Source organism: Rhizobium rhizoryzae (assembly GCF_011046895.1).
Lineage (GTDB): Bacteria > Pseudomonadota > Alphaproteobacteria > Rhizobiales > Rhizobiaceae > Neorhizobium > Neorhizobium rhizoryzae.
In genome coordinates this window covers 1,097,501-1,324,652 of record NZ_CP049250.1, presented here as the reverse complement: position 1 = coordinate 1,324,652, position 227,152 = coordinate 1,097,501, and the positions used below count along the sequence as shown (strand labels likewise).

The window sequence follows — 227,152 nt, the reverse complement described above, 5'->3', positions numbered from 1 at the left end:
TTCTCGACGAAGGCCTTGTAAAGCGCCGGGAAAAGCGACTTCGCATCTTCAGCAGCAGCGCCGTCGAGCGCGAGAGCGGCGGAAATCTTCGCCACATCGTCAGCCGTTACACCCGTTTCCGGGTCAATGGCGATTGTGTGGATCTTCTCGGGCGTATCATGCGCAACCGCTTCGATATCCATGCCGCCTTCCGTCGAAACGACGAAGGCAACGCGGCCAACCGAACGGTCGACCAGCAGCGAGCAGTAAAGTTCGCGAGCAATGTCGGCACCGTCTTCGATGTAGAGACGGTTGACCTGCTTGCCGGCTTCGCCCGTCTGCGCCGTCACCAGCGTGTTGCCGAGCATGTCCTTGGCGTGGGCGACGACTTCGTCGATCGACTTTGCAAGACGAACACCACCCTTGGCGTCAGGGCCGAGTTCCTTGAACTTGCCCTTGCCGCGGCCGCCAGCATGGATCTGGCTCTTCACGACATAAAGCGGGCCCGGAAGCTGCTTTGCAGCTGCTGCGGCTTCGTCTGCGGAGTGAATCGCCACACCCTGGGCGACCGGCGCACCAAAGCCCTTCAGGAGAGCCTTGGCCTGATATTCATGAATATTCATCGTCTGGTCCTTAAATCCTGGTCCGCGAACGGATTACTTCAGAGAAGGAGCGATGTTGGTGCAGGCTTCGCAGAGACCGGCGACAGCACCGACGGACTTTTCGAAGGCTTCCTTCTCGTCCTTGTTCAGGTCGATTTCGATGATGCGCTCAACACCGCCAGCGCCAATGATTGTGGGTACGCCGACATACATGTCGTTGACGCCGTACTGGCCGGAAAGATGTGCGGCGCATGGCAGAACACGCTTCTTGTCCTTGAGGAAGGACTCAGCCATTTCGATGGCCGATGCAGCAGGTGCGTAATAGGCAGAGCCGGTCTTCAGCAGGCCGACGATTTCTGCACCGCCGTCACGCGTACGCTGAATGATCTGCTCCAGACGCTCAGCCGTAACCCAGCCCATCTTGACGAGGTCGGTCAGCGGGATGCCGGCGATCGTGGAGTAGCGAGCGAGCGGCACCATGGTGTCGCCGTGACCACCCAGAACGAAGGCCGTCACGTCTTCAACGGAAACGTTGAATTCTTCAGAGAGGAACAGGCGGAAACGAGCGGAGTCGAGAACGCCAGCCATGCCGACGACCATGTTCTTCGGAAGACCGGAGAACTTCTGCAGAGCCCAGACCATTGCGTCGAGCGGGTTGGTGATGCAGATGACGAAGGCGTTCGGTGCGTACTTCTTGATGCCGGCGCCGACCTGTTCCATGACCTTCAGGTTGATGCCGAGCAGGTCATCGCGGCTCATGCCGGGCTTGCGGGCGACACCAGCGGTCACGATGCAGACGTCTGCGCCTTCGATGGCCGCATAATCGCTGGCGCCGGAAAGCTTGGCATTGAAGCCTTCAACCGGACCGGACTGGGCGATATCGAGACCCTTGCCCTGCGGAACGCCGTCGGCGATGTCGAACAGGACGATGTCGCCCAATTCCTTCAGGCTGGCCAAATGCGCCAGCGTGCCACCGATCATGCCGGAACCAATAAGTGCAATCTTCTTGCGAGCCATTGAGATGCTTCCTCTCTATTCGAAGGCACGGCCGGCATGAGACCTGTCGACCGATCTGGGCATCCGCATAGCTCTAATACTTGAAATTGGCAAACGATTATTTTGGAGCCAGTATTTTCAATCGGTTAAAGCATTAAATTCTTACGTAAACGTAAGATATTTCGTCATGATTCCGTCAGATTTGTTTATGCTTTTCCTGATGAAGTACCAGATAATCAGGGCTACGCATTTCGAAGAGACGAGAAACCGTGCGGTCGAACTCGAAGCCTTCGGTGCCATGACGTTCCAAGAGCAGGGATTCCGCAGGTGCTTCCGCTGTGATGAACACCCGGACCGTCCGATCGTAGAATGTATCGATGAGATTTATGAAGCGCTTGGTTTCGTTGCGCTTGTTGAGACCGAGCCGCGGCACGCGCTCGATGAAGACGATATCGAAGCGCTTCGCAATCTCCAGGTAATCGGCAGCACCAAGAGGCTTTTCGCAAAGATCTGCAAAACTGAAACGGGCAACGCGCCCGACAGCACAGGGAACGGGGATCACCCGCCCCTTGCGCGGAATTTCCGTCGCTTCGATCTTCCTGCCATCGGTGATCTGATGCCAGGCGGATTCCATCGCTGCTTCCGAGCGTCCATCAAGCGGTGAAAGATAGACCGGCAGGCTCGCTGTTTTCTCCATCCGGTAATCGGTCGGTGAATCCAGCGTCACCACATCGACATACTGCTTCAAGAGCTCGACGGAGGGCAAAAACAGCGAACGATTCAGGCCGTCCTTGTAGAGATTATCCGGCGCGACGTTGGACGTTGTCACGAGAATGCAGCCAAGCCGGAACAGTTCGGTAAAGAGGCGCCCGAGGATCATTGCATCGGCAATATCCGTGACGGAGAATTCATCGAAGCAGAGCAGTTCCGCCTCGGCAAAGATGCTGGCGGCAACCGGCGGAACCGGATCCGTTTCCTTCGTTTCCCCATTCTTCAGCTTCTGCCGGTGGGCATGGATCCGTCCATGCACATCCGCCATAAATTCATGAAAGTGGCAGCGTCGCTTGGCGGCAACCGGAGCCTTGGCAAAGAACATGTCCATCAGCATGGTCTTGCCCCGACCCACCGAGCCGTGAACATAAAGACCGCGTATGGCCTGATCCGAGCGCTTGCTCTTCTTGGCGAACAGCCAGCCAAGCGCGCTCGTCTTTTTCGCCGGGACGCGACTGCGCAACTGCGAAAGTACCCGGTCTAGATGACCGGCAACAGACAACTGCGCCCTGTCAAGTTGCAGCGAACCGGCAGCCGTAAGGCTTGCCAGTTCATCAGTCACGCTGTTGTTGTAATCAGGCAGTTTGGCCATGCATGTTGCTCATTGCGCCAACCAAACCAGCAATCTCAAACGTCATCGGACAAACACGGCCAGAGCAGGTCCAGCAAAAGTGCGTCAGCGGTTTTGCGTCCGGACTGCGTAAAGCAGAAGTAGAGAGCATTTCAGGCGATCCCGTTTTACCGAAATGCTCTAGTCGGATGCCCAATGAGACAGCAAGCGGTGGCGTTTGTCCGATCTGATCAGATTTGCTTATCGGCTCAGGCTGATCGCCTGGCCGGAATTCGTTGTGCCGTCAAAACGTGTATCGGCGCTTTTGTAGACGCGGCCGATGACATCACCATTGCGGTTCTTGAACAGCACGTTCTTGCCGGAGACTTCCCATGAGCCCATGGTGGTGAGTTCGCCCGCACAGCCACGCGTGCCGCCGCGCGAACCACTGCCGAGGTTGGTGAGCGTGAGGAACATGTCGCAGCTCGTTCCGCCGCTATTGACACGCCAATTGCCGACCATCGACTCCTTGGTCACGTCAAGCGCAGTAGCAGGTGCCTGCCCACCGCCTGGCGGCAAGGAAGCAACGGCTGTGCCTGCTGCGCCATTGTTGGGGGCTGCCGGAAACTGCGACGGATCCGAAGCACCCGGAGGAGGCAACTGGTTGGCCTGTACCGATGGAACCGGCTGCGCCTGCAGGGGAGCGGGGCCAGGCAGATTGCTGTAGGGGCTTGAAGAGGTTCTCTGGCAGCCGGCCAAGGACACTGCGACCAAAACGCCGGTCACCACATATCTGAACTGCATCATTAAGCTCCCAAATCTCCGCTTCGCTCAACCGACACCTGTGCGGCGCACAAGGATTATCGCTGATGATTGTCTCAAATCAAGTCATTGCGCATGAATGAACCATGCATTCACGCGGTTACCTCGCCCAAATGGTACATTTGAGGGCGAGGTCAACCATGAAGACAGGACTAGATGCGGCGCTCGACCATCATCTTCTTGATCTCGGCAATTGCCTTGGCGGGGTTTAGACCCTTCGGACAGGTCTGCGCACAGTTCATGATGGTGTGGCAACGGTAGAGGCGGAAGGGATCCTCGAGATTGTCGAGACGCTCGCCCTTGGCTTCGTCGCGGCTGTCGATCAGCCAGCGGTAAGCCTGCAGAAGAACAGCCGGACCGAGGTAACGGTCGCCGTTCCACCAGTAGGACGGACAGGAGGTCGAGCAGCAGGCGCAGAGAATGCACTCATAGAGACCGTCGAGCTTCTGGCGGTCTTCATGGCTCTGCTTCCACTCCTTGGCAGGAGTCGGGGATACCGTCTTCAGCCAAGGCTCGATCGAGCGATGCTGCGCATAGAAATTCGTCAGATCCGGAACCAGATCCTTCACGACCGGCATATGCGGCAGCGGGTAGATCTTGACCGTCCCGTTGATGTCGTCCATGCCCTTGGTGCAGGCCAGCGTGTTGGAGCCATCAATGTTCATGGCGCAGGAACCGCAAATGCCTTCACGGCACGAACGGCGCAGCGTCAGCGTCGGATCGACCTTGTTCTTGATGTAGAGCAGCGCATCCAGAACCATCGGGCCGCAATCGTCGATATCGACGAAATAGGTATCGATCCGCGGATTCTGGCCATCATCCGGATTCCAGCGATAAATGCGGAATTCGCGAACATTGGTAGCACCGGTCGGCTTGGGCCAGACCTTGCCTTCGGTCATCTGGGAGTTCTTTGGAAGAGCGAGTTCAACCATTTTTGGACCTTCGATCCTCGGCGGTAACCGCCTGACTGTTCATCTTGATATAATCATTCGGCGCCCATTGCGCCAATGCTGCATTTGCCATCTTCCAGGGCTTGCCATCGGTGGCAGACCACAGAAGCAGAAGTCTTTCTAGGCCACGGCGCACTGCCATCCAGACATTGCGTCCTGGCGGAGGCACCCGATCCGCCTTTTTGGCAGCGCGATCGGTCGCAATGACGCTCGCCGCACCGGATTGCATCACGACCCACGGCGACAGATCAGCGATCTTCAATCCGTGCCAGGACGGCGCCCAGAGGAAGTCATCCGCCGGCATAAGCACATCACCGATACGATCCAGCAACCGCTGCGCTGCCTTGCGCGTCAGCATGTAAGCGGCTGCCCCCGAACACGGACGCAGAGAACGCACAAACGCCCGATCTCCGGCATTGCCGAGTCTCAGCGCTTTTCGCGCACCTGGCCGATAGATGCCCTCAAGCTTGACGATGTCCGCATCGAACCCCTGCCGGAGCAGAGCCTCGATAGCGGCCTCGAACCCTTGCTGCGGCACGGCATCGTCTTCGAGGATGATGCCGTGGTCGAATTCGGATTCCAGAAACGTTCGCCATGCCAGAATGTGACCGGCCAGGCAGGCCTCCTCCGTCAGCATGAACAAGCGGTTGCGATGCGCGTTCCATCCCAGAGCATTGGGCGGAACCCGCAACGGCAAACGTCTGACCGCCAGAACCGCTGCCGGGTCAAGCCGGGCGTCGATCCCCGCAATCCTCTGCAAGGGCCATGGCAGGCTGCCGAACCCTGCCTCGATCTGCCGCCATCGATCCGGCGACCGATCGAGATTGATTGCGAACAGGCCGAGTGGCCTCCCACCAGAAGCGCTATTCACTGTTCCGGGAAAGGAGACCACCATGCTCATCGATCAGTACACACGCGCCTTTGGCGCGATCTTCGCATCATCGATGCCGTCGGCAATCAGGTCTGTGTGGACCGGACGATAGTCCAGCTTCACGTCACCGTTGTCGGCAACCCAGGCCAGCGTATGCTTGCGCCAGTTTTCGTCATCGCGACCGCCCATCGGACCATCCTTGTAGTCCTCACGGGCATGCGCGCCGCGGCTTTCCTTACGGGCTTCCGCGCCATAGACCGTTGTGATGGCATTGGCCATCAGGTTCTGCAGTTCCAGCGTTTCCACCAGATCCGAGTTCCAGATCATCGAACGGTCGGTGACCTTCAGATCCTTCATTTCGGTCCAGATTGACGAGAGACGCTGGCAACCGCTTTCGAGCGATTCCTGCGTCCGGAACACGGCTGCGTCTTCCTGCATGGCGCGCTGCATCTTGTCGCGAAGCACCGCCGTCGGCGTGGCACCGGAGGCATGACGCAGACCGTCGAAGCGATCCATGATCTTGTCGCAGGCAGCAACATTCAGAGCCGGGATCGGCTCATCGCGATTAACGACCTGCGCTGCACGGATGGCAGCGGCGCGACCAAAGACCACGAGGTCGATCAGCGAGTTGGAGCCGAGGCGGTTTGCACCGTGAACCGATGCGCAGCCGGCTTCGCCAACGGCCATCAGACCGGGCAGAATACGATCCGGATTATTGGAGTCGGCGTTCAGCACTTCGCCCCAATAGTTCGTCGGAATGCCACCCATGTTGTAGTGGACCGTCGGCAGAACCGGGATCGGCTCACGCGTCACGTCAACACCTGCAAAGATCTTCGCGCTCTCGGAAATGCCCGGCAGACGCTCGTGCAGTACAGCCGGATCGAGGTGGTCCAGATGCAGGAAGATGTGGTCCTTGTTCTTGCCAACGCCACGGCCTTCGCGAATTTCCATCGTCATGCAGCGAGACACGACGTCGCGTGATGCCAGATCCTTGGCGGATGGGGCATAGCGCTCCATGAAGCGCTCGCCTTCGGAGTTGACGAGGTAACCGCCTTCGCCGCGTGCACCTTCGGTGATCAGGCAGCCTGAACCGTAGATGCCGGTCGGGTGGAACTGAACGAATTCCATGTCCTGAAGCGGGAAGCCGGCGCGGGCCACCATGCCGCCGCCATCGCCCGTGCAGGTATGGGCAGAGGTCGCCGAGAAGTAGGCACGGCCATAACCGCCGGTTGCCAGCACGACCATCTTGGCCGCAAAACGGTGGATCGTGCCGTCATCGAGGTTCCAGGCCACGACGCCGGTGCAGCGACCGTCATCGGACATGATCAGATCAAGCGCGAAATATTCGATGAAGAATTCCGCATTGTTTTTCAGCGACTGGCCATAGAGCGTGTGCAGGATGGCGTGGCCCGTACGGTCAGCGGCCGCGCAGGTGCGCTGCACCGGCGGACCGGCGCCGAAGTTCTGCATGTGGCCGCCGAACGGACGCTGGTAGATCTTGCCTTCCTCGTTACGCGAGAACGGCACGCCATAGTGCTCAAGTTCATAGACCGCCTTCGGCGCTTCCATGACCATGTACTGCATGGCATCCACGTCGCCCAGCCAGTCGGAACCCTTCACGGTGTCGTAAAGGTGCCACTGCCAGCTGTCCGGCGTCATGTTCTGCAGCGAGGCCGCAATACCGCCCTGCGCCGCAACGGTGTGGCTGCGGGTCGGGAAAACCTTGGTGATGCAGGCCGTCTTGAAGCCCTGCTCGGCCATGCCAAGTGTGGCGCGAAGACCGGCGCCGCCGGCTCCCACGACAATCACGTCATAGGAGTGATCGACGTAGGTATAGGCCTTGCCGTTCTGCGCAATAGGTGTGATCGAAGCCATTGGATGTTATCCTGCGAATGCGATCTTCAGGGCGGCGAAAAGACAGAGTCCACCGGCCAGAAGCGAAAAGAAGGAATTGAGGATCAGAAGCGCAAACTTCGTCCCTTCGGTGTGGATGTAATCCTGAATGATTTCTTCCATGCCGAGCTTCATGTGGACGATCGAGGCAATGATCGTCAGCGCATTGATCGTCGCGATGAACGGGTTGGACAGGGCTGAAACAACCTCTGCGTAGGGCTTGCCCGCATACATGATCAGGAAGCCGACATAAAACAGCAGAAGCGGAACCAGCGCGATCGACGTTGTCCGCACTTTCCAGAAGTGCTCCGTGCCGCTCTTGGCGGAGCCAAGCCCGCGAACCTTGCCGAGTGGAGTACGCATATCCATAAGGTGTTTCCTTACCGTACGATCAGAACCACGATCCACACGAGAACCGTGAGCGCGATCGAAGCAACCAGATTGGCCTTGGCGAGCTTTGTCGAGAATTCCTTCTCGAAACCATAGCCCAGATCCCACATGATGTGGCGAAGGCCACCCAGAAGATGATGCAGCATGGCCCAGGTGTAACCGAACAGGATAAGCTGTCCTACGATGGAACCGAAGAACCAGTTCACCTGATTGAAGGCGTGCTCGCCGGAGGCGGCGGCAACGAGCCAGGCGGCCACCAGAACCGTGCCGAAATACAAGGCGCCACCGGTAATGCGGTGGACGATCGACATGGCCATGGTAGGAATAAAACGATAGACCTGAAGGTGCGGCGACAGTGGCCGCTTGTTTGTTACATTCGCCATCATAATCCTCGCGGCGTTCGTGCGTGATTGAAACGGGCACGGTCCCGGCGCAGCATGCTCACCATAGAGTATGTGCATCGCATCATCGGCTGATTTACCCATCGATTTGGCATATCACAAGCCGGATTCAGAAGGTTTTTAAATTTAATCGATTGTGGAGACAGCGCATTCTGTCGCAAGCATCATGCTTCCCATCGCCTCTTTATACGATCGAGCGAGATGACGGGTTGATCAATGCAACTTTCTGCCAATACTATGGTTAACTTACTCTTAATTTCGAGAGGAAAAGCCATGATGGCCGGACTGATAAAGCATGCGCTTATTGTCGCAATCTGCCTGACAGCGCCGCTGGCAGGTGCGCGGGCAGATATGGTCTGGGGATCTTCACCCAATTCCCTCGCAAAACAGTCTGGTCCGTCGGATCGTCACGGAAGCTGGACGAACCACCGTTCACCGCGAAACGAATATCGCTTCAGCGCTCAGAATACCTATCATTATCAATCCGGCCATCAGCGGCGTGACGTCGTGGGCGGCAACGGTCTGCCTTCTTACGTCCGCGGCCTCGGCACCTTCGCAGGCGGGCTGAGCGCCGTTCGCTTCCGCGGAAACGGCATCTACTTCTTTGCAGATGGCATCGGGAATGGGAGCGCATCCGATGTTGGTCCCGGCGCCAAGATCATCACTGTGTCCCCGACGGGCAAGACAAACGGGAAATCGGCCTGCGCCATGGAACATGGTGTCTGCGTGGTGCGCGGCTCGCCGTAATCATTCGGAAGGCAGAAATCGCCAGACCGTCGTGCGCTTGATCTCGCTGTCTTCCAGCGCCCGCGTAACCGGCACCTCATAGGTGCCGAGCGCTTCCAGCCGCCGCTTGGGGAGGTAGTAGCGACCGGGATCACCGACGATGATATCCTTTCCCTGCGCCAGAAGCTCATCGAACCAGACGGTTATGCGTGCCGCAAATTCGCGATCATAGAAAACGTCTCCCGCAAGCACGACATCCTGATCGATTGAGTGCCCCACCAGATCTTCAGCGGAGAAATCAAGCTCGACGCCATTGACCTCAGCGTTCAGCGCGATCGCGCTTTTCGCCCAGGGGTCGATATCGACAGCCAGTACGGAGCTCGCTCCCGCCATGGCCGCCGCTATTCCCACCAGCCCCGAACCCGATGCAAAATCGAGAACAGACTTGCCCGACACACAGTCCGGATGATTGAGCACATGCCGCGCAAGCCCCTGCCCTCCGGCCCAGGCAAAGGCCCAGAACGGCGGCTGCAGACCTATCTGCTGCAGCTCATCCTCTGTTTTCAGCCATAGATCATGCGCTTCATCGGCAAGATGCAGTTGTATCTCCGGCACATGCGGCGGCGCCGTCAGGCTTGTATTGGCAAGGATGAACTCAACCGGGTCGGTTTTCAGGCGTCACCTATTCAGAAGGAGAAAGCGGCGGATTATCGAGCCCGCCCATCCGGCAAACCTCAAACCACTCCTCTTCCGTCACGGGCTGCACGGAGAGCCGCATGGAGGTGACGAGAGACATCTTGGCGAGCTTCGGGTTCGCCTTGATATCCTTGAGCGAGACGGGCTTCGGCATATCGCAGACGGCGCGTATATCCACGCAATCCCAGCGCAGATCCCCCTCTGCCGTGGAATCCGGATGAGAAAGCGTGCAGACCTCGGTTATGCCGACGACCTCCAGCCCCTCGTTGGAGTGATAGAAGAAGCCTTTGTCACCAATCTTCATGGCCCGCATATTGTTGCGCGCCAGATAGTTGCGAACGCCGGTCCATTCTTCGCCTTCTGCGCCCTTGGCCTTCTGCATCTCCCAGGACCACTTGAAGGGTTCGGACTTGTACAGCCAGTAAGCCATGCCGCTTACGCTCCCGGCTTGTTGAAGACCCAGTTATAGGGCTTCACCTCGACAGAGGAAAACAACCCAGCCTTGGCATAAGGATCGGCATCGGCAAGCGCCTGCGCCTCCTCAAGCGTCTCCGTTTCGACAATGATCAGGCTGCCATTCGGCTTGCCTTCAGCATCCAGAAACGGACCGGCGATCTTCAGGATACCCTTGTCATTCAGCGCGTTGAGGTGATCTAGATGCGCCGGACGCGTCTCCATGCGCACATTCAGGTGGCCGGGTTTATCGGTGCAGAGAAAGGCGAAAAGCGCCATGGTTCATGCTCTCCTGTCGAAAAATCATTCGGTTGTAATGGGGCGGCTCATCAGCCGCTCCAGCGCAGTGGTGACATCCAGCCTGCCCTCGATGATGGCGGCAACTGCATCGGTGATTGGAAGCTCGACGTGATGGCGCGAGGCAAGATCCGAGGCAATCGCGGCGGTGAACGCACCTTCCACCAGCGCACCACCAGCCATATCCGCCGGATGCCCCTGCCCCAGCGAAATGCCGAAGCGCAGGTTGCGCGATTGGTGGCTGGTGCCGGTCAGCACCAGATCGCCCAGACCGGAAAGGCCGCGGATCGTCTCTCCCCGACCGCCAAGCGCTTCCGCAAGGCGGGACATTTCCGCAAGCCCTCGCGAGATGAGCGCGGCTCTCGCCGATTCACCCAGGCCCGCTCCCTCTGCAATGCCGCAGGCAATCGCCAGCACGTTCTTGAGCGCCCCACCCAATTGAACGCCAATCGGATCGGCAGAGGCATAGAGCCGGAAGGTGCGACCGGAGATAACCCGCGCCAATCGCTCCGCGATCGAAAGATCGGCGGCAGCGACGGCCATTGCAGTCGGCAGACCGCGGGCAATATCCGCCGCAAAGCCTGGACCGGAGAGAACGGCAGCCGAGTGATGCGGCAATTCATGGCCCAGCACCTCTGTCAGCAAACGCCCCGAAGAACGCTCGATCCCTTTAGCACAGGACACGATGATGGTCTCGGACCGGATGTAGGGCCCATAGTGGCGTGCCGCATCCGCATGCGCCTGGGAGGGCATTGCAAACAGCACGATGCTTGCCTCTTCCAGCGCATCGGGCTCAGCGGAAAAGACAAGATTATCTGGCAGCGGCACGCCGGGAAGCGCTGCATTGTGGACTCGATCATTGCGCAGATCCGCCATCAGGGATGGATCCCGCCCGATCAGCGTCACCGGCACGCGGCCTTCCAGCGCCACAACCGTTGCCAGCGCCGTCCCGAAGCTTCCTGCCCCGACGACGACGATGTTTTCCCGTTCGCTCATGCCTTTGCTCCCCGCTTGCCGGACCCGATGAGGGCGGCCGCTTCATTGTCGAGTGGCCAGCGAGAGCGCGGAGCAACAGAAATCGGATCGGCGGGAAGACCCGCTGCCATACGTTCCAACCCGGCCCAGGCAATCATGGCGGCATTATCGGTACACAGGTTCAATGGCGGCGCGATGAAGGCAAAGCGATGCTCGTTGCACAGATCCTGCAGCGTGGATCGGATAACCTGATTGGCCGCCACGCCGCCCGCCACCACAAGCGAAGGCTCGGAAAGCGCGGGAGAACGCTCGCGAAAGCGCGCAAGCCCACGTCCGATCCGGTCCTTCAAGGTTCGTGAGATGGCGCGTTGGAAGGAGGCGCAGATATCGGCGATATCCTGCTCAGTCAGTGGCTGGATGGCGGTTGCCGCCTGCCGCACCGCCGTCTTCAGACCCGAAAACGAAAAATCGAGCCGCGCTTCCCCGACCAGAGGACGCGGAAAATCGAATCGCGTGGCATCGCCGGTGCGTGCTGCTTTCTCCACCGCTGGACCGCCGGGATAGGGAAGACCAAGAAGCTTGGCCGTCTTGTCGAAGGCTTCGCCCAAGGCATCATCAATCGTCGTGCCCCAGCGCTCGTAATCGCCAACGCCCTTCACCAGCACGAGTTGGGTGTGACCGCCGGAGACGAGCAGCATCAGATAGGGAAAACCGAGACCATCCGTCAGACGTGCCGTCAACGCGTGGCCTTCCAGATGGTTGACCGCATAGAGTGGCTTGTTGGCTGACATGGCAATCGCTTTGCCGGTCATCAGCCCCACCAGAAGTCCGCCGATAAGGCCCGGACCGGCCGTCGCTGCAACCGCATCCACATCTGACAGTTTGATACCTGCGCGGGAGAGAGCTTCCTCGATCAGGCCATCAAGAGCCTCGACATGAGCACGCGCCGCGATTTCAGGCACCACGCCTCCGAAAGCGCTGTGCTCTTCCAGCTGCGACAAAACGACATCGGAGATAATCTCGCCGCGCCCGTCCTCATGGCGCACCACAATGGAAGCAGCTGTCTCATCGCAGCTTGTTTCGATGCCGAGAATGCGAAGAGGGCGTGTCATAAAGGCCAGACGTCTTTGGATGAATTGCGATGCGGGCGAAACCCGTTTACGAAGCTATCGCGTAACAATGGATGACGACAGATGCAAACAAAACCTTTCCGCATTGGCACCCGCGGCAGCCCGCTGGCACTTGCACAGGCTTCCGAAACGCGCGCCCGCCTGATGGCTGCGCACAACCTGCCGGAAGAGATGTTTGAGATCGTCGTTCTCTCCACCAAGGGTGACCGCATCACCGACCGGTCGCTGGCGGAAGTCGGCGGCAAAGGTCTGTTCACCGAGGAACTGGAGGCACAACTCCTGACCGGGGAGCTGGATTTTGCCGTGCACTCCTCCAAGGACATGCCGACGCTTCTGCCTCCCGGGCTTGAGATCTCGGCCTATCTGCCGCGCGAGGATTTTCGCGATGCCTTCATCGGTCGCACGGCACCGACGCTGATGGAACTGCCAGAAGGTGCAACCATCGGCTCATCGTCGCTGCGCCGCCAGGCCCTCATTCGCCGCCGCCGTCCGGATATCTCGGTCATCATCTTCCGCGGCCTGGTGGAAACGCGCCTGCGCAAGCTGGAGGAAGGTCAGGTGGATGCCACGCTTCTGGCACTCGCCGGATTGAATCGTCTGTCCATGCCGGATGTTGCCACCGAATTGATGGACCCGGCCGAATTTCCGCCAGCACCGGCGCAAGGCGCGATCTGCATCGAAAGCCGCATCGGCGACCGGCGTGTGCTGGAACTGCTCGACGCGATCAATCATCGCCCCACCTGGGATGCCGTTTCCTGCGAACGCGCCTTTCTCGCCGCACTGGATGGCTCCTGCCGCACACCCATCGCCGGCTATGCGGTTTGCGATGGCGATAACCTGAAGTTCTCCGGCCTGATCCTGACACCGGATGGCACGAAAGAGCACGCTGTTCAGATGGAAGGTCCGCGCATCGATGCGGGCACCATCGGCGTGAAGGCCGGAACGACGGTGCGGGAAGCGGCTGGCACAGGTTTCTTCGAAGGCTGGGTGTAGTCCGATATGCGGGTATTGGTGACCCGACCACGGCAGAGTGCTGAACGCACGGCAGAAAGACTGCACAAGCTTGGTCATCAACCTCTCATCCTGCCGCTCACACGCCCGCGTCATCTGCCTGAAGACGCAGAAAAAGCGCTTGGCCGCCCCCATTCTGCACTGGTCGTCACCAGCGCTGAAGCGGTGCGGGCGATTTCCAAACTCGACCTTTCTGCATATCTCGATGTTCCGGTGTTTGCGGTTGGCTCTGCAACGGCAGACGAGGTGCGTCACGCCGGATTTTGCACCGTCCGGGTGGCAGATGGCACCGGCGAAGGGCTTGCCCGTCTGCTGATTGACCTCGACCGTCAGGATCTTCTCTATCTGGCAGGGCATCCGCGTTCACCGGATCTTGAACGGGGCCTCACCGCTGCGGGCATCCGCTTCTCCACCACCGTCTGTTATGAGATGCTACCGCTTGTCTGGATACGTTCTGAGGTGCAAGTGCTGGAAACAGCTCCCGATGCGGTGCTTCTGTATTCCGGCGAAGCAGCGCGGCTGTTCATGGAGCAACCATTGGTTAGGGATAATCCTGACTTCTGGCAAAACTGCCGCGCCCTATGCCTCAGCGGTAAAGTTGCCCGCAGCCTTGGCGAAGCGACGAAAATGAAGGTTTCGGTTGCCAGCCAGCCAACGGAAGAGGCGCTGTTCGCTCTCCTTTCTTGAACAACCGGAACCAAAATCCCTCGAGCCCCTTTCCATCATCCATCCGGCTGACTAGTTTTGAGCTGGAACAGTTCTAGAAGAGGTTGCCATGGTTTCGGATAAGCCGCCCCGCCGCTCCCGTTCGGGAAAGACCCCAGTCACACTTGATCTGGCGGCCGAGGACAAGGGCATCATCGCCGAACCCGTGCGCGCCAATGACACGGACGAGCCGACTGCGAGCACACCGGTCGACCCCGTGGCCGACCATGCGACCGCCGACGCCATCACGCAAACCACGTCGGCAGCAGACGATGCGCCCGCACAAAGCGCTCCGGCATCAGGCGAAGCAACCGCTCCCGACGCACCACCGGCCAAACTCGGGTCAGAAGCCGATCCGGCCTCTTCCGCCGGCGCGCCAGCGACATTGAATGACACGCTGAAGCCTGCGGACATCGCCTCCTCCGAGCAAAATCCGTCGCCCTTCAGTCAGGCAGCGGAAACACAGCCTGAGGCTCCTGTGTCGCCAGCATCGTCGACGACTGCGCCTCTGGCTTCCAATCACGCAGGCGAGACCTCGAAAAAATCACCCTCCACATCTGCCATGATCGCCGCTGGCATTGCAGGCGGTCTTGTTGCGCTTCTGCTTGCCGGAAGCATGCAGTATGCGGGCATTATTCCCGGTCTCGGCCCGCAAGGGCGTGGCGATGCAGCGGCTATCGACCAATTGCGTCAACAGGTCGCCGCTCTCCAGACCGCCAAGCCTCCGGCAGATCTGACCGCGCGCATTGCGGCACTTGAAAAGAACGGTGGCGGAAATGCTGAGCTTGCCCAACAGGTGGAAAGCCTGCAGCGAGATCTGGCCGCGGCAAAATCCGCCAGTGCCGCCATGGGCGATAACAGCGCCAAGCTTGGCCAGCGCATGCAGGCGCTTGAACAGCGGATCACCCAGCCGGGCCGGGAGCAGGCCATTGCCCGCGCACTGGCTGCGGCAGGGCTGAAGGCCGCAACGGACAGAGGCGGCTCGTTCAAGGCTGAACTCGATACCTTTGCGAGCGTGGCAACCGACGATCCGGCAGCCTCGAAACTGCAAGCCTACGCGGACAAGGGTGTACCGACTCGCGCCGATCTGGTCCGCCGCTTTCCTGCCGCTGCAAATGCCATGATCGATGCCATTCACCAGCCCGCCGCTGAGGAAGGCATAGCAGCGCGCCTGATGTCGAGCGCCATGCGCGTAGTGAAGGTTCGTCCGGTTGGAGATGTCGACGGCGATACGCCGGAAGCGCGCGTGGCCCGCATGGAAGAGCGCATCAAGAATGGCGACCTGAAGGCTGCAGCAGCGGAGTTCAACGGCCTGCCGGATGCAGCAAAGCAGGCAGCCTCAGCCTACAAACAGGCACTCGATGCGCGCATAGACGTGGATGAACTCGCTGCCGGGACGCTGACGCGTGCCATGGCTGCCAGTGGTTCGAACGGTTGAGGAGCATCTGAATGATCCGTCTGTTTATCTTCGCGATCGTTACTCTTGCCCTCGGTTGGGGCTTTTCCTGGCTGGCAGATCGCCCCGGCCTGATTGCCATCACCTGGCAGGACCAGTTGATCGAGACCAGCATCATGGTTGCCGCCACGGCGCTAGTTGCACTCATCGGCGCGGTCATGTTCGTCTGGTGGCTGATCCAGACAATCTGGACCTCTCCGCATTCGGTGCGCCGCTTCTTCCGTGCGCGCAAGCGGGATCGCGGCTATCAGGCGCTCTCGACCGGCCTTATTGCCGCCGGTGCTGGCAACGCGCTTCTGGCGCGCAAGATGACCGCTCGCGCCCGTGGCCTGTTGCGGGCGGATCAGGAGCCGCTCATTCACCTGCTGGAAGCGCAGACGGCGCTCATCGAGGGTCGTCACGAGGAAGCCCGCGAAAAGTTCGAGCGAATGGCCGATGATCCCGAAACGCGGGAACTGGGTCTGCGCGGCCTTTACATGGAAGCGCGTCGGCTGGGCGCCAACGAAGCAGCACGGCAATACGCGGAAGCAGCCGTCGAGAATGCCCCCTATCTGCCCTGGGCCGCTGAGGCGACCCTCGAATACCGCTCGCAGTCTGCGCGATGGGAAGAGGCCATTCGCCTGCTCGACCAGCAGAAGGTGGCCAATGTCATCGAGCGGAAGCGGGCAGACCGTCTGAAGGCCGTGCTTCTCACCGCCCGCGCCACGGAACGGCTCGAAGGTGACCCAAAGGGGGCAAAAGACGATGCAAATGCCGCTTTGAAGCTCGCGAAGGATCTTGTTCCGGCGGGCATTATCGCCGCCAAGGCTTATCTTCGGGAAGACAATCTGCGCAAGGCTGCAAATGTCCTTGAGGGTCTGTGGAAACACCAACCCCACCCGGATGTGGGCATGCTCTATCTCCGCGCCCGTCCCGGCGACAGTGCGGCGGATCGCATGTTGCGCGCCGAACGGCTGGAAAAGCTCAAACCCAACAACCCGGAATCGCTTCTGATCATGGCGCAAGCCGCGCTGGACAAACAGGATTTCAAACTTGCGCGTGAGAAGGCGCAAGCAGCACTTCGCATGGATCCGAGAGAAGGCATCTATCTGCTTCTGGCCGATATCGAAGATGCAGAAACCGGTGATCAGGGCCGCATTCGCCACTGGATGGCGCAGGCGGTTCGCGCCCCGCGCGACCAGGCCTGGGTGGCAGATGGTTTTGTATCGGACCATTGGCTGCCGGTCTCGCCCGTGACAGGAAGGCTTGATGCGTTCGAATGGAAGCGGCCCTTCGGACAGCTCGAAGGTCCGGTCGAGGAAGGCACGGTTGCTGCCGAAACGGCCATCGCAAATCTTCCGCCGGTCATCGCTCAATCGAGCACAGGGGAGCAGGCACCTGAACCCGAACCGTCGACGGTATCTTCAGCCATCAAGCCGGCACCACAAAAGCCGGTCAAACTGGAGGTCATCCAGCCTTCCGCCGCAAGTCCCGCCCATTCAAAGCCCTCGACCCCACCCGTGGAAGAGATAAAGGCGCCGGATCCGTTCAACGGTCGTCCGCCAGATGATCCAGGCGTCAAGGATGAGACGGCTTCCACTTCAAGCGCAACCAGACTGCGGCTGTTTTGACCATGCTGATGTTCGAGCGAATTCAGGAATTTTTTCAGGAACTCGGCGTTGGGCGTCCGGATGATGCCTACTCTCCGGACGATCCGCGCGTGGCCTTCGCAGCCCTCTGCTTTCAGGTGATGGAGGCCGATGGCTCCATTTCAGACAAGGAGAAGCTGCGCCTGGAAGATATGCTGCGCGAACGCTACCAGCTGGACAAGTCGCATCTCGATAGCCTGATGGAAGCAGGGCGCTCCGCAGGGTCGGAAGCGGTTGACTATTATCGTTTTACCTCCGATCTTAAGCGACATCTAAATCCCGACGAATGCGTCGCACTGATCGGAGCCCTCTGGGATCTGGTCTATGCCGATGGCGAGCGCAGCGAGATGGAGGACCATGTGATCTGGCGTATTGCCGATCTTCTGGGGGTTTCGGCGCGGGATAGAGTAACGGAGCGGCAGAAAGTGGCGGCTCGGACGGTAGGAAAGGATGCGGGAGGAGATTAAGGATTGGTCGTCGATGCTGATGGTGCCTAACCGTCGAACTGAAAAGCAACCCATTCTCGTCGTTCTGCATCAGGAACGCTCTTCTCCCGGTCGCGTCGGCCAGATGCTGACGGAAAAGGGCTACCCGCTTGACATTCGCCGACCAGTCCTCGGTGATCCGCTACCCGATACCCTAGCAGGTCACGCAGGCGCGGTCATCTTCGGCGGCCCGATGAGCGCCAACGATCCGGAACCTTTTGTGAAGACAGAGATCGACTGGATCTCGGTTCCCCTGAAAGAAAACAAGCCCTATCTCGGAATCTGTCTCGGCGCACAGATGATGGTGAAAAACCTGGGCGGAAATGTTGGTCCGGACCGGGAAGGCATGACCGAGATCGGCTGGTATCCCATCCGCCCCACGGCGCATGGCCGCCTGCTGATGGACTGGCCATCCATGGTATACCATTTCCATCGAGAAGGTTTCGATGTCCCACGCGGGGTCAAGCTTCTGGCAGAGGGCGATGCTTATCCGCATCAGGCCATCCGCTATGGCGAAAATGCCTGGGGCGTCCAGTTCCACGCAGAACTGACACGGGCCATGATGCACAGCTGGGTGGTGCGCGGCGCATCGCGCTTCACCATGCCCAATGCGCAACAAGGCCGGGAGCATCTGGAAGGCCGGATGATCTTCGATGCACCGTTACGCGCATGGCTTTGGAATTTTCTCGATCTCGTCTTCGACAAGCCAGCTTTTGAGACGGCGCAGCCCGTCAAACCGAACCTGGAAAGCGTATAGGCGCTATCGATCGCTCGGCGCATCGAGATTATCGATCCGACGCAGTTTCGGGAAGCCGATCGCCCAGATAATGGCAACCGCCAGAGTTCCGAAACCGCCGACCACGACCGCCGGGACAGCGCCGATCAAATGCGCCATTGTGCCCGCACGGAATTCGCCAAGCTCGTTCGACGCACCGACAAAGACCATGTTCACGGCGTTCACCCGGCCGCGCACCTCATCCGGCGTCCACAGCATGATGAGGCTCTCACGCACATAGACTGAGATCATGTCCGACGCACCCATCAGCATCAGCGCGGCGATCGAGAGCCAGGCGACTTGCGACAAACCGAATACAATGGTCCCTGCCCCGAACAGTCCGACGCCGACAAACATCAGCAGGCCCGCATGGTGACGGATCGGATAGGCAGCCAGAAGCACGGCGACAACAAGCGCCCCGATGCCGGGAGCTGCGCGCAGCAAGCCTAGACCCCATGGTCCGAGCGCCAGAATATCCCGGGCGAACACTGGCATGAGAGCAACAGCACCGCCCAGCAGAACCGCAAACAGATCGAGCGATATCGCCCCCAGCACCACCTTTTCGCTGAAGATGAAGCGGAAACCTGCAAGGATCGTGTTCCAGCTGACCGCCTTCGACGCCGTGCGCTGGTTCGGCTTCGGGATGCTGATGATCAGCACCATTCCTGCCGCCATGAAGAAGAGAGCGACGCTGTAAGCGGCAACCGGGCTGACACCGTAAAGCAAACCTCCAGCGACAGGCCCAAGGATCGAGGCCGTCTGCCAGGAGGAAGAGTTCCAGGCAATCGCGTTGGGCAGGTCCGCCTCCGGCACAAGGTTCGGCGCGAGCGACTGTACGGCGGGCCCCATGAAGGCGCGCTCTATGCCGAAAACCACCAGGATCCCGAAAACAGGCCAGGGCGAGAAACTATGCGTCAGGGTCAAGCCCAGCAAGGCCGCCGTGCATAAACCACCAATCCCGAGGCAGATCGCGACGATGGCGCGTCTGTTGTAGCGATCGGCCACGGAGCCCGTCACGAGGATCAGCAAAAGCGACGGCAAGAACTGAAAAAGGCCGATGAGCCCGAGATAGAGAGCATTGCCGGTCACATCATACATCTGCCAGCCGACGGATACGCTGACGATCTGGATCGCAAAGGCTGCCAAAAAACGCGAGAAGAAGAAGCGCGCATAGGCGGAATGCCGGAATGCGGCAAAGCGATCAGCTGAGGCGGTAATGGACATGGATGCTTGGCTTTCGCAACGCTCCCGACAGAAACGGAACGCCGTTCACTATGATTCGCAATGGGCCGAGGGTCAGCCCTTGTGGCTTAAGTCGTCAATAGCTAAATGTCTGTCAACCGAGAAATGGAGATATGAATGCTCGCGCTGTTTCAGACCATCGATCTGGCTTTGAACCTTTATACCTGGGTCCTGATCCTCAGTGCCATCTTCTCGTGGCTGTTTGCGTTCAACGTCATCAATTCGAGCAACCAGGTCGTCAATACCATCGGAACGATGCTGTATAACCTGACCGAACCGGCTTTGCGCCCCATTCGTCGCTTCATGCCGAACCTCGGCGGTATCGATATCTCGCCGGTGATCCTGCTGCTCATCATCTTCTTCCTCCGCTCGCTGCTCTGGACATCCATCGCTCCGATGTTCATTCGGTGAGCGACGCAGGCCATCCGGTCAGTGCCTATGCTGACCACATTCGGCTGAGTGTGAGGCTGACGCCCAATGCCTCGCGCGATGCCGTCGAGGGGCGAGAGACCGGCGATGATGGCGAATGCTGGCTGCGCGCCCGCGTGACTTCGGTCCCGGAAGATGGCAAGGCCAACAAGGCGCTGGTCCAGCTGCTTGCCAAATGGCTTCGTGTTCCGAAATCCTCGATCTCATTCATTTCCGGCGAAACATCGCGCAAAAAAATCCTCCGGATCGAAGGCGACCCGGAGGATTTGCAAAGCAAGATCAAGAGCCGTCTGGCTGACTGATCACTTCTGTACGTTGTAACGCTCGATCGCTTCGACGATCAGCCGCTTGGCAACCGTCACATCCTGCCAGCCACCGATCTTCACCCACTTGCCGGGCTCCAGATCCTTGTAGTGCTCGAAGAAGTGTTCGATCTGCTTCAGCGTGATTTCCGGCAGATCGGTGTAGTTTTCGATCTTGTCATAACGGCGGGTCAGCTTCGGCACCGGCACGGCAATGATCTTCTCATCCTTGCCGCCATCGTCTTCCATGATCATGACGCCGATCGGGCGAACATTGATCACGCAGCCCGGGATCAGCGGACGTGTGTTGCAGATGAGAACGTCCACCGGATCGCCATCTTCAGACAGCGTATGCGGCACGAAGCCGTAGTTCCCCGGATAGGTCATCGGGGTGTAAAGGAAGCGGTCAACGATCAAAGCGCCTGCATCCTTGTCCATCTCATACTTGATGGGATGGCCGCCGACTGGCACTTCTACGATGACATTCACGTCGTCCGGCGGGTTCTTGCCGATCTTGATCGCATCGATACGCATGGTTCTCCCCGAGTGCGTTGAATAGTGACGCCTCGATACTGGGAAAACCGCCGCATTGCAACACGACCATGTGCGAAGAAGCGGCTTTGAACCGCTGCAGTGTCAGGACCAGACGAAGCCCAGCTTTCGCAGGTTCACCTCGCCAAAACCTTCCATGCCTTCGACCATATCCTGGCCTCCGTGCCGACGGAAGAAACGCACGGCGTGCTCGCTGTCTTCAAGGCACCAGACCACGAGACCCTTGCAGCCCAGCGAGCGCAGAAGACGGCAGGACTCGCCGAACAGCTTGCGGCCCATGCCGATACCCTGAAACTCAGGACGCAGATAGATTTCGTAGATTTCCCCGTCCTGCGGCAGCGCCCGTGCGCGATTGAGACCAACCGTTGCATAGCCTGCAATCGTACCGGCAACGTCCAGCACCAGCAGCGTTGCCGGTCCCCGTGTCGCCCGACGCCACCAGGCTTCACCTCGACGCTCCAGCATCTCCGTCAACTGTCTGTGCGGAATGAGGCCTGCATAGGCTTGAGACCACGCTTCCCGGTGAACCTCGGAAACCGCTGTCGCATCGTTGGGTTCTGCGCGTCGGACGTCGATGGTTAGTGTCTTCATGACCGTGCTCACTCATGTCTGACGCAATCCAGGTGCGCCGCACGCCTCATCCGTGCCTCATGAAGTTAACGCATTCTTAACCTTCCCCACAAGACGGGAGCGACCACTGCCCACGAAAAAGGGCCCCGGTTGATACCGAAGCCCTTCCACAATTCAAACCTGTCGAAATCGATCAGGCGATCTTCTGCTTCTCGAAACGCTTGCGATCATTCGGATCGAGATACATCTTGCGCAGACGGATCGACTTTGGCGTCACTTCCATCAACTCGTCGTCCTGGATCCAGGACAGCGCGCGGTCCAGCGTCATGCGGATCGGCGGCGTGAGCTTGACGGCTTCGTCCTTGCCGGCAGCGCGGATGTTGGTCAGCTGCTTGCCCTTCAGTACGTTCACTTCCAGATCGTTGTCGCGGGAGTGAATGCCGATGATCATGCCCTGATACACCTTTTCACCCGGCTCGATGATCATCGGGCCGCGATCTTCCAGGTTGAACATGGCGTAGGCAACCGCTTCACCGGAACCGTTCGACAGAAGAACACCGTTGTTGCGGCCAGCAATGGCACCCTTGAACGGCTGGTAGCTGTGGAACAGGCGGTTCATGATCGCGGTACCACGCGTATCCGTCAGCAGTTCCGACTGGTAGCCGATAAGACCACGGGTCGGTGCCAGGAATTTCAGGCGGATGCGGTTGCCACCGGAGGGGCGCAGTTCTGTCATTTCGGCCTTGCGCTCGGACATCTTCTGCACAACCACGCCGGAATGCTCTTCGTCGACGTCGATAACGACTTCTTCGATCGGCTCCATCGTTTCACCGGTTGTTTCGTCCTTGTGCATGACGACGCGCGGACGCGACACGGCCAGTTCGAAGCCTTCACGACGCATGGTTTCGATGAGAACCGCGAGCTGCAATTCGCCGCGGCCGGACACGAAGAAGGAATCCTTGCCTTCGGCTTCTTCGATCTTCAGGGCGACGTTGCCTTCGGCTTCCTTCAACAGACGGTCGCGGATGACGCGGCTCGTCACCTTGTCGCCTTCCGTGCCAGCCAGTGGGCTGTCATTGACGATGAAGGACATGGTGACGGTAGGCGGATCGATTGGCTGGGCCGTCATGGCTTCCGTCACGGACGGATCGCAGAACGTGTCGGCAACAGTTCCCTTGGAAAGACCGGCGATGGCCACGATATCGCCCGCATGGGCTTCGTCGATTGCCGTGCGCTCGATACCACGGAAGGCGAGGATCTTAGAAATACGACCGGTTTCGATCGTCTTGCCGTCCTGACCCAGAACCTTCACAGCCTGGTTCGGCTTGATGGAACCCGACGCGATACGGCCGGTGATGATACGGCCGAGGAAGTTGTTGGCTTCCAGGATCGTGCCGATCATGCGGAACGGGCCTTCTTCGACGGTCGGCTCCGGCACGTGCTTCAGCACGAGATCGAGAAGCGGTGCGAGACCCTCATCCTTCGGGCCTTCCGGATTGAAGTTCATCCAGCCATCGCGGCCCGAACCGTAGAGAATCGGGAAGTCGAGCTGCTCGTCCGTTGCGTCCAGGTTGGCGAACAGGTCGAACACTTCGTTGATGACTTCTTCATGGCGGCCGTCCGGACGGTCGATCTTGTTGATCGCCACGATCGGGCGAAGACCAACCTTCAGAGCCTTGGAGACAACGAACTTCGTCTGCGGCATCGGGCCTTCGGAGCTGTCGACCAGCACGATTGCGCCGTCCACCATCGAGAGAATACGCTCGACTTCACCGCCAAAGTCGGCGTGGCCGGGGGTGTCGACGATGTTGATGCGAACACCCTTCCACTCGACAGAGGTCGCCTTGGCAAGAATCGTGATGCCGCGCTCTTTTTCCAGGTCGTTGCTGTCCATCACGCGTTCTGCAACGCGCTGGTTTTCACGGAAGGAGCCCGACTGTTTCAGGAGTTCGTCGACGAGGGTCGTTTTCCCATGGTCAACGTGCGCGATGATCGCGATGTTGCGTAGTGCCATATCAAAAATCTCTGAAGCTGCGGCGCTTGAACCATCAATAATGAGAACGCGCCAATTTTCGTTGGCGCGCTCATAGCCTGTTTTTCGCAAACGCGAAAGGGGGCGGGACCGGAACAGTTAATTCCAGCCCGTCAACCCGCTTAAATCATGCCCTGCGAACCGGATCGAGCGTCACCTTGTAGAGTTCCACGTCGTCACGGTCCATCAGCCGCACGGTCAATTGCTCGGTCTGGCCGTCCACGTCCACAAGGCCAAAGAACTGCAGACCGGCGGATGGCGGCAGGTTCTGTCCCTGTTCGGCGGTCGGTGCCTTGATGAACTTCAGCTCAGGACCAAACGTCATGTCGAGGTCGTTCGGGCCGAATGTTCCCGCATGCAACGGACCGGAAATGAATTCCCAGAAGGGTTCGAAGTCCTGGAACTTGGCCTTGTCGGGATTGTAATAGTGGGCTGCGGTGTAGTGCACATCCGCCGTCAGCCACACGGTGTTGTAAATCCCCGCCGTCTTGATGAAGCGGAGCAGATCGGCGATCTCCAGTTCGCGGCCCTTCGGCGCGCCATTGTCGCCCTGGGCAACCGCTTCCGTACCCTTGCGATTGGCAAAATCGTCCCAGACGATGACACCGAGCGGCATGTCAGCCGCTATGATCTTCCACGTGGCCTTGGAGGCGGAAAGCTCCTGCTTCAGCCAGGCCACCTGCTGCTCGCCCAGAATGCGCGATTCCGGCGTCTGCTCCGTCTCCATGCCGTCATGGTTCGAACCGCGATAGCTGCGCATATCAAGGAAAAAGACATCGACCAGCGGCCCATAGGCGATCTTGCGATAGACCCGGCCCGGTTCGGCGGGCGTATAGCGGATGGGCGACATTTCGTGGAAAGCACGGGCGGCGCGCGCCGTCAGCAGGGAAACGGATTTTTCCTTGTAGCGGTCATCCGCCATCAGGTTCTTGCTGGATGACCAGTTGTTGACGACTTCATGATCGTCCCACTGGTAGAAGGTCGGACAGACGGCGGAAAGCTCCCGCACATGCCGGTCCATCATGTTGTATTTCCACTGGGCGCGGTATTCGTCCAGCGTCTCTGCCACCTTGCGCTTTTCGTCGATCAGCACCGTGTTTTTCCATGTGGTCCCGTCCTTGAAGGCGACCTCATCCTTCATCGGGCCATCGGCATAGATCGTATCGCCCGAATGGATGAAGAAATCCGGCTGATGCCGCGCCATCGTCGCATAGGTCTTCATGCCCGTCTCGTCGATACCCCAGCCCTGACCGGCCGTATCGCCCGACCAGACGAAGCGCACGGAACGGCGCGAAGCCGGCGCCGTGCGGAAACGTCCAGTGATCGGCTCGGAGACGCTGTTTATGTGAGCAAGGTCGGCTGCAACGAAACGATAGAAAATGTCCTGATCGGACGGCAGGTCGGCCAGCAGGCGCTTCACGGCAAAATCCGTCTCGGCCAGCGCATCCATCGGCGCAAGTCGCACCGGGTTCTTGAAGCTCTCGGTGGTCGAATATTCCATCATGATGCGCGACGGACGATCGACACGGGTCCAGATCATGCCGGATGACATATCGACATCGCCCGACTGAACGCCATGGGTAAAGGTTGGGCGGTCGGCGCTACGGGCGTAGAACGGAACAGCAAGACCGGAACCCGCGACAAGGCCGGTTGCAGCTGTGGAAACGAGGAAGGAACGGCGTGACACCTGTCCGAGTGTGTTGCGCATGAAACTCTCCTGGAGCTCGATGGATGGAAGCGGTCGGTACGAAAACTCGCTGACCGGAACCCACCATGCGCACGTGTCAGATTCATCATGCCTAAATGAAGGTTTGTTGATGTTTCCGTGACGGAGATCGAACTCCGCCCCGGAAACGCTATTACGATGCCTCAGGCGTCGCTGCCAGAAAGTTCTCCCACCATGGCAAGGCCCTTCTTCTTCAGCATGGCCTCGGGATCCGGAAGCTTGCCGCGGAATGCCTTGTAAGCCTCTTCCGGATCGATGGAGCCACCAACGGAATAGATGTTGTTCTTCAGCTTGCGCGCCATGACGGGATCAAACGCATTGCCTGTCTCCTCGAAGGCCGCAAAGGCATCCGCATCCAGCACTTCCGACCACATGTAGGAATAATAGCCAGCCGAATAGCCGTCGCCAGAAAAGACATGCTGGAAGTGCGGCGTCGCATGGCGCATGACGATCGAGGACGGCATGCCGATTTCCGAAAGAATCTGAGCCTGCACCTTCATCGGATCGTCTACCGCTCCACGCGTATGGAAGGCCATGTCCACCAGGGCCGACGAGGTGAATTCGACCGTATTGAACCCGGCATTGAAGGTGCGAGCCGCCAGCACCTTGTCCAGCAGCGCCTTTGGCATGGGTTCACCGGTCTCGTAATGAACGGCATAGCGGGTGAGAATCTCCGGCACCGTCAGCCAGTGTTCGTAGAGCTGCGATGGAAGCTCGACGAAGTCGCGCGAGACACCCGTGCCCGAAACGGAAGGATAGGTCACGTCCGACAGCATGCCATGCAGACCATGGCCGAATTCGTGGAACAATGTGCGTGCATCATCCAGCGAAAGCAGCGCGGGCTTGCCGGGCGCGGGTTTTGCGAAGTTGCAGACATTATAGATGATCGGCAGTTCGCCCTCGGCACCATTCTTCAGAGGCAGCTTGTGCTGGCTCTGGAACGAACTCATCCACGCACCCGAGCGCTTCGAGGAGCGAGCGAAGTAATCGCCAAGGAACATCGCCTTCAATGTTCCCTCCGCATCGCGAACCTCGAAGACACGCACGTCTGGATGATAGGCGGCGATGCCCTTCGTTTCGGTGATGGTGATGCCGAACAGGCGATGCGCAACGTCAAAGCAGGCTTCGATGATCTTTTCGAGCTGCAGATAGGGCTTCAGTTCCGATTCGGAAAAATCGAACATCCGCTCGCGCAGCTTCTCCGCATAATAGCGCCAGTCCCAGGGCTGAACCTTCCCGTTGATGCCATCTTCCGCCATAAGCCCTTGCAGCGACGCCTCTTCTTCTGAAGCCTTGGAACGCGCTTTGGCCCACACCTTCATGAGCAGATTGTTCACATTGGCGGGCGTCTTCGCCATCGTATCATCCAGCTTGTAGGCGGCGAAATTCTCGTAACCCAGCAGCTTGGCCTTTTCGAGCCGAAGCGCCAGCACCTGCCGGACGATAGCGACATTATCCCGCTCGCCACCATTCTCGCCACGCTTCACCCAGGCATGAAACGCCTTCTCGCGAAGGTCGCGGCGGCTGGAAAACGTCAGGAATGGCTCGATGATCGAACGCGACAGCGTCACCGCATAGGCACCTTCAGGCGCGCTCCGCTCGCGGGCGGCAGCCGACATCGCATCTTTCAGGAAACCCGGAAGACCGGCCAGATCCTGCTCATCGGTCAGAACCAGCGACCAATCCTTCTCGTCGCCCAGAACATTCTGGCCGAACTGCGCGCCAAGGCCCGCCAACGTCTCATTGATGGAAGCCAGACGCTCCTGCTGTTCGCGCGAAAGCTTGGCACCGGCGCGCACGAAACCTTTCCAGTGGCGTTCCAGGACGCGCATTTCCTCGACGGTCAGGCCAAGCTCCTGGCGCTTTTCCCAAAGGCTGTCGACGCGGCGAAACAGGCCCTCGTTCATGGCGATGCGCGAATAGTGCCGGGACATCTTCGGCGCGATCTCCCGCTCCAGGGCCTGGATCGCATCATTGGTATGAGCGCCGGCGCGGTTCCAGAACAGCGCCGATACGCGCGACAGCTCGTCGCCCGCAATCTCAAGCGCCTTGATCGTATTCGAGAAACTTGCCGCCTCTGTATTGTTTGCGATCGAATCGATTTCAGCATCATGCAGTTTCAACGCAGCATCGAAGGCCTGTCCGAAGTCTTCGTCCCGTACACTCTCGAAGCGTGGCAGACCGTTCGGACCGCTCCATTCGACAAGAGCCGGGTTGATTTGCGAAGCCATAGTCATCGATCGATTTCCTTCTTGTGGAGCATGCCATCATCCTCGCCAAAATGGCGATTCTGGGAAGCGAAACAACAAGGAATAGAAGAAATATTAACTAATTATTGACAGTTGACCGATTCGTAACTGGCGCTAGTGTGCGGCATGCTATCCAAATGATGATGGATATGGCCGACGTGGAAATCACTTCCCTTCACTGGTCGAGCGGTTTGTTTCATCGCGATCAAACCCGTGACGCCAGGGCAGAAAAACCGCAGTTCTCCGTACCCTCGGAAGCAACACCTGCTTTCGAGGTGCCTGCCGTTGACGAGAAGGCACTGGATTATTCCGCCATAGCACCGCGCCTGCTTCGGGAAGTCGCCCTTCAGCGATACGTATCGGGCGATATAGACCAGGATACCTACATCGCGCTGGCGCAAGAACTGCCAATGCAGATTTCCGATACTGCTGGAAACGTTCTCGACCTCTCGTCTGTGACCGATGACACGGAGTTCGACTTCGCGGCCTATTACACGGATCAACGCGAACTGGCCATTTCGCTGGGCGATGATGAAAAGGCGGCAACGCTGACCTCCGTCCTTAAATTTCTGAATTCCTGAACTTCTTTCGGCCAGCGGCTGTCATATAATCCCTATTGGTGATATTAAGTCATGCTTATTATCGCGGGTCAGGGCATGACAGACAGTATCGGCATTCACGGTTTGGGCTTCCTGTTGATCGACAGTGCACGCTGGTTGAGGCTCGCGTTCGAACGCCGTATCGCAGAAGCGGGCTTGGGCATTACGGCTGGCGAAGCAAGGACGATCCTCAACCTGCATGCCATGCAGGCCTGTCGCCAGATGGATCTGGCACAGCGCATGGGCGTAGAACCCATGACCGTCTGCTCGTTTCTTGATCGTTTGCAGAACCTCGGCTTCATCGAACGGCAGACAGACCCGACCGATCGGCGCGCCAAGCGCGTCACGCTGACCGAGCGCTCGCAGCCCTTGATCGCAGCGTTGGAAGAAGAGCTCGATCATCTGCTGACCCAGGCAACACAGGGATTGGATGCTCAGGAAACATCGGCCCTGAAGCGCGCGCTTCAAATGGTGATCACCAATTTGCAGGGCGAACTTGCCAATTCGGTGGAAGAGGCGAAATCAGCCTGACATGCAGGATATCACAAGGCCCACTGCCGTGATGAGCGAACGGCGCGTGACATTCGTCGGCGCGCTTCTGACCACGCTCGGGCCGATTTCCATGGCCATCTATACGCCCGCCATGCCGCAACTCGTGCAGGCTTTCGGCACGACGGAAGCCGCGATCAAACTCAGCCTGTCGCTCTTCTTTGGCGGCTTTGCCGTCGCACAACTCGTGGCAGGCCCGCTGTCGGATGCGCTTGGCCGTCGAACGGCAACGCTGATCTTTCTGGCGATCTATCTGATCGGCTCTGCGCTCGCCTTCGTCGCGCCAACGGTGGAGGCGATCCTCGTTGCACGCCTCGTGCAAGGAATTGGCGCCTCGGTAGGCGTCGTGATTGGTCGGGCAATTGTTCGCGATCTCTATACGGGCGCCAATGCGGCACGTATTCTCAACATGATCGGCATCTTCCTGGCCATAGGTCCGGCCCTTGGCCCGACACTCGGAGGCCTTGCGCTCGCCGCCTTCGATTGGCATGCCGTTTTCGTCCTGATGATCGCCTTCGGCGTGGTAGCGACAGCCTGTACCTTTTTCCTGCTGAAGGAAACGGTCGTCCCGGACCCCTCACGGCTGGAACCGAAACAGTTGATCGTGAACTATGCGGAAGTGGCTCGAAAGCCGATCTTCCTTGCAACCTCTCTCGTTCTCAGCGGCACCATCGGCGCGCTTTACGCACAAGCGACCATGCTGGCCTTCATCCTGATCAACCGCGTAGGGCTGACACCGACCCAGTTTGGGATAGGCATGCTCATGCAGTCCGGCTTCTTCCTGCTTGGCTCGATCACGCTGAAGATGCTGTCTGCCAGACTGGGCAATCTTGTCTGTGCGAGAGTGGGGATTACGCTTTGCGGCATCGGCGCAATTGTCATGGCGCTTTCGGTCGCGTGGCTTGAGCCGTTTTTCCTGTCGATCATGGGGCCGGTCGCGATCTGCGCCTTCGGGCTGGCGCTCGTATCGCCCTATGTCGTGACAGTCGGAATGGCGCCCTTCCCTCATATTGCCGGGTCCGCCTCCGCCCTGACTGGCTTTCTGCAGATGGCGGGCGGCTTCGTGGGCGGTTTTCTCGCCGCATCCTTGGGCGATCCTCTGACGGCGTTTGGGATCATTATCCCTGCCATGGAAATCATGGCCTGCGCCGCATTCCTCTGGCTGACCTATCTTCTGAAGCACCAGAAGGCATAGAAAAACCCGCCTCCAACACTGAAGGCGGGTTAAAGATTCTCGCGAGATGCAGGCGTTACTTGCCGAGATTGCGCTTGGCCAGCGTGCGAAGACGCAGAGCATTGAGCTTGATGAAGCCCGCCGCATCCTTCTGGTCATAAGCGCCCTGATCGTCTTCGAAGGTCACGAGCTTGTCGGAATAAAGCGACTTGGCCGACTCGCGACCGATAACCATGACATTGCCCTTGTAGAGCTTCAGCGTCACTTCGCCTTCCACATGCTCCTGGCTCTTGTCGATCAGAGCCTGCAGCATTTCGCGCTCCGGCGAGAACCAGAAGCCGTAATAGATCAGCTCCGCGTAACGCGGCATGATCTCATCCTTCAGGTGCGCTGCACCCCGGTCGAGCGTGATCGATTCGATCGCACGATGGGCCGACAGCAGGATCGTGCCGCCGGGGGTCTCGTAAACGCCACGGCTCTTCATGCCGACGAAGCGGTTTTCGACCAGATCGAGACGGCCGATGCCGTTGTCGCGGCCGTAATCGTTCAACGTCTTCAGAAGCGTTGCCGGACTCATCTCCACACCGTTGATCGAGCAGGCATCACCCTTGCGGAAGCCGATCTTGATGGTGGTTGCCTGATCGGGCGCCGCTTCCGGCGAAATCGTGCGCATATGCACGTATTCCGGCGCTTCCTGTGCCGGGTCTTCCAGAACCTTGCCTTCGGAGGACGAGTGCAGGAGGTTGGCGTCGACAGAAAACGGTGCCTCACCCTTCTTGTCCTTGGCAACCGGGATCTGGTGCTGTTCAGCGAAGTTCAAGAGATCTGTACGGCTCTTGAAGGTCCAGTCGCGCCATGGCGCGATGATCTTGATATCCGGGTTCAGCGCGTAGGCCGAAAGCTCGAAACGGACCTGGTCATTGCCCTTGCCGGTCGCGCCATGCGCGATTGCATCGGCGCCAGTCTTCTTGGCAATATCGATCAGGTGCTTCGAGATCAGCGGGCGGGCGATAGACGTGCCGAGCAGATAAACGCCTTCATAAACGGCATTGGCGCGGAACATTGGGAAGACGAAGTCACGGACGAATTCTTCGCGCACATCCTCGATGAAGATTTCCTTGATGCCCAGCATCTCAGCCTTCTTGCGCGCAGGCTCAAGCTCTTCGCCCTGACCGAGATCGGCCGTAAAGGTCACGACTTCAGCGCCAAGCTCCGTCTGGAGCCATTTCAGGATGATCGAGGTGTCGAGACCGCCGGAATAGGCAAGGACGACTTTCTTCACGTCTTTCGGGAGTGCCATATCGAAAACTTCCGTCTGGAGGGGGCGGTTTGACCGGCAAATCCGCCTTCAGGTTTTGAATGGCGGCACTTTTAGCGAGTTTACGGCGCGGTTCAAGTGCAGGCAGCCAGATGGCCGGAACTTCGCTCGTTCCGTTGAAACGACACGTAAAGGCCCCATATGCCTTTGCCGACCCTATCGTTCGAAGAGGATCACCATGAGCATTCAACATCCTGCATTTGCGAAGGGCCATGTGGCCGTCATCACCGGTGCCGCCTCCGGCATCGGCCTTGCTGCGGCCAAGGAGTTTGCACGAAACGGTTTGTGTGTCGTGCTGGCAGATCTGGAGGGCGACAAACTCGATGAAGCCTGCCGAGATGTGCAGGCTCTGGCCGAAGGCGGCGAGGCCGATGTCGTGGCAATCGCGACCGACGTGTCGAAGCCGGAACAGCTCGAATCCCTGGAACGGGCTGTCATCCAGCGGTTCGGACGCGTCCATGTCCTCATGAACAATGCAGGCATTCAGCCGGGCAGCAGCCTGTTCGGGCCACAGGCCAATTGGGATAGCGTTTTTGCCGTCAACCTGATGGGCGTCATTCATGGAACCCGGATTTTCGCCAACGACATGATGGCGCATAACGACCCGGCGGTGATCATCAACACCGGCTCGAAACAGGGCATCACCACGCCACCCGGCGACCCGGCCTATAACGTGGCAAAGGCAGGCGTGAAGGCGTTTACCGAGGCGCTTCAGCATGAGCTGCGCAACACCGAAGGCTGCCATGTCGAGGCGCACCTACTCATTCCGGGCTTTGTCTACACCGGCCTGACAGCAAACGGCCGCACGGAGAAACCCTCAGGTGCATGGACGCCGGAACAGACCGTCGACTTCATGCTGAGAAGCATAGAACGCGGCGACTTCTACATTCTCTGCCCGGATAACGACGTGGACCGTCCGACAGACGAGCGCCGGATTGCCTGGGCCGCAGGCGATATCATCGAAAACCGCCCGCCCTTGTCGCGCTGGCACAAGGACCACGCTGAAGCGGCAAGCGCCTTCATCGCCAAGCGCTGATTGGCAAATTAGGCAAGGCAGGATAAAGCTTCGGAACAATCACTGTTCCGAGGCCCACCCCCATGGATTTTCTGCCCAGCGCCGCCACCCTGATCACATTTACCGGAATGTGCCTGCTGCTGGCCATCACGCCCGGTCCGGACATGACACTGTCCATCAGTCGCGCGCTTTCCCAAGGCAGCAAGCGCGCACTTTATGTGGTGCTTGGAACGACCATCGGCATCATGATCCATACGCTGCTGGTCGCCTTCGGCGTTTCGGCGCTCATCACCGCTTCGCCAACAGCCTTCTTTCTGCTCAAGACAGGCGGCGCAGCCTATCTGCTGTGGCTCGCCATACAGGCCGTTCGCTATGGCTCGAACCTGAAGGTGGAGGCCGTCGAAGGCGAAAAGACATCCGTCTGGAGCAATATCTCGACAGGTCTCTGGGTCAATCTGCTGAACCCGAAGGTCATCATCTTCTTCATGACCTTCCTTCCGCAATTCGTGACGGCAGGGGATCCGGCGGTAACGCAGAAGCTGATTTTCCTCGGCTTCTTCTTCATCTTCGTGGGTAGCCCCATCAACGTTCTGGTGATTTTTGCCGCCGACCGTCTGGCAAAATGGCTGCAGGCCAATCCGAAGATCCTGCGCGGCATAGATTACACCTTTGCCGGTGTATTTTCGGTCTTTGCTCTCAAGATCTTCATGACACAGGCAAAGTGAGGATAAGGGCTAAGTGACGAGAAAGGGATAGGAAGGCGGAAGACCCGCCTCGCCGCCTTATCCAATCAGCAGTTCGTCGTCGTCCAGCTTCTGGCCACGGATCTTGCGGAACATCTCGATCAGATCTTCCACCTGAAGATCCTTGCGACTGTCTCCAGACACATCGAGAACAATTTCGCCGCCATGCAGCATTACAGTGCGGTCACCGTAATCCAGCGCCTGACGCATGGAATGCGTCACCATCAGCGTCGTCAGTTTGCGTTCTGTGACCACCTGATCCGTCAACTGCATGACGAATTCCGCCATTCCGGGATCGAGCGCCGCCGTGTGCTCATCTAGCAGCAGCACGTCTGACCCGGCAAGCGTCGCCATGACGAGCGATACCGCCTGACGCTGCCCGCCGGACAGAAGATCCATGCGGTCCTTCAGCCGATTTTCGAGCCCCAGATTGAGCGAAGCAATGCGCTCCTTGAAGAATTCCCGCCGCTTCGAGCCGAGCGCAGGCATCAGGCCTCGCACCTTGCCACGCGCCGCCGCCAGCGCCAGATTTTCCTCGATGGTCAACGCGCCGCAGCTGCCGGCCAAGGGATCCTGAAACACGCGCGCCACCTGTCCGGCACGCGCTGCCGTCGGCTTGCGGCTCACATCCACATTGCCGATCGTCACCCGGCCTGCCGTTGGCAGAACATCGCCCGCCAGCACGCCCAGCAGCGTCGATTTGCCGGCACCATTCGATCCGATCACGGTCACGAAGGAACCGGTTTCGATCGTCAGATCGATCTTCTTCAACGCCTGCTTTTGCAGTGGCGTGCCGCGACCGAACACCACCTGGATATCACTGAGCGAAATCATGCGGCACCTCCCGAGCGACGCAGGCGCGGCAGAATGAGGGCGATGGCAACCAGCACGGCCGTGACAAAATTGAGATCGGAGGCTTTCAGACCCAGCGCATCGCTGGACAGCGCAAGCTGTATGGCCAGACGATAGGCGATGGAGCCAAAGACACAGCCAATCAGCGCCAGAAGAATGCCACGGGCACCGAGCAGCGTCTCACCGATGATGACGGCAGCGAGACCGACGACGATCGTTCCGACACCCGAAGTTACATCGGCAAAGCCATTGGTCTGCGCAAACAGCGCGCCGCCGAGAGCGACGAGCGCATTGGAGAGCGCCATGCCGAGATAGATCTGGCCGCCGGTGTTTACACCCTGCGCCCGCGCCATCCGGGAATTGGCCCCTGTCGCCCGCATGGCAAGGCCAGCATCGCTTTCCAGAAACCGCCAAACGAGGACCACCGCCACGATAACCAGCAGCCCGACAAAGATGGGACGCACGAGATATTCCGGCACGCCCTGCCCGAAAAAGGGCGAGAGCATCGTATCCTGGTTCAGCAGCGCGACATTCGGTTTGCCCATCACACGCAAATTCACGGAAAACAGCGCAATCATCGTCAGGATCGAGGCGAGCAGGTTCAGGATCTTGAAGCGCACATTCAATGTGGCCGTCACCAGACCGGCAGCCGCACCGGCCACCATGGCAACCGCAGTCGAAAGCCACGGGTCGAGACCGCTGATGATCAGCACCGCAGCAACAGCGGCACCGAGCGGAAAGGATCCGTCCACGGTGAGGTCCGGAAAATCGAGAATGCGGAAGGCGAGATAAACCCCGATCGCAACGAAGGCGAAGACGAGGCCCAGTTCGACAGCGCCCCAGAATGCAATTTGGCTCACAGTCAAGTCCTTGATGGGCAGGAGGAGGAGGCCTCGGGTAATGACCCAAAGCCTCCTCTGAGGTCAATTATTCGATGATCTTGGTCGCGCGCTTGGTGGCACTTTCCGGGAAGGTGACCCCGATTGCACTGGCAGCCTTCTTGTTGAGAACGAGATCGGTACCAACAGCAACCTTGGCCGGAATGTTACCCGGCTTTTCGCCCTTCAGAACCTTCACGACGATGGCGCCCGTCTGCTTGCCGACATCGAAGTAATTGAAGCCGAGAGCAGCAATGGCGCCACGGGCCACGGAATCCGTATCGGCGGCATAGAGCGGAAGCTTCGCTTCTGCGGCAACGCCGGCGGCCGCTTCGAACGCGGAGACTATGGTGTTATCGGTCGGCACGTAGATCACATCCGCCTTGCCAACCAGCGCACGCGTTGCGCCCTGCACTTCGGCAGATTTGGTCGCAACCGATTCCACAACCTTCAGGCCGGACTTTTCAGCAGCAGCCTTCAACGCAGCAAGTGTCGAAACGGAGTTGGCTTCGGCGGAATTGTAGATATAGCCAATCGTCTTCGCGTTTGGCGTAATTTCCTTGATCAGCGCCAGATGATCGGCAACCGGCAGCATGTCGGAAAGACCTGTCACGTTACGACCCGGCTTTTCCATGTCCTTGACCAGCTGAGCACCAACCGGATCCGAAACGGCTGTAAAGACGATCGGAATATCACGCGTTGCCCCGACGACCGCCTGCGCGGACGGTGTGGAAATCGGCACGATGACATTGGGAGCATCGCCCACGAACTGGCGTGCGATCTGCGCAGCCGTTCCAGGATTGCCCTGTGCCGACTGATAGACGAACTTGAGGTTCTCGCCTTCCTTGTAACCCGCTTCCGCAAGAGCCTGCTTCACGCCATCACGAGCGGCATCAAGCGCCGGATGCTCGACGATGGCAGTCACGGCAACGGTCACATTTTCCGCATGGGCGGGAAGGATAAAAGCAGTTGCGGCTGCAAGAGCCAGGATCAGGCGGCGCATGGTTGTCCTCCGGTTGTTGTCATTGCGGCTGTCTTTTAGGCCGCAAGACAACCGGAGGAAAGCGGTTTCACCTCACCTTTGCGCGATATCTGCACAAATTTGCCGCAGTACGCCTCAAGAAGGAGCACATTAGAAATAGCTACAGCAATTTCCTACAATCAATCGTCGTCTTCGCCATGACCGGCAATCATCATGGCCTCGAAGGCAAGCCGCTCCGTCTTGCGCATGCGTTCCGATTCGGACTTCAGCTGTCCGCAGGCCGCAAGGATATCGCGACCACGCGGCGTACGGATCGGTGAAGCATAACCGGCCTGATTGATGAAATCGGCGAACTTCTCGATCGTCGCCCAGTCGGAGCACTGGTAATTGGTGCCCGGCCAGGGGTTGAAGGGAATGAGGTTGATCTTTGCCGGAACACCCTTCAGCAGCTTGATCAGTTCCTTGGCATCTTCGAGACTGTCGTTGACGTCCTTCAGCATCACATATTCGAACGTGATACGGCGCGCATTGGAAAGGCCGGGATAGTTGCGGCAGGCTTCGATCAACTCCTTCAGCGGATACTTCTTGTTGATCGGCACCAGCATGTCGCGCAACTCGTCGCGCACGGCATGAAGAGAGATGGCGAGCATCACGCCGATCTCATCACCGGTGCGATAGATTTCCGGAACGACGCCCGAGGTCGAAAGCGTAATGCGGCGCTTGGAGAGCGAGAGGCCGTCTCCATCGGATGCGATCAGCAGCGCGTTTTTCACATGCTCGAAATTGTAGAGCGGCTCGCCCATGCCCATCATGACGATGTTGGTGACCTTACGATCCCCCGTTGGTACGAAGGCGCCCGGTGGCGTATCAGCGCCCGGAAAATCGCCCAGACGATCTCGCGCCAGCAATAGCTGGGAAAGAATTTCTTCCGATGTCAGGTTGCGAACCAGCCGCTGAGTCCCCGTGTGACAGAAGGAACAGGTCAGCGAACAACCAACCTGGCTGGAAATGCACAGCGTGCCGCGACCTTCTTCAGGGATATAGACGGTCTCGACTTCGACCGGACGGCCAGCGCCGCGCGGCGGAAAACGCAGCAGCCACTTGCGCGTGCCATCATTGGAAACCTGCTCTTCGACCACTTCGGGACGCGCAATGGTGAAATGCTGCTTCAGCATCTCGCGCATGTCCTTGGCGACATTGGTCATTGCATCGAAATCGGAAACGCCGCGAATGTAAAGCCAGTGCCAGAGCTGGCTCACACGCATGCGCACCTGCTTGTCCGGCACACCCTTTTCCCGCAAGGCGTCTGCAAGCTGATCACGCGTGAGGCCGACCAGAGAGGGTTTGCCGGAGAGAAGATCCGGGTTCGCCACCAGCGGTGCCTTCACGAGATCCGCAACTGCCATCACGTTGGAAACAGTCATTCCAAAAATCCTATTCGAGCGGGCCAAATCATAACCCGGTTGCGGCCAGCCTGCCAGATGCGCAGCCAGACGCATTGCGTGACCCGATGTCGTGTGTGAAATGCGAACGAGTTCCGCTCCGCGCAATGGGAATTCACAAGAACCCCCGCAGATTGGCTCGCAGGGCCGCGCTTTAGCACTGTTTTGACCATTCGTCACCCCCAACGCAAAAAGGCCGGAACAACCGGCCTTAAAGCAAAAAACAGGAATAGAGGCTTACTTGCAGGTTTCGATCTGCTTGAGCGCCTGGGAAAGGCCTGCCAGCGAATAGGAATAGCTGGTGCCTGTTCCACGCAGCGAGGTCGCCTTGACGGTCATGTTGGAGCCGGTCTTCATGGCAGCCACGAGGGCGGGCTCTTCGGCAGCATTCTCCACCCAGGCAGCCTTGTCCTTCACGAACATCACGAAGTTCTTCTTGTCGATCGTGACATTCACCTTGGAGTCCGCCTTGAGGGGATAGCCCATCATGGCCTGCGGCTCGTAGGAAATGTTCTGACCCGGACGCTGGGAGATGATGAAGAAGATATCGCCATGATCAACACTTGCCGGCTCCTTCGATGTCGGAACGGACAAGACATAGCAGACGGTGGAATTGCCGGACTTGTAGGAATAGGCGCCCCAGGCCTTGAATTGCTGGATACGCGTCGGAGACGGTGCCTGCGCTGCAGCGACACTTGCGCCAGCGAGCAAGAGAGTCGACGCGATGGCGATCTTCTTAAGAAACATGTTGTCCTGCCAGTGTTCTGATGAAAGGCCGACCGCACGACATGGCCGGGCCTCAGGGGTCGCGATCAGTTAGACTTTGACTTAATTCTGGTTACCAAACCGTCAACGCCGCCTTCAATAAAAACAGCTATCCCGGCTCGAAAGGCTGATCACGAACCAAACCGAGGCATTTGCCTCCATTATGTCCCGTAATCTCTCCCGCTTACGAAAGATGCGATGATTAGGGCAGGAATTTGACATCATGAACCGGCAGCACGAACGACGCCGAAAATGGAACCTTCGTCAGGGTCTGGAGCCGTCTGATGTCGTCGCCTCAGCCATGGCGGGATCGGCGGCGAGAGCCTCATCGGCGGCCTCATAATGACGATCCTTGATGTGCGTCTGTATCATCCGGAAAGCGGCCGCCAGAACAGCCACATCGTCCGTAAAGCCGACCACCGCCAGGAAATCCGGCACGACATCGATGGGGAGGACGAAGTAGCCGAGGGCTGCAAGCAAGACACCACGAACACGCGTGGGCGTTGCCGGATCCGTTGCACAATAATAGGCAGCAACCATATCACGGCTAAACGGAACATAGCGGGCGGCACGCTTCATTGTTGGCCAGAACTTCGAGCGGACGGACTTTTCCCGTTTGGTTTGTGTCGCTTCGTCACCGGGAAGCAGAATCTCGCCAATCTTGACATCGTCCATCGTGATCTCCGCTGAAGCCTTGCAAGTGCCTCCTATATGGGTTCGCCCATCCCGGCATTCAAATCCGGTGCATGCCGGCCTGCTCCATGGCCTGAGCCAATTTCACGTCCAGCTCCGTCACGCCCTGGGCATCATGGGTGGTGAGCGTCACATCCACACGCGAGTAGACGTTGAACCATTCAGGATGATGATCGAGCTTTTCGGCAACCAGCGCGCTTTGGGCCATGAAGCCGAAAGCTTCCACGAAATTGCGAAATTTGAAGGTCTTGGAGATAGCGAGCCCGTCCTCCCGCAGCTTCCAGCCAGACAGGGAGGCAAGTGCCGTTTCGATAGCTTCCGGTGTCAGCCGCGATCTGGCCATCGATCAGTACACGCTGCTTTCGCTGGCCAGTTCACCAGCCGCGTAGGATGCCAGACTTTCCTGAAGCGGAAAAACCTCTTCCGTCAGATAAGGCCCGCCGCCAACCGATTCCTTGGACGACATCAGCACGAAACGCGGAACGGTGAATGACATTGTATGAAAGTTTCCGCGCCCTGACAGGTACTGGACTACATCGTCCAGCCGGGAGTTTTTCAGGCGTGCCAGCGTCACATGCGGCGTAAACTTGCGCGGATCCGGCGCAAGCCCCACGCGCATGCAGATGCGGTCGATCTCGCCTTGCAAGGCCTGAAGTTCCGGAGATGGAGAGACGCCAGCCCAGATCGAATGCGGCTTCTTCGATCCGAACGCACCAATTCCCGTCAACGTCAGCTGGAATTCCTCGCGATCTATACGATCCAGACGATCGACGATCTCATCGGCAGTCCGTCCGTCGACGTCGCCGATGAAGCGCAAGGTGATGTGGTAGTTATCGACATCGATCCAGCGCGCTCCGGGCAATCCGCCCCTCAGCAGGGAGAGGCTGAGGGCAATATGGCGCGGGATTTCGAGGGCGGTGAAAAGTCTCGGCATACGCGAACCTCCTCGAATCTAATGCAGTATCAACAGCGGAACACGCAATTGCGTTCCGTGCAAGCCGCTTTTTTTGCCCTGCAAAAATCACCTGTGGGCGGGAAGCGATTTTATAAAACTTTCAATGGTAGGAAGACTGCGCTCGACCATGACAGCAATCCCTTTTGCATTGGGATGCATGCCATCCTCCAGCTGAAGATTTGCCTGCGTCACGACTCCATCCAGGAAGAAAGGATAAAGCGGCACGCCATATTTCTGTGACAGCCGCGGATAGATGCTGTTGAAGCGATCCTGATAGTCCTTGCCAAGGTTTGGCGGCGCCAGCATGCCGGCCAGAACCACCGGAATATTGCGCTCCTTCAGCCGCGCAAGCATGGCATCGAGATTCTTCTCGGTCTGGTCCGGCGAGATACCGCGCAGGGCATCATTGGCACCCAGCTCGAGGATCACACCCTGTGTGCCGTCCGGGATAGACCAGTCGAGCCGCGCAAGACCTGCCGATGTGGTGTCGCCGGACACACCGGCATTGGTTATTGTGACGTCGATCCCCTTTGCCTTCAATGCCGCCTCAAGCTGTGCGGTGTAGGACTCAGTCTGGGGCAGTTGATAACCGGCCATCAGGCTATCGCCGAAACCCACGATCTGCAGGCTTTCTGCCCGCGCAGAGCCGAGCCCGCCGAGAACGGTCGAGACGATGACAATCACGTGAAGCAAAGCCGCTTTGAATTTCATGAACCCACTTCCTAGATTGGTCAGGTTGCCGCGAGGCGACAAATCCTGCTGAATAAGATTTTTCCGCCTCGATATAGGACCGATTTTCGTGAGCAACACCATCATCGAATTGAAGAAGGCCGATTTGACCCTGGGCAGTGCTGCCGCCTCGGTCCACGTTCTGAAAGGGATCGACCTCAAGATTGATGAGGGTGAAGCCGTTGGTATCGTTGGCCCTTCTGGATCGGGAAAATCGACGCTTCTGATGGTCCTTGCGGGTCTTGAGCGGCTTGATTCCGGCGAGATTCACATTCGCAACACGCCGCTTCACAATCTCGGAGAGGATGCGCTGGCGGATTTCCGAGGCCGCAACATCGGTATCGTCTTCCAGTCGTTCCATCTCATTGCCAATATGACGGCGCTTGAAAACGTCGCCGTGCCGCTGGAACTGGCCAATGTTTCCAATCCCTTCGATATTGCCAGGCGAGAGTTGACGGCCGTCGGTCTCGGTGAGCGGCTGAACCATTATCCAGGGCAGCTTTCCGGTGGTGAACAGCAGCGTGTGGCGATCGCCCGTGCCTTGGCGCCCTCACCGGCCGTTCTCATCGCCGATGAGCCGACAGGCAACCTGGATACGGAAACCGGCAAGCAGATTGCGGACCTTCTTTTCTCCAAGCAGACGGAACGCAAGATGACGCTGCTGCTGGTGACCCATGACAATGCGCTCGCCGCCCGTTGCTCTCGTCAGATCCGCGTCCGCTCGGGCGAGATTGCAGGCGACAGCCGGGAACCCTCCAAGCCTGTGGCGGCATTTGCATGACTGCGGCAAAACTCCCTCGCTTTTCCATTGCGTTGAAACTCGCCTTGCGCGAATTGCGCGGCGGCCTGTCGGGCTTCTACATTTTTCTCGCCTGCATTGCTCTCGGCACAGGCGCGATTGCTGCGGTGAATTCGGTATCCCGTGGCATTACCGATGCCATTGCCAGTCAGGGCCAAACCTTGCTGGCAGGCGATATCCGGTTTGAGCTCAACAATCGTCTCGCCAATGATCAGGAGCGCGCCTTCCTCGAAAGCCTCGGACAGGTTGCTCTCTCCACTGGCCTTCGATCCATGGCTCGGATGCCGGACGGTTCTCAGCAGGCTCTTGTCGAGGCAAAGGCCGTCGATGGCGCCTATCCGCTCTACGGCACCGTTGAAACCGAACCGAAGGCCCCGCTGAAAGACCTCCTCGCCAGCGCTAATGGAAGCTTCGGGGCCTTGGCTGCGCCGCTTCTGCTGGAGCGGCTGAACGTGAAAGTGGGCGACGAACTACTGCTCGGCAGTGTTCGACTGCGCATTTCAGGCATTCTGGTCACCGAGCCGGATGCCCTGTCTGAAGGTTTCGGCTTCGCGCCGCGCCTTCTTCTGTCGCAGGAAGCGCTGCAGGCATCGGGCCTTATCCAGACCGGGAGCCTGGTCGAGCACGCCTACAAGATCAAGCTGAATGATCCGTCGATCCGCAACACGCTGGGGGCGCGTGCCAACCGCGAGTTCCCGGCAGCGGGCTGGTCCATCCGCACCGCCGATCGCGCCGCACCGTCACTGACGGAGAATGTCGACCGGTTCTCGCAGTTCCTGACATTGGTGGGCCTGACAGCGCTCATCGTTGGCGGTGTGGGCGTTGCCAATGCCGTGCGCGCATTTCTGGATTCAAAGCGGACCAGCATCGCCACCTTCAAGTGCCTTGGCGCCCCTGCTTTTGTCGTAACCCTCATCTACCTGTTCCAGATCATGCTGATTGGCTCGCTGGGCGTGATCATCGGTCTGGCGCTTGGTGCGGTCGCTCCCTTTGCGGCTTTCGGCTTCCTTCGCGAATTTCTGCCGATTTCCGCCGACGCCACCCTCTATCCCGGAGCGCTCGCGCTGGCCGCCGCCTTCGGCCTGCTGACGACCTTTGCCTTTGCGGTCCTGCCGCTTGGCCATGCCCGTGAAGTGCCTGCCACTGCACTTTTCCGCGAACAGAGCTTCGACCAGACCAGATTGCCGTCCTGGCCCTATCTTCTGGCAGCAGCCGTCGCGCTCGGCGGTCTTGCGGCCCTGGCGATTTTTGCCGCAGACGACCGCCGCATTGCCGTGATCTTTCTTGCCGCTGTTGCCGGTGCCTTCGTCCTGTTGCGACTTGTTGCAGCAGCCATCTCCGCACTTGCCCGCCGCAGCCCTCGTGTCAACTCACCTGCCCTGCGACTTGCCATCGGCAATATTCATCGCCCCGGCGCTCTCACGCCGTCCGTGGTGCTGTCGCTTGGTCTCGGTCTGGCGCTCCTCGTGACGCTGGCTCTGATCGACGGCAATCTGCGCCGCCAGCTGACCGGTGCGATGACCCAGAATGCGCCGAACTTCTTCTTCGTCGACATCCAGAGCAATGAGAAGGAGGGCGTGGTCGAAACCGTCAAGCGATTGGCGCCGGACGGAAAGATCGTTCAGGTTCCCATGTTGCGCGGGCGGATTCTCGCCTTCAACGGCCAGGATGTTGCCCGGATGAATGTGCCGCCTGCCGGTCGATGGGTGCTGCGCGGCGATCGCGGATTGACCTATACCCAGAACCTGCCAGAAGGCTCCAGCCTTGTCGAGGGAACCTGGTGGGACAAGGACTATAGCGGCGAACCGCTCGTCTCCTTCTCGGAAGAGGAAGGCAGGGAGCTTGGCCTGAAACTGGGCGATACGGTCACCGTCAATGTTCTGGGCCGCAACATAACCGCCAAGATTGCCAATTTCCGCAAGGTCGAATGGCGCTCGCTGTCCATCAACTTCGTGATGGTCTTCTCGCCGAACACCTTCAAGGGTGCACCTCATGCCTGGCTGGCGACCCTGATGGACAGTACCGCCACACCGGCCAAGGAAGGCGAAATCCTGCGCGCCGTGACCACTGCCTATCCAACTGTCACCACTGTCCGCGTGAAGGACGCGCTTGATATTGCAAGCCAGTTGCTCGGTCAGCTGGCCACCGCCATTCGCGCGGCTGCCGCCGTCGCACTGGTCGCCTCCGTCCTCGTTCTGGCGGGCGCGCTCGCCTCGGGTAACAGGGCCAGAACCCATGATGCGGTCATCCTCAAGACACTGGGTGGCACCCGCTCCATGCTGATGCGTGCTTTCAGTTACGAATACATGATCCTTGGCTTCGCAACCGCGGTCTTTGCGCTGGTGGCGGGCGGAATTTCCGCCTGGTTCGTCGTCAGCCGCATCATGAAGATGCCAGCAACTTTCCTGCCGGATGTGGCAATCATGACGGTGATCGGTGCACTCGTCCTCACGGTCGGCATCGGACTCGCTGGCACCTGGCGCATCCTCGGACAGAAGGCGGCACCGGTTCTGAGAGAGCTTTGACGGACAAGATCGGCGGATTAAATTTTTGTCACCTCGCGGAATGGGGCGCAAAGGGCTTGAACCATTCCGGCTAAGCTCGCATATTTGGATCATGCTTGCTGAGCTCCGCAGCGGCGACCGGGATGTTCCCGACACCGTAGCAACACCGGAGCTTGAGAGGACAAACTGATGTCTGACCGTTTCAACTACGACAACCGAGCAGTACGCGGCGGCGTGCAGTCCGGCGCGATGATTGATGAAGGCCTTCGCTCCTACATGCTGAAGGTCTACAATCTCATGGCCTTGGGCTTGGCGATCACCGGTATAGCGGCTTATGCCACCTTCGCGCTTGCCACCACCAGCCCCGCCTTCGCAACGGCAATCTACGGCTCGCCGCTTCGCTGGGTCGTGATGCTGGCACCGCTCGCCCTCGTCTTTTTCCTGAGCTTCCGCATCGATAAGATGAGCGTTGGCGCGGCACAGACGACATTCTGGATCTACGCTGCGTTGATGGGTCTTTCCCTGTCGTCGATCTTCCTGGTCTACACAGGCCAGTCGATCGTGCAGACCTTCTTCATCACGGCAGCTTCCTTTGGTGCCCTGTCCCTCTTCGGCTACACGACGAAGCGTGACCTGTCGGCCATGGGCTCGTTCCTGATGATGGGTCTGTTCGGCCTGATCATCGCCTCTGTCGTCAACATCTTCCTTGCCTCTTCGGCCCTGGGCTTCGCCGTGTCCGTCATTGGCGTACTGATCTTCGCCGGTCTGACGGCCTATGACACGCAGAAGATCAAGGAAATGTACTATGTCGGTGATGATGCTTCCGTGGCTGGCCGCAAGGCAATCATGGGCGCCCTCACCCTCTACCTCGACTTCATCAACCTCTTCATGTTCCTGATGCAGTTCCTCGGCAACCGTAACAACTGATCAGTCGGCATTCTGTGCGAAAGGCGGTCTTCGGGCCGCCTTTTTTATTGCCCGCGGTCCGGACGACATGCCGCCAGGAGACCATTGTCGCGAGGCAGCGCTTCGAATTCCGGGCAAAAAAAAGGGCCAGCGGAAAGCCGCGGCCCATAAAGTTGTGAAGGTTAAAACCTCCAGAGGGGAACAGCTGCTGCGGCGGAACTGGGAGGAAGACCGCCATGTGCATCAGCTGTGGGCGTTATGCTGAATTTTTGATCGTTTGGAAAACATTTATTGTGCAATGCAGCTATGCAAAATCATTCAGTTTTGCAACGCAGCAAAATTCTCCTGGATTGGCGTGCGCATGTTTGCCGTCTCGTCCTGCAGCCATTGGATGAAGGCGCTATTCTTTCTGTGGTTCGGTCGTTCCGATCGAACGGCATAGCTGTAACCGCTTTCTACAAATCCCCACGGAGCGATGAGTTTCCCGGATCGAACCTCTTCTCCGATCAGATGAAGCGGCGCGATCATTGATCCGAGGCCATTGAGGCATGCCTCGATCGTCAGATGATAGTGATCGAACATTCGGCTTGTCGTCCTTGTCGGACCCAAGTCCCTGCCCGTCAGCCGCCCCCATTCCGTCCATGCGTGAGGACGTGTCTGTGTTCCAAGGCGCGGGAGCGAGAGCGCCTTTTGCTCGTTTGAGATATTCCGCTCCTGAAGGTTTGACGCAAAGACCAATCCCACCAACTCGTTGAACAGGGGAAGACATTCTGATCCCATGGCCTCGTCGGGAGGGAGGATCAGGATCTCGACATCAACGCTGCGGTTGATCCGTTGGCCGTCCGTCGAGAGGCAGACATCATAGTTTGGATAGAGCTGTGAAAAATTGGAGAGCCGCGGGATCAGCCATCGCATGGCCAGTGTCCCGATGCAGGCAACATCCAGAACACCCGTGTCCCTGCGCGAAATGGCCGCCACGGCGGCGTCGATTTGCTCGAAGGCGTCGGACAGCGAGGTAGCAAACGCCTGCCCTTCCGCCGTCAGCCTGGGGCGGTTTCGGTTTCCCTCGAATAGCCGGATACCGAGGAAGGTCTCCAATTGCGCGATGTGCTTGCTGATCGCTCCGCTGGTTACGGACAGTTCTTCGGCCGCGTCGCCATGCCTGCCGCACCTGGCTGCAGATTCGAAGGCCCGAAGGGCAACGAGAGGAAGCTTTCGATTTATGGCCACGAATAAAACTCACAATATGAAGAAATTTAGTCAGTATACGACGGTTACAAATTGTGGGAATAGGCCGCCTGTGTCGTGGGGACGGCATTCAATACTTTTATCGATAAGTTTCGATCAGTATTTTACGGAATGATTGTAAAGAAAAGTCGAATAGCTTGGGGGAGCTATGCCATTCTATTTTGCCTATGGCTCCAATATGGATGTCGAACGTCTCGAAACTGCCCGTCTCAATCCTGAGGGCGTTCGGTCGACCCGTCGAATGGCAGGGCGCCTGACGGGATACCGGCTCACCTTCAACAAGCCGTCCGCCTATTTCATCGGGGCGGGGGCCGCAAATCTCGAAGCCAGTGCGGACGCACATGTCTACGGCACGCTCAACGAGATGCCGGAGGCCGGACTTGAGATCCTTGATCGCTATGAGAATGTGGCACTCGGTCAGTACGAGCGTGTTTCCGTTCAGGTCGAAGAACTCGTTTCAGGTCAGTTGGTCGATGCGGTGGCCTACATCGCCTTCAACAATATCGACGACACCATGAAGCCGCGCCGTGGCTATATGAACCATCTTCTTGCCGGTCGAGACGTTCTCCCGGCGGACTGGATCGCCTACCTGAATTCCATCCCGCTCATTGCCGAATAGTCCCGTTTCTTCTTGTCTACTTGAATTGGATATTGACATGACAATCGTTGCCCGGTCGCTTGCTGCGATCAAGCCATCCGCGACAATTGCCATCACCCAGATGGCGCGCGTTCTGAAATCCAGCGGCGTCGATGTCATCTCGATGTCGACCGGAGAGCCGGATTTCGACACGCCGGACCACATCAAGGATGCGGCTCATGACGCGATCCGGCGTGGGGAAACCAAGTATACGCCGGTCGCCGGCATTCCGGAGCTGCGTCAGGCGATCGTGGCGAAGTTCCAACGTGAAAACGGCCTGAGTTACCGCGTTGACCAGACCATCGTTGGAACGGGTGCCAAGCACATCATCTACAATGCGCTGAGAGCCAGCCTGAATCCGGGCGATGAAGTCATCATTCCAGCGCCGTACTGGGTGTCCTATCCCGAAATGGTGGCAATTTGCGGAGGCGTGCCGGTGACTGTACCGACGCGCATGGAATACAATTTCAAGCTCCAGCCGGATGATCTGCGGCAGGCCATTACGCCCCGCACGAAATGGGTGTTTCTGAACTCACCATCCAATCCCTCGGGAGCCGCCTATACCCATGACGAGCTGAAACTCATCACCGATGTCCTGAAGGAGTTTCCGCATGTCTGGCTCCTGACGGACGACATGTACGAACATCTGGTCTATGGCGACTTCCAGTATGTCACGGCGGCACAGATCGAGCCGTCCTTGCTGGACCGTACGCTGACGGTCAACGGCGTTTCGAAAGCCTATGCCATGACCGGCTGGCGTATCGGTTATGCGGCTGGCCCGAAAGAGTTGATCGACGCCATGATCCTGCTCCAGGGACAGCAGACATCCGGCACGAGCTCCATTGCGCAATGGGCCTCCGTCGCTGCACTCAATGGTCCGCAGGACCATCTCGATGTGTTTCGAGAAGCCTTTGACGAGCGACGCCAACTGATTACGTCCATGCTCAACCAGGCCAATCTGTTGAGCTGCCTGAAGCCGGAAGGCGCCTTCTACGTCTTCCCTTCCTGCGAGCGCACCTACGGAAAGACGACTGCCGGTGGGCGTCTGATCCAGAATGACGAGGATTTCGTCAGCGCACTTCTGGAGGAAAAAGCCGTGGCAACCGTTCATGGCAGTGCCTTCGGTCAGCCCGGCAATTTTAGGCTTTCTTATGCGACTTCGCTGGAAGAGGTCAGGCGCGCCTGTATCCGGATCCAGGAATTTTGTGGCGACCTCCGTTAAGAGATTATTTTGATGACAATTCTGGGAATTTCCTATCTGGCCCTTGGCCTCTACTACTGGACCATGTCGGTCACGCCGGGGCCAAACAATGTGATGCTCACTCTTTCGGGCGTCAACTTCGGCTTCAACCGAACCTTGCCTCATATCCTAGGCATCGCTTCGGGTTGCGCAGTCCAGACCTTTCTGTTGTGCCTTGGACTCGGCTTCATCTTTCATGAGTTTCCGGTCATTCAGCAGGTTCTGAAGTGGGCAGGTGCCGCCTATCTGATCTATCTGGCACTCAAGCTGGTCGGCGCCAAGGTCGCAAGCGGCGTTCAGGCGCCGCCCCGGCCCTTGAGCCTGTTCGATGCGGCTTCTTTCCAGTTCATCAATCCCAAGGCTTGGGTGAAAGCAACGACGACAGCCACCATCTTCATGCCGGAAGGTACTCCCATTCTGGCGTCCGGACTTGCAATCTTTTCACTTTGTACATTGGTCAATATTGCGTCCTCTTCCCTTTGGGCCGGTTTCGGCGTCGGAATCCGCAAGCTTCTGTCCAATCCGAAAATGCTGCGTGCATTCAATCTGTCGATGGCCGCCCTGTTGATCGGCACAGCTGTCTACGTCGTTCTTTCCTGATTTTTTTAGCGTCTCCGTGACTATTTTGATGATTATCAGATCGGAGACGCATTCTTCTTTTTCATATTATTCATTTTTAGAGAATCCCCATGAAGATCGCGATTTTAAGCCATGTCGATCCTGGCTTTCTGGATGAAATATTATCGGACAATATTCTGTACAGGCCAGACGTTTTAAAAAAGGGGAAACGTTGCTTTCAACGTTTTCTAAAGGAAAACGATGTTTGCGCCCTCGTGATATCGGGCTTTCTCCCGGTCGATTTTCTTTCCGAGTGGCGCTCCAGGGACAAGCCGCGCGGGTTGGTGGTGTTCGTTGGCACGGGCGGCTTCGAAACAAATATGCAGCCCGTCGCGGAAGAGAATGCGCCTTTGCCGGTCACGCCGGATAGGGATCAGCCCGCTCCTGTGCCGAGGCGAAAACAGTGCATCGCTTCCAGCCTGAACATTCAGGTACGTCAGGCCGAAGGTATCATGTCAGCTCTGACCTGTATCGAGAAGCAGTGGATCGACCAGAGACCAGTGAATGCCATCGTGCCGATGGGCAGAAAATCCAATCGTGAGCACGTCACCTTCGTTGGGGCGGGGCTCGTCAACCTGATCAGTGCGCATTTCGCCGTCCGTGTCGGCATGTCCGTGCGCATCGTCGAAGCGGCGCCGGATCCTCGACATGGCGAAGACTGGACCCGCTATGGATGCAGTTCGGGCGGTGCGAATGCCCGTATGTTCACGCTGTCGGAAATGGATAATTACAATTGCCGCCATGCCCATCAGGATATGAACTGGCAATTCTCTCGAAGCGTTGCCCAGAATGGCTGGAATGTCTGTGACGCTGCGCGCCTGTCCGGCGAGGAGAAGACCTGGATCGACGATTTCGAGCGAATCCCGAGTTGGTTGGCTGAGTCCTATAATCAGGACATCTTCAAGTTCAGCCGTGAAAGCAAATCTCTTTGGGAACAATGGATGGAGGAAGATCCGGAGCTGTTTTCGGACAGCGTGACGACGCGCGATATTCTGCGAATTTATTCCGACGCCGATCACCTCCAGGCGTCGCTCGCACGGCAGGACAGGATCGGCGCGACCATTCGGACGGTTTCCGTCAGCGACATTTCTGAAGAGCAGCCTATCCTCAAGACGGCCGTCGACGGGGGACTTATCGCAGGCGGGGTCTATGTTCATGGATTTACAGTGAACGTCCATCGGTTCATTGCGGCGCTGATTGAACGGCTTGAGACAGGGGGCGTTGCCTTCGACTGGCAGACGCGAATGGTGTCCATCGGGCAAGGAACAGGCGGAACTGTCGAAGGTATCAGTCTCGAGAGCGGCGAAGTGGTCCGGGGAAACATTGTCATTTCGCCGGGCGCCTACGGCAACGGCGTTTTGCATGGAACCTCGGCGCATCGCCAGATTGCTGGCGTTCTGGGTGCCTGGCTCACCGTGCCCGACCGGGAGGGCGGCCTCAGGAATTCGCTGAAGCTTGCACGGAAAGGCCATATCGTGGAAGACGCGAATGTGACGGTGGCACTGGACGAAAACGGGGAACGCGTCGCGATCATCGGTTCCGGCTACGGTTTCACCGGCTTTGACCCCTACAACATCGACCAGGACCTTCTCGGCCGCATCTATTCCGGCATTCGGGATACTGCCCGTCATTATTTTCCGGAAAGCTACGCGCAGAGCGTGGCGGAAGGGTCACTTGATCGCAGTCTGAAATACTGCGTTCGACCCTGGACGCCCACGGGTCTCGGCGTGTTCGAGGCCCTGCGAGCGGCAAATGATGACAAGCTGATCGTCGTTGGCGGGCACAATACAGGCGGCTTTGCCCAGGCTCCAGCGACCGGCATGGCGGTCATTGCCTCCATTCGCGGGCGTCAGCATGACATGCATCGCGATTACAGGCCCAACCGCTTCCGTTCCTTTCTCAGCGCATGAGACGGCTGGAAACGGCTGACGGCACTTTCGGACTCATGCAGCTGGAGGGTAGCCGGGATGGGCCACATCTCTATCCACTGTTTCACGCAGACGGCGGGCAAGAGGTCTGGACCTATCTCCGCGACGGCCCGTTTCGAACGATGGACGAATACGTTCGGCATCTCGATGGCTTCGCCGGGCGTCATGGTCTTCTGGCGTTCGTTGTCCGGGAAGCCGCATCCGCGAGGCCGGTCGGCATGTCTCTCATCATCCACATCAGCGACAGGACAGAGAGTGTCGAGATAGCCTATGTCCTCTTTGCTCCAGACGTTCACGGCAAGGGCGTTGCCTTCGCCGCGGTGCAGGCCTTGCTGGAATACATTTTTCAGGATCTCGGCAAGATGCTCTGCATCTGGAAATGCGACAGCCTGAACGCGAAATCTGCAGGTTTGGCGCGCAAGCTGGGATTTCGACAGACGGAAGAGATCAAGGGCGATTTCGTCGTGAAAGGCCGTCTGCGCGACAGTCTCGTGTTCCAGATGCAGGCGCAAGACTGGCAGGCGCAGGATCGGTCCTTAAGAGGCTCAGGCATGCGGTGATGCCGGAGCCATGGGTCGCAAGTGCCATTATCCGGCTTTTCGCTCGGAGAGCATACGCCCGACGATGATGACCAGAACGCCTGCCAGTGCCAGGCAAACGGAGAGGAAGAACATCGGCGCGATGGTGCTTCCCGTCGAATCCTTGATCCAGGGTACGACGTTCTGGGCAATGAAGCCGCCGAGGTTACCGACCGAATTGATGGCGGCGATCCCGGCTGCGGCTCCGGCCCCTTTCAGGAAACGCCCCGGCAGGCTCCAGAAGACCGGTTGTCCGGCAAAGATACCGGCCGCGGCGATGCACAGAAGCGCAAACTGCAGGATCGGGGCTGAAATGACTGCCGAGAGGGCGAGGCAGATCGCGCCGATGAAGGCTGGACCGACGATGTAGGGCGTCTTGTTCTCCGTCTTGTCCGCCGCGGAAGGAATGATCCAGAGCGCCAATGCCACGATCAGCCAGGGGATGATGTTGATGACGCCGTTCATGGTGTTGGAGACGCCGAAGCCCTGCACGATGGTGGGCAGCCAGTAGCTGAGCCCGTAAGCAGCCAGCGGAAAGCCGATATAGCAGAGCGACATCAGAAGAACGCGCGGATTGATCAGCGCCTTGAAGCCATTGTCGGCATGTTCGTCCATGCCTGCATTTTCCTGTGCCAGACGGTCAGCCAGCCATTGCTTTTCAGCATCGTTCAGAAATTTCGCGCTCTGCGGCGTATCGTCCAGATAGAGGAACGTCGCGATGCCGGCGATGACCGCAGGAATACCGGTTGCAAGGAACACCCATTCCCATCCGGCCAGCCCCAGCACACCATCCAGATCCAGCAGCATTCCGCCCAGCGGTGCGCCAAGTGCGTTGGCAAAGGCGCTGAAGATCATGAACAGGCCAACCATGCGGCCGCGATAGTCCTTCGGGAACCAGAGCGTCAGCAGATAGAGCACGCCGGGGAAAAAGCCGGCTTCCGCAACACCCAGCAGAAAGCGCAGGATGTAGAACATCGTCGGGCTCTGGGTGAAGGCGAGCGCAATGGTGATGAGACCCCAGGTCACCATGATGCGGGTGAACCAGACACGCGCGCCGAAGCGGTTCAGGAACAGATTGCTCGGCACCTCGAACAGGAAATAGCCCACGAAGAACAGCGAGGCACCCAAACCATAGGCATATTCGCTGAGACCCAGCGCATCCACCATCTGCAGTTTTGCATATGACACGTTCTGCCGGTCGATATAGGCGATGAGATACAGAAGACCGAGAAAGGGCATAAGCCGCCAGGTGATCTTCGCGATCAGCGATTTTTCAGAAACCACGGGGTTCCTCCAGAAAATGCGAAACAGGGAAAGAGGCTCCCAAGCCTTCCGGTTGCACATAGAGGATAGCCCTCGCGAAACAAGATTGTTTATCAGTTTCGCCAGGAAGAAGGAGCACACGGCATCCGCTGTCGCTCGTGCTTCATGTTGCCCGCGGCTTCGAAAACTGCTAGATAACCGGTCATGGGATCGAAATTCGGATGTCTCGCGAACCAGTTTATCGTGCTGCAGGACCACAAGCGTCTGCCGGCACGTTTCTTCGCGCGCATTTCCGGTGCTCTGAACAGCCGACTTCGTAGCGTCTGACACTTCGTCGTCGGTGGCCGATGCTGCCGAATTCATATCCCCTCATTTCCAAAATCAAATGGATGGCAGCCATGAGCGCACCTCGTACTCTCTATGACAAGATCTGGGATGATCACGTCGTTTCGACCGATGAAACCGGCACCTGTCTTCTCTACATCGACCGTCACCTCGTGCATGAAGTGACGAGCCCGCAGGCATTCGAAGGTCTGCGCATGGCGGGCCGCAAGGTGCGCGCGCCGGAGAAGACGCTGGCCGTGGTAGACCACAACGTTCCCACGACCATGGATCGCTACACCGGCATCCAGAACGAGGAAAGCCGCATCCAGGTGGAAGCGCTGGCCCAGAACGCCCATGATTTCGGCGTCGAATATTACTCGGAAAAGGACAAGCGTCAGGGCATCGTCCACATCGTAGGGCCGGAACAGGGCTTTACTCTTCCGGGCATGACCATCGTTTGCGGCGATAGCCACACCTCCACGCATGGTGCCTTCGGCGCCTTGGCGCACGGCATCGGCACGTCGGAAGTCGAGCATGTTCTCGCCACACAGACGCTGGTGCAGAAGAAAGCCAAGAACATGCTGGTGCGTGTGGATGGCAAGCTGCCGGCTGGTGTTACCGCCAAGGATATCATTCTCGCCATCATTGGCGAAATCGGCACGGCAGGCGGCACCGGCCACGTTATCGAATTCGCAGGCGAAGCCATCCGTTCGCTCTCGATGGAAGGCCGCATGACGGTCTGCAACATGACGATTGAAGGCGGTGCCCGCGCCGGTCTCATCGCGCCGGACGAAACCACGTTCGAATACATCAAGGACAAGCCGCGCGCGCCGAAGGGCAAGGCCTGGGACATGGCGCTCGACTACTGGAAGACGCTGCATTCCGACGAAGGCGCGCATTACGATCGCGTCGTCGCTCTCGATGCCGCCAACCTGCCGCCGATCGTGTCCTGGGGCTCGTCGCCGGAAGACGTTATTTCCGTTCAGGGCGTCGTGCCGAACCCGGATGATATCGCCGATGAAACCAAGCGCACGTCCAAGTGGCGCGCACTTGACTACATGGGCCTGAAGCCGGGCACCAAGATCACCGATATCGCGGTCGATCGCGTCTTCATCGGTTCCTGCACCAATGGCCGTATCGAAGATCTGCGCGCTGCTGCAAAGGTTGTCGAAGGTCACAAGGTGGCGTCCACCGTATCCGCCATGATTGTTCCGGGTTCCGGCATCGTGAAGGAACAGGCGGAAGCCGAAGGTCTGGACAAGATCTTCAAGGAAGCCGGTTTCGAATGGCGCGAGCCGGGTTGCTCCATGTGCCTGGCCATGAACGACGACCGCCTGAAGCCGGGTGAGCGTTGCGCCTCCACCTCGAACCGCAACTTCGAAGGCCGTCAGGGCTACAAGGGCCGCACGCACCTCGTTTCGCCTGCCATGGCCGCCGCTGCAGCCATCAAGGGCCACTTCGTCGATATCCGCGAGTGGAAGTAAGCGTCTAACTCTTCAGTCTGATGGATCAAATGCCGGGTTCGGAAGAGCCCGGCATTTTTGTGTGTCGGCAAAACAGCACATGATGAAGCTAAAAAGATCCCCTCCCCAGCCCTCCCCACAAGAGGGAGGGAGCAGGTTGAGTACGCCGCAGTCATGGTAATTTATGAAAATAAAACAGAGGCTTGCCAAGGATGCAAGTGGACTCCCTCCCCCTTGTGGGGAGGGTTGGGGAGGGGATCTTCATCGCCCATCGACATGCCTTGATCCGATCCGACCCACCGACGTTCAAAAAAATCGTCGCCTTCTCCAATATTTTTTCGCCGCTCACTCCGCCACCCCCTCGCACTCATGTTTCAATTCCCTCGTTCCGCAACGGTTACACCAGCAGGCGTGCTGGCGATGCGGAGCCGGCGCGGGTGTGAAGGGCAAGACGCAAAACCTTCACCTCCGGGTTCGCGGAAAATGGTCTCCCTCTGGCGACACGGGGGAAATGGAAGGGCGTCGGATCTAACCCTCCATTTCATCTCCGAACTGGCGCGTCAGGCGTGCCTGTGTGGCACACATGGGGAATGGTGTCGGGAAGGTCTGTCGGGTCAAGTCCGCCGGATCACCGGGAGCCGATGGGGTATCAAACCCTTTCCGGCAGCCATTTCAGGCAGAGAGACCGAAGTCGCGGGCATAAACCGCTGAACGGGGCGCTGAGAGGTGTCACCTTCTACTACCATATCGAGGCAGCTTTCAGCGCCCCGACCGCATACCCCGTATCCCGACACGATACGGCCCGAACTGACCCTCACACCACGGGCACTCTGTGCCGCGTGGGCGCGAAGCCGTGTCCGCGTTCTGACGGCGCTGTTCTGGTGCCGATTTCCGGGGTGGACTGGAAATAAATGTCAATTTCCGCCATATAGGCGTCAATATGCAGGAAAGCCCGCAAGACCAAGGTGGCGTCGATGGCTGATACGGTAGAATTCGCGAAGATGAACGGGCTTGGCAACAAGATCCTGGTCGTCGATATGCGTGGCCGCAAAGATCGCGTTACCCCGGAAGCGGCCATTGCGCTGGCTGCCGATCAGGCCACGAACTTCGATCAGATCATGGCGATCCACGATCCGAAGCTTTCCGGAACGGATGCCTATATCGACATCGTCAATTGCGATGGCACGCGGGCGCAGGCCTGCGGCAATGGCACCCGTTGCGTGGTGCAGGCGCTTTCCGCTGAAACGGGTCGCAAGGCCTTCACCTTCCAGACGCTGGCGGGAATTCTGAATGCGCAGGAGCATCAGGACGGCACCATTTCCGTTGATATGGGCAAGCCGGTGTTCCAGTGGGACAAGATCCCCCTGTCGGAAGAATTCCACGATACCAGCCGAATTGAACTGCAGATCGGACCGATCGATAATCCCGTGCTGCATTCGCCTGCCGTCATGTCCATGGGCAATCCGCATGCCATCTTCTGGGTGGATCGCGACCCGATGACATTCGAACTGGAGCGTTTCGGTCCTCTGCTCGAGAATCATCCCATGTTCCCGGAAAAGGCCAATATCACGCTGGCACAGGTCATCTCGCCAACGGAAATGGTAACCCGCACTTGGGAGCGTGGCGCGGGCCTCACGCTTGCCTGCGGCTCCGCTGCCTGTTCCGCAGGTGTTTCCGGTGCGCGCACAGGCCGAACTGAACGCAAGGTGGATATCATTGTTGCCTCCAGCCCAAATCGCGGCAAACTTTCCATTGAGTGGCGGGCCGACGATCACGTCATCATGACGGGACCGGCCGAGTGGGAATGGTCGGGCAATCTCGATCCGGTTTCTGGCAGTTTCACACGGGATCCAGAGCCTGAGGTGCAGGCGCAGTGAGCGGTGTCGAAGTCATCACCTTCGGCTGCCGTCTGAACACTTACGAATCCGAGGTCATGCGGGCAGAGGCGGAGAAGGCGGGGCTGAACAATGCCGTGCTCGTCAACACCTGCGCTGTCACCGGGGAGGCCGTGCGTCAGGCGCGCCAAGCCATTCGTCGTGCCCGGCGGGAAAACCCGCATGCCCGCATCATCGTCACCGGTTGCGCGGCGCAAACGGAAGCCGCCACCTTCGGCGAAATGCCGGAAGTGGATGCCGTTCTCGGCAATGAGGAAAAGCTGAAAAGCGCCTCCTACCGCGCCTTGCCGGATTTCGGCGTGTCAGCCGAAGAGAAGCTGCGCGTCAACGATATCATGAGCGTGAAGGCCACCGCCCCGCAGATGGTGAAGCACATAGACGGGCATGTGCGCGCCTTCATTCAGGTGCAGAACGGCTGCGATCATCGCTGCACCTTCTGCATCATTCCTTATGGCCGCGGCAATTCCCGCTCAGTGCCCATGGGGGCCGTCGTCGATCAGGCGCGCAAACTGGTGGCGGAAGGCTATCAGGAAGTGGTGCTGACCGGCGTGGATGCCACCAGTTACGGTGCCGATCTGCCGGGAACCCCGACGCTTGGGCTTTTGGCGAAGACGTTGTTGAAGCAGGTGCCGGAGATCTTGCGGCTGCGGCTTTCATCCATCGATAGCATCGAGGCAGACAGCCATCTGTTTGACCTTCTGGCCGATGAGCCGCGCTTCATGCCGCATCTGCACCTCTCGCTCCAGCATGGCGATGACATGATCCTGAAGCGGATGAAGCGGCGGCATTCCAGCGCCGATGCATTGGCTTTCATCAATCAGGTGCGCAGCCTTCGCCCGGATGTAAGTTTCGGTGCCGATATGATTGCGGGCTTCCCGACCGAGACGGACGAGATGTTCGAGAATGCGGTTCGTCATGCGCAAGACTGTGGGCTTTCCTTCCTGCATGTCTTCCCCTACAGCCCGCGACCCGGCACACCGGCGGCGCGCATGCCGCAACTGGATCGGGCGCTGGTGAAAGAACGCGCGGCACGAATGCGGGCCGTTGGCGATAAGCTTCTCCTCTCCCATCTCGACAAGATGGTCGGGACGCGCCACATGATCCTTGTGGAGCAGAGCGGATTTGCCCATACGGAAAACTTCTCACTGGTTGCAGCTCCCGGTTTGAAGCCGCGCGATATGGTGCCGGTGATGATGACCGGTCATAACGGCAAACATCTGACAATGCAGGTCGACGCTGCCGCTGCGGCGTGACGGAACGGAACATTTTATGGCGCTGGGGTTCATCAAGAAGGTCTTCTCGTTCGGCAAGGACAAGCCTGCGGAGGAGAGCAAGGCATCGGAAGCTCTGACGGCTGACGATAAGGCGTCCATAGAGGCGGAGCTTGAGCCGCATTCGCGCGAAGAGGACCTCCCGGTTTCGCCGGTCGATCCTGTCGCAACGATCGAGATGGAAACCGCAGGCGGCCCCGCTGATGACGCGGCAGAGGTTGATGAGCCGGTGTTGCTGGCCCCTGCCGAACTTCCGGGTGAACTGGGCCTTGTCCCGCTTTCGCTGCTAGAGGCTGAGGCTGAAAGCTCTGATGGCGATCAAAGCCCACTCCCCTCTGTCCTGCCGGACATCTCCCCCTCAAGGGGGGAGATCGACTCGCCGCGAAATGACCATCCTCTCGTTGATGTTGCGGATGCTGAACCGCGCTTACAAGTAGGTGGTTCTTCCCCTAAGCAGGATGTAGGACAATACAGAAGCCCGGAATCGATCTCCCCCCTTGAGGGGGAGATGTCCGGCAGGACAGAGGGGCGTAACGACACGGTTACCCCAACGCTGTCCGAACCCGTCCTTCCCAAAGGCTTCGCCACTCGCAAGGAAGCCGCCCCGGTCGAAGCTGCGCCAGAGGTCAAACTCTCCTGGTTCCAACGGTTGCGCGAGGGGCTTTCGCGCACATCCGCGCAACTGACCGGCCAGATCGCGGCTCTCTTCACCAAGCGCAAGCTGGACGAGGCGACGCTGGAGGAGCTGGAAGACCTGCTCATTCAGGCGGATCTTGGCGTGGAAACGGCGATGCGCATCACCGATACGCTGTCGTCCGAACGCTATGGCAAGGATGTGACGGGTGACGACGTGTCGCGCATCATGGCGAGCGAAATCACCAAGGTTCTGAAGCCGGTGGCCAAGCCGCTGGAGCTGGATCTTTCCCACAAGCCGCATGTCATCCTCGTCGTCGGCGTCAATGGCACCGGCAAGACCACCACCATTGGCAAGCTGGCGGCCAAGTTGTCCGGCTCGGGCCTCAAGGTTATGCTGGCGGCGGGCGATACCTTCCGTGCCGCTGCCATCGAGCAGTTGAAGATCTGGGCGGATCGTACGGGCTCGGAATTCATCGGCACCAAGCTTGGCGCGGATGCGGCCGGCCTTGCCTATGATGCCTTCGAACAGGCCAAGGCGAAGAAGTGCGACGTTCTGATTATCGATACCGCCGGCCGTCTGCAGAACAAGGCGGAGTTGATGGCTGAGCTGGAAAAGATCGTCCGCGTTCTGAGCAAGCTGGACCCGGATGCGCCGCATACCGTCCTCCAGACCCTTGACGCAACGACCGGCCAGAACGCAATGAACCAGGTGGAAATTTTCCGCAACGTGGCTGGCGTCAGCGGTCTCATCATGACCAAGCTGGACGGAACCGCACGCGGCGGCATTCTGGTGGCCATTGCCGCCAAGCACAAGCTTCCGGTCTATTTCATCGGTGTTGGCGAGGGGATCGACGATCTTGAACCCTTCGAGGCGGAAGATTTTGCGCAGGCAATTGCGGGTGTGTCGCATTGATGCCACAGAAAACCGCTTTGCACCTATTCTTTCAACACCTTCATAAAGACGCGCCCAATGCCAAGCCTTGAAAGCGATACGACGCCGACGCGTCAGGAAAAGGAAAATCCGGGCCTGAAAATGGCGCTGGAACTCGGGCCTTTGCTTGTGTTCTTTTTTGCCAACTTGCGGGGCGAATGGCTGGTCTCCAAGTTTCCAGCGCTCTCAGCGCTAGGCGGACCGCTGCTGGTGGCGACGGGCCTTTTCATGGCGGCAACGGTTATTTCGCTGATCGTCTCCAAGATCGTTTTCAAGCATTTGCCGGTCATGCCCTTCGTCTCCGGTATCGTGGTCATGATCTTTGGCGGCCTCTCCATCTGGTTGCAGGACGAGACCTTCATCAAGATGAAGCCGACCATCGTCAACACGCTGTTCGGCGTTACGCTGCTGATTGGCCTGTTGTTCGGCAAATCGCTGCTGGGCTATGTCTTCAACGCAGCCTTTCAGCTGACGGATGAAGGATGGCGCAAGCTGACTCTCCGTTGGGGCATTTTCTTCCTGTTTCTTGCCGTGCTGAACGAAGTGGTCTGGCGCAATTTTTCCGACGCCGTCTGGGTCAACTTCAAGGTTTGGGGCACGATGCCGATCACCATTGCCTTCACGCTGGCGCAGATGCCGCTCATCATGAAACATTCGCTTGAGCCGAAGTCCGAGGATGGAAAGTGAGCACGGCGGACGCCTATCCCGCCCGCAACGGCAGCAGCGGCCATTACTGGTTTGCGGTCGCGCTCATCATTCTGCTGGCACAGATCATCGCCGAGCATTTCATGGGGCGGGTGTGGATCTGCACCTGCGGCACTGTGAAGTTGTTTGAGCCGGGCGTGAACACGCCGGGCAATTCCCAGCATCTGGCGGATTGGTACACGCCGTCGCACATCATCCATGGCTTCCTGTTTTATGGCCTCGGCTGGCTGGTGCTGCGCAAGGCTTCGTTTGCCAAGCGTCTTACGCTTGCCACCTTCATCGAAGCGGCATGGGAGCTTCTGGAAAACTCCCCCATCATCATTGACCGCTATCGATCCGCAACCATGGCCATCGGCTATGAAGGCGATAGCATCCTGAATTCGGCCATGGATACCATCTTCATGGCGCTTGGCTTTCTGTTTGCCGCGCGGGTGCCGGTCTGGGTCACTCTTGTTGTCGCTATTATTTTCGAGATCTTTACCGGCTGGCTGATCCGCGACAACCTGACCCTCAACGTGCTGATGCTCGTTTATCCGCTCGATGCGGTCCGGGCCTGGCAGGGGGCGCTGTAAAGCATTTCCAGCAAAAGTGTGCAGCGGTTTTGCGTCCGGAAATGCGTCATAACAAGGAGTTGGATCAGACTTGCGGCGTCAGGGCCTTCTCGATGGCGGGCAGCAGATCCTGGCTGACGCTGCGCTCATCGAAAGGCCCGACGCGCTTGTAGAGGATCGTGCCATCCGGAGCGACGAGATAGCTTTCCGGAATGCCATAGACGCCCCAGTCGATCGCGGCCTTGCCGTTCGGATCAACGCCGATGGCCTTGTAGGGATTGCCGAGTTCGCCCAGGAAACGCAGCGCGTTGTCGTTGCGATCCTTGTAATTGATGCCGACGATAGTGATCCGGCTATCCTTCGCGAGCTCCTTCAGGAGCGGATGCTCCTGACGGCAGGGTACGCACCAGGACGCAAACACATTCACCAGGGTCAGCCTGCCCTTGATCGCGGCATCGGTAAGCGCAGGCGTTTGCGACCCTTCCAGCGGTGGCAAGGCAAGTGAAGGCGCGTGTTTGCCGATCAGAGCCGAAGGAATGGCAGACACATCGCGTCCATTCACATCCTGATCATACAACATTTTTCCCGCCACTGCGGCAAAGCCTGCGAAGATCACCAGCGGGATCAAGGCAAAGCCATAACGTCCGAGGCCACGCTTTTCGGGCGTTTCCTCCGTTTGAAGGGGAGCCGTCATGCCTGTTTGCCCTCAGTCACGGGAGGAGAGGACCGGCGACGGATACCGGCGGCCTCCAGTTCAGCCATTTCGTTCCGGCGGGCGCGACCATCCAGAAGGGTCCAAGCTATAACGGCAAGTGTAATCAGCGCCGTCACACCGTAGGAGGTAAAGATATAGAAAGCGTGGCTCATCTCTCATACCTCCCGGCTTGCGTTACGGGCTGCCAGACGCCGCTGGGTCGCAATGCGACGACGCCATATCTCATTGCGCATGGCCGTGATATGCAATGTGAAAAACAGCAGCGTGTAAGCAATGGCCATGACCAGCAGCGGACGCAAAAACTCTCCGTCGATGGTCGGTCCATCCATGCGGATGACACTGGCTGGCTGATGCAGCGTGTTCCACCAGTCCACCGAGAACTTGATGATTGGGATGTTCACAAATCCCACGAGGATCAGCACCGAAGAAACCCGCGCAGCCCTGGACGGATCGTCCATGGCACGGTTCAGCGCGATGATGCCGAGATACATCAGGAACAGGATGAAGACGGATGTGAGCCGCGCATCCCACACCCACCACGTGCCCCACATGGGTTTCCCCCACAGCGAACCTGTGATCAGCGCGATCAGCGTAAAAGCGGCACCAAGCGGAGCTGCGGCCTTATGGGAAACATCGGCCAGCGGATGACGCCAGACCAGCGTGCCAATGGCCGACAGCGCCATGACGGAATAACACATCATCGAAAGCCAGGCCGCAGGCACATGGATGTACATGATCCGCACCGTATCGCCTTGCTGGTAATCCCCCTCAGTCGTGAAGGCGAGGTACAGCCCGGCTGCGAAGAGCAGGCAACAGAGGCCCGCCATCCACGGCAAAAGGCGTTCCGCAAGCGCGAGGAACCGCGTCGGGTTGGCAAGGTCGCTGAATTTGCGGATGGCGAGGCTTTCGGTCATGTAATCCTTTTAGGGGTGGCTCCCCGTCTTTCCTTGATTCTAGTCAATCCCCGGCATTGCGCAACGCCAGCGCAGCACCGAGCGGGCCAATGACGGCAAAAAACATCGTGATGGCAACAAGAATCAGAAAGGGCGGCAGGAAGGGTGCCGGATCTTCCACCGCTGCATAGGATGCGCTGACGCCAAAAATCAGCACGGGAATCGTCAATGGCAGAACGAGGATGGAAACCAGAAGCCCCCCTCTCGGGAGTGTGACTGCCACTGCCGCCCCGACAGCGCCGATGAAGGCCAGCGCCGGAGAACCGACCAGCAGGGTCAGCATGACGGCACCGATCGCCACCTCGCTCATATTCATGAACAGGCCGAGCAACGGAGAAGCGATCACCAGTGGCAGAATATTGGCCAGCCAATGCGCGAGGCACTTCACCAGAACTGTCAGCACCAGCGGATGCTCCTGCATCAAGATAAGATCCAGCGAGCCATCGTCGCGATCGGCCTGAAACAGCCGGTCAAGACCAAGGAGTGCAGCAAGCAGCGCGCCGATCCAGACGATGGCGGGACCAATCCGCGATAGAAGATTGAGATCCGGCCCTACCCCGAAGGGAATGACCGCCACCACTGTCAGGAAAAACAGGATACCGATCAAGGCGCCGCCGCCAGCACGGAAAGACAGTTTGAGATCGCGAAGCAGGAGGGCGATCATGCTTCCGCTCCTTCCATGGCCGCAAACCCAAAGCCCTTCATTTCCAACCGCCTCACATCAAGAAGCTCAAGCGGCTGATGCGTGGCGGCAAGGATCATGCCGCCCCTGGCCTGATGTTCGCGCATGAGCCGTGCCAGCAATGCCTCGGCGTTGATATCCAGTGCGGCTGTCGGCTCATCGACAATCCAGACCGGTCGGTAGGCCACCAGAAGCTTGGCGAATGCCATGCGGCGTTGTTGCCCGGCGGAAAGATAACCAAAGGGGAGATGTAATACCTGTTCAAGCTCGACCGCACGCGCTGCTTGCGCAATTGAACAGCCCCTTCCGCCCTCAGCATCACCAAAAAACGACTGCCAGAAGCTGAGGTTTTCCCGCACGGTCAGTTCCATTTTCATGGCGTTGCGATGCCCGAGATAATGGCAGGCTTCGGCAAGCCTGGAGGCTTTTCGGGTCTGGTCATACCAAAGGCTGAGGCCGCCGGAAGCCGGCTGAATCAGACCCGCGGCGACCCGCAGCAGCGTCGTTTTCCCCGACCCGTTCCGGCCGGTGAGAAGAAGGGCCTCACCCGACTGCAAGTCGAAGGAAATATTAGAGAATATGAAATCTTCACCGCGCTGGGCGGAAAGGTTTTCGGCGGCAAGCCGCATCGGTTCGCACCTTGTTCATTCTGTTGCGGGAAGACCAGAAAAAAATCGTTTCGATAGCCATTGATGGTCTGGAACACTTCTTAGAAATTATCTATAAGCTTCGCAACCACGCCAGCGGCCGGCGTGATTTTCACTTTGCGCCGGACCTGAAGATTTTTCTTCTCGTGCGGACAGCGGAAATGGTCGTACCCGCATCCTGATGTGCATGAAGTGCATAGGCGTCCGCACGCGCGTGTTGGCTCTTGATATCAGCGGGGTTACTTCTCGTGTCTAAATCTCTCGACAGCTTCAATTGCCGGTCCGTTCTGACCGTCGATGGCAAGGATTACGTCTATTACAGCCTACCGAAGGCAGAGGCCAATGGCCTGCCGGGCGTTTCCAAGCTGCCCTTCTCGATGAAGGTTCTTCTGGAAAACCTGCTGCGCTTTGAAGACGGCAAGTCGGTCACCAAGGAGCACATCCTTTCGGTTGCCGAATGGCTGAACAACAAGGGTAAGGTCGAGAACGAAATCGCCTATCGTCCGGCTCGCGTTCTGATGCAGGACTTTACCGGCGTTCCCGCCGTTGTTGACCTCGCTGCCATGCGCGACGGCATCAAGGCCCTCGGTGGCGACCCGGAGAAGATCAACCCGCTCGTTCCTGTCGATCTCGTGATCGACCACTCGGTTATCGTTGATGAGTTCGGGACTCCCAAGGCGTTTGCCCGCAACGTTGAACTCGAATACGAGCGCAACGGCGAACGTTACCGCTTCCTGAAGTGGGGCCAGCAGGCGTTCAAGAACTTCCGCGTCGTTCCTCCGGGCACAGGTATCTGTCACCAGGTGAACTTCGAATATCTCGGCCAGACGGTGTGGACGAAGGAAGAAGACGGCGAGACCATCGCTTATCCTGACACCTGTGTCGGCACCGACAGCCACACGACCATGATCAATGGTCTGGGCGTTCTGGGCTGGGGCGTTGGTGGTATCGAAGCGGAAGCCGCCATGCTCGGCCAGCCGGTTTCGATGCTTCTGCCGGAAGTCATCGGCTTCAAGCTGACCGGCACGCTGAAGGAAGGCGTGACCGCGACCGACCTCGTTCTGACGGTCGTCCAGATGCTGCGCAAGAAGGGCGTGGTTTCCAAATTCGTCGAATTCTACGGCACGGGCCTCGACACGCTCCCGGTTGCCGACCGCGCGACGATCGGCAACATGGGTCCTGAATACGGCGCAACCTGCGGCTTCTTCCCGGTCGATTCCGCCACCGTTGGCTATCTCGACATGTCGGGCCGCACGAAGGACCGTATCGCTCTCGTTGAAGCCTATTCCAAGGCTCAGGGCATGTGGCGTCAGGGCGATGGATCCGACCTCGTCTTCACCGACACGCTGGAACTCGATCTCGGCGACGTCGTGCCGTCCATGGCTGGTCCGAAGCGTCCGGAAGGCCGTCTGCCGCTCGAAACCATTGCTCCGAACTTTGCAACCGCTCTCGAAGGCGATTACAAGAAGCCGGGTCAGCTCGATACGCGTTGGGCTGTTGAAGGCACCGATTTCGATCTCGGCCATGGTGACGTTGCAATCGCCGCCATCACGTCCTGCACCAACACTTCGAACCCGAGCGTTCTGATTGCTGCTGGCCTTCTCGCCCGCAACGCCGTTGCCAAGGGCCTGAAGTCCAAGCCGTGGGTCAAGACCTCGCTTGCACCGGGATCCCAGGTTGTCGGCGAATATCTTGAGAAGTCCGGCCTGCAGAAGGAACTGGACGCGCTCGGCTTCAACCTCGTCGGTTTCGGCTGCACGACCTGCATCGGCAACTCCGGCCCGCTGCCAGCACCGATCTCCAAGACGATCAACGACAAGGGCATCATTGCCGCTGGCGTGCTCTCCGGTAACCGCAACTTCGAAGGTCGTATCTCGCCGGACGTTCAGGCGAACTACCTGGCTTCCCCGCCGCTCGTGGTTGCCTACGCTCTCGCCGGTACTGTCCAGAAGGACCTGACCAGCGAGCCGCTCGGTGAAGACCGCGATGGCAACCCGGTTTACCTGAAGGACATCTGGCCGACCTCCGCCGAAGTGCAGGAGTTCATCCAGAAGTACGTGACCCGCGAACTGTTCGAGACCAAGTATGCAGACGTCTTCAAGGGCGACGCAAACTGGCAGGCTGTGCAGGTTCCGGAAGGCCAGACCTATGCCTGGGACGACCAGTCGACCTATGTGCAGAACCCGCCTTACTTCGTCGGCATGCCGAAGCAGGCTGGTGTCGGCACCGACAACATCGTCAACGCCCGCGTTCTCGGTCTCTTCGGCGACAAGATCACCACCGACCATATTTCTCCGGCCGGTTCGATCAAGGCGCAGTCCCCGGCTGGTGCCTACCTGCTCGGCAACGGCGTATCCGTTGCTGACTTCAACCAGTACGGTACACGCCGTGGCAATCATGAAGTGATGATGCGCGGCACGTTCGCCAACATCCGCATCCGTAACTTCATGCTCGGCCCGAACGGCAAGGAAGGCGGTTACACCGTCCACTATCCGTCCAAGGAAGAGATGTCGATCTACGACGCTGCCATGAAGTACAAGGCCGAAGGCACGCCGCTGGTCATCTTTGCAGGCGTTGAATACGGCAACGGTTCTTCGCGTGACTGGGCTGCCAAGGGTACCAACCTGCTCGGCGTTCGCGCTGTCATCGCGCAGTCCTTCGAGCGTATTCACCGCTCGAACCTGGTCGGCATGGGCGTTATCCCGTTCGTCTTCGAAGAGGGCACGAACTGGCAGACGCTGGACCTGAAGGGTGACGAAACGGTCACGATCGAAGGTCTCAACGGCGAAATCAAGCCGCGCGAGTGGAAGACGGCCAAGATCACCTACGCAGACGGAACGGTGAAGGAGATCAAGATCCTCTGCCGCATCGACACGCTGGATGAAGTCACCTACGTCAACAATGGCGGCATCCTGCAGACGGTTCTTCGCGATCTGGCTGCCTGATCGGCTCTGGATTGCGCTGCTCTAGAGGTGGCGCAATCTTCTGGCCTGATGCAGGGTTCACCGTCTGGAGAAGACGAAATTCAAGGAAGCCGCCGGACAGGCCTTGTCCGGCGGCTTCTTTATGCGCAAATCTGCACATACAACTCTCACCCGCTTGTGACTTCCGCTTGATGGAGGTTGGGGGGTAGGTTGCAGACCAGACCCGCTTCTCATGCCCCAAAGACACCATGCGCAACACACAAGTCCATCATCGGCATACAGTGACATCCGCCTTCTGGCTCACCGTCAGCCTTCTGGTTGCAGGTACCGCATTGGCGGGCGACATCTCGTCTCCGAAAGGCGTGGTGGAACTTTTTACGTCGCAAGGGTGCTCCTCCTGTCCGCCCGCCGATGCCGCCCTGAAGCAGATCGTCGATCAGGGAGATGTGGTGGCGCTGTCTTACCACGTCGATTACTGGAACTATCTTGGCTGGACCGATACGCTGAGCTCCAAGGAAAATACGGAGCGCCAGTATGGCTATGCGCACAGCATGGGCCGCAGCGGGGTCTATACGCCACAGGCCATCATCAATGGTCGGGCGCATGTCAAAGGCACCGATGTCGCAGCAATCAATGGGAAGATCAGCCAGTTGCACGGCGAGGGCCAAGGCCTGACCGTTCCGATCACGGCCCGAATGAATGGCGAGGAAATGGAAATCTCCATCCCGGCCGGCGAGGGTCGAGCAGACGTGGTTGTCGCCTACTTCACCAAGAAGGAGGCAGTCACCGTCGAACGTGGCGAGAACAGCGGGCGCCAGATGGAATACTGGCATAATGTCTATGATGTTCAGACAGTGGGCATGTGGGAAGGCAAGGATCTGAAGATCACCCTGCCTGCCAAGGCCATGGGTCGCTCCAAGAAGGATGGATGCGCGATCCTTCTCCAGGCATCGGGGCCGAAGGGCGAACCTGCTGCGATCATGGGTGCCGCCGTCTTGATGGCAGGACGAAAGCGTCCCCAATAGCGATACCTTTGCAGAAAAAAAGGTCCGGCCCGAAGCGTCGGGGGCTGGGGGTAAGGTCAACGCCTGGGACCGGACCTGATGGCGCTGTGCGCCAACTGCATGACACCAATCTGGCGCGCGATTCGGGCGCGGGTTTGTTCGAATTCAGGCGGAAAACGGCATTTAAGAAAAAACAAATAATGCGGATAGCAGCGCTGAAACTCCGTCGGGGAGAATGCGTTAGCCTGTCGAACGCGCTTGCTTTTTGGCAGGCGTAGGGCACACTGTCACGCAGCCGTCATCAAAAACGGCCTTGGATTGAGGAGCTTTGATGAGCGATCAGCCAGAGACAGCAGGGCGGCTTTCCAGTTCGGATGGCGCCAACGTGATCGAACTCAACCAGTACCGGCAGAGCACTGACGCCGTCCCCGTGATGTTCCATCGCCGGGAACTGGATGCCATCTTGAGAATTTACGGTCGCATGGTCGGAGAGGGTGAGTGGAAGGACTACGCCATCGATCAGTTGCGGGATCGGGCAGTCTTTTCAGTTTTCAAGCGTTCGGGGGAGATGCCCCTGTACCGGATCGAGAAGAATCCCAAGCTCGCGGCCAAGCAAGGCGCCTTCAGCGTTACCAATACGCATGGCATGATCCTGAAGCGTGGCCATGACTTGCAGCAAGTCTTGAAAGTCTTCGACAAGGTATTGAAGCTGATCGACTAAAGCATGTCACGCAAAAGTGTGCAGCGGTTTTGCGAAAACGACATGCGATAAAACAAAGAGTTAAAGCGTCAGGAGCGAATCTGAAAGATCGCGACAAGCTTTAGAACGTCAGCCCCCGAAAAGTGTACCAGGATAGGCGCCAAGATCCGGCGGTGTTGTGGTGCCAGCCCCCAGTTCCCGCTGCATGAAGACCGTATCGAGCCACTGGCCGTGCTTGAACCCGGTCCCTTTCATGGTTCCAACCATTTGGAAGCCGAGCGCTGCATGCAGGCCGGCAGAGGCAGAGCTTGCGCCGCCGATGACCGCTGCCATCTGCCGGAACCCGAGACCTGTACAGCGTTCAATGAGTTCCTTCAGGAGCACCTTGCCTAAGCCGCGACCTCTGGCGAGGGGCGAGAGGTAGATCGAATCCTCGACCAGCCAGCGATAGGCAGGACGGGTCCTGAAAGCTGAGGCATAGGCGTAGCCGAGAAGCGTGCCGTCGGCATCTTCGGCCACCACATAAGGATACCCCTTCTCAGTTATCGCCCTGAAGCGCTGCAGCATTTCCGCCTCGTCTGGAGGCGTGATCTCGTAGCTGGCGCTGCCGTTCAGGACGCTATCGCGATAGATGTCTGTGATGGCGGGTATATCGGTGGGGCTCGCGTCGCGCAGATGATAGGTCATATCAGTTCAATCCGGATAAGGTCTTGCCTTGATAAGATCCATCGAGACTGAACTGCAACAAAAAAGGCGAGCCGAAGCCCGCCTTTTAAATCCAGAATGCGCCGAACTATTATTCTGCAGCACCTTCCGAAGCTGCTGCAGCGGCGGCTTCTGCTGCTGCCTTTTCGGCGGCGAGAGCCTGTGCTGCTGCAACCTTTTCAGCTTCGATACGTGCACGCTCTTCAGCAGCGGCAGCGCGTTCAGCTTCGTTGAGCTTGCGGGCGCGAGTGTTGGTGTTCTCGACGATACGCGCAGACTTACCGCGACGGTCGCGCAGGTAGTACAGCTTCGCGCGACGAACTTTACCGCGACGAACGACTTCAACGCTGTCGACCAGCGGAGAGTAAACCGGGAATACGCGCTCGACGCCTTCGCCGTAGGAGATCTTGCGAACGGTGAAGCTCTCGTTGATGCCGCCGCCGGAGCGAGCGATGCAAACGCCTTCATAGGCCTGAACACGGGTACGGTTGCCTTCGCGAACCGTTACGTTGACGCGGAGCGTATCGCCCGGGGAGAATTCCGGCAGCTTGCGCTTGGCTTCGATCTTGGCAGCCTGTTCGGCTTCCAGCTGAGCAATGATATCTGTCATGTTAACCTCTAGGTTCTTCTGAAACGACCAGAGCGCTCGACATCGGACCTTCGGACTTGCCTTGGAGCCGTGCTGTGAACCAAAAGAGGGAGTTCACAAGCAGGAGCGGATTCGCCATTCTTTGTTACGGTCAACGGGAGAAACTCCCATGTCCGCGTGGGCCTTTACACCACCAATCGCCATTTGTCACCCCTGTCGCGCAGGAATCTGAATTCAAGATCATCCTGATATGGCCTTGCAGCACGACCCAGCAACCGATAAGCCGCTCGATCATCAGGTTGCAAGGGAGGGCACCGGGTGTCGATTTCAATTATTGTCTTGCTGTTTGTATCCGGTTTTCTATCGGGAGCGGTCAACGCCATTGCAGGTGGCGGCACATTCCTGACCTTTGGCGCGCTGACACTTGCAGGCCTGCCGCCGATTTCGGCCAATGCGACCTCGTCCATCGTGCAGTTTCCCGGCTATGTGACATCGACGCTTGCCTACAAGACCGAGTTGATGAAACGCTGGCGAAGCGCCGTCGCCCTGACCATTATTTCGGCGGTCGGCGGGCTCGCGGGCGCCCTCATCCTTCTGGCACTCGACAATCCGTCGTTCCGCGCCATGGTGCCTTGGCTGCTGGCGGCGGCAACGGCCATCTTTGCGACCGGTCCGCTCTTGAAGCCCAAAGCGTCTGCGGAACGAACCGGCACATCACCGTCCTCGGCCATTGGCCAGTTTCTGACCGCAATCTATGGCGGTTTCTTCGGTGCAGGCATGGGCATCATGATGCTGGCCGTGCTGGGCCTGACAACCGGCGGAAGCTATCATCACCTCAACGCGCTGAAGAACCTGCTCGCCATGGTGATTGCCGCTGTCGCCATCATCGTCTTCGTCGGCGGCGGCGTCGTGGGCTGGGCGCAGGCCGTGATCATGATTCCCGCAGGCGCTGCCGGTGGCTATGCGGGGGTCTGGCTCGCGCGGCGGGTTCCCCAAACCATCATGCGCATGCTGGTGGTTGCTGTCGGCACAGCGCTGACGATCTATTACTTCGTCACAGGCTGAGCGTCTTGCTTTAGGAGATCGGGCCTGCGCGCCTTCGTAAGCGCCAGTGCCTGTTCATGGCGCCATTTGTCGATCGCGGCATGGTTACCGGATGTCAGCACGGACGGGATGGCAACGCCTTCGAATTCCTGCGGTCGCGTGTAGTGCGGATGTTCCAGCAAGCCAGTCTCAAAGCTTTCATGCGTGCCGGACAATGCATTGCCCATAACACCGGGCAGAATGCGCACGACGGCATCCAGAACGGTCAAGGCCGCCGGTTCGCCGCCGGACAGGATGTAATCGCCGATCGAGACCTCTTCGAGCTGGCGACCGTCGATAACCCGCTGATCCACCCCCTCGAAACGACCGCAGACGATGACGACGCCCTCGCCTACCGCCAGCTCTCGCACCCGTTCTTGAGTCAACGGCTTGCCACGCGGACTCATCAACAGGCGCGGACGCGAATCCTGAGCGAGCGAATCGATGGCTTGCGCCAGAATATCCGGCTTCAACACCATGCCTGCGCCGCCACCGGCTGGCGTATCATCCACCGTGCGATGTTTGTCTTTGGCGAAATCGCGGATCTGAACCGCTTCCAGCGACCAGTCGCCCCGCTCCATGGCCTTGCCGGAGAGGGAATAACCAAGATGGCCGGGAAACATTTCAGGATAGAGCGTGAGAACCGTTGCGTGGAACGTCATGACCCAGGCTCAGTCCCGCTTCTTTTTCGGCGGTGACTTCTTCTCAGAAGCATCCGGCTTTCCATCGGGAATCTCGCCCTTCAGATCCTCGTCCTCCGGCAGATCGATCAGACCGGCGGCAACCGGATCGACCAGAAGTTTCCCATTTTCCAGATCGATTTCCAGCACAGCGGCTTCGGTGAAGGGAATAAGCGTCGGGCGCTTGTTGGGTGCCTTCAGCTCAAGGAGATCGCCAGCACCGAAGTCGAAAACGCTGCTGACCACACCATAACTGATGCCATCGGCATCGACCGCCTCGAGGCCTTCAAGATCGGCATAGAAGAACTCATCATCATCCAGTTCATCATCGGGCAGTTTTTCGCGATCGATGAAGAGCTCCAGCCCGTTCAGCGCTTCGGCGGCATTGCGATCATTGATGCCGCGAAAGCGCACGATGACGACATTTTTGGCTTCCCGGATTTCCAGAATTTCGAAGACCCTGCCATCCTCGCTGTGAAGATTGCCATAATCACCCAGCGCCAGCGGATCTTCCGTGAAGGAGCGCACCCGCACTTCACCGCGCAAGCCCTGCGCCGCACCGACGGTCGCCATGAGGATGGGGTTTTCGAGCTTTGCCATGGTTTTATCCTGCCTGTCTTCGTCACTGCTCTAACCCGGATCAATGATCTTGAAAACACAAAGACCGGAAAAACAAAACGGACGACATGTCGCCATGCCGTCCGTTCTGTCAAATCTGAGGTAGACGCTTATTCAGCAGCGGCTTCAGCAGCCTTCTGAGCCTTCTCGGCAGCGCGCTCCTGAGCCTTCTTGCCCGGCTTGCCCTTTTCAGCGTTGTTGCGAGCAGCGCGCTCTGCAATGCCAGCTTCTGCCATGAAGCGCAGAACGCGGTCGGTCGGCTGTGCGCCCTTGGCAACCCAGGACTTGATGCCTTCAACGTCGAGCTTCACGCGCTCAGCATTGTCCTTCGGCAGCATCGGGTTCCAGGAACCGAGCGTTGCGATGAAGCGGCCATCGCGCGGCGCGCGGGCATCGGCGACAACAACGTGGTAGTAAGGACGCTTCTTGGAACCACCACGGGCCAGACGGATCTTCAGGGACATTTCAAACTCCTTCAGTTTTTTCGGTAAGGGCCGTCTTCTTCGACGGTCCTGTTGTGTTTCAGGCCGCGCTCAGGCGGTCTTTTCAGTGACACCGCCGTGTTCGGCAGCAATGGCTTCATGATGACGGATGACTTCCTTGATGATGAAATTCAGGAACTTCTCCGCAAAATCCGGATCGAGCTGCGCATCCTTGGCAAGGCGGCGCAAACGCTCGATCTGGTATTCCTCGCGCGCCGGGTCTGCCGGCGGCAAATCGAACTGGGCCTTCAGAATGCCCACTTCCTTCGTGCAGCGAAAACGCTCGGCCAGCATGTGCACAAGTGCCGCGTCGATGTTGTCGATCGACTGGCGGTACTTTCCGAGCTGTTCTTTGACCTTTGGATCAACCATGGCTTTGAACGTCTCCCCTCACTTCTTTTTCGGAAAGCCGGGAAGACCCGGCAGGCCACCCAGACCCGGAAGTTTGCTGCCCAATCCTGGCATACCGCCGGAAAGACCCGGCATCGAACCCGGCTTGAAGCCTGCGGCTTCCGCTTGCTTTGCCAGCGCTTCCAGCTGCTTGGGGTCCATTTGCGACAGATCAGGCATACCGCCCATACCACCACCAAGGCCACCAAGACCCATCTTGCCGGCCAGACCGCCCATCATCTGTTTCATGATGCCGCCTTTGCCCTTGCCACCCATAGCCTTCATCATGTCCGCCATCTGGCGGTGCATCTTGAGAAGCTTGTTGATTTCGGCGGCATCGGTGCCGGAGCCGGCGGCGATACGCTTCTTTCGGCTGTGCTTGAGAAGATCGGGATTGGCGCGTTCGGCCTTCGTCATCGACGAGATGATGGCAAGCTGGCGGTCAAACACCTTGTCGGTCATGCCGGACGCTGCGAGCTTGTCCTTCATGCCCGCCATGCCAGGCATCATTCCCATGATGCCGCCCATGCCGCCTAACGATTTCATCTGCTTCAGCTGCTCGGCCAGATCGTTCAGGTCGAACTTGCCCTTGGCCATCTTTTCGGCCATGGCGCGCGCTTTTTCGGCGTCGATATTTTCGGCGGCCTTTTCAACCAGCGAAACGATATCGCCCATACCGAGAATGCGGTCGGCGATACGGCGCGGATGGAACTCGTCGAGTTCCGACATCTTTTCGCCGATACCGATGAGCTTGATCGGCTTGCCGGTGACAGCACGCATGGACAGAGCGGCACCGCCGCGGCCATCGCCATCCATGCGGGTGAGAACGAGGCCGGTAATGCCGACGCGTTCATCGAAGTTACGGGCGAGGTTGACGGCGTCCTGACCGGTCAGCGAGTCCGCGACCAGCAGAATTTCGTGCGGCTTGGAGCGGGCCTTGATCTCGGCCATCTCCGCCATCAGCGGCTCGTCGATATGCGTACGGCCTGCCGTGTCGAGAATGACGACATCATGACCGCCGAGCTTGGCAGCCTGGACGGCGCGAGAGGCGATATCGGTCGGCGACTGGCCAGCAATGATCGGCAAAGTATCGACGCCCGTCTGAACGCCCAGCTGACGCAACTGCTCTTGCGCTGCCGGACGGCGCGTATCGAGCGAGGCCATGAGAACTTTCTTGCGGTCGCGATCCGTCAACCGCTTGGCAATCTTGCCGGTCGTCGTGGTCTTACCCGATCCCTGCAAGCCTACCATCATGATGACGACCGGCGACGGTGCGTTCAGGTCGATCGAAACGCCTTCCGAACCCAGCATCTCGATGAGTTCGTCGTGAACGATCTTCACGACCATCTGGCCGGGCTTGATCGACTTCAGGACGGAGGCACCAACGGCCTTTTCACGAACGCGATCGGTGAAGGAACGAACGACTTCCAGCGCCACGTCCGCTTCCAGAAGCGCACGGCGAACCTCGCGCATGGCCGCCGAGACATCCGCCTCGGAAAGCGCGCCACGGCCGGTCAGTCCACTCAAGATGGAACCAAGACGGTCCTGGAGGTTTTCGAACATCGTTTCATCCTTCTTGACGTTGCACAGTTCTGACTGGTGCAAACGTCGGGTCTTTGCCGCCGAAAAACAAGACGCAAAGCCAAACGACACCCGAGGGCGCCACGCGCTGTCGGGTGTTGACCTCCGGGATCTCTTTATACCTTTACGGGTCCCGGTCGGCGGCTAAAGTTCTTGAAACTTTCAGCAGATGGCGGGCTTAAACAGCAACTGGCCCGCAAAGTCAAGGCTGCCGGGGGTTTTTGCCATCTAGACCTGTCTGCACAATCAACCGACTGTGATGCCGCTGATCCGACATGCCAGCCTATCGTAACGCTTCTTGATAGGTTCAACCGGGATACTTATAGATTTTATTATGAAGCGACGCAATTTCCTGAAATGGTCAGCAATCGGCAGTCTCGCGCTTTTGGGCGGCGGGCTTGCAGCAGGGAGAGCCATGGCAGCCAACAAATATTATACGGGGCCGGTGTCCGACCATTTCGACGGAACGCGCTTCTTCAATCCCGGCGGCGAAGCGCCCAAAGGCTTTCTCAACCTTCTGAAATGGCGCTTCAACGGCAAGAGCATAGACTGGCCTGATGCCTATCCAAGCCCGTTTGCAGGCGCAAAGCCTGAAAAGCGGGTGACAGGGAACCGGATGGTGGTGACCATGGTCGGCCATGCTTCCATGCTGATCCAGGTTGCTGGCTTGAACATCCTGACCGACCCCGTCTGGTCGGACCGTACCAGCCCCGTGTCATTTGCAGGCCCGAAACGGGTGAACGAGCCGGGCATCAGGATCGAAGATTTGCCGGCTATCGATATCGTCATCGTCACCCACAATCACTACGACCACCTCGATATCGATACGCTGAAGCGTATCCACGCCGCCCATCGTCCGCGCTACATCACGCCTCTGGGCAATGACAAGATCTTCGGCCCGGAACTGGATGATCCGCGCATTACGGTCATGGATTGGGGCTCGAAGGATTATGTCGGCAAGAATGTGTCGATCCACTGCGAGCCTTGCCATCACTGGTCGGCCCGCGGGCTTGGCGACCGCAGCATGGCGCTGTGGGGTGCTTTCGTGATCGAGACACTGGCGGGCAAAATCTACCACGTCGGTGATACGGGCTTCCATGAGGGCATCAACTACAAGGCGGCGCAGGAAAAGCATGGTTCTTTCCGTCTCGCCATTCTGCCGATCGGCGCCTATGAGCCGCGCTGGTTCATGAAAGCACAGCACCAGAACCCGGAAGAAGCGGTTGCTGGAATGCAGCTCGCCAAGGCTTCTTACGCCATTGGCCACCACTGGGGTACGGTAAAGCTCACCGATGAAGGCATTGAGGAGCCGCTGGCGGCACTGCGCAATGCACTTGCAGCAGCACAGATCAAGCCGGAGCGGTTTCGTCCGCTTCGCCCGGGCGAAGCCTTCGACGTGCCGGAAGCGTAAGACCCTACATATGTTAGAATATTTCAATCTTTAAGCGATGTAAAAATTTTATGATCGCGAAAGATGCATCGTTGACTCTTGCCGTGCTTGGCTTCAGAATCCTGCGCATTCACCAGGGGTGTCCCGCAAGGGGCTGAGATTCCGCTGGGCTTGGCTTTTAGAGGCCAAGCAGCGCGGTGACCCGTTGAACCTGATCCAGTTCATACTGGCGTAGGGACGGTGCACGCGCGATTTCTACAGGGCCATGTCTGCCTTGTCTCGGCGTCTATCCATCTTTCCGGCTGACGTGACTGGATCTCCAAACCTTAAACCTTGGAGTTCCACGATGAACATTGCCCCGAATTTTCCCCGACTCGATGTGACAACTGGGCCGCTTCCCGCTTCAACCAAGATCCATGTGAGCGGCGAACTGCACCCTGACATCCGGGTGCCGCTTCGCCAGATTGCCCTGCACCCTACTTCCGGCGAACCACCGGTGAACGTCTACGATTCATCCGGCCCCTACACTGATCCGGCTGTCGCAATCGAGATCGAAAAGGGCTTGCCGCGCCTGCGGGAAAACTGGGTGGCGGCGCGGGGCGACAACGAGCTTTACGACGGACGCAGGGTGAAGCCGGAAGATAACGGCTTTGCCAGCGGCGAGCGCCTGACGCCCGCCTTCCCCGTCCAACCAAGGCCTCGCCGCGCCACGGGCGGCAAAGCGGTAACGCAATTGGCTTACGCGCGGGCGGGCATCATCACCCCGGAAATGGAGTTCGTGGCGATCCGCGAAAATCTTGGGCGGCGGGCCCTCAAGGAAAAACTGGAACGCGACGGCGAAAGCTTCGGAGCCGCCATTCCCGACTACGTGACGCCGGAATTCGTGCGGCAGGAAGTGGCGCTGGGTCGCGCCATTATTCCCGCCAATATCAACCACCCGGAACTGGAGCCGATGGCGATTGGCCGCAACTTTCTGGTCAAGATCAACGCCAATATCGGCAATTCCGCCGTCACCTCCTCCATGGCCGAGGAAGTGGAAAAGATGGTCTGGGCCATCCGCTGGGGTGCCGATACCGTGATGGACCTTTCTACGGGCCGGAACATTCACAACATTCGCGACTGGATCATCCGCAATGCGCCGGTTCCGATTGGTACTGTGCCGCTCTATCAGGCGCTGGAGAAGGTGGGCGGCATTGCCGAAGACCTGACCTGGAACGTGTTCCGCGATACGCTGATCGAACAGGCGGAACAGGGCGTCGATTACTTCACCATTCATGCAGGCGTTCGGCTTCACTACATTCCGCTCACCGTCAGTCGTGTGACGGGCATCGTTTCCCGCGGCGGCTCCATCATGGCCAAGTGGTGCCTGCATCACCACAAGGAAAGCTTCCTCTACGAGCATTTCGAGGAGATCTGCGACATCTGCCGTGCCTATGATGTCTCCTTCTCGCTGGGCGATGGCTTGCGTCCCGGCTCTATTGCCGATGCCAATGATGCCGCACAGTTTGCAGAACTGGAAACACTCGGCGAATTGACGAAGATCGCCTGGGCGAAAGACTGCCAGGTGATGATCGAAGGTCCAGGCCATGTTCCCATGCACAAGATCAAGGAAAACATGGACAAGCAGTTGAAGGTGTGCGGAGAAGCTCCCTTCTACACGCTTGGGCCTCTGACGACGGACATCGCCCCCGGCTACGACCACATTACCTCCGGCATTGGTGCGGCTATGATCGGCTGGTACGGCACCGCCATGCTGTGCTACGTCACGCCAAAGGAACATCTGGGCCTGCCCGACCGGGATGACGTGAAGGTAGGCGTCATCACCTACAAGATTGCCGCCCATGCAGCCGATCTCGCCAAGGGACATCCGGCAGCACAGGTGCGTGACGATGCACTTTCCCGTGCACGCTTCGAATTCCGCTGGGAGGATCAATTCAACCTCTCGCTCGATCCGGAAACCGCCCGTTCCTATCACGACGAGACCCTGCCGAAGGAAGCACACAAGGTGGCGCATTTCTGCTCCATGTGCGGGCCGAAATTCTGCTCGATGCGCATTTCGCACGATATTCGTGCCGAAGCACAAAAGGAGGGGCTGGAAGCCATGGCGGCGAAATTCCGTGAGGGCGGCGATCTGTACATGCCTGTTGCGGAATAAGGACCAGTTCGGACCATGACAATTCTGATCAAGGGGGCCGGCGTTGCCGGTCTCGTACTTGCCTATGAACTGCGCCGCCGCGGCCTGAACGTGGTTCTGAACGATTCGGCGCCACGGGCCGGTTTGGGCGCATCTCACTATGCGGGCGGCATGCTTGCCCCCTGGTGCGAACGCGAAGCAGCAAACGAGACCGTCTTCGATCTCGGATTATCTGCCGCCGACTGGTGGGAGCAGGCACTGCCCGGCATGGTCCATCGGCGGGGCACGCTCGTGCTGGCACTGAACCGCGACCGCGCAGAACTCGAAAGGTTTGCCAAGCGCACCCATGGCTATCAATGGCTGGATGAAAAGTGCATTGCAGCGCTCGAACCGGCTCTGGCAGGACGCTTCACCCGAGCACTCTATTTTGCCGGAGAGGCGCACCTGGATCCGCGGAAAGCCCTTCTCGCACTGGAAGAAAAGCTGGTGAACGCAGGGGTGACGCTTTCCTTTGGCCAGCCAATGACATCCCCCTTGCGTCGCTTCTCGAAGATTGTGGATTGCACAGGTCCATCTGCCATCGGCAACATCAAGGGGCTGCGCGGCGTACGCGGAGAAATGTTGATGCTGGAGACACAGGAAATCCAGTTGACGCGCACCATCCGTGTCTTGCATCCGCGCCATCCCGTCTATCTCGTCCCGCGCGGCGAGGGTCAGGTGATGCTGGGTGCAACCATGATCGAAAGCAATGACGCAGGGCAAGCTTCGGTTCGATCTACCATGGAGCTTCTGAATACCGCCTACGCATTGCATCCTGCCTTTGGCGAGGCCCGCATTCTGGAAACGGGTGCCGGCGTGCGTCCTGCCTTTATCGACAACACGCCACGCATTGTAAAAACCAAAGACGGCATCGCCATAGCCGGGCTTTATCGTCACGGCTTTCTTCTGGCACCGGCACTGGCCAGACAGGCAGCGGACATGATGCAACGCGACCGGCGGAAGGGGGCCGCATGAGGGTGATCGTGAATGGCGAGACTTTCGTGATTGGCTCCACAAACCTCGCAGACCTGTTGCAGGAACTGGAATACGAAGGCGAGTGGCTGGCAACGGCCGTGAATGCAGAACTTATCCATCGCGAAGAGCGCGAGACCTTGGAACTGAAACCGGATGACCGGATCGAAATTCTCTCACCTCGACAGGGAGGCTAACGATGGCATTAACGCTCTATGGAACAACGGTCTGTTCGCGCCTGCTGCTTGGCACCGCACGCTACCCCTCCCCGCAGGATCTGTCGGCTGCGGTGCGCCAATCCGGTACGGAGATCGTAACAGTTTCGCTCAGAAGAGAGACAGCAGGCGGCCGAACCGGCGGCGCATTCTTCGAGCTCATTCGCGAACTCGGCGTGCATGTGCTGCCCAATACGGCGGGATGCCATACGGTTTCAGAAGCGGTTCTGACGGCAAAGATGGCACGCGATCTGTTTCGCACCAATTGGATCAAGCTGGAACTGATCGGCCATCAGGATACGCTGCAGCCGGATGTTTTTCAGCTGGTGGAAGCAGCAAAGATTCTGAGCGACGATGGTTTCGAAGTGTTTCCCTACACGACTGACGATCTGGTGGTGGGAGAACGATTACTGCGGGCGGGCTGCCAAGTGCTGATGCCCTGGTGCGCGCCCATCGGCAGCGCCATGGGGCCGCAGAACATCCCGGCACTTCGGTCCATGCGCGCCGAGTTTCCCGAGGTTCCGCTGATCGTCGATGCTGGTATGGGGCGTCCATCGCATGCAACGACCATGATGGAACTGGGCTACGATGCAGTTCTTCTGAACACAGCCGTCTCCGGGGCAGGCGATCCCGCCACGATGGCAAGAGCCTTCGCATTGGCAATAGAGGCGGGAAAACTTGGCCATGATGCAGGCCTTCTGGAGCCCCGAGACATGGCTGTGCCTTCCACGCCATTGATTGGCAAGGGTGTGTTTGCGTGAGGGACTGGAAAGGTACTGTCATACGATTGACATAAATGGACTGCGGTCACAGTGTTGGGGGGAAATCACTGGTTCCCCGATGCCCGCAATTCCAAGCTACCCATCATTTTCCGTGGCTTTCGCATGAGCCCCGCCGTCATAGCTCTGGCACTGACGGCAGCCGTCATGCATGCCAGCTGGAACGCGTTCCTGCGTTCCGGTGCTGACCGGCTATGGTCCATCACCGTTATGGGTGTGACCGGCATCGCCGCGACGCTGCCGCTCATCCTCTTCTATTTTCCGCTGCCAAGTCTGACAGGCTTCGGCTTCATCCTCACCTCATCGCTGCTACAGGTGGCCTATAGCGTGTTCCTCGTTTTCGCCTATCGGCTGGGCGATCTCGGACAGGTCTACCCCATCGTGCGCGGCTCGGTGCCGCTGCTGGTCTCACTTGGAACTTTTTTCCTGACGGGTCAGATGCTGAGCTTCAGCCAGCTTATCGGCGTGTCACTGGTGGCCATCGGCATCATGAGCCTGTCCATCGGGCGGCACCGGGCACCAACTTCCTCCATCCTCTGGGCACTTTTGACCGGCGTGATCATCGCAACCTATGCCACCGTCGATTCGACCGGTGTTAAACATTTTGCTGATCCGAAGGCCTATGCGGCATGGGTGCTGTTTACTTACGGCGTGTTGCTGATCGTGGCCTACATAGCCATGCGCGGGAAGTTCACCATGAACCTTTCCGACCGCGAATGCCGCAAGGCGCTGCTGGCGGGCATTTTCGTACTGATCGCCTATGGTGTCGTTATCATCGCCTACTCGATGGGACCGGCCGGGCCGATCACCGCCATTCGCGAGACAAGCGTTGTCTTCGCCATGATCATCGGGCGGCTATTTCTGGGTGAAACACTCACGCCCAAGCGCATTATCGCCTGCCTGATCGTGGCGGCTGGGGCGATTGCGATTGGAAGATAAAGAAATTCCCAGCAAAAGTGGGAACCGGTTTTGCGTCCGGGATTGCTTGGAACAAGGGTAAGAAAGCTCCGCACTCAAACGAGCGCGGAGCCTTGAGGCATAGGGATTATACAGCGATCTTGCCGCCGCCGATCTTGGTGATGGCGACAACCGCCGGACGAGTCGGCATATCCGGCTTGAAATCCGGCCAGCGGGTGGAGAGATCCTCGTAATAGGACGGACGGCCATGGCCTGCCCAATCCTCACCGCCATCGCCCGGATGCTGCACGGCAACGAAAGCCGTCTCATCATCGGGCGTAAACAGCGGGCCGCACATTTCCGCACCGACAGGCACGCGGAAGAACAGCTTGGAGGTGGCGCGGGCTGAACCTTCCGTATCGACGGCCCACAGACCATCGGTCCGGCCGGTGCCCTTCGGGCTGTTGCCATCGGTCGCAACCCACAGGCGACCTGCGCTATCCACCGCACAGTTATCCGGCATGCCGAACCAGCCGTTCTTCGTAGTTTCCGTCGAGAAGGTGGCTCCAACGGCGGCCACGGAAGGATCACCACACTTCAGCAGAACTTCCCATTTGCCAGCAGTCGCTGCGAAATCGCCATCCTTTTCGGTGATCTCGATGATGTGGCCGAAGGCGTTTTCCGCGCGCGGATTGGCGGCGTTGACCTGATCGGCCTTGCGCTTGGTATTGTTGGTCAACATGACGTAGACCTTGCCGTTCACACCGTTCGGCTGGATGTCTTCCGGACGGTCCATCTTGGTGGCCCCCAAAAGATCGCCCGCCTTGCGGGTTTCGATCAGCACATCGGCCTGGGACTTGAAGCCGTTTGCTTCCGTCAGCGGACCTTGGCCGTGCACGAGCGGCAGCCACTGCATGGAGCCGTCTTCGCCGAACTTGGCGACATAGAGCGTGCCCTTGTCGAGCAGGTCCATATTGGCCTTGCGGTCGTTCGGGTTGAAAGTGCCATCGGTGACGAATTTGTAGACATAGTCGAAGCGCTCATCATCACCGAGATAGAAGACGACCTTGCCGCTTTTCGCCACGATGCTTTCCGCACCCTCATGCTTGAAGCGGCCGAGAGCCGTGCGCTTCTTGGGCGTGGAGGTGGGGTCCATGGCATCCACTTCCACGATCCAGCCGAAGCGGTTCGGCTCGTTCGGCTCCTTGGAAAGATCGAAACGATCGTAGAAATTGCCCCATTCGTAGGAGCCTTCCGGCACGCCATAGCGCTTGTAGTTGGCGGCTTCCGCGTGGCCTTCTGGTAGTTTGCCCTGGAAATAGCCATGGAAGTTTTCTTCCGCCATGATGTAGGTGCCCCACGGGGTTACACCGCCCGCACAGTTGTTCAGCGTGCCGAACACTCGTGTGCCAGTCGGATCGGCAGCAGTCTTCAGGCGGTCATGACCCGCAGCCGGGCCGGTGATCTGCATAGGCGTATTGGAAGTGATGCGGCGGTTCAGCTTGCCATCGGCAACGACCTGCCACTTCCCGCTCTCCTTGCGAATTTCAACGATGGTGCCGCCATGAGCCGCCATCTCCACATCCACCTGCTCCTTTGAAAGCTTGTTTTGGCTAACCTTGCCGTCGACGATCTTCACGAGGCCCGGAAACATCAGATGCGGATTGGTGTATTCATGGTTCACCACCAGCAGACCATGGGTGGAGGAGCCTTTGAGCGGAATGAAGCCGACATAATCATTGTTGTAGCCGAACTGCTTGGCCTGCGCCTCTGCCGACTGCTTCAAGGGGTCAAAGCTCGGCGCGCCCGGCAGAACCGCATCGCCCCAGCGCAGCAGCACATCTGCATTATAGCCTTCCGCCACGTGATGCTTGGCGTCGACGCCAGCCTCGATCTCGTTGAAATTGAAAGCAGAACCGGCTTTGCCTGCCGCCCGCGCCTCATCGGCGCTCATCAGCGCAACAGGGCTGACGGTTGCGGCGATGGCAGAAACAGCAAGCGATCCCTGCAGGAAGTTGCGGCGCGAAAACCGCTTCGAGATGATTTCACCCATCGTGGCGTTGTCGCTGGCATTGTGGCCTTCGCCATCGGCCTCTTCCAGAAGCGAGGTCGGAAAGGGGTTTTGCGTCACATGTTCGTTCATCGAACCGTCTCCTGATTGTTCTCTTTTAGAGGTGTTCCAATCTAGGCATGTCATGTTTCAGGGATGCGACAGTTTCCCCAGACCTCCTCCCTCAAGGTTTCTATAAAACCCGCACCCTCGTCCCCTTAACGATATGTGGCAGAAGTCGCTGCATGTCTTTCAAGGACACTGCGATGCAGCCAGCCGTCGGCTCGTAGCCCGGTCGAATAAGGTGGAAGAAGATAGCCGAACCCCGGTAACGGGCCCGCGACCGGATGTTCCAGTCAAGCACCAGACAGATATCGTACAACCCGTCCTTGCGGCTCATCTCTTCGTGACTGGGTTTGAAAGGCGCCCTGACGAGCCGATTGTAGCTGGGGTGACGTGGCTCATCGCACCACAACATGGATTTTGCGATGCGTCGCATAGGCAGCGCAGTCCTCAAACCCTTCAGCCGATCTCCCCGCAGGAACCCATAAAGTACCTGCATCTCGGCTATGGGCGTTGCCCCATCGCCCTCCCGTTTGCGGCTCGTGCGACCGGACCTTCCGATGGCCGCAGGCACCGTCACATTGCCGAATGACACCATGGCGCGGGAGCGACTGACGGGGCTGTGATGTACCGTGATGATGGCGCCCTTGCGGTTGGCCTTTTTCCCACCCATTTTCTCTCACACAGAATTGCTTTGGATATGATTTCAGTCGGAATCATAGCATGATGGAAGATGAATCGAAGCCTGCCGAATTTCTTCGGCGATCAAACCAAGGAAGGCGTAGATATCGATGGCAGCGCGGACTGTACTGCTGGTGGATGATGACAACGATCTGCGTGAAACGCTGGTCGAGCAACTTTCACTGTACGAGGAATTCAGCCTCCTGCAGGAAGCCACGGCAACAAAGGCCATGGCAACCGCCAAGGCAGCCCAGGTCGATCTTCTGATCATGGATGTCGGCCTTCCCGACATGGATGGTCGCGAAGCCGTGAAGCTGATGCGCAAGGGCGGCTTCAAGGCGCCGATCATCATGCTGACCGGCCATGATACGGATTCCGATACCATCCTGGGATTGGAAGCGGGCGCCAATGACTATGTCACCAAGCCGTTCCGCTTCGCCGTGCTTCTGGCCCGCATGCGCGCACAGCTTCGCCAGTATGAACAGAGCGAAGACGCCACCTTCACCGTCGGTCCTTACGTCTTCAAGCCGAGCCAGAAACTTCTGACCACCGATGACGGCAAGAAGATCCGCCTGACGGAAAAGGAATCGGCGATCATCCGCTACCTCTACCGCGCAGGCCAGAAGGTCGTGACGCGCGATATTCTTCTCGAAGAAGTCTGGGGCTACAATTCCGGTGTCACGACGCACACGCTTGAAACCCACGTCTATCGTCTTCGCCAGAAAATCGAACGCGATCCTTCCAATGCCGAAATTCTCGTGACAGAGAACGGCGGCTACAAGATCGTGCCCTGAAGGTGAATTGAAATGGCGCTCAGCGACGATATCCAGCTTCTGGCCCAGGTGCCACTTTTCCAGGGGCTGGACAGCGATCAGCTGCGGCTGATCGCCTTCGGTGCAGAGCGTAGAAACATTCAGAAAGGCCAGGCGCTGTTTCGCGAACATTCGCCAGCGGAATGCGCCTTCGTCGTCTCCCGCGGCCATTTCGACCTCTACGTTGAAAACCGAGCGGGCGAACTTGAATTCCGGGATCGCGCCGGTCCCGGAACACTTCTCTCAGAACTTGCGCTTGTGACCATGGTGGAGCGCAAGTTCACGGCCATCGCTTCCGACGAGGGCGAGGTGGTGCGCATTCCCCGCACGCTGTTCCACCGGCTGCTGGAAGAATATCCGCAAGTGGCCAGCCTGCTGGAATCGCGCATTCGCCAGAATATTGTCGAACTGGCGCTGGCAGCGACCCGCATGGCCGGGCGGTTTACTTGACGGCTGAATTTCCTCCATCCGCAAACAGGGCGGATCCGGTTACGAAGCTGGAGGCAGAGCTCGCCAGAAAGAGTGCAGCCTGTGCGATTTCATCCGGTCTCGCAATGCGCTTCATGGCATGCAGCCCGGCAGCCCACTTTTTCTGATCCTCGTCACCTGCCATGCCAGTATCGACACCTCCAGGCATAAGGGCATTGGCGCGAATATTCTGGCTGCCATAGTCTGCGGTAATGCCCTTGACCAAGCCCATGAGCCCGGCCTTCGCCGCGCCATAAGCCGCCATGCCCGGCAGACCGACGCTGGTGCCGACGAAGCTGGACGTAAATATGATGGAGCCGCCGCCACGCGCCAACATGGCCGGGATCTGGCTTCGACTGCCGAGAAACGCCGCAGTCAGGTTGGTGGCGAGGGTCTGTTGCCAGTCATTAACGGGGATTTCCGCCAGAGGCTTCAAACTGCCTGTCGTTCCGGCATTGTTCAAAGCGATATCGAGACCGCCGAACATTTCCATGGCAGCGGAAACCAGTTGATGTTGCACAGCCTCGGAAACGACGTCGCCTGCGACAAGGCAGACCCTGCCGCCCTGGCTTTCGATAAGCTGCCCTACTTGCTCAAGCGCGTCATGCCCGCGGGCATTGAGAACCAGAGCCGCGCCTTGCTGTGAAAAGAGCTGTGCGGCAGCCCGCCCGATGCCCGATGAAGCGCCTGTGATGATCGCGGTCTTGCCTTCGAGTATTCCCATTGTGATCTCCCTTTGGATGAGAGAGATCTGAATAGAAACTCACCGAAGGCTTCGACACCCGATACTTGCGCGATCACTCAAAACTTGAACGTTGCAGTCACAGGAACATGGTCTGAGGGGCGGTTCCAGCCGCGGGCCTCTTTCAGCACTTCTATCTTGTCAAGGAAGGGGCCGAGATCGGGAGAAGACCAGATGTGGTCCAGCCTGCGGCCGCGGTCTGCTGCTTCCCAATCCTTGGCGCGGTAGCTCCACCAGGTGTAGAGCTTTTCGGATGCCGGAACATGCTGACGCATAAGATCCAGCCAGCCGCCCTTTTCCATCACTTGCGTCAGGCCTTCCGTCTCGACCGGCGTATGGCTTACGATCTTCAGCATCTGCTTGTGCGACCAGACATCATGCTCCAGCGGCGCGATGTTGAGATCGCCGACGAGGATGGAGGAAACGCCGGGGGATGAGGCCTTCAGCGCCTTCATCTCTTCGACGAAATCCAGCTTGTGGCCGAATTTCGGGTTGATGCTGCGGTCCGGCTCGTCGCCGCCAGCGGGTACATAGAAGTTATGGATACGGATGCGGCGCGAGCCGCGCTCGAAGATCGCCGAGATGTGGCGCGCATCGCCTACGCCGCAGTAATCCTGACGATGATCTTCGCTCAGCGGCACTTTTGAAAGAATGGCAACGCCGTGATAGCCCTTCTGGCCGTGCAGGATGATGTGCTCGTAGCCCATCTTCTGCAGCGGTTCGAGCGGGAACTCCTCCGCGCGGCACTTGATTTCCTGCAGGCAGAGAATATCCGGCTTTTCGCGCACGATGAACTGCTCGACGATCGGCAGCCGCAGGCGTACCGAATTGATGTTCCAGGTGGTGACGGAAAAGCTCATACGTAAAAAACCTCGGACGTTACGGGCCGAGGTTTAGGCTGTTTTGATGGTCAAGGGCAAGGGTACAGAAATTGCCATTTGCAGCCCGCCAGCGGGAATTCCTAGAGCTTGTGGACTTCATTATAGGGAATCGTGAACACCTTATCGTCGAAGCGAACGCCGTTCTGGACGTTATAGATCATGACGGAGGTATCCTTGCCCTGCACGTCGGTGATCGTCCATTGACGCAGGTCGAAAGTCTTCGGGTCGAACATCATGGTGATGGTCGAATCGCCGAACACGGTTTTGTTGCCCAGCACGATGGTGACGAGATCTGACTCCTGCTTGACGTTGCGCACCATCTGGTTTGACAGATCGATCTTGTTGGCCAGCAGCAGGCTGAGCGGCGTCTTGGAAAGCGGGTAGATGTCCCAGGTCTTGAGCTTCAGATTACCGATGACAACGTTGTCACCATCCGAGATCACGCGGATCGGAGACGGATCCTCGAAGTTGAAGCGCAGCTTGCCGGGACGTTCGATGAAGAATTTGCCGCCGGTCTGCTCGCCACGCGGACCGAACTGCACGAACTCACCCATCATGGTCTTCACCGATGAGAAGTGATCGGCAATCTTCTGCGCGGCTGCAGCACCCACGGCGTCCTGTGCCAGCGCTGGCAGACCCGCAAATGCGGTGACACCGAGGCTCGCCAGGCCGATCATGAGGTTGCGACGATCAAGAACTGCGGGGGACACACGGGTCGACATGTTTGTTATTCTCCTTCACCTGCCTTTTCGCCAACAAAGGCGGCGTCTCTATGACGCGACATAGCGATTGAACCTTGAGCCAGACCTGTTCCCCTCACATTTTCGAGCGGGAGCGGATACTGCCGAGCCACGGGAACGGCTGAACTTCATCCGGGTTCCCGGCGAAATCGAGGATTACCGATCGATGATATCGGCTTCCGTCGGCACGAGGATCTCGCGCTTGCCCGCATGATTGGCGGGCCCGATCAGGCCTTCGTTTTCCATTCGCTCGATCAGCGAGGCAGCCCGGTTATAACCGATGCCCAGTCTTCGCTGGATATAGGACGTGGAAGCCTTTCCATCGCGCAGGACGATAGCGACCGCCTGATCATAGGGATCATCGGAATCGGACAGGTTGCCGGTTCCGGCTGGACCGCCACCGCCCTCATCGTCCTCGTCATCATCCGCCGTAATGGCATCAAGATATTGCGGCGCGCCTTGTGTCTTGAGGTAGGAGACAATCTCTTCGACCTCCGTATCGGAAACAAAGGGGCCGTGAACGCGCTGGATCCGCCCGCCGCCCGCCATGTAGAGCATATCGCCCATGCCGAGCAGTTGTTCGGCACCCTGCTCGCCCAGAATGGTTCGGCTGTCGATCTTGGAGGTAACCTGGAAAGAGATGCGCGTCGGGAAGTTGGCCTTGATCGTGCCGGTAATGACATCGACCGACGGGCGCTGCGTTGCCATGATGACGTGGATGCCCGCCGCACGCGCCATCTGCGCCAGACGCTGGACTGCACCTTCGATGTCCTTGCCCGCCACCATCATCAGATCGGCCATTTCGTCTATGATGACGACGATATACGGCATGGGCTTCAGGTCGAATTCTTCCGTCTCATACATGGCCTCGCCCGTCTGGCGGTCGAAACCGGTCTGCACGGTACGGGTCAGCACTTCGCCCTTGGCAATGGCCTGCTCCACGCGGCTGTTGAAGCCATCGATGTTGCGAACACCGATCTTGGACATCTTCTTGTAGCGCTCTTCCATCTCGCGCACGGTCCATTTCAGCGCAACGACCGCCTTTTTCGGATCGGTGACGACCGGCGAGAGCAGATGCGGAATTCCGTCATAGACCGACAGTTCCAGCATCTTGGGATCGATCATGATCAGGCGACACTTCTCCGGCGAAAGGCGATAAAGCAGCGACAGGATCATGGTGTTGATGGCAACGGATTTACCAGAACCGGTGGTCCCCGCGACCAGAAGATGCGGCATCTTGGCAAGATCGGCGATGACGGGCTCGCCGCCGATGGTCTTGCCGAGCGCCATGGCGAGCTTCGCCTTACTGCTATCGAAATCCTGGCTGCCGATCAGTTCGCGCAGGAAAACCGTTTCACGCGTCTGGTTCGGCAATTCGATACCGATGGCATTGCGGCCCGGGACGACTGCGACGCGGGCAGCAATCGCGCTCATGGAGCGGGCAATGTCGTCAGCCAGGCCGATGACGCGGGAGGACTTGATGCCCGGAGCGGGCTCCAGCTCATACAGCGTCACCACAGGGCCGGGACGCACATGGATGATCTCGCCCTTGACGCCGAAATCCTCCAGCACACCTTCCAGCATGCGTGCATTCTGCTCCAGCGCATCGGCGGAAAGCGTGGCATCGCGCGCCACGTGGCGCGGCTCCGCCAGCAGATGAATGGATGGCAGCTCGAACCCTTCAGGATCGATGAACGAGCGCTGACCTTCCCGCAGAGAGCGGCTCGCTTGCCGGGGCTGGGGTGCAGCGGGTGTTACGCGGGCCGAAGCGCGAAGGCCACGCGGCGCATCGTCCTCATCATCAGAAAGGATACCGGACGGACGCATCGGCATATCGTCGTCCATGTCCTCATCATCATCCGCAGCAAGAGAGGGTGGAGAGAGACGCCGTCTGGCTGCCATGACGCCGGACATGGAATTGTCGAGCGACGGCTCCGTGCGTCCGCCTGCCCGAACCTTTGGCCGAACAGGCTCGTTCAGCGTACCGAACTCATCCTCGTTGAAATCATACGGTGCCTCGAAAGCATTGGATGTCGCTTTCGGCTTCAGGCGGAACAGGCGGCGCAAGCGCGCCTGCGTTGTGTACCACATATGTGCAAGAGCACCGAAGGCGACAAAATCGGTGAAGCGAAAGCCTTCATCTTCATCGCCGAAGTCCGCGGCTGTCGGCACGCGACGGCGCGGCTCCTCCGGCATGTCGTCTTCATCTTCTTCCTCGAACTGCAGTTCTTCATTGCCGATAAGGCTGGCTGCAAAAGCGAGAAAACCTGCCGTCGGCAGGATGAAAATGCTGCCCAGGATAATCGCGACCATGCCGGTCGGATAGGTACCGACGAACAATGCGGGAAAGCGCAGGATCATATCCCCGATCACCCCACCGATGCCATTTGGGATGGGCCAGGTCAGGGGAGCCGGAAAACATCCAAGCGTTGCCGCGCCCATGAAGGTGCCCACGGCCCAGGCGGCAAGGCGCGCCGGGATGCGCGTAATGGGACGCCCCACAATCAGAGCAAGCGCCCAGGCCAGCAAGGGCATCAGGGCCAGAAGGCTTGCAAGGCCCAGAAACTGCATCATCAGATCGGCAAAGGCAGCGCCGGGAAAACCCAGAATATTGGTCGGAACATTGTCCGTCGCATAGGAAAAGCTCGGATCGGCCACGTTCCACGTCGCCATGGCTGCGACCGCCAGCGCCAGCAGGATGAAGATCACAAAACCGCAAAGGGCCAGAATCTGCCTTACGAAAAACGCGACGAGCGCATGGCGTGTTGAATGGTGCGCCATAGCTGCTGAACTGCTTCTGCTCATCGTTTTTTGCCCGAACATCCCGTTGAAGAGAGTGGGAAACCTGGCACGTGGCGGAATTCACGCGCAAAGCGGCCCTGAGTGGGAAGGGTAGCCCCGTTTGGTTAACGGGACTTTAACCAAACCTGGAAGTCGAACATTCACCACCAATAAAAAAGCCCGGCCTTGGAAGGTCGGGCAAGGTGAGCGGTAAACCGCCATGGAAGGAGGTGGAGAACCGGCGGCAAAACCGCCGGTGCAATGCTTGGAAATGTTTCGCCCGATGCTCTGGGATCAGGAGTGATAGGCGGCTTCGCCATGCGAGGCGAGATCGAGACCTTCGCGCTCTGCTTCGACCGGAACACGCAGGCCGATGACGACGTCGACGATCTTGTACAGGATCGCCGAACCGATACCCGTCCAGAGAAGCGTTACCAGAACACCCTTCAACTGAGCGAACACCTGCGTTGCCGTGCCTGCGTAAGTGGCTGCGAAGTCAGCCGTGGAGTAATCCACAATGCCTGCGCCGCCGAGAGCCGGGTTGACGAAGACGCCGGTGAGCAGCGCGCCGATGATGCCGCCGACACCGTGGATGCCGAACACGTCAGCCGTGTCGTCGTAACCGAACTTGTTCTTCACCGTCGAGCAGAAGAAGTAGCAGATCGGCGAAACGGCGAGACCCATGACGATGGCGCCCATCGGACCAACGAAACCGGCAGCAGGCGTGATGACGACGAGACCGGCAACCGCACCGGAAACAGCACCGAGCATGGAAGCTTTGCCGCGGGTCATGGCTTCAACCAGCGACCAGGAGAGAAGAGCTGCCGCTGTCGCGACGAAGGTATTGATCATGGCAAGCGCCGCGTAGGCGTTGGATTCGAGGTTCGAACCGGCATTGAAGCCGAACCAGCCAACCCACAGAAGACCAGCGCCGATCAGCGTCATGGTCATCGAGTGCGGAGCCATCATGTCCTTGCCGTAGCCGATACGCTTGCCGATCATGATGCAGCCGACGAGACCTGCAATACCGGCATTGATGTGAACGACGGTGCCGCCCGCGAAGTCGATGGCACCGAAGCCATAGATCAGGCCGGTCGGGTCCGTGTAGGCGCTCGGACCACCCCAGAACCACACCATGTGGGCGATCGGGAAGTAGATGAAGGTCAACCACAGAGCCGTGAACAGGATGACGGCGGAGAACTTGATACGCTCTGCAAAGGCGCCGACGATCAGAGCTGGCGTGATGGCCGCAAACGTCATCTGGAAGCAGACGAACACCAGTTCCGGAATAGCGACACCCTTGGTGAAGCTTTCCGCCATCGTGGTGACATCAACGCCCTTGAGGAACATCTTGGAGAAGCCGCCAACGAAAGAGTTGAGGCCGCCACCATTGGTGAAGACGAGCGAATAGCCGTAGATGACCCAGATGATCATGGCGAGTGCCGTGATCGTCGTCACCTGCATGAGAACCGACAGCATGTTCTTTGCACGAACAAGACCGCCATAAAACAGACCGAGACCCGGCACGATCATCAACAGGACCAGCAGGGCCGACACCAGCATCCAGGTGGTATCACCCTTGTTGACCGTCATGGCAGGTGCCGCAGCGGCGGCAGCGGCCGGTGCCGCATCCTGGGCAAGCGCAACGACCGGCGCGAGAAGCGCAGCCGACGCAGCCCCGAGGCGCATGAGCGTGGTTTGGAACGTGTGGAACGACATGTATAAAAACTCCCCTGGATCAGCCGTGCTTAAAGCGCTTCTGTATTGGTTTCGCCGGTACGGATGCGCACGGCCTGCTCGATCGAGTAAACAAAGATCTTGCCGTCACCGATCTGGCCCGTCTTGGCGGCCGATGCGATGGCTTCCACCGCCTTGTCGACGACATCGGACGCGACCGCGATCTCGACTTTCAGCTTTGGCAGGAAGCTGACGGCATATTCGGTGCCACGATAGATTTCGGTATGTCCCTTCTGGCGCCCGTAACCCTTCACCTCGGTTACGGTCAGGCCCTGGATGCCGACAGCCGTGAGCGCTTCGCGCACCTCATCCAGCTTGAATGGCTTGATAATGGCCATCACGATTTTCATGTGGTTTCCCATCCTTTGTTAATCGGCGAGCAGCCGAACTCTCCTGGCCGCTGGCTGAAGCGTGAGCAGCGACTGACCTATTACATTCAAGGGCCGTGCCAGATTCTCGCCACAAAAATAAGTTATTGAATTATAAAGATAAGATCGTTTTCGAGGCAGCAAAATGCAAATGAGCGCCAAATAGGCGCTCATTTAATAGGCAAATTTTCAGCTTTGCATGAAATTTATTCAGTTGCTCGTTTCCGAATCAGACCTTCCTGCGCGACCGAGGCAATCAGCTCACCGGAACGGGTAAACAACTGCCCTCGCGTCATGCCACGCGCCCCGGATGAACTGGGGCTATCCTGCGTGTACAACAGCCAGTCATCGAGCTTCGAGGGTCGGTGGAACCACATGGCATGGTCGAGGCTGGCCGCCTGGATGGACGGATCGAAAATGGTTCTTCCATGCGGATAGAGCGAAGTATCGAGCAATGTCATATCCGAGAGATAGGCAAGAACTGCCGCCTGATAATGCCGGTCATCTGGCACTTCTCCCGTCGCCCGCACCCAGATGTGCTGCTCGGGCTTCAGCTTTTCCTGCGACACATAATGCACCAACGAAACGGGACGGATCTCCACCGGACGCTTGCGGCCCCAGTATTTTTTCACAGGCTCCGGCGCATGCGCCAGGAACATCTTCTGGAACTCATCTTCAGACATCAACTGCTCTGGCTGCTTCACGTCCGGAATGGTTGCCTGATGCTCGTAGCCGGGTTCTTCCAGCTGGAAGGACGCAGACATCGCGAATATGGCCTTGCCGTGCTGGATGCCGGTAACGCGCCGCGTGGTGAAGCTGCCGCCGTCGCGCAAGCGCTCGACCTGATAGACGATCGGCACCTTGGGATCGCCCGGCAGCAGAAAATAACCGTGCAGCGAATGAACCAGTCTGTCGGCAGTGACGGTACGCTGCGCCGCCATCAGGGCCTGGGCAATGACCTGCCCGCCAAAGACACGCTGCCAGCCGATCTGCGGGCTCTCGCCCCGAAACAGGTTTTCCTCCAGCCGCTCAAGGTCCAGTGTTTCGATCAACTGATCGATTGGGGATAGATGTTCGTTTGCCTGCGGCATTTTTAACTGTCTCCAGCGGTAGGAAGCGCGTGTTCGATGATCTATATACCCATCAGACCATTCTCAAGTGCGGCAGGAGCGAACCCATGCTGGATATGCTGATTGTTGGCGGCGGATATGTTGGCCTCTCGGTTGCTGTGGCCACGAAGCAGGCGGCGCCGCATCTCAGCGTCGAAGTGATCGAGGCCGCGCCGGAAAGCGTGTGGCAGAAGGACGAGCGCGCCTCTGCCATCATTGCCGCTGCAACCCGCATGCTGGAAGTGCTGGGCGTATGGGATGAAATTCTTCCCCACTCGCAACCCATCACCAGCATGATCGTCACCGATTCGCGCACGTCCGATCCCGTTCGTCCGGTCTTCCTGACCTTCGATGGCGAAGTGGAAGAAGGCCGACCCTTTGCCCATATGGTTCCCAACGTCGAAATGGTCCGCGCCCTTCGCGGCGCCTGTGAACGGCTCGGCATCACCATCCGTCACGGTGTGTCGGCCACGGGCTTTGCTGCGGGTCCGCATTCCGCAAACCTGACGCTTTCCAATGGCGAGGTTCTGGAAACCAAGCTGGTCGTGGCCTGCGATGGCGTACGCTCCAAGCTGCGCGACATGGCGGACATCAAGACCGTTCGATGGGATTACGGCCAATCCGGCATCGTGACCACTGTCGAGCATGAGCGCCCGCATAACGGCTGCGCAGAAGAACATTTCCTGCCCTCCGGCCCCTTCGCCATTCTGCCGCTCACCGGCAATCGCTCCTCGCTGGTGTGGACCGAGCGCACGGGCGACGCCGACCGCCTCGTTGCCTCCGACGACCTGATTTTCGAAGAAGAACTGCAGCGCCGCTTCGGCCACAAGCTGGGAGCAATCACGGTGGTGGGCGGACGCAAGGCTTTCCCGCTCGGCCTCACCCTGTCGCGCGCCTTCGTCGCGCCCCGCCTTGCATTGGCAGGGGACGCAGCCCATGGCATTCACCCGATTTCCGGACAGGGCCTGAACCTTGGGTTCAAGGATGTGGCCGCTCTTGCAGAAACGATCGTCGAGGCGGACCGCCTGGGCCTCGACATCGGCGCGGTGCATATCCTGGAGCGCTACCAGTCGTGGCGTCGTTTCGATACGTTCCGTATGGGCGTGACGACCGATGTGCTGAACCGCCTGTTCTCCAACGACATTGCGCCGATCCGCATTGCCCGCGATTTCGGTCTGGGCGTCGTCGAGCGGTTGCCGAAGCTGAAGTCCTATTTCATCGGGGAAGCGGCCGGCACCAAGGCTAAAAACAGCCCCCGCCTTCTGATGGGCGAAACAATCTGAATCCCACGAACCATTTCAGTCTTCGAGGCGACGAGCCTCGGAGACCAGCATGATGGGAATGCCGTCGCGGATGGGATAGGCGAGTTTTGCTGCCTCCGAGATAAGTTCGTTCGTCTCGCGATTATAGACGAGCCGCGACTTTCCAAGTGGACACACCAGAAGATCCAGCAGCTTCGGATCAACTTTCGCCAGTTTCTCATCCATCCTGACGACCTGCCAATTATTGAAGCGTTGTCTCGGAACCGCCGCTGGCGAGGAAGATCTCGGTTATGGCGATGAGCGTATCCGCCCTTGTCTTGAGGTCAGGCGCTTCGAGCAAAGCCTGTTTTTCGGCCGGACCGAAGGGCGACATCATGGACAGCGAATTTACCAGCGTCCTGTTACCGGCTCTCTCCACACTATCCCAATCAGCCTCAAGCTTGTTGGCATCAAGATAGGCCCGGAAAACGCGCAGGAGTTCCTGGCGATCAACGGTCGAATCATCTTCTTCAGAGGAGAGGTCGCTCATAAACGGCATGAAGCGCACGGTGCGATAAGGATGGCCTTCGCCAACCTCCTCCATCAAGCGGAAACGACACACACCACTCAGCGACGTGATGTAGCGACCGTCGCCCGTTTCTGCAAACGAGGTGATCCGCCCGATGCAACCCACAGAACTAAGCGCCGGGCGAATACCTTCGCCACCCTCGCCGAGAACCGGCTGGATCATGCCGATCAGGCGGTTACCCGCCAGTGCCGCATCGAACATGGCGAGATAGCGCGGCTCGAACACGTTGAGCGGCAATTGACCGCCGGGGAGCAAGAGCGCCCCTGTCAGCGGAAAGACCGGGATGGTCTCCGGCAGATCCTCGCGTTTGACGTATCTGGCGTTGCCGACATGCATGAGCCTATCTTCCTCCAGAACCGAATAAATTCCACACCCTATCTGGGGCGCCAAGCCTGCTTTCACAAGGCTTTGCACCGATATCGAAGCCGATCAGGAAAACAGGATAGACGAAAGCTTGCGCCGGGCCGCAATCGTCGCCGGATCCTTGACACCCCAAGCTTCGAAAAATTCCAGCAACTGGCGGCGCGCGCCATCATCATCGAAGGCTCGGTCCTTGCGCATGATGTAGAACAGGTGCTCGGCGGCTTCGTTGCGATCACCTTGGACGTTGAGGATCTTCGCAAGCTTCATGCGCGATTCGTGATGATCCGGATTGAGTGACAGCTCATGCTCCAGCGCCCGCGGATCACCCAGCTTCCGGGCTTCGGAAATCTGGTTGAGCTTCAGTGAAACGGCCTGTACCTCCGGCTGCTTGGAAATGTCTTCCGGCAGCGAATCCAGCATCTGCTGCGCCCGTTCCATCTGGCCAAGGTTGAGAAGGCACTCGATCATGCCGGCAACTGCCTTGCCGTTTTCCGGATCCGCCTGCAGAACCGCCGCGTAAAGCTGGGCCGCACCATCCGTATCGCCCGAGGCGAGAAGCCCCTTCGCCTCTTCGAGGACGGATTCGATTTCTGCAGCCTCATCCGCGCCGGCGGGACCGCCGATCTTGTCGATGAACTGACGGATCTGGCTTTCGGGAATGGCACCCATGAAGCCATCCATCGGACGACCGTTCACGAAGGCGATGACCGCCGGGATGGACTGAATGCCCAACTGACCGGGAATGGACGGGTGATCATCGATGTTGAGCTTGACCAGCTTGACCCGGCCCTGTGCTTCGTTGACCACCTTCTCGAGCGCAGGCGCGAGCTGCTTGCAAGGACCGCACCAAGGCGCCCAGAAATCAACCAGCACTGGCTGACGACGAGATTCTTCCAGCACGTCCTTGGTGAAGCCTGCCGTCGTCGTGTCCTTGACGAAGCCGCCGGCCGCAGAACCGGCAGGCGTTGCCGCCGGGGAAGATCCAAAACTCATCGTTCCGGTCATCTGGCTGCCATAGCCATTGCTATACGGATTGTTCGGACCGCTCATGAATGTCTCCCCAGACGGTAAGTGTCATGCGACTTGTGCTTGAACAGATCGTATGTCAGTCCGCGACTTTCAAGACAAGCGGATCGTGACCCGTTGCCTTCAAGAAGGAAATGAGGTCGTCCCGCCCGATCGAGGTCGTCGCGTCATTGCGCAGAGGGTGGCCGTTGATGATGTCGTACTGCATCAAGCCCTCATCCAGCACGAATGTGACCTTGTTTTGCGTATCGTTGATGGCGCCGAACACGGTGACCGATCCCGGCACCACGCCGAGATATTCCAGCATCTTTTCCGGGCTGCCGAAGGACACACGGCTGGAAGCGCCGATGATCTTGTGAATCTGCTTCAGATCCACCGTCGCACGCTCCTCCACGGTGACGACGAAGAACTGGTCCTTCTTGTCCTTCACGAACAGGTTCTTCGTATGACCTCCCGGAATCTCGTCCCTCAGACTTTCCGATTCGGCGACGGTGAAAACCGGCGGATGGTTCTTGGTGCTGTGCTGAATGCCAAGCTCATCCAGAAAGGCGAAAAGCTGTTCGGCGGTCTTGGGATGATCGGCGGTCGGGGAGGGCGTGGTCATGACAAATGCAATCCGAACTCATTCAAGGGTATCGTGGGCAGGAGGAACCTGCCGCTTTGCGCCGAACTATAGAACATCTCGTCCGCAACGCCATCAGCAGAAGCGTCATTCGACAGGCGCTATACCGGCAAAATAGCAGGAAGGAAGTTTACGATCTTCGAGAGCCGTCTCAGAGCGGCTAAACCTTGATTTGGTGACTTCATAAAAGCACCAGCCAGATTGATGCGAAAAATACTTATTATTTTCAATTACTTAAAAGAAAAAAACAAAAAATCGCACGACGATGTCATTTCCCTGTTGCATTCAAAAAGCAGTTGGGCCATATAGCCCTCGTCGCCGCAAGACAGCGACCAACGGCCTAGCGATCTACCCCAGGCTGTTGAATTGATGAGCGGGTGTAGCTCAGGGGTAGAGCACAACCTTGCCAAGGTTGGGGTCGAGGGTTCGAATCCCTTCGCCCGCTCCAATTCTCTCATAGCTTTCTAGATGATTGAATTGAACCTCCGCCTGAGCGGAGACTTTGCTATTTCCTCCAAACTGCTGAACCTGTAATCAACGTAAGCTCTCTTGTTACCCAAGATGACGGCTGCCGTTAAATGGCGGTTCATTTTGCCTTGAGGTTTTTCGTGCCGACCGGACTTGCCCATGCCGAGCTGATTGCCGTGCTTGCCGCCGTCACTGGTGATGAGCCGCGCGTGATGACGATTCGGTCTGGTGACGCCCTGCCTTCCGGTCCGTTTGAGCTTGCACATCGCAGCCTTCAGGCAGGACTTCGCGAATGGGTGGGCGACCAGACAGGCCACCCCGTTGGCTATCTCGAACAGCTCTATACCTTTGCAGACCGTGACCGCACCCAGGACACGGGTTACTCGCGCACCATATCCATCAGCTATCTGGGCCTTGTGCGGGAACAGGCAGCACCCGGTGCCGGAAAACCGGGCTGGCACGGCTGGTACGAGTATTTTCCATGGGAAGACCACCGCAAGGGCACGCCTGATTCCCTGCAAGCAATCGCGGAATACCTGCAACGCTGGGCGGAACGGGACCCCTCCCGCCGAGACCATCGCCGCCGCCGTATTGAATTTGCCTTCGGGCTGCATGGCGCCGCCTGGAACGAAGACCTGACGCTCCAACGCTACGAGCTGATGTATGAGGCGGGGCTGGTCGCCGAATCAGGCGGCGAAGAATTCGTTGCAACCGGCCGGTCCATGTTTGCCGATCATCGGCGCATTCTCGCCACCGGCATTGCCCGTCTACGTGCCAAGATCAAATACCGCCCCGTTGTCTTTGAACTCATGCCGGAAAGCTTCACGCTGCTGCAATTGCAGCGGACCGTGGAGGCGCTGGCGGGCCTGACCCTGCATAAACCCAACTTCCGCCGCCTGATTGATTCGCAGGACCTTATTGAGGAAACCGGTGACGTGACCAGCGAGACCGGTGGACGCCCCGCCAAGCTTTTCCGCTACCGCCATGCGGTGCTGGAAGAGCGTGCTTTTTCCGGCTCGAAACTTCCCATCTCCCGCAATTGACATAAACTCCAAATGAGAATATCTCTGCGCCCGCGATATACTCAAGTCGAGTATAAAGGAGGTCGCCATGAATTCTCCCGTTTCCGTTTCTGCGCTGTATGAGCGGGTCAGCCGGATCATGCCCAAGGCCGAATGGATGGCGCATGAGGCCGACGTTGCAGCCATCCTCGAATTGAAGCGCACGAAGAACGCGGTCATTCTGGCGCATAACTACCAGACCCCGGAAATCTTCCACGGCGTGGCTGATATCGTGGGCGACAGTCTGGCGCTGGCTCGCAAGGCCATGGACGTCGATGCCGATATCATCGTTCTGGCGGGCGTGCATTTCATGGCGGAAACCGCCAAGCTGCTGAACCCGTCGAAGACTGTTCTGATCCCGGATATGCGGGCTGGCTGTTCGCTGGCCGACTCCATCACGCCGGAAGATATCGCCCTTTTGCGGCAGGCGCATCCGGGCGTTCCCGTCGTGACCTACGTGAACACCTCTGCCGCCGTTAAAGCCGCTTCGGATATCTGCTGCACCTCCGGCAATGCCAAGGAAGTGGTGGAATCACTCGGCGTTCCAAAAGTCCTGATGCTGCCGGACGAATATCTGGCGCAAAACGTGGCCCGACAAACCCATGTGGAACTGATTGCCTGGAAGGGCCATTGCGAGGTTCACCAGCTTTTCACCCCGCAGGATATTCGCGACCTGCGCGATGCGCATCCGGGCGTTATCGTTCTGGCGCATCCGGAATGCCCGCCGGAGGTGGTGCTGGAAGCGGATTTTGCCGGATCGACCGCCGTGATGTCGGATTATGTCGCCAAAGAAAAGCCGCCGCGCGTGGTGCTTCTGACCGAATGCTCCATGAGCGACAATGTGGCAGCCAACAATCCGGATGTGGAGTTCATTCGCCCCTGCAATCTCTGCCCGCACATGAAGCGCATCACGCTTGCCAATATTCGCGAGGCGCTGGAAACCGGCATGCATGAGGTGACCGTGGACCCGGCCGTTGCCGACAAGGCACGCCTTGCCGTTGAACGCATGCTGGCCGTGAAATGAACACGCCGAGCGCGGCCCTGCCGGTTATCGTCATCGGCAGTGGCATTGCGGGCCTGACGACAGCCTTGGCACTGGCACCGCGCAAGGTCCTGCTGATCACCAAGGCAGGTCTTGGGCAGCAGACCTCCAGCGCCTGGGCGCAAGGGGGCATTGCCGCAGCCGTCGGCCCTGACGATAGCGCGGAGCTTCATCTCTCTGATACGCTGGCCGCTGGCGACGGTCTGGTGGATGAAGAGGCGGCACGCTTCATTCTCACCCGTGCTGCCGATGCCATCCACTGGCTGGAACGTCAGGGGGCGCAATTCGACCGAACGTCAGATGGCGAATTCTCGCTCGGGCTCGAGGCCGCCCATTGCCGCCGCCGTATTGTTCATGCCAGCGGCGATGCTTCCGGCGCATCGGTGGTCAACGCTTTGATACGCCAAGTGCTTGATACACCGTCGATTACCGTAATAGCGGGTGCGCAAGCGCAGCGCCTGACGGTGGCGGAAGGCCGGGTTGTGGGCGTGGAAATTGCCGCTGGCGGTTCAACCGAAACGCTCCTCGGCAGCGCCGTGGTGCTGGCAACCGGCGGCATTGGCGGGCTTTACGAGGCAACGACGAATCCGACTGGTAATTTCGGCCAGGGCATTGCGCTTGCGGCGCGCGCCGGTGCCGCACTTGCCGATATGGAATTCGTGCAGTTCCACCCGACAGCGCTTGCCAGCCCACGCACGCCGCTTGCCCTCATCAGCGAGGCGGTGCGCGGCGAAGGTGCGCAACTGCGCAACGAACGGGGCGAGCGCTTCATGGCCGATGTGCCGGGGGCGGAACTTGCACCGCGCGATGTAGTGGCGCGCGCCATCAGCGCGGAAATTGCCCGTGGCGGGCGCGTGTTCCTTGATGCGCGACCAACCCTTGGAAACCGCTTCGCGGCCCGTTTTCCCAGTATCACCGCGCTCTGCCAGGATGCCGGCATCGATCCTGCCCGAGAGGCAATCCCCGTCCGCCCCGCTGTTCACTACCACATGGGCGGCGTGGCCACCGATCTTGCCGGACGAACCAGGGTGGAAGGTCTGTGGGCCGTGGGCGAAGTGGCGGCAACCGGCCTGCATGGCGCAAACCGGCTGGCCAGCAATTCGCTGCTTGAAGCAACGGTGATGGGGCTTGCAGCGGCTGAAGACATCGCCCGCACCCCGCCGCATCCGGCACCGGCCTATCTGGAACCAGTCGAGCCCCGGCGCGTGCCTCCACCCGATGCGAGCCTTCGCGCATTGGTTTCCCGCAGTCTCGGCGTGCTGCGGCATGAGGCGGGGTTGAAGCAGGCGATCAACCAGCTCCGGCCACTGGCGCTGGAACAGGGTTCGGATGCGGCACTCGTGGCGCTTACTATTGCCGCCTTCGCGCTTGAACGGCGGGAAACACGCGGCGCCCATGCGCGGACGGATTTTCCGCAAACCTCGTCGCAGCCAACGCGCCAGTTTCTGACCCTGCCCGAAATCATCGAACGCACACGGGCGGTGGAAAATGCACCGCTTTCCCTCACCGCCTGAGATAAGGTTATCCCATGCAGCTTGCCCCCCTGCCCCGCCCGGTGTTTGAACCGGCTGTTCGTCTGGCGCTTCAGGAAGATCTGGGCGCTGCGGGTGACATTACCTCCGCCGCCGTCGTACCGGCAGGCCATCGCTCGCGGCTGGAATTTCGCGCCCGTCAGGCCGGGTGCCTTGCGGGCGTGGATGTGGCATCGCTCGCCTTCGAACTCATCGACCCCACTATTCGCATGCTAAGCCATGTGAAGGACGGTGAGCGGCTGGAACCCGGCACGCTGATTGCCACCGTCGAAGGTTCATCCCATGCGCTTCTGACGGCAGAGCGCACGGCTCTGAACTTCATGGGCCATCTCTCCGGCGTGGCGAGCGTTACCCGCTCCATCGTGGATGCGATTTCCGGCACCAAGGCAAAGCTTGCCTGCACGCGCAAAACAACACCGGGCCTGCGGGCGCTGGAAAAATATGCGGTGCGGGCTGGCGGCGGCATCAACCACCGCTTCGCGCTCTATGATGCAATCCTCATCAAGGACAATCACATCGCCATTGCAGGCGGCGTGAGAGCTGCGATCCAGAGCGCCAAGGCCGCAGCAGGCCACATGGTGAAGATCGAGATCGAGGTGGATACGCTGGATCAACTGCGCGAGGTGCTGGAAGAAGGCGTCGATGCCGTGCTGCTCGACAATATGACGCCCCCGCAGCTTGCGCAAGCTGTGGCGCTGGTGAATGGCCGCGCACTCACCGAAGCCTCCGGCGGCATCACGCCCCACACCGCCCGCGCCATTGCCGAAAGCGGCGTCGATCTTCTCTCCGTCGGCTGGATCACCCACAGCGCACCGACACTCGATATCGGACTGGATTGGCAGGCGAATGGGTGAGGGAATGGCGCAAGGAATAATGGTGCAAGAGGCTGATTCGTCCATCAGAACGTTGAAGCCAAGCGGTGAGCTGGACTATTACGACCACCAGTCCATCCTATTGCCTTTCGCGATAACGCCCCTTGAAGCCTGGAACATTGCGACAGGCGGACCAAAGCCGATTCTGAAACTGGCCTTCAAAGTCAGGGATATGATTTCGTCCAGGTTCGACGTGCAACGGATCGGCGGCTTTTCCGGTTCAAAGGTCGAAACCGTTCAGGCGGGCGATCGACTGGATTTCTTTCTCGTTGAGGATGTAGCCCCCAATAGACTGATCCTGACAGTCCGAGATCGCCACTTGGACGTCATGATCTGCCTATTGATCAAGGATTGCGTTCTCAGCGTAACTGCCTCGGTTGTCACGCACAACGCCTTCGGCAGAGCTTACATGTTGCCGGTGGGCCCCGTGCATAAGATCATCGTGAAGCGAGACCTCATGCATTTGGCCAAAGTGCTGACGCGTCGATCCACATCTGGATGATGCTCATTTCAGCAGCTGGATCACCCACAGCGCCCCAACGCTCGATATCGGGCTGGATTGGCAAGCGAATGGTTGAGGGCCTATCCCTTTTTAGAACTCGCTATTTCTTCTTCGCCTGATCGTGGTGCCATTTGATGGCGTAGAACATGCCGATGCCAAGAACGAGGATCTTGAACGGAAAGAAGACGTAAGGGAACCAGTCCCAGACAGAAGCGGATTGCATACGCATATCTCTGCACTATTGAATATGCGGAGCAGTAGCCCGAAACATCAGCCTTCGACATTGGCCATGTTGACGCATGTCAAATCCAGGACGATGGGAGCCTACAGCGCGGCGCGTTCGATTGAACGCGCGGACGACGCTGTAAGACTTTGAAATAATGCATGTTCGTTTCGCTCAACCGAATCCGGTTGAGCGCGACATGCATTAGAAGCTCCCCGCCCTCTACCCGATGTAGCGCGATTGCGGGCGAATGAGGCAGCCGGTCTGTTCCTGCTCCAGCACATGGGCCGTCCAGCCTGCCCTGCGGCCAGCGGCAAACACATTCGTGAAGCTTTTATACAGCCGGCACAGCGGTTCAAACCACTTCCGGCTTCTCCATTTGCTGTACACACAGTTCCACAGGGCAATCAGGTCCGCACGCAGCCTCATCACACAATCTGCACAAATGCTCCGATTGATCTCTGCCCTCCGTCAACGTGACGAGCATCACCGAAAGTGCTTCATGAAGCGATATCTGTTGCTGCAGCGAAAGAGCGGCTAGCGCCTTCTGGATCTGTGCCGCCCGAGCATCCAGAAGCTGAGTACGCAATTCCAGCCCCTGCGGTGTTAATCGCGTCAATACTTCGCGTTTATCCTTCCCCTGCGATTTGGCGACCAGTCCCGCTTGAGCAAGGTTTTCGATCGAGCGGACCATGACAGAATGACTGAGGCCAGCAATGACGGCGAGTTCGCGTATCGTCAATTCGCAAGAATGGCCGAGTGCCACCAGGGTGGCGCACGCGGCAGTTCCAATACCACCAGCCTGCTTCACGGCCTCAAGCTGCGCATCAGCAAGCGCAAGAGACAAAGCTCCGAGCAAATTTGTGAGTTGCGGTTTTATACGCTCCATTATATGTGTTCCGAATACATTTATATTGATTGCCTTATTACAGTTTCCGATACGCAGCGCAAACAGGAGAAAGATAATGACTAATGTTTTTCATGAGCATTTTGAATCGACAGTGAAATTTGCACCCACATTACGGGCGAACGATTACTCTGCCGAAAACCGCTATCAGGCAGAATTGAATTCAATTTTTCATCGCGAATGGATCTATGCCGCTCATCAATCTCAGTTTCCGGAGAAGGGCAGTTATCTCACCTTCGACATCGCGGACAAGCCACTACTGCTGGTTCGTGGCCAGGATGACGAGATTCGCGCGTTTTACAACATTTGCGTACATAGGGGGCACATTCTTGCTGAAGGATCTGGGAAGGCTTCTCATTTCACCTGCCCTTATCATGCCTGGACTTACGCGTTGGACGGTCGACTGCGCGCTGCACGCGGAGTCTCAGACATAGATCAGCTTCCCAAATGTCATCGAAGTTTAGTTCCTGTTGAGACACACACCAAGGACGGCTTCGTTTTTGTCCGCTTATCACCAGGCGACAACAGTTTTACTGAACGATACGGATCCTTTTTCACAGAACTGCAAGAGCAGTTGCCGGAACTGGGCCGCCTTCGATTTGCCAAGAGATTCACCGCCGAAGTCAATGGCAACTGGAAGATCATGATTGAGAACTATCTGGAATGCTACCACTGCTCGCCAACACACCCGGCGTTGGCCGATCTTATGCGCATTCGGGAATACAGGGTCCGTCAATCAGATTTCTTTTTGTCAACGCAGGCACCGGCGGGACGCCCCGATAACATCGCCTATCAATATGAATTGCGTGAAGATTCGCAGAAGAATTTTTCCGGTTGGTGGCTCTGGCCCAATGTAACGTTCAACATTTCCCGGGACAGCAGAACCTTTTGGTTTTTCACATGCTGCCCATCACTGCAGAGAAGTCGGTCGGGTACTGCGACTATTTCTTTATAGACGGCAATGTGAACGAGGAGGCGCAAGCACTGATGGATTGGGAGGGTAACATACTTGAGAAGGAGGATAATGATCTAATTGTTGCAGCACACAGAGGCATGAAGTCACTGGTAATGCAGCAGGGGATATTTGTGATCCATCCTGATCGACACGATATTTCTGAAGCCCCCCTCGCCCACTTCAACACATTGGTTTCTCAAGCAGTCAAAGCGATCGCTCCTTGAATGTGCGGCTGCAAGACTTGACGATGTGCCGCTCAGGCGCCGGGGCGGCACTGATACTTTGCCTGAAATCGGTTCAAATCATCACATCACGCGCGCAATCGGCGCAACCAAAGGCCACCCGACCAATGAGTACCTTGATTCACACAAAAGGCGTCCGGGTGACCAAAGGCTTGGCAGCGCTGGCAATGGTTGGCTCCGCAGCGTGCTGGGGCTCAGCCACAGTCATGAGCCGTGATCTGCTTGATCACTTTTCCGCCCCTCGATTGCTGATCATTCAATTAGGTTCAAGCATCCTGCTGCTCGCTTTGATGGCGCTGCGGGAGCAACCACGCCTTTTTCTGACACCCGCCTTGGGCAAAGCGTCGTTGACAGGAATTCTGGAGCCAGGGCTCGCTTATACCGCGGGCTTGATCGGCCTCTCCATGACAACGGCTGGTCATTCTGCCGTCATTAGCTCAGCGGAACCAATTTTCATCGTTCTAGTTGGGTGGCTGCTCTTTCGCCATAGATCCTCTCTGAGGACAACGGTGTGCATTGCATTGGCAATGGTGGGCCTTCTCCTTGTTTCCCTCGAGACCGTCTCCGAACACGACGGCCACAATATGCTTTTGGGCGATACACTTGTTGTTCTCGCAACACTGTTTGCAGCAGGCTATGTGGTCTTGTCGGCGCGAATAGCTGGCCATTTCCCACCTGCCATACTAGCAGGTGCGCAACAAACCGTAGGGTTTGGTTTCGCAGTTCTGGTCTATATGATCGCCCAGTCAATCGGGGTCAGTCCACCGCAAGAGCCTATCGACATCAGCCTGCTGGTCTATGCAGCCTTCTCCGGGATCATACAATACGCCATCCCTTTTTGGCTTTACCTAATAGGTCTCCAGGTGCTGAGTGCAAGCGTGGCAGGTCTTTATCTGACTCTAACGCCCATATTCGGCATCGTTGGTGCCTATCTGTGGCTTGGAGAACAAGCAAGCGGCACCATGCTGTTAGGTGCCGGCATTATTATTACAGCTGTTCTGATCGGACGAAACGAACATTAGGGAAGCCTAGGGCGCATCGCTATCTCTCAGATTCGCTTCTGGCGCTTTAAGTCTCTGTTTTATCGCATGTCGTTACCGCAAAACCGCGGCACACTTTTGCGCGCCATGCTCTAGAAGCTCCCCGCCCTTTGCCCGATGTAACGCGATTGCGGGCGAATGAGGCGGCCGGTCTGTTCCTGCTCCAGCACATGGGCGGTCCAGCCTGCCATACGGCCAGCGGCAAACACATTGGTGAAGCTTTCACGCGGGAAGCCGACTGCTTCCAGCACCAGGGCCGTATAAAACTCCACATTGGTTTGCAGCGGGCGAAGCGGCTTCTTTTCCTTCAGAAGTTCCAGCGCAACCGCCTCCACCTTGCCCGCAAAACCGATGCGCTCTGATCCCTCCTTGAGCCTCGAGACGGCCCCCTTCAGGACATCAGCGCGTGGATCGCGCACGCGGTAGATGCGGTGCCCGAAGCCCATCAGCCTCTCGCCGCGCGCCAGCGCATCCGTCAGCCAGGGTCGGATGTTCTTCTCCGTGCCAATCGCGTCCAGCATATCGAGAACTGGCCCCGGCGCGCCGCCATGCAGAGGCCCTTTCAGAGCACAGAGCCCGCCAACGACAGACGAGAACATTCCGGCCTTGGTGGAAGCAATGACCCGCGCCGTGAAGGTGGAAGCGTTCAGTCCGTGATCCGACACGGTGGCGAGATAGGTGTCGAGCGCTTTCACCTTGTCGCTCGTCGGTACTTCATTACGCAGGAGCTTGAGAAAATCTTCCGCATGGGAAAGGGACGCATCCGGCGCGATGGGCTTGAGGCCCGCCGCCTGACGTGCAATGGCGGCTGCAAACACCGGCACCGCGCCAACCGCCATGACATGATGCGGCATATTTTCCTCATCCGGCAGGGTGGAGAGCAGAAGGCGCAAACCCTCGACCGCATTGAGATGGGCGAGACCCGGCAGAAGCGGCTGCATGAGCGTGTGCGCCCTGAGGCGCGCCTTGCCGAGAGCCGCACGTATCTGTGCTGCATCCATCGGCTCCGGGGTCAGGTCGCGCCACAAGAGTTCCAGCACCTGCTCGAAGGACCAGTCGGCAAGCTGATGAAGGTGAAAACCGCTGATGATCAGCTCACCCGCCTGCCCATCCACATGGCTGAGGCGGGTTTCCGCCGCCACCACATCATCCAGACCCGCAGCAACGGGCTGGCCTGCAAGTATTTGTGCAACAGCGTTGATGGTCATCTCTCTACTCCTCAAACCAGATTAATTACCTTGAGGATGTTGCAGTGCATCTATATGGTCAATCTTGATCGATATAATCAATGTCAGAATTATCTCACCATGACCGACAAGTTTATCACTGCCGATGCCGCCGCCGCCGAACTCGCTATCAGCCGGGCCACGCTTTATGCCTATGTCAGCCGCGGCCTTGTTCAAACGAGTGGAACGGGGGATGACCCACGGCGCAGGCTCTATAGCGTGCATGACATCGAGGCGCTAAAGAAGCGCAAGAGCGTGGGCCGCAAACCCAAGGAAGCAGCAGCACAGGCGTTGGATTGGGGCCTGCCGGTGCTGACCTCGTCGATAACGCGGATTACCGATGGACATCTGGCCTATCGCGGGCAGGATGCGGCGAAACTGGCGGAAACCGCCACGCTGGAAGATGTGGCTCGCCTTCTCTGGCAGTGCGGTGAGTTCGATCCCTTCGAAGATGCCAAGGCGCAACCGAACGCCTGGGAACCAGAGCTTCTGGCGTTGACGCAATCACTTCCGCTGACGGAACGCTGCCAGACGCTGCTGCCGTTTCTGGATTCAGGCCGCGTGACCGCCTGGAAGCGGGATAACCGTCGCCTATGGCCCAGTGCGAGCGCCCTTTTGCGCGGCGTGGCGGCGGCGTCCGTCAATGCTCAGTCAAGCATCAAACCTCTTCATCTGTTTCTCGCAGAACACTGGGGCGTAGAAGATAAAGAGGCCGATCTGATACGGCGGGCGCTGGTTCTCCTGGCGGATCATGAGTTGAATGCCTCCGCCTTTGCCGTGCGCGTGGTGGCATCAACGGGTGCTTCGTTGGGTGCCTGCCTTAATGCCGGACTTTCCGCCCTGAGCGGCCCCATGCATGGCGGCATGACCAGCCTCGTGGAACTGCTGTTCGATGAGCTGGAACGGGTGGGCAATGCGGAGCAGGTGGTGGAGGAACGGCTGCGACGAGGCGACAGCATCCCAGCCTTCCACCATCCGCTCTATCCGAACGGCGATCCGCGCGCGGCAGCCCTTCTGCCGCATCTTCCTGCCGATCCTTCGAGAGACGATCTTCTGCGGGTGATGCTGGAAACGGCAGGGCAGCTGCCCACATGTGATGTGGCGCTGGTCGCCTTGCGGCGCAGCCTCAGGCTTCCGCGCGGTTCCGCCCTTGCGCTTTTCGCCATTGCCAGAACGACGGGCTGGATTGCCCATGCGCTGGAGCAGCGGCAGGATGAAAAGCTTATTCGCCCCCGCGCTCGCTATGTCGGCCCGGAAATTTCGTAAGCACTGCGAAAAAAATCGCATCCGCTTCGGAATAAATTTCATTGCCGCTCCGTATATTGGGGCATGAGCGACAAGAGAAACCCGTTCGATGTTCTGAACCAGCTGGCAACGCTTCGGCGTTATGCCCGTTCGCTCGTTCGCAACGCGGACGATGCGGAAGATCTGGTGCACGATGCATTGGTGCGCGCCTACGAGAAGAAATCGACATTTCGCACCGGCGGCAACCTGCGCAACTGGCTGCTCTCCATCGTTCATAACACGCATATCGACCGGCTGCGCCGTCAACGTTCGACGGACAACCGGCACAATGCAGCAGCCGAGGTGGCGGAAACCGCGCATCATCCGGACCCGGATCAATCCATCCGGCTGAAGCAGTTGCGGGAAGCCTTCTTTGCTTTGCCGGAAGAGCAGCGCGATGCGCTGCATCTGGTGGCCATCGAAGGGCTTTCCTACCAGGAAGCCGCCAATGCGCTATCCATTCCCGTCGGCACGCTGATGTCGCGCATTTCCCGCGCACGCCAACGTCTACGGGAATTCGAAGAAAGCGGCCGCAAGCCGCTGGATGCCAATCACCTGAGACTAATTGAAGGGGGCCGCGATGACACCCGTTGACCCGATCCAGAGTTCCGATCTCGAAGCCTATATCGACGACCAGCTGACAGCCAGCCGTCGGATCGAGGTGGAATCCTATCTATCGGAAAACCCGGATGTGGCGGCGCGCGTCATGGCGGATCTGGCGATCCGTGGCGAACTTCGCCTGGCTTTGTCGAGCGGGCGTAACCATGGTCGGGCCGAAACCCGCGAGGCGGCGCGCCGTCTTCAATCCGCCCTGTCGCGAGGTGCCTACCTGCGCACGTTTCAGCGAATGGCGGCAACGGTGGCGCTGGTGGCGGCAGGATGGATGCTGAGCCAGCATTACGGCCCGCTGACCATTTCCAAGGTAGAGGCCTCCACGCCTGCACCGGCCTTCGTGGAAGAGGCCATACGGGCGCATGATACGTCGATCTTACGGGAAAGCATGCCCTCCCAGGCAGGCTCGTCGCGCTACGATGCGGCGGAAATCCGCTCGGCGACCGCCATCGTGATCCCGCAGATCCCGAAGGAATGGAAAGTCAGCGACGTACAGATCTTCCCGTCCGCCTTCGGTCCGAGCGTCGAGATGTCGCTGACGGATGAAGAAGAGAGGAAGCTTTCGCTCTTTGCCGTGCGTCCCGGCTTCTTTGCCGTGCAGCAGGTGGCGCAGGCCCGCGAAGGCGGCACGCAAGCCTCCTACTGGCAGATTGGCGAAGTGGCCTATGCGCTGGTTTCGGAGCGGCAGGATGCCTCGCGTCTTAGCCAGGAGGCGGAGCGCCTTGCCCGCTCTCTCTACTGAACATGAAGAACAACCCACAGGAGTAAGCCATGAATCCGCGTTTTGGATACAATCCGGCCATCCAGTCCCAGGCCGCCTTTGACGAGGGACTGCGCAAGCACATGCTGCGCGTTTACAACTATATGGGCCTCGGCCTCATCATCACCGGCATCGTTGCCTTCATCGTCGGCACGACGCCTGCCCTCTACGTGCCGATCTTCTCCAGCCCGCTGAAGTGGGTGGTGATGCTGGCCCCGCTCGCCTTCGTCTTCTTCTTCTCCTTCAAGCTCCAGACGATGTCAGCCTCTGCCGCACAAATGACCTTCTGGGCCTTCTGTGCCGTCATGGGCCTTTCGCTCGCTTCCGTGTTCCTCGTGTTCACCGGCGCCAGCATCGCACGCACCTTCTTCATCGCCGCCACCATGTTCGGCGCAACCAGCCTCTACGGCTATGTGACGAAGCGTGATTTGGCAAAGTTCGGTTCGTTCCTGATCATGGGCCTGATCGGTGTGATGATCGCCTCGATCGTCAACATCTTCCTCGGCTCCAGCGCGCTGCAGTTTGCTGTCTCCGTCATCGGCATCATCGTCTTCGTCGGCCTGACTGCCTGGGATACCCAGAACATCAAGGAGCAGTATGCCGAAAACTTCGACCAGGAAAGCCAGCAGAAGCTTGCCGTGTTCGGCGCTCTCTCGCTCTACCTGAACTTCGTCAACATCTTCCAGCTTCTGCTGAGCCTTACGGGTCAGCGCGAAGAGTAACCAGTCCAAACAACCTCAAGGAGGAACTCTACAATGGACTACAACGACCGCCAGGCGATCGAGGGTTTATTCGGCAAGCTTTCCCATGTGGAAAGTCAGTCCGGACCACGCGATGCGGAAGCGGATGCCTTCATTCGTGATCGCATCGCCAGCCAACCCGGAGCACCCTATTTCATGGCGCAGACGATCGTTGTGCAGGAACAGGCGCTAGATCAGGCGCAGCGGCGGATCGAGGAGCTGGAATACCAGCTTTCGTCCCGCCCTGCCTCCGGCGGCGGCTTCTTCTCCAGCCTGTTCGGCAGTTCGCAGCCCGCACGCCCTGCACCGCAAGCATCAAATCAAGGCATGATGCCTGGTGGAATGCAGGCTGGCCCCCGCAACCCCGGCAACCCATGGGGCGGCCAGCAGCAGGGCTTTGGTCACGCGCAACCGGCCCGTGGCGGCGGCTTCCTCGCCGGTGCGGCACAGACAGCCATGGGCGTGGCTGGCGGTGTGCTTCTGGGTAACGCCATTGCAGGCATGATTGGCGGCGACGAGGCGCAGGCAGCCGAAACTCCCGCCGAGGAACCGGCAGATGATGCAGGCATGGAAGAAGACATGCAGTTCTGATTTCTATCCCTCTTGATAGACGGACTTGAACTTGCCCGGACTGAAAGGTCCGGGCATTTTTATAGCGTGAAACTGCTCAACCTTTGACCTAGCATCGTGAGCCCGTCCACATCGGCATTGGCAAAGGCAAACCGCAGATACTGCTCCTGACCGGACCCGAAGTAGCTGCCTGGAATGCAAGAAACGCCGGCCTTTTTGGCCAGTGCTTCCGCCACCTCTGCCGAACCGACGCCTTCGAAAGGGTGCCGCACGAAGGCAAAATAGGCCCCCAAGGCATCGAGCTTCCAGTCCGAAACGCTGTGCATGACGTCGGACAGAGCCTTTGCGCGTCGTAGAATTTCCTGTCTGTTCTCCTCCCGCCAATCGGCAAGAAGCGGCAACGCGGTAGCCACGGCAGCCTGACCCGCGCGCGGCGCACAGATCTGCAGATTATCCATGACCTTCGCCACCTGTGCGATGAAAGCGGGACCAGCCGTGATGGCACCGAGCCGATGGCCGGGAATACAGAAGCTCTTTGAGAAACTGTAGAGCGAGACGATCGAACTCTCCCAGTCCGGACGTGAGAAAAGCGCATGCGGCGGCGCACCCTCGGTGGCCAGAAAATCCCGATAGGTCTCGTCCAGGATCAGCCAGACACCGCGCGATCGGCAAAGCTCGGCGATCTCCGCCAGAAGCGCGGGAGGATAAACCGCACCCGTCGGATTGTTCGGTGAAACCAGTGCCAGCGCCTTCACGCCAGACCCTATCTGCGCCTCGATATCCGCCGCCGTCGGGAGGAAGCCGTTCTCCGCCCGGCACTCGACAAGCTTGGTTGCGATCCCCAGCATGGCAAGCGTGGTCTGGTGGTTGAAATAGTAGGGATTGGTCATCAAGACGGTATCGCCTGCACCCGCAACAGCCATGATTGCGCAGATGAAGGCCTGGTTGCAGCCGGAGGTGATGTGGACATGTCCCGACGCGAGAGACGCCCCGTAAACCTCGCTGACATGCGTAGCGTAAGCCTCCCGCAAAATACCATCGCCCTCGATAGGGCCGTAGCCGATCGAGGCGCGCGAGGATGCCGCTTCGCCCAGGAGATGAAGCATTTTCGGGTGCGGAGGATAGCCCGGTACCGCCTGCGACAGGTCAATCAGTGGACCTTTTGCACCATCATAGGCCCGCGCCCAGGCTTGCACAGAGGGTACTGGCGGAGGTGAAATCTGTTCGATCAAAGGGTTGAAGGCGGGCACGGATGACATGGGGTTCGGCAATCTCATTTCAGACTCTCTGGCCAGCATCAGCATGGCTCCACGCCAAAAAGTCAATTGATTTAGAATGTCTTTTCGTTCGATATTGCTGAAAGCGAAGGCAGGATAGTCCGTCGCCCATTTTTACAGCAGCAATCGGGATTGTGGTCATGGCCTGGAATGAAGAGAAACTGGCGGCACTGCGGGCAAAGTATGGAGAAGGCGGCGAGATCTTCGATCCGGCCTTTGCCAAGGTCGGCACCAAGGTCTTCAAGAACGGAACGCGGGCCGCTCCTTATGCCGGCATCCCCACTCTCCTCTATGCGCCACACCTTGCCGTCGCAGCCGACAACCCGGATTTTCAGGATCTTCAGGTCGCCCTGATCGGCGTCCCGATGGATCTTGGCGTCACCAATCGTCCCGGCTCACGCTTTGGGCCACGCGCGCTCCGCTCAATCGACCGCATCGGCCCCTATAACCACGTGCTTGGCTGTACACCGGTGCACGAGTTACGAGTTGCTGATATCGGAGACGTTCCCTTCCGCAGCCGATACCGGCTCGAGATGAGCCACGAGGACATCGAAAAACGCTTCAACCAGATCGTCGATGCGGGTGTGGTGCCGCTCGCGGTTGGAGGCGATCACTCTATTACCCATTCCATTCTCAAGGCAGTCGGCAAGAACAGGCCAGTAGGCTTGATCCATATCGATGCCCATTGCGACACCGGCGGTTCTTTCGACCAGACGAAATTTCATCATGGCGGGCCGTTCCGCAATGCGGTTCTGGATGGTGTGCTGGATCCCACCCGAACGATCCAGATCGGCATTCGCGGTTCATCGGAATATCTCTGGGAGTTTTCCTACGAGAGCGGCATGACTGTCATTCATGCCGAAGAGGTGACCGGGCTTGGGCTTCCCGCCATCATCGAAAAGGCGCGCGCCATCGTCGGCGACGGCCCGACCTATATCTCCTTCGATATCGATAGCCTTGATCCGGCTTTCGCACCTGGTACAGGGACGCCGGAAGTGGGAGGCCTGACGACGCGCGAAGTTCTGGAACTGCTGCGCGGCCTGAAGGGCATCAACCTTGTCGGCGGCGACGTGGTGGAAGTGGCGCCCGAATATGACGCCACCCACAACACCGCCCATGCGGGAGCACAGGTTCTGTTCGAACTGCTGAGCCTGATGGCCTTCAGCCCGGCATTGAAAACCTGAAAGGGAAGCTGGCCGTTGACCGAAACGGCCAGCTTGATCCTCAATCAGCTCTTGGAGAAGACGTAATCGGTTTCCTGGCGAAGCACTTCGCCAGGGCGCAGCACCGCGTTCGGGAAGCCCGGGTGATTGATGGCATCCGGCCAGATCTGCGTTTCCAGGCAGAGCCCCGCATAAGGACCGTAGAGCTTGCCGGAGAGACCGGGAACGGTCGGCTTCAGCTTGAAGCCGCCATAGAGCTGAACCCCCGGCTCCGTGGTGCGGACTTCCAGAGAAACGCCGGAATTGACGCTGCGCACCAGCGCAATAGACCGCTTCTCCACACGTTCGTTGGAGAGGCAGTAATTGTGGTCGAAATCCACCTGCGCGCCGTTTTCATCCGTGCGGCGCAATGAACCAAGCTGTCGCAGATCCATGGGCGTGCCAGCCACAGGCACCTGCTCGCCTGTCGGCACCTGATGCTCGTCGAGCTCCAGATAATGATCGGCGGCAATCATGATGTCGTGGCCCAGCGTATCGTCCCGGCCATCAAGGTTGAAATAGGTGTGCTGGCAGATATTAGCGAGCGTCGGCGCATCCGTCACGCTCTCATAGACGACGTTCAGAACGCCCTCATCTTTGAGCTCATAGGTTGCCGTCACCGTGCAATTGCCCGGATAACCGCCGCGGCCATCGGGATCAGTGACCTGCAGGATGACCTTGTTTTCGGCATGCGCAATGATCGTCCAGTTGGTCTTGCCCAGCCCATCGCTGCCGCCATGCAGGTGCGTATTGCCGTTCTGGTTCAGATCCAGCTGATAATGCCTGCCATCCAGCGTGAACTGGCCCTTGCCAATGCGATTGGCAACGCGCCCCGGTGTCGCACCAAAATAGGAGGAATATTTCGGATAATCATCGAAATTGTCGAAGCCCAGCACTAGAGGTGCATCGTGTCCTTCAAGGCGCAGATCCTGAATGACAGCACCCCAGGTGATGACATAGGCGGTCAGCCCGCCGCCGGAAATCTTCACCCGGTAAACCGTTTCGCCCTTGGGAGTGGTGCCGAAGATTTCGCCCTGCGTCGTCATCATTATCGTCCTTTCGAATTTGCGCGGCAAACTGCGCCAAAATCCTGCGCTTCGCAATCCTTGAAATATATCAGCGGGCGAGTTGCCGCGTTGCCTGCTCCAGCCCCTGCAAAGTCAGCGGAAACATGCGGTCATTCAGCAACTGACGCATGATGACAAGCGACTGCGTATAGTCCCAATGCCCCTGCGGCACCGGATTGATCCAGGCGACACGATGAAAATGCCCGGTCAGCCGCTGCATCCACGCCGCCCCCGGCTCCTTGTTCCAGTGCTCGACGGAACCACCCGCATGGGTAATCTCATAGGGGCTCATGGTCGCATCACCGACGAAGATGACCTTGTAGTCAGCCCCATAGATGCGCAGGATATCGGTGACGGATAACCGTTCGGAGCGACGTCGGTTATCGCGCCACACGCTCTCGTAGAGGCAGTTGTGGAAGTAGAAATGCTCCAGATGCCGGAACTCGGCGCGGGCCGCAGAAAACAGTTCCTCGACCACCATGACATGATCGTCCATCGAGCCGCCGACATCGAAGAACATCAGAAGCTTCACGGCATTGCGCCGCTCCGGCCGCGTCTGCACATCGAGATAGCCGTGTTCAGCGGTAGAGCGAATGGTGCCGGCAAGATCCAGCTCGTCCGCAGCCCCTTCCCGCACCCAGCGGCGCAGGCGCTTCAAAGCAATCTTGATATTGCGGGTGCCGATTTCGCGGCTATCGTCGAAGTCGCGGAACTCGCGTTTGTCCCACACCTTCACCGCCTTGCGATGACGGGAGCCTTCCTGGCCGATCCGAACGCCTTCCGGATTATAGCCATAAGCGCCGAAGGGTGAGGTTCCGGCGGTGCCGATCCATTTCGAGCCGCCCTGATGGCGGCCCTTCTGCTCTTCCAGCCGTTTCTTAAGCGTTTCCATTAGCTTGTCGAAGCCACCGAGGGATTCGACAAGCGCCTTCTCTTCCGGCGTCAGATGCTTCTCGGCCAGCTTGCGAAGCCAGTCTTCCGGCAGGGTTTCGACATCCACGCCATCTGCACCTGCGATAGCCGTCAGACCCCGAAAATGCTGAGAGAACACCTGATCGAAACGGTCGATGAACCGCTCATCCTTCACCAGCGCCGCACGCGCAAGGAAATAGAAGGCTTCGACATCAAAATCCGCAAGCCCTGCTTCCATTCCCCTCAGCAGATCCAGGAATTCCCGGAGTGTAACCGGGACTTTCGCTTGTCTAAGCTTCAGGAAGAAGGGAATGAGCATGATGCCTTACCGAATTCCAATCTGCTCCAGATCATAATGCGTGGTCTGGTAGATCTCGTTGATCCAGTTACCGAAAAACAGATGCGCATGGCTGCGCCAGCGGTTCTGCGGCGTCAGTGTAACATCGTTATGCGGAAAATAATTGTGCGGCATCTTGATCGGCACGCCCGCGTTCACATCCCGGAAATATTCGTCCGCCAGCGAGGTGGAGTCATATTCCACATGGTTGAACATGTAGAGCCGGTTGCCGCGCTTCTCATGAACGAGGCAAACGCCCATCTCATCGGATTCCATCAGGATTTCCAGACCCGGCACCTTTTCGATATCGGCTCGGCGCACCTCCGTCCAGCGTGAGACCGGCACCTGGAAATCATCCGAGAAGCCGTTGAGATAGATGGAGGACGGGCAGAGATTGCGGTGACGATAGACGCCGAACGCCTTCGCCTTCAACTCATGCTTCGGCACCTTGTGGAAGTGATAGATGGCCGCCATCGCGCCCCAGCAGACATTCAGCGTTGAATGGACATTGGTTTCCGTCCAGTCGAAGATCTGCTGCATCTCGTCCCAATAGGTCACATCTTCATATTGCAGGGTCTCGACCGGCGCGCCGGTGATGATGAAGCCATCGAACTTGCGGTGCTTCACTTCTTCCCAGGTCTCGTAGAAGGACAGAAGGTGCTCTTCAGAGGTGTTCTTTGCCTTGTGGCCACCGATCCGTACAAGAGAAAGCTCTACCTGCAGAGGAGAAGCGCCGACCAGGCGTGCCATCTGCACTTCGGTCTTGATCTTGTTCGGCATGAGATTGAGCAGGCCGATCTGCAGCGGACGGATATCCTGCCGCACGGCCACCGTCTCGGTCATGACCCGAACGCCTTCATTGACCAACGTCTCAAAAGCGGGAAGCGTATCTGGAATCTTGATCGGCATGGTTCGAACTCGACAAAAACAAAAAAACCGGTGGCGATAGTCGCGACCGGTCCGGGGAAAAGGATTTGTCTCTCTTCTCGCGGCCCTTTAGCGACTTATTTAACGTGGCTGCAAGCCGACCGGCCAAATCACCACGATGAGCCTTCTAAATAGGCCCTTATTCCGCCAAGGTCAATGAGGGTTGGAGACCGCACTTCCCCGCCTACCGCACTTCCCCGCCTACCGCTCGCGCCTCGCCATGAACGCCAACCGCTCGAAGAGATGCACATCCTGCTCGTTCTTGAGCAGGGCACCGTGCAGCTTCGGCAGAGCGTTCTTGACGTCGGCGCGCAGATCGTCCGGATCGACATCGTCGGACACCAGAAGCCGGATCCAGTCGAGCGCCTCGGATGTTGAGGGCTTCTTCTTCAGCCCCGGCATCTCGCGGATTTCGTAGAACTGGGTCAGGGCCGCGCTCACCAGTTTCTGCTTGATGCCGGGATAGTGCACTTCCACGATGCGCGACAGCGTCTCGGCATCCGGAAAGCGGATATAATGGAAGAAGCAGCGCCGCAGGAAGGCATCCGGCAGCTCCTTCTCATTGTTCGAGGTGATGATGACAATGGGCCGCACCTTGGCTTTCACGGTCTCGCCTGTCTCGTAGACGTGAAATTCCATGCGGTCGAGTTCCTGAAGAAGGTCGTTTGGGAACTCAATGTCGGCCTTGTCGATCTCGTCGATCAGAAGCACGACCTTTTGTTCTGCGGCGAAGGCCTGCCACAGCTTGCCGCGCCTGATATAGTTGGAAACCTCGTTGACGCGCGGATCGCCCAACTGGCTGTCGCGCAGGCGCGAAACGGCATCATATTCATAGAGCCCCTGCTGCGCCTTGGTGGTGGATTTGATATTCCACTCGATCATGTCCAGACCGAGCGCCGCCGCCACCTGCCGCGCCAGTTCGGTCTTGCCGGTGCCGGGTTCGCCTTTCACCAACAACGGGCGTTCCAGCCGGATCGCGGCATTGACGGCCACCATCAAATCCTTGTCGGCTATGTAGTCGGCGGTTCCGGTAAACTGCATCTCTCATTCTCCCTGCTGGCCGCGAACCTAATAAGTGAGATGACGTGAAGCAAGAGTGCCGGAAAACCGGCGAATCCCGCTTTCCTTCTACCCCGCGAATAGGCTATGGGCAGACCCCATGAGCACACCGACATTTTCCATTCTTCTGGGCGGCAACATTACCGTGACGGACCGGCTGCGTGCCGTGACGAAAGGCAGCCGCGTGATCGCCGCCGATAGCGGCATTCGCCATGCGAGCGCGCTGGGCCTCACACCGGAAATATGGGTTGGGGATTTCGACTCCAGTGACGATGCGCTGAAGGCCGCCTATCCGAAGATCGAGCGCCGCGCTTACCCTGCCTCCAAGGCGGCGACCGATGGCGAAATTGCCATTGCGGAAGCGATTTCACGTGGCGCGGAACGGTTGATTCTCGTTGGTGCGCTCGGCGGCGAGCGATCGGACCATGTGCTGCAACACTATCTCTCGGCCCTCAGCCTTGCTGAAGACAATTTCGAGGTCATGCTGACCTCTGGCGAGGAAGAAGCCTTCCCGCTGTGCAATGATGCGGGAATGGAGCTGGACCTGCCCAAGGGTTCGCTGTTTTCGGTGCTCGGCTTTACGGTGCTGGAAGGATTGACCATCCGCAACGCGCGCTATCCTCTGAAGAATTTCAAACTGACTTTCGGCTCCTCCCGCACCATCTCGAATATTGCGGAAGGGATGATTTCGGTCACGCTCTCCAAGGGTCGCGCCATGCTGCTGGCCCGCCCCTATGACATGACCGGAGCCTGACGCACATGGCACCTCCCATTCTCAAGCTCGATGACATTCGTTTAAGCTTCGGTGGCACGCCGCTGCTCGACGGCGCCAACTTTCAGGTCGAGCCAGGCGACCGTATCTGTCTTGTGGGCCGCAACGGTTCAGGCAAATCCACCCTGATGAAAATCGCTGCAGGGCTCGTGGAAGCGCAATCGGGCGAAGTCTTTCGCCACCCTTCCTCCACGATCCGCTATCTGGAGCAGGCGCCGGATTTTGCCGGCTACACGACGGTGCAGGCCTATTGCGAGGCGGGACTGGGACCGGGTGACGACCCGTACCGCGTAACCTACCTGCTCAGCCATCTGGGCCTGACGGGTGAGGAAGATCCGCGCCGTCTGTCCGGTGGCGAGGCTCGCCGTGCGGCACTTGCCCGTGTCATGGCGCCTGAACCCGACATCCTGATGCTGGACGAGCCGACCAACCATCTGGACCTGCCAACCATCGAATGGTTGGAAGGCGAAATGCTGAAGAGCCGCAGTGCGCTGGTTCTTATCTCGCACGACCGCCGCTTTCTGGAAAAGGTTTCGACCGCCGTCGTCTGGCTGGATCGCGGCACCTCCCGCCGCATGGATCGCGGTTTTGTCCATTTCGAAGCCTGGCGCGATGAGGTGCTGGAAGCCGAAGAGCTGGAACAACACAAGCTGGGGCGGCAGATCGAGCGCGAGGAGCACTGGCTTCGCTACGGCGTGACGGCACGCCGCAAGCGCAATATGCGCCGTCTTGGTGAACTGCAGAGCCTGCGGGCGGAATACCGCGGCCATCGCGGTCCGCAAGGCACCATTCAGGCGAGCGCCACCGAAGGCAAGGAAAGCGGCAAGCTGGTGATCGAGGCGGAAGCCATCACCAAGCGGTATGAAGAGCGCCAGATCGTCGCGCCCTTTTCCATCCGCGTGCATCGTGGCGATTGCATCGGTCTTGTGGGGCCGAACGGTGCAGGCAAAACAACGCTTCTGAAAATGCTGACCGGCCAGCTGGAGCCGGATTCAGGTATCATCAAGCTCGGCACCAATCTGGAAATCGCGACGCTCGACCAGAAGCGCGAAGACCTGAACCTCGAAGATACGCTGAGTCACTACCTGACAGATGGACGCGGCGAGAACCTGCTGGTGAATGGCGAGCAGCGCCATGTTGCTGGATACATGAAGGACTTTCTGTTTCAGCCGGAGCAGATGCGCACGCCGATCCGAAACCTTTCCGGTGGCGAGCGCGCGCGCCTGATCCTGGCCCGCATCATGGCACGGCCCTCGAACCTGCTGATCCTCGATGAGCCGACCAACGACCTCGACATCGAGACGCTGGACCTGTTGCAGGAAATCGTCTCCGGCTTCAGCGGCACCGTCATCCTTGTCAGCCACGATCGTGACTTCCTCGATCGCACCGTGACATCCACCATCGCGCCGGCAAATCCGGAAGCGCCTGACGGACGCTGGATCGAATATGCCGGCGGCTATACGGACATGATGGCTCAGCGCAAAGGCGCGCTGGAGGAAAAGCGCAAGGCCGAGAAGGAGAAGGCCAAGGCGGAAGCCGCTTCCGCACCCGCTCAAGCCTCGGCACCCAAAGCGCAGGGCAAGCTTTCCTACAAGCAGAAGTTTGCGCTCGAAAACCTGCCGAAAGAGATGGACAAGATCGGCAAGGACATTGCGGCCCGCGAGGCCAAGATGGCCGATCCAAATCTCTTCACGAAGGATCCGGCTGCCTTCAACCGCCTCGCCTCAGAGATGGAAGCCTTGCGCACCAAACTGACAGCCATGGAAGAAGAATGGCTGGAGCTCGAAATGCTGCGGGAAGAGCTGGAAGGCTAAACTCGCTTAAGTTTATGTTAAGATTAATGTTTCGTTAGTTTTCCGGATTCGAGTCACGTCCCGGAACAAATCCCATATTGGCACGTTCGGAGGCTACAGGGTCGGAAATGCGGTTCCGGCTATGTTAGCGTTCAACGAAGGGATGTCCCCATGTCGGCTCAAGTTATGCGTCGTCGGCTGGAAGATACAGCCATGAATCAACGAGTCCTGATTGTCGAAGATGAATTTCTGATCGCTCTCGATATCGCCGAGACCATTGAGGAAATGGGATTGACGGTGGCCGGTTTTGCCAGCGGTCGAGACCATGCTTTGGCGCTGGCCCCGCACGCGGATATCGCCTTCGTCGACGTCAATCTGTCCGATGGTGCCACCGGTCCCTCCATCGGACGCGAGCTGGCAGAGCGGTTCGGGATCACCGTTGTCTTCATGACGGCTAACCCGGAACAACTGGAAGGTCAGGACGTGCGCCCGCTCGGTGTCCTGACGAAGCCCGTCATGCCGCATATCCTGCAAGATACCGTTTCCTATGCCATTGCAAACCGCATCGGCAGCATTGCGGCTATGCCCCAGCAGTTGCGGACATTGACTGCTGCCAATCGATAAGCGCGGACCGCTTGCCAAACAGCGGGCCGCCCGATACATGTTTCGACGCTCTAACGGGGTGCCATGAAGATGGCTGAGAGGTTTTCCATCTGGAAGCCAACCCGCGGAACCTGATCCGGTTAACACCGGCGGAGGGATTAGACCGTTCAAATCGACGCCTATTCCCTGAACTCTTTTGGTCGAGGTAGCGTTGATGAAATCTCCCCTAGCAATTGTTTGTGGTCTTCTCGGTCTGTTGCTGGCACCGACCAGCAACGCTCAGGAAGCGAAAAGCCTCACAGTCTATACCTATGAAAGCTTCATCTCGAAGTGGGGCCCCGGACCGAAGGTCAAGGCGGCTTTCGAGAAGACATGTGGCTGCACGGTCAACTTCGTCGGCGTTTCGGATGGCGTGGCACTGCTGACGCGGTTGAAGCTGGAAGGTCAGACGTCGAAGGCCGATATTGCCCTCGGCCTCGACACCAATCTTATTGAAGAAGCCAAGCAGACAGGCCTTTTTGCACCCCACGGCATCGACACGACCTCTGCCAAGGTTCCCGGAAGTTTCAAGGACGACGTCTTCGTTCCCTATGACTACGGGCATTTCGCCGTCGTCTACGATACACAAGTCCTGAAAACGCCGCCAAAGAGCCTGAAAGACCTGGTTGAGGGCGATGCCTCGCAGAAAATCGTGATCCAGGATCCACGCACGTCAACACCCGGTCTTGGCCTGCTTCTCTGGGTCAAATCGGTCTATGGCGACAAGGCACCAGAGGCGTGGGCGAAGCTGAAGAACCGCGTTTTGACAGTCACGCCCGGCTGGTCGGAAGCCTATGGCCTGTTTACCAAGGGCGAGGCGCCGATGGTGCTCTCCTATGTCACCTCGCCCGCCTATCACATGGTCGAGGAAAAGACGGATCGCTATCAGGCTGCGAAGTTCGAAGAGGGACACTACATTCAGATCGAAGTGGCGGGCATGCTGAAGGCAAGCCAAAACCAGGATCTGGCCCGCAAATTCCTCTCCTTCACGCTATCCCCCGAGTTTCAGGGGATCATTCCGACGACAAACTGGATGATGCCAGTCGCGCCGACATCGAGCCCCCTGCCAGAAGCCTTTTCCAAACTGCCGCAGCCCGAGAAAACCTTTCTGATGCCATCAGCCGAGGTTGCCAAGAATCGTCAGGCCTGGATTCGCGAGTGGCAGACGGCCATGAGCGCAAAGTAAGACCGAATGCTGACACGGTCTGAACAGCAGCGCGGGCTGGCGGGTGGCGTTGCGGCCCTGACCGTCATCGCTCTGCTCGTTCTGGTTCCTGTGGCAGTTCTTCTGGCATTCGCTCCCACCGGTCTCGTCCAGGGCAGTGTGGTGGACGACTATACCCTCAGCCTGCTGCGTGTCACATTGTTGCAGGCTACCCTTTCCACTGCGCTTTCCCTGTGTCTTGCGCTGCCGGTCGCCTTGGCACTGGCTCGGCAGACGAAATTCCCCGGGCGTATCTGGCTCGTGCGCCTCATGGCCGTGCCCATGGGACTGCCTGTTCTTATAGGTGCGCTCGGCCTCATTGGCATCTTCGGGCGACAGGGACTTGTGAACAAGGCGCTCCAAGCTTTGGGTCTTGAGCAACCCATCAGCATCTATGGCCTGAGCGGTATTCTGATCGCTCATGTCTTTTTCAACCTGCCGCTGGCAACCCGCATGATGCTGGCGGCCTTGGAGCGGCTGCCCCAGGAATACTGGCGGTTGACGGCAAGTCTCGGCATGAGGCGGTTGTCTATTCTTCGTCATGTGGAGCTACCCGCTCTTATGCGTGTCATTCCGGCGACCAGCGGGCTTATCTTCATGCTCTGCGCTACCAGTTTCACGCTGGTGCTGGTTCTAGGCGGCGGCCCTGCCGCCACGACGCTCGAAGTAGCGATCTATCAGACACTGCGTTTCGATTTCGATCCGCCCCGCGCAATTGCCCTGGCTTTAATGCAGATCGCAGTGACGACAGTCATATTGCTCTGCTTGAACCTGCTGCCGAAAGCGGAAGACACGGCCGTCGGCGAAGGGAGATTGTGGAGCCGCTACGATGGCCGCTCGCGCCTTGCCCGCAGCAGCGACGCCATCGTCATTCTCTTGGCCGCTACCTTCCTGATCCTGCCGCTTGCGATGATCCTCGTGTCCGGGCTGTCGGCTGACCTTGAGCGCCTCGTCCTGGAGCCAGATTTCCGGCAGGCACTGCTCACAAGTCTTTCCATTGCATTCTGCGCAGGCGCGTCAGCGGTCACCATCGGTTTCGGGATCATTGGCGCCGATCATGTGCTCAGCGTTCGAAGAACCAGTTCCCGGGCCTCTCGCGTGCTTGGGTCAAGCCTTTCGGCAGCATCTTCCCTTGTGCTGCTCGTGCCGCCGGTGGTGCTGGGAACCGGGTGGTTCCTGTCACTGAGGCCCTTCGGCGATGTCAATTTTTTCGCACCAGCGCTAATCGCCGCGATCAACATGCTGATGGCGCTTCCTTTCGTGATCCGCGTGATCGAGCCTGCCATTCGGGCCCATGCAGCACAGACGGACAGGCTCTGCGCCCATCTTGGCCTGACAGGCTGGGCCCGCTTCCGGATCGTCGATTGGCCGGTCCTCTTCAGGCCAGCCTTGACGGCACTCTCCTTTGCCATGGCGCTCTCGCTGGGCGATCTGGGGGCCGTGGCGCTCTTCAGTTCACAGGATCTGCTAACCTTGCCGTGGCTGGTCTACAGTAGCATGGGCAGCTACAGAACCGCGGATGCTGATGGGTATGCGCTGCTGCTGGGCATGGTCTGCCTGGGCTTCACGATCCTTGGCACCGTAGGCAACAGGCGACAGAGATGAGCAAACACAGTCCCGGTCTCGAGATGCGCAATGTTCGCTTCAACCTCGGAGCGACGAAATTCCACTTCGACTGCTCTGTCAGACCAGGCATCATAACCGCCATCACGGGACCATCCGGGTCAGGCAAATCGACGTTCCTGAATCTCCTTGCCGGTTTCGAACAGCCGGATAGCGGTGAGGTCATCATCAATGGCCATGATCTATCGAACGCACATCCCGCCGAGCGGCCGATCTCCCTTGTCTTTCAGGATAACAACCTCTTCACCCATCTCGATCTCTTCACCAATATCGGCCTTGGAATCGATCCGGCCCTGAAACTGACCGCGCAGGACAGGCGCGCGGTCGGTGATGCACTGGATTGGGTAGGACTATCAGGCATGGAGAAGCGCAAACCCGCGACCCTGTCCGGCGGTGAGCGGCAGCGGGTGGCCTTCGCCCGCGCTCTTGTACGCAAGAAACCGCTTCTGTTGCTGGACGAGCCATTTGGGGCGCTGGACCCTGCCCTCCGTGCGGACATGGGAACTCTGCTGCTGAAACTGCATCGCGAAACTGCCAATACCGTGCTTCTCGTCAGTCATAACCCGGATGATATCAGCCGTCTGGCGCAGAACGTCATCCATATCGAGAACGGCGAAGTTGTACAGCGCCTCTAGAGCTTGGTGAAATCTTGCAAAGGTTCACGAGACGTTAACTCCGGCGCCACATTTTAGACTTGCATCAATGCGATGCCGCAATGCAAGAAAAGAGCGGAATGATGTTTGCCCTTTCGCCGCTAACTACTTAAGTAAGTTGAGGCGGTTCACGGAGAAACATCTTGCCATCCGCATATTCGCAGGAGATCGCGGCAAGGGTCGCAGGATGCGCCGGATGGCGGGCTTGGAAGCATGATATTTCCGATTGAAGGTTCCAGCATCACCGGGGGAGACTGCCCCGGACAGGCACTTGCAGCAACCCGCACCTCCCGGAAGCGGCACGGATACCGCGCGCTCGTCTCCATGCTTGCCGCAGCGACGCTTCTGACGAGCTGCCAGTCCATCCTGGACCAAAGCTACCAGGCCGATCTGAAACCCTCCACCAACCCGCAGATCGTCGATACGGTCCAGAAAAACGATCCTCGAGCCGCCATGGGGGCACGCGAACATCCGCGCATTCTGGCAAGCTACGGCGGCGAATATCACGATGCCAAGACGGAAAGGCTGGTTGCGCGTATCACCGGCGCACTGACCGCGGTATCAGAAAACCCCAATCAGTCGTATCGCATAACCATTCTGAACTCGCCGGCCATCAATGCGTTTGCGCTACCAGGCGGCTATCTTTATGTAACCCGTGGCCTGCTGGCGCTGGCAAATGACGCCTCGGAGGTCGCCGCTGTACTCAGCCATGAAATGGCGCATGTGACCGCCAATCACGGCATCGAGCGACAGAAGCGAGAAGAGGCCGAAGTCATCGCGAGCCGTGTCGTGGCTGAAGTTCTTTCCAGCGATCTGGCCGGCAAGCAGGCTCTTGCCCGTGGCAAGCTGCGTCTCGCAGCCTTTTCCCGGCAGCAGGAACTGCAGGCGGATGTGATCGGCGTGCGTATGCTGGGTGAGGCCGGTTACGATGCCTATGCCGCAGCACGTTTTCTGGACAGCATGGCTGCCTATGCCCGCTTCTCCTCGGTAGATCCGGAAAGCGACCAGAGCCTGGACTTTCTGTCCAGTCACCCCAACGCGCCGCAACGCGTGGAACTGGCGCGCCAGCACGCACGCGCTTTTGGGCAGGAGGGAACCGTCGGCGACAAGGGGCGCGATTACTACCTCAACGGCATCGATGGACTTCTCTACGGCGACAGCCCGGAGGAAGGCTATGTTCGCAACGAGACCTTCCTGCATGCAGGCCTTGGCATACGTTTCGATGTGCCGGAAGGCTTCCGGATCGATAACAAGGCCGAAGCCGTATTGGCAACCGGACCGGATGAGACGGCTATCCGCTTCGATGGCGTCGAAGGCAGCGATACGCAGAGCCTGACCAACTATCTGACAAGCGGCTGGGTTGCTGGCCTGCAGCCGAATACCGTTCGAGACATCACCGTAAACGGCCTGCCTGCCGCCAATGCGAAAGCCTCTGCGGAACGGTGGGATTTCGATGTGACCGTAATCCGCATGGACAAGCGGATCTTCCGATTCCTGACAGCGGTGCCAAAAGGCAATTCAACCCTCCAGGCGACGGCTGAAACGATCCGCAACAGCTTCCGCAAGATAACCCCTCAGGAAGCGGCGGATCTGAAGCCGCTGCGCGTTCGTGTGGTGACGGCTCAACAGGGCGACACGATAACCACGCTGTCTGCCAGAATGATGGGAACGGACCGTAAGCTTGACCTGTTTCGTGTTCTGAACGCGTTGCCCACAGGCGCGTCGATCACACCCGGCCAGCGCCTGAAGATCATTTCTGACTGATCCGCACCTCCAGTCTTTATGTATACAGAAGGGAGCCATTCAGTCTGGCCGAAAGGGAAATTCGTTGCAAATTTCACTAGCCGCTTGACAGAATGTATACATTGAGCAAACCTTCTCATTAAGAGGAGTGATGCACATGTCAAAGCCAACTTTCCCGCTGAACGCCTGGTATGCCGCTGCCTATGATGTAGAGTTGAAGCGGGCACTTCTGCCACGCACCATCTGCAACAAACCGGTTGTCCTCTATCGCAAGAATGACGGAACGCCCGTCGCGCTTGCCGATGCCTGTTGGCACAGGCTGGTGCCGCTCTCCTTGGGCAGGCTGGAAGGTGATAATGTGGTCTGCGGCTATCACGGCCTGGAATTCGACGACACCGGCCGCTGTGTATACATGCCGTCTCAGGACACCATCAATCCATCAGCCTGCGTGAAGTCTTACCCGATTGCCGAAAAGCACCGCTTCATCTGGATCTGGCCGGGCGACCCCTCTCTTGCAGATCCTCTCCTCATTCCCGACCTGCATTGGAACAAGGATCCGGACTGGGCCGCAGACGGAAAGCTGATCGAGGTCAAATGCGATTACCGACTGGTCGTCGACAATCTGATGGACCTGACGCACGAGACCTTTGTGCACGGCTCTTCGATCGGCAATCGCGCTGTGGCTGAGGCACCCTTCGACGCGAGCCACTCCGATCGATTCGCGTACATCACCCGCTGGATGGAAAACATCGATCCGCCGCCCTTCTGGCGCAAGCAGTATGGACGCCCCGGCAAGGTCGACCGTTGGCAGATCATCCGCTTTGAAGCCCCTTGCACCGTGACCATTGATGTCGGCGTAGCCGAAGCCGGCACCGGTGCCCCGCAGGGTGATCGTTCAAAGGGCGTGAACGGTTACGTGCTGAACACGATTACGCCTGCGACCGACAAAACCTGCCTCTACTTCTGGGCCTTTGCCCGAAACTACGATCTCGGCAATCAGGCGCGCACACACGAACTGCGCGAGGGTGTTGCGGGCGTGTTCCGCGAGGATGAGGTGGTGCTGGAGGCTCAGCAGAAGGCAATCGATGCCAACCCTGACCATCGCTTCTACAATCTCAACATTGACGCCGGATCAATGTGGGCCCGAAAGCTCATTGACCGCATGATCGATGAGGAAACGAGACCAAAGGTCGTGGCGGCAGAGTGACGAGTGGCATGGAAGCGGAACGCGAGCCGAAACAGCAGAGCGCAAAGGCCCTGCTTGCCTTGCGAGATCTCGTCCTCACCGGCGATGTGGAACCAGGCGAGCGCCTCTCGGAAGTCGCATTGGCCCAGCGTCTCGGTGTCTCGCGCACTCCGTTGCGCAGCGCCCTGCAGCGACTTGAACAGGAAGGTCTGGTCTGCCTGATCCCGTCCGGCGGCTATGCGGTGCGATCCTTTAGCAGGCAGGAGGTCTTCGATGCGATCGAACTTCGCGGCGTGCTGGAGGGAACTGCAGCGCGGCTGGCCGCAGAGAGGGGCGCACCGGCAAGTCCCCTGAGAGCGATGCACGAGGTTGTTCGCCAACTCGACCTCGTGATGCAGGTTGGTGCTCATGACGTGGATTTCGAGCGTTATGAAGTCCTGAACGGTGACTTCCATCGCCTTCTATGGAACCTCTGCGGCAGTGAAGTTCTCATGCGGGAAATCGAGCGGATAGCATGCCTGCCCTTCGCCAGCCCGAATGCTTTCGTCAACACGCAGTCGGATGTACCTGCGTTTCACCGCACGCTCATTGTTGCACAGACCCAGCACAAGGCCATGCTTTCAGCGATAGAGCTGCGTGAGGGGTCTCGTGCCGAAGCCATTGCGCGCGAGCATGCTCGGCTTGCGCGTCAAAATCTGGATTTCGTTCTGGAGGAGCAGCCTGACCTGCGCCGTAAGGTAGTGGCTCTGGCCTTGATGTCGGGCTGAAGGAACTTTGTTTTGAGGAGGAATTGATGCGCTCCAAATTGGAATGGCGCGCGGCGCGGGTGCTTGCCATCGAGACCCCTGCCGAGGATGTGCGCGCTGTAACCTTCGACGTTGATGGTTTATGTTCGTTTTTCGATCCTGGATCGCACACCAATATCAAGGTGTCGATCAATGGCGAGCCAGCCATCCGCACCTATACGGTTCTACCGAGTGAACCCGGTACTCTGAAAATTGCCGTGAAACTGCACCCCAATAGCCGCGGAGGCTCAGCCTTTGTCTGGGGGCTCAAGCCCGGTGACGAGACCGAAATGACCGAGCCGGAAAATCGGTTCGAGCTTTCGTGGCGAGCCTCGCATTACCTGCTGGTCGCTGGCGGCATCGGCATCACACCGATCTACGGAATGGCAAAGGCTCTCGCAACGCGTGGCCAGTCGGTTCGCCTGATTTATGGCGCCAGAAGCAGAGACCAGATGGCCTTCGCCGATGAACTCCGCACCATTCTGGGAGACCGTATCGAGACCTTCAGTCAAGAGGACGGACAGGCCTTTAATCTTGCCAGCGAATTTGCTGCCCTGCCGCCGGATGGAGAAGCATACATCTGTGGTCCCCACGGTTTGCTTGAGACAGCTCGAAATTTGTGGCGTGAAAGCGGCAGGCCGATGAGCCGGCTGCGTTTCGAGGTGTTTGGGGATAGCGGCCGCTTTGCCGAGCAAGCCTTTCATGTGAACGTGCCACATCGCGAGAAAAGCATCGAGGTGCGAGCAGATCAGACGATGCTGGATGCGCTGATGGAAGCCGGCATCGACATGATTTACGACTGTCGCCGCGGCGAATGCGGCCTTTGCGCCATCACCGTCCTGGAAGCATCCGCCCCGCTTGATCATCGCGATGTCTTCTTTTCTGCGGAAGAAAGACATAAGGAAGCGAAAATATGCGCCTGCGTTTCGCGAGCCGTTGGCGGCACGATTACGATTGACACCGGTTACCGCAAGGACGGCGGCGTTAAGACAACACACGCCTGTGCGTAAATCGCACAGGCGGGCTTGGAGCAGCGCGCCGCTCTGCCTTAAAGCGTCAGGAGCGAATCCGAACGATCGCCACCGCTTTAGCAGGCGGCCGCCATCTGCGGATTGATCGAGACCAACGCTGATTTCAGCTTTTCGATTGCGCGGCTTTCGATCTGGCGCACACGCTCCTTGGAAATTCCCAGTTCTGCACCAAGCGCCTCCAGCGTCGCACCATCATCCGTCAGACGCCGGGCACGAATGATTTTCTTCTCCCGGTCGTTCAACTTCGTCAAGGCGCCCTGCAGCCAGCGCATCCGGCGCTCACCATCGATCATGCCGGAAACCTGTTCATCCGGAAGCGGCTCGGCACTTTCCAGCATATCCAGTCGCTCAGCGCTATCGGCGTCGCCCGAGATCGACGGAGCCTGCAAGGACGCATCATTGCTGGAGAGGCGGGCGTCCATAGTCTGAACGTCAGCCAGGCTGACGCCCAGTGCCGTCGCAATCTCCTCATGAATAGCTTGAGCCGTCAGGTTGCTGTCGCCACGTGCGAGCTTCGCGCGCAGACGGCGTAGATTGAAGAACAGCGCCTTCTGCGCTGAACTGGTCCCGCCACGAACGATAGACCAGTTGCGCAGAATGTAATCCTGCATCGAAGCGCGGATCCACCAACTCGCATAGGTCGAAAATCGTACATCGCGCGCAGGCTCAAACCTTGCCGCCGCTTCCAGCAGCCCTACATAGCCTTCTTGAACGAGATCGCTCATTGGCAAACCAAAACCGCGGAACTTGGAAGCCATGGCGATGACGAGGCGCATGTGGGCCAGAGCAATCTGATTGCGAGCATCCTGGTCTTGATCGTCTTTCCATCGGACAGCCAGATCGCGCTCCTCTTCACGGGCGAGGTAGGGTGCCGACATGGCGATCTTGATCATGTTGCGATCTGCGGACATGGCGTTCATAGCGCTCTCCCTGAAACTGAATGATTGGAAAATGGCGTAGCTGAGTACTCCCTGGCCCCCGGCCTTGGATCACTGCGCTTCAACAAAAATCGGCAGTTCATGCGTTCGAATCCCCGGCTCGGTCGGCGGAAGATCGGCCAAGGCCTCGCTCCACGGTTTCCATGGCGAAGAGATTTGCAAGACAGCACTCTTCGCCGTTCCGGCGGGTTAACGCTTAAGGGAAAATATGGTTCCAATAAAAAACCCGGCTGCCGCCGGGTTTTTTAAGATGTTTCTTAAGAAGCGCTTACGCCGCTTCTTCCTGCGCATCGTCTTCATCGATGGCCTTGCCACGCTTTGGGCTTTTGGCAAGATTGGTCTCGACCAAGCGGACAGCTTCCGTGTCCGACATCTTGTTGACGGCAGCAATTTCGCGAGCCATCCGGTCCAATGCAGCTTCGTAAAGCTGGCGTTCGGAATACGACTGCTCAGGCTGATTCTCAGCACGATAGAGATCACGCACCACTTCTGCGATGGAAATCAGATCGCCAGAGTTGATCTTCGCATCATATTCCTGCGCGCGGCGTGACCACATGGTGCGCTTCACACGAGCCTTGCCCTGAACGACCTTGAGAGCGCGTTCGACGAAATCGTTCTCGGACAGCTTGCGCATGCCGATGCTCACAGCCTTGGCGACTGGAACTTTCAAGCGCATCTTGTCCTTTTCAAAATCGATCACAAAAAGCTCCAGCTTCATGCCAGCAACTTCCTGTTCCTCGATCGCCGTGATAGTACCCACTCCGTGCGCCGGATAGACGATGGCTTCACCGGTCTTGAATCCGTGGCGCGCTGAAGATTTTTTCTGCTGGGTCGTCATTCGTTTAACAAACTCCCTGTTACGCACCCGGCTGTCCATGTGCCGGGGCCGGGTCTGTCAGGCCCGGATGAGACGGGGGAACCGTCGGGTGACTCCATACTGATCCGCCAAACGCGCGCGAAAACAATTCCATCTCCGCGATCTGCGACCAAGACATTCACACATGTGGTATGTCACGGAAACCGCGGCGGGTGATCTTTTGCTTTCGTGATGTTTTTGGGCACGCGAATGCCGCTTTGTGGAACAGTTTCTATTGTCTACCACAATTATGGGCGCGAATCAATGATTTGCTTTCGCAGTCGCAAGCTTGCAACGATTCGTCCCTGCCTAATACTTAAGCAGAGATTAAATGGATAATCCGTCGGCTGCTCAGTCGCCCTTGCCCGGCTCTGCCGAGAAGTACTGCTCGAACTTGTTTTGCACGCCGTCCATTTCCTTGGCTTCCGGCATGGCATCACGCTTCACCGTAATGTTGGGCCAGACCTGGGCATATTCGGCATTGACCTTGAGCCACTTGTCGAGACCCGGCTCCGTGTCGGGCTTGATGGCCTCTGCTGGACATTCCGGTTCACAGACACCGCAATCGATGCACTCATCCGGATGGATTACCAGGAAGTTTTCGCCCTCATAGAAGCAATCTACCGGGCAGACTTCGACGCAATCGGTATACTTGCAACGGATACAGTTATCAGTCACGACATACGTCATGAGGCACTCCAGCAAAATCCAGTGTTCAGGCACCGTCGGAAAGAGACAGCAAAGGGCTTCAACAGGTATCCGCTTGATCCGCGAAACGCTAAAGCCCGCTTGCCTTGTCCCTAAAGGCTTTGCGCGCCATTCGCAAGGCAAAAGAGAATGCTTCCAAACGTCCGTCGAGCCAGTTTGTTGCACCTCTGCGAAGCGCGAAACAAAGTTCGAAGCAGTGTCACCAATCGCGCAATTTCATCCGCCAAAACCGGTGAATGACAGGGGAATTTATTTCAGGGGGCGAACCATTCGCTGAGCGCGTTCGAAGGCCGAAAGCCTTGCCTGTGGCTCGGAAACATCCTCGTACAGTCGGGATGCTTCCGGATAAGGACCGCGGCGCTCGCCAGGAGCCCGCATCACGAGCCGTTTGTCACCGCTCTCAAGGGCAAGATCGATGCGGTCCCCGCAACGGATCATGCGGCTCGGCAGTGTGATCACCTGGCCGTTGACCGAGACGAACCCGCCTTCCACGAGAGCCTGGGCCAGCGCTCTGGACTTCACAAGCCGGGCAAAGAAAAGCCACTTGTCGATGCGCTGACGCTGCTCTCCAAGTGGCTCTCCCGTCATCTTACTTCTTCATCTGCTCTTTCAGGGCAGCGAGCTTTGCGAAAGGTGAATCCGGATCAATCGGCTTCTCCTTGCGCGGAGGCTTGGCCTCGAAGCGGGCTGGCTGCGGCGCTTTGCCGCGATCTCCACGCTCGGGACGGTCGCCCCGGCCGCGGTCAGGACGACCCTCCTGCCGATCGCCACGATGATTAGGGCGACCACCATCACGATTGGAACCGCCGTCCCGGTTCGGACGTCCGCCCTGCTCGGTGCGCTCACCTCTTTCGCGGTTGTCACGATTGTCGCGACGACCTTCACCCTGACGAGGCGCATTGTTCGGCGCACGGCGTTCGCCTTGCGGACGCTGTCCGCCACGCTGATTTTCCGCACGGCCGCCGCCGGGACGCCAGAGAAGGACAGGCTTCGGCTCTTCAGCTACGGCAGGTTCACCCGCAGTCGCTTCGGCAGCAACTTCAGGTGCGACAGGCGTTTCGCCAGCCTGTTCCTGCGGCGCTGGATCTGCATCATCCCCTGAATCAGTGGTTTCAGCCGCATCAGAGGCTGGCGCGACCGAAGAAGGCTGCTGGCTGGCCAGGAAGGCTTGCGCCTCTTCAGCGCTCACCGCGTCGGCGCGATAGCCCAGGCCTTTGAGAATTTCTTCCATGTCATCAGGCGTCGCGCCCAGAATGGAAAGCATGGCGGTTGTCGTGACAAAACGACGTCCGTCGTAGGCGCCGTCAGGACGCGCGCTGGAACCCGGCTTCCATTGCAGGAGCGGACGAATGAGATCGGCCAGACGCTCAAGGATATCGACGCGCACGGCACGCTTGCCCAGGAAGCGGAAGCCCGCAAGCTTGTAGAAGCTCCGCTCGAAGGACGGATCCGTGACAACAGAGGTGCGGCCCGCCGCCAGTGCCGGGATCAGATCGCCATAACCCGGCTTGTCCAGACCGTCGTTCTTCAACGCCCAGAGGAGCGTGATGAGTTCTGCCGGTGCCGGCTTCAGCAGGAGCGGCATGAAGATATGGTAGGCACCGAAGCGGATGCCATAGCGGCGCATCGAAGCGCGCGCATCCTGATCCAGCGACTTGACCTCATCGGCCACATCCCGACGGAACATCAGACCGAGGTTCTCGACCAGCTGAAACGCCAGACCCTTAGCCAGACCCTGGAGGTCTTCGGCGCGAGACAGATCGTCCAGCGGCTTCAGCACTGTTGCAATGTGATGGTTGACGAAGCGCTCAAGACGCGCCGCCACATGATCACGCGCATTACCAGTCAACTGCTCGTCGGAGAGCAGGATGAGGCGCGGATGCATGATGTGGTCGCCAGCCGCGAGCTTTGCGACCGGCTCGCCCAGCCAGCGAACGAAGCCGTCAGATCCGAGCGCCAGATCGCCATTGCCGCACGCGTAGAGACGCGCGGCGCGCGCCTCGAATTCGAGCGCCAGCGCCTTCTGGGCTGCCCCCTGCACGGCTTTCGCATCTGGCCCCTCGGTACCCGCTATCGGGGTAAACCGGAAACCGGCGAGTTGACCGACGTGATGTCCCTCTACGAAGACATCTCCATTCACACTGATTTCAGCTTCCAGCATCGCATTCTCTCTCAGGCGCTTCATGAGCACAGATGTCCTGCGATCAACAAAGCGTTTCGTCAACCTTTCATGCAGCGCGTCCGACAACCTGTCCTCGATTTCCCGAGTCTTTTCTTGCCAGTGTGTCGGATGCGCAAGCCACCCCGGCCGGTTGGATACATAAGTCCACGTCCGAATCTGTGCGATTCGCGCGGAAAGCGTATCGATCTCGCCATCCGTCCGGTCGGCGCGCTGCACCTGTTCGGCCATGAAATCTTCGTTCACCCAGCCGATTCGCACCAGATCCGAAAAAATCGTCGAAATCAGGTCCGCATGCTGGGCAGGCGTAATTCTTCGGTAGTCCGGGAGCGCACAGGCATCCCACAATTTCTCGACGCGTTCCGGGTTTGTGGCCATATCAATGACCTCCGGATATCGCGACAGATAGTCCAGCGCCTGGCTGTCCGTTGCCGGAAGCGCACGCGTCAACCCCTGGATGACGGGTGCCACATCAAGACTTGCTCGCAGATCTCTCAAGGACGAGAAATCGAGCGCCTTGGAACGCCATTGCAGAACCTTCACGGGATCGAACTGGTGGGTCTCGATTCGCTCGACCAACTCATCATCGAACGGCTGGACCTGTCCCGTCACACCAAACGTGCCATCCCTCAGATGTCGGCCCGCACGTCCGGCAATCTGCCCGAGTTCTCCGGGATTGAGATTGCGAAACTGATAGCCGTCGAACTTGCGATCCTGCGCGAAGGCCACATGATCGACATCGAGATTGAGGCCCATGCCGATCGCATCGGTTGCAACCAGATACTCCACATCACCGGACTGGTAGAGCCCCACCTGCGCGTTGCGAGTCCGGGGGCTCAGCGCACCCAGAACGACGGCGGCGCCACCACGCTGACGACGAATGAGTTCCGCGATCGCATAAACCTCGTCGGCGGAGAACGCGACAATGGCAGAGCGTTGCGGCAGGCGGGTGATTTTCTTTTGCCCGGCATAAAACAGCTGCGAAAGGCGCGGTCGCTCGATCACCGTCAGCCCAGGAAGTAGCCGCTCCAGGATTGGCCGCATGGTGCCGGCGCCCAGCAGCAGAGTCTCTTCCCGTCCCCGCAAGTGCAGGATGCGGTCGGTGAAGATGTGGCCACGCTCCAGATCGCCTGCAAGCTGCACTTCATCGATGGCTACAAAGGCGGACTTCGTCTCGCGCGGCATCGCCTCGACGGTGCAGACGGAAAAACGGGCATTGGGCGGGGTGATCTTTTCTTCGCCCGTGACAAGCGCCACATGGGTCGGTCCGACTTTCTCGACCAGCCTTGTATAGACCTCACGTGCGAGAAGCCGAAGAGGAAGCCCAATGACCCCAGAGCCATGCGCCACCATTCGCTCGATCGCATAATGCGTCTTGCCGGTGTTCGTCGGGCCGAGGACCGCAGTTACACCGCGACCGCTCAAGATCATGGGGGCTTGTGAATTCAAAGCCTGTCATCCGCACAATTACTGTCACCACCTTCGCGGGCGGTCGGACCACACATGGCGACTGCGTCCGCGAATGGCAAGCAGAAATGCCTCAGAAGACAAATTAATCGTCAGCCGGCATGAACAAGTACGAGCCATGGCCTCGGCTTTTCCTGATCCAATCGTCATCAGCCTGCAAGAGTTGGAGCACACAGGCAATTGAACCAAGCGTCCGAATCGTGAAGGAAGCCTGGAACCAAAAGTGAGCCAAGCCGTTACCGCCGCACGACGATCCGTCGCCCGCATTTCAGTATCGGAGGCCAAAAATGCTCGGCACTATTCTTCTTGTGATCTTGATCCTTCTCTTGATCGGTGCCCTGCCAAACTGGGGCCACAGCCGCAATTGGGGCTATGGTCCATCGGGTGGGTTGGGCCTTGTCGTACTCATCATCATCATCCTGCTCCTGATGGGCAGGATCTAATCAAGAACGTCTCAAGGTTTAACAGGGAAGGAACCAGGACATGAAAAAGATTCTTACCGCCGCAGCATTGGTCGGCATGCTTGCATCCTGCACGGCAACAGAACGCGGAACGGCTATTGGTGCCGGCACCGGTGCAGTCATCGGCGGTGCCGTGACGAATAGCTGGGGCGGTGCAGCCGTTGGCGCAGTCGGTGGCGGTCTGGTTGGCGCAGCCATCGGCCAGTCGCAGGAACGTCGGGGCTACTGCATCTATCGTGACCGTTATGGCCGCAACTACGAGGCGCGTTGCCGCTAAGTTCCGGTCCATCGGAACGCATGAAAAAGGTCGGAGCGAAAGCCCCGGCCTTTTTCGTCTCATCACTCACGCAAAATACTGTCCACCATTGGCAGAGATCGTCGAGCCGGTGATATAGCCCGCCTCATCAGAAGCGAGGAACACCACGCAGCGCGCGATCTCCTCCGGCTGGCCAAGACGCCCGACCGGGATCTGCGGCAGAATGCGCTCGTTCATCACCTTTTCCGGAACCGCCATGACCATTTCAGTCGCGATATAGCCCGGGCAGATTGCGTTGACGGTGATGTTTTTCGCAGCACCTTCCTGCGCCAGCGCCTTGGTGAAGCCGAGGTCACCCGCCTTGGCAGCGGAATAGTTCGCCTGTCCCATCTGGCCCTTCTGGCCATTGATGGATGAAATATTGATGATGCGGCCGAAACTGCGGTCCCGCATGCCGGACCAGACCGGATGCGTCATGTTGAAGAGACCGGTCAGATTGGTGTTGATGACTTCATTCCATTGAGCCGGGCTCATTTTGTGGAACATGGCGTCACGTGTGATGCCGGCATTGTTGACGAGCACTTCAACCGGGCCGAGCTCCGCTTCTACCCGCGCGATGCCGTCCACGCACGCCTCGTAGGATGAAACGTCCCATTTGAAAACGGGAATGCCGGTCACATCACGGAATGCATTCGCTTTTTCTTCGTTGCCGGCATAATTCGCCGCAACCTTGTAGCCCGCTGTCTTCAACGCCAGGGCGATTGCAGAGCCGATGCCCCGTGTTCCGCCCGATACCAATGCTACTCTCGACATGAAGTTTCCCCCCGAAAAGGCATGCCGCGCATTTGTGTTCAGCTCAAATACGATGACGGCATGCGACACAAATTCTGAAGCGCATCGCCAAGGCGACAACGCGCTTCATTTTTCACACGCCGGCCCTTCTATGTGGCCGGAAATCCAGTCATCACATGGCCTCGAAGCACATGGCAACGCCCATGCCGCCGCCGATGCAAAGCGTCGCAAGACCCTTCTTGGCGCCGCGCCGCTTCATTTCAAACAGAAGCGTGTTCATGACACGCGCGCCGGAAGCACCCACCGGATGGCCGATGGCGATCGCACCGCCGTTCACGTTCACGATCGAAGGATCCCAGCCCATGTCCTTGTTGACGGCGCAGGCCTGCGCAGCAAAGGCTTCGTTTGCTTCGACCAGATCCAGATCCTTGACTGACCAGCCCGCCTTCTCCAACGCGCGGCGGGAAGCGGGAATTGGTCCTGTTCCCATGATCTGCGGATCGACGCCCGCCGTTGCCCAGGATACGATACGAGCCATAGGCACGATACCGCGGCGCACAGCTTCTTCCTCGCTCATCAGAAGCGCGACGGCTGCCCCGTCATTGATACCGGAGGCATTACCAGCGGTCACCGTTCCTTCCTTGTCGAAGGCCGGTCGCAGCTTGGTCATGCTTTCCAGCGTGGCGCCAGCGCGGATATATTCATCCGCATCGACCGTCACGTCACCTTTGCGTCCCTTCACCACGAAGGGCGTGATTTCGTCGACAAAACGACCAGCCTTCTGCGCAGCTTCCGCCTTGTTCTGGGAAGCCAGTGCGAATTGATCCTGCTCGTCGCGAGAAAGCTGCCACTGACGTGCCACGTTCTCGGCCGTGATACCCATGTGATAGCCGTAGAAGGCGTCCGTCAGGCCGTCCTTGATCATGGTATCGATCATTTTCATGTCGCCCATCTTGGTGCCGTTGCGCAGATGCGCGCAATGCGGCGCCATGGACATCGATTCCTGACCACCCGCCACGATGATGCGGGCGTCGCCTGAAGCGATCTGCTGCATTCCAAGCGCGACGGCGCGCAGACCCGAGCCGCAGAGCTGGTTCATGCCCCAGGCCGTCTTTTCCTGCGGAATGCCCGCCTTCATCGCCGCCTGACGGGCCGGATTCTGTCCCTCGCCAGCGGTCAGGATCTGTCCAAGAATGACTTCATCGACTTCAGACGCTTCAACCTTGGCGCGTTCCAGCGCTGCCTTGATGGCGGCGGCACCCAGCTCATGGGCAGGTGTGTTGGCGAAAGACCCGTTGAATGAACCGACGGCAGTGCGGGCCGCAGACGCAATAACGATGGATGGCTGACTCATGGGTGTTCCTCCGAAAATCCCTGATTGGTTGAAGTGAAGACTGGCAAAGCTTGAGCCACAAGTCAAAGGCAACCTTCGGCGGATTTCACATGGCACCTGTCAAAACTTTGCATGCCGGGATTCAACCTGAGGGGCGAATCATCCACAGCTCTCGCATCGCACAAATCCGTTGTCAGCATGGTTTATTTAAGCGTAGTGTTACTGCGGGAGCGAAATACAAAATTCCATATTGACGGGATCAGGAGATAAATATGGCCAAGACGGATGGCGACGTTGTCATAAAAAAATATGCCAACCGCCGGCTCTATAATACAGGCACCAGCACTTACGTGACGCTGGAAGATCTTGCGCAGATGGTCAAGCGCGGCGAGGACTTCACGGTACAGGACGCCAAGAGCGGCGAAGATATCACCCATTCCGTCCTGACGCAGATTATCTTCGAGCAGGAATCGAAAACCGGAAATACCCTGTTGCCGATTTCATTCCTGCGCCAGCTGATCTCCTATTACGGTGACCAGATGCAGATGGTGGTGCCCACCTTCCTCGAGCACTCGATGAAGACCTTCGCCGACCAGCAGACGCAAATGCGCGAACAGATGACGCGCGCCTTCGGCGAAACGCCACTCACAAAGAACCTGCAGGCGCCTATGCAATTGATGGAAGAGCAGGTGCGGCGAAATACGGAAATGTTCCGTCAGGCCATGCAAATGTTCTCGCCCTTTGGTGCAACACCGCAGGCCACGCCGGAAGCGGCGAAGAAGAGCGCCGACCCACGCGACATAGACGATCTGAAAGAGCAGTTGCGCAGCTTGCAGAACCGGCTGGACAGCTTCGGCTCGTGAGCCAAGGCGGCACGAAACCAACCAGACTGGCGAACGGGAGCCTCATCGCTCCCGAACTGTTTCAAGCGAGCATTGGACGGAAATGTAACGTTTCCGTGTCTGCAACCGATCGCTTTCATGAGGAACTCCAGCGGCTTGATCCGGTTAGCACACCGTCCCTCAAGGAGAAAATCATGCGTGCCATCAACCTGATCACCCTGCTTCTCATCATCATCGGCGGTGTCAACTGGCTACTTGTCGGCTTGGCCAACTTCGATCTCGTCGCGGCTCTCTTCGGTGGGCAGCAAGCCCTTCTTTCCAGAATAGTCTATGTTCTCGTGGGCCTGTCAGCTCTGTGGCAGTTGAGACCTTTCGTCCGCGCAATGAATGTGGGCGAAACCGCTGCCCAGGCAAATACAATTCGCCACTGATCAACAACCGATCAGCCAGCATAATCAGGAAGGGTCGGATACATACCGGCCCTTTTCTGTTTCAGACCACCAAAGACAGAAAAGGCCGGCGAAACGCCAGCCTTTCAGCATCAAGACGATGAAAAACGCTTATGCGCTTTCCTTCGGCGTCAGAACCTGGCGACCACGATACATACCGGTCTTCAGGTCGATATGGTGCGGACGACGCAGTTCGCCGGAGTTCTTGTCTTCGACGTAGGTCGGGTTCTTCAGGGCGTCAGCCGAACGGCGCATACCGCGCTTGGACGGGCTCACTTTTCTCTTCGGTACTGCCATTCTCGTTACTCCAAATAGGCGTGCAAAACTCAGTCTGCGGCCGGTATCGACCGTGAAAGACTAGCTTCGATCTCGGAAATTTGCGGCGCTTATACATGCCGGAACAGGCTTTGACCAGTCCCCACAGGGATTTTTTAGAGTCAATTCAGACCCGGGAGGCAAATCAGGCTTCATCCGCCGGAACGATCCAGGGTTCGGCCAGGGCCGCCTCCTTCCATTCGATCCATGCCGGATGCGCCTGCATGGCAGCCATATAGGATCTGGTGTCGTCGTCAACCGCTATATCATAGACGTCCAGACGGTTGATCACCGGCGCAAACATCGCATCCGCACCACTGAAGGCACCGAACAGGAATGGCCCGCCGGAGCGATGCCGCATCGTTTTCCAGATCTCGGTGATCCGCGCTACATCGCCTGCCACACCATCCGGCAGGTCGATAGCCCTCTTCTCGCGACGCATGTTCATGGGGCAGGCGCCACGCAGGGCACGAAAGCCGGAAAGCATCTCCATGGAAATAGAGCGGGCCAATGCGCGGTCGGCAGGATCATAAGGCCAGACGCCAGCCTCCGGATAAAGCTCGGCCACATACTCGATGATGGCCAGCGACTCCCAGATATGCAGGCTGCCATGTTTCAGCACCGGCACCCTGCCGGTCGGCGAGAATTCGCGGAACTTGGGATTGCCGCCGCTATCGTCGAACTGGGTCAGCACCTCTTCGAATGGAACATTCGCGGCCTTCATGGCCATCCAGGGACGAAGGGACCAGGAAGAATAATTCTTGTTCGCGATATAAAGTACCAGCCCGTCCATCGATCCACCCTCTGCTCGTTTCCAGCGAACCTACAGGCATGGCTTGCCGGGCTCCAATGCATTTTTGTGAGGTTAGCCATAAAGGCAGCTTATGTAGCCACCCGCTGCTTGCGCACGCCTTTCGATAACCCCGGCAAGCCGCTGCATCCCTCGCCCGGGCTTGCTGGCAACCCGGGTGATTGGATTGGGAAGCGCAACAGCCAGGAGACCAGCCTGTCGCCGGGTCAACTTGGCGGCAGGCACCTTGAAATAGTGTCGCGAGGCCGCCTCGATCCCGTAGATGCCAGGGCCCCATTCGGCAACGTTGAGATAGATTTCCATCATGCGTCGCTTCGACCAGACGAGATCGGCCCACATGGCAAGAGGCAGTTCCAGCCCCTTTCGAACGAAGCTTCGGCCATTCCAGAGGAACAGGTTCTTTGCCGTCTGCATGGGAATGGTGCTTGCGCCACGCGTCGCCTCGCCCTCCAGCGCATCCTGAACGACCCCGCGCATCTGAACCCAGTCGACGCCGCCATGGGCGCAGAACTGCCCGTCCTCGGACATCATGACCGAACGCACCAGCGTTGGAGAAATATCTTCGAACGACACCCACTGCCGGTCGTAGCCTCTGAACAGGGCAAGATCGGCCAGCATCAAGGTTGAAACAGGGCGCACGAATGGGAGCGCGTAGAGCAGAACCAGCACATAAGGCAGCAGAAGAAATGCACCCACGATCTTGGCGGCAAGCAGCAGCCTTTCCCTGATCCGCCAGTCGGGCTTTGGGCTCGCCATGGGCGGTGCCTCGTCCTCTTCGGATTGCTGCTGGTCGGAGGAAACGTCCAACATCCCTACTCGTTTTAGCCATTCCTGTTGTGTTCATACCGGCACCGTGCATCGAAAGCGAGTGGCAGTGCCGCTTACTCAAGGCTTTTCGCAAAACTTCGTTGCCTCCGCCCGCCGCTCATGCCAAGGAACCGCCATGAAGACCTTGGATAGCACCCTTTTCGAAGATCACTTGCGCCAACGCGCGGCCGATATGGAACGTCTGCTCTCGGACCTGCTCGACAGCACGGTTCGCGACGATGAGATTGTCCGCCCGAACCATCTGCTGGCGGCGATGCGCCACGGCACGCTGAATGGCGGCAAGCGGCTTCGGCCCTTTCTCGTGCAGGAAAGCGCGCTGTTGTTTGGCGGCGATCCGGAGGCTGCTTCGCGCGTCGGTGCGGCTCTTGAATGCCTGCACAGCTATTCCCTGATCCATGACGATCTTCCCGCCATGGACGACGATGACCTGCGCCGGGGCCAGCCGACTGTTCACAAGGCGTTTGACGAAGCGACAGCCATTCTGGCCGGTGACAGCCTTCTGACCTATGCGTTCGATATCATCACCGCGCCCGCAACGAAGCTCGCAGCGGACCGCAAGGTGGAGCTTGTCCTGGCGCTTTCGCGTGCCGCCGGTCTTGGGGGCATGGCAGGCGGACAGGCACTGGACCTTGCGGCAGAGACCACGGCACCGGATGAGGATGGCGTCATCACGCTCCAGGCCATGAAGACAGGCGCTCTGCTGCGCTTTGCCTGTGAAGCCGGAGCCATCATTGCCGGCGCCTCTGAGGACGATCGCAAGCGCCTGCGCCGCTTTGGAGAGATCATAGGCCTCGCCTTCCAGATCGCGGACGACGTGCTGGACGTGACCTCCGATGCCGCTACGATGGGCAAGGCAACGGGCAAGGATGCTGACCGGGGCAAGGCTACCCTCGTTTCGCGCAACGGCCTCGATTGGGCCGAAAGACGACTCGACCAGTTGGTGACGGAAGCCGTCGAGCTTCTGCAGCCTTATGGCGAGAAGGCGCAGGTTCTGGTGGCCACGGCACGTTTCGTCGCAAACAGGAAGAGTTGACCCTCTCCCATCACATTCGGTGATCCAAGTCTTCAAAACTTGTCACGTGACTTGCAGCGGCCTGCCTGTGCATTCTTGGCCAAACGAAGCCGGGATAGCCGCATGTCAGAACTTTTTCAGCACTGGCCGCAATTGATGGCGGCCTACAGCCTTTACCTCGTGGCAGTCATAACCCCCGGCCCCGCCAATCTGGCAATCATGGGAACCGCGATGAATGAGGGCCGCAAACGCGGCATCGTGATCGCACTCGGCATTTTCACGGGCTCATTCACCTGGGCAATGGCGGCAGCACTGGGTCTTGCGGCGGTTCTGACTCGCTATGGCGAAATCCTGCAACTTCTCAAGATCGTCGGCGGGCTCTACATGCTTTACCTCGCCTTCAAAGCAGCAAGAAGCCTGAGGCGGGCTCCATCCGGGGAAGATCTGACCACTCCTGTGCGTCAAAAGAGCCTGTGGCGGGTCTATCTGACCGGCTATGCCATTCACCTCACCAATCCGAAGGCGATCTTTGGCTGGCTGGCAACGATCTCGCTCGGGCTTCCTCCCGGCGCATCGGCCATCTCCGTCGCAATCGTGGTCTGCGGCTGCCTGCTGACTGGCATAACCGTCTTCATGACCTATGCCTTGCTGTTTTCAACGCGGCGGGCCGTCAACCTCTATCGCAATGCGCGGCGCCCGCTTGACGCGCTGATGGCACTCTTCTTCGGCGCGGCTGGCGTAAAGATGATTTCGAGCGCGCTCTGAAGAGGTTCAATATGAAAAAAGGCGCCGCTTGGCGCGACGCCTTGTCTGTATACGCTTGATCCGATGATCAGCCCTGCGTGATCGGCGCGATCTGGATTTCGACGCGGCGATTCTGCGCTCGGCCATTGGGTGTTGCGTTGGAGGCAACCGGCTGGGATGGACCGAAACCAAGCGTTGACATGCGGCGCTGATCCACACCCCGCCCACCGAGATAATTGGCGACGGATGCCGCGCGGCGCTCGGAGAGCTCCTGATTGTGGGCTGCACTTCCGGTGGAATCCGTATGGCCGTTGACGTCGATCAGCGTACGATTGAACTTGTTCAGCACAAGCGCGACCGAATCGAGCGTCTGGTAGAAGCCCGGCAGAACCTGATCCTGATCCGTCGGGAAGGTGATGTTAGACGGCATATTCAGAATGATGCGATCGCCGACGCGGGTTACGGAAATACCGGTTCCCTGCAACTGTGCGCGCAGTTCCGATTCCTGCTGGTCCATGTAGTTGCCGATAGCGCCGCCTGCGAGCGCACCGACGCCCGCCCCGATGAGCGCTGCATTGCGGCGGCCGACTGGCGAATTCCCAACGGCCAGACCGGCAAGCGCGCCCAGGCCCGCACCGATGGCAGCGCCACCCGCCGTATTGGAAACCTTCTGTTGGCCCGTATAGGGATCAGTCGTCGTGCAGGCGGAAAGATAGGTCGCGCAGGTGGCGACAATGATGATTTTCTTGAGCATGGAATCGTCCGTCCCCGTCGTGATGGAGGCGATTCCTTTACCATGAATTGCGGCAAGAGCGAGGAGGTCCCGCCATCCTGCCAGAAATTCATTCCGCCGCTGTTTTGTGACCGAACCGCTTCTCGATGTAATCGATGACGAGGGCTTCGAATTCAGCGGCAATGTTCGGGCCACGCAGCGTCAGCGCCTTTTGCCCATCGATGAAAACAGGTGCGGCAGGAGTTTCACCTGTACCGGGAAGCGAAATGCCGATATCGGCATGCTTGCTTTCGCCCGGACCATTGACGATGCAGCCCATGACCGCAACGTTCAGACCTTCTACGCCCGGATATTTCTCGCGCCAGACCGGCATGTTCTTACGGATATCATCCTGAATTTTCTGGGCGAGTTCCTGAAACACCGTCGAAGTGGTGCGACCGCAGCCGGGACAGGCCGCAACGACCGGCACGAACTGGCGAAAGCCCATAACCTGCAACAGCTCCTGCGCAACCTGCACCTCGCGCGTACGGTCGCCATTCGGCTCAGGGGTCAGCGACACACGGATCGTATCGCCGATGCCGTGCTGCAACACGTAACCCATGGCGGCGGAGGAAGCGACGATACCCTTTGTGCCCATGCCTGCCTCGGTCAGGCCAAGATGCAAAGCATGGTCCGAACGTTCCGCCAGCATGCCATAAACCGCGATCAGATCCTGTACCTGACTGACCTTGGCCGAGAGGATGATGCGATTGCGTGGCAGGCCGATCTCTTCCGCCAGCTGCGCAGACAAGAGCGCCGACTGGCAGATGGCCTCATGCATGACTTCGCGCGCTGAAAGTGGCGAGCCCTGCGCTTGGTTCTCGTCCATCAAGCGTGTTAGCAGATCCTGGTCAAGAGAACCCCAGTTGACGCCGATACGCACCGGCTTGTCGTAGCGGATCGCCATCTCGATGATATCTGCGAACTGCTTGTCCTTCTTGTCCTTGAAGCCGACATTGCCGGGATTGATGCGATATTTCGCAAGCGCTTCCGCGCAGGCCGGATGATCGCTCAGGAGCTTGTGGCCAATATAGTGGAAGTCTCCCACCAGCGGCACATCCATGCCAAGGCGCAGCAGGCGCTCGCGGATCTTCGGGACTGCCGCAGCACTTTCATCACGGTCCACGGTAATGCGAACGATCTCGGAGCCCGCCTGAAACAGCGCGGCCACCTGCGCGACGGTGGAATCCACATCCGCCGTATCCGTGTTCGTCATCGACTGAACAACGACGGGCGCACCGCCCCCGACGATGACGCCGCCCACATCAACGGCGACGGAGGCGCGGCGTGGTTTCGGATCATAAGCGGACGACATGGAGATCACCTTAATCAGAAAAAGTGCCCCTCAGGTGGATCATGCGCGGGGGCTTGTCAACACCTGCGCCAGATCACATTCCCTCGCTGGCCCTTCCCATTCACTGTGAGCCGGCAGGTCGGTCGGCATGCCGCGCAAGACCCGAGAGCACAAGAACCACGATATGCAGCGCGGGCAGTGCCGCGAAGATCGTCCCTAGGCCCACATGCTCGGCAATGAAGCCGATCAGCGAAGGCGCGACGAGAATGCCGGAATAGCCCATGGTTGTGACAACGGAAAGACCAATGCCCTGCGCCATGCCCGGCAGGTTTCCAGCGGCGGAAAAGGCGATCGGCACCATGTTGGAAATGCCGATACCGGCGAAGGCGAAACCGATGATGACCAGTGTGGCATTCGGCGCAAAGCCTGCAATCAGCAAGCCGATCATGGCAATCACAGTGCAGATCCGCAATGTTCGGACAGCGCCCAGACGGTCACGCACGATGTCTCCGGCAAAGCGCATCACGGCCATGGTCAGCGAGAAAGCTGCATAGGCAAAGCCGGAAAGCTGCACGGAGGCACCCAGTTCATTGCGCAGATAGAGTGCACCCCAATCCAGCACCGCGCCCTCTGGCACCATGGAGAACAGCGCCACCAGGCCAATCAGCCAAGGCAGCGGCGTCATCGGCAGGCGTATCTTCTCCTTTGCCTCTTCAGCGTGAGGTTTGTCTGCCAGCATCATAGGCCAGGCAACCGCCACCATCGCCGCCGCCGCCAGCGTTGCAATTGCTGCGTGGCCGAAAGCCCCGACACTGGCAATCAAAATGCCGCCGGTGCTGGCACCGATCAGGCCGCCAAGGCTCCAGAAAGCATGGCAGGATGACATGATGGAGCGGCGCATGTGCTTTTCCGTCGCAACGGCATTGGCGTTCATCGCCACGTCCATGGCGCCGATCAATCCTCCGAAGAGGAAGATGGCAACGGCCGCCGTCCAGACCGATCCGACCGCCGTCAGGAGAAGCAGGGTTGGAACGACCAGCACCGCAGTGATCCGCGTGACCCAGGCCGAACCGAAGCGCGCAATCTGCATGCCTGCCACCGGCATCATGGTGATGGAGCCTAGACCGAAGGTCAGGATCATCAGGCCGAGTGCACTTTCGCTCAAGGCAAGGCGGCTGGCGAATTCGGGAATCTTCGGTGCCCAGGCACCCACCAGAAACCCGTTCATCAGAAACATCAGCGCCACGGCAGCACGCTCGCGCGTGACGACCGGTGCAGGCCCGGAGGCAAGCGATGAAGATGCTGCGTTGTTCATTGATTGCTCACTCTCTAGACGATCAGGTTCGCGCAAACTGGATCTGGCATCCATGCTGACGGGCAGCGAAGAGGCTATCGGCATCGAGCCCCTCTTCCACGATGAGACGGTGATATTGACCAGGTTCGGCAATCTGGAAGGGGGCGGAAACGCCTATTTTTTCAGTTGTCACGGCCACTGCGGTCTCTTTTGCCTGGCTTACCGCAGCTCTTTTGAAAGCAGCATCTTCATGGCCGTATACGGAAAGAATTCCGGATTGACTGAAGCCGCAGGTGCCGATCAGGCAGAGATCAGGTGTAAAGCGCCTTAACTGTTCCACGGCATCGGCCCCGACAGCCCCGCCCACCATGCGATCGAACTTACCTCCGATCAGGATGGTTTCGACAGAAGGTTTCTCGGCCAATGCAAGGGCAATCGCAGCAGCATTGGTTATGATGGTGAGCTCGAATGCGTCCGGAATCAGTTCGGCAAGTGCGAGGTTCGTGCTCCCGGCATCCAGGAAAACGACGGAACGGGCCTGCATTGAACTGAGAAGAGTGCGCGCAAGACGCTGTTTGCGGGGCTTGTCCTGAGCGGATCGCTGAGCAAGGCTGGTCAGGCAATTCGCGACTGGCAGGGCTCCGCCGTAAACACGCTCGCAGAGACCGGCCGCAGCCATGTCTCGGAGATCGCGTCTGATCGTATCTTCCGAAACACCGAACTCGGCGGCGAGACTGGCGGCGATGACGCGTCCGTCAACCGAAAGACGGTCGCGGATGCGTTGTTGCCTCTCCGGTAACATCAGTTCGTTCATTCAAATAATCAATCGTGCATGAATCGGCAAAAACAGGCATAAACAAGAATAAGGGAAGCTGCAAGTACATTTGCCGTGGGGGACGAATCAGCATGCAGCAAAATCATATTCTAATGGAAAAATATTCCGCGGCCCCTATGTCCTTCAGCAGTTTTGGACCCAGCCTTGGCCGCGCCTTTGTGGGACATATGCAGCCCTTCATTCCCAAGGAGATAAAAATGAAGCTTCTTAAAGCTCTTGCCGTCGCAGCACTTGTGCAGGCGGCCACCTTTGTGCCCGCAATGGCGGGTGAAAACCTGAACGCAATCAAACAGGCAGGCGTTCTCAAAATCGGAACGGAAGGCACCTATTCGCCTTTCACCTTCCATGATGCCTCCGGCAAGCTGGTTGGCTTCGACGTTGAAATCGGCGAAGCGATTGCGGAAAAGCTGGGCGTGAAGGCGCAGTTTCTGGAAGGCAAGTGGGATGGCCTGATCGCCGGTCTTGATGCCAAGCGCTATGATGTCGTGATCAATCAGGTTGGCATTACGGACGGGCGCAAGCAGAAGTATGATTTCTCCGAGCCCTATATCGCCTCCAAGGCCGTGCTGATCGTTCGCGAAGGCGATGATTCGATCAAGAGCTTCGAGGATCTGAAGGGCAAGAAGGCGGCGCAGTCCCTGACCAGCAATTTCGGCAAGCTGGCTGAAAAGTCGGGCGCGGAACTGGTCGGCACCGATGGCTTCGACCAGTCTATCCAGCTCGTGCTGACGCGCCGCGCCGATGCGACGATCAATGACAGCTTGTCCTTCCTCGACTTCAAGAAGCAGAAGCCGGGCGCACCGGTAAAGATTGCCGCCGAGCAGGCCAATGCGGAATATTCCGGCATCATCTTCCGCAAGGGGGAATCCGAACTTCAGCAGGCCATCAACAAGGCACTGGCAGATATCAAGACCGACGGCACTTACAAGAAGATATCTGACAAGTATTTCGGTCAGGACGTCTCCAAGTAATTTGCTCCCATACCCGTTTCCTTGAGTGAAGCGGGTTCCATATTCTGTGAACAGGCGGAGCCGGAAACGGCATCCGCCTTTTTGCGAGGAGAACACCGTGCCGCACTGGCTTCAATTGATGGCTGACTCTTTGCCCTCCCTGCTCTGGGCGGGGCTGATCTTTACCATCCCCCTCACACTCCTGTCCTTCACCTTCGGCCTTATCCTCGGGCTACTGACGGCGCTTGCCCGGCTGTTTGCGCCCAAGCCCGTTTCCGCGATTGCCCGCTTTTATGTCTGGGTCATTCGAGGAACGCCGCTTCTGGTGCAGTTGTTCGTCATCTTCTACGGCCTTCCAAGCATCGGAATTCTGCTGGATGCATTCCCGGCAGCGCTGATCGGCTTCACGCTCAACATCGGTGCCTATAGTTCGGAAATCATCCGAGCGGTGATTTCCTCCGTGCCGAAGGGCCAGTGGGAAGCCGCTTTCTCCATCGGCATGTCCTGGCGGCAGGCCATGATCCGGACAATTCTTCCGCAGGCGGCCCGCGTGGCGGTGCCACCCCTGTCCAACACCTTCATCTCGCTGGTGAAGGACACCTCGCTGGCAGCGGCGATTACCGTGCCGGAATTGTTTCAGGCGGCACAACGCATCGTGGCAACAACCTACGAGCCACTGATCCTCTACATCGAGGCAGCGCTCATCTATCTTGCGTTGAGTACCGTCTTGTCCACGTTGCAGGTTCGGCTGGAGAAGCGCTTTGCCCGCTATGGCGGCATGATGGAGGCCAACACATGATCGAGCTTTCTCATATCGGAAAACGCTTCGGTGAAGCCGTCATCCTCAACGATATCAGCATTTCCATGCCGGAAGGCAGCGTGACAGCGCTCGTCGGTCCCTCCGGCGGCGGCAAGAGCACGCTCCTTCGGTGTATCAACCTTCTGGAAATCCCGACGGCTGGCAATTTGAAGCTGGGTAATGAGACGTTGAGTTTCATGCCAGGTCAGAAAACACCTTGGGCCGCCATTCAGCGCATTCGCCGCCAGACGGGCATGGTGTTCCAGAACTTCCAGCTTTTTCCACACCGCACGGCGCTGGAGAACGTGATGGAAGGGCTGGTGACGGTTCTGAAATGGCCGAAGGAAAAGGCAAAAGCCCGCGCCATGGAACTGCTGACCAAAGTTGGCATGGCGCATAAGGCCGATGCCTGGCCCGCCACCCTTTCCGGTGGGCAGCAGCAGCGTGTGGCAATTGCCCGTGCGCTGGCTCCCTCGCCGCGTGTTCTTCTCTGTGATGAGCCGACTTCGGCACTGGACCCGGAACTGGCGGCGGAAGTGGTGGATGTTCTGGCCAAGCTTGCGAGCGAAGGCACCACCATGGTCATGGCAACGCATGACCTGCGGCTGGCCTCCAGCATCGCCAACCGTGTTATCTTTCTCGAAGCGGGACGCGTGGTCGAAGCTGGCTCTTCTGCCGATATCTTCCAGAACCCGCGTGAGGAGCGCACCCGCCGGTTTGTGGCGAGCGTGACGGCCGCGCAGACGACGGGCGTATGACTGGCTCGTCACCCTCGGGCTTGTCCCGAGGGTCTACAGTCGTCAGCCAGGCCGTTCAAGGACAACTACTTATTCATTGCCGGTAGATGCTAGGAACAAGCCCGAGCATCACGGTCTTCAAGAGGCATCAAGCCGCATAAACGATCAGCAGATCCTTGGCGTCGATCTGGTCGCCGGCCTTTACGGCCACTTCCGTGATCTCGCCATCCTTTTCCGCATGCAGGGCCGTTTCCATCTTCATCGCTTCGATGGAGAGCAGCACATCGCCTGCCTTTACCTTCTGACCAGTAGAGACAAACACGCGAGAAATGACACCCGGCATTGGCGCACCCAGCTGTGCGGCATTGCCCGCTTCCGCCTTGCGGCGCGCAATGCTGGTGGCAGCGCGGCTGCGGTCTGGCACCTTGATGCGGCGTGGCTGGCCGTTCAGCTCGAAGAACACGGTGACCAGACCTTGAGCATCGGGGGCGCTGGCGGCCTGATTGACGACAACCAGCGTCTTGCCCTTCTCGATATTGGCAAACAGTTCTTCGCCATCCGCCATGCCGTAGAAATAGGCGGGTGTCGGCAGAACCGAAACCGGGCCATAGGTATCGGAAGCCAGCGCGAAGTCGGTGAAGACCTTGGGATACATCAGGTAAGAGGCAAACTCGAAATCATCGACGGAGCGGCCAAGCTTTTCCTCGATCACTTTGCGTTCGGCATCGAGATCAGCCTCCTTCAACAGCGAACCAGGGCGAACCGTGTAGGGTGTATCCCCCTTCAGCGCCTTCTTCTGCAAAGCCTCCGGCCATCCACCCGGAGGCTGGCCCAGATCGCCACGCAGCATGGAAACGACCGAATCCGGGAAGGCGATGTCGCGTCCGGGGTTCTCCACGTCCGCGACCGTCAGATCCTGGCTCACCATCATCAGCGCCATATCGCCGACAACCTTGGAAGAAGGCGTAACCTTCACGATGTCGCCGAACATCTGGTTCACGTCGGCATAGGTCTGAGCCACTTCGTGCCAGCGAGTTTCGAGACCCAGCGAGCGCGCCTGCTCCTTGAGATTGGTGAACTGCCCGCCCGGCATTTCATGCAGATAGACTTCCGAAGCCGGACCCTTGAGGTCGCTTTCGAAGGCCGCATACTGGTGGCGAACCGCTTCCCAGTAGAACGAGATGCGGCGGATCCATTCCGGATCGAGGCCGGAATCGCGATCAGTGCCGGAAAGCGCCTCGACGATAGAACCAAGGCACGGCTGCGAGGTGTTGCCGGAGAAGGCATCCATAGCCGCATCGACGGCATCTACGCCGGAATCGATGGCAGCGAGAACAGTCGCCGCCGAGATGCCCGAGGTATCATGCGTGTGGAAGTGGATCGGCAGGCTGGTTGCCTCGCGCAGTGCCTTGAACAGCACACGGGCAGCGGCTGGCTTCAAGAGGCCCGCCATATCCTTCAGCGCGATGATGTGCGCGCCTGCTTTTTCCAGCTCTTCCGCCAAAGACACGTAGTATTTCAGGTCATACTTCGGGCGGGCGCTGTTGAGCAGATCGCCGGTATAGCAGATCGTTGCCTCGCAAAGCTTGTTCTCTTCCTGAATGGCGTCCATCGAGACACGCATGTTTTCTACCCAGTTCAGGCAGTCGAACACGCGGAACAGGTCGATTCCACCCTTCGCCGCCTGACGCACGAAGTACTTCACGACGTTGTCTGGATAGTTCGTATAGCCCACGCCGTTGGCACCACGCAGCAGCATTTGCAGCAGGAAATTCGGCGCACCTTCCCGGATCAGAGCCAAGCGCTCCCACGGATCTTCCGTCAGGAAGCGCATGGAGACGTCGAATGTCGCACCGCCCCAGCATTCCAGCGAGAAGAGGTTCGGCAGAGCCTTGGCATAAACCGGCGCAATGCGGGCAATATCGAACGTGCGCATGCGGGTTGCCAGCAGCGACTGGTGACCGTCGCGCATGGTCGTGTCGGTCAGCAGCACACGCTTTTCGTTTCGCATCCATTCGGCAAATGCCTTTGGTCCCAGTTCATCCAGCTTCTGCTTGGTGCCGGGCTGAACCTCCGCCTCGATATAGGGAACGACCGGCTTCGGGGCCTTGGCGGACGGCATCGGCCGACCCTTGGTTTCCGGATGGCCGTTGACGGTGACATCCGCCAGATAGGTGAGCAGTTTCGTCGCGCGATCCTGGCGCTTCACCTGCTGGAAGAGTTCCGGCGTCGTATCGATGAAACGGGTCGTGTAGGAATTGTCGCGGAAGTTCGGATGGCCGATAATGGCTTCGAGGAAGGTCAGGTTCGTGGCCACGCCGCGAATACGGAATTCGCGCAGTGCGCGATCCATGCGGCTGATGGCCTCCTGCGGGGTTCCTCCCGATGCTGTAACCTTTACCAGCAGCGGATCGTAATAACGGGTGATGATCGCGCCCGTATAGGCTGTGCCGCCATCCAGACGAATGCCGAAACCGGCTGCCGAGCGATAGGCGGTGATACGCCCGTAATCCGGGATGAAGTTCTGTTCCGGGTCTTCCGTGGTGATGCGGCACTGCAGTGCATGGCCGTTGAGGCGAATATCCGCCTGTGCCGGAACACCGGACTCCGGCGTGCCGATGGCCGCACCCTCCAGAATATGGATCTGCGCCTTGACGATATCGATCCCGGTCACGACTTCCGTGACCGTATGCTCGACCTGGATACGCGGGTTCACCTCGATAAAGTAGAATTTGCCGGTATTGGCATCCATCAGATATTCGACAGTGCCAGCGCCAATATAGTTCGTGGCGGCGGCAATCTTCAGCGAATAGCCGGCCAGTTCCTGCCGCTGCGCCTCGGAAAGATAAGGCGCCGGTGCACGCTCGACCACCTTCTGGTTACGGCGCTGGATAGAGCAATCGCGCTCGAACAGATGCACCACATTGCCATGCGTATCGCCAAGGATCTGGCTTTCAACATGACGGGCGCGCTCGACGAGCTTCTCGAGATAGACCTCGTCTTTACCGAAGGCTGCCATGGCCTCGCGCTTGGCTTCGGTCACCTCCTTGGCAAGATCTTTGGGATCGCGAATGGCACGCATGCCGCGCCCCCCGCCGCCCCACGAGGCCTTCAACATAACCGGATAGCCGATTTCCTCAGCCATCCTGGCTACTATCGTCATATCGTCCGGCAACGGCTCCGTTGCTGGCACGACAGGAACGCCGACGGAAATTGCCAGGTTGCGCGCCGCCACCTTGTTGCCAAGCTGGCGCATCGTATCCGGCCTCGGGCCGATGAAAATGATTCCTGCAGCGTTGCAGGCCTCAACGAATTCCGGGCTTTCAGACAGCAGGCCGTATCCCGGATGGATCGCGTCCGCGCCGGACGCCTTGGCAACCCGGATGACTTCCGGAATGGAAAGATAGCTCTCGATTGGTCCCAGATCACGGGCCAGATGCGGGCCACGCCCCACCTGATAGCTCTCGTCCGCTTTGAACCGATGCAGCGAAAGTTTATCTTCCTCTGCCCATATGGCCACCGTTTTGATGCCAAGCTCGTTGGCGGCGCGGAACACGCGGATGGCAATTTCGGATCGGTTGGCGACAAGAATCTTCCGGATTTGCAAAGCTATCCCCCTCGACAGTAACAGTGCATGTTGCACTGCGAAGGAACATTAGCGGCATTTTTCGGAATGGCAATTTCCGTCTTATTGAATCGTTTAAATTTATGTCAGTTTCACGTCAGCTTACGCCAGTCACGTCACGATCCCCGCCCGGAACGCCATCGCGATGACATGCTGCCTGTTGCGCGCATTGAACTTTTCCTGAATGACGTTGATGTACCAGTCGACCGTATGGTTCGAAATCTCCAGCGCCTTGGCGATTTCATTCGATGTCATTCCGTCGCATAACAAACGCAGAACCTCGAGCTGGCGCTGCGTGAGATCCGCCTCCAGCGCGGTGCGCTTTTCGAGCTCTGCTGCAGCGCCGCGCAATTCCAGCAATCGCCACAGTGATTTTCTGGCCACGGCCTCAAAGAGGCAGATCTCGACGGGAGAAAGGTCGATGGGCTCTCCCGCGATGGTCATCGTACCAATCAGGCCGGTCCTGCCATAGATCGGGAACACATACCCATCATAAAGACCATTCTTGGCTGCGTCCCGCAGGAGCCGCAACGCCTTCTTTTGCTGCGGATCATCCTGATACGCGGCAATGGCGTCCTTCCAGCGAAATGGGCGCTGCGTGACGGCAAGCATCCGGCGCAGCGGATCAATGGAGGCATATTTCCGGGCAGCATAATGTTTGCGCCATCCGGCCGGCCACCGACCCGTCAGCATGAAATCGGTCGTATCTGCAAAGACCTTGTCGTGAAACCAGATACCGTAATAGCGGAACGCATGGATATTAAGCAGGGATTCAAGCTCTCCCACGAGTTCGCTCGCGGTTTCCGCTTCATGGGATATCGCCAGAAATTGCACAAGCGAGTGAATATTCACTCCGTCCCCCAATTATCACGCATGTCCAGCAAGTTCCCGATCTATGCAGGCCAAGAGCGCATGCCTAAAATTTGTTTATATATGGTTGCATTTGTTTGGGTAGATCTCGCCTGATTGAAGATTAAGACACCGGGTGTCAATGTCAGCCTTGCAGATCATCCCATTCTTTCTATACCCGTTTATGATCGCGTTCACGCTGCATACAGGTGCGGGCTGCTATGCAACAAAATGTGATATCAGCATGAGGTAATGCCGTGAGCCTGTTTCAAGTGTACGCACGCGCCCTGAGATACCTGGGAGCTCATCGCCTCCGGGTCACGATGGTCGTCATCGCTAACATCGTGCTGGCAGTCATTACGATCGCTGAACCCATTCTGTTCGGCCGGATCATTGACGCCATCTCCTCTCAAGGCGATGTGACACCCATTCTTCTGATGTGGGGCGGCTTTGGCGTTTTCAATACCATTGCTTACGTCCTCGTCGCGCGCGAGGCTGACCGTCTTGCCCATGGCAGACGTGCATCCCTTTTGACGGAAGCATTTGGCCGCATCGTTTCCATGCCTCTTTCATGGCATCATCAGCGCGGCACATCCAACGCGCTCCATACGCTGTTGCGCGCCAGCGAAACGCTATTCGGCCTCTGGCTGGAATTCATGCGTACGCATCTCGCTACGATCGTGGCACTCGTGCTGCTCGTTCCCACCGCCTTCTCGATGGATTGGCGGCTAAGCTCGGTGCTTGTGGTTCTGAGCGTGGTCTACTGGATCATCGGCCGTGTGGTCATGAACCGTACGAAAGAAGGCCAAGCCTCCGTTGAAGGCCATTACCATACCGTTTTTTCGCATGTTAGCGATTCCATCAGCAACGTGACAGTCCTGCACAGCTACAACCGCATCGAGGCAGAGACGAAGGCATTGAAGGGCTTCACGGAACGGCTGCTCTCAGCCCAGTATCCGGTTCTCGACTGGTGGGCAATTGCGAGCGCGCTGAACCGCATGGCTTCAACGATTTCCATGCTGATCATTCTCATTATCGGCATCTTTCTGGTTCGCAGTGGCGAGATCAAAGTAGGCGATGTCATTGCCTTTATCGGCTTTGCGAACCTGCTGATCGGCCGTCTGGATCTGCTGCGCCAGTTTGCGACGCAGATTTTCGAGGCACGCTCCAAGCTGGAGGATTTCTTCCGCCTTGAAGATTCGGTGAAGGATCGCGAAGAGCCTGCCAACGCCGGTGAGCTGAATGCCGTTCGCGGCGAGGTGGAATTCCGCAACGTTTCCTTCGACTTTGCCAATACCACGCAAGGCGTGCGTGATGTCTCCTTTACCGCCAAGGCCGGTCAGACGATTGCTATCGTCGGCCCGACGGGCGCAGGCAAGACCACGCTGGTGAACCTGCTGCAACGCGTCTACGATCCGCAGCAGGGCGCGATCTTCGTGGATGGCACCGATATCGCGACGGTCACCCGCCGCTCGCTACGCCACTCCATTGCCACTGTGTTCCAGGATGCAGGTCTGTTGAACCGCTCCATCAGCGATAATATTCGCCTTGGACGCGAAGGGGCAAGCGAGGCGGAAATCGTTGCTGCCGCAGAAGCGGCTGCCGCGACGGAATTCATCGAGAGCCGTCTGGCAGGCTTCCAGACGGAAGTCGGCGAGCGCGGCAATCGCCTATCGGGTGGTGAGCGCCAGCGTATTGCCATCGCCCGCGCCATTCTCAAGAACGCACCCATTCTGGTACTTGATGAGGCAACTTCGGCACTCGACGTGGAAACCGAAGCACGTGTGAAGGAAGCGATCGACCGCCTGCGCCAGAACCGCACCACTTTCATTATCGCGCATCGTCTCTCGACCATCCGTGATGCCGATATGGTTCTGTTCCTGGATCATGGCCGGATCATCGAAAAGGGAACCTTCGACGAACTGAGCGCCATGGGCGGCCGCTTCGCCTCGCTGCTGAAGACCAGCGGCATTCTGGCGGATGAACACAAGCCTGCGTTAGAACAGAGACTGCTGCAGCAGGCATAGGCCATTTGAAGGCAAGGAACGATTGAAGGCGGCGGGCTTGTCCTGCCGCCTTTTCTATTTTCGTCAAATGAGACCATAGGGCTTCGAGGCAGGACGGTATCATTTGTAGAGGTGCAATGCGCGGTCCCCGATCTTCCAATCTCTTCGCAGCCACAGCAATCTCAAGCTTTTCGCTTCTCTCCAGGCCACGCAGGCGCCGGGGCTATCGACACCAATGTTTCTTTCGCTCTCGTTATGCGAGGAGCGGAACCGGTAACGGGACCCGCCAAGGTAGAAGATCAGCGAGTCGAAACGCTGCTGGTGCTTCGGTAGCATCAGGTCATCGGAAGCTTGAAGCTGATCACGCACAAACACTGATACAACAAAGCCCGGCCTGCCATCAGCGGACCGGGCTTTGCGTCATCCATGAGATGCTGCGCACTCAGCCGATCGCGAAACCTTCGCCCACAACCACCGCAGTGCCGTTGATCGTGACAGCCGCTTCGCTCGAACCGGCAGCCTTCTCCACCTTGATGGCAAAACTCTTGCGATCCAGCGTGAGCGTCGCCTCGAAGCCGGTCCACTCGGTGGGCAGGGCGGGACGAACGAACAGGCGGTCGCCTTCACGCTGGATACCGAGAATGCCTTCCACGGCAGCACGGTAGAGCCAACCTGCCGAACCGGTATACCAGGTCCAGCCGCCGCGACCGGTGAGGTCGCCAGCACCGTAAACGTCGGCAGCCACCACGTAAGGCTCGACGCGGTAGCGATCGGCATCATCCTTGCCCAGCGCATGATTGACCGGGTTCAGAAGCCGGAAGGCCTTCCAGGCATCGTCCCCGCGTCCAAGCCTTGCCAGCGCCAGCACGACCCAGGTGGCAGCGTGCGTATACTGGCCACCATTTTCGCGCACACCCGGCGGATAGGCCTTGATGTAGCCGGGATCCTTGGGCGTCGAGGCAAAGGCCGGTGTGAACAGGCGGATGATACTATCCTGCTCGGAGACGAGCTTGCTCATCACCGCATTCATGGCCTGTTCCGAGCGCGCCGGATCACCTTCGCCGGAAAGAACGCTCCACGATTGGCCAAGCGAGTCGATCGCGCATTCCAGATTGCCATCGGCACCCAGCGGGCTGCCATCGTCGAAGTAGCCGCGACGGTAGTACTGGCCATCCCAGCCTGCCGTCTCCAGCGCCTTCTTCAAGCTTTCGAGATGGCCGGACCAACGGGCGATGCGCTCCTGATCGCCGCGCTGTTCGGCAAAGGCCAGGAACCGGCGAAGCGCTGCGGCCAGGAACCAGCCGAGCCAGACGCTGGTACCACGACCGCCGATACCGACGCGGTTCATGCCGTCGTTCCAGTCACCGCCAAGGATCAGCGGAAGGCCGTTCGACCCCGTCCGCTTGATGGCAAGATCAAGGGCACGCGCGGCATGCTCATAAACCGTTGCCGTCTCTTCGGAGATCTCCGGCTTATAGAAGGCGTCATGCTGACCTGGGGTCAGAGCTGCGCCCTTCAGGAACGGCAGTTGTTCGTCCAGAACAGACACATCACCCGTTGTCTTGATGTACTGGTCGGCCGCGTAAGCAAGCCATACCACGTCATCCGAAATCGTCGTGCGGACGCCCGCGCCGGTGACCGGCAGCCACCAGTGCTGCACATCACCTTCCGGGAACTGACGACCGGCAGCCGTGACGATCTGGCGACGCGCCAGAGCCGGATCATGCATCATGAAGGCCAGCGTATCCTGCAACTGGTCGCGGAAACCATAAGCGCCAGAAGACTGGTAGAAGGCCGTGCGTGACAGGATGCGGCAGCTGAGTGCCTGATAAGGCAGCCAGGTATTGATCATGTGATCCAGCGCCTTGTCCGGCGTCGAGATCTTCAGGCGACCCGTAAAGTCGTTCCAGAAGCTCTTTGCCCCTTCGACAACCGTATCCGCACTGACGCCCCGAACCTCAGCGGCCATAGCCGCCGCTTCGTCGCGATTACCACAATCACCGAGGAAGAAGGTGATTGTCTTCTCTTCACCGGCAGCGAGTTCGATGTCGCAGGCGAGAGCCGCGCACGGTGCGCCGTCCGGCTCCAACGATCCGGTCAGCGCAGCACCTGCAGCGACCGCCGCAGGGGTTGCCATGGAGCCGAAGCGGCCGAGGAATTCGCGGCGGCTGGTCGTGAAGCCCGAAACCGGAGCATCTGCCCCGAACAGAGCCGTCCGACTGCTGTAATCGATGCTGTATGGGTTGCTGGCAAACAGCGTTCCGGTCGCCTCATCCCTGCTGGAGAGTATGAAGGCTTGCGTCCGCTGCGGGTTGTTGCCCAGAATCCATTCCGCATAGCCATAGACCCGCAGGCGGCGAGCCTGTCCGCTGGTGTTTTTGAGCACCAGCTTGGAGAACTTGACCGGACGTTCCCGGTCCACAGTCTGCGTGACTGACATGGCGACACCTTCGTCTTCCGAACGGAAGACCGAGTAGCCAAGGCCATGCCGCGCTTCGAAAGCAACGGAGGGCTTGCGAGACAGGGCCGCATAGGGCGTCATGACAGAGCCGCTGTCCAGATCGGCCACATACAGCGCCTCGCCCGGACGGTTGATAACCGGGTCGTTCGACCAAGGCGTCAGCTGATAATCACGCGAGTTCTGGCTCCAGGTGAAGGCAGCACCTTCAGCAGCAACGTGGAAGCCAAAGCGCTCGTTGGAGATCACGTTGATCCACGGATGCGGCGTTGCGGCCCCACCCTGAAGGCGCACGACATATTCCTGACCATCGGTCGAGAACCCGCCGTAACCGTTCCAGAAATCGAGATCAGATGCACCGGCCTCGTCCGCCACGGTGCCGAAGTCGGCAGCTGTCAGAAGGGCACGGCGGTCCATTTCCACTTCGACGCCGCGCTTGTCGGAGAAGAGCGAGACTGCGCGGTTGACCTGATCCTCGATCTTGCCGTTGCGGGCATGGAGCACGACACGCGAGGCAGCAATAAGCGCCGCCCACGTGGACTCGTCCATCAGGTCGCGGCGCAGGGCAAACACCTGCTGGCGGCCTTCCGATTGACCGAGACGGCGAATGCTTTCGCTGATCTGGTCAATGGCATGCTGCATGTCCTGCGCGTAAGATGCTGGCTTCTCGTTGACGATGACGAGATCCGCCATCACGCCGCGAGACCGCAGATATTCCTGCGCCGACAGCGCTTCCTTGACGACTTCCATGTCCATTTCGTCGTTCACGCGCAGCGTAAAGATCGGCAGGTCGCCGGAGATCGACAGGCCCCAGAGCTGGCGCTGCGAGGCAAGGCCGGCATTGACCGTGGCCGCATCGGCACGCAGGTGCATATCCGGATAGACCAGGTAGCGACCGAGATGCTGGAAGGCTGCCGCCTGCTGCGAACTGATGCCGATATGGCGCATTTGCACCTGAACACGCGTCCAGGCCTGCGTCAGTTCAGAGCCAAACGCATCCGGATGACGGTAACGTTCGACGGCAATATCCAGCTCTTCGCGGCTCGGCGCGGCAATGGTCCAGAAGATCACGCTGACCTTCTTGCCTGCCGGCACGCGCACGACACGGCGCATGGAAAGGATTGGATCCAGCGTAAAGCCATCCGTTCCTGAAAGTGTCGCATCCGCATCAAAGGCAGCCGCTTCTGCAAGCGTGCGGCCACGACCGATGAAGCGGCGGCGATCTGTTTCGAACTCTGTCGGGCGCGACGAACCGGCATTGTCTGCCGCCAGATGCGCAATCTGCATCGACGGCTCGTTCGGGTTGCGACGGTTGCGCCAGGCGCGGATCACATCGCCACGCCGACCGATCTCGGTGCGAATGAACATGCGCGAGAAGACCGGATGCGCGTTGTCATCGTCCTCATGCGAGAGAACCGGCTCGATATAGGAGGTTACTTCGATGAAGCGATCTTCCGTCCCCTGGTTGAGCAGGGTCAAACGACGACCTTCCGCATCATGTTCAGTCGCGACAATCACTTCGACGGAGCTGGTGAGCGTGCCGACCGTCTTGACGAATTCGGCTTTCTCATCGCCGAACACGGTCTTGACCTTCTCGCCTTCCGCACGGCGCGGCTCTGACGTGGTCGACCACCATTGGCCCGTCGTCGTATCACGCAGGAAGAGGAAGCTTCCCCAGCGGTCCTCGACCGGATCCGCCTTCCAGCGGTTGACTGCCAAACCGTTCCAGCGGGCATAACCCGTACCCGTTGCCGTCATCATGGTCGAGTAGTGACCATTGGACAGCAGGATCAGTTCGCGATCGCGGCCGGCCGGATTCTGGATGGTGCGGATTTCCGAGCGCAGCAGATCGGCCTGCCCCTTGCCGGGCGTTTCCGGCTCGTACTTGGAACCCATGACAGGAACTTCGCGCGGTGCCTTTTCCTGCAGCAAGAGTTCTGCAGCTTCGACGACCGGATCGGCATGGAAGAGTTCGCGCAGCTTGCCATTGTTCACGACGTTGGCGATGGCCGCAATCGACATGCCATGGTGGTGGGCATAGTAGTTGAAAACCACGGCGCAACGCTTGCCTTCCGGCACACGGGTCGGCGTGAAATCGACCGCATCATGGAAGCCGTAGCGGCCCAGCGCGCCCACGGCCCGCAGTTTCTGAAGGTTTTCGAGCGCTTCCAGCGGCTTGTACTGGCTGGCGAGGATCGAGGCATAAGGCGCGATGACAGCGTTCTGGCCAAGACCACGCTTGAGGCCAAGCGTCGGAACACCGAAGTTGGTGTACTGATAGTTCAGGTTATGATCGCGGGCATTGAACGCGGCTTCCGAAATACCCCAGGGGATATTCAGGCGGCGGCCATGGTTCATCTGCTCTTCGACGATCAGATTGTTCGTCTGGTTCAGAATGCCACCCTGACGCTCCTGCATGACAAGCGGCGGCATCAGATATTCGAACATCGAGCCGGACCAGGAGATCAGCGCACCACGGGCCCCGATCGGCACGACCTGACGGCCAAGGCGATACCAGTGTTCTGTCGGCAGATCGCCCTTGGCAATCGCAAACAGGCTGGTCAAACGGCATTCGGAGGCCAGAAGGTCGTAGCAAGCCTCATCGAGATCGTTGCTTTCCACACGATAACCGATGGAGAGCAGGCGACGATCCTTCCGGTAGAGGAAGGTGAAATCCATGGCGAAGGCCAGCTGGCGCGTACGATCGCGTAGCTGGATGAGGCGCTGGCGCAGCGGCTCGATATTCGTCATGTCAAACGTCGTGTCCGCAATATGCGCTTCACAGGCTTCAACCAGCGATTCCGACCAGCGCACCAACTCTGCTGTCTGGTTGGAGCTGACTTCGTGGTCGAGGTTGGCCGCAAGCTTCTGGATATCGCGGGCAAGGACGGCCAGGTTGATGATGCGGATGGAGGCAAACTCATGCTCGCGCTTCACTGCGGCCAAGGCATTGCCGAAACCGATGATGCGTTCGTCGATGCGGCGGCGCAGCGGACGCACCGTCTTGCGGTCGTCAGGCAGGTCCTTCAGCACTTCCGAGAGAATACCGGCAACATCACCGATACCGTCGAGATTGGCCTGAAGATGCGCGGACGGCGCTTCTGCCCATTCACGGCAGGCAGACGACACAGCAATCAGGTGACCGGCAAGGTTGCCGCTATCGACCGTCGAGACATAGCGAGGGCCAAGCGTCGCCAGCGTATCCGTATGATACCAATTGTAGAGATGGCCGCGGAACTTCTCCATTTTTTCGACGGTCGTGACTGTCTTTTCGATGCGTTCCAGCGTTTCCTGGAAGCTCAGCCAGCCAAAATGGCGAGCCGAAACCACCGAGAGAAGATAAACACCGATATTCGTGGGCGATGTGCGCTTGGCAACAATCGGCTCCGGCGTTTCCTGGAAGTTGTCCGGCGGCAGGAAGTTCTGGTCTTCCGTGGTGAAGGCTTCGTAATAGCGCCAGGTGCGACGGGAAATCTTGCGAAGCTCGACGGAGACTGCTTCCGGCACGAACAGACGGTCTTCCGTCTCCGCAGACTGGCTCACATACCAGGCGACGATCGGCGACAGAATCCACAGAAGCGCAAAGGGAATGCCGACGAGGAAGGCATTATCGTCAGGCAAAGCCGCAAACATGATCGCCAGGATAGCGGCGACTGGCGCATGCCACATGGAGCGGAAGTAAGCCTGCGGGCTGCCCTGGGCGGACGATTGAACGCTGGCGGCGGTTTTCCATTCCAACATCAGCTTGCGGCTGACGAACAGGCGATAGACGGAGCGGATGATCGCATCCATCATCATGAAGGCAGAGTCAGCGATGAACACGATACGCAGTGCGACCTGCGCATTGGCCGAGCGGATATCCGACCAGACCGAATAGAAATGCGCACGCGGCACGATATCGGTCGACCGCGGCAGAAGACCGGTGATGAGCGAAAGCGTTGGTGCCACGAAGAGCGAAAAGATCAGCAGGATCTGCCAGATCAGCGCCCCAAGCGGCGACATGAAATACCAGCCGAGAACGGACGCGAAGAACCAGGCGATCGGCGTCAGCGACCGGCGCAGGTTATCGATCATCTTCCAGCGACCGAGCGCAGTCACGCCACGGGTGGTATCGAGAATATAGGGCAGCAGCTGCCAGTCGCCACGCGCCCAGCGGTGCTGACGGGACACTTCAACCTCGTAACGTGTGGGGAAGTCTTCCACCAGCTCCACGTCGGTGACGAGCGCGCAGCGGGAGAACGAACCTTCCAGCAAGTCATGGCTGAGAACGGCATTTTCCTCGATGCGGCCGCGAAGAGCCGTCTCGAAGGCATCGACATTGTAGAGACCCTTGCCGGTAAAGCTGCCTTCGCCGGTCAGATCCTGATAAACGTCGGAAACCGTGAAAACGTAAGGGTCAATACCGCGGCTCATCGAATAGACGCGCTGGAAGACGGAGGCATCCTTGCCGGTCGTCAGCGACGGCGTCACGCGCGGCTGCAGCAGGCCGTAACCATGAATGACCCGGCCAGAGTTCACATCGTGAACAGGGCGGTTGATCGGGTGGTGCAGCTTGCCGACGAGCTTGGTCACCGCATCGCGCATCAGGCGCGTGTCGGCATCAAGCGTCATCACGTACTGAACGTTCTCCGGCACCGTGTTGGCACCCTGAAGATAGGTCGTATCCTTGTCGCCGCGCAGCAGCAGGTTCAACTCATGCAGCTTGCCGCGCTTGCGCTCCCATCCCATCCACACGCCTTCCGACGGATTGAACAGGCGGCGGCGATGCAGGAGGTAGAAGCGGGTTTTGCCGTCGAAGGCATAGCGGCCGCTAAGGGCCGCCACTTCGCGGCGGGCATATTCCAGCACTTCAAGATCGGCATCGGACTGTTCGACATTGCTGTCCTTCCAGTCGCTCAACAGCGCGAAGTAGATTTCACCATGCGGATTGGCGAGATAATGAACCTCGAGATTGCGAATGAGCTCGTCAACCGTATCGCGATTGGTGATGAGGCAGGGCACCACGACAAGCGTGCGCGCCTCTTCCGGAATGCCTTCCTTGAACTCATAGCCAACCAGGCGCGCCGGTTTGACCACATAGGTCACCAGCGTGTTGAACAGGCCCGTCGCGCCTTCCGAAGCAGGCAGCGAGAACATCAGCAGGAAGAGGATAATCACCGGCCAGGACATGCCAGCATGGCCAAGGAAAAAGCCGACAATGGCCAGTGCCAGGAAGGTCAGGAAAAGAACCGGGGCCGCAACGGCGAACCAGTTCATTTTCTGAACCGTCCGCAGCGCCTGCTGGGGCAGCGTCGGCGTATAGCCCACGCGCTTCTCCAGCTCTTCCCGATACATGCCGTTCAGGAAGGCACCGACATTGGCCTTGTGCGGATCGGGCACTGGAGCCTGAGCGGCTTCCTGGGCCAACGCAATTGCAGCGCTCGCCACTTCGATTTCGGTCTTCTTGGCGTAGCGTGCCAGCTTCTCGATGCGGTTACGGTAGGAGTTGCGAGAACCGAAATCGAGTTCGTTGTAATCGCTCTGCTCGCGCAGAACCTTGTCGACAAGGCAGACGTCCTCGAACCACACGCTCCATTCGGTGTCGTCGATCTCGCGCAGGCTCTTGATGATGTTGCCCATCGTCACGTTGCCGGAGGAGAGACGGTTCTGCTCAGCCATCATCACTTCTTCGGTGTCCGTGCCAGCGGCTGCCAGGCGTGCTTCAAGCCACTGGATGGCAAAGCTTGGCGACTGCGACGCATTACGCAGGCGATAGAGGAACTGGGTCGAGAAGGTATTGTCCTCGGTCAGCGGCTCGATCTTTTTCAGGAGATCGGCGCTTGCCACTTCATCGTTCAGCTTGATGATCGCGTCCGCAGCGTCATTGGCCTGCTGGCGCATACGGCGCGATTTTTCCACGCGAATGGAAATGCGGCGCAGGTTTTCGATCAAAACGAAGCGCAGGAAGGACGGCAGCGCCCACAGCTCGCCGATTTCCAGCGACTGATGTACCTGGAAACCTTCCGTCATGGCGGTCAGGTTATCGCGGTTTACCGTGCTATGGGTGTGCGCCACGTAAAGCCATGCGAGCGCCAGAACGCGCGGGATCTCCATCGAGCCGATCCGCATGGTTGGCAGCTGACGGTAGAACTTCTTCGGAAAGTCGCGACGAACTTCCTGAATGGCTTCTTCCACGATGTAGTGGTTGTCCAGCAGCCATTCCGCAGCCGGCGTGATCGTGGCACCGGCCTCCACATCCTTGGCCGTAGACCGGTAGACGCGCAGAATTTCGCGCTCATTCTCCTTGTGCCGCTCGCGGAACTCGAAACTCATGAAACCCGGCAAGGTTGCCGCGCCATCGCGCGCCAGAGCCTCGCCACAGGACCGCAAAGCCTCGGCATTGAAGTAAGTGGCGCGGATCGCTTCATTATGATCGATCTGCTTGCCTTCGGTTTCGCGCGAGGAGGAAGCGGGCGTATTATGAAATGACATTGTGTCGACTTCTGATCAGGAGTTGGGCTGTCTTTAGCGGCTGGCCGAATGGCCGTCAGGCGTACGCGGTTAAACCATCAAAATTGGGAACGGTAGCGACGAGACTGACAAAGGATTGGCAACCTTCCGGGCCGGATTGCAGGACACATGAAGGCGGAAGACTTGCAGATAATCAACGGTCTCTCCAATACGAACGTCTCTCGCCACTAGCCGGACAGGCATGAATGAAACCTGAACGTATTCAGCTGTTTGGAATATAGGATACGATACATTTCCTGTTTCGCGCAGCAAGTTCCAGATCCGTGGCCTGGCCCTCAATTCTCTGCGTTTCACCAAGTTCCATGACACCAAGATGTTTCTTCTTCAAGCAACTTATTTTCACCCGACAATGACTGGCGTTTAGGGTCCTTCGATCTGGAAACGGCAGGAAAGGATTTACCCACAGCACCACGGGCTGCTATGTCTCATGCTTTGCTAATGATGCTTTAACTGCCAGCGGTGGTAACGATATGACAATCCAGATCTCGAACGACATGCCGGAACTCGTGGCGCTGCGGCGTTTCCTTCATCAGAATCCGGAATTGGGCCTGTCCGAGTTCAAAACCTCCGATTTCATTGCCGATCAGCTCACACAGATGGGTTACGAAGTCACGCGCGGGCTAGCCAAGACCGGCATCGTCGCCACACTGCGCAACGGCTCGAGCGAACGCGCGATCGGCATCCGCGCTGATATCGATGCCCTTCCGATCTTCGAGGAAACCGGCCTCGATCACGCCAGCCAGACGCCGGGCCTGATGCATGCCTGCGGCCATGATGGGCACACGGCCATCCTCTTGGGCGCCGCGAAGGCTCTGGCGGAGCGCCGGAATTTCGATGGGGCGGTTCATCTCATCTTTCAGCCGGCGGAGGAAAATTTCGCCGGAGCCAAGATCATGATTGATGACGGGCTGTTCGAGCGCTTCCCCTGCAACGTGGTTTTCGGTCTCCACAACGATCCATCCATCCCCTTCGGCAGGATTGCCGTGAAGGAAGGGCCAATGATGGCCGCAGCCGACGAATGCCTGATTGTCGTCAACGGTCGCGGAGGTCATGGTGCCGAACCGCAGGAGGCGCTCGACCCGATCGTTTGCGGTGCAAGCATCGTCATGGCCTTGCAGACGATCGTAACCCGCAACCTGCACGCCATGGATCAAGCAGTCATTACCGTCGGCGCTTTCAATTCCGGCAAGGCCAGCAATGTCATTCCGGAACGCGCGGAACTGGCGGTTACCATCCGCTCCTTTGACCCGAAAGTGCGCGACACGCTGGAAAAGCGCGTGCGTGAAGTGGCCGAAGGTCAGGCGGCCAGTTACGGCATGAGTGCTACGATCACCTATGAGCGTGGCTACGAGCCGACGATCAACCATGTGGAACAGACACAGTTCATTCGTCAGGTGGCGGAGCGCGTGGTTGGAACCGAAAACGTCATGGATCTGCCGCGCCCCAGCATGGGAAGCGAGGATTTCGCATTCATGCTGGCGGAGACACCCGGCAGCTACATCCTGCTCGGGACCGGCAGGACAGACCGCGATCCGCCGCTACATCATCCGAAGTTCGACTTCAATGACGATGCCTTGCCAATCGGCGTATCCATGTGGGTAGAAACGGTGGAGACTTACCTGAAGAATGACTGAACGAAAAAGCCCTTCCGTGGGCGGCACGGAAGGGCTTTTTTCAAGATCCGTACGGTGCGTACCGTTCAGATCAGGCGATGATACCAAGGGTAACAGCGCCGATGAAAGCGATTGCGGCAAATGCCAACAAAGTGGGTAGCAAGGCCGGATAGCCAATTCTGGCCGATCCCGGAGCGGCAAGCTCCACGGGAAGATGTTGCAAGGACTGGGTCATGAGATCCTCCGTCACATTGTCGCCTTATTCTGTAACATTACCTTAACACGACCAGATTAATAGAGATTTCCTTTCTCGGGCACGGCCTCTCTGGAAATATCCTTTCGCGATAATGCCAAGCGCGCAATAAATATGCTGCACCAGAGGCGAGTCTCATTTCAGAAGGGTTTTGCGAGTGATGGACACAGACGTGGTGGTGGTCGGAGCAGGCGTCGTGGGTCTCGCCTGCGCGCGCAGTCTTGCAAGGTCCGGCCATCCGGTCCTCATCCTCGAAAGGGAAGGCGCCATCGGCACTGAGACCTCATCCCGCAACAGCGAGGTCATTCACGCCGGTCTTTACTACCCGAAAGGCAGCCTGAAAGCGCAACTTTGTGTTCAGGGAAAGGCTCAAGTTTACGCCTTTTGCGAATCCCACGGCGTATCGCACCGCCAATGCGGCAAGCTGATCGTCGCGACATCTACAGAGGAATTGCCCCTTATCGAAGCTCTGAAGAGCAAAGGCGAGGCGAACGGCGTGTCGGATCTGGTGATGCTCGATCAGCGGCAGGCACGACAGCTCGAACCCGCCCTGAATTGCGTTGCAGCTCTCCATTCTCCATCTACCGGTATCATCGACAGCCATGGATACATGCTCGCTCTGCAGGGCGATGCGGAGGATGCGGGAGCAGCCATCGCGTTTCATGCACCTTTCGAGGGTTCAAGCCCGATCGCGGGAGGCTTCGAGATCCGGGTGGGCGGCGCAGATCCCATGACGATTACCAGCCGGATGCTCGTCAACGCAGCAGGTCTTCACGGCAGCCGTGTCGCTGCGTGCATTGAGGGATTGCCGGTGTCGGCCATTCCGCAAACCGGCTATGCCAAGGGCAACTATTTCATGCTGACAGGCCGCGCGCCGTTCAACCATCTCATCTATCCAGCCCCGCACGCGCACGGACTGGGCGTGCATCTGACCTTCGATCTTGGCGGACAGGCACGTTTCGGTCCCGATGTCGAATGGGTGGATGAGATTGACTATGAGGTCGATCCGAACCGTGTCAACGGCTTCGAAGACGCCGTGCGGCACTATTGGCCGCAAATGCCTCGCAATGCACTCGTTCCCGGCTATAGCGGCATCAGGCCCAAGATTTCCGGCCCGTCTGATCCCGCGGCAGATTTTCGGATCGATGGCCCGCAAGCGCATGGCGTGAGCGGCCTCGTGAACCTCTTCGGCATAGAGAGCCCCGGATTGACTGCCTCGCTTGCCATGGCAGATCGGGTGAAGGACCTGCTGACGGCCTGACGTCACAGGGCAGTCCGTTGCCCGGGGGTGCGCAACAGAGCCTTGATCGGCAGATGGTCGGAAGCCACCCGCGCCAGTGCCGTGTCGTGGACATGCACCGTATCAATCAGCCCCTCATGCGAACACATGATGCGATCAAGCGCCAGAACCGGCAGCCGAGAGGGGAAACTCGGCACCGCCGAGGGCATTCCGCGAAATGTCGAAGCGAGTGAGTTCAGCGACGAACGATTGCCCAGCCTCCACTCATTGAGATCGCCCATCAGAAGCGTCGGCTGATCGTCCCGCAACCGCAGGAGATCGAGGATCATTCTCGCCTGACTTTGCCGCGATCTGTTCAATAGACCCAGATGCGCAGCAACCACCCGCAAGGCTGTACCGTCGGCAAGCTCAAGTTCGGTCAGCAGCGCCCCGCGCGGCTCAAGGCCCGGAAGCTTGACCGGATGCACGTCGCGGACAGCGCCGTTCCGGAAGAAGAGGACATTTCCATGCCATCCATGCGCCTTAGCGATGCCGCTGATCGGCACGGGACAAAGCCCGGTTTCTCGCTCGATCCAGTGGAGATCCAGCAGACCGCGGCGTTCCCCGAAGCGGGTATCGGCCTCCTGCAGGGCAATCACGTCGGGATCGATTTCACGAATGACATGGGCAATGCGGGCAGGATCGAACTTGCCATCGACACCGACACATTTGTGAACATTGTAGGAGGCGACCCGCAGGCCCTCTCCTTCCGTCAACATCCCGTCCACCGCAGCAGCGCCACGAGTCTTGCGGTTTCGAAGGGAAGCGATGATGTTCGCCGGTATCGTTCTGGTCTTGGTCATGCGGTCACGATCGCTGCTTTAGCAGAGCATATAATGCCGTTCTCATCTACTTCCACCATCGGTCAAACACATCGGCTCAGAGATAGGGAGAACCGAGCCAGAGAATGCGCTCGAACAGACGCACGGCAAACGGTCTGGCACGCAACTCCTCAAGGCTGACCCTGCTCGCGGTCTCAATCGAGCGATCGATCCGCCTTTCCAGATCTTCGGCAAAGGGGATATCGAACACTTCGAGATCGACCTCGAAATTCAGGCGATGCGACCTGGGATCCATGTTCGACGATCCGACATAGGCCCAGCGGCCGTCGATCACCAGAAGCTTGGAATGGTTGAATGGGCCCGATGCGCGCCAGAGGCGGCAATGCCCTTTCAACACCTGATCGAACTGAGCCGTCATCGCCCTATCGACCAGTGTCAGGTTATTGGAGGCGGGCACAACGATGTCGACCACCACGCCGCGCCGCGCCGCTGTTGCCATGGCGCTGATCAACTCGCGATCCGGCAGGAAATAGGGTGAAACGATGCGAATGTTCGAGCGGGCGACCGAGAACGCGCCCATCAGCATCTTGTGATTGGTCTCCACGCTCCGGTCTGGACCGGAAGCGACCGCCCGAATGAGTTTGGCATGGCCCGGGGCATGGGCAGGCGCTGCAATCTGCCATTCCTCGCCATCGAGAATTTCATCGCTGGCATAGTGCCAGTCCTCGGCAGCAATGGCGAACAGATCAGCCACCACCGCGCCCGTAATGCGGAAATGGGTGTCGATCGCACAGCCTTCGCCCTTGCATGTGCGCGAGAAATCTTCGCGAATGTTCATGCCCCCTGTGAACGCGACCGCACCATCGACAATCATGATTTTCCGGTGCGTACGCAGGTTCGCATAGGGCTGGCGTAGCCCTACGATGACATTGCCGTTGAACACCGCGACGCTGATACCAACATCCTTCAGCATGCCGAGAACACTGGGCACGGAGTAACGCGCGCCAACGGCATCAATCAGAACCCGCACCTGAACGCCGCGCGCCACCGCTTCTCCCAGAGAAGCGACAAAGCGACGACCAATCGTGTCACGATCAAAGATATAGGTTTCCAGGATGATACTGCGCTTGGCTGTGGAAATGGCCGACAACATGGCCTCGAACGCAGCATCGCCACCGTCCAGCAACTGGATTTCATTGCTGCTGGTCATCGGGTGGCGCGCCACGCGATCACCAAGCGTCTTCATCGCCAGAAAACGCCGACCGAACTCCATGGCGACGCTAATGTCATCCGCATCGTAATTGTCGAGGTGGGCAAGAACACCGCCCTGCCGCAGTCGCCTGCGGTTGAAGATGACCTTCCGGCGAACGCGGTTGATGCCTGCAATAAGGTACAGCAGCGCACCGACGATCGGAGACAGCAGAATAACGCCCACCCAGCCGACTGCTGAGCGAACTTCCTCCTTGGTCATCGCCACGTGAATGGCAGCGGTCGCCCCCATGACGACCGACAAGACGAAAACGATGTGCGGCCAATAGGGCGAGAGGAAATCCAGCATGCCTCACGATATAGGCGCGGCGCAGGAAATCGCAATCGCTTCAGACGACGTCCCACGCGAAAGTCACCAGACTACGTGTCTAGATATCTAGACATGTAGACATCATTTGATCGTCATCGCAGCAACCGGAGGCTCCGCCCCTTCAGGAATCGGGCTGCGATAGGGCTGACCCTTCAATCTCTTCTTCAGGTCCGCCCAGGCAGCTTCACGCAGCTGCGGGCTCTCCAGTGCGGCGAGGCCCGTTGCCGCCATGACCTTGGCAGTGGCAATCATTCCCTTGTGCGCAAGAGGGCTTTTGCCCTGCGCCACCACCTGCCAGGTATGAAGCTGGGTGCCGATGGCGAGGGTGGGACCATAAGCCTGCACGGTCGGCACGACCCAGCTCACATCGCCCACATCGGTAGAACCACCCATCTGCCGCACTTCGTTATGCGCTGGCAGAATGAAATCGGGCAAAGCCAGATCGTCTTTCACATCCAACCGTTCCTGCGCCCAGCTGGCGGCAATGTCTTCGGCAGACAGCGTATTGCGGATCGATTGCGCAAAGGCCTTGTCTTTCTCATCGAATTCCGGTGTGCCAAGGCTCTGCCAGATGTCCTGCATCACATCCATCAGCGGCGTGTTGACCACAAGGTTGGAAACGCCCGCCAGAATGGTGCTTTCCATAGTGGTCTCGGTCATCAGGGCAGCGCCTTCTGCCACCTTTTTTACCCGCTCGATCAGCGAGAAGAGACCGGGAAGTTCCGGCGCTCGCACAACGTAGCGCACCTTGGCATAGGCCTGGACCACGTTTGGAGAAATGCCGCCCGCATCCAGAAGCGCATAATGAATGCGGCAATCCTGCTGCATGTGCTCGCGCAGGTAGTTGACGCCAACATTCATCAGCTCCACGGCATCGAGCGCACTACGGCCCAGTTCAGGACTTGCGGAAGCATGCGAGGCGCGCCCTCGGAAGGTGAAATCGATGCGGCAATTGGCCAATGACGTTTCGCGCTGAACGCCTGCGAAATTGCTTGGGTGCCAGCAGATGGCGATGTCGACGTCTTCGAACGCGCCTGCCCGCACCATGAAGGCTTTTGCCGCACCACCCTCTTCCGCAGGGCAGCCGTAATAGCGAACGCGACCCGGCATGCCGGTGGATGCCAACCAGTCCTTCAGTGCCGTTGCCGCCAGAAGCGAAGCGGAACCCAGAAGGTTATGCCCGCAGCCATGGCCGTTGGCATTCGGTACCAGCGGTTCAAAATGTGAAACATCCGCCTTCTGGCTGAGGCCCGCAAGCGCGTCATATTCACCGAGAAAAGCGATGACCGGACCGCCCTCTCCCGCTTCGCCAATCAGCGCGGTTGGAATGCCCGCAACATTCTCCGTGATCCGGAAACCTTGTTCTTCCAGCATTTCGCGATGGGCAGCCGCGGATTGGGTTTCCATGTAGCAGGTTTCCGGCGTTTCCCAGACGCGGTTCGCCAGTCCGATGAAAGCCTCCTTCTTGTTCTCGATGACATCGAAGACTTCAGGAAGGTTATTGCTCGTAGACATCGGACTTCACCTGTATGCGAAATATGAGATAGACACCGAACCTATCCCACGCTCGACAGAATGCAATTCTTTCTTGCACCCCTCAGCGCTGCCAATTTCCTGAGCAAAGAGCCGCCTCGACCCGCTGCCACTCGTCCGGTGCCGGAAGACCGATGCGAAGACAATCCGGCCTTTCCACAAAGCGCCGCACCAGAATTCCGGCCTGTCCCAGATACTGGTAGATGGCCTGCGCATTGTCATCCCGGATGTAACGAAACAGCATCGTCCCGCCTGCGACCTTGATTTTCGCAGTCTTCAGCAACGCATCCAGCCTGTCAGCCTCAGCCCTCAGCCTTTGACGCATTTCTGACTGCCATGCCTGATCCGCCAAGGCCTCAAGGCCGATATGCAGGGCCGGACCCGGAATGGCCCAGGGCCCGAGCCTCAGCCGCAAATCCTGTGCAAGCTCCGTTGGCGCGACCGCAAAGCCAAGCCGGATGCCCGCAAGACCGTAAAATTTTCCGAAGGAGCGTAGGACCACCAGACCGGCGTGAACCTTGCCCACCAGTCCTGACGGTTCATTCATGACATCGCGGAAGGCTTCATCGACCACCAGCAGGCCGCCCTTCGCCGCCAGATGCTGCGAAAGCGCCAGAAGATCATGATCCGCGATGAAACGGCCATCGGGGTTATTGGGGTTCACCACAATGGCGAGATCAGCCTGCGCAAGTGCTGCGAAATCAGTCGCTTCCACAGTTTGGAACCCCGCCATGCGGCAGGCATGTGCATGTTCTGCATAGGTGGGAGAGAGGATTGCCGCCTTTACGCTGGAGGCATCCCGCCCGCCGAAAATATACTGGCTGATCATCGGCACCAGCAGATGCGTGCCGGCAGCAGCCGCAATGTTCTCTCCGCTAGATGCGCCGTAGCACCGTGCCGCCGTCTCGCACAGTTTCGTCAGATCTGAAGGCTCCGGCAGGCGAGAGAAAGCGGTGGCGGGAACGGGTGAATAGCCATAAGAATGCGGATTGATACCGGTGGACAGATCGATCCAGGGTTTTTGCGCATCGGGAAACTGACGTGCCGCCCGCATCACGCTTCCTCCGTGTTCGATCCGCTTTTCATTTTGTGGCTGCATATCGATTTCCATGGCTTTCACGCTTGCCTTTATCGCCCTCGTTATTGAACGGCTTGTCGGCTATCCGCAATGGCTTGTGGAGCGCATCGGCCATCCGGTGATCTGGATCGGCAAATTGATCTCCGGACTGGAAAGGCGCTTTAACACGCGATCCGAAAGCTTCGAGACACGGCGTCGCAATGGTTTGATCTGTTTCGTCTTCCTTCTCGCCGGTACCATTGCGCTGGCGGCGGCGCTGGAAGGCGTTCTTTTGTGGTTGCCGCTGGGGCTCGGGCTGGTAGCCGTTGCCTCCTCCAGTCTTCTGGCGCAGAAAAGTCTTGAGGAGCATGTGCGCGCCGTCGCCGATGCGCTGGAAACCGGCGGTCTGGACGCAGGGCGCAAGGCGGTTTCCATGATTGTGGGCCGCGACCCGGACCAACTGGATGAGGCCGGTGTGTGCCGCGCAGCCATCGAAAGCCTTGCCGAAAACTTTTCCGATGGCATCACGGCCCCGGCCCTCTGGCTGGGTCTACTGGGGCTTGCTGGTGGCACAGCCTACAAGGCAACCAATACAGCCGATAGCATGATCGGCCATAAGAACGAGCGCTACCATGCCTATGGCTGGGCGGCAGCGCGGTTTGACGATCTCGTCAATCTACCCGCCTCGCGCCTGACGGCCCTGCTGTTCACTGCCGCCGCCTGGGCGACCCCCGGCGCATCACATAAGAACGCGTGGGAAGCGGTACGGCGGGATGCGGCCAAGCATAAATCCCCCAATGCAGGCTGGCCGGAAGCGGCCATGGCCGGTGCACTGGGTCTCGCCCTTGCCGGACCACGTATTTATGGCGGAGAACTGGTGGACGACCATTTCATGGGAGAAGGCGGACGGCGCGAGGCGACAGCCGCCGATATTCGCCGCGCTTTGACACTTGCCCGAACCGCCGATCTGCTGCTGATTGCCCTGTTCGGAGTTCTGGCGGTTACGATCAGCGCGCTAACCTGAGCAGCAAATCCAGATCGAGGTGCCGTTCGATATGCGCGGCAAGACGATCCAGAACCTCTTCCACGCCCTGCTCATAATCCAGCCTTGAGGCCTCGCCCCCCAGCCGCTTCAACCAGCTGGAACGCTGCGCATCATCGGCGAAAAGCCCATGCACATAGGTGCCTGAAACGAGACCGGAGGCGGAAACCGCACCTTCGGGCCGCCCCTCAATCGTTGCGAAGGAACGCCCGCAATCCGGCCCGACCGTTTCGCCCACATGCATTTCATAGCCGGCAAATGAAGCGCCATCGGCAGTCTGTCCCTGAACGGCCACAAGCCGCTTGTCGTCCGTCAACCGTGTTTCGATATCCAGCAGACCGAGACCGGTTTCATTTACACCTGCCGGTCCCTCGATACCTTCAGGGTCCGCAACACTTTTCCCCAGCATCTGATAACCGCCGCAGAGGCCAAGCACAGGCTTTCCCTGCCGCACATGAGCAGCAATGTCGATATCGAAGCCTGCGCTTTTGAGCGCCTGCAAATCTGAAATCGTTGCCTTGGAACCCAGCAGCAGAACGAGATCGGCATCAGCAGGCAGCACGCTACCCGGCCTGACACGGATCAGTTCGACATCCGGTTCGGCATCCAGCGGATCGAGATCATCAAAATTGGAAACATGCGGCAGGATCGGCACCGCGATGCGGATCTTTGCACCCGGCTTGCGTTCAGGCTTTGAATTCAGCGCCAGCGCGTCTTCCGCCGGAAGTCGGGAAGCCTCGGCAAAATGCGGCAAAAGGCCGATGGGCTGCCAGCCGGTAAAGCCCGCGATCATCCGCATGCCTTCATCGAACAAGCTCGGGTCACCACGGAAGCGATTGACGATGAAACCGTGGATCATGGCCGCATCTTCAACGTCCACCACCGTTTTCGTGCCTGCGAGGCTGGCGATGACACCACCGCGATCGATATCGCCGATCAGCACGACAGGCACATTTGCAGCGCGGGCAAAGCCCATATTGGCGATGTCGTTGCGGCGTAGATTGACTTCGGACGCACTGCCTGCCCCTTCCACCAGCACCAGATCGGCTTGAGCCTTCAGGTGCTCGAAGCTTTCCAGAACAGCTGGCATCAGCCCCGCCTTGATCTGCTGATATTCGGCAGCCTTGGCATTGCCGCGCACCTTGCCCTGCACGACAATCTGCGCACCCACCTCGCTTTGCGGCTTCAGGAGAACCGGGTTCATGTGCACTGAAAGGGGAGCGCGAGCCGCACGCGCCTGTAGCGCCTGCGCCCGACCAATCTCCCCGCCATCGGCGGTCACGGCCGCATTGTTCGACATGTTCTGTGGCTTGAATGGCAGGACCTTCAGCCCGCGCAGCGAAAAGGCACGGGCGAGACCCGCCACGACAAGCGACTTGCCGACATCCGATCCCGTTCCCTGAAACATCAATGCCTTGGCGGGCGGCTTTACCATCAGAACTCTATCCCGGCCTGCGCCTTCACACCCGACTTGAAGTGGTGCTTCACCAGCGTCATTTCCGTCACCATATCGGCGGCCTCGATCAAGGCGGCCTTGGCGTTACGACCCGTGACGATGACGTGCAGGTCCGGCCTGCGGGCGGTCAAATCCGCGATGACCTTTTCAAGATCGAGGTAATCGTAGCGTAGCGCGATATTCAGCTCATCGAGGATCAGAAGCCCCACATCCGGCAGCGCCATCATCTCCTTGGCCTTCTCCCAGGCACGCTCGGCGGCGGCGACATCCCGCTTCAGGTCCTGCGTATCCCAGGTGAACCCTTCGCCCATAGTGTGCCAGATAACGCGATCACCGAAAGCTTCCAGCGCCACCCGCTCGCCAGTGTCCCAGGCCCCCTTGATGAATTGCACGACGGCAACCTTTCGCCCATGACCCAGCATGCGCAATGCCAACCCGAAAGCCGCTGTCGATTTGCCCTTGCCCGGACCCGTGTTGACGATCAGCAGACCCTTCTCGATGGTCTTGGAGGCCACTTCCGCATCCTGAACCGCCTTGCGATTAGCCATCTTGCGGCGATGACGTTCCGCTTCGCTTTCGTCGATCTCCTTCACCGGCCTCTCCTTGCATCCTGTCGATGGAGCGGCGGACTATAGTCAAAACGATCCGTGCGGCAATCGCCCCCTGCCGTGATCACCATTGACAGCCACTCACGCAAGGGCATAGTGAACCTCTGTGAACGGTCTTTTCCCGGCAACGGGAAAAGCTAAGAGGGAACGTGGTGCGGAATTTCGCCTAAACCACGGCTGCCCCCGCAACTGTAAGCGGCCTTCCACCTTTGGATGAAGGATGGAGCGTCCGGCGCATAATGCCACTGAAGATATCTTCGGGAAGGCGGCGCAGGCACGATGGTCGCGAGCCAGGAGACCTGCCGTTTATGCATGAAATCCGCCGGGCGGGGTGCTCCGGGCAAGGATGTATCAAACCATGTGAGGTGAGAAGCCTGACATGGACGCGCCCCATTGTAACAATGATTTGGGGTGGATTCTTGGATCTCTCGACACGACCGGACAGACAGGATGCCGCAGCACGTGAGGTTGCGAATGTAGTGATCCATGTCTGCGAAACATGCCGCAGCGGGCAGGAAGCCGTTGATGCGCAGCGCGATGGTGCCGTGCTGGCGGAACGCGCCAAGGCGCTGGCGACTGAGGGCGTGGAAATCCGTTCCGTTGCCTGCCTCGCCAATTGCAAGCGCGCCTTGAGCGCCAGCATTCAGAGTGCCGATGGCTGGTCCTATGTGTTCGGCGATCTCGGCACCGATGCGGCAAACGATCTTCTGGAAGGTGCTCGCCTACTGGCCGGTTCCACCGATGGACTGATGCCGTGGAAGGGTCGCCCCGAAAGCCTCAAGCGCGGCATGATTGCCCGCATTCCGCCGCTCAACCCAATTCTCCCGAACGTCGAAGGACAGACTTCATGACCAATTCGCTCGCCCGCGTGCCCTGCACCGTTGTCACCGGCTTTCTAGGGGCAGGAAAAACCACGCTGCTGCGTCACGCGCTGGAAAACATCAAGGGCAAGCGCCTGGCCGTGATCGTCAACGAATTCGGCGATGTCGGCATTGATGGCGAAATCCTGAAGAGCTGCGGCATCGAAAACTGCCCGGAAGACAACATCATCGAGCTGGCCAATGGCTGCATCTGCTGCACCGTGGCGGATGATTTCGTGCCAGCCATCGACAAGATCCTCGCCATGGAGCCGAAGGTCGATCACATTCTGATCGAGACCTCGGGCCTTGCTCTGCCGAAGCCGCTCGTTCAGGCCTTCCAGTGGCCGGGCGTGAAAAGCCGCGTGACGGTGGATGGCGTCGTGGCCGTGGTCGATGGTCTGGCGCTGGCCGAAGGTCGCGTTGCCGACGACATGGAAGCCCTTGCCGCCCAGCGCGCCGAAGACCAGTCGCTTGACCATGACGATCCCGTGGAAGAAGTCTTCGAAGACCAGATCGCCTGCGCCGATCTCGTGATCCTCACCAAGTCCGACCTGCTCAACGAAGCGGATCTCGAAAAGGCCCGCACCCATGTGGAGGACCACCTGCCGCGCGCCGTACGCATCGTGAATTCGCAGAATGGCGAGATCGATCCCGCAATTTTCATCGGCCTTGGTCTGGCGGTTGAAGACGATATCGAAAACCGCAAGACGCATCACGATGACGAGCTGGACCACGAGCACGACGATTTCGACAGCTTTGTGCTGGATATCCCGGCCATTGCCAGCCCGGAAGAACTCAGCAAGCGCATTGCCGATGTAACCGATGCCGAAAAGGTGCTGCGCATCAAGGGTTATGTGGAAGTCTCCGGCAAGCCAATGCGCCTTCTGGTGCAGGCCGTTGGCCCGCGCGTGAACCACTATTTCGACCGCCCATGGAACACCGGTGAAACCCGCCGTTCCCGCCTCGTCGTGATCGGCGAAAAGGGCATCGACGCCGAAAAGATCGGGAAGCTGCTGGCCGCCTGATGCATATACTCGCCACCACATCCTCTTCGCTCGACGATCTGATCGAGCCGGTCGATCTGAACCAGACGCCGGGGGATGTGGTGGTGCTATCCTTTACCGATAGCGACCTGAACGGCATTGCGAGCGCCTGGAACCGGCTGAACCCGACCGGGCTTTCCCTGCGCCTGGCCCAGCTTGCCGACCTGCGCCATCCCATGTCTGTAGACCTCTGGGGTGACAAGGTGGCCCGGCATGCGAAGCTGATCCTCGTGCGCATTCTCGGTGGCTACGACCGTTGGCGCTACGGGGTCGACGAGCTGGCGCGTATCGCCAGAGAGCGGAATATTCTGCTCTATCTACTGCCCGGCGAATGCAGCGAACGCGACGAGCGGCTGGAGACCGCCTCCACGGTGGATCTGGCGGAAATCCGCTCCGTTCTCGCCTTCTTCCGCACCGGTGGGCCGGATAATCTGGACAGGCTCGTTAGCCGACTTACCAATAAGCTATCCGGGGGTGCCGATATTGCATGCCCAGAGGCCGAGGACGTGCCGAAGCTCGGCATCTACCGGCCTTTGAAAGGCGTCGTTTCGCTGGACGAGGCCTTGATCGAGCGCGAAGGGAAGCCGCTTTTGCCGCTGCTCTTCTATCGCTCCATGCTCTTGGCAAGCGACGTCGCCCCCGTGGATGCGCTGATGGAAGCGCTGGAAGATAGAGGCGCCTGCGTTCTGCCCATCTTCGTTCCCGGCTTGAAGGATAGCGCAACGCTGACCCATCTACGGGACATGTTGGCTCCGTTAAAACCTGCGGCCATCATCACCGCCACCGCCTTTGCCAGCAATGCGGAACTGGACGGCCAGACGCTGTTCGACGTGCTTGGTGTGCCGGTGTTTCAGAGCGTGATTGCGACGACCAAACGGCAGGCCTGGGCTGAAAGCCAGCGTGGGCTTGGACCTTCCGATCTTGCCATGCATGTGGTGCTGCCGGAACTGGATGGCCGCATTTTGGTAGGCATACTGTCCTTCAAGGCAGAGCGGCAGGCGGGCGAAGATTTCGGCTTCACCGGTTTTGCCAATACGCCGGAGCCGGATCGGGTGGCGGCAACGGCGGAGCGCATCCTCAAGCATCTGGCGCTTTATGCCACGCCGAAATCCGAACGTTGCATTACCATTCTGATGCCGGATTATCCGGGTACCGATGGCCGCACAGGCTATGCCGTGGGCCTCGATGTGCCGGAAAGTGTGCTTCAGATGCTGCGGGATCTTCAGGCCGAAGGCTACGAGGTCACAGATATTCCGGCCACGGCCAAGGACCTGATGGACCGGGTCTTGCGCCAGACCGAAACGCTGGATGCAGAGGTTTATGGGAACTATCTGGCCCAGATCGCCGAAGCCGCGCGTTCCGCCGTGCATAATACCTGGGGAGACCCCTTAGCCGACGAAGCATTTGAGGCAGAAAGGTTCCGCTTCCGGGCAGTTCGTTTTGGCAATGTGACAGTAGCACTGGCCCCCGATCGTGGGCGAGAAGCGGACCGCCGCACCGATTACCATGATCCGGCCCGCCCGCCGCGCCATGCCCTGCTAGCCTTTGGCTGTTTCATGCAGAGAGAGCTTGGCGCACAGGCCATTATTCATGTCGGCGCCCATGGCACGCTGGAATGGTTGCCGGGCAAGAATGTCGCGCTGTCGGAAACCTGCTTCCCCGAGATCGTCACCGGCAATCTGCCGGTACTCTATCCCTTCATCGTCTCCAATCCCGGCGAGGCAGCGGTTGCCAAGCGTAGGATTGCTGCGCAAACGATTGGCCACCTGCCGCCCATGCTGGCGGAGGCTGGCCTTTCACCCGCGCAGCAAAAGCTGGAACTGCTGGTGGATGAATATGCGCAGGCCGACGGGCTGGACCGCAAGCGGCGCGACCGGCTGGCAAAACTGATTGTGGAGACGGCGGAAGAAACGGGGTTGGCGGCGGAGGCAGGCATTTCTCGCGAGGAGGACCCGGATACAGCCCTTTCGCGTATCGATGCCTTTCTCTGCGACCTGAAAGACTTTGCCATCAAGGACGGCCAGCATGTGTTTGGCCACGCCGATCAGGGCGAAACCGATCCTCTGCGGCTGCAAAGCGCGGAGGCCGAACGGGATGCGCTGCTTGCAGCGTTGGATGGCTTGTTTGTCGCTCCCGGCCCCTCTGGCGCACCTGCCCGTGGCCGTCGTGATGTCCTGCCGACAGGCCGCAATCTTTATGCATCCGACCCGCGCACCATGCCGACGCCAACCGCCTTCGAGCTAGGCAGGCTGGCCGCGGACGAGGTGATCCGCCGTTATCTTCAGGACCATGGCGACTGGCCGAAAAGCCTTGTGATCGACCTGTGGGGGAGTGCCAGCCTGCGCAGCGGCGGTGAAGAGGTGGCGCAAGGGCTGGCGCTGATGGGAGCAAGGCCTGTGCAGGATGCCGCGACCGGACGCGTGACCGGCATTGAAGTTCTACCGCCCGCACAGCTAGGCCGCCCGCGTGTGGATGTCACCTTCCGTATTTCCGGCCTGTTCCGCGACATGTTCCCCTCGCTGATCACACTGCTGGATGCCGCCGCCCGGTCCATCGCGACCCGCGAGGAGGCTGATGGCGATAACCCTCTGGCGGAAGAGGCGAAGCGGCTTGGGCAAATCCCGCCGCGCATTTTCGGCTCCGCGCCCGGAACTTATGGCTCCGGCATCGAGGAAAAGCTTTCCTCCGGCGACTGGCAGGCGCGTGAGGAGCTTGGCCGCGCCTATCTTGCCATGACCAGCCATGCCTTTGGCGGCGCTGATGGTGAAGGGTTCGAAGCCTCAAGCACCTTTGCCGAACGGGTGAAACAGGCCGATCTACTGGTGCATACCGGCGACGATCCGGGCCGCGATCTCTTGGATGGTTCCGGCGATGTGGCCTTCATCGGTGGTTTTGCCGCAGCCGTGGCTGCCCTTGGCGGCAAGGCGGACCTGATTTCGCTGGATACGACGAACCCGCAAAAGCCTCGCGCTCGCTCTGTGGCGGAAGCCGTGACGCGCGTGGTGCGCGCCCGCGCCGTGAACCCGCGCTTCATTGATGGGCAGATGCGCCATGGCCCGCGTGGCGCGGCGGAATTTGCCGAAACGGTGGATCGCCTCGTCGGGTTCGCCGAAACCACGCAAGCCGTTCCGCAAAGCCTGATCGAAGCCATTTACGATGCCTATGTGGCCGATGAACGGGTGCGCGATTTCGTGCTGGATCAAAACCCGGAAGCGGCTCGCTCTATCGCCGACCGGCTAATGTCCGCCCGCCGTCGCGGGTTGTGGCAGCCACGCCGCAACTCGGTGGATCGTGATCTCGAAATGCTGCACGGGTCGGCGAATGCGAGGGCAAGGCGATGACGGCGGCGGCTTCTCCCATGGCCCGCGGTGCTTGTCCGGCGCTTGATGCGCCCATGCTGACCGGCGATGGCTACCTCTCGCGCATCGCCTTGATCGATGCGATTACGCCTGATCAATTGGCCGCGCTGTGTTCGCTTTCAATCGCGCATGGCAATGGCATGCTGGACATTTCCGCCCGTGGAAACCTGCAAATCCGGGGTCTGACGCTGGCGTCGGCAGCCGAGCTGGAAGCGGATGTCCGCGCACTCGATCTGCCGCTGCGTGAAGGTCTTGCGGTGGAATGGTCGCCGCTGGCGGGCCTTGAAACAGGCGTTGACCCGCGCCCGCTGGGCCTCACAATCATGGAGGCTGCTCGCACACTTCGCGGCAGTTTGGCACCGAAGCTTTCCGTGGTGCTGGAAATCGATGGCCTGATCCGGCTTGATGACCTGCTGGCGGATATTCGGCTGGTCGCAGCAGCTAATGCCGGTTGGAATGTCTTCCTCGGCGGCACGCGCCAGACCGGACGCGGTATCGGCTGTGTCAGCGATGAAAACGCAGCCGATTGCGTGGCAGCGCTGCTAGATCATTTCGCGAGCCTTGGACCGAAAACACGCGGACGGCAGATAGACATGTCGAGCCTACCTGAGAACGTGCAGCACCATTTGAAACCAGCCACGCCCCTCCACAGACTGCCGCAACAGAGCCTGTTCGGATTGTTTGCCGTTAGCCATCGCACCCACGCTTTGCGCATCGCTCTGCCCTTTGGCCAAATCAAGGCTAAGGCACTGGCGGAATTTGCGCAGCAGGCGGAAGGCTTCTGCATCGAGAGCATCAGGCCGGCACCCGATCACAGCCTTATTGTCTTCGGGCATGAGAAGGCCTGCGCAAACCTGCATGGCGTGGCGGAACAGGTGGGCCTTATCGTAAAGGGAGATGATCCGCTGCGGCAGATTGATGCGTGCCCGGGTTCGCCATCCTGCAACTCGGCGCGACTGGAAACACATGCTCTCGGGCGCTTTGCCGCCAGCGAGACACCCACTCTTTTTGATGGGTCGCTTCGGCTTCACCTCTCCGGCTGCGCCAAGGGCTGCGCCCACCCCACGCCCTCACCGCTTGCCCTCATCGGCACGGAAAATGGCAGCCATCTTGTATTCTGCGGCAAAACCACGGATACCCCGATCAAACACCTTGCCCCCACCGCTGAGAAAGCGGCGCTTGCAGCCCTTGCGCGTCTGATCGAGACGACGAGGCGGGATGGCGAAACAAACCATGATTGCCTTGTGCGGCTCGGTCCCGGCGGGATTGCGGCAGCCCTTGGCGAAGGACCTTGATGACGGACTACGATTACATCCGCGATGGCGATGCGATTTATCGCAAATCCTTCGCCATTATCCGCGAGGAAGCGGATCTTTCCCGCTTCACGGAAGAGCAAGCGGATGTCGCCATCCGCATGATCCATGCCTGCGGGCTGGTGGAAGCGGCAGCGCATTTCGAATTCTCAGCCGATTTCGTGGGGGCCGCACGCGCCGCCCTTCTGGCTGGAAAGCAGATTTTCTGTGATGCGCAGATGGTGGCCCATGGCGTGACCCGTGCACGACTTCCCGCGAACAACGAGGTGATCTGCACGCTGCGCGACCCGCAGGTGCCGGACCTCGCAAGGCAAGTGGGCAACACGCGCTCTGCCGCTGCCCTTGAACTGTGGCGGGACAGGCTAGAGGGATCAGTGGTCGCCATCGGCAATGCACCGACAGCCCTCTTCTACCTCCTGGAAATGCTGGATAAAGGCTGCCCGAAACCGGCGGCCATCATTGGCATGCCGGTCGGGTTCGTGGGCGCTGCCGAAAGCAAGGAAGCGCTGGCGGAAAGCGTCCACGGCATTCCCTATGCAATTGTCAAAGGCCGCATGGGCGGCTCTGCCATGACGGCAGCCGCCGTGAATGCGCTGGCGAGGGCGGGCCTGTGAGCGAGATAATTCCCGGCAAGATGTATGGTGTCGGTACCGGCCCCGGTGATCCCGAACTGCTGACGCTGAAGGCCGTAAAGGCCCTGAACAATGCGGATGTACTGGCCTTTTTCGCCAAGCGCGGTGCACGCGGCAATGGCCGCACCATCGTGGAAGCCCATGTACGTGCTGACATTCTGGAACTGCCGCTCGTTTACCCCGTCACTGTCGAAGAAGACAAGGACAGCGAAAGCTACAAGCGCGCCATAGACGGCTTTTTCGACCAGTCTGCGGCGGAAATTGCGGTGCATCTTCAGGCGGGCCGAAACGTGGCGGTGTTAAGCGAAGGCGACCCGCTGTTTTATGGTTCCTATATGCACCTGCATCTGCGGCTGGCACCACATTTTCCGGCAGAGGTCATTCCGGGCGTCACAGCCATGTCCGGCTGCTGGTCGTTGGCGGGCATGCCGCTGGTGCAGGGCGATGATATCCTGAGCGTTCTGCCCGGCACTCTGCCCGAGGAGGCACTGACGGCGCGGCTCGCCGGAACGGATGGTGCGGTGATCATGAAAGTGGGGCGCAACCTGCCGAAAATTCGCCGCGCACTGGCCGCAACCGGCAAGCTTGATGGTGCAATCTATGTGGAGCGCGGCACGATGCCGACGGGCCATGCCATGCCACTCTCCGAGCGGGATGAAACGGCACCCGCCCCTTATTTCTCGCTGGTGCTGGTTCCCGGCTGGAAAGGCCGTCCGCAAGGAGTGCTGGCATGACGGGCAAGCTCACCGTCGTTGGCCTCGGCCCCGGCAGCCCAGAAGAGATCACGCCGGAAGCGCTGAGTGCCATGGCGGAAGCAACCGATTTCTTCGGCTATGGCCCCTATGTGGATCGGCTGGATTTGCGCCCCGAGCAGCGCCGCCACGCCTCCGACAATCGCGAGGAAATCTCCCGCGCCGCCGCCGCCCTCACCCTTGCGGTACAAGGGGAAAAGGTGTGTGTTGTGTCGGGCGGCGATCCCGGCGTTTTTGCCATGGCGGCAGCCGTCTGCGAAGCTATGGAAACCGGCCCTGCGGAATGGCGCAATATCGAGTTTGCCGTGGTTCCGGGTGTCACCGCCATGCTCGCGGTAGCCGCAAAGGCCGGCGCGCCGCTGGGTCATGATTTCTGCGCCATCTCGCTTTCGGATAATCTGAAGCCTTGGAACGTCATTGAGAAACGCCTGATTGCAGCGGCGGAAGCCGGTTTCGTGATGGCGTTCTACAATCCCGTCAGCAAGGCGCGACCGCACCGCTTGGGGCAGGCGTTCGATATTCTGCGTGCCCACCTGCCGGGAACGGTTCCGGTCGTCTTTGGTCGTGCCGCCGGTCGCGCTGATGAACGCATCAACGTGGTGCCGCTCTCAGAAGCGCAGTCAGACATGGCGGATATGGCCACCTGCATCATCGTCGGGTCCACGGAAACGCGGCTGATCGAGCGCGAGGGTCAGCGTCCGCTGGTCTATTCCCCGCGTTCCTGGATGGCCGGAAAGGCCTGATCCACATGGGCAGCGAGCGCTTTGACCGTCTGGAACGATGGCACCTCCGGCAGAGCCGGACGGCGGATCATGACGACCGGCAGCCCAAGCGCCCGCGCTGCAGCGATCTTGCCGTAGCTGGCCGCACCGCCGGAATTCTTGGAAACGATCACCTCGATGTGGCTATCGGCCAGCAGCGCCCGCTCATCCGCTTCATTGAAAGGACCGCGCGCCGTGAGATAGCGAACATGCGGCAGAGTGAGCGGCGGCTCTACCGGATCGACACTGCGCACGAGATAATCATGCTGTGGGGCTGCCTCGAAAGGCAGAAGTTCCTGACGACCGAGTGCCAGGAAGGCACGGCGCGGCTCATGTCCCAAAGCGGCCGCTGCCGCCTCCACGCTTTCTACCTCGGTCCAAAGATCACCAGCCTGCCGTTCCCAGCCCGGCCGACGCAAAGCGATCAGGGGCACACCGGAAATATCCGCAGCCTTTGCTGCATTGGCGGAAATGCGGGCCGCGTAAGGATGCGTGGCATCGATCAGCAGATCGATAGCATTGGCCTTCATATGGTTGGAGAGACCTTCCGCCCCGCCGAAGCCGCCGACGCGCACGGGAACCGGCTGCTCAACGGGTACCTTGGTTCGGCCCGCCAGCGAAAGCTTCAGCCGGAAACGGTTCATGTCGCGCAGGGCGTCCGCCAGTTGCCGCGCTTCCGTCGTTCCGCCCAGAATGAGAATGGAATGCACCGCCATGGCTCCTGATCTATCTGCCTCTCTTCTACCCGGTCAGCCCTGGTTGTCCATCGTCGGCATCGGCGAAGATGGACTCGCCGGGCTTGGTGAGCGTTCAAGACAGGCAATTTCCGAAGCCGAATTCGTCTTCGGCGGCACCCGCCATCTGGAGCTTGCCAAGGCGGCAATCACAGGCGAAGCGCACGCGTGGCCGCAGCCGTTCGATAGCGGCATGAAAGCCGTGACGGCGCTGAAAGGCCGAAAGGTTTGTGTGCTAGCGTCGGGCAATCCCTTGTTCTTCGGCGTTGGCGTGACGCTGGCGCGGCAGATCCCGGCAGATGAATTTCTCGCCTATCCAGCCCCGTCGGCCTTCTCGCTGGCGGCATCGCGTCTGGGCTGGGCTTTGCAGGATGTCGAGACGGTTTCACTGCATGGACGCTCGCCGGATCTCATTCGTTCTCTGCTGCATCCAGGCCGAAAAGTTCTGGCTCTCACCTCTGATGAGCACGGCCCCGCAACGATTGCAAAGCTGCTGGCGGAGAACGGCTTTGGCGAAAGCCGGATCACGGTTCTTGAAGCGCTAGGTGGGGATCGCGAGAAGATAAGCCGGGTAAAGGCATTAAGCTTCGATCTGGTTGACCTCGATCCGCTCAACATCATCGCGGTGGACGTTCAAGCCGAACCACAGGCCCGCATTCTGCCGCTGGGCTTTGGTTTGGCCGATGAGCTTTTTGAACATGACGGGCAGATCACCAAGCGGGAAGTTCGCGCTGCAACGCTTGCCGCTCTCTCTCCCCGGCGTGGTGAATTGCTGTGGGATATAGGCGCGGGCGCGGGTTCGATCAGCATCGAATGGATGCTGGCACATCCCTCCATGCGTGCCGTCGCCGTCGAGCATCATCCGGAACGGATTGCACGAATTCGGCGAAATGCCGCCTCTTTCGGCGTTCCGAGTTTGCAGGTGGTGGAGGGCAAAGCGCCTTCGGCACTTGGGGACCTGCCGACGCCGGATGTGATCTTTATTGGCGGCGGCGGCAGCAAGGACGGCGTGCTGGAGGCGGCCATCGCGGCGCTTCCACTCGGCGGCCGGCTGGTCGCCAATGCGGTGACGCTGGAAATGGAGCGGGTGCTGCTGGAGGCGCAGGCGCGGCTTGGTGGTCGGCTCATCCGGCTGTCGGTAGATCGCGCCGAGCCCGTTGGTCCGATGACCGGCTGGCGCGCTGCCATGCCGGTGACGCAATGGGCCTGGGTAAAAGCATGATGGCGCTTGGTATCGGCTGCCGTAAAGGCACATCAGCCAATGTAGTGCTGGCGGTCATTGACGAGGCACTGCAGGCGCATGGGTTAAAGCTCGTCCACCCGCTTGTTGTCGCCACCGGTGGCATAAAGGCGGGCGAAGAGGGCATTCGAGAAGCAGCGCTAAAGCTTGGTGCAGAGTTTGTCGTCCTGTCCGATGAAGCCTTGCAGGCCGTGGCTTCCCTTACCCTCACGCGCTCCGAGGCGAGTCTTGCCCATACCGGCCTGCCCAGCCTGTCTGAGGCAGCCGCGCTGGCCGCAGCCGGACCTGATGCCCGACTTCTTGGACCGCGCCACGTTTCACAAGGCGTGACCTGCGCCATTGCCCTTTCGGAGAATATGCCATGACCGTTCACTTCATCGGTGCCGGCCCCGGTGCCGCAGACCTCATCACTGTGCGTGGTCGTGATCTCATCGCCCGCTGCCCTGTCTGCCTCTTTGCCGGGTCCATCGTGCCGCGCGAACTTCTGGATTACTGCCCGGAGGGCGCACGCATCGTTGATACCGCTTCGCTGTCTTTGGATGAGATCGAGGCGGAATATCTGGCCGCGCAGGAAGCAGGTCAGGATGTGGCCCGCCTGCATTCCGGCGATCTCTCGGTCTGGAGCGCTGTGGCCGAACAGATGCGGCGGCTGGACCGCCTGGGGATCGACTATACGCTGACTCCCGGCGTTCCCTCCTTTGCCGCCGCTGCCGCCGCGCTGAAGCGAGAACTGACCATCCCGGAAGTGGCGCAGAGCCTGATCCTGACACGCGTATCGGGTCGCGCCTCCAAAATGCCGGAACGGGAAAACCTTGCCAACTTCGCAGCGACTGGCGCAACATTGGCCATTCATCTGGCCATCCACGCACTGGAGAAGATCGTAACGGAATTGACGCCCTATTACGGTGCCGATTGCCCTGTCGCCATCGTGGTCAAGGCCACATGGCCGGATGAAAAGATCCTACGCGGCACGCTTTCCACCATCGCCGCACAGGTGGCGGCGGAACCGATCGAGCGCACGGCGCTGATCTTCGTCGGCCCCGGTCTTCAGGCAGAAGATTTTAGGGAAAGCGCGCTTTACAGCACGGATTATGTGCGGCGGTTCCGCTCGGGCAAAGGGAGTGATGAGACCTGATCCGACGGCGTAAATGGCGCTTCGCCCACCAGTCTGCCCTCTCGATCGAAAACCAGCACTTCCAGAGCTATTTCGGGTGACTGCAAGGCTTTCGCTGCCGTTTTCCAGGCAAGTGCCGCCACGTGATCACCCAAGGCAAGACCTTGAGCCTCTGCCAATTGGAAGGCGTGCAGAACAGAATTGGCCTTGGTAATCTCATCAGCTAAAGCCGCATCTGCACCGGCTTCGGTTGCCACTTTCGCCAGCGCCTCAAGATCCGCCAGACCGCGCTTGGAATGCACATCGAGCATGCCCTGAGCAAGCTTGGTCATTTTGGCGACGCCACCGGCGACGGTGACCTTCGGCACCGGGTGCTTGCGAAGATATTTCAGCATGCCGCCGACGAAATCGCCCATATCGAGAAGTGCGGTTTCCGGCAGATCATGATGCGCCTGCACCGCCTTTTCCGTCGTCATACCAGTGGAACCGGCAACGTGGGTCAGCCCCTCGGCGCGTGCCACATCAATGCCGCGCCAGATGGAATGAATCCACGCCGAACAGGAAAACGGGATAACGATGCCGGTGGTGCCAAGCACGGAGAGCCCGCCGACGATGCCGAGCCGAGGATTCAGAGTCTTCTGCGCCAGTTCTTCTCCATCGGGAATGGAGATTTCGACCTCAAAATCGGTGTCTGTGCCTGCCACCTCCGCAATGGCAGCGGCGATCATCTGGCGCGGCACAGGGTTGATAGCTGGTTCGCCCGGCGGAATGGGAAGGCCGGGGCGCGTCACCATGCCCACACCTTTGCCAGCGAGAAAGCGAAGCCCCTTGCCCGCCTGCCCGCGACGCAGTGTCGCGATAACGAGAGCGCCATGGGTAACATCGGGATCGTCGCCCGCATCCTTGATGATGCCGGCGCGGGCAAAGCCTTCGCCTTGCTCTCCAAGGGCAAGAGAAAAGGCCGGCTTCTGGCCACCCGGCAGGGTTATCTCCACCATTTCGGGAAAGCCCTTCCCCAGAAGCGCAAGGCAGGCCGCCTTTGCCGCCGCAGCGGAACAGGTTCCCGTGGTCCAGCCACGACGCAACTCTTTGCCTTCAACGTCCATGGCTGCATCTATATCGTTGCGGTTGAGCATCGTCACTGGCAAAAGCATAGCATGACAGATAGCCGACTCACTCCCAAAGCCCTTATCATTGGCGCGCCCCGTTCCGGTTCCGGAAAAACCAGCGTTACCATTGGCTTGCTTCGCGCCTTTGCGCGACGTGGCATCCGGGTGCGCGGAGTGAAATCCGGGCCCGATTATATCGATCCGGGTTTCCATCAGGCGGCGACCGGTCTGGAAGGCCTCAATCTTGATAGCTGGGCCATGGAGCCGGATCTGGTGGCCCATCTTCTGGATCACGCGGCACAAGATACAGATCTGCTGCTGATCGAAAGCGCCATGGGCCTGTTCGATGGCATTGATGGCGGCGAGGGTCGCACCGGCTCCGCCGCCGATCTGGCGCGGCTTCTGGATATTCCGGTTCTGCTGGTGCTCGATGTATCGGGCCAGAGCCAGACGGCGGCGGCTGTGGCTGTAGGCTTCAGGCACTACGATGCGAAGGTTCGCACCAAAGGCATCGTCATCAACAGGGCGGGTAGCGAGCGCCATATACGCCTGTCGCGCACCGCCATCGAGGCAGCGGGCATGCCCGTTGTGGGTGCCGTTTTGCGCAGCGATGCGCTGGCTCTGCCCGAACGTCATCTGGGCCTGGTGCAGGCAAGCGAGCACGGCGGCATTCAGGACTATATCGACCGGCTGGCCGACGTGATGGAAACCTCTGTCGATCTCGATGCCGTGCTTTCGCTGGCGCAGCCGATTGCCTTGCGGCGTGGAAACCCTGCTGCGGCCATTCCGCCGCCGGGACAGCGTATCGCCATAGCGTCGGATGCCGCCTTCACCTTCCTATATCCGCATCTGGGTGCCCACTGGCGGGCGCAAGGAGCGGAGCTTGTGCCCTTCTCGCCGCTGAACGACGAGGGTCCGGCGCTCGATTGCGACATCTGCTGGCTGCCGGGCGGTTATCCGGAACTCCACGCAGGGCAGCTCTCGGCTGCCAACCGCTTTCGCAACCGTATTCGGCACTTTGCGCAGATGAAGCCGGTTCATGGCGAGTGCGGCGGCTTCATGGTGCTGGGAACCGGTCTCGTGGATGCCGATGGTGTTCGCCATGTCATGACGGCACTGCTCAGTCATTCCACAAGCTTTGCCAAGCGAAAGATGAACCTCGGTTATCGGCAGGTGCGTCTGTTGGGGGATGGTCCATTGGGTTCAGCCGGTGAGGTTCTACGCGGCCACGAGTTCCATTATGCCAGCGTCATCGATCCGGGTCGTGACGAGCCTTTTGCCGAAATCGCCGATGGAACCGGCCAGCCGCTTGGGCTGTCGGGCGGAAGGCGCGGCCATGTGAGCGGCACCTTCTTTCACGCGATAGCGCGGACAACATTGTAGACGCATTCCCGGACGGAAAACCGGTACCCACTTTTCCTGGGAATGCTCACAACTCTATACGCATTCCCGGACAAAAAACCGGTGCCCACTTTTCCTGGGAATGCTCACAACTCTATACCCATTCCCGGACGGAAAACCGGTGTCCACTTTTCCTGGGAATGCTCTGGATCACTCAATGAAAACCCGCACGGTGGCAGCGCGTCCGCGCGAATCGATGACCGTGAGCGTCGAATAGCCCGCGCCATCCGGCTTCCACTCGGAATTGCGCGTGCGCGCTGTATCCTCCAATGGTTTGCCATTCGCCAGCCAGCGGAAGGGTGCCCGCCCGCCCTGCAATTTCAGCATGAGCGGCGCGATTTCTTCGCCACTACGCGCTCCAAGGTCCACTCTCGCACCTTCGGGTGGATAGACGATCTGCGGTGCCGGTTCTCGCGAGGTGGAACGCAGCAGGCCATTTGCCATGACCGAATAGCGCCTGAGACCAATCGGCAGATCCGTCAGTGCCAGTCGTTGCGCACCGGGGGGCGCAGAGGGATGACCGGAGATGGCTAGACCAGAACGCGCAAAGGCCTCGAACAGAATGGGGGCCGCAGTGCCATAGCCTGTAATGCCGGGAACCGCGCCATTGTCTGGCCGGCCAACCCACACACCCAGCACATAACGCCCGTCATACCCGACGGACCAGGCATCGCGGTAACCGTAGCTGGTGCCGGTCTTATAGGCGAGACCGAGCTTCGGGCTCCCCTGCGGGGGAAGAACGTCGGAGAGGATATCCGTGACCTGCCAGACGGCGGAAGGCTCCAGCAGTGGCTGCATGCCATCGCGCTTGGGCTGATCCCGCACACCATCGCCGAGCTTCACCGGCCAGCCCTGATTGGCAAGCCCGGCATAGAGCTGCACAAGATCCTTCAACGTCATGCCGACGCCACCGAGGCCGATGGCCAGCCCCGGCGCTTCGCCCGCTGGCAGAACGGGCCGAACCTCTGCCCGCCTGAACCGCACCATCAGACGGCTGGGGCCGACGCCCTCCAGAACCCGCACCGCCGGTACGTTCAGCGACAGTTGCAGGGCCTGGCGAATGCTGACATCGCCCTGATAGCTCATGTCGAAATTCTTCGGTCGATAGCCGGAGAAATCGGAAGGGCGATCCTCGATGATCGTTTCCTGCGCGACCAAGCCCTCCTCAAAGGCAAGGCCATAGATGAAAGGCTTCAGCGTAGATCCCGGCGAACGGTTGATGCGCGTCATGTCGATCCAGCCGGACCGGGAAGCATCGAAATAATCGGCGGAACCAACATCGGCGATAATCTCTCCCGTGGTCGAATCCGCCATCATCATGGCCAGAGAAACTTTGGGCGGCAGCCGTGCACCCGCCTCTCGTGCCACGCGTTCCAGCGCGTCCTGCACCGGCTTGCGCAAGGTCGTTCCGTAAACCGCCTCACCCGGTGCCTTGCGCAAGGCAGCCTCTGCCAGATGGGCGGCAAGGGCTGGCAGCTGCCGTCTCTCGCGCGGCACAGCCACCAGCGAGGCGCGATCTGCCTCGCCTTCTCCCACTGCGGCTTCCACATGGGCACGGGCCAGAACGCGCTCGCGCGCAGCTTTGGCTGCCTCCGGAAAGCGATCCGGCCTTCTGCCTTCCGGCGACTGCGGCAGGGCCACCAGCAGCGCGGCCTCCGCCACGGAAAGCCGCTTCGGCTCCTTGCCGAAATAGGCAAAGCTTGCGGCCCTTACCCCTTCCAGATTGCCGCCATAGGGTGCCAGCGAAAGATAGAGGTCAAGAATTTCCGCCTTCGACAGACGGCGCTCGATCTGCACCGCCCGCGCCATCTGTTTCAGCTTGGCAAAAACGGATCGGCTCTCTCTCGGCTCGATGAGGCGCGCGACCTGCATGGAAAGGGTGGAGCCACCGGACACGATGCGCCCATGCGTGACAAGCTGAAACGCCGCACGCCCCAGCGCCCGGACATCCACCCCGGAGTGCTGGTAGAAACGATGATCCTCATAGGCGATCAGCATGCGGATGAACTGCGGATCGACATCGCCCGCCGTTGTCTTCAACCGCCACAGACCATCCTTCGTGGCAAAGGCGCGCAGCAACTGCCCGTCTGCATCGCGCACCTCTGCAGACCGGGCACGCGCTGCCTCCAGCGGTGGCGGATAGGCGCGGTCAGCGGCTTCGAGTGCCATGGAAAGGGACACGGCGACAACAAGCATTGTCGCCGCCCCACCTGCCAGCCACGTGCTGAGCCGCCTGCCCATACCCTTTACTGCGCTTCCTGAACCTGCATGCGGCCCGCCGCAGAGCGCGCCGACAATTCTGGCCGGTACATATCTTCCACGCTGGCTGCTGGATGATCATAGGTTCCGGGTGTCACCGCCCGCACGACATAGGCCAGCGAGAACTCGCGGTTATCGCCCTTGTTACGATCGAACGCCGCGACAAAACGGTCGTTGCGGAACTCCGTATGGGCCACCTGCACTTGGCCGACCCATTCGAAATTGGCCAGCTGCGCGCTATCCACGAGATTGGGATTGTCGATCTCGAAGCCTGCTGGCAGCAAATCCTGCACAAGGATACGGGATGGCCAGTCATTCGTTTCGTTGACAGTCAGAACCACAACATAACGCTCGTTCTGCTTGGCCTCAGTGACATTCGCTTCCTGCCCATCCAGCGTGTAATAGGCACGGGCGATGGCAAAGCCATTGCCTCCCGCTGCCGGTGGCTGCTTGGGCGAAGCATAGGTGGTGATGACTGCCGAAACCGGCTCGCTGGCGCGGTTGGTCAGCGTCACCGGCTTTGCCGAAAGCTCATCACCCGTCATCTGTTGGCGGTAGGCACCTGTGGTCACCTGTCCGTTCACATCAACCTTCAACCCGCTATCACCGTTTTGAAGGGCACGCGCCGCCAGAAGCATCCAGACCTGCTCCTGCGTGCTCATGTACTTCCTCTTGCGCGCTTCCTTGGCAACGGCTGCCGCAAGTTGCGGAACGATTGCCGGAACCGGGCGGCTTTCCGCGGCCAATGCCAAAACCGCCGCACCATCTCGCAGAGTGGAACCATAATCCGATCGCGATAGGCTGACCGGCGTTGCAACGGCCTGTTCCGTCATCTGAAGGGCGGAGGCAAACACAGTCTTCGACCGCTGCGTATCGCCATAGAGCGAAAGGGCAGCGGCCAGATGTGCCTTGGCCAGCGGTGTGGGGAAATCGTTCAGCATCGTATCGGCATAGTAGCGCAGATCGCTGATCGAGGCCTTCCGGTTCCGGGCGAGAACATAGAGCGCGTAGGAAACCTGCTCGCCCTGATCCTTGATGTTGACCTCATAGGCCAAAGAGTTCTGCAGGTTTTCCAGCGCCTGCACCAGCGCCCGATCCGGCACATCGAGACCCTGTTCACGCGCCCGGGTCAGGAATTCCGTCACATAGGCATCCAGCCAGCGATCGCCCGAACCAGGCCCCCAAAGGCCAAAGCTGCCGGACGAAGACTGATAGGCCAGCACACGGTAGATGGCATCCTGAACCCGCTTCTTGACATCGGGATCATCCGCCATGCCGCTTTGCCTGGAAAGCTCGGAGAGATAGAGCAGCGGCACCGCACGGCTGGTCGTCTGCTCGGCGCAGCCATAAGGATAGCGATCGAGCGACATCAACAGCGCCGGGATATCGAAATCTGCCGAGCGGGTTACGCCAAGCGTCAGGCTTGCGCCCTGCAATTGCGCATCTGCCAGCAGGTTGCCATCCACCGTGAGGCTCTGGTTCGGCGCAAGCGAAATGATGCGCTTTTCAGTAACCGGCAGCACCGCCGGGCGCACCGGCAGTTCAAGACGCTGCTGCATGGGCGCAAGACCGTTTCCAGCCAAAGTCACCGTCAGCGATCCATCGCCAACACGTGCGCCCTTGATGGCAAGGTTGACCGTGCTCTTGGCACCGGTATTCAGCTTGACGGTGCGGGATGCATTTGCCCCTGTGACACTGATCTGCGGGCTGGCGGCGATGGAAACCTGATAATCACCCGCCGGTGCATCCGTGTTAGCGATATCGAGCCGCAACATGGCCTCATCGCCGGGGGCGAGGAAACGCGGCAGGCTGGCGGTCACGACGACCGGATCGCGGATCACCACATCCTTCGTGCCATGGCCGACTGCCGTTTTCGTCCAGGCGACGGCCATCACCCGTGCTGTGCCGTTGAACTGTGGAATATCGAAGCTGACATTCGCCTTGCCATCTGGCCCGACGCGCACGATGCCGGAGAAGAAGGCAATCAGCTTTTCCTTCGGCGGGCTGCCTTGCAGCGCCACGCTTCCGCCATCGCCGCCGGTGCGCAGCTTGCCCGTCGCGCCCAGCGAACCATCGATCAGGCGACCGTAGATATCACGGATTTCGAGGCCGAGACGGCGCTGGCCGAAATACCAGTTGTCGGGCGCAGGCGGCTCATAGCGCGTGAGGTTCAGGATACCGACATCGACAGCGGCAACCGTGACATAGGCTTCTTCGCCAACGCCCGCGCCCTTCACATCCACGCCGATCTGCAGCGGTTGGCGCGGCAGCGTCTTGTCCGGTGCCGTCAGCGCAACGGTCAGATCGCGATCCTGCGGGTCCACTTTCAGCCAGGTCACGCCGATGGCGCGCATGGGCATGCGGCTTTCGCGCGCATTGCCGGGACGATAAAGCGAGGCGGTGACATAAGCCCCTGCGCCCCACTCCTTCGTGACCGGAATGGAAACCTCGCCGCCTTTATCGCCGATCGAGACATTCTGCACGGAGATCAAATTTTCCGCGCCATTGGCGATCATCAACTGACCGGCATAGCGGGAGGAAACTTTGAGCTTCGCCGTTTCGCCAACCTTGTAGGAGGCCTTGTCGAGCGCGATTTCCAGCGCATCCGGTGTTTCGGTCGAGGTCGCGGTCACGAACCAGCCCGCATCGAACTCGACGCTGGAGGCGGGCGCATCCGGCTCGGGGCCGGTGACTTCCAGACGATAGCGGCCCCATTGGACGGGAACGGAAATCTTGCCGCCATCTACCGCTGCGACATCTACCTTGCCATTGGCGATCTGCTTCGTGCGGTTGACCGGTTCGTAACGCCAGGAATTGCCTTCGCGATACCATTGATAATCGCGCTCGATCTTGACGAGCTTCCACAACAGGCCAGGGGCAGCCCGCTTCTGGGCATCGGCACCGATCATGATGACGTTGAAATTCGCCACAGCATTCTCGGCGAGATCGCCCGAGAATTCCGGCTTGATACCGATGCGGTCGCCATCGGCGCGAACGGGCAGCGTCAGCGTGCGTTCGACAGCGCGACCGCCGCCTTCTTTCAGGCGCACGACGATGTTCGCATCCGTCAATTGCGTGGTATAGGCAAGCTCGGTCAACCCGCCGTCAAAGCTGGCTTTGCCCTGCTCGTCGAGCGGATCAAGCGCTTCCAGCGGCAGCCGCTCGGCCTCACTTGCCTCTTCGTCAGCCAGACCAAAGAAATAGCCTTTGAACGCTTCGCGCTCTCGCGTGTGCTTGAGCACGATTTCGCCTTCGAGCCCAAGTCCGGCAGCCGGCGCGCCATAGAGATAACGGCCATCGACGGTGATCGGCGTCTGTTCGCCCACGACGATTTCTTTTGCCTCGCTCTTCAGATCAAACTCGATCCGGTCGGGCACGAAATCATCGACGAGGAAGCGCTTTTCAGCAATGGCGGTCGCCTTGGGGTCCGTGAATACCTGCATGGTCCAAGTGCCGCGCATGGCGCTGGCCAGAACCGGCAGATCCACTGCATAGCCGCCCAGCGTTCCCGTTCCCGTCATGCGGCGGTCTTCAACGCCGTCAGGCCGCAAGAACACGAAGGTCAGCGGCAATTGATCGATGGCGTTGGATGTCACGTCACGCGCCAGAAGCGCTGCATGAACCGTTTCACCGGGTCGATAGATGCCGCGTTCCGTCCAGGCGTAGACATCGATAGCACCCGGAGCCGGACGGCCCGTCACGCCGCGATCGGACAGGTCGAAGCCTGCGCGTGTCATGTCGAGGAAAACGAAATCCTCGCCGCCTTTCGAAGCCATCAACACGGCTGGAACCATGCTCGCCGTGCCGCGAATGAGACCCGCGCTGAACACGGCCTTGCCATCGGCGTCGGTCTTGGCGGTGCCGAGGATCTCGTTGTTCTTGGCCAGCAATTGCAGGTCCACGCCGACCGCCGGTTCGGCAGAGCCAAGCGAGCGCACGAAAACGTTCAGACCGTCGGTTCCGGCAAAGGTGCTGAGGCCCAAATCGGACACCACGAACCACTGCGTGGCCTTGTTCTCCCATTCATTGACATTGCCCGTGCCAGTCGCCGCCGTCAGCACATAGACGCCGGGCTTGCGCTTCGGCAAAACCTCATCGACCGGGAAGCTCGTCACCACATCCTTGTTGATGTCCTGAGCGATATCGATAGAGCCCTGCCAGACCAGTTCGCCATTGCTCTGCTCGACCTGACCGGCGGTGTAACCGTCCATCTGGGTGAGGAACTGCGAATTGGCGAGCAGCGGCGCAATGCCTCGGTCGCCAATACGGTAGAGCTTCAGATTGGCGCTGCTGGTGTTGACGGATACGATGGGAATGCCGCGCCGCGCCGTCGATGGCAGAACAAAGCTGTCACCGGTGAAGCGCACCGCTGGCGAGCGATCCTTGACGTAAATATTGAGGTCAACGGCTGCCTGCAGGCTTTCATCGACGCTGGAGGGAAGGCCACGGCGCAGGGTCAGCTTATAACGCTCGCCATGCTTCAGACCCTCGACGCAGATTTGCTTGTCCTTGGCTTCCACCGCTTGGGGGGCCTGGCCGTTGAGCACCACGAACTGGCCGTAATCCGTACCGGTTTTCAAAAGCGCTTCGGAAAACTGTACGCAGGCGCGCGGGCTTGCCGCATCGGCATCCACGCTGTTTCCCACGACGCGGAAGCCAAAGCGCTCCTTCAGATCGTTGTAACGGGCCTGAACGGTCTTGGACGGAACGAGCGCCAGGCTTTCCTTCAGCGCATCGATGGCACCCCGGTGGTTTTCCTGCGCATGAAGCGCATCACCCAAGAGGGCAAGCGCCTCGGCGCGGCTCTGCGCCGTACGAGAGGCATCATAGGCGTTGATCGCGGCAGAGACCGCCTTTGTCTTGGCGTCGGCATCATCCTTGATCTGGGCGGATGCCCTGGAAAACTCGCTCCACAGGCCTGAATCATCCGGCTCGATGCTGAGCGCTGCGGTCAACGCATTGATCGCAGCTGCCGGATTTCCATTGACGAATTCAAGCTGCGCCAGCGCCTTCAGGCTTTCCAGCCCCTGCCCTTCCAGTTCTGGCGCAACGGCCAATTCATCGCGAAGAGCAGCAGCCTGATTGGTCGCCTCATCGCCAACCATGGAAAGCGCTGGCGGCGTACCGATATCCGGCTGGCTGTTGGCGACAACGATCTTGCCGGCAACCGCACCAGCAAAGCTGTTCAGCTGGTTGTAATCGGATTTCAGGAAACACCACTTCGCCTTTACATTGAAGGTAAAGGCACGGCAGGATTTATCGTCGATACAGGCCGTCTGGCACTGCTGGAGCGTCACGTTTTTGACCGTCCTCAGATCAAAGCCGATATAATCGCTATCTTCCGCTGTCTCGATTGTCCGGTTCGACTGCGGCGCCTTGGTCGCCTGCTGCGCCTGGACGGGACCGAGAAGGCCAAGGGCCAGAAAAGAGGCGACCGCAAACGAGATCCGCTTCGACATGATGTCCTCCACCGCAGCATGAACGGCAATGTCGGCAATGATCGCCGATCAACAAAGTCTTCTGTCGTTAACGTATGGTTGTCAATTGAAAGCATGATGACGCTCGGCCACAATGGACGCTCGTTGAACTGCTGACGGCTCCACACAGGCTCATCCACACCATGTCAAATCCGCCCGATCAGACCCTGCAACCGCTGCTGAAAGTTGCGTTTCCGCCTGGAGAGCGGCTTGGCCGCGGCAAGATCGAGCTGCTGGAGCATATTCGTGAAACCGGGTCCATTTCGGCAGCCGGTCGCCGCATGGATATGTCGTATAGGCGTGCCTGGCTGCTGGTGGATGCGATCAACACGATGTTTGCAAAACCGTCAGTTGAATCCCAGCGCGGGGGCAAGCAAGGCGGCGGAGCGCAATTGACGGAATTTGGTGAAGAACTGATCCGCCGCTTTCGGCATATGGAAGTCATTCTCCAAAGCGCGCTTGCAGACGACCTCGATTGGCTGAATGAACATCAAAGCAAGATCAGCGCGCGCGACCCGGCGGATCCAGCGCAACCGTCTTGATGATGGCGTGAATGGATTGCCCCACCATCAGGTCCATTCGCTTGGCAGACAGACCAGTAATGCGGGCCCGCAGCACTTCCTCCCCGCACAGAAGCGCTATATCCACCGCGCCACCATCCGAACCTGTCATGGCGCGGATTTCACCTTTCAGAACATTGAGGGCTGAGATCCCTTGCGGCTTTGAGGTCGCCAGCAGAACCTCTCGGGCAGGAATATGGACGCGAAGCTTTTGCCCTTCATGGAGATCGCCGCGTGGAACCAGGAGACGACAGCCGCGAAGCGCGATGGCCGCAAGATCGGGATCCTCATCCTGAAGCCGCACCAATCCTTCCAGAACGCTGCCGCTTTCGCGCCCCGTGGCAATGGTCTGGATGCCCAGAATTTCGGATGCATTGCCGATGCCGGTCACACGTCCATCCGCCATGGCGACGACGCGGTCCGCCAGCCGTGCCACCTCGCCCACTGAATGGCTGACATAGAGAATGGGCAGGTTCAGATCATCGCGCAGCCGCTCGATATAGGGCAGGATTTCCGCCTTGCGCGCCTCATCCAGCGCCGAGAGCGGCTCATCCATCAGCAAAATACGAGGGCTCGCCAGAAGTGCTCGGCCAATGGCCACTCGCTGCTTTTCCCCGCCTGACAATGAACCGGGACGACGCGGCAGCAATGCCTCCAGCCCCAGCATGCCGATGATCCTGTCCGGATCGGCAAAGGAGGACCGGCTACGCGCAAACCACTGCCCGTAGTTCAGATTCTGGCGTACGCTCAGATGCGGAAACAGCCGCGGCTCCTGAAAGACATAACCGAGACCCCGCCGATGCGGCGGCAGGCAGATACCCTTGCTCGTATCCAGCAGCACCTGATCGCCGACGAGTATACGCCCGTGATCAGGCCTCACCAAACCGCCGACAATGCGAAGCACGGATGTTTTTCCAGAGCCGGAACGCCCGAAGAGTGCCGTCACGCCTCCTTCCGATGCGAAGTCCGCCTCAATGCGGAAATCTCCTTGGCTATGACGGATCTCGACAGCGAAAGTCATTCGGCTTCGATCCTGTTGCCCACCCGGCGCGCCAGCGCTTCGGAAAGCAGCAATGCTGCCATGGAGATGATAATCGAAATGACAGTCAAGCGAAGAGCGCCCGCATCGCCCCCCGGCACCTGGGTGAAGGTGTAGATGGCGGCGGAAAGCGTTTGCGTTTCACCGGGAATGTTCGAAACAAAGGTGATCGTTGCGCCGAATTCCCCCATGGCCTTGGCAAAGGCGAGAACGAGACCGGCGATAACTCCCGGCAGCATCAGGGGCAGCGTGACCGTGAGAAACACCATCACCGGCGATGCACCCAATGTTCTGGCCGCCTCCTCCAGCTTCAGGTCCACTGCCTCAATGGAAAGTCTTATGGAACGCACCATCAGCGGAAAGCCCATGACGGCACAGGCGAGTGCAGCCCCCGTCCAGCGAAAGGACAGAATCAACCCGAAAGTGCTTTCCAGAAATGAACCGATGAACCCGCGTCGCCCGAAGGCAATCAGCAGCAGGTAGCCGGTCACGACTGGCGGCAGAATGAGCGGCAGGTGGACGATGCCATTCAGCAGCGCGTGTCCCCAAAAGCGCTTGCGCGCCAGAAGATAGGCAACCAGCACACCCAGCGGCAGGCTGGCAAGGACGGCAACGCTGGCAACCTTCAGGCTGAGCCTGATCGCCGTCCACTCCTCTTCACTCAGACTTGGAAGTTCCACGCATGCGCCCCGTTTGTGAAGACTGTAACTGCGTGAACGCCGTTATGCGAGGGCATCATTTGAGGATTGAGAAGCCTTGTGCCGTGAAGAAACCTGAAGCTTCATCGGAAGACAGGAACTTCAGGTAATCGCTGGCCGCCGCGCTCCTAGCGTCGGCGACCTGCGCCACCGGATAGATGATCGCAGGATGGCTGTCTGGCGGGAAGGTGCCGACGATGGAAACATCGGGATCGGCCGCCGCATCCGTCTGATAAACGATGCCATAGGGAGCCTCCCCGCGCGACACGAGCAGAAGAGCCGCGCGAACATTTTCCGCACCCGCCACCTTCGGCGCAACAGCACTCCAGGCACCGAGCTTTTCCAAGGCCGCCTTGCCGTATTTGCCGGCAGGAACGCTATTCACCGCACCCATGGCAAGCTTGCCGTCTCCCACCAGAGCGGAAAGATCGAAGCCAGCCTTAATGTCGACAGGCTTTGCCTTGTCCTTCGGCGCGACCAGAACGATGCGGTTGCCCAGCAGGTTCTTTCGACTGTCCGGCTTGATGAGGTTCTTCTTCGCCAGATAATCCATCCAGTCCAGATCGGCGGAAATGAAAACGTCTGCGGGCGCACCAGCCTCTATCTGCTTCGCAAGCGCCGAACTGGCTGCGTAAGAGGCCGTTACCTGATGACCACTTTTCCTAACGTAGACGGCATTGGCTGCATCCAGCGCCGTCTTCATGCTGGCAGCTGCAAAGACGATTATCTTTTCAGCAGCAAAACTTTGTGCGGGCAGAACAGGAAGCACTGCCAAAGCCATGGCAGCGATGAGTTTGAGAACCAGACTGCGGGTTTTCATGAGCTCTCCCAAAGCGAAATATCTGTGGGAATATAGCGAACCTCTTTCGATATTCCAGCATTATATCCGTACGGATATAATGAAAGAAATTCAGCGCCTTCTGGACAGCGATCCTGCGTCGCCACACATTCCCCTCATGATCGAAATGCAGGACGGAACCATGGCGGATGAACACAATGAGCCTGAAGCGACAAAACTCACAAAGACCAAACAAAAATGGGCGGCGGAAGGCAAATTTCTAACCGGAAAGATAACAAGACCGGAAACCGACCGGCTGCCACCGGGCCAGCACCTGGTGCAGAACTGGCCGGTTCTGGATCTTGGCCAGCAGCCGGTGATTTCTGCCTTGCAATGGCGGCTCGACATCAGGGGCGAAGTGGAAAATCCGCTGACGTTCAACTGGGATAAATTTCAAGCGCTGCCGCAATCGAAGCTCACGACCGACATTCACTGCGTGACCACCTGGTCGCGTTATGACAATGAATGGACCGGCGTAACGACGCGGGAACTGCTGGATCAGGTGCATCCGAAAGCAGAAGCGGATGCCGTGATGCTGACGAGCTATGACGGCTACACGACCAATCTGCTGCTTTCCGACTTTGCCGTGGAAGATGCCATGCTGGTCACGCATTGGCAGGGCGAGCCACTCACCGCCGAACATGGCGGGCCGATGCGCCTCGTTGTTCCGCATCTTTATTTCTGGAAGAGCGCCAAGTGGCTGACCCGCATTGAGTTCACGCGTCAGGACAGACCGGGCTTCTGGGAAAAGAATGGCTACCACATGCGCGGTGATCCATGGGCCGAAGAGCGCTATTCCGAGGACTGAAAATAGTGCAGGAGCCGCCCCCGCCAAACGGCTCCTGCGGCAGCAATCTCAACTTTCCTTGAAAATAGGATCGTTGACGAAATTGCCGCCCTGATAGACGTGAAGGGCCGCTTTCGGGTCTGGTTTGCCAAGTGCCGCGTCGATTTCCGCGCGATAATGTTCGGCATTGTCCTGCGGCTTCCAGCCCAGATAGCTGGCATGCGAGTTGTCCCACCAGGCTGCATCATTGTTGGAGATGCCCCAGATCACCGGGCACCCCAGCATCGGCGCCCGGAACGTGCATTCGATAAGACGCTTGAAATCCGCATAGGACATCCAGCTGGACAGCATGCGATGATTGCTTGGCTTTTCCATGCAGCTGCCAATGCGAACAAGCGCCGTTTCCTGACCGAATTTCTCGAAATACATCCGCGCCAGCTGTTCGCCGAAACATTTGGAGACACCGTAAAGACCATCCGGCCGCGTTGGTGATGTCGCATCGATCTTATCATCCTGACGGTAGAAGCCGACCGTGTGGTTGGAACTGGCAAACAGGATGCGCGGATGACCGTTGGCGCGCGCCGCCTCATAGAGGTTGAACATGCCGAGCAGGTTGGCATTCAGGATCTTGGAAAACTTGTCTTCAACAGACACGCCGCCCAGATGTACGATCCCGTCGCACCCCTCGACCAGTCTGTGCACGGCATCCGCATCACCCAGATCGCATTGAACGAGTTCCTCGTTCGGTCCGGCCTCACCCAGATTGCTGATATCTGACAGGCGCAGGATATCGGCCACATCGGCAAGACGCGTGCGCATGGCACGCCCCAGCGCGCCGGCGGCACCGGTGATCAACAGTCGTTTCAAGATTTCCTCCATCGGCAGGCAGCGCGCCACAACTCGTAGGCTCGCCGGGTCAACTCATCATACATGTTGGCAGAAGCGCGTCAACACGCTACAGCTATTGCATTGATGTACAGGCTGGCGAGCAGACCATCCGGAGATGCAGGCTTTGAAGGAGATGTCCATGGCAATTGCAGGCAAGAGCGGGACACCGGGCGGTGCTGGCACGCTGGCCTCTCGATTGGGCGACGTTCTGCGACAGTCGATCATGGCAGGGCATTATCCGCCCGGCACCAAGCTGCCGAGCGAAGCACAACTGGGCGAACAACACGGCGTGAGCCGAACTGTGGTGCGCGAGGCAATCGCAGCACTGCGGGCAGACCGCCTCGTGGAGGCGCGTCAGGGCGCTGGCGTTTTTGTGTTGGAACCGCCGGTTGCCAGCAGTCCTGCCCCCATGTCGATCGAAAACATCGACTATGCGCGCGTTTCCTCCGTCATCGAATTTCTGGAACTGCGCACGGCGGTAGAAGTAGAGGCGGCAGGCCTTGCTGCTCTTCGCCGTTCTCCCGCACAGGAAGAGGTTATCTTTGAGCGTCACTATGCGGTGCAGGCCTGTTTCGAGGCGAACAAGCCGACCAGCGAGGCGGACTTCGCGTTGCATCTGGCAATTGCCGAGGCGACCAACAACTCGCGCTTCAGAGATTTTCTTTCCCTGATCGGCAAGAACATCATCCCCCGTGCAGCGCTTCGCAATGAAGAGTCGGAAGCCGATCAGGCAGCCTATATCAAGCTGCTGAACGAAGAGCACAACGCCATCATTTCTGCCATTTCAGCTGGGGATGAGGAGGCAGCTCGCGATGCAATGCGCAGGCATCTGCGCGGCAGCCAGTCTCGCTACCGGACGCTCCTCAGAGAACAAAGGCAATTTGTAAGATAAGTTATTGACACTTGTATGTTGAATCTATACGAAATTGAGCGGAGGAGACTTCTACAAAGGATACACTGATTATGACGCCTCAAGAGATCAAGGCGGCGCTCGGCGCTGGCCTTTTGTCTTTCCCAGTGACGCATTTCGACGGCGAAGGCCAGTTTCAGGCTGAAAGCTATCGCCGCCATATCGAGTGGCTGTCCGGCTTCGAGGCGCCCGTTCTGTTCGCCGCAGGCGGCACTGGAGAATTCTTTTCGCTCTCACCCGATGAAATCCCGGGTATCGTCAAGGCAGCAAAAGAAGCCGCGGGCAAGACTGCAATCGTCTCCGGCTGCGGCTTTGGCAGCCACGTCGGCACTGAGCTGGCAAAATCTGTCGAAAAGGCTGGCGCAGACGGCATTCTGCTTCTGCCGCATTACCTCATCGACGCGCCGCAGGAAGGTCTCTATCAGCACGTCAAGAAAATCTGCCAATCCGTTGGCATCGGCGTCATGGTCTACAACCGCGACAACTCGGTGCTTTCCGTCGACACGTTGAAGCGTCTGTGTGACGAGTGCCCGAACCTTGTCGGCTTCAAGGATGGTACGGGCGATATCGGCCTCGTGCGCCAGATCACGGCGACCATGGGCGATCGTCTCACCTATCTCGGCGGCATGCCGACTGCCGAACTGTTTGCCGAAGCCTATCTCGGCGCTGGTTTCACGACGTATTCCTCTGCCGTCTTCAACTTCGTCCCCGGCCTTGCCGTCGAGTTCTACAAGGCGCTGCGGGCTGGCGAGCGTGAGCACTGCGAGAAGATCCTCCGGGACTTCTTCTACCCGTTCATGGCGATCCGTAATCGCCGCAAGGGCTACGCGGTTGCCGCCATCAAGGCGGGCGTGCGCCTGCAGGGCTTCGATGCTGGCAAGGTTCGTGCGCCGCTCGACGACCTGACCAAGGAAGAAGAAGGCATGCTGCTGGACCTTATCGGTCCCTGGAAGCGTGGCTGATCCAACTGACTGAAGACTGGGCGTTTCATCCGACCTGGTGCGGATGAAACGCTGCAACGGGAAAAACCTATGAAGATTGCCGAAGTTCGCACACATCTGTTGGAGCACAAGCTCGACGTGGCATTCGAGAGCGCATCCATGCGCTTCGACCGCAGGGCACATATTCTGGTGGAGATCGTGTGCGACGACGGCACGACAGGCTGGGGCGAATGCCTTGGACCAGCAAGACCCAATGCGGCCGTGGTTCAAGCCTATGCCAACTGGCTGATCGGCGAAAATCCGCTCGAAACCGAAAAGATCTGGGCTCGTCTCTATAACGCGCTTCGCGATCAGGGTCAGCGCGGCCTTGCTGTCACAGCACTGTCCGGCATCGACATTGCGCTTTGGGATATCAAGGGCAAGCATTTCGGCGTGCCTGTGTCGATCCTGCTCGGCGGGCGCTTCCGCGAAAGCATCAAGGCCTATGCAACCGGCAGCTTCAAGCGTGACGGTGTGGACCGCGTCGAGGACAATGCGACGGATGTTGCCCGCTACTGGAAGGAAGGTTTTCACGCCACCAAGATCAAGATCGGATTCGGCGTCGAGGAAGATCTGCGCGTCGTTCGCGCTGCCCGCGATGCCGTCGGTTCCGAGATGCGCATCATGGTAGACGCAAACCATGGTTACGACGTGGTGGAAGCCGTGCGCTTCGGCCAGGCAGCCGCAGAACTGAACCTCGACTGGTTCGAAGAGCCTGTGGTGCCGGAACAACTGGCCGCTTACCGGGAAGTACGCGCCCGCCAGCCGATTCCCGTTGCCGGTGGTGAAACATGGCATTCGCGCTGGGGCATGCGCGAGCCGGTGGAAACCCGCTGCGTCGACATTCTCCAGCCTGATCTCGCAGGCGTTGGCGGCTTTACCGAAGCAAAGCGCGTAGCCGATCTGGCAGCGCTGCACGGCATTCGCGTCGTGCCGCATGTATGGGGCACAGCCGTGCATATCGCCGCTGCCCTGCAATTCATGGCGGCCATGGTGCCAAGCCCGGTTCGGGTAAACCCGATCGAGCCAATCCTGGAATTCGACCGTACCGACAACCCCTTCCGGCAGGCCATCGTCAATACGCCGATCGAACACGTCAATGGGGTGGTGACAATCCCCAACGGTCCGGGACTTGGCATTGAAATCAATCGCGATGCACTCGCCGAATTCAAGATGAAGGACGCATGATGCTCGTTCGCCCCACCTCCGGCCGCCAACCCGCCATGTCCCTGCCAAAAGGCACGGTCGACACGCAGATGCACATGTATCTGCCGGGTTATCCTGCTCTTCCCGGCGGCCCCGGATTGCCTGCGGGCGACCTGCCGACGCCGGATCAGTACCGCGAATTCATGACATGGCTCGGCATCGACCGCGTCATCATCACCCAAGGCAATGCCCAGCAGCGGGACAATGGCAATACGGTTGCCTGCCTCAAGGCCATGGGCAACGTGGCACGAGGCGTGGCGGCTGTCGCACCGGAAGTTTCCGATGCAGAGCTTGATACACTGGGCGAGGCTGGTGTCGTTGGCCTGCGGATCATGGATCTCCCCGGCGGCGCAACCGATCTTTCTGCATTGGAAGCACTGGATGCCAAAGCCGCCGCACGCGGCTGGATGCTGGCCGTTCAGTTCGATGGAAGCAACATTCTGGACCACGAAACGCGCCTCGTGCGCCTGCGTTCGCGCTGGGTGCTGGATCACCACGGCAAGTTCTTCTGCGGCATCACGCCGGATAGTCCGCATGTCGATGCCGTCAAGAGACTGATCGATACAGGACGCTGCTGGTTCAAGTTTGCCGGGGTCTATGAAAGCTCAAAGACTGGCGGCCCGGATTACGACGACGTGGCAGCCATTGCGCGCCTTGTGGCGTCTTATGCGCCGCAGCGCATCGTCTGGGGCACCAACTGGCCGCACAATCTGGCCAAGGAACAGAAAGATTACCCGGACGACGTGAGCCTGCTCGAAACGGTGCTCGGCTGGCTGCCGAACGAACAGAGCAGGCATCTGGCACTCGTCGAGAACCCGGAAGAACTTTTCAACCTGCCCAAGTGGCAGGTCTAGCAAAGCTACATAAACAGCGGGGTTGGAGGAGACAACCACGCGACAACAGGAGGAAAGCATGAAACTGACCAAGATTCTTGGCCTCGCGATTGGCTTGGCCATGAGCACGGCACTGGCCGCACAGGCGCAGCAGATTACCCTGCGCTCGGCGGACATCCATCCGGATGGTTATCCGACCGTCGATGCGGTGAAATACATGGGCAAGCTCGTTTCCGAGCGCACCAATGGCCGCATCAACATTCAGGTCATGAACAATTCCGTTCTCGGCAGCGAGAAGGATACGATCGAACAGACCCGCTTCGGCGTCATCGACATCAACCGCGTCAATGCGGCACCGTTCAACAACCTCGTCAAGGAAACGGTCGTGCTCGGCATGCCATTCCTGTTCCGCTCGACGGAACACATGCACAAGACGGTGGACGGCCCGATCGGCGAAGAAATCCTGAAGGCCTTCGAACCGCATGGTCTCGTTGGTCTTGCCTATTACGATTCCGGTGCGCGCTCTTTCTACACGACGAAGAAGCCGATCCAGAAGCTTTCCGATCTCAAGGGCCTGAAGATCCGCGTTCAGCAGTCTGACCTCTGGATCGCCATGATGCAGGCCTTCGGCGCCAACCCGACGCCGATGCCGATGGGCGAAGTCTATTCCTCGCTCGAAACCGGCGTGGTCGATGGTGCGGAAAACAACTGGCCATCCTACGAATCAGCCCGTCACTACGAAGTTGCGAAGAACTACACGCTGACGGAACACTCGTTGAACCCCGAAATCCTGGTCATGTCCAAGATCTCCTGGGACAAGTTGAAGCCGGAAGACCAGAAGATCATCAAGGCGGCAGCCAAGGAATCGGTCGCCAAGATGCGTGAGCTCTGGAGCGCGCGCGAAAAAGTCTCCGAAGAGAAGGTTCGTGCCGGTGGCGTGAACGTGATCAAGGTAGACAAGAGCGAGTTCTCCGCTGCCATGAAGCCCGTCTACGACAAGTTCGTGACCGATGCGAAGCTGAAGGATCTCCTGACACGCATTCAGGACGTCAAATAAGTTGACGATTGCAAGCCGGCTCCACAAGGGGCCGGCTTTTTCAATGCGCCTGATCTCACAGTAGCGCAGAAGGAATTCGGGGAAATGAGAAAATTCATGCTGGGCATCCGCCCGTTTTTGGCCGCGTTAAGCCGGCTTTCGCTCTACATCGCCGGGACTGGTATCGTGGTGATGACATTCATAGTCGGCTGGCAGGTCTTTGCGCGTTACGTTCTGAACGATTCTCCCAGTTGGTCGGAACCGCTTTCGCTGCATCTGATGCTCTGGTTCATCATGCTGGGCGCCGCGGTTGGCGTGCGCGAGAGCGTGCATCTTGGCCTCGATATCGTTCGCTACGCCATGCCCCGCTCGATCCAGCGCCTGATGGATCTGGTGAGCCTCGGGCTCGTCGCCTTCTTTGGCGCCGCCATGGTCTACTATGGCGTCCAGCTTTCTGCAGGCACCTGGGGCGCAACCATCCCCGTTCTGGGCTGGCCCGGCGGCGTCGACTTTTTCCCCTTGATCGTGGGTGGCGCAATGATCGCTCTTTTCGGCCTTGAACGCTTTATCGACGTCGCACTCGATCTCGAGCCCGCTGCCGACACTGAAGTCCTGGAGGCGGCATAATGGCCTATACGATCCTCTTCGGGTCCTTCACCCTGCTCATGCTGATCGGCATGCCCATCGCCTTCTGCCTGGGTATCGCCTCACTCGCCACCATTCTCTATATTGGGCTGCCTCCCATCGTCATCTTCCAGCAGATGAACTCTGGCATGAACGTCTTCGCAATGATGGCGATCCCGTTCTTCATTTTCGCCGGAGACCTGATGGTGCGCGGCGGAATTGCCACGCGTCTCATCCGCTTCGCTGCCGGCATTGTCGGCCACCTGCGCGGCGGCCTGGGGCAGGTGAACGTCGTCGCATCAACCTTGTTCGGCGGTATCTCCGGCTCTGCCGTGGCGGATGCGTCGGCTGTCGGTGGTTTGATGATCCCGCAAATGGCCGCACGCGGCTACGACCGTGGCTATGCCGTGAACGTGACCGCAAATGCCGCGATCATCGCCCTGATGATTCCACCATCGCATAACATGATCCTTTACTCGATTGCCGCTGGCGGCAATGTATCGGTGGCGGATCTTTTCACGGCAGGCATCATTCCCGGCCTTCTTTTGGCCGCCGCCCTGATGTTTACGGCATGGTTCGTGGCCAAGCAGCGCGGCTACCCCTCCGAACCCTTCCCCGGCTTTGCGAAGGTTCTTTATTTCTTCGTATCGTCGGCACCGGGCATCCTGTTGATCGCCATCATCTTCGGCGGCGTTCGTTCCGGTGTTTTCACGGCAACGGAAAGCTCGTGCATCGCGGTACTCTACGCACTGCTTGTGGCCATGTTCGTGTATCGCGAACTCGACTGGCACGGTTTCGTCGAGGCGGTCATGGGTGCGGTTCGCACCACGGCCATGGTACTCCTCGTCATCGGCACCGCCGCTTCCTTCGCCTGGCTGATGGCTTTCCTTCAGGTGCAGGGCCTGATGATCAGCGCGATTTCGGCGATCTCGGACAATCCTATTATTGTCCTGCTGGTCATCAACATCATCCTGCTGGTTCTCGGCACCTTCATGGATATGGCGCCTCTCGTTATCATCTCGACGCCCGTTCTGCTGCCTGTCGTGAAGGCTTTCGGGATCGACCCGGTGCATTTCGGCGTCATCATGATCCTGAACGCCGGTATCGGCCTCAATACTCCACCAGTTGGCACTGTGCTTTTTGTGTCATGCGCGGTCGGCAAGATTACTATTCGCGAAGCCATGCGCACTATCTGGCCCTTCTTCGGTGCCAGCGTTTTCGTGCTTTTGCTCGTGACCTACGTGCCCGCACTTTCACTGTGGCTGCCCAGCCTGTTCCGGTGAAGTGCGACACATCCCCCCATGGGAGCTTGGCCGGCGAAGCGATTCGCCGGTCTTTTTCTTTGCAGAGCTGGTACGGGTACTGCCGCAGGTCCGCCCCAAGATGGTACGGCAGCACCCGACTCTCTCAAGGATAAATGACACCCTTCTTGAGAATGACGTTCGCATAAAGCCGAGGCTCGCTTGTCTGGATGACGGTGTGCGCCGCCTTCACGCGTGGATAGAAGTCCGGGCCGAGCAAGGGGACGACAGACTGCTTGGGTTCATGCCGCCCGCAGCAGGCGATGATCTCCTCATGGACCGCATCGAGTGCATCTCGGTCCCTGCCGACGGTCGAGCGGAAAATAGCCTCGGGAACGAAATCGTCGATCGGCAGCACCGACAGAACCGCATCGAGGACCGGAATCAGGTGATGGCCGTCCAGCCGCACGAGACGCCGCGCATGTTCCAGACCCGGATAATTGCCATCGACAATTGCAAGCTCATCCCCATGCCCCATGGCACGCAGGGTAGAGAGCAGTTCCGGGCTGAGCAGTGGATTGAGACCCTTGAGCATCAGGCAAGTTCCTTGAAAAGTACGTTCTGGTCGATGAGATAGCGGGCGAAGATCGGAAGACTAGCGCCACCAATGGCACGCGCCTGAGCGCCCACAGCCCCCTCCAGAATATCGGGAATAATGACACCCTGCAGGTCGAGCCGGGTCACCGCCTCCCTCGTTGCCTGCACGACACGCTTGCGCACCCATCCGGGAAAACCGCCATCGATGACGGCAGCACCAAAATCGATGACGGAGGCAGATGCGACAATGGCTTGCGCCAGCGCCTCTGCGGTATCGCGAATCCACAGTTCCAGCGGTTCGCCGAAATCCACCCACTCGTCCGCTGAATACCAGAGGGGCTGTGGATCGATGCCGCGCTCGAGCAGCAGTTTTTCGAGGACAAAGATAGAAGCGATATCCAGAAGCTGCCGGTTCTCGCCGTTCTTGCCACGCACCGGCAGAGGACCAAGCGCGCCTGCTGTGCCCGTTCGGCCCGAATAGACCGCTGAATTCAGGACAATGCCGCCGCCGATGAAGGAGCCGATGAAGAAATAGACGAAGTCAGGATAGGAAGGACCGACACCGAAGACCAGTTCCGCGCCGCAAGCGCTTGTCGCATCGTTCTGAAGGTGAACCGCATGGCGAACGCGGGCAGCAATTTCGGCCTGGAGATCGACACCGTGCCACTCATCCATGGCCCCTGGAGGTGCGCCGACCTCTTCAGCCCAGTTCCAGAGCTCGAAGGGTGCTGCAATCCCGATGCCGGCGATGCGTGCCAGGGTATCCCGATCCAGCCGGGCTTCAATGGACTCGATCCCCGACATGATGATCGCAATGATTTCATCAGGCTTCGGATAGGCATAAGTCTGGCGGAACTGGTGGCGGATGCGCCCGATGAAATCCATCAGCACGACATCTGCGCTGCGTCGGCCAATTTTTACGCCAAATGAAAACACCGCATCGGGATTGAGGCGCATGGGAATGGAAGGCTGACCCACCTTGCCGCGCACGGGATCGCCCCGAAGCAGCAGCCCATCATTCTCCAGCGAGCGCATGATAACGGAAACGGTTTGAGCAGAGAGGCCGCTCGCTCTGGTAATGTCCGCCTTGGAAAGCGATCCGTGCAGGCGAACAAGCGACAGAACCAATCTTTCGTTGTGCGCACGAACGCGCACCTGGTTGGAACCGCCCGCAAAGCTGACGGCAGGCGGCAGAACGACGCTATCGCTGGAGTTGTCATGGACAGTCATGGCCACCCCTCCCTTAAGGTACCCAAGCTCCTCAGGCCTCAACCTATCGATCAAGAATTAATAAATCAACTGGATTTATTTATTGACAGTATGAGAAGTTTCGACATTATGAGGGCCACGGGCAGGCGGCTTGGAGGAGGCGTCTGGTGCTTGAAACCGGTCGAGGCCCGAACAAGATCCGCCGCGCGGATACTGAGTTAACCTGGGAGGAAGTTCCATGAAGAAAACCGTTCTGACCGCTGCATTCGCGACACTCGCACTTGGCGTTGCCTTTGCTGCTCCGGCCTCTGCAGCCGGCGTTTCCGCATGCCTCATCACCAAGACCGACACCAATCCCTTCTTCGTCAAGATGAAGGAAGGCGCGACTGCCAAGGCGAAGGAACTGGGCGTAACGCTGAAGTCCTATGCCGGCAAGATCGACGGTGACTCCGAAAGCCAGGTTGCTGCAATCGAAACCTGCATCGCTGACGGCGCAAAGGGTATCCTTCTGACCGCTTCCGACACCAAGGGCATTGTTCCCGCGGTCGAGAAGGCTCGCAAGGCTGGCGTTCTGGTCATCGCACTCGACACGCCTCTGGATCCGATTTCCGCTGCTGACGCGACCTTTGCAACCGACAACCTGTTGGCTGGTGAACTCATCGGCAAATGGGCCGCTGCAACGCTTGGCGACAAGGCAAAGACTGCAAAGATCGCTTTTCTGAACCTGACACCGGCACAGCCGTCGGTTGACGTCATGCGCAACCAGGGCTTCATGAAGGGCTTCGGCATTGATGTCGGCGATATCAACCGCATCGGCGATGAAAAGGATCCGCGGATCGTCGGTCACGACATTACCAATGGTAACGAAGAAGGCGGCCGCACCGCCATGGAAAACCTTCTCCAGAAGGATCCAAGCATCAACGTCGTTCACACGATCAACGAGCCTGCTGCTGCCGGTGCTTACGAAGCGCTGAAGGCCGTCGGCAAGCAGAAGGACGTTCTGATCGTATCCGTCGATGGCGGCTGCCCGGGCGTCAAGAACGTCAAGGAAGGTGTGATTGGCGCAACCTCGCAGCAATACCCGCTGCTGATGGCGTCGAAGGGCATCGAAGCGATTGCCGCCTTTGCAAAGGATGGCACGAAGCCGAAGCCGACCGAAGGCAAGAACTTCTTCGACACCGGCGTGTCTCTGGTCACAGACAAGCCTGCCAAGGGCGTTCCTTCGATCGACACGAAGGAAGGCACTGCGAAGTGCTGGGGCTGATGCTCCATCTGCATTAGACAACAAGATCGAAGGGCGGCTTCGGCCGCCCTTTACCTAAAGAGAACAGGCAGCGAAACCTTGCTGAATACCTTCTCCGATTGAAGAATGAATTTTCCATCGCCGGCGATCTGAGGTTCGTGACCTGCATGCCGGCCCTCGCATCCCGTGATGATGCCCTAGGGAGGAAAACATGAGCGAGCCACAAGCCGCCACGAAGCCGCATCTCGAATACGAAAAAGTGCTATCAGGCAGTTCGACGCAGGTTGCGCAATTCGATACGCACGACAAAACCGCACTGCAGAAGTTCCAGCATTTCCTTCATGGGAACCCGGCAGCCGTTCCGCTGCTGGTCCTCCTGATGTCGGTCATCATCTTCGGCTCGATACTCGGCACCAAGTTCTTTTCAGCATTTTCCATGACGCTGATCCTCCAGCAGGTGGCCATTACCGGCATCATCGGCGCCGCACAGACGCTGGTGATCCTGACCGCCGGCATCGATCTGTCCGTCGGCGCAATCATGGTGCTGTCTTCCGTCGTAATGGGCCAGTTCGCAATCCATTATGGCGTACCAACACCCCTTGCTATCCTTGCAGGCTTTGCCGTCGGTGCCATCTGCGGCCTGATCAACGGTTTCCTGATCGCTCGCGTCAAGCTGCCGCCCTTCATCGTCACGCTTGGCATGTGGCAGATCGTTCTCGCATCGAATTTTCTCTACTCGGCAAACGAAACCATCCGCTCGCAGGATCTGGCCGCAAACGCGCCTCTTCTCCAGCTGTTTGGTCAAAGCATCCAGGTCGGCGGTGCAGTCTTCACCTACGGCGTCATTGCCATGGTGCTTCTCGTCGGCGCCCTCTGGTATGTTCTGAACTCCACCGCCTGGGGACGTCACCTCTATGCAGTCGGCGATGATCCGGATGCTGCGGAACTTGCAGGCGTCAACGTCAAGAAGATGCTGATCTCGGTCTACACGATCTCCGGCGTCATCTGCGCCTTGGGTGGCTGGGCTCTGATCGGCCGTATCGGTTCGGTTTCTCCGACAGCTGGCCAGTTTGCAAACATTGAATCCATCACGGCCGTGGTTATCGGCGGCCTCTCGCTCTTTGGCGGACGCGGCTCGATCCTCGGAATGCTTTTCGGCGCCTTGATCGTCGGTGTGTTCCAGCTCGGGCTTCGTCTCATCGGCACCGATCCGCAATGGACCTACATGTTGATCGGCCTTCTCATCATCGCAGCCGTCGCAATCGACCAGTGGATCAGAAAGGTAGCAGGCTAATGGCACAGGAGCCCATTCTCTCGGCACGCGGACTGGTCAAGCGCTATGGCAAGGTGACCGCCCTCGACAATGCGGATTTCGACCTCTATCCGGGCGAAATCCTGGCGGTTATCGGCGATAACGGCGCAGGCAAGTCCTCTCTCATCAAGGCGATCTCCGGTGCCATCAATCCCGATGAAGGCGAGATCAAACTGGAGGGGAAGACCGTCAGCTTCCGCTCTCCGATAGAGGCGCGCAAGGCGGGTATCGAAACGGTGTACCAGAACCTTGCTCTGTCTCCGGCGCTGTCGATCGCTGACAACATGTTCCTCGGCCGCGAAATTCGAAAGTCCGGCGTCATGGGTAGCGTTTTCCGCAAGCTCGATCGTCCGGCTATGGAAAAGTTTGCCCGTGACAAGCTTTCGGAACTCGGCCTGATGACCATCCAGAACATAAACCAGGCGGTGGAAACACTGTCCGGGGGCCAGCGTCAGGGCGTAGCCGTTGCCCGTGCTGCAGCCTTCGGGTCGAAGGTCATCATTCTGGATGAGCCAACGGCAGCACTGGGCGTCAAGGAAAGCCGCCGCGTGCTTGAACTCATTCTGGATGTCCGCTCGCGCGGTATTCCGATCGTACTCATCAGCCACAACATGCCGCACGTCTTCGAAGTTGCCGACCGCATCCATATCCACCGGCTCGGCAAGCGCCTTACGGTTATCAATCCGAAGGACTACTCCATGTCCGACGCGGTCGCATTCATGACCGGTGCAAAAGCTCCGGAACCGCTGGCAGCCTAAAATCTCCTGACGCCAATTATCTGGGCCGTGCCTTGACCCCAAGCACGGCCCTTCTTTGTTTGAGATGATATTTCGGCAACACCTCTGACAAATTGTCTGAAAATTAAGCCACCTGTCAGACGTGCCGTCCTTTTGCCAATTTTAGCATTTTTCAATCTGTGGCTTCCGGTATAGGAAGAATCGGTCTCTAATGGTGTATCTCCATGAGAATACCTGGTTCTGACCTTCTCATCCTTTGAATGCTCCTCCGGTGACAACGCCGGCGGAACCATAATCGTTGGAATGCTACTGTGACGACTGTTTCTCCAGGCAGCGGCGTGAGCCCGGCTGCATCGCTTGCGCATGTCAAGGCCGCAGGATGGGGCAAGGGCCTCTCTATTATCACCCGCATCACGGTCATGGCGCTGAGGCATCCCTGGCAGACCACGCTCGCCATTGGCGCCACCTTCGTGGCGTCTGGATTCCAGCTGATGATCCCCCAGTTGCTGGGGCACGCCATCGATCAGGCACAAGGCATTGCCGTTGGCGATTCGAGCAATACGGATGCGCAGGATGCGCTGCTCGTGACGGCCCTCCTCCTTCTCGGCGCGAGCATTCTGCGCGGTCTTTTCACCATGGTGCAGAACTATTTCAGCGAAGCGGTCGGCCACCACATCGGCTACGAGCTACGTCTTGCCTGCTACGAGAAGATCCAGCGGCTCTCCTTCAGCTTTCATGACAGCGTCCATTCGGGAGACCTGATCACCATCGGCCTTCTCGATCTGGAAGGCGTGCGCATGTATTTCTCGACAGCACTGGTGCGCATGATCCTGCTTTCCGTGCTGATTGGCATTGGAGCCTACCTTCTTCTTTCGACAGACTTCATTCTTGGATTGCTGGCACTCAGCTTCGTTCCTTTCGTCGGCTGGCGTTCGTCCATTGCACAGCTTCGGCTTCGCGCCACCTGGCTGGACCTTCAGGAACGCCTGCAGGTGTTAACGCGGGTCATGGAGGAAAATCTCGGCGGCATCCGTGTTGTCCGAGCTTTCGCAGCACAGGATCATGAACTGGCCAAGTTCGATGCGGCTTCCAGAAATGCGCTGGAACTGGCGCATCAGCGCGTCGGCATCCGGGTTGCCAACACCAGCGCCATGAACCTTTCCTTCTTCATTTCCATGGGATTGGTTCTCTGGGTTGGCGGCGGAAAAGTGCTTGCGGGCGAGATCACGGTTGGCACGCTCGCATCCTTTCTGACCTTCATGACGATCCTGCAGATGCCGGTGCGCCAGCTTGGCCTGATGGTGAACGCCTTTGCCCGCGCGTCAACCTGTGGCGCCCGTCTCTTCGGCCTGCTCGACATGGACGTTGCAGTCAAGGACGCGCCACAGGCGACTGACCTCAAAGTTTCAGACGGAACCTTGCGGTTCGAAAACGTTCGCTTTGCCTATCCTTCCGCTCCCGAAAACCCGACCTTGAATGGCATCAGTTTCGAGGCGAAACGCGGCGAAACCATTGGTATCGTCGGCCCCCCGGGCAGCGGCAAATCTACCATCGCCCACCTGATCCCGCGTTTCTATGACGTTGATGCCGGTAGCATCACCATCGATGGACAGAATATCAAGGACGTCTCGTTGAAGTCGCTTCGCCGTTCGGTGGTTGTCGTACAACAGGACAGCTTCCTGTTCACCACCACGATCGAGAACAACATTGCCTATGGCGACCCCTGGGCCAATGAAAATCGGATTGCCAAGGCAAGTGAAAGCGCACAGTTGCACAATTATGTGCTGGGCCTGCCCTCAAGCTATGGCACGGTCGTGGGCGAACGCGGTGTCTCCTTGTCTGGCGGCCAGCGGCAACGTCTCTCCATCGCTCGCGCCCTGATGCTGAAGCCTGCCGTGATGGTGTTCGACGATTCAACCGCTGCCATAGACGCAGCGACCGAGCAACGCATTCGAAGCGCCATGCGCCGCTATGCCAGCGATCGGGTCACCATTGTCGTGGCACATCGCCTGAGTTCCCTGATGGATGCGGACAAGATCCTGTTCGTGGAAGAGGGCCGCATCGTCGAGCAGGGAACCCATGAGGAACTGCTGGCACAGAATGGACGCTACCGCGCGCTGTACGATTTGCAGATCCGTCCTGACGATGACGCACTGACCGGTTGAGGAGGACGAGATGGCAGAGGAACTGGAAACAGAGCGCCCAGACATTCGTGATGACGGACGCCGCCCGCCCCGCGCGGTCGTTGGTTCTCACCGGATCGAAGAGGAGATCTTCGGCAAGGTCTTCGACAAGAACATCATAAGCCGCATCTGGGCTTTCGTGGAGCCATACCAGCGAAAGGTATGGCTCGCCGTCGCTGCGGTTCTCACCTTCACCGCCATGCAGTTGATCATCCCGCTGATCATTCGCTACGCAATCGACCACGGCATGCAGCCCGGCAATGAGGGAAATGTGTTGCTCTATGCACTCGCTGCCTTTGTGATCGCCATCCTCATCAATTATGCCGCCTCCTATGCGCAGGAAACGCTGGTCGGCAATGTCGCGGAAGACGTGCTTTTCGACATTCGCCGCGCCATGTTCACCCACCTTCAGCGGGTGTCTCTGTCCTTCATGGACAAGACAGAAGTTGGACGGCTGATGTCACGCCTGCAGGGAGATGTGAACTCCATGCAGGAGTTCCTGGAAACCTCCGTGCTCTCGGTCGGCGACATTACGCTTCTGATCGGCATCGTCGCGGTCATGCTCTACCTCGACTTTGGTCTTGGAATGTTGACCCTCTCGGCACTGCCAGTACTGTTCGTCGTTCGCCTCTTCTGGCTGCCCAAGGCACGCCTCTCCTTCATGGCAGCGCATGAGACGAACTCTATTGCCAGCGGCGCCCTGGCGGAAGCCATTCACGGTGTGCGCGCCGTGCAGGGCATGGATCGCCAGAGCGTGAACTTCACGTTGTTCGACGACAAGGCAAAGGCAAACCTGCGTACCCACCTGCATGCAGCACGGCTGGCGCAGGTCATGGTGCCGATTGTCGATACGCTGACCGGTATCGCCATGGCGCTGGTGATTGTCGTGGGCGGCGCACGCGTGCTCAACCAGGCGCTCGATGTGGGCGTCATGGTTGCCTTTCTCTTCTACATCCAGCGCTTCTTCGATCCGATCCGGTCGCTAACGCTGCAGTACTCGGTCATGCAGCGCGCCATGGCGTCCGGTCAGCGCCTGACGGATGTTCTGGATGTGCCGGTCGACATCAAGGATAAGCCGGATGCCAAGGTTCTTTCGCCGGACATGGATGGATCGGTAGAATTCCGCGATGTGGTTTTCGGTTACAACCCGAAGCACCCGGTGCTCAAGAATGTCAGCTTCCGCGTCAACCCGGGCGAAACGGTTGCACTGGTCGGACCAACCGGCTCCGGCAAATCCAGCTGCATGTCGCTGATCCACCGCTTCTACGATGTTCAGCAAGGTTGCGTGCTCGTGGGCGGTCACGACGTAAGAGATCTGACCCAGGACTCGCTCGGTCGTCAGATTGCCATGGTGCTTCAGGAGCCGTTTCTGTTCACCGGCTCCGTGCTGGAAAACATCCGCTATCACAAGACGGATGCCACTCGGGAGCAGGTAATTGAGGCGGCTACGGCTGTCGGCGCCCATGATTTCATCATGCGGATGCCGGATGGCTATGACAGCCTGCTTGGCCAACGCGGCGGAAATCTGTCACTCGGTCAGCGGCAGCTCATCAGCTTTGCCCGCGCGCTGGTCGCGGACGCGAAGATCCTCGTGCTCGATGAGGCCACCGCCAATATCGACAGCTATACCGAGATGCTGATCCAGAAGGCGCTGGTCAAGCTTCTGGAAGGCCGCACAGGACTGGTGATTGCCCACCGTCTGGCTACCATTCGCGAGGCAGACCGCATCATCGTTCTGCAAAACGGCGAACTGATCGAGAGCGGCAACCACGCCGAACTGATGCGCAATGAGAAGCTCTATTCGAAGCTCTATAATCTCAATTACGCTTCCTTCGACGATATTCCCGATGACGTCATCGACAAGGGCGCGGCCCCTGCATTGACCTAAACGGAACCTCGGCAAGACCTCTCCGTTTCCAATTCAAACGGAGAGCATCGATGACCGAAGACAAGAGGGCACAGACCGCCGTAGAACAGGCGAAACCCGAAACAAAATCCGCCAATGGGAAACCTGCCGCAGGACCCCATGCGCAGGAGCATCTGACCGATCACGAAAAGACACCGGGAACCGGTTCTCTTCCAGACAAGAGGTCTGGCGATATCGATGCGGGTTCCGAGTAGACCTCCCGCGGCTTATTGACGGCTTGCAGTTGGTCCCACTTGCCGCTACCCCTCAGGGAGAATTAGCAGGCAAGGGCAACGGATGAGCGGCGAAACCATCACCCTTTACGAAGCGATCGGCGGCGATGACACTGTTCGCAGGCTCACACGTCGATTCTATCAACTCATGGACGAGTTGCCGGAAGCTGCAAGATGTCGGGCAATTCACCCCGCTGACCTTTCGGGGAGCGAAGCCAAGCTCTACGATTATCTCACCGGCTATCTGGGTGGTCCTCCCGTCTATGTGGAAAAATACGGCCATCCCCGGTTAAGGGCCCGACACTTTGGAGCCCCCATTGGCACCGCAGAACGGGACGAATGGTTACTGTGTTTCTCCCGGGCCATGGAAGAGACGATCGAAAATCCCAAACTGCGCGAGATCATCTGGGCTCCGATCGAGCGTCTGGCGCACCACATGCAAAACCGCGAAGAGGATCAGGCGTAATGCTGGCGAGAACGCGTCCTCTCATTCTGATGCTTTCCGGCTTTCTGGGCGCTTCCGGTGTCATGCTTGCCGCCGCGGCAAGTCATGGTGAAGATGCACGCCTGCTCGGCTCTGCCTCCGCCATGTGCCTTGCCCATGCGCCCGTTCTTCTTGGGCTTTGGATTGCCGGAGCGCGGCTCAAGACCGCGCACCCCTCAGCTCTTGTCCTGGCGATTGGAACCATGCTCTTTGCTGGCGATCTGCTATCTCGCCATTTCGGCCATGGCGCCTTGTTTCCTATGGCGGCGCCAATGGGTGGCCTCGGCATGATCGCTGGTTGGCTTCTCATTGCCATTGGCGCCTTTTACGAGGAAACGAGCTGAGAATTTGGCTAATTAGCAAATTATCTTTTGAATACAGAAGTTTACCAGAAATCCCTGCACACCTAACTACGGCGAACGCTCCATCCAGGTAATCTGGTCTCGCATCTGCATTTTGATGCGTTTTAACTCCATGATGCGAAGTGGATCTGGTTGGGGCATTTTCGTTTCCAGCTCAATCTTGCGCTCTATAAGCGAATAGCGATTCTTCAGGGCTTTCAACAGCGGCGTCATCGTTACCTCCAATGACGCGCAGCATCACAAAATTGAGACGATAGTTCCAATTCATTGACACAATGACTTTGATAGACAACATCTATCATATGCCATTCAGACCGACACACCGCCAGTTGGAGTATCTCGTAGCGTTAGACGCTACCCGTCACTTTGGTCGCGCCGCCGAGCGTTGCCATGTCTCCCAACCCACGCTGTCCGTACAGCTTGCGCTCCTGGAAAAACAACTGGATGTGAGCCTTATCGAACGCACTCCCGGAGCGATTACCCTTTCCCCCGTCGGGCATCAGATTGCCGCCGCAGCGCGCACCATTCTATCCACGCTGGACGAGATCGTAGCCATCGCGACCTCGGGACGCGATAATCTGGGTGGTCTCATCCGCCTCGGTGTCGTGCCAACCTTCGGACCCTATCTTCTACCTTCGGTATTGCCTCAGTTGCATGAAGCATACCCAACGCTTCGGCTGCATGTCCGGGAAGATCGTCCCGCATTTTTGGAAGATCAGGTCCTGAATGGAGCCATTGATTGCGCCCTTGGTCAGAAGCCGCAGAATGAGGACATCTTTGCTTTCGAACAGATTTGCGTGGAGCGGATTTTCCTGGGCGTGTCATCAAGGCACCGGCTGGCAGACAGAAAAACGGTCGCGTTGAAGGATCTGAAGAGCGAAACGCTCCTCACACTCGGCAAGGGCCACCGACTTCTGGAGAATGTGCGTGAACTGGCAACCGTATCCGGGGCCATCATGGCGGAAGATTACGAGGGAACCAGCCTCGATACATTGCGGCAGATGGTATCCATCGAGATGGGCCTGTCACTGTTTCCAGAATTGTACGCCCTGTCTGAAATGATGAGGGAGCCAAGCATTGTCCTGAAGGAGATTTCGGATTGGCCGGCCCATCGGGAAATCGGCTTCTTCTGGCGAAGAACAAGCGCGAGATCCGCACATTTCCAAACGCTTGCCGGTCGTACGCGTGAGGTCGCCCAGCAAAAGCTCCGCCAATAGACGGGCGATCACGATACAGCAGGAGGCTACACTTTTGATGAATTGCGGCGGCTCGAACTTCTCTTCATGATCCCCCCAAGATGAGGAACATGAAGCATGCATGATTTGGTGGGACAGCCGGTCCGCTTTCAAGCCACCGACAGCTACTCGCTCGGCGGCTTCGTCTGGCATTCTGGAGACGCCGAAAGCAGACCGTTTGTGCTCATAACCTGCGCCACGTCCGTGCGCTGCCGTTACTATGCGCGCTTTGCGCAATATTTGTTCGAGCATGGCTACAACGTTCTGACTTATGACTATCGAGGTATCGGCGAATCGCGCCCTCCATCCTTGAAAGATTGCGATGCCGATTGGGCTGACTGGGGCGAGAAGGATCTCGAAGGCGCTCTTCGGTACATTAGCCAGCTTTCACCCAACGCCGGGATCCACGCTGTCGCCCATTCCATTGGTGGCTTCGCACTTGGGCTCGCGCCATCAAATCATCTGGTTGAGAGGGCACTTATGGTCGGCGCCCAGTTCGCCCATCACCGCGACTATGCGGACGAGAAAAAATGGGCAATGCTCTGGCGCTGGCATATCGTAATGCCCCTGCTGACGAGGCTTTATGGCTATTTTCCCGCGAAAAAACTGGGTTGGATGGAGGATACGCCGGCCGGCGTCGCTCTCGACTGGAGCAGGATGGGACCGGCATTCGAGCACTCTCTTAGACGCAAACCACGTAACCGCACTGAAGCGGCTGCGGTGGATCTGAAACGAAACATGCGCGGCCTTTCAGCGCCGATTCTCGCCATAGCCACCACTGATGATCCGTTCGCCACCGTTGCTGCCACCAAGCGGCTGTTGGAATACTACGATAATTCGAAGCGGTACTATCTTCGGCTAAGGCCATCGACCGTTGGTGAAAATGCAATCGGACACTTCGCTTTCTTCCACGAACGCTATCGCGACAAGCTCTGGCCTCTAGCCCTGCAATGGCTGCAGAGTGGCGAACTCCCCTCGCTGGTAAAAGATGATCTCTACAGCGTGCATGAGCCTGTGACTTCCTCACCATAGCGCTTCGCCAGCGAGCCAAAAAAGGACATGCGAAAGTCGCTTGAATGAAATCGTATGAAATTGTATGGAAGTGACGACATCGAAGAAGTTGGCCCTATGACCGTCAAAGCATCAACGGAAAGCGTTACACAGCGCGTGGAGAGACAGCTCCGAAGCGATATTCTCACACTCGCCCTTCCACCCGGTTCTCGCCTTTCCGAGCAAGACATCGGTGAGCGATACGGCTCCTCGCGACAGCCGGGTCGGGAAGCATTGATTGCGCTTTCGAAGAGCCGGCTGGTGGAAATACTGCCCCAGCGAGGCGCGGTCATTGCAAAGATTTCCATCGCAAAGCTGATGCAGGCCGCCTTTGTGCGCGAGGCGATCGAGACGGCTGTCATCCGATCGGCCTGCAGTTCATTCCATTTCCACGCGCGCACACGCCTGGAAGATTGCCTCAAGGCACAGGAACGCGCAGTGGAGAGTAGCGATCGCGCCGAATTTCGCCGCTACGATGATCTCTTCCATCGCACGCTTGCAGATGGCGCGGGATTGATGATGGCCTGGACGGTGGTGGAAGACCTGAAGGCCCATATCGATCGCGCCTGCTGCCTTTCCCTGGGCAAGGGTGATGCGCTGCGGAAGCTTCTTGCAGAGCATAAGGCAATTGTCGCTGCCCTTGATGCACGAGACAGCCACGCAGCCGAAGCTGCAATGAAAAGTCATCTGTCCGAATTGCTACAAGACCTGCCGACTTTGGAAGCGGCTCATCCGGACATTTTTGAATAAAAGGGAGTGATACCTATGACAACCACGATCGAGACACGGCATGCCGTCCATTATTCGCAGTCAGAGCGCATGACGAGTGCGGAACTGCGTGAAAACTTCATGATTGAACGCCTGTTCGTCGCCGGTGAGATACACGCAGCCTACACGCACTACGATCGCATGTTGATTGCAGGCATCATGCCTGCATCAAGCCCCATCCAGATCGGCCCGGAACTGGCAAAAGTCGTCGGCACAGACTTCCTGCTTGAGCGTCGCGAGCTGGGCCTGATCAACATTGGCGGCAAAGGCAGGGTAACCGCAGATGGTACTGTCTACGATGTAGACTTTCAGGATGGTCTCTATCTTGGAATGGGCATCAAGGACATTTCCTTCGAAAGCGCGGATCCTGCAGCACCCGCGAAGTTCTACATCAATAGCGCACCTGCTCACGCAAACTTCCCATCCCGCGTCATTTCCAAGGCAGATGCGATTGAAAACAATCTCGGCGATCAGCTGACCTGCAACAAGCGCAAGCTCTATCAGTATATTCACCCCAAGGTGCTGCCGACCTGCCAGTTGCTGATGGGCCTGACGCGCCTGGAGCCAGGGAGCGTCTGGAACACGATGCCAGCCCACCTGCATGATCGGCGTATGGAAGCCTATGTGTATTTCGAAATCCCGGAGGAAGCGTTCGTCGTGCATCTGATGGGTCGCCCTCAGGCAACCAACCATCTGATCATCCGCAACGAACAGGCCGTCGTTTCTCCTCCGTGGTCGATTCATTGTGGTTCGGGTACCGGCTCCTACGCATTCATCTGGAGCATGGCCGGTGACAACCAATCCTTCACCGATATGGACTTCGTGCCGATGAAGGAGCTCAAGTAAGATGAATCTGTTCGATCTGACTGGAAAGCGCGCCCTTGTAACCGGAGCGCGAACAGGATTGGGCCAAGGCTTGGCACTGGCACTCGCCAATGCAGGTGCCGACATCCTAGCGCTGGGCTCTCGTTCCATGAGTGAGACAGCCCGGAAGATTGCGGATACAGGCCGCAATTTCGAGGAAGTCATCTATGATCTTACCGATCCAGGCGGCCTCCCCGACATCGTCAGCAAACTGACTGAAACCGCCAACATCGATATCTTGGTGAACAATGCGGGACAGATCCGTCGCGCGGATTTCACTGATTTTTCGGAGCAGGACTGGGACGACATTATGAATATCAACCTGAAGAGCACCTTCATGCTCTCACAGGCTGTCGTCAAGCATATGGTAAACAAGGGGATCACAGGCAGAATCATCAACATTGCCTCGCTCCTGTCATTCCAGGGCGGCATCCGCGTTGCGTCCTATACATCGAGCAAGCACGCGGTTGCCGGTCTGACCAAACTCATGGCCAACGAGCTTGCGGCCAAGGGGATCACGGTCAACGCGATTGCACCGGGTTACATGGATACGGACAATACGGAAGCGTTGAGAAACGACCCGAACAGGAACCGTTCGATTCTCGAGCGTATTCCAGCTGGTCGATGGGGCACGCCCTCCGACCTGGATACGGCAGCACTGTTCTTCGCCTCTCCAGCGAGTGGCTATGTGACCGGCCAGGTACTGGCTGTCGATGGCGGCTGGCTTGCGAGGTAGTGGATGCCTTGGTGTGAGCCCTTGAGGGGTTCACACCTTTTTCCGCGCTGGTCGACGATGTCAATTGGTTTGCTTTGTTGGTGACGGCTGGTGGCTTTGCGGGGAGGAGCGCCGTTGACGCTGTGTAGTGCCATCTCATCTGGGTGAGACATTATCGTATCGTATGGGGTTTTGTGGCGTTTCGTGCGCCCCTTGGGCCGACGTCGATTGCCTCGAGATGTCGTCTCACGACTGACGGACAGTATGTCGAACGCATCCATGCGGACTGCTCAGTTTTGCGATCCCCGTGTTGATGCGGGTGTTTGGGATCGTCTTTGTGTAGCGTTGGTTTGGAAACGCAAAAAGCCCCACAATGGGGGCTCTCTGGTATCACAGGGATTGTTGGTTGCGGGGGCAGGATTTGAACCTGCGGCCTTCAGGTTATGAGCCTGACGAGCTACCGGGCTGCTCCACCCCGCGTTATGTTTGAGCATTGTCTGGTTATTTGCCAGACTATGTTGTTTCTGTGTCCGTGGCGCATGCCCGGTTGTTTATTGTTTTGTCCTGCCTTTGGCCACTTTTGGTGTCCTTTGGTGGACAGGGCTGCTCTTGGCCTGTGCGTCGCATTTTTGGTATGACGCTTCTAGATTATTTTGCAGCAAAAAGGCCGCGTTGTCAGCGGCCCTTGTCTGTCGGCTTGGGCCGAAGTTTGTGTTGAGAAGATTTTGATTGCCTTTAGCAGACCTGGCAGCGACCTACTCTCCCGCGTCTTAAGACGAAGTACCATTGGCGCTGGGGCGTTTCACGGCCGTGTTCGGAATGGGAACGGGTGCGGCCGCCCCGCCATAACCACCAGGTCGGCTAAGGGCAATGTGATTGAGAAGCTGGTGAAGGTATGAGCCTTCGTTTTTGATTTGAACACGTTATTTGTTTTGTCTCTTTTTGTCTTTGACCTGTTTGAGTGTGCCACCCCTACAGGCCAGCGGCCGTCGCCAATCGTTTGGCGCGCCGTCCTTAAGCCGCAGCAAGCTTTGCTTGCGACAGCGTGAGGACAAAACAGATGGCATCATCTGTGCTGCAGGGCAGCACGGATGAGCATTTTCAATGAGAACGATCAAGCCAATCGGGCTATTAGTAAGGCTAAGCTTCATGCGTTACCGCACGTCCACACGCCTCCTATCAACGTGGTCGTCTTCCACGGCCCTGATAGGGAATACTCGTTTTCAGGTGGGTTTCCCGCTTAGATGCCTTCAGCGGTTATCCCTTCCATATATAGCTACCCTGCTATGCCGTTGGCACGACAACAGGTCCACCAGAGATATGTCCATCCCGGTCCTCTCGTACTAGGGACAGATCCTGTCAATATTCCTACACCCACGGCAGATAGGGACCGAACTGTCTCACGACGTTCTGAACCCAGCTCACGTACCGCTTTAATTGGCGAACAGCCAAACCCTTGGGACCTGCTCCAGCCCCAGGATGCGATGAGCCGACATCGAGGTGCCAAACAACCCCGTCGATATGGACTCTTGGGGGTCATCAGCCTGTTATCCCCGGCGTACCTTTTATCCGTTGAGCGATGGCCCTTCCACGCGGGACCACCGGATCACTATGACCGACTTTCGTCTCTGCTCGACTTGTCAGTCTCGCAGTCAGGCGGGCTTATGCCATTGCACTCGACGACCGATTTCCGACCGGTCTGAGCCCACCATCGCGCGCCTCCGTTACTCTTTCGGAGGCGACCGCCCCAGTCAAACTACCCACCATACACTGTCCCGGATCCGGATAACGGACCGCGGTTAGACATCCATGACGATAAGGGTGGTATTTCAAGGATGGCTCCACGAGAACTGGCGTCCCCGCTTCAAAGCCTACCACCTATCCTACACATGCCGACACGAATGCCAGTGTAAAGCTATAGTAAAGGTGCACGGGGTCTTTCCGTCTGACCGCAGGAACCCCGCATCTTCACGGGGAATTCAATTTCACTGAGTCTATGTTGGAGACAGCGGGGAAGTCGTTACGCCATTCGTGCAGGTCGGAACTTACCCGACAAGGAATTTCGCTACCTTAGGACCGTTATAGTTACGGCCGCCGTTTACTGGGGCTTCGATTCAAAGCTTGCACCTCTCCTCTTAACCTTCCAGCACCGGGCAGGCGTCAGACCCTATACGTCGTCTTATCGACTTCGCAGAGCCCTGTGTTTTTGATAAACAGTCGCTACCCCCTGGTCTGTGCCACCCCAATACACTTGCGTATAATGGGGTCACGCTTCTTCCGAAGTTACGCGTGCAATTTGCCGAGTTCCTTCAACATAGTTCTCTCAAGCGCCTTGGTATACTCTACCTGACCACCTGTGTCGGTTTCGGGTACGGTCTATAATGATGGAGCTATTTCCTGGAACCGCTTCCCTGCCCATCCAATCCAATAAGAATGAACAAGTTACGCAATCCGTCACTACCACCAGGCCCACGAATATTAACGTGGTTCCCATCGACTACGCGTGTCCGCCTCGTCTTAGGGGCCGGCTAACCCTGCTCAGATTAACTTTAAGCAGGAACCCTTGGTCTTTCGGCGAGGGGGTCTCTCACCCCCTTTATCGTTACTCATGTCAACATTCGCACTTCCGATACCTCCAGAGGCCCTCACGGGTCCTCCTTCACTGGCTTACGGAACGCTCCG

At 58.9% G+C, this 227,152-nt stretch carries 212 protein-coding genes, 2 tRNA genes, 2 rRNA genes, 1 pseudogene and 4 riboswitches (2 of these 221 cut by a window edge); of the genes and pseudogenes, 113 read left to right on the top strand and 104 right to left on the bottom strand.

The features are described 5' to 3' along the window. From sucC to sdhC, 9 genes are all read right to left on the bottom strand, one after another. Positions 1–602: the 5' portion of an ADP-forming succinate--CoA ligase subunit beta gene (gene sucC, locus G6N80_RS12475; RefSeq protein WP_062556099.1), read on the bottom strand. It extends 592 nt beyond the left edge of the window; only the first 602 of its 1,194 coding nucleotides appear in the window; it begins with the start codon at positions 600–602; its stop codon lies off the left edge, out of view. Between the two features lie 33 nt (positions 603–635). Next, complete coding sequence (gene mdh, locus G6N80_RS12470; RefSeq protein ID WP_062556100.1) at positions 636–1,598, bottom strand: malate dehydrogenase; 963 nt, start codon at positions 1,596–1,598, stop codon at positions 636–638. 175 nt (positions 1,599–1,773) lie between these two features. Then, positions 1,774–2,940 (bottom strand): cell division protein ZapE, encoded by a 1,167-nt coding sequence (gene zapE / locus G6N80_RS12465; RefSeq protein ID WP_165134163.1) that lies wholly within the window; start codon positions 2,938–2,940, stop codon positions 1,774–1,776. Between the two features lie 219 nt (positions 2,941–3,159). Next, complete coding sequence (locus G6N80_RS12460; RefSeq protein ID WP_062556292.1) at positions 3,160–3,702, bottom strand: protease inhibitor Inh/omp19 family protein; 543 nt, start codon at positions 3,700–3,702, stop codon at positions 3,160–3,162. Between the two features lie 170 nt (positions 3,703–3,872). Beyond that, the gene (locus G6N80_RS12455) at positions 3,873–4,652 is read right to left on the bottom strand and encodes a succinate dehydrogenase iron-sulfur subunit (RefSeq protein WP_062556102.1); all 780 of its coding nucleotides are present in this window, start codon (positions 4,650–4,652) and stop codon (positions 3,873–3,875) included. Continuing rightward, positions 4,645–5,571 carry a glycosyltransferase family 25 protein gene (locus G6N80_RS12450; RefSeq protein WP_062556103.1) on the bottom strand — a complete coding sequence of 309 codons (927 nt, stop codon included), beginning with the start codon at positions 5,569–5,571 and terminating at the stop codon, positions 4,645–4,647. Before G6N80_RS12450 ends, G6N80_RS12455 begins: the two co-directional genes overlap by 8 nt. A 3-nt stretch (positions 5,572–5,574) precedes the next feature. After that, positions 5,575–7,416, bottom strand: coding sequence for a succinate dehydrogenase flavoprotein subunit (gene sdhA / locus G6N80_RS12445; protein ID WP_165134160.1), 1,842 nt, complete (start codon positions 7,414–7,416; stop codon positions 5,575–5,577). Positions 7,417–7,422: 6 nt separating this feature from the next. After that, complete coding sequence (gene sdhD, locus G6N80_RS12440) at positions 7,423–7,803, bottom strand: succinate dehydrogenase, hydrophobic membrane anchor protein (RefSeq protein WP_062556105.1); 381 nt, start codon at positions 7,801–7,803, stop codon at positions 7,423–7,425. A gap of 11 nt (positions 7,804–7,814) precedes the next feature. Then, a complete protein-coding gene (sdhC, locus tag G6N80_RS12435; RefSeq protein ID WP_062556106.1) occupies positions 7,815–8,207 on the bottom strand; it encodes a succinate dehydrogenase, cytochrome b556 subunit in 393 nt (130 codons plus the stop codon). 294 nt (positions 8,208–8,501) lie between these two features. Between sdhC and G6N80_RS12430 the strand changes: the two genes are divergently transcribed. Beyond that, positions 8,502–8,972 carry a hypothetical protein gene (locus G6N80_RS12430; RefSeq protein ID WP_165134157.1) on the top strand — a complete coding sequence of 157 codons (471 nt, stop codon included), beginning with the start codon at positions 8,502–8,504 and terminating at the stop codon, positions 8,970–8,972. Here the strand turns inward: G6N80_RS12430 and G6N80_RS12425 are convergent, their stop codons facing one another. The 5 genes from G6N80_RS12425 to tsaD are packed head-to-tail and all read right to left on the bottom strand — an operon-like array spanning position 8,973 to position 12,484. Further along, a complete protein-coding gene (locus G6N80_RS12425; protein ID WP_165137058.1) occupies positions 8,973–9,626 on the bottom strand; it encodes a class I SAM-dependent methyltransferase in 654 nt (217 codons plus the stop codon). Positions 9,627–9,633: 7 nt separating this feature from the next. Continuing rightward, positions 9,634–10,077, bottom strand: a complete 444-nt coding sequence (locus tag G6N80_RS12420; RefSeq protein WP_062556109.1) for an EVE domain-containing protein — start codon at positions 10,075–10,077, stop codon at positions 9,634–9,636. A gap of 5 nt (positions 10,078–10,082) precedes the next feature. Further along, positions 10,083–10,379 carry a YciI-like protein gene (locus G6N80_RS12415; RefSeq protein ID WP_165134154.1) on the bottom strand — a complete coding sequence of 99 codons (297 nt, stop codon included), beginning with the start codon at positions 10,377–10,379 and terminating at the stop codon, positions 10,083–10,085. Between the two features lie 24 nt (positions 10,380–10,403). Beyond that, positions 10,404–11,393, bottom strand: a complete 990-nt coding sequence (locus G6N80_RS12410; RefSeq protein WP_165134151.1) for an NAD(P)H-dependent glycerol-3-phosphate dehydrogenase — start codon at positions 11,391–11,393, stop codon at positions 10,404–10,406. Continuing rightward, entirely contained in the window at positions 11,390–12,484 is a 1,095-nt protein-coding gene (gene tsaD / locus G6N80_RS12405) for a tRNA (adenosine(37)-N6)-threonylcarbamoyltransferase complex transferase subunit TsaD (RefSeq protein WP_165134148.1), read from the bottom strand. Before tsaD ends, G6N80_RS12410 begins: the two co-directional genes overlap by 4 nt. An 81-nt stretch (positions 12,485–12,565) precedes the next feature. Between tsaD and hemC the strand changes: the two genes are divergently transcribed. The 6 genes from hemC (at position 12,566) to G6N80_RS12375 (ending at position 18,544) form a co-directional block, all read left to right on the top strand. Beyond that, positions 12,566–13,495, top strand: a complete 930-nt coding sequence (gene hemC / locus G6N80_RS12400; RefSeq protein WP_062556113.1) for a hydroxymethylbilane synthase — start codon at positions 12,566–12,568, stop codon at positions 13,493–13,495. A gap of 6 nt (positions 13,496–13,501) precedes the next feature. Next, the gene (locus G6N80_RS12395) at positions 13,502–14,200 is read left to right on the top strand and encodes a uroporphyrinogen-III synthase (RefSeq protein ID WP_165134145.1); all 699 of its coding nucleotides are present in this window, start codon (positions 13,502–13,504) and stop codon (positions 14,198–14,200) included. A gap of 88 nt (positions 14,201–14,288) precedes the next feature. Then, positions 14,289–15,656 (top strand): COG4223 family protein, encoded by a 1,368-nt coding sequence (locus G6N80_RS12390; protein WP_062556115.1) that lies wholly within the window; start codon positions 14,289–14,291, stop codon positions 15,654–15,656. A gap of 11 nt (positions 15,657–15,667) precedes the next feature. Then, entirely contained in the window at positions 15,668–17,284 is a 1,617-nt protein-coding gene (locus tag G6N80_RS12385) for a heme biosynthesis protein HemY (RefSeq protein ID WP_165134142.1), read from the top strand. An 8-nt stretch (positions 17,285–17,292) separates the two neighbouring features. Continuing rightward, positions 17,293–17,769 carry a tellurite resistance TerB family protein gene (locus G6N80_RS12380; protein WP_062556293.1) on the top strand — a complete coding sequence of 159 codons (477 nt, stop codon included), beginning with the start codon at positions 17,293–17,295 and terminating at the stop codon, positions 17,767–17,769. Between the two features lie 13 nt (positions 17,770–17,782). After that, positions 17,783–18,544 carry a glutamine amidotransferase gene (locus G6N80_RS12375; RefSeq protein ID WP_062556117.1) on the top strand — a complete coding sequence of 254 codons (762 nt, stop codon included), beginning with the start codon at positions 17,783–17,785 and terminating at the stop codon, positions 18,542–18,544. A gap of 3 nt (positions 18,545–18,547) precedes the next feature. On the opposite strand, the gene G6N80_RS12370 is transcribed toward G6N80_RS12375, so the two are convergent. Continuing rightward, complete coding sequence (locus G6N80_RS12370) at positions 18,548–19,786, bottom strand: MFS transporter (protein ID WP_165134139.1); 1,239 nt, start codon at positions 19,784–19,786, stop codon at positions 18,548–18,550. A 135-nt stretch (positions 19,787–19,921) separates the two neighbouring features. On the opposite strand from G6N80_RS12370, the gene G6N80_RS12365 reads away from it, so the two are divergent. Next, a complete protein-coding gene (locus G6N80_RS12365; protein ID WP_062556119.1) occupies positions 19,922–20,215 on the top strand; it encodes a YggT family protein in 294 nt (97 codons plus the stop codon). Continuing rightward, positions 20,212–20,535, top strand: a complete 324-nt coding sequence (locus G6N80_RS12360) for a DUF167 domain-containing protein (RefSeq protein WP_165134136.1) — start codon at positions 20,212–20,214, stop codon at positions 20,533–20,535. Before G6N80_RS12365 ends, G6N80_RS12360 begins: the two co-directional genes overlap by 4 nt. Here G6N80_RS12360 and ppa read toward each other — a convergent pair whose 3' ends face one another. The 5 genes from ppa to G6N80_RS12335 form a co-directional block, all read right to left on the bottom strand. Further along, positions 20,536–21,069 (bottom strand): inorganic diphosphatase, encoded by a 534-nt coding sequence (gene ppa, locus G6N80_RS12355; RefSeq protein ID WP_165134133.1) that lies wholly within the window; start codon positions 21,067–21,069, stop codon positions 20,536–20,538. 102 nt (positions 21,070–21,171) lie between these two features. Then, positions 21,172–21,678, bottom strand: a complete 507-nt coding sequence (locus G6N80_RS12350; RefSeq protein ID WP_062556122.1) for a GNAT family N-acetyltransferase — start codon at positions 21,676–21,678, stop codon at positions 21,172–21,174. A 172-nt stretch (positions 21,679–21,850) separates the two neighbouring features. Beyond that, positions 21,851–23,671 carry a translational GTPase TypA gene (typA, locus tag G6N80_RS12345; RefSeq protein ID WP_062556294.1) on the bottom strand — a complete coding sequence of 607 codons (1,821 nt, stop codon included), beginning with the start codon at positions 23,669–23,671 and terminating at the stop codon, positions 21,851–21,853. Positions 23,672–23,816: 145 nt separating this feature from the next. Next, positions 23,817–25,397: an alkaline phosphatase D family protein gene (locus G6N80_RS12340; RefSeq protein WP_165134130.1), complete on the bottom strand. Its 1,581-nt coding sequence runs from the start codon at positions 25,395–25,397 to the stop codon at positions 23,817–23,819. 161 nt (positions 25,398–25,558) lie between these two features. After that, on the bottom strand, positions 25,559–27,652 hold the full coding sequence (locus G6N80_RS12335) for a M3 family metallopeptidase (RefSeq protein ID WP_165134127.1): 2,094 nt from the start codon (positions 27,650–27,652) through the stop codon (positions 25,559–25,561). A 170-nt stretch (positions 27,653–27,822) separates the two neighbouring features. Here G6N80_RS12335 and G6N80_RS12330 point away from each other — a divergent pair, with 170 nt between their 5' ends. From G6N80_RS12330 to G6N80_RS12320, 3 genes are read left to right on the top strand one after another with little or no spacing between them, the layout of a single operon-like run. Then, a complete protein-coding gene (locus G6N80_RS12330; protein WP_183898036.1) occupies positions 27,823–28,245 on the top strand; it encodes a hypothetical protein in 423 nt (140 codons plus the stop codon). Between the two features lie 51 nt (positions 28,246–28,296). Next, positions 28,297–28,794 (top strand): MarR family winged helix-turn-helix transcriptional regulator, encoded by a 498-nt coding sequence (locus G6N80_RS12325; protein ID WP_244484797.1) that lies wholly within the window; start codon positions 28,297–28,299, stop codon positions 28,792–28,794. A gap of 1 nt (position 28,795) precedes the next feature. After that, the gene (locus tag G6N80_RS12320; RefSeq protein WP_246251481.1) at positions 28,796–30,007 is read left to right on the top strand and encodes a multidrug effflux MFS transporter; all 1,212 of its coding nucleotides are present in this window, start codon (positions 28,796–28,798) and stop codon (positions 30,005–30,007) included. 55 nt (positions 30,008–30,062) lie between these two features. Here G6N80_RS12320 and G6N80_RS12315 read toward each other — a convergent pair whose 3' ends face one another. Beyond that, positions 30,063–31,286 (bottom strand): argininosuccinate synthase, encoded by a 1,224-nt coding sequence (locus G6N80_RS12315; protein ID WP_165134121.1) that lies wholly within the window; start codon positions 31,284–31,286, stop codon positions 30,063–30,065. A gap of 196 nt (positions 31,287–31,482) precedes the next feature. Between G6N80_RS12315 and G6N80_RS12310 the strand changes: the two genes are divergently transcribed. Beyond that, positions 31,483–32,340, top strand: a complete 858-nt coding sequence (locus tag G6N80_RS12310) for an SDR family NAD(P)-dependent oxidoreductase (protein ID WP_165134118.1) — start codon at positions 31,483–31,485, stop codon at positions 32,338–32,340. A 62-nt stretch (positions 32,341–32,402) separates the two neighbouring features. Beyond that, complete coding sequence (locus G6N80_RS12305; protein ID WP_062556128.1) at positions 32,403–33,044, top strand: LysE family translocator; 642 nt, start codon at positions 32,403–32,405, stop codon at positions 33,042–33,044. A gap of 57 nt (positions 33,045–33,101) precedes the next feature. Here the strand turns inward: G6N80_RS12305 and G6N80_RS12300 are convergent, their stop codons facing one another. From G6N80_RS12300 to G6N80_RS12260, 9 genes are all read right to left on the bottom strand, one after another. Further along, complete coding sequence (locus G6N80_RS12300; protein WP_165134115.1) at positions 33,102–33,896, bottom strand: ABC transporter ATP-binding protein; 795 nt, start codon at positions 33,894–33,896, stop codon at positions 33,102–33,104. Next, positions 33,893–34,774 carry an ABC transporter permease gene (locus G6N80_RS12295; RefSeq protein WP_165134112.1) on the bottom strand — a complete coding sequence of 294 codons (882 nt, stop codon included), beginning with the start codon at positions 34,772–34,774 and terminating at the stop codon, positions 33,893–33,895. The genes G6N80_RS12300 and G6N80_RS12295 overlap by 4 nt, the downstream gene beginning before the upstream one ends. A gap of 67 nt (positions 34,775–34,841) precedes the next feature. After that, positions 34,842–35,795 (bottom strand): ABC transporter substrate-binding protein, encoded by a 954-nt coding sequence (locus G6N80_RS12290; RefSeq protein ID WP_165134109.1) that lies wholly within the window; start codon positions 35,793–35,795, stop codon positions 34,842–34,844. A gap of 158 nt (positions 35,796–35,953) precedes the next feature. After that, positions 35,954–37,180: a dual-specificity RNA methyltransferase RlmN gene (gene rlmN / locus G6N80_RS12285; protein WP_484456046.1), complete on the bottom strand. Its 1,227-nt coding sequence runs from the start codon at positions 37,178–37,180 to the stop codon at positions 35,954–35,956. A gap of 273 nt (positions 37,181–37,453) precedes the next feature. Continuing rightward, positions 37,454–37,963: an invasion associated locus B family protein gene (locus tag G6N80_RS12280; protein ID WP_062556132.1), complete on the bottom strand. Its 510-nt coding sequence runs from the start codon at positions 37,961–37,963 to the stop codon at positions 37,454–37,456. Positions 37,964–38,245: 282 nt separating this feature from the next. Then, complete coding sequence (locus G6N80_RS12275; protein WP_165134103.1) at positions 38,246–38,656, bottom strand: YkvA family protein; 411 nt, start codon at positions 38,654–38,656, stop codon at positions 38,246–38,248. A 58-nt stretch (positions 38,657–38,714) separates the two neighbouring features. Further along, a complete protein-coding gene (locus tag G6N80_RS12270) occupies positions 38,715–39,017 on the bottom strand; it encodes a 4a-hydroxytetrahydrobiopterin dehydratase (protein ID WP_062556134.1) in 303 nt (100 codons plus the stop codon). Positions 39,018–39,020: 3 nt separating this feature from the next. Continuing rightward, complete coding sequence (gene thpR / locus G6N80_RS12265) at positions 39,021–39,608, bottom strand: RNA 2',3'-cyclic phosphodiesterase (RefSeq protein ID WP_062556135.1); 588 nt, start codon at positions 39,606–39,608, stop codon at positions 39,021–39,023. 87 nt (positions 39,609–39,695) lie between these two features. Further along, complete coding sequence (locus tag G6N80_RS12260; RefSeq protein WP_165134100.1) at positions 39,696–40,340, bottom strand: arylesterase; 645 nt, start codon at positions 40,338–40,340, stop codon at positions 39,696–39,698. An 88-nt stretch (positions 40,341–40,428) separates the two neighbouring features. Between G6N80_RS12260 and G6N80_RS12255 the strand changes: the two genes are divergently transcribed. The 3 genes from G6N80_RS12255 to G6N80_RS12245 all read left to right on the top strand — a co-directional run bounded on the left by G6N80_RS12255 (position 40,429) and on the right by G6N80_RS12245 (position 44,588). Beyond that, on the top strand, positions 40,429–41,139 hold the full coding sequence (locus G6N80_RS12255; RefSeq protein WP_062556137.1) for an ABC transporter ATP-binding protein: 711 nt from the start codon (positions 40,429–40,431) through the stop codon (positions 41,137–41,139). After that, positions 41,136–43,682: an ABC transporter permease gene (locus G6N80_RS12250; protein WP_165134097.1), complete on the top strand. Its 2,547-nt coding sequence runs from the start codon at positions 41,136–41,138 to the stop codon at positions 43,680–43,682. The genes G6N80_RS12255 and G6N80_RS12250 overlap by 4 nt, the downstream gene beginning before the upstream one ends. 168 nt (positions 43,683–43,850) lie before the next feature. Continuing rightward, positions 43,851–44,588 carry a Bax inhibitor-1/YccA family protein gene (locus G6N80_RS12245; protein ID WP_062556139.1) on the top strand — a complete coding sequence of 246 codons (738 nt, stop codon included), beginning with the start codon at positions 43,851–43,853 and terminating at the stop codon, positions 44,586–44,588. A 297-nt stretch (positions 44,589–44,885) separates the two neighbouring features. Here G6N80_RS12245 and G6N80_RS12240 read toward each other — a convergent pair whose 3' ends face one another. After that, on the bottom strand, positions 44,886–45,797 hold the full coding sequence (locus G6N80_RS12240; RefSeq protein WP_165134094.1) for a LysR substrate-binding domain-containing protein: 912 nt from the start codon (positions 45,795–45,797) through the stop codon (positions 44,886–44,888). Between the two features lie 166 nt (positions 45,798–45,963). Here G6N80_RS12240 and G6N80_RS12235 point away from each other — a divergent pair, with 166 nt between their 5' ends. The 5 genes from G6N80_RS12235 to G6N80_RS12215 all read left to right on the top strand — a co-directional run bounded on the left by G6N80_RS12235 (position 45,964) and on the right by G6N80_RS12215 (position 50,798). After that, a complete protein-coding gene (locus tag G6N80_RS12235; RefSeq protein ID WP_062556141.1) occupies positions 45,964–46,434 on the top strand; it encodes a gamma-glutamylcyclotransferase in 471 nt (156 codons plus the stop codon). A 37-nt stretch (positions 46,435–46,471) separates the two neighbouring features. After that, complete coding sequence (locus G6N80_RS12230) at positions 46,472–47,674, top strand: pyridoxal phosphate-dependent aminotransferase (RefSeq protein ID WP_062556142.1); 1,203 nt, start codon at positions 46,472–46,474, stop codon at positions 47,672–47,674. A 12-nt stretch (positions 47,675–47,686) separates the two neighbouring features. Further along, positions 47,687–48,292: a LysE family translocator gene (locus G6N80_RS12225; protein ID WP_206531713.1), complete on the top strand. Its 606-nt coding sequence runs from the start codon at positions 47,687–47,689 to the stop codon at positions 48,290–48,292. Between the two features lie 233 nt (positions 48,293–48,525). Next, positions 48,526–50,220 carry an NAD(P)/FAD-dependent oxidoreductase gene (locus G6N80_RS12220; protein WP_165134091.1) on the top strand — a complete coding sequence of 565 codons (1,695 nt, stop codon included), beginning with the start codon at positions 48,526–48,528 and terminating at the stop codon, positions 50,218–50,220. Positions 50,221–50,255: 35 nt separating this feature from the next. Further along, positions 50,256–50,798, top strand: coding sequence for a GNAT family N-acetyltransferase (locus G6N80_RS12215; RefSeq protein WP_165134088.1), 543 nt, complete (start codon positions 50,256–50,258; stop codon positions 50,796–50,798). A 27-nt stretch (positions 50,799–50,825) separates the two neighbouring features. Here G6N80_RS12215 and G6N80_RS12210 read toward each other — a convergent pair whose 3' ends face one another. Continuing rightward, a complete protein-coding gene (locus G6N80_RS12210) occupies positions 50,826–52,100 on the bottom strand; it encodes an MFS transporter (RefSeq protein WP_165134086.1) in 1,275 nt (424 codons plus the stop codon). Positions 52,101–52,477: 377 nt separating this feature from the next. Between G6N80_RS12210 and leuC the strand changes: the two genes are divergently transcribed. The 6 genes from leuC to G6N80_RS12180 all read left to right on the top strand — a co-directional run bounded on the left by leuC (position 52,478) and on the right by G6N80_RS12180 (position 59,876). Continuing rightward, complete coding sequence (leuC, locus tag G6N80_RS12205; protein ID WP_165134084.1) at positions 52,478–53,887, top strand: 3-isopropylmalate dehydratase large subunit; 1,410 nt, start codon at positions 52,478–52,480, stop codon at positions 53,885–53,887. Between the two features lie 953 nt (positions 53,888–54,840). Beyond that, positions 54,841–55,743: a diaminopimelate epimerase gene (gene dapF / locus G6N80_RS12200; RefSeq protein WP_062556148.1), complete on the top strand. Its 903-nt coding sequence runs from the start codon at positions 54,841–54,843 to the stop codon at positions 55,741–55,743. Then, positions 55,740–57,014 carry a tRNA (N(6)-L-threonylcarbamoyladenosine(37)-C(2))-methylthiotransferase MtaB gene (mtaB, locus tag G6N80_RS12195; RefSeq protein ID WP_165134082.1) on the top strand — a complete coding sequence of 425 codons (1,275 nt, stop codon included), beginning with the start codon at positions 55,740–55,742 and terminating at the stop codon, positions 57,012–57,014. Before dapF ends, mtaB begins: the two co-directional genes overlap by 4 nt. A 16-nt stretch (positions 57,015–57,030) precedes the next feature. Further along, entirely contained in the window at positions 57,031–58,581 is a 1,551-nt protein-coding gene (ftsY, locus tag G6N80_RS12190) for a signal recognition particle-docking protein FtsY (protein ID WP_165134080.1), read from the top strand. Positions 58,582–58,638: 57 nt separating this feature from the next. Continuing rightward, positions 58,639–59,286, top strand: coding sequence for a septation protein A (locus tag G6N80_RS12185; protein WP_165134078.1), 648 nt, complete (start codon positions 58,639–58,641; stop codon positions 59,284–59,286). After that, positions 59,283–59,876, top strand: a complete 594-nt coding sequence (locus G6N80_RS12180) for a DUF2585 domain-containing protein (RefSeq protein ID WP_165134076.1) — start codon at positions 59,283–59,285, stop codon at positions 59,874–59,876. The genes G6N80_RS12185 and G6N80_RS12180 overlap by 4 nt, the downstream gene beginning before the upstream one ends. Before the next feature lie 64 nt (positions 59,877–59,940). On the opposite strand, the gene G6N80_RS12175 is transcribed toward G6N80_RS12180, so the two are convergent. Genes G6N80_RS12175 through ccmA form a run of 5 tightly spaced genes read right to left on the bottom strand, consistent with a single transcriptional unit; the run spans position 59,941 to position 62,834 of the window. Further along, positions 59,941–60,549 (bottom strand): DsbE family thiol:disulfide interchange protein, encoded by a 609-nt coding sequence (locus G6N80_RS12175; RefSeq protein ID WP_165134074.1) that lies wholly within the window; start codon positions 60,547–60,549, stop codon positions 59,941–59,943. Further along, a complete protein-coding gene (ccmD, locus tag G6N80_RS12170; RefSeq protein ID WP_165134072.1) occupies positions 60,546–60,722 on the bottom strand; it encodes a heme exporter protein CcmD in 177 nt (58 codons plus the stop codon). The genes G6N80_RS12175 and ccmD overlap by 4 nt, the downstream gene beginning before the upstream one ends. Positions 60,723–60,725: 3 nt before the next feature. Next, positions 60,726–61,484: a heme ABC transporter permease gene (locus tag G6N80_RS12165; protein WP_165134069.1), complete on the bottom strand. Its 759-nt coding sequence runs from the start codon at positions 61,482–61,484 to the stop codon at positions 60,726–60,728. Positions 61,485–61,527: 43 nt separating this feature from the next. Beyond that, complete coding sequence (gene ccmB / locus G6N80_RS12160) at positions 61,528–62,187, bottom strand: heme exporter protein CcmB (protein ID WP_062556156.1); 660 nt, start codon at positions 62,185–62,187, stop codon at positions 61,528–61,530. Then, on the bottom strand, positions 62,184–62,834 hold the full coding sequence (ccmA, locus tag G6N80_RS12155) for a heme ABC exporter ATP-binding protein CcmA (RefSeq protein WP_062556157.1): 651 nt from the start codon (positions 62,832–62,834) through the stop codon (positions 62,184–62,186). The genes ccmB and ccmA overlap by 4 nt, the downstream gene beginning before the upstream one ends. Positions 62,835–62,845: 11 nt before the next feature. On the opposite strand from ccmA, the gene G6N80_RS12150 reads away from it, so the two are divergent. The 4 genes from G6N80_RS12150 (at position 62,846) to G6N80_RS12135 (ending at position 67,501) form a co-directional block, all read left to right on the top strand. Then, positions 62,846–63,034: a hypothetical protein gene (locus G6N80_RS12150; protein WP_062556158.1), complete on the top strand. Its 189-nt coding sequence runs from the start codon at positions 62,846–62,848 to the stop codon at positions 63,032–63,034. 66 nt (positions 63,035–63,100) lie between these two features. Next, positions 63,101–65,797, top strand: a complete 2,697-nt coding sequence (gene acnA / locus G6N80_RS12145) for an aconitate hydratase AcnA (RefSeq protein WP_062556159.1) — start codon at positions 63,101–63,103, stop codon at positions 65,795–65,797. A gap of 227 nt (positions 65,798–66,024) precedes the next feature. Continuing rightward, complete coding sequence (locus G6N80_RS12140; protein WP_082547284.1) at positions 66,025–66,801, top strand: DUF1223 domain-containing protein; 777 nt, start codon at positions 66,025–66,027, stop codon at positions 66,799–66,801. 310 nt (positions 66,802–67,111) lie between these two features. Continuing rightward, positions 67,112–67,501 carry a DUF2794 domain-containing protein gene (locus G6N80_RS12135; RefSeq protein ID WP_165134066.1) on the top strand — a complete coding sequence of 130 codons (390 nt, stop codon included), beginning with the start codon at positions 67,112–67,114 and terminating at the stop codon, positions 67,499–67,501. A gap of 108 nt (positions 67,502–67,609) precedes the next feature. On the opposite strand, the gene G6N80_RS12130 is transcribed toward G6N80_RS12135, so the two are convergent. Both G6N80_RS12130 and rplS read right to left on the bottom strand, forming a co-directional pair. After that, complete coding sequence (locus G6N80_RS12130) at positions 67,610–68,167, bottom strand: GNAT family N-acetyltransferase (protein ID WP_062556161.1); 558 nt, start codon at positions 68,165–68,167, stop codon at positions 67,610–67,612. Between the two features lie 109 nt (positions 68,168–68,276). Next, complete coding sequence (rplS, locus tag G6N80_RS12125; protein WP_062556162.1) at positions 68,277–68,795, bottom strand: 50S ribosomal protein L19; 519 nt, start codon at positions 68,793–68,795, stop codon at positions 68,277–68,279. Between the two features lie 297 nt (positions 68,796–69,092). Here rplS and G6N80_RS12120 point away from each other — a divergent pair, with 297 nt between their 5' ends. Beyond that, a complete protein-coding gene (locus tag G6N80_RS12120) occupies positions 69,093–69,839 on the top strand; it encodes a sulfite exporter TauE/SafE family protein (RefSeq protein ID WP_165134063.1) in 747 nt (248 codons plus the stop codon). On the opposite strand, the gene trmD is transcribed toward G6N80_RS12120, so the two are convergent. The 5 genes from trmD to ffh form a co-directional block, all read right to left on the bottom strand. Continuing rightward, positions 69,821–70,519 (bottom strand): tRNA (guanosine(37)-N1)-methyltransferase TrmD, encoded by a 699-nt coding sequence (gene trmD / locus G6N80_RS12115; protein WP_165134060.1) that lies wholly within the window; start codon positions 70,517–70,519, stop codon positions 69,821–69,823. The two genes, G6N80_RS12120 and trmD, sit on opposite strands and share 19 nt — an antisense overlap. A 9-nt stretch (positions 70,520–70,528) precedes the next feature. Next, positions 70,529–71,137, bottom strand: coding sequence for a ribosome maturation factor RimM (gene rimM, locus G6N80_RS12110; protein WP_165134057.1), 609 nt, complete (start codon positions 71,135–71,137; stop codon positions 70,529–70,531). 128 nt (positions 71,138–71,265) lie between these two features. Continuing rightward, positions 71,266–71,619: a 30S ribosomal protein S16 gene (gene rpsP, locus G6N80_RS12105; RefSeq protein WP_062556166.1), complete on the bottom strand. Its 354-nt coding sequence runs from the start codon at positions 71,617–71,619 to the stop codon at positions 71,266–71,268. 69 nt (positions 71,620–71,688) lie between these two features. Next, entirely contained in the window at positions 71,689–72,009 is a 321-nt protein-coding gene (locus tag G6N80_RS12100; RefSeq protein ID WP_062556167.1) for a chorismate mutase, read from the bottom strand. Between the two features lie 18 nt (positions 72,010–72,027). After that, a complete protein-coding gene (gene ffh, locus G6N80_RS12095; protein ID WP_165134055.1) occupies positions 72,028–73,590 on the bottom strand; it encodes a signal recognition particle protein in 1,563 nt (520 codons plus the stop codon). Positions 73,591–73,942: 352 nt separating this feature from the next. Between ffh and G6N80_RS12090 the strand changes: the two genes are divergently transcribed. The 6 genes from G6N80_RS12090 to G6N80_RS12065 all read left to right on the top strand — a co-directional run bounded on the left by G6N80_RS12090 (position 73,943) and on the right by G6N80_RS12065 (position 80,076). Next, positions 73,943–75,019: an MBL fold metallo-hydrolase gene (locus G6N80_RS12090; protein WP_165134052.1), complete on the top strand. Its 1,077-nt coding sequence runs from the start codon at positions 73,943–73,945 to the stop codon at positions 75,017–75,019. A gap of 104 nt (positions 75,020–75,123) precedes the next feature. Continuing rightward, positions 75,124–75,254: riboswitch (TPP riboswitch) on the top strand. Positions 75,255–75,344: 90 nt separating this feature from the next. Further along, entirely contained in the window at positions 75,345–77,153 is a 1,809-nt protein-coding gene (gene thiC, locus G6N80_RS12085) for a phosphomethylpyrimidine synthase ThiC (RefSeq protein WP_165134049.1), read from the top strand. 15 nt (positions 77,154–77,168) lie between these two features. Beyond that, the gene (gene thiO, locus G6N80_RS12080; protein WP_062556170.1) at positions 77,169–78,146 is read left to right on the top strand and encodes a glycine oxidase ThiO; all 978 of its coding nucleotides are present in this window, start codon (positions 77,169–77,171) and stop codon (positions 78,144–78,146) included. Beyond that, positions 78,143–78,340 carry a sulfur carrier protein ThiS gene (thiS, locus tag G6N80_RS12075; protein WP_062556171.1) on the top strand — a complete coding sequence of 66 codons (198 nt, stop codon included), beginning with the start codon at positions 78,143–78,145 and terminating at the stop codon, positions 78,338–78,340. The genes thiO and thiS overlap by 4 nt, the downstream gene beginning before the upstream one ends. Before the next feature lie 2 nt (positions 78,341–78,342). Continuing rightward, on the top strand, positions 78,343–79,119 hold the full coding sequence (locus G6N80_RS12070) for a thiazole synthase (RefSeq protein WP_165134046.1): 777 nt from the start codon (positions 78,343–78,345) through the stop codon (positions 79,117–79,119). Between the two features lie 123 nt (positions 79,120–79,242). Next, positions 79,243–80,076 carry an EamA family transporter gene (locus G6N80_RS12065; protein ID WP_165134043.1) on the top strand — a complete coding sequence of 278 codons (834 nt, stop codon included), beginning with the start codon at positions 79,243–79,245 and terminating at the stop codon, positions 80,074–80,076. 106 nt (positions 80,077–80,182) lie between these two features. Here G6N80_RS12065 and G6N80_RS12060 read toward each other — a convergent pair whose 3' ends face one another. Continuing rightward, positions 80,183–82,177: a PhoX family protein gene (locus G6N80_RS12060; RefSeq protein ID WP_165134040.1), complete on the bottom strand. Its 1,995-nt coding sequence runs from the start codon at positions 82,175–82,177 to the stop codon at positions 80,183–80,185. A gap of 100 nt (positions 82,178–82,277) precedes the next feature. Further along, positions 82,278–82,820, bottom strand: a complete 543-nt coding sequence (locus tag G6N80_RS12055) for a L,D-transpeptidase family protein (RefSeq protein WP_062556174.1) — start codon at positions 82,818–82,820, stop codon at positions 82,278–82,280. Positions 82,821–82,938: 118 nt separating this feature from the next. Between G6N80_RS12055 and G6N80_RS12050 the strand changes: the two genes are divergently transcribed. Both G6N80_RS12050 and G6N80_RS12045 read left to right on the top strand, forming a co-directional pair. Then, positions 82,939–83,622, top strand: a complete 684-nt coding sequence (locus tag G6N80_RS12050; RefSeq protein WP_062556175.1) for a response regulator transcription factor — start codon at positions 82,939–82,941, stop codon at positions 83,620–83,622. 12 nt (positions 83,623–83,634) lie between these two features. After that, complete coding sequence (locus G6N80_RS12045; protein ID WP_165134037.1) at positions 83,635–84,090, top strand: cyclic nucleotide-binding domain-containing protein; 456 nt, start codon at positions 83,635–83,637, stop codon at positions 84,088–84,090. Here G6N80_RS12045 and G6N80_RS12040 read toward each other — a convergent pair. From G6N80_RS12040 to tesB, 7 genes are all read right to left on the bottom strand, one after another. Beyond that, positions 84,083–84,832 carry an SDR family oxidoreductase gene (locus G6N80_RS12040; protein ID WP_165134034.1) on the bottom strand — a complete coding sequence of 250 codons (750 nt, stop codon included), beginning with the start codon at positions 84,830–84,832 and terminating at the stop codon, positions 84,083–84,085. The two genes, G6N80_RS12045 and G6N80_RS12040, sit on opposite strands and share 8 nt — an antisense overlap. Positions 84,833–84,909: 77 nt before the next feature. Next, on the bottom strand, positions 84,910–85,710 hold the full coding sequence (locus tag G6N80_RS12035) for an exodeoxyribonuclease III (RefSeq protein WP_165134031.1): 801 nt from the start codon (positions 85,708–85,710) through the stop codon (positions 84,910–84,912). A 101-nt stretch (positions 85,711–85,811) separates the two neighbouring features. Beyond that, on the bottom strand, positions 85,812–86,408 hold the full coding sequence (locus G6N80_RS12030) for an outer membrane lipoprotein carrier protein LolA (protein WP_376748627.1): 597 nt from the start codon (positions 86,406–86,408) through the stop codon (positions 85,812–85,814). A gap of 219 nt (positions 86,409–86,627) precedes the next feature. Next, the gene (locus G6N80_RS12025; protein WP_165134029.1) at positions 86,628–89,276 is read right to left on the bottom strand and encodes an FtsK/SpoIIIE family DNA translocase; all 2,649 of its coding nucleotides are present in this window, start codon (positions 89,274–89,276) and stop codon (positions 86,628–86,630) included. 270 nt (positions 89,277–89,546) lie between these two features. Next, a complete protein-coding gene (locus G6N80_RS12020) occupies positions 89,547–90,971 on the bottom strand; it encodes an ammonium transporter (protein ID WP_062556181.1) in 1,425 nt (474 codons plus the stop codon). Positions 90,972–91,000: 29 nt separating this feature from the next. Further along, positions 91,001–91,351: a P-II family nitrogen regulator gene (locus G6N80_RS12015; protein WP_062556182.1), complete on the bottom strand. Its 351-nt coding sequence runs from the start codon at positions 91,349–91,351 to the stop codon at positions 91,001–91,003. A gap of 212 nt (positions 91,352–91,563) precedes the next feature. Continuing rightward, complete coding sequence (tesB, locus tag G6N80_RS12010; protein ID WP_062556183.1) at positions 91,564–92,448, bottom strand: acyl-CoA thioesterase II; 885 nt, start codon at positions 92,446–92,448, stop codon at positions 91,564–91,566. Between the two features lie 86 nt (positions 92,449–92,534). Between tesB and G6N80_RS12005 the strand changes: the two genes are divergently transcribed. After that, positions 92,535–93,749, top strand: a complete 1,215-nt coding sequence (locus G6N80_RS12005) for a ubiquinone biosynthesis hydroxylase (RefSeq protein ID WP_165134026.1) — start codon at positions 92,535–92,537, stop codon at positions 93,747–93,749. 15 nt (positions 93,750–93,764) lie between these two features. Here G6N80_RS12005 and G6N80_RS12000 read toward each other — a convergent pair whose 3' ends face one another. The 4 genes from G6N80_RS12000 to G6N80_RS11985 all read right to left on the bottom strand — a co-directional run bounded on the left by G6N80_RS12000 (position 93,765) and on the right by G6N80_RS11985 (position 96,289). Beyond that, a complete protein-coding gene (locus tag G6N80_RS12000; protein ID WP_062556185.1) occupies positions 93,765–93,953 on the bottom strand; it encodes a Trm112 family protein in 189 nt (62 codons plus the stop codon). Between the two features lie 16 nt (positions 93,954–93,969). Continuing rightward, a complete protein-coding gene (locus G6N80_RS11995) occupies positions 93,970–94,632 on the bottom strand; it encodes an LON peptidase substrate-binding domain-containing protein (RefSeq protein WP_062556186.1) in 663 nt (220 codons plus the stop codon). A gap of 93 nt (positions 94,633–94,725) precedes the next feature. Further along, positions 94,726–95,709, bottom strand: a complete 984-nt coding sequence (gene trxA / locus G6N80_RS11990) for a thioredoxin (protein WP_165134023.1) — start codon at positions 95,707–95,709, stop codon at positions 94,726–94,728. Positions 95,710–95,764: 55 nt separating this feature from the next. Next, positions 95,765–96,289, bottom strand: a complete 525-nt coding sequence (locus tag G6N80_RS11985; protein WP_062556188.1) for a prolyl-tRNA synthetase associated domain-containing protein — start codon at positions 96,287–96,289, stop codon at positions 95,765–95,767. Positions 96,290–96,680: 391 nt separating this feature from the next. On the opposite strand from G6N80_RS11985, the gene G6N80_RS11980 reads away from it, so the two are divergent. The 6 genes from G6N80_RS11980 to G6N80_RS11955 all read left to right on the top strand — a co-directional run bounded on the left by G6N80_RS11980 (position 96,681) and on the right by G6N80_RS11955 (position 101,784). After that, positions 96,681–96,755, top strand: a tRNA-Gly gene (locus tag G6N80_RS11980). Between the two features lie 130 nt (positions 96,756–96,885). Beyond that, positions 96,886–97,818 carry an NUDIX hydrolase gene (locus tag G6N80_RS11975; protein ID WP_062556189.1) on the top strand — a complete coding sequence of 311 codons (933 nt, stop codon included), beginning with the start codon at positions 96,886–96,888 and terminating at the stop codon, positions 97,816–97,818. A gap of 67 nt (positions 97,819–97,885) precedes the next feature. Then, entirely contained in the window at positions 97,886–98,860 is a 975-nt protein-coding gene (gene nadA / locus G6N80_RS11970) for a quinolinate synthase NadA (protein ID WP_165134020.1), read from the top strand. Then, positions 98,857–100,392, top strand: a complete 1,536-nt coding sequence (locus G6N80_RS11965; RefSeq protein WP_165134017.1) for an L-aspartate oxidase — start codon at positions 98,857–98,859, stop codon at positions 100,390–100,392. Before nadA ends, G6N80_RS11965 begins: the two co-directional genes overlap by 4 nt. A 14-nt stretch (positions 100,393–100,406) precedes the next feature. Then, positions 100,407–101,264, top strand: a complete 858-nt coding sequence (nadC, locus tag G6N80_RS11960) for a carboxylating nicotinate-nucleotide diphosphorylase (protein WP_165134014.1) — start codon at positions 100,407–100,409, stop codon at positions 101,262–101,264. 4 nt (positions 101,265–101,268) lie between these two features. Further along, on the top strand, positions 101,269–101,784 hold the full coding sequence (locus G6N80_RS11955; protein ID WP_246251480.1) for a DUF2867 domain-containing protein: 516 nt from the start codon (positions 101,269–101,271) through the stop codon (positions 101,782–101,784). A 100-nt stretch (positions 101,785–101,884) separates the two neighbouring features. Here the strand turns inward: G6N80_RS11955 and G6N80_RS23500 are convergent, their stop codons facing one another. The 3 genes and pseudogenes from G6N80_RS23500 to G6N80_RS11945 form a co-directional block, all read right to left on the bottom strand. Then, the gene (locus tag G6N80_RS23500) at positions 101,885–102,007 is read right to left on the bottom strand and encodes a hypothetical protein (protein WP_281360845.1); all 123 of its coding nucleotides are present in this window, start codon (positions 102,005–102,007) and stop codon (positions 101,885–101,887) included. 222 nt (positions 102,008–102,229) lie between these two features. Further along, positions 102,230–102,343, bottom strand: a pseudogene (locus G6N80_RS11950) (citrate/2-methylcitrate synthase); the annotation flags it as partial. A 19-nt stretch (positions 102,344–102,362) separates the two neighbouring features. Beyond that, positions 102,363–102,818 carry a MarR family winged helix-turn-helix transcriptional regulator gene (locus tag G6N80_RS11945; protein WP_165134011.1) on the bottom strand — a complete coding sequence of 152 codons (456 nt, stop codon included), beginning with the start codon at positions 102,816–102,818 and terminating at the stop codon, positions 102,363–102,365. 154 nt (positions 102,819–102,972) lie between these two features. Between G6N80_RS11945 and G6N80_RS11940 the strand changes: the two genes are divergently transcribed. The 3 genes from G6N80_RS11940 (at position 102,973) to G6N80_RS11930 (ending at position 105,133) form a co-directional block, all read left to right on the top strand. Then, a complete protein-coding gene (locus G6N80_RS11940; protein ID WP_165134008.1) occupies positions 102,973–103,869 on the top strand; it encodes an aromatic ring-hydroxylating oxygenase subunit alpha in 897 nt (298 codons plus the stop codon). Then, positions 103,815–104,093 (top strand): SRPBCC family protein, encoded by a 279-nt coding sequence (locus G6N80_RS11935; RefSeq protein WP_165134005.1) that lies wholly within the window; start codon positions 103,815–103,817, stop codon positions 104,091–104,093. Before G6N80_RS11940 ends, G6N80_RS11935 begins: the two co-directional genes overlap by 55 nt. 125 nt (positions 104,094–104,218) lie before the next feature. After that, a complete protein-coding gene (locus G6N80_RS11930; protein WP_165134002.1) occupies positions 104,219–105,133 on the top strand; it encodes a DMT family transporter in 915 nt (304 codons plus the stop codon). A gap of 110 nt (positions 105,134–105,243) precedes the next feature. On the opposite strand, the gene G6N80_RS11925 is transcribed toward G6N80_RS11930, so the two are convergent. After that, complete coding sequence (locus tag G6N80_RS11925; RefSeq protein WP_165133999.1) at positions 105,244–106,359, bottom strand: citrate synthase/methylcitrate synthase; 1,116 nt, start codon at positions 106,357–106,359, stop codon at positions 105,244–105,246. Positions 106,360–106,458: 99 nt separating this feature from the next. Here G6N80_RS11925 and G6N80_RS11920 point away from each other — a divergent pair, with 99 nt between their 5' ends. The 5 genes from G6N80_RS11920 to G6N80_RS11900 all read left to right on the top strand — a co-directional run bounded on the left by G6N80_RS11920 (position 106,459) and on the right by G6N80_RS11900 (position 110,364). Further along, positions 106,459–107,643 (top strand): citrate synthase, encoded by a 1,185-nt coding sequence (locus tag G6N80_RS11920; protein WP_246251479.1) that lies wholly within the window; start codon positions 106,459–106,461, stop codon positions 107,641–107,643. Between the two features lie 63 nt (positions 107,644–107,706). Beyond that, positions 107,707–108,255 carry a sigma-70 family RNA polymerase sigma factor gene (locus tag G6N80_RS11915; protein ID WP_062556196.1) on the top strand — a complete coding sequence of 183 codons (549 nt, stop codon included), beginning with the start codon at positions 107,707–107,709 and terminating at the stop codon, positions 108,253–108,255. Then, positions 108,242–109,015 (top strand): anti-sigma factor family protein, encoded by a 774-nt coding sequence (locus tag G6N80_RS11910; RefSeq protein WP_062556197.1) that lies wholly within the window; start codon positions 108,242–108,244, stop codon positions 109,013–109,015. The genes G6N80_RS11915 and G6N80_RS11910 overlap by 14 nt, the downstream gene beginning before the upstream one ends. A 29-nt stretch (positions 109,016–109,044) precedes the next feature. Next, positions 109,045–109,755 carry a Bax inhibitor-1/YccA family protein gene (locus G6N80_RS11905; protein ID WP_062556198.1) on the top strand — a complete coding sequence of 237 codons (711 nt, stop codon included), beginning with the start codon at positions 109,045–109,047 and terminating at the stop codon, positions 109,753–109,755. Between the two features lie 33 nt (positions 109,756–109,788). Beyond that, positions 109,789–110,364, top strand: a complete 576-nt coding sequence (locus G6N80_RS11900; protein ID WP_062556199.1) for a DUF2076 domain-containing protein — start codon at positions 109,789–109,791, stop codon at positions 110,362–110,364. Positions 110,365–110,423: 59 nt separating this feature from the next. Here G6N80_RS11900 and G6N80_RS11895 read toward each other — a convergent pair whose 3' ends face one another. After that, positions 110,424–111,641: an aminotransferase gene (locus G6N80_RS11895; protein WP_425503920.1), complete on the bottom strand. Its 1,218-nt coding sequence runs from the start codon at positions 111,639–111,641 to the stop codon at positions 110,424–110,426. Between the two features lie 119 nt (positions 111,642–111,760). Between G6N80_RS11895 and speB the strand changes: the two genes are divergently transcribed. Continuing rightward, a complete protein-coding gene (gene speB, locus G6N80_RS11890; RefSeq protein WP_165133993.1) occupies positions 111,761–112,804 on the top strand; it encodes an agmatinase in 1,044 nt (347 codons plus the stop codon). A gap of 44 nt (positions 112,805–112,848) precedes the next feature. Here the strand turns inward: speB and G6N80_RS11885 are convergent, their stop codons facing one another. The 4 genes from G6N80_RS11885 to G6N80_RS11870 form a co-directional block, all read right to left on the bottom strand. Continuing rightward, the gene (locus G6N80_RS11885; RefSeq protein WP_165133990.1) at positions 112,849–113,868 is read right to left on the bottom strand and encodes an aldose epimerase family protein; all 1,020 of its coding nucleotides are present in this window, start codon (positions 113,866–113,868) and stop codon (positions 112,849–112,851) included. 70 nt (positions 113,869–113,938) lie between these two features. Beyond that, the gene (locus G6N80_RS11880) at positions 113,939–115,120 is read right to left on the bottom strand and encodes a vWA domain-containing protein (RefSeq protein ID WP_165133987.1); all 1,182 of its coding nucleotides are present in this window, start codon (positions 115,118–115,120) and stop codon (positions 113,939–113,941) included. A gap of 6 nt (positions 115,121–115,126) precedes the next feature. Beyond that, positions 115,127–116,047, bottom strand: a complete 921-nt coding sequence (metA, locus tag G6N80_RS11875) for a homoserine O-acetyltransferase MetA (protein ID WP_165133984.1) — start codon at positions 116,045–116,047, stop codon at positions 115,127–115,129. A 67-nt stretch (positions 116,048–116,114) separates the two neighbouring features. Then, a riboswitch (SAM riboswitch) is annotated at positions 116,115–116,192 on the bottom strand. Between the two features lie 74 nt (positions 116,193–116,266). Continuing rightward, positions 116,267–117,106, bottom strand: a complete 840-nt coding sequence (locus tag G6N80_RS11870) for an AAA family ATPase (RefSeq protein WP_062556204.1) — start codon at positions 117,104–117,106, stop codon at positions 116,267–116,269. Between the two features lie 118 nt (positions 117,107–117,224). Here G6N80_RS11870 and G6N80_RS11865 point away from each other — a divergent pair, with 118 nt between their 5' ends. The 10 genes from G6N80_RS11865 to G6N80_RS11820 all read left to right on the top strand — a co-directional run bounded on the left by G6N80_RS11865 (position 117,225) and on the right by G6N80_RS11820 (position 128,535). After that, entirely contained in the window at positions 117,225–117,878 is a 654-nt protein-coding gene (locus G6N80_RS11865) for a thiamine diphosphokinase (protein WP_062556205.1), read from the top strand. A gap of 5 nt (positions 117,879–117,883) precedes the next feature. Continuing rightward, positions 117,884–119,710, top strand: a complete 1,827-nt coding sequence (locus G6N80_RS11860; protein WP_165133981.1) for an ABC-F family ATP-binding cassette domain-containing protein — start codon at positions 117,884–117,886, stop codon at positions 119,708–119,710. A 150-nt stretch (positions 119,711–119,860) separates the two neighbouring features. Then, the gene (locus G6N80_RS11855; RefSeq protein ID WP_062556207.1) at positions 119,861–120,313 is read left to right on the top strand and encodes a response regulator; all 453 of its coding nucleotides are present in this window, start codon (positions 119,861–119,863) and stop codon (positions 120,311–120,313) included. 44 nt (positions 120,314–120,357) lie between these two features. Beyond that, positions 120,358–120,467: riboswitch (TPP riboswitch) on the top strand. Between the two features lie 39 nt (positions 120,468–120,506). Further along, a complete protein-coding gene (thiB, locus tag G6N80_RS11850; RefSeq protein ID WP_165133978.1) occupies positions 120,507–121,517 on the top strand; it encodes a thiamine ABC transporter substrate binding subunit in 1,011 nt (336 codons plus the stop codon). Between the two features lie 6 nt (positions 121,518–121,523). Continuing rightward, positions 121,524–123,140, top strand: a complete 1,617-nt coding sequence (gene thiP, locus G6N80_RS11845) for a thiamine/thiamine pyrophosphate ABC transporter permease (protein ID WP_165133975.1) — start codon at positions 121,524–121,526, stop codon at positions 123,138–123,140. Continuing rightward, positions 123,137–123,793: a thiamine ABC transporter ATP-binding protein gene (locus G6N80_RS11840; RefSeq protein WP_082547285.1), complete on the top strand. Its 657-nt coding sequence runs from the start codon at positions 123,137–123,139 to the stop codon at positions 123,791–123,793. The genes thiP and G6N80_RS11840 overlap by 4 nt, the downstream gene beginning before the upstream one ends. A gap of 342 nt (positions 123,794–124,135) precedes the next feature. After that, entirely contained in the window at positions 124,136–125,575 is a 1,440-nt protein-coding gene (locus G6N80_RS11835; RefSeq protein WP_156379308.1) for a M48 family metalloprotease, read from the top strand. A gap of 136 nt (positions 125,576–125,711) precedes the next feature. Then, the gene (locus G6N80_RS11830; protein ID WP_062556210.1) at positions 125,712–126,761 is read left to right on the top strand and encodes an aromatic ring-hydroxylating dioxygenase subunit alpha; all 1,050 of its coding nucleotides are present in this window, start codon (positions 125,712–125,714) and stop codon (positions 126,759–126,761) included. Between the two features lie 8 nt (positions 126,762–126,769). Next, positions 126,770–127,507 (top strand): GntR family transcriptional regulator, encoded by a 738-nt coding sequence (locus G6N80_RS11825; protein WP_062556211.1) that lies wholly within the window; start codon positions 126,770–126,772, stop codon positions 127,505–127,507. Between the two features lie 26 nt (positions 127,508–127,533). Continuing rightward, positions 127,534–128,535: a PDR/VanB family oxidoreductase gene (locus G6N80_RS11820; protein ID WP_165133972.1), complete on the top strand. Its 1,002-nt coding sequence runs from the start codon at positions 127,534–127,536 to the stop codon at positions 128,533–128,535. Positions 128,536–128,612: 77 nt separating this feature from the next. Here G6N80_RS11820 and G6N80_RS11815 read toward each other — a convergent pair whose 3' ends face one another. The 5 genes from G6N80_RS11815 to G6N80_RS11795 form a co-directional block, all read right to left on the bottom strand. Then, positions 128,613–129,476, bottom strand: coding sequence for an RNA polymerase factor sigma-32 (locus G6N80_RS11815; protein ID WP_062556213.1), 864 nt, complete (start codon positions 129,474–129,476; stop codon positions 128,613–128,615). Positions 129,477–129,762: 286 nt separating this feature from the next. Further along, positions 129,763–130,332, bottom strand: coding sequence for a CarD family transcriptional regulator (locus tag G6N80_RS11810; RefSeq protein ID WP_062556214.1), 570 nt, complete (start codon positions 130,330–130,332; stop codon positions 129,763–129,765). 369 nt (positions 130,333–130,701) lie between these two features. Further along, positions 130,702–131,040 carry a ferredoxin FdxA gene (gene fdxA, locus G6N80_RS11805; RefSeq protein ID WP_137136816.1) on the bottom strand — a complete coding sequence of 113 codons (339 nt, stop codon included), beginning with the start codon at positions 131,038–131,040 and terminating at the stop codon, positions 130,702–130,704. 267 nt (positions 131,041–131,307) lie between these two features. Next, the gene (locus G6N80_RS11800) at positions 131,308–131,646 is read right to left on the bottom strand and encodes an RNA-binding S4 domain-containing protein (protein ID WP_062556216.1); all 339 of its coding nucleotides are present in this window, start codon (positions 131,644–131,646) and stop codon (positions 131,308–131,310) included. Between the two features lies 1 nt (position 131,647). Beyond that, positions 131,648–134,668: a helicase-related protein gene (locus G6N80_RS11795; protein ID WP_165137043.1), complete on the bottom strand. Its 3,021-nt coding sequence runs from the start codon at positions 134,666–134,668 to the stop codon at positions 131,648–131,650. Between the two features lie 323 nt (positions 134,669–134,991). Between G6N80_RS11795 and G6N80_RS11790 the strand changes: the two genes are divergently transcribed. Then, complete coding sequence (locus G6N80_RS11790) at positions 134,992–135,147, top strand: DUF3309 family protein (RefSeq protein WP_082547286.1); 156 nt, start codon at positions 134,992–134,994, stop codon at positions 135,145–135,147. Between the two features lie 40 nt (positions 135,148–135,187). After that, the gene (locus G6N80_RS11785) at positions 135,188–135,442 is read left to right on the top strand and encodes a glycine zipper domain-containing protein (protein WP_137136814.1); all 255 of its coding nucleotides are present in this window, start codon (positions 135,188–135,190) and stop codon (positions 135,440–135,442) included. 66 nt (positions 135,443–135,508) lie between these two features. On the opposite strand, the gene phbB is transcribed toward G6N80_RS11785, so the two are convergent. Beyond that, a complete protein-coding gene (gene phbB, locus G6N80_RS11780) occupies positions 135,509–136,234 on the bottom strand; it encodes a beta-ketoacyl-ACP reductase (RefSeq protein WP_062556305.1) in 726 nt (241 codons plus the stop codon). 151 nt (positions 136,235–136,385) lie between these two features. Next, positions 136,386–137,567 carry an acetyl-CoA C-acetyltransferase gene (locus G6N80_RS11775; RefSeq protein ID WP_062556219.1) on the bottom strand — a complete coding sequence of 394 codons (1,182 nt, stop codon included), beginning with the start codon at positions 137,565–137,567 and terminating at the stop codon, positions 136,386–136,388. Positions 137,568–137,818: 251 nt separating this feature from the next. Here G6N80_RS11775 and phaR point away from each other — a divergent pair, with 251 nt between their 5' ends. Beyond that, positions 137,819–138,409 (top strand): polyhydroxyalkanoate synthesis repressor PhaR, encoded by a 591-nt coding sequence (phaR, locus tag G6N80_RS11770; RefSeq protein ID WP_062556220.1) that lies wholly within the window; start codon positions 137,819–137,821, stop codon positions 138,407–138,409. A gap of 173 nt (positions 138,410–138,582) precedes the next feature. Continuing rightward, a complete protein-coding gene (locus G6N80_RS11765; protein WP_062556306.1) occupies positions 138,583–138,819 on the top strand; it encodes a DUF378 domain-containing protein in 237 nt (78 codons plus the stop codon). Between the two features lie 129 nt (positions 138,820–138,948). Here G6N80_RS11765 and rpmF read toward each other — a convergent pair whose 3' ends face one another. From rpmF to mtgA, 3 genes are all read right to left on the bottom strand, one after another. Next, a complete protein-coding gene (gene rpmF, locus G6N80_RS11760; RefSeq protein WP_062556221.1) occupies positions 138,949–139,134 on the bottom strand; it encodes a 50S ribosomal protein L32 in 186 nt (61 codons plus the stop codon). 163 nt (positions 139,135–139,297) lie between these two features. Continuing rightward, complete coding sequence (locus G6N80_RS11755) at positions 139,298–139,945, bottom strand: glutathione S-transferase family protein (protein WP_062556222.1); 648 nt, start codon at positions 139,943–139,945, stop codon at positions 139,298–139,300. 72 nt (positions 139,946–140,017) lie between these two features. After that, positions 140,018–140,719 (bottom strand): monofunctional biosynthetic peptidoglycan transglycosylase, encoded by a 702-nt coding sequence (mtgA, locus tag G6N80_RS11750; protein ID WP_062556307.1) that lies wholly within the window; start codon positions 140,717–140,719, stop codon positions 140,018–140,020. A gap of 187 nt (positions 140,720–140,906) precedes the next feature. On the opposite strand from mtgA, the gene G6N80_RS11745 reads away from it, so the two are divergent. Together G6N80_RS11745 and G6N80_RS11740 are read left to right on the top strand one after the other, a co-directional pair. Further along, positions 140,907–141,824 (top strand): polyprenyl synthetase family protein, encoded by a 918-nt coding sequence (locus G6N80_RS11745; RefSeq protein ID WP_425503919.1) that lies wholly within the window; start codon positions 140,907–140,909, stop codon positions 141,822–141,824. 102 nt (positions 141,825–141,926) lie between these two features. Continuing rightward, positions 141,927–142,568: a LysE family translocator gene (locus G6N80_RS11740; RefSeq protein ID WP_062556223.1), complete on the top strand. Its 642-nt coding sequence runs from the start codon at positions 141,927–141,929 to the stop codon at positions 142,566–142,568. Positions 142,569–142,635: 67 nt separating this feature from the next. Here G6N80_RS11740 and G6N80_RS11735 read toward each other — a convergent pair whose 3' ends face one another. From G6N80_RS11735 to G6N80_RS11720, 4 genes are all read right to left on the bottom strand, one after another. Continuing rightward, positions 142,636–143,301, bottom strand: coding sequence for a YiaD family glycine zipper/OmpA-like lipoprotein (locus G6N80_RS11735; protein WP_062556224.1), 666 nt, complete (start codon positions 143,299–143,301; stop codon positions 142,636–142,638). An 88-nt stretch (positions 143,302–143,389) separates the two neighbouring features. Next, entirely contained in the window at positions 143,390–144,634 is a 1,245-nt protein-coding gene (ispG, locus tag G6N80_RS11730) for a flavodoxin-dependent (E)-4-hydroxy-3-methylbut-2-enyl-diphosphate synthase (RefSeq protein WP_210300834.1), read from the bottom strand. Positions 144,635–144,734: 100 nt separating this feature from the next. Next, the gene (locus G6N80_RS11725; protein ID WP_062556225.1) at positions 144,735–145,928 is read right to left on the bottom strand and encodes an MFS transporter; all 1,194 of its coding nucleotides are present in this window, start codon (positions 145,926–145,928) and stop codon (positions 144,735–144,737) included. Between the two features lie 22 nt (positions 145,929–145,950). Beyond that, complete coding sequence (locus tag G6N80_RS11720) at positions 145,951–146,721, bottom strand: DeoR/GlpR family DNA-binding transcription regulator (protein ID WP_165133969.1); 771 nt, start codon at positions 146,719–146,721, stop codon at positions 145,951–145,953. Between the two features lie 218 nt (positions 146,722–146,939). Between G6N80_RS11720 and G6N80_RS11715 the strand changes: the two genes are divergently transcribed. The 3 genes from G6N80_RS11715 to G6N80_RS11705 all read left to right on the top strand — a co-directional run bounded on the left by G6N80_RS11715 (position 146,940) and on the right by G6N80_RS11705 (position 149,249). Continuing rightward, entirely contained in the window at positions 146,940–147,713 is a 774-nt protein-coding gene (locus G6N80_RS11715) for an amino acid ABC transporter substrate-binding protein (protein WP_165133966.1), read from the top strand. Between the two features lie 97 nt (positions 147,714–147,810). Continuing rightward, on the top strand, positions 147,811–148,491 hold the full coding sequence (locus tag G6N80_RS11710) for an amino acid ABC transporter permease (RefSeq protein WP_062556227.1): 681 nt from the start codon (positions 147,811–147,813) through the stop codon (positions 148,489–148,491). Further along, the gene (locus G6N80_RS11705; RefSeq protein ID WP_165133963.1) at positions 148,488–149,249 is read left to right on the top strand and encodes an amino acid ABC transporter ATP-binding protein; all 762 of its coding nucleotides are present in this window, start codon (positions 148,488–148,490) and stop codon (positions 149,247–149,249) included. Before G6N80_RS11710 ends, G6N80_RS11705 begins: the two co-directional genes overlap by 4 nt. 127 nt (positions 149,250–149,376) lie before the next feature. Here G6N80_RS11705 and pyc read toward each other — a convergent pair whose 3' ends face one another. Together pyc and G6N80_RS11695 are read right to left on the bottom strand one after the other, a co-directional pair. Continuing rightward, a complete protein-coding gene (gene pyc / locus G6N80_RS11700) occupies positions 149,377–152,835 on the bottom strand; it encodes a pyruvate carboxylase (protein WP_165133960.1) in 3,459 nt (1,152 codons plus the stop codon). 129 nt (positions 152,836–152,964) lie between these two features. Beyond that, on the bottom strand, positions 152,965–153,705 hold the full coding sequence (locus tag G6N80_RS11695) for a helix-turn-helix transcriptional regulator (RefSeq protein WP_062556230.1): 741 nt from the start codon (positions 153,703–153,705) through the stop codon (positions 152,965–152,967). Positions 153,706–153,959: 254 nt separating this feature from the next. Between G6N80_RS11695 and G6N80_RS11690 the strand changes: the two genes are divergently transcribed. Beyond that, positions 153,960–155,729, top strand: a complete 1,770-nt coding sequence (locus G6N80_RS11690) for a glucan ABC transporter ATP-binding protein/ permease (RefSeq protein ID WP_062556231.1) — start codon at positions 153,960–153,962, stop codon at positions 155,727–155,729. Between the two features lie 421 nt (positions 155,730–156,150). On the opposite strand, the gene G6N80_RS11685 is transcribed toward G6N80_RS11690, so the two are convergent. Then, positions 156,151–164,637, bottom strand: coding sequence for a glycoside hydrolase family 94 protein (locus tag G6N80_RS11685; protein WP_165133957.1), 8,487 nt, complete (start codon positions 164,635–164,637; stop codon positions 156,151–156,153). Positions 164,638–165,146: 509 nt separating this feature from the next. On the opposite strand from G6N80_RS11685, the gene G6N80_RS11680 reads away from it, so the two are divergent. Then, positions 165,147–166,310: a M20 aminoacylase family protein gene (locus G6N80_RS11680; RefSeq protein WP_244484801.1), complete on the top strand. Its 1,164-nt coding sequence runs from the start codon at positions 165,147–165,149 to the stop codon at positions 166,308–166,310. 70 nt (positions 166,311–166,380) lie between these two features. Here the strand turns inward: G6N80_RS11680 and G6N80_RS11675 are convergent, their stop codons facing one another. Next, positions 166,381–166,524, bottom strand: a complete 144-nt coding sequence (locus G6N80_RS11675) for a hypothetical protein (protein ID WP_156379299.1) — start codon at positions 166,522–166,524, stop codon at positions 166,381–166,383. A 175-nt stretch (positions 166,525–166,699) separates the two neighbouring features. Between G6N80_RS11675 and G6N80_RS11670 the strand changes: the two genes are divergently transcribed. Then, positions 166,700–167,803, top strand: a complete 1,104-nt coding sequence (locus tag G6N80_RS11670) for an NAD(P)/FAD-dependent oxidoreductase (protein WP_165133954.1) — start codon at positions 166,700–166,702, stop codon at positions 167,801–167,803. Between the two features lie 2 nt (positions 167,804–167,805). Here G6N80_RS11670 and G6N80_RS11665 read toward each other — a convergent pair whose 3' ends face one another. The 4 genes from G6N80_RS11665 to cobD form a co-directional block, all read right to left on the bottom strand. Then, on the bottom strand, positions 167,806–168,624 hold the full coding sequence (locus G6N80_RS11665; protein ID WP_165133951.1) for an endonuclease/exonuclease/phosphatase family protein: 819 nt from the start codon (positions 168,622–168,624) through the stop codon (positions 167,806–167,808). 76 nt (positions 168,625–168,700) lie between these two features. Next, a complete protein-coding gene (cls, locus tag G6N80_RS11660) occupies positions 168,701–170,161 on the bottom strand; it encodes a cardiolipin synthase (protein ID WP_062556235.1) in 1,461 nt (486 codons plus the stop codon). A 102-nt stretch (positions 170,162–170,263) separates the two neighbouring features. Further along, positions 170,264–171,697 (bottom strand): M20 family metallopeptidase, encoded by a 1,434-nt coding sequence (locus G6N80_RS11655; protein ID WP_165133948.1) that lies wholly within the window; start codon positions 171,695–171,697, stop codon positions 170,264–170,266. A gap of 82 nt (positions 171,698–171,779) precedes the next feature. After that, positions 171,780–172,814, bottom strand: coding sequence for a threonine-phosphate decarboxylase CobD (cobD, locus tag G6N80_RS11650; RefSeq protein ID WP_156379300.1), 1,035 nt, complete (start codon positions 172,812–172,814; stop codon positions 171,780–171,782). Positions 172,815–172,824: 10 nt separating this feature from the next. On the opposite strand from cobD, the gene cbiB reads away from it, so the two are divergent. Further along, positions 172,825–173,796: an adenosylcobinamide-phosphate synthase CbiB gene (gene cbiB, locus G6N80_RS11645; RefSeq protein WP_062556237.1), complete on the top strand. Its 972-nt coding sequence runs from the start codon at positions 172,825–172,827 to the stop codon at positions 173,794–173,796. Here cbiB and G6N80_RS11640 read toward each other — a convergent pair. Both G6N80_RS11640 and cobO read right to left on the bottom strand, forming a co-directional pair. Continuing rightward, entirely contained in the window at positions 173,780–175,249 is a 1,470-nt protein-coding gene (locus tag G6N80_RS11640) for a cobyric acid synthase (protein ID WP_165133945.1), read from the bottom strand. The two genes, cbiB and G6N80_RS11640, sit on opposite strands and share 17 nt — an antisense overlap. Continuing rightward, on the bottom strand, positions 175,249–175,818 hold the full coding sequence (gene cobO / locus G6N80_RS11635) for a cob(I)yrinic acid a,c-diamide adenosyltransferase (protein ID WP_210300849.1): 570 nt from the start codon (positions 175,816–175,818) through the stop codon (positions 175,249–175,251). Before cobO ends, G6N80_RS11640 begins: the two co-directional genes overlap by 1 nt. Positions 175,819–175,972: 154 nt before the next feature. Beyond that, positions 175,973–176,199: riboswitch (cobalamin riboswitch) on the top strand. A 98-nt stretch (positions 176,200–176,297) separates the two neighbouring features. Here cobO and G6N80_RS11630 point away from each other — a divergent pair. Genes G6N80_RS11630 through G6N80_RS11600 form a run of 7 tightly spaced genes read left to right on the top strand, consistent with a single transcriptional unit; the run spans position 176,298 to position 184,580 of the window. Next, positions 176,298–176,729, top strand: a complete 432-nt coding sequence (locus tag G6N80_RS11630) for a DUF1636 family protein (RefSeq protein ID WP_246719076.1) — start codon at positions 176,298–176,300, stop codon at positions 176,727–176,729. After that, positions 176,726–177,763: a cobalamin biosynthesis protein CobW gene (gene cobW, locus G6N80_RS11625; protein WP_062556240.1), complete on the top strand. Its 1,038-nt coding sequence runs from the start codon at positions 176,726–176,728 to the stop codon at positions 177,761–177,763. Before G6N80_RS11630 ends, cobW begins: the two co-directional genes overlap by 4 nt. Then, on the top strand, positions 177,763–181,122 hold the full coding sequence (cobN, locus tag G6N80_RS11620) for a cobaltochelatase subunit CobN (protein ID WP_165133936.1): 3,360 nt from the start codon (positions 177,763–177,765) through the stop codon (positions 181,120–181,122). The genes cobW and cobN overlap by 1 nt, the downstream gene beginning before the upstream one ends. Next, positions 181,119–182,435 carry a precorrin-3B synthase gene (gene cobG, locus G6N80_RS11615; protein ID WP_206531712.1) on the top strand — a complete coding sequence of 439 codons (1,317 nt, stop codon included), beginning with the start codon at positions 181,119–181,121 and terminating at the stop codon, positions 182,433–182,435. Before cobN ends, cobG begins: the two co-directional genes overlap by 4 nt. Then, positions 182,435–183,067: a precorrin-8X methylmutase gene (locus G6N80_RS11610; RefSeq protein WP_062556243.1), complete on the top strand. Its 633-nt coding sequence runs from the start codon at positions 182,435–182,437 to the stop codon at positions 183,065–183,067. The genes cobG and G6N80_RS11610 overlap by 1 nt, the downstream gene beginning before the upstream one ends. Before the next feature lie 20 nt (positions 183,068–183,087). Then, a complete protein-coding gene (locus G6N80_RS11605; protein ID WP_062556314.1) occupies positions 183,088–183,819 on the top strand; it encodes a precorrin-2 C(20)-methyltransferase in 732 nt (243 codons plus the stop codon). Then, positions 183,816–184,580, top strand: a complete 765-nt coding sequence (locus G6N80_RS11600; RefSeq protein WP_165133930.1) for a precorrin-3B C(17)-methyltransferase — start codon at positions 183,816–183,818, stop codon at positions 184,578–184,580. The genes G6N80_RS11605 and G6N80_RS11600 overlap by 4 nt, the downstream gene beginning before the upstream one ends. On the opposite strand, the gene G6N80_RS11595 is transcribed toward G6N80_RS11600, so the two are convergent. Continuing rightward, positions 184,544–185,314 (bottom strand): cobalt-precorrin-6A reductase, encoded by a 771-nt coding sequence (locus G6N80_RS11595; RefSeq protein ID WP_165133927.1) that lies wholly within the window; start codon positions 185,312–185,314, stop codon positions 184,544–184,546. The genes G6N80_RS11600 and G6N80_RS11595 overlap by 37 nt on opposite strands. Here G6N80_RS11595 and cbiE point away from each other — a divergent pair. The 3 genes from cbiE to cobM are packed head-to-tail and all read left to right on the top strand — an operon-like array spanning position 185,313 to position 187,707. After that, positions 185,313–186,554 (top strand): precorrin-6y C5,15-methyltransferase (decarboxylating) subunit CbiE, encoded by a 1,242-nt coding sequence (gene cbiE / locus G6N80_RS11590; RefSeq protein WP_165133924.1) that lies wholly within the window; start codon positions 185,313–185,315, stop codon positions 186,552–186,554. The two genes, G6N80_RS11595 and cbiE, sit on opposite strands and share 2 nt — an antisense overlap. After that, positions 186,551–186,937 (top strand): cobalamin biosynthesis protein, encoded by a 387-nt coding sequence (locus G6N80_RS11585; RefSeq protein ID WP_062556246.1) that lies wholly within the window; start codon positions 186,551–186,553, stop codon positions 186,935–186,937. Before cbiE ends, G6N80_RS11585 begins: the two co-directional genes overlap by 4 nt. After that, positions 186,934–187,707: a precorrin-4 C(11)-methyltransferase gene (gene cobM, locus G6N80_RS11580; RefSeq protein WP_165133921.1), complete on the top strand. Its 774-nt coding sequence runs from the start codon at positions 186,934–186,936 to the stop codon at positions 187,705–187,707. The genes G6N80_RS11585 and cobM overlap by 4 nt, the downstream gene beginning before the upstream one ends. Here the strand turns inward: cobM and G6N80_RS11575 are convergent. Then, positions 187,662–188,792: a cobalt-precorrin-5B (C(1))-methyltransferase gene (locus G6N80_RS11575; RefSeq protein WP_165133918.1), complete on the bottom strand. Its 1,131-nt coding sequence runs from the start codon at positions 188,790–188,792 to the stop codon at positions 187,662–187,664. The genes cobM and G6N80_RS11575 overlap by 46 nt on opposite strands. A 51-nt stretch (positions 188,793–188,843) precedes the next feature. On the opposite strand from G6N80_RS11575, the gene G6N80_RS11570 reads away from it, so the two are divergent. Next, positions 188,844–190,178: a cobyrinic acid a,c-diamide synthase CobB gene (locus G6N80_RS11570; RefSeq protein ID WP_165133916.1), complete on the top strand. Its 1,335-nt coding sequence runs from the start codon at positions 188,844–188,846 to the stop codon at positions 190,176–190,178. A gap of 168 nt (positions 190,179–190,346) precedes the next feature. Here G6N80_RS11570 and pbpC read toward each other — a convergent pair whose 3' ends face one another. Both pbpC and G6N80_RS11560 read right to left on the bottom strand, forming a co-directional pair. Further along, positions 190,347–192,392: a penicillin-binding protein 1C gene (gene pbpC, locus G6N80_RS11565; RefSeq protein ID WP_425503918.1), complete on the bottom strand. Its 2,046-nt coding sequence runs from the start codon at positions 192,390–192,392 to the stop codon at positions 190,347–190,349. A gap of 50 nt (positions 192,393–192,442) precedes the next feature. Continuing rightward, on the bottom strand, positions 192,443–197,914 hold the full coding sequence (locus tag G6N80_RS11560; RefSeq protein WP_165133912.1) for an alpha-2-macroglobulin family protein: 5,472 nt from the start codon (positions 197,912–197,914) through the stop codon (positions 192,443–192,445). A gap of 161 nt (positions 197,915–198,075) precedes the next feature. On the opposite strand from G6N80_RS11560, the gene G6N80_RS11555 reads away from it, so the two are divergent. Continuing rightward, positions 198,076–198,474 (top strand): winged helix-turn-helix domain-containing protein, encoded by a 399-nt coding sequence (locus G6N80_RS11555; protein WP_062556251.1) that lies wholly within the window; start codon positions 198,076–198,078, stop codon positions 198,472–198,474. Here G6N80_RS11555 and modC read toward each other — a convergent pair. The 3 genes from modC to modA are packed head-to-tail and all read right to left on the bottom strand — an operon-like array spanning position 198,434 to position 201,049. After that, positions 198,434–199,513: a molybdenum ABC transporter ATP-binding protein gene (gene modC / locus G6N80_RS11550; protein WP_165133910.1), complete on the bottom strand. Its 1,080-nt coding sequence runs from the start codon at positions 199,511–199,513 to the stop codon at positions 198,434–198,436. The two genes, G6N80_RS11555 and modC, sit on opposite strands and share 41 nt — an antisense overlap. Beyond that, positions 199,510–200,211 carry a molybdate ABC transporter permease subunit gene (modB, locus tag G6N80_RS11545; protein WP_165133908.1) on the bottom strand — a complete coding sequence of 234 codons (702 nt, stop codon included), beginning with the start codon at positions 200,209–200,211 and terminating at the stop codon, positions 199,510–199,512. The genes modC and modB overlap by 4 nt, the downstream gene beginning before the upstream one ends. A 55-nt stretch (positions 200,212–200,266) precedes the next feature. Beyond that, on the bottom strand, positions 200,267–201,049 hold the full coding sequence (gene modA, locus G6N80_RS11540; protein WP_165133906.1) for a molybdate ABC transporter substrate-binding protein: 783 nt from the start codon (positions 201,047–201,049) through the stop codon (positions 200,267–200,269). Between the two features lie 160 nt (positions 201,050–201,209). On the opposite strand from modA, the gene G6N80_RS11535 reads away from it, so the two are divergent. Then, complete coding sequence (locus G6N80_RS11535; protein WP_062556317.1) at positions 201,210–201,875, top strand: sulfite oxidase-like oxidoreductase; 666 nt, start codon at positions 201,210–201,212, stop codon at positions 201,873–201,875. Between the two features lie 48 nt (positions 201,876–201,923). Here the strand turns inward: G6N80_RS11535 and G6N80_RS11530 are convergent, their stop codons facing one another. Then, positions 201,924–202,721: an NAD-dependent epimerase/dehydratase family protein gene (locus tag G6N80_RS11530; protein WP_062556318.1), complete on the bottom strand. Its 798-nt coding sequence runs from the start codon at positions 202,719–202,721 to the stop codon at positions 201,924–201,926. 160 nt (positions 202,722–202,881) lie between these two features. On the opposite strand from G6N80_RS11530, the gene G6N80_RS11525 reads away from it, so the two are divergent. From G6N80_RS11525 to G6N80_RS11495, 7 genes are all read left to right on the top strand, one after another. Next, positions 202,882–203,634, top strand: coding sequence for a FadR/GntR family transcriptional regulator (locus G6N80_RS11525; RefSeq protein ID WP_062556319.1), 753 nt, complete (start codon positions 202,882–202,884; stop codon positions 203,632–203,634). A 71-nt stretch (positions 203,635–203,705) separates the two neighbouring features. Next, entirely contained in the window at positions 203,706–204,614 is a 909-nt protein-coding gene (gene kdgD / locus G6N80_RS11520; RefSeq protein WP_062556255.1) for a 5-dehydro-4-deoxyglucarate dehydratase, read from the top strand. 69 nt (positions 204,615–204,683) lie between these two features. Beyond that, entirely contained in the window at positions 204,684–205,820 is a 1,137-nt protein-coding gene (locus G6N80_RS11515) for a mandelate racemase/muconate lactonizing enzyme family protein (protein WP_062556256.1), read from the top strand. Further along, positions 205,820–206,692 carry an amidohydrolase family protein gene (locus G6N80_RS11510; protein ID WP_062556320.1) on the top strand — a complete coding sequence of 291 codons (873 nt, stop codon included), beginning with the start codon at positions 205,820–205,822 and terminating at the stop codon, positions 206,690–206,692. The genes G6N80_RS11515 and G6N80_RS11510 overlap by 1 nt, the downstream gene beginning before the upstream one ends. A 58-nt stretch (positions 206,693–206,750) precedes the next feature. Then, positions 206,751–207,728 (top strand): TRAP transporter substrate-binding protein, encoded by a 978-nt coding sequence (locus G6N80_RS11505; RefSeq protein WP_062556257.1) that lies wholly within the window; start codon positions 206,751–206,753, stop codon positions 207,726–207,728. A gap of 84 nt (positions 207,729–207,812) precedes the next feature. Next, on the top strand, positions 207,813–208,334 hold the full coding sequence (locus G6N80_RS11500; RefSeq protein WP_062556258.1) for a TRAP transporter small permease: 522 nt from the start codon (positions 207,813–207,815) through the stop codon (positions 208,332–208,334). Beyond that, positions 208,334–209,614, top strand: coding sequence for a TRAP transporter large permease (locus G6N80_RS11495; protein WP_062556259.1), 1,281 nt, complete (start codon positions 208,334–208,336; stop codon positions 209,612–209,614). The genes G6N80_RS11500 and G6N80_RS11495 overlap by 1 nt, the downstream gene beginning before the upstream one ends. Positions 209,615–209,738: 124 nt before the next feature. Here the strand turns inward: G6N80_RS11495 and G6N80_RS11490 are convergent, their stop codons facing one another. Beyond that, positions 209,739–210,167, bottom strand: coding sequence for an RbsD/FucU family protein (locus G6N80_RS11490; RefSeq protein WP_062556260.1), 429 nt, complete (start codon positions 210,165–210,167; stop codon positions 209,739–209,741). Further along, entirely contained in the window at positions 210,167–211,399 is a 1,233-nt protein-coding gene (locus tag G6N80_RS11485; RefSeq protein WP_165133904.1) for an ROK family transcriptional regulator, read from the bottom strand. Before G6N80_RS11485 ends, G6N80_RS11490 begins: the two co-directional genes overlap by 1 nt. A 217-nt stretch (positions 211,400–211,616) precedes the next feature. Here G6N80_RS11485 and G6N80_RS11480 point away from each other — a divergent pair, with 217 nt between their 5' ends. The 8 genes from G6N80_RS11480 (at position 211,617) to G6N80_RS11445 (ending at position 219,820) form a co-directional block, all read left to right on the top strand. Continuing rightward, positions 211,617–212,642 carry a sugar ABC transporter substrate-binding protein gene (locus G6N80_RS11480; protein WP_062556262.1) on the top strand — a complete coding sequence of 342 codons (1,026 nt, stop codon included), beginning with the start codon at positions 211,617–211,619 and terminating at the stop codon, positions 212,640–212,642. Between the two features lie 190 nt (positions 212,643–212,832). Further along, entirely contained in the window at positions 212,833–213,915 is a 1,083-nt protein-coding gene (locus G6N80_RS11475; protein ID WP_062556263.1) for an ABC transporter permease, read from the top strand. Beyond that, a complete protein-coding gene (locus G6N80_RS11470; protein ID WP_062556264.1) occupies positions 213,915–214,691 on the top strand; it encodes an ATP-binding cassette domain-containing protein in 777 nt (258 codons plus the stop codon). Before G6N80_RS11475 ends, G6N80_RS11470 begins: the two co-directional genes overlap by 1 nt. A gap of 290 nt (positions 214,692–214,981) precedes the next feature. Beyond that, complete coding sequence (locus G6N80_RS11465; RefSeq protein ID WP_183898037.1) at positions 214,982–216,835, top strand: ABC transporter ATP-binding protein; 1,854 nt, start codon at positions 214,982–214,984, stop codon at positions 216,833–216,835. A 10-nt stretch (positions 216,836–216,845) separates the two neighbouring features. Next, on the top strand, positions 216,846–218,741 hold the full coding sequence (locus G6N80_RS11460) for an ABC transporter ATP-binding protein (RefSeq protein ID WP_165133902.1): 1,896 nt from the start codon (positions 216,846–216,848) through the stop codon (positions 218,739–218,741). 50 nt (positions 218,742–218,791) lie between these two features. Continuing rightward, positions 218,792–218,974, top strand: coding sequence for a hypothetical protein (locus G6N80_RS11455; RefSeq protein ID WP_165133900.1), 183 nt, complete (start codon positions 218,792–218,794; stop codon positions 218,972–218,974). An 82-nt stretch (positions 218,975–219,056) separates the two neighbouring features. Then, entirely contained in the window at positions 219,057–219,458 is a 402-nt protein-coding gene (locus G6N80_RS11450) for a group II truncated hemoglobin (RefSeq protein ID WP_062556267.1), read from the top strand. Beyond that, entirely contained in the window at positions 219,458–219,820 is a 363-nt protein-coding gene (locus tag G6N80_RS11445) for a DUF423 domain-containing protein (protein WP_062556268.1), read from the top strand. Before G6N80_RS11450 ends, G6N80_RS11445 begins: the two co-directional genes overlap by 1 nt. Positions 219,821–219,886: 66 nt before the next feature. On the opposite strand, the gene G6N80_RS11440 is transcribed toward G6N80_RS11445, so the two are convergent. Next, complete coding sequence (locus tag G6N80_RS11440) at positions 219,887–220,051, bottom strand: HP1242/YdcH family protein (protein WP_082547289.1); 165 nt, start codon at positions 220,049–220,051, stop codon at positions 219,887–219,889. A gap of 89 nt (positions 220,052–220,140) precedes the next feature. On the opposite strand from G6N80_RS11440, the gene G6N80_RS11435 reads away from it, so the two are divergent. From G6N80_RS11435 to kduD, 5 genes are all read left to right on the top strand, one after another. Next, positions 220,141–221,055: a hydrogen peroxide-inducible genes activator gene (locus G6N80_RS11435; RefSeq protein WP_165133898.1), complete on the top strand. Its 915-nt coding sequence runs from the start codon at positions 220,141–220,143 to the stop codon at positions 221,053–221,055. 96 nt (positions 221,056–221,151) lie between these two features. Next, positions 221,152–222,105, top strand: a complete 954-nt coding sequence (locus G6N80_RS11430; RefSeq protein ID WP_165133895.1) for an alpha/beta hydrolase family protein — start codon at positions 221,152–221,154, stop codon at positions 222,103–222,105. A 96-nt stretch (positions 222,106–222,201) separates the two neighbouring features. Then, positions 222,202–222,873 carry a GntR family transcriptional regulator gene (locus G6N80_RS11425; protein ID WP_082547293.1) on the top strand — a complete coding sequence of 224 codons (672 nt, stop codon included), beginning with the start codon at positions 222,202–222,204 and terminating at the stop codon, positions 222,871–222,873. Positions 222,874–222,888: 15 nt separating this feature from the next. Further along, a complete protein-coding gene (gene kduI / locus G6N80_RS11420; protein WP_165133892.1) occupies positions 222,889–223,737 on the top strand; it encodes a 5-dehydro-4-deoxy-D-glucuronate isomerase in 849 nt (282 codons plus the stop codon). Between the two features lies 1 nt (position 223,738). Continuing rightward, a complete protein-coding gene (gene kduD / locus G6N80_RS11415) occupies positions 223,739–224,491 on the top strand; it encodes a 2-dehydro-3-deoxy-D-gluconate 5-dehydrogenase KduD (RefSeq protein ID WP_165133889.1) in 753 nt (250 codons plus the stop codon). A gap of 382 nt (positions 224,492–224,873) precedes the next feature. Here the strand turns inward: kduD and G6N80_RS11410 are convergent. The 3 genes from G6N80_RS11410 to G6N80_RS11400 all read right to left on the bottom strand — a co-directional run. Beyond that, positions 224,874–224,950 (bottom strand) — tRNA-Met (locus G6N80_RS11410). A gap of 262 nt (positions 224,951–225,212) precedes the next feature. After that, a 5S ribosomal RNA gene (gene rrf / locus G6N80_RS11405) occupies positions 225,213–225,327 on the bottom strand. Between the two features lie 253 nt (positions 225,328–225,580). Beyond that, positions 225,581–227,152 (bottom strand): 23S ribosomal RNA (locus tag G6N80_RS11400); it runs 1,232 nt beyond the window's last position.

What these genes read in the sequence shown, in the direction of transcription:
- G6N80_RS11900 (WP_062556199.1), top strand. Translation starts at nt 109,789, where the DNA reads ATGGACTACAACGACCGCCAGGCGATCGAGGGTTTATTCGGCAAGCTT.
- G6N80_RS12025 (WP_165134029.1), bottom strand. Translation starts at nt 89,276, where the DNA reads ATGAGCAGAAGCAGTTCAGCAGCTATGGCGCACCATTCAACACGCCAT.
- trxA (WP_165134023.1), bottom strand. Translation starts at nt 95,709, where the DNA reads ATGAGCGGTCCGAACAATCCGTATAGCAATGGCTATGGCAGCCAGATG.
- ftsY (WP_165134080.1), top strand. Translation starts at nt 57,031, where the DNA reads ATGGCGCTGGGGTTCATCAAGAAGGTCTTCTCGTTCGGCAAGGACAAG.
- G6N80_RS11680 (WP_244484801.1), top strand. Translation starts at nt 165,147, where the DNA reads ATGACAATCCAGATCTCGAACGACATGCCGGAACTCGTGGCGCTGCGG.
- rimM (WP_165134057.1), bottom strand. Translation starts at nt 71,137, where the DNA reads ATGGCAAAGCTCGAAAACCCCATCCTCATGGCGACCGTCGGTGCGGCG.
- G6N80_RS12215 (WP_165134088.1), top strand. Translation starts at nt 50,256, where the DNA reads ATGCAGCTGGAGGGTAGCCGGGATGGGCCACATCTCTATCCACTGTTT.
- G6N80_RS11600 (WP_165133930.1), top strand. Translation starts at nt 183,816, where the DNA reads ATGACGGGCAAGCTCACCGTCGTTGGCCTCGGCCCCGGCAGCCCAGAA.
- G6N80_RS12315 (WP_165134121.1), bottom strand. Translation starts at nt 31,286, where the DNA reads ATGGCACTCCCGAAAGACGTGAAGAAAGTCGTCCTTGCCTATTCCGGC.
- G6N80_RS11560 (WP_165133912.1), bottom strand. Translation starts at nt 197,914, where the DNA reads ATGTCGAAGCGGATCTCGTTTGCGGTCGCCTCTTTTCTGGCCCTTGGC.
- thiO (WP_062556170.1), top strand. Translation starts at nt 77,169, where the DNA reads ATGACAATTCTGATCAAGGGGGCCGGCGTTGCCGGTCTCGTACTTGCC.
- G6N80_RS12340 (WP_165134130.1), bottom strand. Translation starts at nt 25,397, where the DNA reads ATGCGCAACACACTCGGACAGGTGTCACGCCGTTCCTTCCTCGTTTCC.
- G6N80_RS12065 (WP_165134043.1), top strand. Translation starts at nt 79,243, where the DNA reads ATGAGCCCCGCCGTCATAGCTCTGGCACTGACGGCAGCCGTCATGCAT.
- G6N80_RS11995 (WP_062556186.1), bottom strand. Translation starts at nt 94,632, where the DNA reads ATGCATGTCGGCAACGCCAGATACGTCAAACGCGAGGATCTGCCGGAG.
- G6N80_RS11460 (WP_165133902.1), top strand. Translation starts at nt 216,846, where the DNA reads ATGGCAGAGGAACTGGAAACAGAGCGCCCAGACATTCGTGATGACGGA.
- G6N80_RS11425 (WP_082547293.1), top strand. Translation starts at nt 222,202, where the DNA reads ATGACCGTCAAAGCATCAACGGAAAGCGTTACACAGCGCGTGGAGAGA.
- G6N80_RS12045 (WP_165134037.1), top strand. Translation starts at nt 83,635, where the DNA reads ATGGCGCTCAGCGACGATATCCAGCTTCTGGCCCAGGTGCCACTTTTC.
- G6N80_RS12370 (WP_165134139.1), bottom strand. Translation starts at nt 19,786, where the DNA reads ATGTCCATTACCGCCTCAGCTGATCGCTTTGCCGCATTCCGGCATTCC.
- G6N80_RS11470 (WP_062556264.1), top strand. Translation starts at nt 213,915, where the DNA reads ATGGCACAGGAGCCCATTCTCTCGGCACGCGGACTGGTCAAGCGCTAT.
- G6N80_RS12260 (WP_165134100.1), bottom strand. Translation starts at nt 40,340, where the DNA reads ATGAAATTCAAAGCGGCTTTGCTTCACGTGATTGTCATCGTCTCGACC.
- phbB (WP_062556305.1), bottom strand. Translation starts at nt 136,234, where the DNA reads ATGTCGAGAGTAGCATTGGTATCGGGCGGAACACGGGGCATCGGCTCT.
- G6N80_RS12460 (WP_062556292.1), bottom strand. Translation starts at nt 3,702, where the DNA reads ATGCAGTTCAGATATGTGGTGACCGGCGTTTTGGTCGCAGTGTCCTTG.
- G6N80_RS11820 (WP_165133972.1), top strand. Translation starts at nt 127,534, where the DNA reads ATGCGCTCCAAATTGGAATGGCGCGCGGCGCGGGTGCTTGCCATCGAG.
- G6N80_RS12280 (WP_062556132.1), bottom strand. Translation starts at nt 37,963, where the DNA reads ATGTTTCTTAAGAAGATCGCCATCGCGTCGACTCTCTTGCTCGCTGGC.
- kduD (WP_165133889.1), top strand. Translation starts at nt 223,739, where the DNA reads ATGAATCTGTTCGATCTGACTGGAAAGCGCGCCCTTGTAACCGGAGCG.
- G6N80_RS11495 (WP_062556259.1), top strand. Translation starts at nt 208,334, where the DNA reads ATGGCCTATACGATCCTCTTCGGGTCCTTCACCCTGCTCATGCTGATC.
- G6N80_RS12450 (WP_062556103.1), bottom strand. Translation starts at nt 5,571, where the DNA reads ATGAGCATGGTGGTCTCCTTTCCCGGAACAGTGAATAGCGCTTCTGGT.
- G6N80_RS12270 (WP_062556134.1), bottom strand. Translation starts at nt 39,017, where the DNA reads ATGGCCAGATCGCGGCTGACACCGGAAGCTATCGAAACGGCACTTGCC.
- mdh (WP_062556100.1), bottom strand. Translation starts at nt 1,598, where the DNA reads ATGGCTCGCAAGAAGATTGCACTTATTGGTTCCGGCATGATCGGTGGC.
- G6N80_RS11440 (WP_082547289.1), bottom strand. Translation starts at nt 220,051, where the DNA reads ATGACGCCGCTGTTGAAAGCCCTGAAGAATCGCTATTCGCTTATAGAG.
- G6N80_RS11535 (WP_062556317.1), top strand. Translation starts at nt 201,210, where the DNA reads ATGGCGGATGAACACAATGAGCCTGAAGCGACAAAACTCACAAAGACC.
- G6N80_RS12410 (WP_165134151.1), bottom strand. Translation starts at nt 11,393, where the DNA reads ATGAGCGAACGGGAAAACATCGTCGTCGTCGGGGCAGGAAGCTTCGGG.
- G6N80_RS11885 (WP_165133990.1), bottom strand. Translation starts at nt 113,868, where the DNA reads ATGACGACGCAGGGCGAAATCTTCGGCACCACTCCCAAGGGCGAAACG.
- tesB (WP_062556183.1), bottom strand. Translation starts at nt 92,448, where the DNA reads ATGCCGCAGGCAAACGAACATCTATCCCCAATCGATCAGTTGATCGAA.
- G6N80_RS11475 (WP_062556263.1), top strand. Translation starts at nt 212,833, where the DNA reads ATGAGCGAGCCACAAGCCGCCACGAAGCCGCATCTCGAATACGAAAAA.
- G6N80_RS11515 (WP_062556256.1), top strand. Translation starts at nt 204,684, where the DNA reads ATGAAGATTGCCGAAGTTCGCACACATCTGTTGGAGCACAAGCTCGAC.
- G6N80_RS12375 (WP_062556117.1), top strand. Translation starts at nt 17,783, where the DNA reads ATGCTGATGGTGCCTAACCGTCGAACTGAAAAGCAACCCATTCTCGTC.
- metA (WP_165133984.1), bottom strand. Translation starts at nt 116,047, where the DNA reads ATGCCGATCAAGATTCCAGATACGCTTCCCGCTTTTGAGACGTTGGTC.
- ccmA (WP_062556157.1), bottom strand. Translation starts at nt 62,834, where the DNA reads ATGCGGCTTGCCGCCGAAAACCTTTCCGCCCAGCGCGGTGAAGATTTC.
- G6N80_RS12415 (WP_165134154.1), bottom strand. Translation starts at nt 10,379, where the DNA reads ATGGCGCTTTTCGCCTTTCTCTGCACCGATAAACCCGGCCACCTGAAT.
- pbpC (WP_425503918.1), bottom strand. Translation starts at nt 192,392, where the DNA reads ATGCTTGTTGTCGCCGTGTCCCTTTCCATGGCACTCGAAGCCGCTGAC.
- G6N80_RS11435 (WP_165133898.1), top strand. Translation starts at nt 220,141, where the DNA reads ATGCCATTCAGACCGACACACCGCCAGTTGGAGTATCTCGTAGCGTTA.
- G6N80_RS12130 (WP_062556161.1), bottom strand. Translation starts at nt 68,167, where the DNA reads ATGACCTATCATCTGCGCGACGCGAGCCCCACCGATATACCCGCCATC.
- G6N80_RS12245 (WP_062556139.1), top strand. Translation starts at nt 43,851, where the DNA reads ATGTCTGACCGTTTCAACTACGACAACCGAGCAGTACGCGGCGGCGTG.
- ccmB (WP_062556156.1), bottom strand. Translation starts at nt 62,187, where the DNA reads ATGATCGCCCTCCTGCTTCGCGATCTCAAACTGTCTTTCCGTGCTGGC.
- G6N80_RS11905 (WP_062556198.1), top strand. Translation starts at nt 109,045, where the DNA reads ATGAATCCGCGTTTTGGATACAATCCGGCCATCCAGTCCCAGGCCGCC.
- cobW (WP_062556240.1), top strand. Translation starts at nt 176,726, where the DNA reads ATGACCAATTCGCTCGCCCGCGTGCCCTGCACCGTTGTCACCGGCTTT.
- G6N80_RS12230 (WP_062556142.1), top strand. Translation starts at nt 46,472, where the DNA reads ATGACAATCGTTGCCCGGTCGCTTGCTGCGATCAAGCCATCCGCGACA.
- cobD (WP_156379300.1), bottom strand. Translation starts at nt 172,814, where the DNA reads ATGCAGCCACAAAATGAAAAGCGGATCGAACACGGAGGAAGCGTGATG.
- nadA (WP_165134020.1), top strand. Translation starts at nt 97,886, where the DNA reads ATGAATTCTCCCGTTTCCGTTTCTGCGCTGTATGAGCGGGTCAGCCGG.
- G6N80_RS11920 (WP_246251479.1), top strand. Translation starts at nt 106,459, where the DNA reads ATGACCGACAAGTTTATCACTGCCGATGCCGCCGCCGCCGAACTCGCT.
- G6N80_RS12380 (WP_062556293.1), top strand. Translation starts at nt 17,293, where the DNA reads ATGTTCGAGCGAATTCAGGAATTTTTTCAGGAACTCGGCGTTGGGCGT.
- G6N80_RS12090 (WP_165134052.1), top strand. Translation starts at nt 73,943, where the DNA reads ATGAAGCGACGCAATTTCCTGAAATGGTCAGCAATCGGCAGTCTCGCG.
- G6N80_RS12005 (WP_165134026.1), top strand. Translation starts at nt 92,535, where the DNA reads ATGCTGGATATGCTGATTGTTGGCGGCGGATATGTTGGCCTCTCGGTT.
- G6N80_RS12055 (WP_062556174.1), bottom strand. Translation starts at nt 82,820, where the DNA reads ATGGGTGGGAAAAAGGCCAACCGCAAGGGCGCCATCATCACGGTACAT.
- phaR (WP_062556220.1), top strand. Translation starts at nt 137,819, where the DNA reads ATGGCCAAGACGGATGGCGACGTTGTCATAAAAAAATATGCCAACCGC.
- G6N80_RS11485 (WP_165133904.1), bottom strand. Translation starts at nt 211,399, where the DNA reads ATGACTGTCCATGACAACTCCAGCGATAGCGTCGTTCTGCCGCCTGCC.
- G6N80_RS12250 (WP_165134097.1), top strand. Translation starts at nt 41,136, where the DNA reads ATGACTGCGGCAAAACTCCCTCGCTTTTCCATTGCGTTGAAACTCGCC.
- kdgD (WP_062556255.1), top strand. Translation starts at nt 203,706, where the DNA reads ATGACGCCTCAAGAGATCAAGGCGGCGCTCGGCGCTGGCCTTTTGTCT.
- G6N80_RS11675 (WP_156379299.1), bottom strand. Translation starts at nt 166,524, where the DNA reads ATGACCCAGTCCTTGCAACATCTTCCCGTGGAGCTTGCCGCTCCGGGA.
- G6N80_RS12235 (WP_062556141.1), top strand. Translation starts at nt 45,964, where the DNA reads ATGCCATTCTATTTTGCCTATGGCTCCAATATGGATGTCGAACGTCTC.
- sdhD (WP_062556105.1), bottom strand. Translation starts at nt 7,803, where the DNA reads ATGGATATGCGTACTCCACTCGGCAAGGTTCGCGGGCTTGGCTCCGCC.
- sdhC (WP_062556106.1), bottom strand. Translation starts at nt 8,207, where the DNA reads ATGGCGAATGTAACAAACAAGCGGCCACTGTCGCCGCACCTTCAGGTC.
- thiC (WP_165134049.1), top strand. Translation starts at nt 75,345, where the DNA reads ATGAACATTGCCCCGAATTTTCCCCGACTCGATGTGACAACTGGGCCG.
- cobG (WP_206531712.1), top strand. Translation starts at nt 181,119, where the DNA reads ATGACGGCGGCGGCTTCTCCCATGGCCCGCGGTGCTTGTCCGGCGCTT.
- G6N80_RS11455 (WP_165133900.1), top strand. Translation starts at nt 218,792, where the DNA reads ATGACCGAAGACAAGAGGGCACAGACCGCCGTAGAACAGGCGAAACCC.
- G6N80_RS11510 (WP_062556320.1), top strand. Translation starts at nt 205,820, where the DNA reads ATGCTCGTTCGCCCCACCTCCGGCCGCCAACCCGCCATGTCCCTGCCA.
- G6N80_RS12040 (WP_165134034.1), bottom strand. Translation starts at nt 84,832, where the DNA reads ATGGGAATACTCGAAGGCAAGACCGCGATCATCACAGGCGCTTCATCG.
- G6N80_RS12165 (WP_165134069.1), bottom strand. Translation starts at nt 61,484, where the DNA reads ATGACCGAAAGCCTCGCCATCCGCAAATTCAGCGACCTTGCCAACCCG.
- G6N80_RS12420 (WP_062556109.1), bottom strand. Translation starts at nt 10,077, where the DNA reads ATGGCTTACTGGCTGTACAAGTCCGAACCCTTCAAGTGGTCCTGGGAG.
- G6N80_RS12030 (WP_376748627.1), bottom strand. Translation starts at nt 86,408, where the DNA reads ATGATCGGCCTGGCGAGCCTCGGTGTCACCGCATTTGCGGGTCTGCCA.
- G6N80_RS11985 (WP_062556188.1), bottom strand. Translation starts at nt 96,289, where the DNA reads ATGACCACGCCCTCCCCGACCGCCGATCATCCCAAGACCGCCGAACAG.
- G6N80_RS11785 (WP_137136814.1), top strand. Translation starts at nt 135,188, where the DNA reads ATGAAAAAGATTCTTACCGCCGCAGCATTGGTCGGCATGCTTGCATCC.
- G6N80_RS12300 (WP_165134115.1), bottom strand. Translation starts at nt 33,896, where the DNA reads ATGATTTCGCTCAGTGATATCCAGGTGGTGTTCGGTCGCGGCACGCCA.
- G6N80_RS11915 (WP_062556196.1), top strand. Translation starts at nt 107,707, where the DNA reads ATGAGCGACAAGAGAAACCCGTTCGATGTTCTGAACCAGCTGGCAACG.
- G6N80_RS12430 (WP_165134157.1), top strand. Translation starts at nt 8,502, where the DNA reads ATGGCCGGACTGATAAAGCATGCGCTTATTGTCGCAATCTGCCTGACA.
- mtgA (WP_062556307.1), bottom strand. Translation starts at nt 140,719, where the DNA reads ATGGCGAGCCCAAAGCCCGACTGGCGGATCAGGGAAAGGCTGCTGCTT.
- G6N80_RS12335 (WP_165134127.1), bottom strand. Translation starts at nt 27,652, where the DNA reads ATGACTATGGCTTCGCAAATCAACCCGGCTCTTGTCGAATGGAGCGGT.
- G6N80_RS11480 (WP_062556262.1), top strand. Translation starts at nt 211,617, where the DNA reads ATGAAGAAAACCGTTCTGACCGCTGCATTCGCGACACTCGCACTTGGC.
- G6N80_RS11810 (WP_062556214.1), bottom strand. Translation starts at nt 130,332, where the DNA reads ATGACGACCCAGCAGAAAAAATCTTCAGCGCGCCACGGATTCAAGACC.
- G6N80_RS11755 (WP_062556222.1), bottom strand. Translation starts at nt 139,945, where the DNA reads ATGGACGGGCTGGTACTTTATATCGCGAACAAGAATTATTCTTCCTGG.
- G6N80_RS12305 (WP_062556128.1), top strand. Translation starts at nt 32,403, where the DNA reads ATGGATTTTCTGCCCAGCGCCGCCACCCTGATCACATTTACCGGAATG.
- G6N80_RS23500 (WP_281360845.1), bottom strand. Translation starts at nt 102,007, where the DNA reads ATGCAATCCGCTTCTGTCTGGGACTGGTTCCCTTACGTCTTCTTTCCG.
- G6N80_RS11855 (WP_062556207.1), top strand. Translation starts at nt 119,861, where the DNA reads ATGTCGGCTCAAGTTATGCGTCGTCGGCTGGAAGATACAGCCATGAAT.
- G6N80_RS11935 (WP_165134005.1), top strand. Translation starts at nt 103,815, where the DNA reads ATGCTGCCCATCACTGCAGAGAAGTCGGTCGGGTACTGCGACTATTTC.
- G6N80_RS12290 (WP_165134109.1), bottom strand. Translation starts at nt 35,795, where the DNA reads ATGCGCCGCCTGATCCTGGCTCTTGCAGCCGCAACTGCTTTTATCCTT.
- cobM (WP_165133921.1), top strand. Translation starts at nt 186,934, where the DNA reads ATGACCGTTCACTTCATCGGTGCCGGCCCCGGTGCCGCAGACCTCATC.
- G6N80_RS11655 (WP_165133948.1), bottom strand. Translation starts at nt 171,697, where the DNA reads ATGTCTACGAGCAATAACCTTCCTGAAGTCTTCGATGTCATCGAGAAC.
- G6N80_RS11865 (WP_062556205.1), top strand. Translation starts at nt 117,225, where the DNA reads ATGAGCACACCGACATTTTCCATTCTTCTGGGCGGCAACATTACCGTG.
- G6N80_RS12020 (WP_062556181.1), bottom strand. Translation starts at nt 90,971, where the DNA reads ATGTCGTTCCACACGTTCCAAACCACGCTCATGCGCCTCGGGGCTGCG.
- G6N80_RS12135 (WP_165134066.1), top strand. Translation starts at nt 67,112, where the DNA reads ATGAGCGATCAGCCAGAGACAGCAGGGCGGCTTTCCAGTTCGGATGGC.
- G6N80_RS12015 (WP_062556182.1), bottom strand. Translation starts at nt 91,351, where the DNA reads ATGGGAAACCACATGAAAATCGTGATGGCCATTATCAAGCCATTCAAG.
- G6N80_RS11795 (WP_165137043.1), bottom strand. Translation starts at nt 134,668, where the DNA reads ATGATCTTGAGCGGTCGCGGTGTAACTGCGGTCCTCGGCCCGACGAAC.
- G6N80_RS11910 (WP_062556197.1), top strand. Translation starts at nt 108,242, where the DNA reads ATGACACCCGTTGACCCGATCCAGAGTTCCGATCTCGAAGCCTATATC.
- G6N80_RS11965 (WP_165134017.1), top strand. Translation starts at nt 98,857, where the DNA reads ATGAACACGCCGAGCGCGGCCCTGCCGGTTATCGTCATCGGCAGTGGC.
- G6N80_RS11685 (WP_165133957.1), bottom strand. Translation starts at nt 164,637, where the DNA reads ATGTCATTTCATAATACGCCCGCTTCCTCCTCGCGCGAAACCGAAGGC.
- G6N80_RS11450 (WP_062556267.1), top strand. Translation starts at nt 219,057, where the DNA reads ATGAGCGGCGAAACCATCACCCTTTACGAAGCGATCGGCGGCGATGAC.
- G6N80_RS11930 (WP_165134002.1), top strand. Translation starts at nt 104,219, where the DNA reads ATGAGTACCTTGATTCACACAAAAGGCGTCCGGGTGACCAAAGGCTTG.
- trmD (WP_165134060.1), bottom strand. Translation starts at nt 70,519, where the DNA reads ATGACGTTCCACGCAACGGTTCTCACGCTCTATCCTGAAATGTTTCCC.
- thiP (WP_165133975.1), top strand. Translation starts at nt 121,524, where the DNA reads ATGCTGACACGGTCTGAACAGCAGCGCGGGCTGGCGGGTGGCGTTGCG.
- G6N80_RS11835 (WP_156379308.1), top strand. Translation starts at nt 124,136, where the DNA reads ATGCTTGCCGCAGCGACGCTTCTGACGAGCTGCCAGTCCATCCTGGAC.
- G6N80_RS11605 (WP_062556314.1), top strand. Translation starts at nt 183,088, where the DNA reads ATGTATGGTGTCGGTACCGGCCCCGGTGATCCCGAACTGCTGACGCTG.
- ccmD (WP_165134072.1), bottom strand. Translation starts at nt 60,722, where the DNA reads ATGAGCCACGCTTTCTATATCTTTACCTCCTACGGTGTGACGGCGCTG.
- G6N80_RS12390 (WP_062556115.1), top strand. Translation starts at nt 14,289, where the DNA reads ATGGTTTCGGATAAGCCGCCCCGCCGCTCCCGTTCGGGAAAGACCCCA.
- G6N80_RS11525 (WP_062556319.1), top strand. Translation starts at nt 202,882, where the DNA reads ATGGCAATTGCAGGCAAGAGCGGGACACCGGGCGGTGCTGGCACGCTG.
- G6N80_RS12365 (WP_062556119.1), top strand. Translation starts at nt 19,922, where the DNA reads ATGCTCGCGCTGTTTCAGACCATCGATCTGGCTTTGAACCTTTATACC.
- G6N80_RS12275 (WP_165134103.1), bottom strand. Translation starts at nt 38,656, where the DNA reads ATGGACGATGTCAAGATTGGCGAGATTCTGCTTCCCGGTGACGAAGCG.
- G6N80_RS11445 (WP_062556268.1), top strand. Translation starts at nt 219,458, where the DNA reads ATGCTGGCGAGAACGCGTCCTCTCATTCTGATGCTTTCCGGCTTTCTG.
- G6N80_RS11430 (WP_165133895.1), top strand. Translation starts at nt 221,152, where the DNA reads ATGCATGATTTGGTGGGACAGCCGGTCCGCTTTCAAGCCACCGACAGC.
- G6N80_RS12050 (WP_062556175.1), top strand. Translation starts at nt 82,939, where the DNA reads ATGGCAGCGCGGACTGTACTGCTGGTGGATGATGACAACGATCTGCGT.
- G6N80_RS12385 (WP_165134142.1), top strand. Translation starts at nt 15,668, where the DNA reads ATGATCCGTCTGTTTATCTTCGCGATCGTTACTCTTGCCCTCGGTTGG.
- G6N80_RS12070 (WP_165134046.1), top strand. Translation starts at nt 78,343, where the DNA reads ATGGCATTAACGCTCTATGGAACAACGGTCTGTTCGCGCCTGCTGCTT.
- G6N80_RS11490 (WP_062556260.1), bottom strand. Translation starts at nt 210,167, where the DNA reads ATGCTCAAGGGTCTCAATCCACTGCTCAGCCCGGAACTGCTCTCTACC.
- G6N80_RS11955 (WP_246251480.1), top strand. Translation starts at nt 101,269, where the DNA reads ATGGCGCAAGGAATAATGGTGCAAGAGGCTGATTCGTCCATCAGAACG.
- G6N80_RS11585 (WP_062556246.1), top strand. Translation starts at nt 186,551, where the DNA reads ATGATGGCGCTTGGTATCGGCTGCCGTAAAGGCACATCAGCCAATGTA.
- G6N80_RS12060 (WP_165134040.1), bottom strand. Translation starts at nt 82,177, where the DNA reads ATGAACGAACATGTGACGCAAAACCCCTTTCCGACCTCGCTTCTGGAA.
- G6N80_RS11740 (WP_062556223.1), top strand. Translation starts at nt 141,927, where the DNA reads ATGTCAGAACTTTTTCAGCACTGGCCGCAATTGATGGCGGCCTACAGC.
- leuC (WP_165134084.1), top strand. Translation starts at nt 52,478, where the DNA reads ATGAGCGCACCTCGTACTCTCTATGACAAGATCTGGGATGATCACGTC.
- G6N80_RS11570 (WP_165133916.1), top strand. Translation starts at nt 188,844, where the DNA reads ATGACAGATAGCCGACTCACTCCCAAAGCCCTTATCATTGGCGCGCCC.
- G6N80_RS11595 (WP_165133927.1), bottom strand. Translation starts at nt 185,314, where the DNA reads ATGGCGGTGCATTCCATTCTCATTCTGGGCGGAACGACGGAAGCGCGG.
- G6N80_RS11665 (WP_165133951.1), bottom strand. Translation starts at nt 168,624, where the DNA reads ATGACCAAGACCAGAACGATACCGGCGAACATCATCGCTTCCCTTCGA.
- G6N80_RS11765 (WP_062556306.1), top strand. Translation starts at nt 138,583, where the DNA reads ATGCGTGCCATCAACCTGATCACCCTGCTTCTCATCATCATCGGCGGT.
- thiS (WP_062556171.1), top strand. Translation starts at nt 78,143, where the DNA reads ATGAGGGTGATCGTGAATGGCGAGACTTTCGTGATTGGCTCCACAAAC.
- G6N80_RS11870 (WP_062556204.1), bottom strand. Translation starts at nt 117,106, where the DNA reads ATGCAGTTTACCGGAACCGCCGACTACATAGCCGACAAGGATTTGATG.
- G6N80_RS11840 (WP_082547285.1), top strand. Translation starts at nt 123,137, where the DNA reads ATGAGCAAACACAGTCCCGGTCTCGAGATGCGCAATGTTCGCTTCAAC.
- cbiB (WP_062556237.1), top strand. Translation starts at nt 172,825, where the DNA reads ATGGCTTTCACGCTTGCCTTTATCGCCCTCGTTATTGAACGGCTTGTC.
- rpsP (WP_062556166.1), bottom strand. Translation starts at nt 71,619, where the DNA reads ATGTCCCTGAAGATCCGTCTGGCCCGTGGTGGTTCCAAGAAGCGTCCT.
- G6N80_RS11640 (WP_165133945.1), bottom strand. Translation starts at nt 175,249, where the DNA reads ATGGTAAAGCCGCCCGCCAAGGCATTGATGTTTCAGGGAACGGGATCG.
- G6N80_RS11610 (WP_062556243.1), top strand. Translation starts at nt 182,435, where the DNA reads ATGACGGACTACGATTACATCCGCGATGGCGATGCGATTTATCGCAAA.
- tsaD (WP_165134148.1), bottom strand. Translation starts at nt 12,484, where the DNA reads ATGACACGCCCTCTTCGCATTCTCGGCATCGAAACAAGCTGCGATGAG.
- rplS (WP_062556162.1), bottom strand. Translation starts at nt 68,795, where the DNA reads ATGACAGATATCATTGCTCAGCTGGAAGCCGAACAGGCTGCCAAGATC.
- G6N80_RS11745 (WP_425503919.1), top strand. Translation starts at nt 140,907, where the DNA reads ATGAAGACCTTGGATAGCACCCTTTTCGAAGATCACTTGCGCCAACGC.
- thiB (WP_165133978.1), top strand. Translation starts at nt 120,507, where the DNA reads ATGAAATCTCCCCTAGCAATTGTTTGTGGTCTTCTCGGTCTGTTGCTG.
- typA (WP_062556294.1), bottom strand. Translation starts at nt 23,671, where the DNA reads ATGGCACTACGCAACATCGCGATCATCGCGCACGTTGACCATGGGAAA.
- G6N80_RS11575 (WP_165133918.1), bottom strand. Translation starts at nt 188,792, where the DNA reads ATGGACGTTGAAGGCAAAGAGTTGCGTCGTGGCTGGACCACGGGAACC.
- G6N80_RS11705 (WP_165133963.1), top strand. Translation starts at nt 148,488, where the DNA reads ATGATCGAGCTTTCTCATATCGGAAAACGCTTCGGTGAAGCCGTCATC.
- dapF (WP_062556148.1), top strand. Translation starts at nt 54,841, where the DNA reads ATGGCTGATACGGTAGAATTCGCGAAGATGAACGGGCTTGGCAACAAG.
- G6N80_RS12395 (WP_165134145.1), top strand. Translation starts at nt 13,502, where the DNA reads ATGCGGGTATTGGTGACCCGACCACGGCAGAGTGCTGAACGCACGGCA.
- G6N80_RS12035 (WP_165134031.1), bottom strand. Translation starts at nt 85,710, where the DNA reads ATGAGCTTTTCCGTCACCACCTGGAACATCAATTCGGTACGCCTGCGG.
- G6N80_RS12310 (WP_165134118.1), top strand. Translation starts at nt 31,483, where the DNA reads ATGAGCATTCAACATCCTGCATTTGCGAAGGGCCATGTGGCCGTCATC.
- cbiE (WP_165133924.1), top strand. Translation starts at nt 185,313, where the DNA reads ATGGCTCCTGATCTATCTGCCTCTCTTCTACCCGGTCAGCCCTGGTTG.
- G6N80_RS12185 (WP_165134078.1), top strand. Translation starts at nt 58,639, where the DNA reads ATGCCAAGCCTTGAAAGCGATACGACGCCGACGCGTCAGGAAAAGGAA.
- zapE (WP_165134163.1), bottom strand. Translation starts at nt 2,940, where the DNA reads ATGGCCAAACTGCCTGATTACAACAACAGCGTGACTGATGAACTGGCA.
- modA (WP_165133906.1), bottom strand. Translation starts at nt 201,049, where the DNA reads ATGAAAACCCGCAGTCTGGTTCTCAAACTCATCGCTGCCATGGCTTTG.
- G6N80_RS12320 (WP_246251481.1), top strand. Translation starts at nt 28,796, where the DNA reads ATGCAGGATATCACAAGGCCCACTGCCGTGATGAGCGAACGGCGCGTG.
- G6N80_RS11790 (WP_082547286.1), top strand. Translation starts at nt 134,992, where the DNA reads ATGCTCGGCACTATTCTTCTTGTGATCTTGATCCTTCTCTTGATCGGT.
- cobN (WP_165133936.1), top strand. Translation starts at nt 177,763, where the DNA reads ATGCATATACTCGCCACCACATCCTCTTCGCTCGACGATCTGATCGAG.
- G6N80_RS12455 (WP_062556102.1), bottom strand. Translation starts at nt 4,652, where the DNA reads ATGGTTGAACTCGCTCTTCCAAAGAACTCCCAGATGACCGAAGGCAAG.
- G6N80_RS11975 (WP_062556189.1), top strand. Translation starts at nt 96,886, where the DNA reads ATGGCGGTTCATTTTGCCTTGAGGTTTTTCGTGCCGACCGGACTTGCC.
- ispG (WP_210300834.1), bottom strand. Translation starts at nt 144,634, where the DNA reads ATGTCGTCCGCTTATGATCCGAAACCACGCCGCGCCTCCGTCGCCGTT.
- G6N80_RS11825 (WP_062556211.1), top strand. Translation starts at nt 126,770, where the DNA reads ATGGAAGCGGAACGCGAGCCGAAACAGCAGAGCGCAAAGGCCCTGCTT.
- G6N80_RS11880 (WP_165133987.1), bottom strand. Translation starts at nt 115,120, where the DNA reads ATGCTCATTCCCTTCTTCCTGAAGCTTAGACAAGCGAAAGTCCCGGTT.
- G6N80_RS11725 (WP_062556225.1), bottom strand. Translation starts at nt 145,928, where the DNA reads ATGAACAACGCAGCATCTTCATCGCTTGCCTCCGGGCCTGCACCGGTC.
- speB (WP_165133993.1), top strand. Translation starts at nt 111,761, where the DNA reads ATGGCCTGGAATGAAGAGAAACTGGCGGCACTGCGGGCAAAGTATGGA.
- G6N80_RS12325 (WP_244484797.1), top strand. Translation starts at nt 28,297, where the DNA reads ATGCTTATTATCGCGGGTCAGGGCATGACAGACAGTATCGGCATTCAC.
- G6N80_RS11715 (WP_165133966.1), top strand. Translation starts at nt 146,940, where the DNA reads ATGAAGCTTCTTAAAGCTCTTGCCGTCGCAGCACTTGTGCAGGCGGCC.
- G6N80_RS11735 (WP_062556224.1), bottom strand. Translation starts at nt 143,301, where the DNA reads ATGCTCAAGAAAATCATCATTGTCGCCACCTGCGCGACCTATCTTTCC.
- fdxA (WP_137136816.1), bottom strand. Translation starts at nt 131,040, where the DNA reads ATGACGTATGTCGTGACTGATAACTGTATCCGTTGCAAGTATACCGAT.
- cobO (WP_210300849.1), bottom strand. Translation starts at nt 175,818, where the DNA reads ATGGCTAATCGCAAGGCGGTTCAGGATGCGGAAGTGGCCTCCAAGACC.
- G6N80_RS12175 (WP_165134074.1), bottom strand. Translation starts at nt 60,549, where the DNA reads ATGACGGCTCCCCTTCAAACGGAGGAAACGCCCGAAAAGCGTGGCCTC.
- thpR (WP_062556135.1), bottom strand. Translation starts at nt 39,608, where the DNA reads ATGCCGAGACTTTTCACCGCCCTCGAAATCCCGCGCCATATTGCCCTC.
- G6N80_RS12100 (WP_062556167.1), bottom strand. Translation starts at nt 72,009, where the DNA reads ATGGTTGATCCAAAGGTCAAAGAACAGCTCGGAAAGTACCGCCAGTCG.
- rpmF (WP_062556221.1), bottom strand. Translation starts at nt 139,134, where the DNA reads ATGGCAGTACCGAAGAGAAAAGTGAGCCCGTCCAAGCGCGGTATGCGC.
- kduI (WP_165133892.1), top strand. Translation starts at nt 222,889, where the DNA reads ATGACAACCACGATCGAGACACGGCATGCCGTCCATTATTCGCAGTCA.
- G6N80_RS12225 (WP_206531713.1), top strand. Translation starts at nt 47,687, where the DNA reads ATGACAATTCTGGGAATTTCCTATCTGGCCCTTGGCCTCTACTACTGG.
- nadC (WP_165134014.1), top strand. Translation starts at nt 100,407, where the DNA reads ATGCAGCTTGCCCCCCTGCCCCGCCCGGTGTTTGAACCGGCTGTTCGT.
- G6N80_RS11505 (WP_062556257.1), top strand. Translation starts at nt 206,751, where the DNA reads ATGAAACTGACCAAGATTCTTGGCCTCGCGATTGGCTTGGCCATGAGC.
- ppa (WP_165134133.1), bottom strand. Translation starts at nt 21,069, where the DNA reads ATGCGTATCGATGCGATCAAGATCGGCAAGAACCCGCCGGACGACGTG.
- cls (WP_062556235.1), bottom strand. Translation starts at nt 170,161, where the DNA reads ATGCTGGATTTCCTCTCGCCCTATTGGCCGCACATCGTTTTCGTCTTG.
- G6N80_RS11815 (WP_062556213.1), bottom strand. Translation starts at nt 129,476, where the DNA reads ATGAACGCCATGTCCGCAGATCGCAACATGATCAAGATCGCCATGTCG.
- G6N80_RS11555 (WP_062556251.1), top strand. Translation starts at nt 198,076, where the DNA reads ATGTCAAATCCGCCCGATCAGACCCTGCAACCGCTGCTGAAAGTTGCG.
- G6N80_RS12140 (WP_082547284.1), top strand. Translation starts at nt 66,025, where the DNA reads ATGCGCAACACACAAGTCCATCATCGGCATACAGTGACATCCGCCTTC.
- G6N80_RS11830 (WP_062556210.1), top strand. Translation starts at nt 125,712, where the DNA reads ATGTCAAAGCCAACTTTCCCGCTGAACGCCTGGTATGCCGCTGCCTAT.
- modC (WP_165133910.1), bottom strand. Translation starts at nt 199,513, where the DNA reads ATGACTTTCGCTGTCGAGATCCGTCATAGCCAAGGAGATTTCCGCATT.
- G6N80_RS11925 (WP_165133999.1), bottom strand. Translation starts at nt 106,359, where the DNA reads ATGACCATCAACGCTGTTGCACAAATACTTGCAGGCCAGCCCGTTGCT.
- G6N80_RS11775 (WP_062556219.1), bottom strand. Translation starts at nt 137,567, where the DNA reads ATGAGTCAGCCATCCATCGTTATTGCGTCTGCGGCCCGCACTGCCGTC.
- ffh (WP_165134055.1), bottom strand. Translation starts at nt 73,590, where the DNA reads ATGTTCGAAAACCTCCAGGACCGTCTTGGTTCCATCTTGAGTGGACTG.
- hemC (WP_062556113.1), top strand. Translation starts at nt 12,566, where the DNA reads ATGCAAACAAAACCTTTCCGCATTGGCACCCGCGGCAGCCCGCTGGCA.
- rlmN (WP_484456046.1), bottom strand. Translation starts at nt 37,180, where the DNA reads ATGGCAGTTGCGGATCTCGTGAAGGCACCGCTGGTGGCGAACCCGGAT.
- sdhA (WP_165134160.1), bottom strand. Translation starts at nt 7,416, where the DNA reads ATGGCTTCGATCACACCTATTGCGCAGAACGGCAAGGCCTATACCTAC.
- G6N80_RS12350 (WP_062556122.1), bottom strand. Translation starts at nt 21,678, where the DNA reads ATGAAGACACTAACCATCGACGTCCGACGCGCAGAACCCAACGATGCG.
- G6N80_RS11720 (WP_165133969.1), bottom strand. Translation starts at nt 146,721, where the DNA reads ATGAACGAACTGATGTTACCGGAGAGGCAACAACGCATCCGCGACCGT.
- G6N80_RS11895 (WP_425503920.1), bottom strand. Translation starts at nt 111,641, where the DNA reads ATGCTGGCCAGAGAGTCTGAAATGAGATTGCCGAACCCCATGTCATCC.
- G6N80_RS12000 (WP_062556185.1), bottom strand. Translation starts at nt 93,953, where the DNA reads ATGGATGAGAAACTGGCGAAAGTTGATCCGAAGCTGCTGGATCTTCTG.
- G6N80_RS11860 (WP_165133981.1), top strand. Translation starts at nt 117,884, where the DNA reads ATGGCACCTCCCATTCTCAAGCTCGATGACATTCGTTTAAGCTTCGGT.
- G6N80_RS11500 (WP_062556258.1), top strand. Translation starts at nt 207,813, where the DNA reads ATGAGAAAATTCATGCTGGGCATCCGCCCGTTTTTGGCCGCGTTAAGC.
- G6N80_RS11940 (WP_165134008.1), top strand. Translation starts at nt 102,973, where the DNA reads ATGACTAATGTTTTTCATGAGCATTTTGAATCGACAGTGAAATTTGCA.
- G6N80_RS11800 (WP_062556216.1), bottom strand. Translation starts at nt 131,646, where the DNA reads ATGACGGGAGAGCCACTTGGAGAGCAGCGTCAGCGCATCGACAAGTGG.